The sequence below is a fragment of the Staphylococcus kloosii genome (assembly GCF_003019255.1).
Taxonomy (GTDB): Bacteria; Bacillota; Bacilli; order Staphylococcales; family Staphylococcaceae; genus Staphylococcus; species Staphylococcus kloosii.
Window position 1 is genome coordinate 1 of record NZ_CP027846.1, and the last position, 230,686, is coordinate 230,686.

Below are 230,686 nucleotides of genomic sequence, written 5' to 3' on the forward strand. Positions count from 1 at the left end.
TCAACCTTGCGGTCGTACTCCCCAGGCGGAGTGCTTAATGCGTTAGCTGCAGCACTAAGGGGCGGAAACCCCCTAACACTTAGCACTCATCGTTTACGGCGTGGACTACCAGGGTATCTAATCCTGTTTGATCCCCACGCTTTCGCACATCAGCGTCAGTTACAGACCAGAAAGTCGCCTTCGCCACTGGTGTTCCTCCATATCTCTGCGCATTTCACCGCTACACATGGAATTCCACTTTCCTCTTCTGCACTCAAGTCTCCCAGTTTCCAATGACCCTCCACGGTTGAGCCGTGGGCTTTCACATCAGACTTAAGAAACCGCCTACGCGCGCTTTACGCCCAATAATTCCGGATAACGCTTGCCACCTACGTATTACCGCGGCTGCTGGCACGTAGTTAGCCGTGGCTTTCTGATTAGGTACCGTCAAGGTGCGCACAGTTACTTACGCACTTGTTCTTCCCTAATAACAGAGCTTTACGATCCGAAGACCTTCATCACTCACGCGGCGTTGCTCCGTCAGGCTTTCGCCCATTGCGGAAGATTCCCTACTGCTGCCTCCCGTAGGAGTCTGGACCGTGTCTCAGTTCCAGTGTGGCCGATCACCCTCTCAGGTCGGCTACGTATCGTTGCCTTGGTAAGCCGTTACCTTACCAACTAGCTAATACGGCGCGGGTCCATCTATAAGTGATAGCAAAGCCATCTTTCACTGTAGAACCATGCGGTTCTACATGTTATCCGGCATTAGCTTCGGTTTCCCGAAGTTATTCCAGTCTTATAGGTAGGTTACCCACGTGTTACTCACCCGTCCGCCGCTAACGTCAAAGGAGCAAGCTCCTTATCTGTTCGCTCGACTTGCATGTATTAGGCACGCCGCCAGCGTTCATCCTGAGCCAGGATCAAACTCTCCATAAAAAATTATGATGTTTGATTAGCTCATAAATACTAATTGTGTGTTATCTCTAACACGTTTAAACCAACGATTATATCGTTGCGTTTGGAATTAACGTTGACATATTGCAATTCAGTTTTCAATGTTCATTTGTTTAATCAACAAGAATTAATTATACAGACAATAACTTTCAAAGTCAATAACTTTTTTTCTTTTTGATGAAACTTCCATAAAAAAATGACCTTACGGTCTTAAAAATGGAATTGCCTGGCAACGTCCTACTCTAGCGGGATGTAAGTCCGACTACCATCGGCGCTAAGGAGCTTAACTTCTGTGTTCGGCATGGGAACAGGTGTGACCTCCTTGCCATTGTCACCAGACAATGATGTATAAAGTTATACATTCAAAACTAGATAGTAAGTAAATATCATTTTACCAATCAAAACATTTAAATTGATTAAGTCTTCGATCGATTAGTATTCGTCAGCTCCACATGTCGCCATGCTTCCACCTCGAACCTATTAACCTCATCATCTTTGAGGGATCTTATAACCGAAGTTGGGAAATCTCATCTTGAGGGGGGCTTCATGCTTAGATGCTTTCAGCACTTATCCCGTCCATACATAGCTACCCAGCGATGCCGTTGGCACGACAACTGGTACACCAGAGGTATGTCCATCCCGGTCCTCTCGTACTAAGGACAGCTCCTCTCAAATTTCCTACGCCCACGACGGATAGGGACCGAACTGTCTCACGACGTTCTGAACCCAGCTCGCGTACCGCTTTAATGGGCGAACAGCCCAACCCTTGGGACCGACTACAGCCCCAGGATGCGATGAGCCGACATCGAGGTGCCAAACCTCCCCGTCGATGTGAACTCTTGGGGGAGATAAGCCTGTTATCCCCGGGGTAGCTTTTATCCGTTGAGCGATGGCCCTTCCATGCGGAACCACCGGATCACTAAGTCCGTCTTTCGACCCTGCTCGACTTGTAAGTCTCGCAGTCAAGCTCCCTTATGCCTTTACACTCTGTGAATGATTTCCAACCATTCTGAGGGAACCTTTGAGCGCCTCCGTTACTCTTTAGGAGGCGACCGCCCCAGTCAAACTGCCCATCTGACACTGTCTCCCACCATGATCAATGGTGCGGGTTAGAAATCCAACACAGCGAGGGTAGTATCCCACCAACGCCTCCACGTAAACTAGCGTTCACGCTTCTAAGGCTCCTACCTATCCTGTACAAACTGTGCCGAATTTCAATATCAGACTGCAGTAAAGCTCCACGGGGTCTTTCCGTCCTGTCGCGGGTAACCTGCATCTTCACAGGTACTATGATTTCACCGAGTCTCTCGTTGAGACAGTGCCCAAATCGTTACGCCTTTCGTGCGGGTCGGAACTTACCCGACAAGGAATTTCGCTACCTTAGGACCGTTATAGTTACGGCCGCCGTTTACTGGGGCTTCGATTCGTAGCTTCGCAGAAGCTAACCACTCCTCTTAACCTTCCAGCACCGGGCAGGCGTCAGCCCCTATACATCACCTTACGGTTTAGCAGAGACCTGTGTTTTTGATAAACAGTCGCTTGGGCCTATTCACTGCGGCTCTCCCGGGCGTTAACCCTAGAGAGCACCCCTTCTCCCGAAGTTACGGGGTCATTTTGCCGAGTTCCTTAACGAGAGTTCGCTCGCTCACCTTAGAATTCTCATCTTGACTACCTGTGTCGGTTTGCGGTACGGGCACCTAATATTCTAGCTAGAGGCTTTTCTTGGCAGTGTGAAATCAACGACTCGAGGAAACAATTTCCTCTCCCCATCACAGCTTGACCTTATGAGTGCCGGATTTGCCTAACACTCAGTCTTACTGCTTGGACGTGCACTCCAACAGCACGCTTCGCCTATCCTACTGCGTCCCCCCATCGCTTAAAACGAATTTAGGTGGTACAGGAATATCAACCTGTTATCCATCGCCTACGCCTATCGGCCTCAGCTTAGGTCCCGACTAACCCAGAGCGGACGAGCCTTCCTCTGGAAACCTTAGTCAATCGGTGGACGGGATTCTCACCCGTCTTTCGCTACTCACACCGGCATTCTCACTTCTAAGCGCTCCACATGTCCTTGCGATCATGCTTCAACGCCCTTAGAACGCTCTCCTACCATTGTCCTACGGACAATCCACAGCTTCGGTAATATGTTTAGCCCCGGTACATTTTCGGCGCAGTGTCACTCGACTAGTGAGCTATTACGCACTCTTTAAATGATGGCTGCTTCTAAGCCAACATCCTAGTTGTCTGGGCAACGCCACATCCTTTTCCACTTAACATATATTTTGGGACCTTAGCTGGTGGTCTGGGCTGTTTCCCTTTCGAACACGGACCTTATCACCCATGTTCTGACTCCCAAGTTAAATTGATTGGCATTCGGAGTTTGTCTGAATTCGGTAACCCGAGAAGGGCCCCTCGTCCAAACAGTGCTCTACCTCCAATAATCATCACTTGAGGCTAGCCCTAAAGCTATTTCGGAGAGAACCAGCTATCTCCAGGTTCGATTGGAATTTCTCCGCTACCCACAACTCATCCGCTCACTTTTCAACGTAAGTCGGTTCGGTCCTCCATTCAGTGTTACCTGAACTTCAACCTGGTCATGGGTAGATCACCTGGTTTCGGGTCTACGACCAAATACTCAACGCCCTATTCAGACTCGCTTTCGCTACGGCTCCACATTTCCTGCTTAACCTTGCATCAAATCGTAACTCGCCGGTTCATTCTACAAAAGGCACGCCATCACCCATTAACGGGCTCTGACTACTTGTAAGCACACGGTTTCAAGTTCTCTTTCACTCCCCTTCCGGGGTACTTTTCACCTTTCCCTCACGGTACTGGTTCACTATCGGTCACTAGAGAGTATTTAGCCTTGGGAGATGGTCCTCCCAGATTCCGACGGAATTTCACGTGCTCCGTCGTACTCAGGATCCACTCAAGAGGGTTATCGTTTTCGACTACAGGATTATTACCTTCTTTGATGTATCTTTCCAGATACTTCGTCTAACAATAACTTTTGTAACTCCGTATAGAGTGTCCTACAACCCCAACAAGCAAGCTTGTTGGTTTGGGCTGTTCCCGTTTCGCTCGCCGCTACTCAGGGAATCGATTTTTCTTTCTCTTCCTCCGGGTACTAAGATGTTTCAGTTCTCCGGGTATGCCTTCTAACATGCTATGTATTCACATGTTGATAACACGACATGACTCGTGTTGGGTTTCCCCATTCGGAAATCTCTGGATCAAAGCTTACTTACAGCTCCCCAAAGCATATCGTCGTTAGTAACGTCCTTCTTCGGCTTCTAGTGCCAAGGCATCCACCGTGCGCCCTTAATAACTTAATCTTTTTGTTTTCAAGTCAAACGCTCGCATTCTGCTTTGTTGCTTCGTCTGATTGTCAGTTGTTTACAGAAGTAAACGCCTTAAATCATCCTCGCAACGCATTGACTGACAAACGTTTTCTTTTGAAAACATCTATCGAAGTCAAACATAACGTCTAACTCAAAACCCAAAATGTTATTAATCTGTGAGTGTTCTTTCGAACACTAGCGATTATTTTAGTTTGAATTCAAGCTTTTAAAAACTCTAATTCACTCGGTTTTGCTTGGTAAAATCTATATTTTACTTACTTATCTAGTTTTCAATGTACAATCTTTGAATACTCTATGAGCATTCAAAACTGAATACAATATGTCTACGTTATTCCGTTTCATCTTCGTAGAAGATGTTCCGAATATATCCTTAGAAAGGAGGTGATCCAGCCGCACCTTCCGATACGGCTACCTTGTTACGACTTCACCCCAATCATTTGTCCCACCTTCGACGGCTAGCTCCATAATGGTTACTCCACCGGCTTCGGGTGTTACAAACTCTCGTGGTGTGACGGGCGGTGTGTACAAGACCCGGGAACGTATTCACCGTAGCATGCTGATCTACGATTACTAGCGATTCCAGCTTCATGTAGTCGAGTTGCAGACTACAATCCGAACTGAGAACAACTTTATGGGATTTGCATGACCTCGCGGTTTAGCTGCCCTTTGTATTGTCCATTGTAGCACGTGTGTAGCCCAAATCATAAGGGGCATGATGATTTGACGTCATCCCCACCTTCCTCCGGTTTGTCACCGGCAGTCAACTTAGAGTGCCCAACTTAATGATGGCAACTAAGCTTAAGGGTTGCGCTCGTTGCGGGACTTAACCCAACATCTCACGACACGAGCTGACGACAACCATGCACCACCTGTCACTTTGTCCCCCGAAGGGGAAAGCTCTGTCTCCAGAGTGGTCAAAGGATGTCAAGATTTGGTAAGGTTCTTCGCGTTGCTTCGAATTAAACCACATGCTCCACCGCTTGTGCGGGTCCCCGTCAATTCCTTTGAGTTTCAACCTTGCGGTCGTACTCCCCAGGCGGAGTGCTTAATGCGTTAGCTGCAGCACTAAGGGGCGGAAACCCCCTAACACTTAGCACTCATCGTTTACGGCGTGGACTACCAGGGTATCTAATCCTGTTTGATCCCCACGCTTTCGCACATCAGCGTCAGTTACAGACCAGAAAGTCGCCTTCGCCACTGGTGTTCCTCCATATCTCTGCGCATTTCACCGCTACACATGGAATTCCACTTTCCTCTTCTGCACTCAAGTCTCCCAGTTTCCAATGACCCTCCACGGTTGAGCCGTGGGCTTTCACATCAGACTTAAGAAACCGCCTACGCGCGCTTTACGCCCAATAATTCCGGATAACGCTTGCCACCTACGTATTACCGCGGCTGCTGGCACGTAGTTAGCCGTGGCTTTCTGATTAGGTACCGTCAAGGTGCGCACAGTTACTTACGCACTTGTTCTTCCCTAATAACAGAGCTTTACGATCCGAAGACCTTCATCACTCACGCGGCGTTGCTCCGTCAGGCTTTCGCCCATTGCGGAAGATTCCCTACTGCTGCCTCCCGTAGGAGTCTGGACCGTGTCTCAGTTCCAGTGTGGCCGATCACCCTCTCAGGTCGGCTACGTATCGTTGCCTTGGTAAGCCGTTACCTTACCAACTAGCTAATACGGCGCGGGTCCATCTATAAGTGATAGCAAAGCCATCTTTCACTGTAGAACCATGCGGTTCTACATGTTATCCGGCATTAGCTTCGGTTTCCCGAAGTTATTCCAGTCTTATAGGTAGGTTACCCACGTGTTACTCACCCGTCCGCCGCTAACGTCAAAGGAGCAAGCTCCTTATCTGTTCGCTCGACTTGCATGTATTAGGCACGCCGCCAGCGTTCATCCTGAGCCAGGATCAAACTCTCCATAAAAAATTATGATGTTTGATTAGCTCATAAATACTAATTGTGTGTTATCTCTAACACGTTTAAACCAACGATTATATCGTTGTGTTTGGAATTAACGTTGACATATTGCAATTCAGTTTTCAATGTTCATTTGTTTAATCATATCATGGTGGAGACTAGCGGGATCGAACCGCTGACCTCCTGCGTGCAAAGCAGGCGCTCTCCCATCTGAGCTAAGCCCCCATTAAGTAAACAAGAGTCGGGAAGACAGGATTCGAACCTGCGACCCCTTGGTCCCAAACCAAGTGCTCTACCAAGCTGAGCTACTTCCCGTATTTAATTGAAGTTCTTATAAAATGGCGCGCCCGATAGGAGTCGAACCCATAACCTCTTGATCCGTAGTCAAACGCTCTATCCAGTTGAGCTACGGGCGCATATTTAAAATAAGATGGTGCCGAGGACCGGAATCGAACCGGTACGGTAATTACTTACCGCAGGATTTTAAGTCCTGTGCGTCTGCCAGTTCCGCCACCCCGGCACAAAAAAATAATGGAGCAGAAGACGGGATTCGAACCCGCGACCCCAACCTTGGCAAGGTTGTATTCTACCGCTGAACTACTTCTGCATATCCAAAAACAAAAATAATAAATCTGGATGAGCCATAGAGGATTCGAACCTCTGACCCTCTGATTAAAAGTCAGATGCTCTACCAACTGAGCTAATGGCTCATGAGATGGTGCCGGCCAGAGGACTTGAACCCCCAACCTACTGATTACAAGTCAGTTGCTCTACCAGTTGAGCTAGGCCGGCACAATATCTAATTGAGAAATGGTGGAGAATGACGGGTTCGAACCGCCGACCCTCTGCTTGTAAGGCAGATGCTCTCCCAGCTGAGCTAATTCTCCGATTTGTTTATTGCCTGGCAACGTCCTACTCTAGCGGGATGTAAATCCGACTACCATCGGCGCTAAGGAGCTTAACTTCTGTGTTCGGCATGGGAACAGGTGTGACCTCCTTGCCATTGTCACCAGACAAATTAACTTACTTTATTAATGATACACGCTTTATTTATTGATTTCAATAGTCAATTTTACACTTTGAAATAACTTTTTAATATGTATGTAATGTAAGTTCAAACATTTAATCGTTTGTTTTTTGCGACTTTATTATGATACTTGATTTCGTAATCTTTGTCAACACTTTTATCAAAGTATTTTTTGTTACAAATCAATAACATCTATAACTTTTCTCGACTTGAATAAGTCTATCACATATTCGCATATATTTCTATTCCTTTTTGCCCTTAAATTTTATCTTTTATGTGTAATTATGCGAACAAAGTAACTTTAAAGGCTTATTTTTACATGTTTAATCATTCATATATATAATAAAAAGCAGTCCCTCCACTAAATTCAGGAAGAACTGCTATATTTAAATATTATTTTTGTCTCATATAAGGGAATAATAATACGTCTCTAATTGAAGCTGAGTTTGTTAATAGCATTACAAGTCGATCTATACCAATTCCTAGTCCACCTGTTGGAGGCATACCATATTCTAACGCTTCGATGAAATCTTCGTCCATTTCATGCGCTTCATCGTTACCTTCTGCTTTTTCTACTAATTGAGCTTCAAATCTTTCTCTTTGATCAATTGGATCATTAAGTTCAGTAAATGCATTACCATGTTCTCTACCTACTATAAATAATTCAAAACGATCCGTAAATCTTGGATCTTCTGGATTTTTCTTAGCTAATGGTGATATTTCAATTGGGTGTCCGTAAATAAATGTAGGTTGAATTAATGTTTCTTCTACTTTTTGTTCAAAGAATTCATTTAATATATGACCATATTTCATAGTACTAGTAATTTCAATACCGTGTTCTTTAGCTAAGTTTTTAGCTTCTTCTGTAGTTTCTACTTCAAAGAAGTTAACGCCAGTAACCTCTTTTACAGCATCAACCATGTGTACTCGTTTCCAATTTGACTCTAAATCTATAGTTTCTTCTCCGTATTGTACTTTCGCAGTACCTAATACATTTTGAGCAATCTCTCTAATCATAGACTCTGTTAAGTCCATAATATCTACATAGTCAGCATACGCTTCATATAGTTCAATCATAGTGAATTCAGGGTTGTGTCTAGTAGAAACACCTTCGTTTCTAAATACACGGCCAATTTCGTATACTTTTTCAAGTCCACCTACAATTAGACGTTTTAAGTGTAGTTCAATAGCAATACGCATATATAATGTAGCATCTAGGGCATTGTGATGTGTAACGAAAGGTCTAGCTGCCGCACCACCAGCAATTTGATGCATCATTGGTGTTTCTACTTCTAGGAATCCTTTTTTATTTAAATAGTTACGCATTTCTTGCAAGATTTTACTACGATTAATAAATGTTTGTGTACTATCTTGGTTTGTAATTAAATCTAAATAACGCTGGCGGTAACGTTGCTCAATATCTTGTAAACCATGGAATTTATCTGGTAACGGTCTTAACGCTTTTGTTAATAAAGTGAAAGATTTAGCTTTTACTGATAATTCACCAGTATTCGTTTTGAACATCACGCCTTCAACACCAACTATGTCGCCTAGGTCAGTGCCTTTCCATAAATCAAATTGCTCTTCTCCAATTTGATCTTTTCTCACATATATTTGAATTTGACCAGATAAGTCTTGTACATGGGCGAAACCAGCTTTACCTTTACCTCTTTTAGTCATAAGACGTCCAGCAATCACTACGCTACTTTCATCTTCTTTTTCATGTAATTCTTCTTTAGATAAGTGGTCCCACTCTTCATGTAGACCTTCAGCTGTAGCTGAGCGATCAAATCGTTTCCCAAAAGGATCGATACCCAAATCATATAGTTCTTGCATTTTTTGACGGCGGACCTGCATTTGGTCATTCATTTCTTCTGACATTAACTTTCTCTCCTTTTATGCTTGTTGTTCTGCTTTGTCATTAGACATTTTTAGCTTGGAATTCTTGTAATATAACTATCAGTTGTTTGTTCTGCTTCGGTTTAGCTTGGCTAATTTTTTACCGCACCGTTACTATGAACATCATTTAGATATCTTAAATCATGCTTACTTATTTCCATAGCGCCAACTTTTCACTATTTAATTCTACTAGACGATGTCAATGTAATAAAGTAATTTCTTTTTTATTTTGTATTGTTGTTTGAATAATGATATTTCTAATCTCTAAATAGTGAATTGTACTTCATATTATTAGATAGAATTGCTTTATTTAGTCTTCACATTATACTTACATCGAATTACTTTATGATATACCTGAACGAGAAAATCACTAACACCAGTTATCGAAGTAAGAACTAAGTTAATATTTATATTCATAACTCAGATTCCAAGCATTATATATTAGTTTCTTATTCCTTATACTTTTTCACTGTATCATCAGGTATAACTAGCTCACTAATACTTAATTGAGTGCGGGGTTCCACGACATCTGCTGCTATATCGTTTAACGGTGTTAAGACAAATGCTCTTTCCCTCATTCTTGGGTGAGGTACTATTAAATTCTCTTCTTCGATAATTTCATCCTCATACAACAAAATATCTACGTCTAACGTTCTTGGTCCCCAACGAATATCTCTAACACGATGTAATTGTTGTTCAGTATAAAAGCATCGTTGTAACAATTGTTGTGGTGTCAGTTCTGTCTTCACTTCAACACATAAATTTAAAAAGTTTGGCTGATCAACGTAACCTACTGGTTCAGTTTCATAAACTGATGAAATTTGTGAAACTTGCACACCTTCAACGTTATCCAAAATCTTTATAGCAGATTCTAATTGTTCTAGTCTTTCTCCTACATTGCTACCCAAACCTAAATATGCCGTTTTCATCAATGATTGCTCCTCACGATTTCTACACCTACACCGTCATAATGACCTTGTATTGGAGGATTTTTTTTAGTTATTCTCACTTTAGTTTCCATTACACGATTATAGTGTGAATTTATACGTTTTGCAATACGTTCAGCTAGATGCTCCACCAAGTTTACTGGTGAACCTTCCATAATAGCTTTAACATCTTCAAAGACTTCGCCATAATGTACAGTATCTAATACATCGTCAGATTTACCTGCCTCTGTTAAATCTACATTCAACGTAATATCTACAATAAAGATTTGACCTATTTTATTTTCTTCAGGTAATGCACCATGATATCCGTAAAACTGTAAACCATTAAGAAAAATTGTGTCGCTCATCTTCATTCTCCTTTAAAAAATCCATACTTTGACCAATACGTACATTTAGTCCTACATTGTGAACTCTCACGCCACTAACGCCTTTCATTATACCATATGCAGTTGTAGCTGCTGTTGCTTCGTCTCGCTCAGTTGGCGCAGTATCTTGCCCGATCATTTCTTTAACGAAACGCTTTCTACTTGTAGCCAATAACACTGGATATTCTGTCGCTACTAATTCGTCTAACCTAGCCATTACTTCTTGTTCTTCTTGGCGTGTTTTAGCAAATCCAATACCTGGATCTATCCATATTTTATGTTTTGGTATACCTGCCATTTCGGCTTTATTGGCTTGTTTTAATAAATATACCAACATCTCATCCATGACGGGTTCATCTCTTTTACCATCACCATTATGCATTAAAACAATTTCACATTCATATTTTGCTGCAATATCTATCATTTTACCATCGTATAAACCTGCCCATTGATCGTTAATCATTGTAGCGCCTGCTTGTATAGCTGCTTCGGCTACTTCACTTCTAAAAGTATCGACTGACAATTGAACATCGTAACGCATCAATGCTTTGATAACAGGAATAACCCTATTTATTTCTTCATCTATAGAAACTTCTTCGTGACCAGGTCTCGTCGAAACACCGCCAACGTCAACGATATCTACGCCTTCGTCAATCATTTCTTCAACACGTTGCATAGCTGCTTCTATTTGATTGAATTGCCCCCCGTCCGAAAAAGAATCTGGTGTTACATTTAAAATGCCCATGATTTTAGTATGACTCACAGTGCTCTTCCTTTCATTTACAGAAATTTACTAACTAAATGAAACATTATTATATTTATGATAACGCGATTTAGCATTTTTTTCAGTATGCAATACTTATAATGTCACAGCTACATACAGTATTTATAAAATTAAAAAACCGAACACTTTATCAGAAGTGTCCGGTTAAAATCTATATCAGTTATAAAATTACTCGAAAGAATATAATGGTGTTGATAAGTAACGTTCACCATTACTTGGTAATACTGTAACTACAGTTTTACCTTTACCTAATTCTTTAGCTTTTTGAATTGCAGCGTGAATCGCAGCACCTGAAGAAATTCCGCCTAAAATACCTTCTTCTTTAGCAACTTTACGAGACATATCCATTGCAGTTTCATTTCCAACTTTAATAATGTCGTCATAAACTTCTGTGTCTAATGTGTCAGGTACAAAGCCTGCGCCTAAACCTTGTAATTTGTGAGGGCCAGGTTCTCCACCACTTAATACAGGTGAATCTTCTGGTTCAATAGCTACTAATTGGACTTCAGGATATTTTTCTTTAAGCACTTTACCAACGCCAGTTAAAGTTCCGCCAGTACCTACACCAGCTAAGAATGCGTCGATTGTTTTACCTTCGAATTGTTTAACTAATTCTGGACCAGTAGTTAATTCGTGGATACGAGGGTTAGCTGGGTTTTCGAATTGTTGAGGTTCGAAGTAACCATGTTCTTCTTTTAATTCTTTAGCTTTTTTAATAGCGCCTTTCATTGCTTCTGATCCAGGCGTTAGTACAACTTCTGCACCATAAGCTTTTAATAAGTTACGACGCTCTTGACTCATTGTTTCTGGCATAGTGAATACAGCTTTATAACCTTTAGCTGCACATACGAATGCTAAACCAATTCCAGTGTTACCACTTGTTGGTTCTACAATAGTGTCACCTGGTTTAATTTTGCCGTCTTTTTCAGCTTGTTCAATCATACCTAATGCGATACGGTCTTTTACTGAGCCGCCTGGATTTTGGTATTCAAGTTTAACATAGACATCAGCTGCATCTTCATCTACTACTCGATTTAATTTAACTACAGGTGTATTGCCGATTACGTCTACAATGTTTTCAAAACGATTGTTTGTCATAAGAAACGCTCCTTTATTTATAAAAGTTAAAACTTACTTTTTCTCTCGGATATATTTCTATTTTATCAGATTTTTCAGCAAATACAACTTTAACTTACTATAGAGCTAAATTATTATTTAATTTTAATATTTTTTAATGAATTTTAGTTTTGAATAAGTGCTTGTAATTCTTCTTCACTGTATTCATATTTACTGCGACAGAAATGACATTCAGCTTCTGCGCCATGGTCTTCTTCAATCATACTGTTGATTTCAGCTTCACCTAATCCTTTAATTGCATTTAAGAATTTATCATGTCCACAATTACATTCGAATTGAGTCGGTAATTCTTCTAAAATTTGAACATTAGATTCACCTAAAACTTCATATAACAATTCTTCAGGTGATAAACCTTGGTCGATAAGTTTAGAAACAGGTGTCATATTATTTATAGCGTCTTCTAATTTTGTAATTGTTTCATCTTTTGCACCTGGCATTACTTGAATAATAAAACCACCAGACGCTTTGATAGAGTTGTCAGGGTTAACTAATACACCTAAACCAACTGAAGAAGGTACTTGTTCACTTTTTGCGAAGTAGTAAGTGAAATCGTCACCTACTTCACCAGACACAATCGGACTTGAACCTGAGAAGTAATCTTTCATGCCTACATCTTTTACAACTGTTAGCGAACCATTAGTACCGACCGCTCTGCTAACATCTAATTTACCAATATCATTTAATGGGAAATGTGTTTGTGGATTAGTAACGTATCCTCTAACGTTCCCTTTAGCATCTGCATCAGCGATTACTTTACCTACAGGGCCTTGGCCATCAAGTGTAACAGTTAATTTTTGGTCACCTTTTAACATTGCCCCCATCATAACTGTCGCTGTCATCGTACGACCTAATGCGGCAGACGCAGTTGGCCAAGTATAATGTCTAGTTTGTGCTTCTTGCACAGTTTCAGTTGTCAATGCACTATAAGCTCTAATTTGGCCATCAAAAGCTAGAGCTTTAACAATATAATCTTTTGTCATTCTTTATTTCTCCTTTTTTGTGAAAGTTTATTGTTCGTTTTAATGTTTCGTACAATCACTTTAATTTTACATTCAATATATTGTAATAGCTTATAAGTAAAATTGCCATCTATTTGTTTGCACCAAATTATTTCTTCGTATAACAATTAAAAAACTCCTTTTCTACTAATCATTGTTTAGCAGAAAAGGAGTAACTTTTAAATTAATTTCGATTGCTTGGATCGTTAGGATCACTTGGGTTGCTTGGTTTATCAATGTTCGGTGCTTGTTCATGACCAGTTTGTTCACTACTTGAGTCTTGATCTTCGCTACCGTTCTCTTCACTGTTGTTAGAATCATTATTATCTTGATTATCTTTGTTTGTTAATTCATGTTGTTCTTTACGAATGTCGTCATAAGATTTACCGTATTTTCCTTCTTGGAAATCAGAATCTTCTTCATTAGCAACTTTCGCATCATCGTAATTAACTTCTGGTAATACACCATCGTAGAATAATGATCTAATTTGTTCAGCAACCAATGTTTCTTCAGTAAGCAATGTTTTCGCAATTAATTCTAATTGAGATTTGTGTTCTAATAAGATTTCTTTCGCACGTGCGTATTGTTCTTTCACGATGCGTTGAACTTCTTTATCGATTTCATATGCAATTTGGCCAGAATATTCTGCTTCGCCTTGCATATCTTTACCTAAGAACACTTGACCACCGCTACCACTAGAGAATTGTAATGGTCCAAGTTTTTCACTCATACCGTATTCAGTAACCATCTTACGTGCAATTTGTGTAGCACGTTCAAAGTCATTTGATGCACCTGTTGATACTTCATTAAAGTTAATATCTTCAGAAACACGGCCACCAAGCAGACCACAAATTTTATCTAGTAACTCTGGTTCAGTCATTAAGAAGCGATCTTGTTTTGGTAACATCATCGCATAACCACCGGCTTGTCCACGTGGCACAATTGTAACCTTGTGAACGACTTCGGCTTCGTCTAACACCATACCAATAATTGTATGTCCTGCTTCATGGTGAGCAACGATATTTCTTTCTTTTTCGGAAATAACACGTGATTTTTTAGCTGGACCAGCGATTACGCGGTCTGTTGCTTCTTCAATATCACGCATGTCGATTTTTTTCTTACCTTCACGTACAGCAATTAATGAAGCTTCGTTTAATAAGTTTTCTAAATCTGCACCAGAGAAGCCAGGTGTTCTTTGAGAAATTGCTTTTAAATCTACTGTTTCATCAAGAGGTTTGTTTCTAGCGTGAACATGCAGAATTGCTTCACGGCCTTTAACATCTGGTCGACCAACTTGTATTTGTCTGTCGAAACGTCCAGGACGTAATAATGCTGGGTCAAGGATGTCTGGTCTGTTAGTTGCGGCAATCATAATGATACCTTCATTTTCACCAAAGCCATCCATTTCAACTAGTAATTGGTTAAGCGTTTGTTCACGTTCATCGTGTCCGCCACCAACACCTGCACCACGTTGACGTCCAACTGCATCAATTTCATCTATGAAAATGATACAAGGCGCATTTTTCTTAGCATTTTCAAATAAGTCACGTACACGGCTGGCACCAACACCAACAAACATCTCAACAAAGTCTGAACCACTGATTGAGAAGAAAGGCGTACCTGCTTCACCAGCTACGGCACGAGCTAATAAAGTTTTACCTGTACCTGGAGGTCCTACTAATAGCACCCCTTTAGGAATACGTGAACCCATTTGTTTAAATTGCTTGTTATCTTTTAAGAAGTCCACAATTTCGATAAGTTCTTGTTTCTCTTCATCTGCACCAGCTACATCAGAGAAGCGTACACGTTTTTTCTGACTGTCGTACATTTTAGCTTTGGATTTACCAAAGTTCATCATACGACCGCCACCGCCGCCACCTTGTGCTTGGCTTAAGAAGAATATAAACAACAACGCGATAATTAATACTGGAATTAATGTAGTTAATATACTTACGAATACGCTTTGTTTTTCTTCTTCTTTAACTGTAAATTTTAAATCATGTTGTTTTTGTGCTGTATCTGTAATTTTTTCTAATTCTTTATTGTTGTTATATAGAATAGTTGAAGAATAATCTTCACCTTTATCGGTTTTACCACTCACCATATAAACATTTTGCTCTGGTTGTATTTTTAGTGATTTTAACTCACCTTTATCAAGTTGTTTCACAAATTGATTATAAGTAAGCTTCTTCGGCATATTGCCATTTCCATTGAGCCATGAAAATAAACCAAAAATTATAACGCCAATGATTGCGATTACTAGCACATTGCGAAAGGCTTTCTGCATGCGTCATTTCCTCCTACTTCAATAATAAAACTAACAAAAATTGTAACACAATAGTACATTTAAAGGCTAGTATTTCAACTTTAGTGTTGCGCTTACAACCCTTGTTACTTTAGTTTTTTGAATTCTAATGTTTAAACAAATTATTCCCATAATCTATGTAATACTTTTATTATCTCATGCCCTTAAAGTTAATTTTACTAAGGGGTGAATATCTAGTATATAACATCATCATTAAAGGTTAAATTGACTTGCTTTAATTTGAATAAATTTCTGGTTTTAAAGTACCGATGTAAGGTAAGTTACGGTAAAGTTCTTTGTAATCTAAACCATATCCAACTACAAATTCATCAGGTATCTTCTTACCTACATATTTTGCCTCGATATCCGCTTTACGACGATTTGGTTTATCCAATAACGTCACAATTTCTAATGACTTAACACGACGAGATTCTAACAACTCGGTGATTGATTTTAATGTTGTTCCTGTTTCAAGGATATCTTCAATAATCAATACATCTTTACCTTCAATTGATGAACTCAAGTCTTTTAAAATTTGTACTTCACCAGTAGATTCTGTCCCACCATGATAGCTTGATACATCCATAAAATCGATTGATAAGTGAGTATCAATACGTTTAATTAAGTCAGTCATAAACATAATTGAACCTTTTAAGATACCAATACAAACAAGTGGTTTATCTTGATAATCTTTTGTAAGTTGCTTCCCTAAATCTTTACAAATTGATTGTATATCCTCTTCTGTAAGTAAAACTTCTTTCAAATCATCATGCATTTCCAAGTTCATCTCCCATATTTTTTATCTTCATTGCTTGTTTATAACTTTCCTTTATAAATAAAGTGCCAACTGCAATAATTTCGTTTTGATTATTGATAATGACAGGTAATTGATTGCGCTCATCAGCTCTAACTTTATGATCAATCAACAATCTACTTACCTTTTTATGACCTTCTACACCATTTAGCTTAAACTTATCGCCGTCTTTTCGCGTTCGTACAGTTAATGGGAATTGATGTTGTGGCATTGCTTTATTTATCTCGATGTTGTAATGCCCAAATTGGTACATGTCTGGTTGTGTTATCGTCACATTTCTTAATTGCTGGCTATAATTTGCCATTATAATAAATTTATCATATGCAATATGAATTATCCATTTTTCCGACGAATATAATATTGATTGGCTAACGTTTTCACGTAATTGACGGAACCAATCGTTATAAGTTTTTTCCGGAAATACTAATTCAGTGTGCAATTTCTGTAAAGCCACGTCGAGCACGGTTATTTGTAAAGCTTGATCCAATGCATTGAATTCAGACCTTGAAATAAACAACGGTGCCGTTAACTCATCGTTACTGCTAGTTTGTAAAAACGCTTGAGCCCTTGCTTGTAGATGTAGTAGTTGTTCATCATGCCATGCCTTTAATTTTAACAATTGTTGCGAGTTAAGTTGAGCATTTTGTTCAATTGCTGGTAGTATGCGATTACGAATATCATTACGGACGTAGTCATTTTGGTTATTTGTTTCGTCCTCATAAAATGGTATCTGATGTTGATTTTGATATTGTTGAATATGTTGTTTTGATACATTGAGTAATGGACGTACAATCTTGTAGCCTTCTCTCCAACTCACATCAGCTATGCCTAAACTACTACGTGTCGATTTACCAGTCATTATGCGATAGAAAATCGTTTCTATTTGGTCATCTTGATGATGCGCAGTTATCAATACATCGCCATTTAATATTTTCATTTGCTTATCAAACCACTCATAGCGTAGATGTCGCGCTTCATTTTCGATACTTTTACCTTTATCTACTATATGGTTTAGGTTCAACGTTTTAGTATGTAAGGGAATATCTAAATCTCTGCAATATTGTTGAATAAACTGTTCTTCTTCGTTTGATGCAAGTCGTAATCCGTGATTAACGTGTAAACAAGTAAGTTTTCTATAACTGGTTTTCAAAGTAGTATTTAATAAATGTAGTAATACCATGCTATCGACACCTGTTGATACCGCTAAAACGACATGACTATTGTCATCCCACTCAGTTGTATTAACTTCCAATATTAATCCCTCCTCACAACAACTTTCACGACAAATTCAATTACTTTTATTATGCTGAACTGAATTTCTCAATAAAAATAGACTGTTTCCTTCAATCAAGAAACAGTCTGTGATTGTTAACATTAAAGATACCTGTAAATGTTACAAATTAACTTTAACTTATAGTGTAAACTAAAAATTTATATTAACGTCTAGCTCCGCGTCCACCGCGTCTAGACTCAGTTTGACGTTTAATAGAAGTTAGTTTATCTTCGCTATCTTTTAAGAAGTTATTTAGTTTTTTCTCAAAATCTTCTGGTTTAGGTTGCGCTTGTTTATGACTCGGTTTATTTTGAGGTTTACGAGGTTGGTCTTTTGCTTTCTTAATAGAGAGGCTGATCTTACCATCATCAGCGATTGTAAGTACTTTAACTTCAACAACATCCCCTACAGATAAATGATCTTCTACGTTTTCAACATAGTTATCTGCCACTTCACTTATGTGAACTAAGCCACTTTTCCCCTCAGGTAGCTCAACGAATGCGCCGAACTTTTTAATACCAGTGACTTTACCTTTAAGCTTATTTCCTACTTCGATTGACATATTGTAAATAAATCCTCCCGATTTGATTCGATTTTACCCTTATTATATTCCTGTTCGCTCAATTTAACAATAGTATTTGAATTAAATAAAAAAAATCTTTATTTATCTTGTTTGGATCCTTTTTCTTGCTGTTTTGACTTGTCTCCCGGCAATTTAAATATTACTTCACCATCATTACTTAAGTAGTAATCATCTCGGGCAACTTTTTCTATATAATCTTTATTATTTAAGTTATTGAGTTCTTCTTTTAACGCTAATTCTTCATCTTGTTGCTTTTGATATCTTTGCTCTTTATGTTGTCTTTCTACAGTTGCTTCGTCATTGCTTTTCATTTGTGTGACAAGCATGATTGAAAGAATGATGATAATTGCTACTAAGATACCGCCAAACAAAGTAACTCTTCTGCGTACAACTTTACGTCTCATACGTTGTTGCTGCTTCTTCTTATTTTCGGCAGAAGTAAAAGTATTGCCTATATTTTCAACTTTTTTACTCATAGCTTGTCACCTCCTCTTTATGATTCACTTATCTTCTCTTCTTTTATTAGCTCATACATGCCCTTAGCATTTTCTTTAGTGGCATGTTCACTTAAACCAGTAACTTTTATTGTAATTACTTTTTGACCAAATTTAATAATCAGTTCGTCATCAACTTTAACATCTGTGCCTGCTTTTGCCGTAGTTCCATTAACTGAAATACGACCTTGATCACTAATTTCTTTTGCTAAAGTACGACGTTTTACTAATCTGGAAACTTTGAGATATTTATCGAGTCTCATCGTTTTCTCCTCCTTGTTCTAAATAGCGTCTTAACGCTTCTTCATCTAACGTCATATTTTTTGTTTTATCATACATTTTCAAGAAATATTGCGCAAATACTTTCTCGAATTTAACGCGTTCTTTTTTACCTTCTTGTGCCTTAGCATCTGCCCATATAGCATTTAAGTCTTCTATATTTTCCGCTTCTTGATCCCCAAAAATATGTGGGTGTCTGCGAATCATTTTATCTACCAAGCTATAAACGATTTCATTGATATCGAAATAGCCTTCTTTTTTACCAATACTTGCATGTAATAGTACTTGTAATAAAATGTCTCCTAGCTCTTCTATCATATGCCAGTCATCTTCATTATCAATTGCTTCGAATAACTCGAATGATTCTTCTAATAAATAACGTTTTAATGAATCGTGTGTTTGTTCTCTATCCCATGGACAGCCGTCATTATCATCTACAAGTCTATCTATGATATGAGTAGCATATTTAAAGTCGCTATAATAATGTTCACTTGCCGTATCTTTAGGTATAAGCACACTTGATAAATTAGTAAACGCATCTGTATGGTGATCTAATTCATAAAGTGGTGTTGCAATGACTTGAGCATTTCTTCCACGTGCGCCATTTACAATATAAACTTCATGATCATCTTGGTACGTTTCCATTAACGTTACCTTTAAATCACCGGCAACCATGGAACTATATACTTGTGTAATTAACACGTGATTACGTTTGTTTAATTGTTCAGCCACAAGTGATGTTGCATCTAGCAAAGTAAAACCATCATTAGGGTCTATAGCAACGGCTTCAAAAACATCATCAATAAAACTTTTTCCACCTAAAACTTCTACCTCTAACTCCTCGTGTTCTTGCGCGTAATCTAATAATAGCGCCGTTGTTGTTTCAGCTACACGTGGATGTCCCGGAACTGCGTATACGACCTCTTGTTCTTGAGCTAAAGAGACTAATTGTTGAACAATCTCTTCATATACCGCTTCAAAAGAATCATTTGCTTCATAGATGTCATCAAAGCTATAAAACGTTAACAAATCTGATAATTCATTAATCACAGGATGTTCTTTGGTACGTGTATAGACTATCGTCTGTTGTTGTAAAAACTTGTATATCCCCAACGGCAATTCATCTAAACCATAGTTACCAAGTCCAACAATTGTAATTTTATGCGTCATTCGTGTTTACCTCTCTTTAAATGATAAATCTTATCTCCTAGTGGTAGATGTTTTAGCTCTCTATATTTAAATAAATTCATCCATATTATAGCACTGACCATCACAATAATGCCTGCCAGAGCAGAAATTAATAATTCAAGCAAACCAGTTAGTCTTCCAGTAGTTGGAATAATCCACAACACGAATTGGACTGCAAGACTCATAAGTATCATAGCGCCAATTAATTTTAGTATAAACGTTTGTAGCCCTGATAACTGGTAAAACTTTTTGATATTTACGTGCAAAATTATAACTGTAACGACCAATGAACCTACCGTTGCTATACTAGCACCTAACATTTGTATATGCGGTATAAGTAAAATATTGAGGCAAGCCTTAATTATTATACCTACGATGCAACTAATAAAAATCATTTTTTCTTGGTTCATTACTTGTAAAAGTGACATCTCCATCATAATTAAAGAGACACAAATTACCGTTAACATATACACTGCAAGCGTGAATGTCTCGCTATTATTTTCAAAAAACACTCTGTTTAATACTGGCAATAAATTAATTAACCCAATACCTGCTGCAGTACTAATAAGCAACGTGATTTTTAATGACGCATTAGTATAACGATTCATTAGTACAATTTGTTTATTATTTTTGGCATCTGTCAGTAATGGAATTAATACAAAACAAAATGTAGTCGTAACGATTAAGCCCATTTGAATAAATGATGCGCCTCTATCATAGACACCTTTGCTAGAAATCGCATGTTGAAAGTCTAGCCCGTTCAATGTAAGTGCATGAATAACCGTAAAACTATCGACAACCTGCCATAAAATGACAATAAGCTGACTGACAGCAAAGACGATAATTGCCAAAGTTAGCTTCTTCCATTCTATCGCCTTATTTTTTTCTGCCATACTAAAAGGTTTATGCAGTGTTAAATAAAGACTAGAAGCTAAAAATCCGAAACCTGAACCTAGAATAGCTAACGTACCTGCCGCATAAATCGACCAATCTCTATAGGCAAACAAAGCAATTGCTATCATAATAATCACAACACGTAAAAACTGTTCTACAACTTGTGAAATGGCAGGAACATTCATTTCTTGCTTACTTTGATAATAGCCTCTTAATACACCTAACGTACTAAAAAATAGAAAGCTAACACTTGCAGCGCTTATCATCGGGGCTAAATTAGCATCACCCATAAATTGAGCAATCCATTTTGCACATATAAATAATATTAAGAAAAAGCCAATGCAGACATATTGTAATTTAACTAATACTGAAGCAAATTTGGCGTCGTTACGTCCTGTACCAAATGTTTGGGTTAATGCACTAGGTATAGCGTTCATCGATAAGATAACACCTAATGCTACTATTGGATATATTTGCTGATAAGCATATAAACCTGAATCACCCAGTACATTTTGATAAGGTACGCGATAAATAGCACTTAAAATCTTCACAACTATTAATGCTATTGTCAGTACAATGACACCATTAAATGCCGTAGTAGTCTTAGACTTCATCCTTAATTACCATACTTTCTTCCAAACATTTCGCTAAAAATTTAAGATTTTCAAACCATTGTTTTGCTTTGGTTAATGTTACTTTCATTTTACCATCTTGAACGCCAACTTTCATTGCACGCCCTAATGGCTGTGTTTGTTTAAACAATGCTTCCCCATCAATATCTTCAGTCCCTTTTTCAGATAGGAAAATTTCAATTGTCTTACCTTTATCTTTTATTAACGTCACGCCTGCATGTAAAGCATGTATTTTGATTTCCATCATATCTAATAAACGTGCTACTTCTGCTGGATATTCATTAAAACGATCGATAAGTTCATCTTTAATATCTATCAGTTGTGTTTTACTTTCGATTTTTCTAAGTTTTTTATAGATTTCTATTTTAGCCTGTTCATTTTGAATGTATTCTGCCGGTAAGTAAGCATCGATATTTAATTCTATTTCTACTTCCGGTGCATCATTTTGTTCCGGAGTAATGCCACGTTTTTCATTAACCGCTTCTTCTAACATTTGAGAATATAAATCGAATCCGACTGAGTCAATAAAGCCATGCTGTTGTTTACCAAGCAGGTTACCTGCGCCACGTATATTTAAGTCTCGCATCGCTATTTTGAAACCAGAACCTAATTCTGTAAATTCTTTTATAGCTTGTAATCTATCTTCTGCTGTTTCAGTAAGTACTTTATTAGCTGGGTGAAGGAAATAAGCATAACCTATGCGACTAGAACGCCCAACTCTACCCCTTAATTGATATAACTGACTCAGTCCAAAACGATCAGCCTCTTCAATTATAAGTGTGTTAGCATTTGGCACGTCGACACCTGTTTCGATAATTGTCGTCGTTACAAGAATGTCATATTCATGGTTAATAAAACCAATCATAGTTTCTTCTAAATCTCGTTCGGTCATTTGGCCATGAGCCACTCCTATAGAGGCATCTGGCATTAACATTTGTAGTTGTTCTCGCTTTTCATAAATAGACTGTACTTTATTATATAAGTAAAATACTTGTCCTTCTCTAGATAATTCACGTTCTAACGCTTCTTTTATGAAATTAGAATTTTGTTCTAAGACATAAGTTTGTACAGGGAATCTATTTTCTGGTGGTGTCTCGATAACCGATAAATCACGCACGCCAAGCATACTCATATGCAACGTTCTCGGAATTGGTGTCGCAGTAAGTGTTAGCACGTCGACATTCGTTTTTAACGTTTTGATACGTTCTTTATGTCTAACTCCGAAACGTTGTTCTTCGTCGACAATTAATAAACCTAAATCTTTATAAACTATATCTTTACCAAGTAATTTATGCGTACCTACAACGATATCAACTTTACCTGATTTTAAGCCTTCTTTTACTTCTTTAATTTCTTTAGTAGTTCTAAAGCGACTAATGAGTTCAACATCAATAGGGAAATCTTGCATACGTTCAATTAACGTTTCATAATGTTGTTGCGCCAAAATCGTCGTTGGTACTAGGAACGCCACTTGCTTACCTTCTAATACTGCCTTAAATGCTGCACGGACAGCGACCTCAGTCTTACCATAACCCACGTCACCACATAACAATCTATCCATAGGTTTTTGTTGTTCCATATCACCTTTAATTTCAGTAATAGATTTCGCTTGGTCAGGCGTTAACTCATATGGAAAATCCAATTCAAAGTCGTTTTGTTCTGCGCTATCAGGCCCATATTGATAACCTACAGACATTTCACGTTCTTTGTATAATTCAATTAATTCGTCGGCAATGTCTTCAACGCTTTGTTGTACTTTAGCCTTTGTTTTCTTCCATTCAGTGCCACCAAGTTTATTAAGTTTTGGCATTTTATCTTCGGAGGCAACATATTTTTGAACCTGATCCATTTGGTCTACAGGTACAAATAGCTGGTCTGTTCCTTTATATTGCAACTTAATATAATCTTTGTGAACGCCAGCAACTTCTAAAGTTTCAACGCCTAAATACCTACCGACACCGTGATGCACATGTACAACGTAATCTCCGACTTTTAAATCTTGATAAGATTTTATTTTTTCAGCATTCGTTAATGTTTTTTGCTGTTTACGTTTTTTCTTTTGTTGCGACTTGAATAATTCTCGTTCGGTCACAACCACAAGTTGCATATATGGCAGCTCGAAACCTTCAGACAGACTACCCTCTGTAATAATGGCACGTCCACCTTGGATTTCGTTTTCTGCAACATCCACAAATGTTGGAATATGCATTTCATTCAACATAGATTGGATACGTTCTTTTTTAGTTTCTGTTTCTGCTAAAACGACAATCGTGTAATCATTAGCAATATAACGTTGAAATTCTGAACGCATAATATCGTACTGGCCATAAAATTGTTGCACTGGTTTACAAGAAAATTTAATAATGTCTTGTAGTTTTACAGACATCGTTGCAGTAAATAATGTGAAATATGCGACTGGATGTTTTTTGAGCAATGTTTCAAAGTTTTGATAGTCTAAGAAACTTTGACCGATAAAACCTTTACCACTTTCGATTAAGTTTTGCATAAAGTCATCGACTTCAGTCGTTAACGTTTCTTCAGTTTCTTTAATTCTGTTATATTCATCTACTGCTACGATGGCATCGTCTTGGAAGTAATCTATTATTGTTGCAGGTTGTTCATACATAAACGCAACAAGTCTTCTCATTACTTGATGATCAAATAATGACGATTCAAATAATTTAAAGCTATCGTATGTTTCTTTAACATCATTACGTACGGATTTATCAATTTTGGGACGAGTTTCTTGGTACGCTTCAGTAAGTTTTTCTTTTGTATGTTTAATAACGTCATCTGTAATAATATAATCACTAGCTGTCGTAATATTAACCTCTTGCATATTATCGTTAGATCTTTGAGATTCCACATCAAAATTTCTAATTGAATCAATTTCAGTATCAAACAATTCAATTCTTACTGGTTCGCCAATTAATGGATATATATCAATAATGCCACCACGTAATGAAAATTCACCGATATGCGATACTACACTTTCGCGTCTATAACCCATATTTACTAATTTAGTCAGTAAGTCATCTACATTTATGTCTTCACCTACAGATAAAGTAATCTGATGCGATTTCCATAATTCGACAGGCGTTAACCATTTTTTTAAACCATTTAACGGCACGATAAATAAGCCTCTCTCATTTTGAGATAGTGCAGTTAATGTACGTACACGTTCACTCATAAATTGAGGGCTTTGCGTAGAAAATTCTTCTGTCATAATATCTTGCATCGGATATTTATAAACATCATTGGCATCTACAAATTGTAGTATATCCGCTTCTAGCTTATCTGCTTGATATAAATTATTAGTAACTACGAGTAATTGTTGTTCACTTTCTAAATATTTCTCTGCAATTATCGTAGCTTTTGCCGCAGCCGACAAACCTGTTACTAAAATATTATCTTTCCCAAATACTTCGTTTAATTCCTGATAACGTTTATCTTTATTTATATAATCTGTAATTATTGATTTCAATTGACATCACCATTGTATTCATTCATCACTTGGTCGAAACGTGAAGTTTCTATATAAGATTCCACTGCGCGCGCTGAATGTTCGATAACTTTTTCCATAGTAATCATTTCTTGTTTTGAAAATTTTTGTAATACGTAATCTGGAACTGACATGCCACCACTTGGTCTATCCACACCAATACGAATTCTTTTGAATTGATCAGTGCCTAACATTTTAATGATAGATTTCATGCCATTATGACCACCAGCACTACCTTTTTGTCTTAATCTTATCTCGCCTTGAGGCAAGTCTAAATCATCATATAGTACGATTAAATCATCTACATCTATATCATAATAATCCATCAAAGGTGCTACGGCTTCGCCAGATAAGTTCATCATTGTTAAGGGTTCTATAAACATAACTTTTTCTTGATTTAAGCGCTCAATCGTATATGCGCCTTTAAATTTCTGCTTATCTAAAGAAAAATTGTTTCGGTCTAAAATATAATCTATCACTTCAAATCCAATATTGTGTCGCGTAGATTCAAAACGTTTACCTATATTTCCAAGGCCAACAATACATTTCATTTTGTTTCCTCCATTAATTACCATTTATATGTTGTGCGATAATTGATAAAAACAACGAGTAGCAAATCAATTCGCATCTTGTATTTTTAATATCATTCATTATATTAACATAAAAAAGCACCTGCTTAAGCAAATAAGCATGGTGCTTTTAAATTTAAAATTTAGGAAACAATCGTCCGAACAAATATTATTCTTTGTCTTCTGATTCTTCTTCGTTGTCGCTGTCTTCTTTGTCTTCACCAACAACTTCTGGTTCTTCAGTAGCTGATTCGCCTTCCATTGCTTCGATTTCTTCTTCTGTAGGTTCTTCAGTTGGAGGAACTACAGTTACGACTGAATCATTTTCGTCGTTTTCGATTGTGAAGTTACCAGTAGTTTTAAGGTCACTTACTGAAATGCTGTCATTTACTTCTAATTCAGTAATGTCTACTTCGATTGATTCTGGGATGTTGTCTGGAGTTGCAGTTACTTCAAGGTCGAATAATGGTTGTTCAACAACGCCACCTTCTTTAGCTCCTGCAGCTTCACCAACTAATTGAACTGGTACTTCAACAGTACGTTCTTCACTCATGTTTATTGCTAAGAAGTCAATGTGAGTAATTTGATTTTTAAGTGGATCGAATTGGTAGTCTGAAACCATTACTTTAATAGTTTTAGAACCTACAGCTAATTCGATAACACCGTTACGTCCAACTTCACGGATAACTTTAATAAATTCTACTTCGTCAACTTTAACTGAAGTATTTTTAGTACCGTAACCGTATACGATTGCTGGTACTTTACCAGAATTTCTTAATGTTTTTAAATCTGAACGTGTTTGTTTCCCTTGACGAATGATTGACTTTAATGAAGCCATGCTCATTTCCACCTTTCATAATTGCTCTATGTTAGAGCCCCTCACTTACCCATCAACATTTTCGTTGCTTGTAAGTGTTTATTTATTCGTTTTTACACGAATAGACATATTATATCTTTTTGTAATTAATTAGTCAAATAGCACACTAACTGATTCACGTTCGTAAACACGGATAATTGCTTGAGCTAATAACCCTGCTACAGACAATTCTTTAGTGTTTTCAGGTTTGCGACTATCTTCTAGTTGAATAGAATTTGTTACGACTAATTCTTTAATAGCTGAATTTTCGATACGCTCTCTTGCTGGGCCCGATAATACTGGGTGCGTACAACAAGCGTAAACTTCTTTTGCACCTTTATCTTTTAATGCCTGTGCAGCTAATGTAATCGTTCCTGCAGTATCAATGATATCGTCTATAATGATTGCTGTGCGTCCATCAATTTCACCCACAATGTTCATTACTTCTGCAACATTTGGTTTCGGTCTACGCTTATCAATGATTGCAATTGGAGTTTTTAATATGTCCGCTAATTTACGTGCTCTAGTCACACCGCCATGGTCTGGTGAAACGACAACACATTCATCCGGATTAATGTCTGCTTCATTTTGGAAGTAATCAGCTAAGATTGGCACACCCATTAAATGATCGATAGGAATATCGAAAAAGCCTTGGATTTGTGGTGCATGCAAATCTAAAGCAATCATGCGATCAGCGCCAGCTGTTTCGATTAAGTTAGCAACTAATTTTGCAGTAATAGGTTCACGGCTACGTGCTTTTCTATCTTGTCTAGCATATCCATAATATGGAACTACAATATTTATTGTCGAAGCTGAAGCACGTTTACATGCATCAATCATAATTAATAATTCCATTAAGTGTAAGTTAACTGGATTAGAAGTTGGTTGGATAATAAAGACGTCACAACCACGTATACTTTCTTCAATATTGATTTGAATTTCTCCATCGCTAAAACGTTTAACAGAACATTTTCCTAGTTCAATACCCACGCTATCTGCTACTTGTTGTGCTAAAGGTTCGTTACCCTTTAAAGAAAATATTTTTAAAGCAGAATTTTTATATTCATTGTTTAACATTTATAGTCCTCCAATTAATTACTTCCATAAGTTTAAATAAATAGACAATACGAAACTTCTTTTTCTATGCTGATAAAAATTTTTGTATCTTGATTTTAACAGTAAAAGCATGTTTGTCTAAAAGTTAACTCTTTATTTATTATTAAAATAGCCTTCTTTAGTCGTTTGTCTTTCTCTCGCTAATGCCAAACTGTTGTCAGGTACGTTATCTGTTATTGTTGAACCTGCAGCAATAAATGCAAAATCGCCTACTGTAACAGGAGCAACAAGATTAGTATTACATCCTATAAATGCATCATTACCTATTGTTGTCTTAAATTTATTTTTACCGTCGTAATTAACTGTGATAGAACCACAACCAACGTTTGAACGTTCACCGATTTCAGCGTCACCAATATAACTTAAGTGTGGAAGTTTTGCACCATCTTTAACGACTGATTTTTTCACTTCTACAAAGTTACCTACTTTAACTTTATTACCAATATCTGAACCAGGTCTTAGTTGGGCAAATGGTCCAATATTAACTTCATCAGCAACTTTAGATTCATTAATTACTGATTGTTTGATATTTACGCCGTTACCAATGCTACTATCAGCTATTTCTGAGTGTTGGCCTACGAGAACATTTGAACCTATAACAGTTTTACCAGTTAATTTAACGCCAGGTTCTATCGTAGTATCTTGTCCTATTTTTACATCTTTACCAATGTATGTAGTTTGTGGATCAATAATTGTTACACCGTCACGCATATGTTGTTCGTTTATACGTGTTCTCATCGCTTGTTCAGCAGAACTTAACATAACACGATCATTAACACCCATGATTTCATCAAAATCATCTGTATGGTAAATTTCAACTTTACCATTTTCGTTAAGAATTAATGATAGTACTTCTGGTAAGTAATATTCGCCTTGTGCATTATCATTGTTCACATCTGCTAATTTAGAGAACAACGTTGCATTATCAAAAGCAAATATACCTGAACTGATTTCGTTAATTTGTTGTTCTTCGGTTGTTGCATCTTTTTGCTCTACTATTTTTGTTAATGATTCGTTGTCATTCCTTACAATACGTCCATATCCAAAAGGATTAGGGGCAGTTGCTGACAATACTGTAGCTTGAGCTTGATTTTGTTCATGATGTTCAATTAAAGATTTTAATGTTTCTGCAGTCACTAATGGTGTGTCGCCACAAACAACTAAAGTTGTACCTTCTTGAGTACCTATATGTTCTTCTGCCATTCTAACAGCATGAGCAGTACCTAATTGTTCTTCTTGAAAACTATATAGCGATTGCTCGCCTAATGCTTCTTTTACACTATCTGCGCCATGTCCTACAATCGTTACGATTGTTTCAACGCCCGAATGTTTTACATTATCAATAACATGTTCAATCATTGATTTGCCTGCAACTTCGTGTAACACTTTATATTTCTGTGATTTCATACGTGTACCCTTACCTGCTGCCAGTACTATTGCATGTCTTTGCATGAGTGCTAACCCTCCATTAAAATATACACTTCAATATTATTATAATTTAACGTAAGTATTAGTTTCAAGACTCAAACAACTAATGTCATATAATGGCAATAATTTATTTCTAATATGGTTGCGTTTTCATATTTCCCACCACTCCATAATCCCTTTTATATGAGTCGTTATATGATGTTATGTAAATATTATTGCGCTGTTTAAATTTAATATTATTATTACGAAAAGTTGGCATGTAATACTTTTTTGTCACTATTAAATCACTAAAGTTTAAAAATATAGTATATTTTATTGCTACTTTTTTATTTATAACTATCCACCTAATCATTTTTATACGTCTTCAACTATATAAAGTATAATTAAAAAAGCAGTTATACTGACTGTTTAATAATCAGTATAACTGCTCGATTAATTTATATTTTTATCTCATTTTAATCTTTTTAAATCTTTTATGCTTCGTCATTATTCTCTTCATCATTTGATGACTGTGCATTTCTGTCAGGAATAACTTCGTCTGTCTCTTCATAGACTTTCATCACTGCATCTTGGATTTCTTGTCTCATTTCTGAGTTAATAGGATGCGCGATGTCACGGAATTCACCATCTGGTGTACGTTTACTTGGCATTGCGACGAAAAGACCTGAGTTGCCTTCAATTACTCTTAAATCATGTACTACAAATGATTCGTCTAACGTAATTGATACGAGCGCTTTCATTCTTCCATCTGTGTCTATCTTTCTAAGTCTTACATCTGTCACTTTCATGTAGTGAGCCCCCCTAGTTTGTCTCTTTGTAAAGAAGCATAACAAAAATTTATGAGAATTATAAATCCTTACTTCACTTTAGCAATTAATTCAATTTCAACTTTCACATCTTTAGGTAAGCGTGCAACTTCAACACAACTTCTCGCTGGTTGATGTGCATCAAAATACTCACCATATATTTCATTTATTTTTTGAAATTCATTCATATCTTTAATAAAGATTGTGGCTTTAACGACCGATTCAATATCTGAACCAGCTGCGTCTAGCACAACTTTTAAATTTTCTAAAACTTGTCGTGTTTGTTCTTGCACATCATCACTAACGATTTGACCGTCAGTATTCAATGGGATTTGTCCCGATGTGAATAACAATCCATTAATTTCTGTTGCGTGTGAATATGGCCCTAAAGCTTCGGGCGCATTATTTGTATTAATTACTTTCATGCTGTCGTAATCGCTCCTTTAAGAAAATTTAGTTAAACTATTGCCTGTTTCTACGTTAAATTGCTGATTGTATTCATCTACATCAGATAATCTAACCAAGGAAGTATAATCTTCAATCAATCGTTGTTTAACTTCTTTTGATTCTACAAGTACTGATACCCCTTTAACGTGTGCTTTAAACTCATTCATCAAATTCATCACACCATTAATTGAACCACCAGCACGCATGAAATCATCAACAACGAGTACATTAGAATTTTCAGGCAATGTGCGTTTAGATAACACCATCGTTTCAATCTTACGAGAAGAACCAGAAACATAATTTATTGAAACAGTAGACCCTTCAGTAACCTTATTATCTTTTCTAATAACTACTACCGGTAAATTCAATACACTCGCTACGGCATTAGCTAAAGAAATACCTTTAGTAGCTATTGTTACCACTGCATCTAATTGTTCATCCATATAGAGCGTTGCAATTAACTTGCCAACTTTCTTTAATAAAATTGGATTACCCATCAAATCTGATAAGAACAAATAACCACCAGGTAATAATCGATCTTTTTCTTGTAGTAATTCGATTAACTCTTCTACAACTTCTGTAGCTTCTTTTTTGCCCATTTGTGGTTTATATGTAACTCCGCCACTTGCACCAGCAGTAGTCGTCACAGTACCTAATTTTTCTTTTTGGAATGTTGTTTTTATAATTTGAACATCCTCACTAATTGATGATTTAGCCTGTTTGAACTTTTGGACGAAAAACGTTAGTGGTATCAATTTATTGGGATGATTCATTAAATATTGTGTCATAAAAACAATACGTTCACTTCTCTTGTATCTCATATCGTGCTTCATCCTTTCTAACCTAGTAATCTTACTAATTGAACTGCGTTACAACAACCATTCACTGCATTATATATATGCTTTGCTTGTCGTTCATTTTTAGCTAACGCATATACCGTTGGACCACTACCACTCATTAAAGCACCATCGGCACCACTATTTAACATGTTTTCTTTTAATTTAGTAATCTCTGGATACATTTTATGTGATACCGTTTCTAATCTATTCGATAAACTTTGGCACAATGCCTCGTAGTCTCCAGATTTTAGCGCGCTCAGACACGCCGCTGTATGCACTCGATAATCACTTTCTAATGTAAGTGATTTAAACACATCAGGCGATGAAATACCTACATCTGGTTTTGCGATAATAACCCAGGCAGATGGTGGTTTATTTAATAGTTCAATAATTTCACCTTTTCCTTTACAAATAGCCGTTTTGCTATATATGCAGAAAGGAATGTCTGTTCCAATTTTTATACCAATTTGACATAACTCTTCTAATGATAGGTTTAAATTAAAGAGTCGATTCATGCCCCTTAAAGTAGCTGCTGCATCTGCAGATCCGCCCCCCAGCCCGGCTGAAACTGGAATGTCTTTCTCTAATCTTATTGTTACACCTTGCTTAATATTATAATGCTTTTTTAGCGCTTCGGCAGCTTTGAATGCTAAATTTTTATGATCAGAGGGTACATAATTTTGTTCTACTTCGACTACAATTTTATTATCTCGTCTGATTTCAAATGACAACCGATCATTTAAGTCAATCGTTGTCATTATCATTTCAACTTCATGATAACCATCATCTCGTTTAAAGAGTGTGTCTAATGTAAGATTTATCTTAGCATGCGCCGTTTCGTATATCATATCCCCACCCTCTTTCGATTCGATATGGTAATACATCGATTTTAACATAATGTACGGAAATACTAGCAAGATTATTTAAGTTTCTCGAGAAAATTTATGGTATAAATTTCAAAATAGAATATTTCCACTATTTTTAAATTAAATTCTAATGATTTTATAAACTAATCATAAAATTACACATAAAAAAAGAGATGCCTATGCACCTCTAAGTAAATATATGTAATTATTGAAATGCTTTTCTCTAGTGTGCAATTGCTTCTTGATGGCTATCTTCTTCGAAAGAAACTTGTACGTTATCAGTTAAAACATCAGTGTATGTATAAGACACACGCTCAAAGTTATGTTTGTCTTGATCAAGTTCGACAATAAATACAGACGGATATGTTTCTTTTAACACACCGCAACGTTCAATTGTTTTCTTGCGACCGCCATTTGCTTTGAGTACTATACGGTTTCCTAAATGACAATCAAGTGAATTTTTGATGTCTCCAATAGATTTTGGCATATTGCTCCACCTCGCTACAACTTGTATAATAACACATTTCGCGCGATTTTGTCAAATAAACGATTAATTTTAGCAAGGTAAAGCAAGAATGTCAATAGATTAAAATTGTAATTCGGGAAATTTTTCTAAATTGTTGTAAAGGGTCGCAAACTCCTCTATTGCAAGCGTTTCACCACGTCTAGTAGGATCTATATCCGAACTTTTTAGCCATTCACCAATTTTAGCCTTCAGCTTTTTACCATCAGTAAATAACGATTGATAATTATTATTTATTGTTTTTCTTCGTTGACCGAAAGCACCTTTCGTTAGACGGAAAAACTTCTCTTCATCGTCTACGTTGACGAGAGGTTCAGAACGTTGCATTAATTTAACAACAATTGAATCTACATTAGGTGGAGGTAAAAACACAGATTTAGGCACTGTAAGCACTGTACTCGTTTCTGTATAATATTGCGCTACTATAGATAAAGATCCATAAGCTTTTGTACCGACTTGTGCATTTAATCTCTCGCCAACTTCTTTTTGCATCATTACCACATAACCATCTATTGGTAGCGATTGTTGCATTAAGTTTAAAAGTATTGGTGTCGTTATATAATAAGGTAAATTTGCCACGACCATAATTCGTTTACAGTGTGATAAATGTTGGTCAACATAATGTGCCACGTCAGCTTTTAATATATCTTCGTTAATTACAGTTACGTTATCATATGGCGCTAGCGTGTCATTGAGCACCGGTATGAGTCGTTGGTCTATTTCAAAAGCAACTACTTTTTTGGCATTTTTAGCAAGTTGTTCAGTCAATGACCCCATACCAGGTCCGATTTCAATTATTCCCGTTTCATCATCAATCTGACTCGCATCGATAATATTATTAATGATATTCACATCAATTAGGAAATTTTGACCTAAACTCTTTTTAAAATCAAAACCATATTGCGCCAATAAAGCCTTTGCTCGAGATGGTGTAGCAATATCTTTAGTTTCCACTACTTTTCACTTCCATTCTTGTCTAATAGCGCTTCACGTACATCTTCTTCCGTATAGCCAAACGCATTTAATTTTTTTACTAATTGTTTCCCGTTAGAATGACCAATATTTAATTTTTGGCTTAGTATGGCACGCTTTCTACGTGCATCGTTACCGACGATCAACCCTAAATCTATTAATACATCCTTACTTATTGATTCATTTCCCTCTTCAAATGGCGTGCTAACATTAATCAATGCATCTTTGATATCTTCTACAGCTGCGTGTTCTACTCCAATTTTGCCACGTTTATTTCGTGCTTTAGCTCTATCTATATAAGCATGTTTAACACCCGGAATATAATCACGTATCGTATTTCGTATTTTATCACCCGGGAAATCAGGATCAGTTAAAACAATTACGCCTCTTGTTTCATAGGCTTGTTTTATCACTTCAAGCGTTGATTGATTAATTGCACTGCCATTAGTTTCAATCGTGTCGCATTCGACAGCAGATTTAACACGTTCTGTATCGTCACGACCTTCAACTACAATAAATTCATTTATTTTCATTTATTGTTTCACCTTCTCAATATATTCATTCCTATAAAAAACGAGAAAGATATCGGCTTAACATTTATGGATATTGTGATACTTTCAATTCCAAATATTAGACCAATATCTTTCTCTTTTAACTTTATAATTTAAATAAAGTTTCAGCATTCTTAGTAGTTTGTTCACACACTTCTTCATAGCTTACACCACGTAATTCTGCAATTTGTTCAGCAACAAGTGTGACACGTGCTGGTTCGTTACGTTTACCTCTATATGGGTGCGGTGATAAGAATGGTGCATCAGTTTCTACTAACAATCTATCGAATGGTACATGTTGTGCAACTTCTTTAGGTTGTTTAGCATTTTTAAATGTAACAGGTCCACCTAATGACACATAGAAATTTAATTTATTAATAATTTCATCTGCTATTTCTGGTGAAGCACTAAAACTATGCATAATACCACTAATTTCTTCAGCATGTTCTTCTTTTAAAATATCCACACAATCTTGAGTTGCCTCTCGATTATGAATAATTATTGGTAAATTAACGCGTTTAGCTAGCGCAATTTGTTTTCTAAACAATGCTTGTTGAACGTCTTTAGGCGACTTATCCCAATGATAGTCTAAACCTGTTTCACCAATACCAATAACTTTTGGATGTTTTGCTAGTTCTTCGATCCATTCTAATCGCTCTTCCGTGCAATCAATAGCATCGACTGGATGCCATCCAATAATGCCATAAATAAAGTCATATTGATCGATTAATTCCATTGTACGTTCAACTGTAGGCGTATCAAATCCTACAACAAACATACGATCGACACCATTTTCTCTAGCACGCTCGATGACCGCTTCTAAATCTTCGTCATACTGTTCTGCATTTAAATGTACATGCGTATCGATTAACATATTTAATCGCTCCCTTACTTTATTATTTAATTACTGCACCATTTGGAATAGCACTTGGCAAGCTTACTAATGTTAAGACGCCATCTTTTTCGGCTGATAAAATCATACCTTCAGATTTTTGACCCATTAATTTCGCTGGTTTCAAGTTAGTAACGACCGCTACTTTTTTACCAATTATATCTTCAGGATTGTAAAACTTGGCAATTCCTGAAACTATTTGGCGTTGCTCTGAATCTAGGTCGACTTGAATTTTTAATAATTTATCTGATTTAGGAACTTGCTCAGCATCAATTACTGTCGCTGCTTTAATCTCTACTTTATCGAAATCTTTAATATCGATTGTTTCTTTTGCAGGTACTTCTTCTTCAGCATTATCTTCTTTTGGTGGTTGCATAGATTCTTTGATGTATGCAATTTCAGCCTCACTATCAAGACGAGGGAAGATTGGCGTTGGTTTTTCAACTACTGTAATCGGTTCAGTTAATGCACCGTAAGACTCAACGCTAACAAGCTCATGTAATTCTGGATTATTAATATTTAGTTGTTCAAAGATTTGGTAAGGTGCATGTGTTAAGAATGGTCGTAAAATAACCGCTATGATACGGATATTTTCTACTAAGTGAGCCATTACATTACCTAACATATCTTTTTGACTCTCATCTTTAGCTAAAACCCATGGTGTTGTTTCGTCGATATATTTATTCGTACGACTAATAAATTTCCATACTGTAGATAAAGCAACAGAGAACTGTAGGTTTTCCATGTTTTCATGGTAAGTTTTAACAGTGTCCAATGCCATTTGTTCCATATCTTTGTCTAAATCGTTTTGAGCACCTTTATATGCTGGCAACTCACCATCAAAATATTTGTTAATCATCGATATAGTACGATTTACTAAGTTACCAAGGTCATTAGCTAAATCATAATTTGTACGTTCAACGAAGCCTTCAGGCGTAAATACACCATCAGCGCCAAAAGGTAACTCACGTAATAAATAATAACGTGTAGCATCTAAACCGTAACGGTCAATTAACACGTTAGGGTCGACTACGTTACCTTTTGATTTACTCATTTTACCGTCTTTCATTAAGATCCAACCATGCGCAAAGACTTTTTTAGGTAATGGAATATCAAGTGCCATTAATAAAATTGGCCAGATAATTGAGTGGAAACGGACAATTTCCTTGGCCATAATATGAATATCTGCCGGCCAATATTTTTGGAATAATGAATCATCATCCGACAAGTAACCTAATGAAGAAATATAGTTTACCAGTGCATCAATCCAAACGTATACAACGTGTTTAGGATTTGATTTAACACGAATACCCCAATCAAATGAAGTACGAGATACAGCTAAATCTTCTAAACCTGGTTTAATAAAGTTATTAATCATTTCATTTTTACGTGAAGGTGGTTGAATAAAATCAGGATTTTCATCGTAAAATTCTAATAGACGATCTGTGTATTTAGACAAGTTGAAGAAGTAACTTTCTTCTTTGACTAATTCTACATCATGACCTGAGTCTGGACTTTTACCGCCGACAATTTTGCCATTTTCATATACTGGATCTACTAGTTGTGTTTCAGTATAGTATGTTTCATCAGGTACTGAATACCAACCTTCATATTCACCTAGATAAATATCGCCTTGAGACAATAGACGTTCAAAGATTTGTTGTACGACTTCTTTGTGACGTTCTTCTGTAGTACGAATAAAGTCGTCATTAGAGATTTCTAGTTTTTTCCATAAAGCTTTGATACCAGAAATCATTTCATCTAAATAAGCTAACTCAGTTTTACCCGCTTTATGCGCTTTTTCTTGAATTTTTTGACCGTGTTCATCTGTCCCAGTTAAATATCTTACATCGTAACCTTGCATTCTTTTATAGCGTGCAATCACATCACCAGCAGTCGTTGTGTATGCGTGACCGATATGCAAGTTTCCACTCGGATAATATATTGGGGTAGTGATATAAAATGTATCTTTCACCATCATTGTTCCTCCTCGTTTCTTACACTATAAATATATCTAAATTAATATTTGTTTTCAATGAAGCCTTGATGTGCTGAACTATGCATAAGATTACTTATCATTCATATTTTGACGACACCATGTTACTTCTATGTACACTCAATAAACATCTGATTTTATTAAATATAATTATATGCTCTATCTTATCTACAATACCATAAATCGCCATATATTTGGTACCTTTTTATTTCTATTTGAATTAATAAAATACACGTTATTGTTATTAGAAAACTACATTATTTCTTATACAAATACGACATCCTTAATTCACATTATGATAAATATTATAAACCTCACTAGTTTTCATGTTTCTATCTTCAGCCACACTTTTTATAGCAGCTTTCGGCTTCATATCTTGTTCGATATAAGAAGTGACATGCTCTTCTATAGTCATATTTTCAAACCAGCTTGTGTCTTCTACCGCGGTTGCTCCTTCAATTAGAATGACGAATTCACCCTTCAGAGGAATCTGTGATTCATTGACGGCAGTTAATAACTGTAAGACAGATTGTGTTTCGATTTGTTCGAATTTTTTAGTAAGCTCGCGACCTAGCGTAACTTGTCGTTGTTCATCAATTTTAGCAATTGCTTTTAATGTATCTTTCACGCGATGTGGTGATTCATAAATGATTAGCGTACTATCTTGATACATACGCTTCTCTAAAACTTGTAGTTTCTCTTTTTCTTTTCTTGGTAAAAATCCTAAAAAAGTATAAGTAAATGAAGACAATCCACTCGCCATTAACGCTGTAAGACCAGCATTTGGACCTGGTATCGTTTCGACGCGAATTCCCGCTTCTCGCGCTGCCACTACAAGTTCATATCCAGGATCACTTATAAGTGGTAAGCCTGCATCCGAGACCAATGCAATATCTGAACCATTAGTTAATTGTTCTATAAGTACACTTGTTTGCTGTTCTTTATTATGATCATGATACGATTTCAATGGTGGTTGTATATCATAATGATGACATAATTTACTAGTAACTCTTGTGTCTTCGCACGCAATCATATCTACAGACTTAAGTGTCTCAACAGCTCTATACGTTATATCTGCTAAGTTACCTATTGGTGTACCGACTAGAAATAAAGTCCCCATTTATTGCGCCTCCTTAATTAATTGCAGTTTTTTATTTCTTGAATAAGTTTTTATTTCATATTCTCGTTTTAAAGCGCTCGACTTTGTATCATGGGTTTCGTGATATACGAGTGTCACGGGCCTTCTATTTTTAGTATATTTCGCACCCTGACCTAGATTATGTTTCTTCACACGTTGTTCGACGTCTTTAGCATAACCTGTATATAGCGATCCATCTTTACATCGCACAATATAGACATAATGACTATCCATAATATACCTCGCTCATTTCTGATGTATATGTACCATCTTCATTATAAATATAAAAAGGTGGTTGTATTGTCAAACCTTGATTACCACCCTTACGTCCTTCAACAATAATCGTTTGGGCATCCTTTGATTTTTTGCTATATACAAAACATAACTTTTTAGGTTCTATCCCACTTGCCCTCATATTGGACAATACGTCCATTAGACGCTCAGCACGATGAACCATCACCAACCTACCACCTTGTTTCAACAAATGTCTCGCAGCTATACAACAATCTTCTAATGAACACATAATTTCATGCCTAGCGATTTTATGGGCATCTTTTTGATGTTGATGTAATTGATTGCTTTTAAAATATGGTGGATTGCATGTCACTAAACTATACTGCGATGGTTTAAATTGTGTGCGTGCATCTTTCAAATCCATCTCATACATTTGAATCTGAGACGTTAACTGGTTGAAGGCGATGCTACGATTAGCCATATCTACGAGTTGATGCTGTATTTCGATACCATCTATTTGGCGTTTCGTTTTATATGATAATAATAACGGCACCACGCCATTCCCCGAACACAAATCCATGATTGAATCATTTTTTCTAACTTCGGTAAAATGACCTAATAAAAGCGCATCTGTAGAAAAAGAAAAGACATCGTCATTTTGAATGATACGCAAATGTTCTTTCATCAGATAATCTAACCGTTCATGTTCTAACAATTCCATATTAATCCTCCAAAAAAAGGATAAGATGGCGATGCTTGCTATTATTCAAGCCTATCACTAACATCTCATCCTTTAATAACTTATTAATTTACTGTTTAAAACTATTCGCTTAAAACTTCTAAACAAAATAAGCAATCGTCGCCTTTTCTATGCTTACCAAATAGTTCACCTTTACAAATATGAAAGCCTTCTTTATATAACATGGCAAGATTATCCTTACTACGCAATGGTTGTTTAGCGTTAGTAGATTTTGTAGTTTTCTGTTTAGTGGACTCCTCATCTTTATTAATTAAAGATTTTAGGTTGTCATTTTCAATATGTAAGGCTACATTTTCTTCAACTAACTCAACCATTAAATTTTTCATTTCAGTCATATTGTTGTTTACTTCATCAATTTGGCGTTCTAAGCGTGAAAGCTTTTCAAAAATTTCACTTCTATCCAATGTCGCTAAAGCCTCCTAATTAAATGCTTCTAATTCTTCTGCTTTATATTCAAGTGGTTGTTCGAAACCTTCGACTTTAACTTGCATTGAAACGTCTAAAATGTTCAAACCTATTACTTTACCATTACCATCAGGCGTTTCAATATTGTCACCTACGTCTGGTAATTGAGCACGCGCTTCTTCATAATAGTCATTTTCATATTTTAAGCAACACATTAGACGACCACATGCACCAGAAATTTTCGTTGGGTTTAACGATAAATTTTGATCTTTAGCCATCTTAATAGACACGGGTTCAAAGTCACCTAAAAACGTCGAGCAACATAATGAACGACCACATGGTCCAATACCACCTAGTAATTTAGCTTCATCTCTAACACCAATTTGTCTTAATTCAATACGTGTTTTTAATTTTTGAGCTAATATTTTCACCAATTTTCTAAAGTCCACACGGTCATCAGAAGTGAAATTAAAAATTACCTTTGATTTATCTAACGTAAACTCACAATTAACCAATCTCATTGATAAATCCAATTGCTGAATCGTTGATTTGCATAACTCCATCGCTTCACTAGCATCTTGTTCATTTTGGTCATATTTTTCTCTATCTTCGTTTGAAGCTACACGGACAATTTCTTTTAAAGGTAAAGTTACGTCTTCATCTGCAACATCTAAAGGCGCATATTTAACACGTCCCATTTCTATTCCTCTTTTAGATTCAACAACGACCCATTGTCCCGCTTCCAAGTCGTAATTCATCGGGGAATAATACTCTAATTTACCTGACTTTTGAAAGTCTATGCCTACAACATTTTGCATGTTTAACTCACCCCTTTTATAACTATCTGTTCGAACACTAACGTCGGGTTAACATTCTGATTTAATTTTTTATTCGCTTCAGTTATTCTATCATACATTAAAACGATTTGATTAAAATCAATTTTACTCGCATAGTTAGTTATATCTACTTTAATATCTCGATAAATCATTTTATCATCTATGCCAACTTTTGCGTGCATGATATCTTCAAAAAATGCGTTAACCGCTGCTAATGTTAACAATTGCAAACGTCTATTTTTAGCTTGTTTTAATAAATCAACGATACCAATTAAAGCCATATGTTTATTCGATAGCAATAAATTACACCAACGCAAAATACTTTTACGTAACGTTGCTAAATCAGCTTCCTCATTTATACTTAATGCCGTATCTAGTTGTGTCGTATATGTACATAATAACTCGGCAACAGGTCGAGAAATTTCATGTTCTTCCAGTCTTTGAATAAATCGCTCTTTATCTATTGGTTTAAAATAAATGTGCTGACACCTTGAATGGATTGTATTTAAAATTTGCTCTGGTTTAGTAGAAAGCAAAATCGCTACCGTGTTTTCTGGTGGCTCTTCCAAAAATTTTAAAATACTATTCTCGCCTTGAACTGTTAGTTTTTCAAAAGACTCAATAATATATACTTTATGGTCACTTTCTATTGGCAATTGATTCATATGTCTAACAAGTTGTTCTATTTGGTCCTTTTTTATTGTAGTTTCTTCAGAAGCGACATGCATAAAATCAGGATGGTTGAATGTATCTACTTTTAACTGACACTGTTCATTATCGTTACATAAAATTAGTTTCGCAAATTCTAAAGCTACTTGTTGCATTGTTTGTGCGTCATCACCTTCAAATAAATAAGCATGTGATAATTTATTTGAGTGATAAGCATTTGTCAGCATTTCTTGTTCATCCATCACAAAAATACTCCTTTATATAAAAAGGCTGCATATATAGCAAGTTAATTCATATGGTAATAAAATAATTACCTGTATGAATTACAAATGCATATATAGCAACCATAATTTAGAATTGATGGAAAGCTTCAACTGGCATTACGAATACCGTTGCTCCTCCAACTTCAACTTCAACTGGATATGGGATATAAGAATCAGCACTACCACCCATTGGTGTAATTGGCGATACAAGTTGCTCTCTATTACCACATGTATCATCGATAACTTTTAAAATTTCGTCTACACGTTCATCTTCAACACCTGAAAGGAATGTCGTGTTACCTGCTCTTAAAAATCCACCTGTTGTAGCAAGTTTTGTTGCTCTAAAATTATTTTTTACGAGTTGGTCTGAAAGTTCTTGGCTGTCTTGATCTTGGACAATCGCAATAATCATTTTCATATTCATACACCTCTTCACATTATTATATCATAATTTTTCTAAATATTTGAGAATAGATTTATACGTTGCATCCACAACGTCATCGATATTTTGATTGGCGTCAATCACAACAAATCGAGAAGCATCACTGTCAATTACTTTATGATAGCCCTCTACTACTTTTTCATGGAAGGCTACATCTTCCTGATCTAGACGATTTTGTTCACGTAAATTTGATACGATACGTTCTCTTCCTACTTCAACACTAACATCTAAATAAATTGTTAAATCAGGATATAGACCATTAATCGCAAACTCGTTTATTGCTTTAACTTCCTCTACTCCTATACCCCTTGCATAACCTTGATATGCTAAAGAACTATCAATATATCTATCACATAAAACTACTTTACCTTGGTCAAGCGCTGGAATAACTTTGCCTACAAGATGTTCGCGTCTTGATGCTGCAAACAATAAGGCTTCTGTACGTTCATCCATATCGCCACCTTCTAATAATATTTCGCGAATTTGTTCCCCAGTAGATACGCCACCTGGTTCTCTAGTAACAATCGTTTCAAATTTGTCTTGTAATTTTGCTGCTACTTGTTGTAGTACAGTCGTTTTCCCTGAGCCTTCCGGGCCTTCAAACGTAATAAATGCTGACATTTTATTCATCCTTAATTTCTATATAATTATTTTTAATTCCTTCTACTCTCAACTTTTGGTTAGACCAATATCGCAATAATTTTACCATATTTGCAGTTATTTTTTCGCCCTTCAACATAATTGGTATGCCTGGCGGATATGGCACGATATGCGTAGCCAAAATTTTACCCTCGGCCTCTTCAAGCTTAACTGTTCGTGTTTTGTTATTAGCACTGAACTTATAATGTCCTATGGCCGTAGTTTTTATTTGTTTCTCTATCGATATTGAGGATGTTTTAGTTAATTTTAGCCGTTTTATTTTATTTAATAAATCATTAAATGGATAAGTATCATGTTGATGCCATAACGGCAAAACAAACAAGACTTGATATTCATCCGCTAACTCTACAAAAATGCTGTGTGTCTCAAACATCGTCTGTAATTCATATCCATCATATGCGTGATGAGATAAACAAAGTTTTAATGGGTCGTCCATTTCTGTCACTGTTAGCCCTTGTTGCTCTAAATAATCAATTAGTTTTTGCCGTTTATCAAAAAACACGTCACTCTTATAAGTTTCATAAAAGTGATGAGCCAACTCTAGACTAGACATTAACAAATAAGAAGGGCTTGAAGATTGAAAATAACTTAAATAATTGATTACTTGTTGTCTTAGTGGTGCATCCTTATGTATAAACAATACCGAACTCATTGTTAGTGACGGTAAAGTTTTATGATAAGATTGAACGACAAAATCTGCCCCAAAGTTTAACGTTGACTGAGGAAAACCTTCCAAATCAAAATGTGCGCCATGCGCTTCGTCGACTAATACTGGTATGTTCAGTTTATGTAAATGTTCAAGCTGTGGCTTTATATCAAAGCACTCTCCATAATAGTTAGGATAAGTATACACTGCTAATTTATGGTCCTTTTCAAAATAATCTACATTGCTATATGTAGGGCCTAAATATTGGTAAGTATTTGGACTTATATCCATGCCTAATAATAAGGCATTGCCTCGTGCTATCTCAAGACCATGAAAAACTGATTTATGTGCATTTCTCGGGATAATGTAATCTCCTGATGTATGAGCAAATGCTTGAATAACTGATAAAATGCCGGACGTAGTCCCATTAACCAAATAAAAAGCGTCATAGTCTTTATGTTTAGTTATATTAGCCATACTTTCGTACAACACTTCCTCTGGATGATGCAAGTCGTCCAATCCAGTAATTTCAGTCATATCCATATTAATATTTAATTTATCCAAACTACCAATTGTATTATTTTTATGCCCAGGTACATGCATAGAAATTGGATTTTCTTTCATTAAAGATTTCAATTTATTAGTTAACGGTAATGCCATCTTCCATACACATCCACTCTATAGTATTACTAACCCATTATAAAGTATCGCTTTAGCTTCTTCAAAATTTTATTGATAGAGCATTTTATCTTTTAATTAATCTTACATTTTCAGGTATAAAAAAAGAGACTCGAAGGTCTCGTATGGGTTCCTCTATTAGCGGGATGTAAGGCTGCTACCATCGGCGCTAAGAAGCTTTTTTGGCTTGAGGCAAGCGCTCGCATCTTTCCTCACTTGCATGCCTCGCTTACTTGCTTACCTACTCGTAAGCGCGTGGCGCGATGCCTTGAGTTCGTCATCTTCAAACGCTTTCTCTACGCCAATGGGTTTAATGTTTTATTTTCAATTTATATAAACAGACCTACGGTCTTAATGTAATTTAATAATTACTTTAAGAAGTTAAGCTCCTTTAGACATAAAAAAAGAGACCTTTTGGTCTCTTGATCGCCTGGCAACGTCTAAAGTCCCACTCTTTAAGTTTTGTGGGACTTACACAGGTGCTATTCACCTGTGTTCCTCTATTAGCGGGACGTAAATCTGCTACCATCGGCGCTAAGGAGCTTTTTTGGCTTGAGGGGCAAGCGCTCGCATCTTTCCTCACTTGCATGCCTCGCTTACTTGCTTACCTTCTCGTAAGCGCGTGGCGCGATGCACTGAGTTCGTCACCTTCAAACGCTTTCTCTGCGTCAATGGGTTTAATGTTTTATTTTCTGTTTATAGAAAGACCTTCGGTCTTGAAGTGTTTTTAATATTATTCTAAGAAGTTAAGCTCCTTTTAAGCATAAAAAAAAGAGACCTTTTGGTCTCTTGATTGCCTGGCAACGTCCTACTCTAGCGGGACGTAAGTCCGACTACCATCGGCGCTAAGGAGCTTAACTTCTGTGTTCGGCATGGGAACAGGTGTGACCTCCTTGCCATTGTCACCAGACAATGATGTATAAAGTTATACATTCAAAACTAGATAGTAAGTAAATATCATTGTACCAATCAAAACATTTAAATTGATTAAGTCTTCGATCGATTAGTATTCGTCAGCTCCACATGTCGCCATGTTTCCACCTCGAACCTATTAACCTCATCATCTTTGAGGGATCTTATAACCGAAGTTGGGAAATCTCATCTTGAGGGGGGCTTCATGCTTAGATGCTTTCAGCACTTATCCCGTCCATACATAGCTACCCAGCGATGCCGTTGGCACGACAACTGGTACACCAGAGGTATGTCCATCCCGGTCCTCTCGTACTAAGGACAGCTCCTCTCAAATTTCCTACGCCCACGACGGATAGGGACCGAACTGTCTCACGACGTTCTGAACCCAGCTCGCGTACCGCTTTAATGGGCGAACAGCCCAACCCTTGGGACCGACTACAGCCCCAGGATGCGATGAGCCGACATCGAGGTGCCAAACCTCCCCGTCGATGTGAACTCTTGGGGGAGATAAGCCTGTTATCCCCGGGGTAGCTTTTATCCGTTGAGCGATGGCCCTTCCATGCGGAACCACCGGATCACTAAGTCCGTCTTTCGACCCTGCTCGACTTGTAAGTCTCGCAGTCAAGCTCCCTTATGCCTTTACACTCTGTGAATGATTTCCAACCATTCTGAGGGAACCTTTGAGCGCCTCCGTTACTCTTTAGGAGGCGACCGCCCCAGTCAAACTGCCCATCTGACACTGTCTCCCACCATGATCAATGGTGCGGGTTAGAAATCCAACACAGCGAGGGTAGTATCCCACCAACGCCTCCACGTAAACTAGCGTTCACGCTTCTAAGGCTCCTACCTATCCTGTACAAACTGTGCCGAATTTCAATATCAGACTGCAGTAAAGCTCCACGGGGTCTTTCCGTCCTGTCGCGGGTAACCTGCATCTTCACAGGTACTATGATTTCACCGAGTCTCTCGTTGAGACAGTGCCCAAATCGTTACGCCTTTCGTGCGGGTCGGAACTTACCCGACAAGGAATTTCGCTACCTTAGGACCGTTATAGTTACGGCCGCCGTTTACTGGGGCTTCGATTCGTAGCTTCGCAGAAGCTAACCACTCCTCTTAACCTTCCAGCACCGGGCAGGCGTCAGCCCCTATACATCACCTTACGGTTTAGCAGAGACCTGTGTTTTTGATAAACAGTCGCTTGGGCCTATTCACTGCGGCTCTCCCGGGCGTTAACCCTAGAGAGCACCCCTTCTCCCGAAGTTACGGGGTCATTTTGCCGAGTTCCTTAACGAGAGTTCGCTCGCTCACCTTAGAATTCTCATCTTGACTACCTGTGTCGGTTTGCGGTACGGGCACCTAATATTCTAGCTAGAGGCTTTTCTTGGCAGTGTGAAATCAACGACTCGAGGAAACAATTTCCTCTCCCCATCACAGCTTGACCTTATGAGTGCCGGATTTGCCTAACACTCAGTCTTACTGCTTGGACGTGCACTCCAACAGCACGCTTCGCCTATCCTACTGCGTCCCCCCATCGCTTAAAACGAATTTAGGTGGTACAGGAATATCAACCTGTTATCCATCGCCTACGCCTATCGGCCTCAGCTTAGGTCCCGACTAACCCAGAGCGGACGAGCCTTCCTCTGGAAACCTTAGTCAATCGGTGGACGGGATTCTCACCCGTCTTTCGCTACTCACACCGGCATTCTCACTTCTAAGCGCTCCACATGTCCTTGCGATCATGCTTCAACGCCCTTAGAACGCTCTCCTACCATTGTCCTACGGACAATCCACAGCTTCGGTAATATGTTTAGCCCCGGTACATTTTCGGCGCAGTGTCACTCGACTAGTGAGCTATTACGCACTCTTTAAATGATGGCTGCTTCTAAGCCAACATCCTAGTTGTCTGGGCAACGCCACATCCTTTTCCACTTAACATATATTTTGGGACCTTAGCTGGTGGTCTGGGCTGTTTCCCTTTCGAACACGGACCTTATCACCCATGTTCTGACTCCCAAGTTAAATTGATTGGCATTCGGAGTTTGTCTGAATTCGGTAACCCGAGAAGGGCCCCTCGTCCAAACAGTGCTCTACCTCCAATAATCATCACTTGAGGCTAGCCCTAAAGCTATTTCGGAGAGAACCAGCTATCTCCAGGTTCGATTGGAATTTCTCCGCTACCCACAACTCATCCGCTCACTTTTCAACGTAAGTCGGTTCGGTCCTCCATTCAGTGTTACCTGAACTTCAACCTGGTCATGGGTAGATCACCTGGTTTCGGGTCTACGACCAAATACTCAACGCCCTATTCAGACTCGCTTTCGCTACGGCTCCACATTTCCTGCTTAACCTTGCATCAAATCGTAACTCGCCGGTTCATTCTACAAAAGGCACGCCATCACCCATTAACGGGCTCTGACTACTTGTAAGCACACGGTTTCAAGTTCTCTTTCACTCCCCTTCCGGGGTACTTTTCACCTTTCCCTCACGGTACTGGTTCACTATCGGTCACTAGAGAGTATTTAGCCTTGGGAGATGGTCCTCCCAGATTCCGACGGAATTTCACGTGCTCCGTCGTACTCAGGATCCACTCAAGAGGGTTATCGTTTTCGACTACAGGATTATTACCTTCTTTGATGTATCTTTCCAGATACTTCGTCTAACAATAACTTTTGTAACTCCGTATAGAGTGTCCTACAACCCCAACAAGCAAGCTTGTTGGTTTGGGCTGTTCCCGTTTCGCTCGCCGCTACTCAGGGAATCGATTTTTCTTTCTCTTCCTCCGGGTACTAAGATGTTTCAGTTCTCCGGGTATGCCTTCTAACATGCTATGTATTCACATGTTGATAACACGACATGACTCGTGTTGGGTTTCCCCATTCGGAAATCTCTGGATCAAAGCTTACTTACAGCTCCCCAAAGCATATCGTCGTTAGTAACGTCCTTCTTCGGCTTCTAGTGCCAAGGCATCCACCGTGCGCCCTTAATAACTTAATCTTTTTGTTTTCAAGTCAAACGCTCGCATTCTGCTTTGTTGCTTCGTCTGATTGTCAGTTGTTTACAGAAGTAAACGCCTTAAATCATCCTCGCAACGCATTGACTGACAAACGTTTTCTTTTGAAAACATCTATCGAAGTCAAACGCAATGTTTAACTCAAAACCCAAAATGTTATTAATCTGTGAGTGTTCTTTCGAACACTAGCGATTATTTTAGTTTGAATTCAAGCTTTTTAAAACTCTAATTCACTCGGTTTTGCTTGGTAAAATCTATATTTTACTTACTTATCTAGTTTTCAATGTACAATCTTTGAATACTCTATGAGCATTCAAAACTGAATACAATATGTCTACGTTATTCCGTTTCATCTTCGTAGAAGATGTTCCGAATATATCCTTAGAAAGGAGGTGATCCAGCCGCACCTTCCGATACGGCTACCTTGTTACGACTTCACCCCAATCATTTGTCCCACCTTCGACGGCTAGCTCCATAATGGTTACTCCACCGGCTTCGGGTGTTACAAACTCTCGTGGTGTGACGGGCGGTGTGTACAAGACCCGGGAACGTATTCACCGTAGCATGCTGATCTACGATTACTAGCGATTCCAGCTTCATGTAGTCGAGTTGCAGACTACAATCCGAACTGAGAACAACTTTATGGGATTTGCATGACCTCGCGGTTTAGCTGCCCTTTGTATTGTCCATTGTAGCACGTGTGTAGCCCAAATCATAAGGGGCATGATGATTTGACGTCATCCCCACCTTCCTCCGGTTTGTCACCGGCAGTCAACTTAGAGTGCCCAACTTAATGATGGCAACTAAGCTTAAGGGTTGCGCTCGTTGCGGGACTTAACCCAACATCTCACGACACGAGCTGACGACAACCATGCACCACCTGTCACTTTGTCCCCCGAAGGGGAAAGCTCTGTCTCCAGAGTGGTCAAAGGATGTCAAGATTTGGTAAGGTTCTTCGCGTTGCTTCGAATTAAACCACATGCTCCACCGCTTGTGCGGGTCCCCGTCAATTCCTTTGAGTTTCAACCTTGCGGTCGTACTCCCCAGGCGGAGTGCTTAATGCGTTAGCTGCAGCACTAAGGGGCGGAAACCCCCTAACACTTAGCACTCATCGTTTACGGCGTGGACTACCAGGGTATCTAATCCTGTTTGATCCCCACGCTTTCGCACATCAGCGTCAGTTACAGACCAGAAAGTCGCCTTCGCCACTGGTGTTCCTCCATATCTCTGCGCATTTCACCGCTACACATGGAATTCCACTTTCCTCTTCTGCACTCAAGTCTCCCAGTTTCCAATGACCCTCCACGGTTGAGCCGTGGGCTTTCACATCAGACTTAAGAAACCGCCTACGCGCGCTTTACGCCCAATAATTCCGGATAACGCTTGCCACCTACGTATTACCGCGGCTGCTGGCACGTAGTTAGCCGTGGCTTTCTGATTAGGTACCGTCAAGGTGCGCACAGTTACTTACGCACTTGTTCTTCCCTAATAACAGAGCTTTACGATCCGAAGACCTTCATCACTCACGCGGCGTTGCTCCGTCAGGCTTTCGCCCATTGCGGAAGATTCCCTACTGCTGCCTCCCGTAGGAGTCTGGACCGTGTCTCAGTTCCAGTGTGGCCGATCACCCTCTCAGGTCGGCTACGTATCGTTGCCTTGGTAAGCCGTTACCTTACCAACTAGCTAATACGGCGCGGGTCCATCTATAAGTGATAGCAAAGCCATCTTTCACTGTAGAACCATGCGGTTCTATATGTTATCCGGCATTAGCTTCGGTTTCCCGAAGTTATTCCAGTCTTATAGGTAGGTTACCCACGTGTTACTCACCCGTCCGCCGCTAACGTCAAAGGAGCAAGCTCCTTATCTGTTCGCTCGACTTGCATGTATTAGGCACGCCGCCAGCGTTCATCCTGAGCCAGGATCAAACTCTCCATAAAAATTATGATGTTTGATTAGCTCATAAATACTAATTGTGTGTTATCTCTAACACGTTTAAACCAACGATTATATCGTTGCGTTTGGAATTAACGTTGACATATTGCAATTCAGTTTTCAATGTTCATTTATCAATCCGACAAGAAACAATTTTACAGAAGTTTTAACTAAATGTCAATAACTTTTTAAAAGTTTTTCAAATCGTTTTTTTAATGTTCGTCGTTTGTTTCGCTCGACAAGTAAATACTATACAGGCATTTTGAAGAATGCACAACGGTAAAATTTACACTAATTAGCCAAATCAAACCTCGTTTCGCTATAGTTTCCGAACGATAATGTATTATGATTGTATTTAGTTCGTTTAAATACATAAAACCTACTAATAAAGCCTCCGTCAAACCTTGTAACCCCTTTATTTACAAACTTTAACTTTTTTTAAAATATTTATAAAAAAAATAAAGCCACCGCTTCACAGCGATAGCTTTACATCTCAGTCCTACCCATAATAGCTTTTGATAGCGTTACTTCATCTGCGTATTCTAAGTCTCCGCCAACTGACAAGCCTTGCGCTAATCTAGTTACAGTTATTCCTATTGGCTTAACGAGACGCGAAATATACATTGCTGTAGATTCGCCTTCTAAGTTAGGGTTCATTGCTAATATTAATTCTTTTACGCCTTCATCTTTCAAACGATTGATAAGGGAAGGGATATTGATATCTTCAGGTCCAATTCCATCCATTGGAGATATTGAGCCATGAAGCACATGATACAATCCTTTGAACTCTCGCATTTTTTCCATAGCAATAACATCTTTATCGTCTTCAACTACACAGATAATAGAACGATCTCTTTGTTTATCCTGACATATATAGCATGGGTCTTGCTCTGTTATATGTCCGCATTCACTACAATAGGTTAATTCACGTTTAACATCTACTAGTGCTTTCGCAAATTGAACGACATCGTCTTCTTTCATATCTAATACGTGAAATGCCAGACGTTGTGCCGTTTTCGGTCCAATGCCTGGCAATTTCATGAAACTGTCAATCAGTTTAGAAATAGGTTCTGGATATTGCATGTTATCACATTCCAGGAATGTTTAAGCCTTTAGTGTGCTTACCTAAGCGTTCTTGTGATAATTCATCAGCTTTGTTCATCGCTTCATTAGTAGCAGCAATCACTAAATCTTGTAACATTTCAATGTCGTCAGGGTCTACCGCTTCTTCTTTAATAACAACGTCTACTACTTCTTTGTGACCAGTCACTGTTACAGTAACCATACCGCCACCTGCAGTTCCTTCAACGCGTTCTTCTTTTAATTTCTCTTGCTCTTCGCCCATTTTCTTTTGCATTTTTTGCATTTGTTTCATCATTTGTTGCATATTTCCGCCACCGCGCATAATGTAAATCCTCCTTAGATATTCTTTATATTATTAAAATTATGCTTTGCTAATATTATACATGCCTTTATATTTATTGTCATGTATCACTCTTCATCAATAACGTTAACTGTATTTTCACCAAATAAGTCTTTCGCTTTCTGAACTACATCTACTTCTTCTGGTTCATCAGCTTGCTGACTCTCACCACTATTATCATTAGAAGTAGCTCCGTCACTAGATTTTCTATTTTGTAAATATTCTGATCTTACTCTCATCCACTGATCGGATGGCACGCCAACAACTTTAACACTCTTATCTATGATATTACATACGACGTTTTCTATATTTTCGCGCTTTTCATCATTCTTATTAACGATTTCACAATGAATCTCTTCTTCAAATTTGATTAATACATGTGTTTCACTCGCTGCCACAGGTTCAGAGTTTTGTAATAAACTAACTAATGATTTCATATCATTATTTTTAGCATGATCTACTACTTCTCCCCAATGGTCTTTCAACAATTTAATATCTTCTTTATTCGCTTTATCTAACACTTTAGTAATTTGCTGCATTGAGAAAATATTCTTGGACTTACTACCACGATTGCTCGGTTGTGGTTTAGCTGGTTGCGCCGCTGGTGTAGCTGCACCTTGTGTTTTCAAAGTTTTTAATTCGTTTTCTAGTTGTTCCATACGTTGAAGCAAGACATCATTATTAGGTTCGGAAGCTACACTCGTAGTAGCAACATTTTGAATCGTTTGTGGTTGTTCCTTTACCATTTCAGATAATTTCACTAACAAGACTTCGAAATGTACGTTTTGATTTACGCTAAATCGAATCGACACTAATGTATCATTTATTATATCTATCATTTGATACAACGTTTCTAATTCAAAATGCATTAATGCATCATACTCAGTATTAGCATCAGCAGTTTTGTTCATAATAGTATCTCTAACAAAGTAAATCATATCATTAATGAGACGATTGACTTCTTTGCCGTCTGCTACAAATTGGTGATATGTGCTAAACGCTGACTTCACATCACCATCTATAATTTGTGCGAACAATTTATTGAGCGCTTCGTCATCAACACTACCCGTTACATTCAATGCGTCTTGTAATGTTAAATGATCGTCTCCAAATGCAATAGCCTGATCCATAATACTCAATGCATCACGCATACCACCTTCTGAAGCTTTAGCTACAAAATCAAGCGCTGCATCGTCATAATCTATTTGTTGCTCTTCCGCTACAAACTTCAATCTCTCAACAATTTGATCATGATTAATAGATTTAAAATCAAAGCGTTGCGCTCTCGAGATAATAGTTGGAGGTATTTTATGTGGTTCTGTAGTCGCTAAAATAAAAATAGCGTGTGCTGGTGGTTCTTCTAAAGTTTTTAATAAGGCGTTAAATGCCCCTGTAGTAAGCATATGAACCTCATCAATAATATAGACTTTATATTTTGATTCGCTCGGTGCATATTTTACTTTATCTCTTATATTTCTTATTTCATCGACACCATTGTTACTTGCGGCATCGATTTCTATAATGTCAGAATTAGTACCTTGTGTAATGCCTTTGCATATCACACACTCATTACATGGCTCCCCATTTTCACTATTCAAACAGTTAATTGCTTTCGCAAACACCTTAGCAATACTCGTTTTACCAGTTCCACGAGGTCCACTAAATATATATGCATGGGATTGCTTCCCTTTTGAAATTGCATTACGTAAAGTTTTAGTTACATGCTCTTGACCTACGACATCACTAAACGCTTGAGGTCTAAACATTCTATATAAAGCCTGGTAATTCACACTCGCACCTCCAATAACATTCACTACACATTATAGCATTGTCATTCAAATTATGACTATCAATTAAAAGCAGCAGGATAATTCACTTTACCTGAAGGTCTGTTAGCATCAGTCAAAAATTTAACCATAAAATAAGCTTTAGGAACATCAAAAGGCGCATAAATTTTATAATTATCAGCACACTCATAACCTAATTCTTGATAATATTCAGGATCACCCAACACAACAATCGTCTCATAGCCATGATTTTTAGCTCGCTCTTCTACTGCTTGTATGAGCGCTTTGCCTAACCCCTGATTACGATATTCTGATATCACAGACACTGGTGCTAATGCTAAAGCAACATGTTGCGCGTGTTCATCTTCTATTGTTACTTCAGATAATAACGCATGTCCTACAACTTCTCCTGCGTCATTTTTAGCCACTACTTCCAATTCATAATTATAAGTCTCAGACTTTCTAATCTTATTAACAAGTTGTTGCTCATCGTGATTTGACATCTCAACGTTTTTGAACGCTGCTTCAATAGCTTGTAAACTCGTTTCATAATCATTTTCGGTTAATGTACTTAGATATATTTGCATAGATGTCCCTCCATCGTCTTCGTTATGTAAATATTACACTATTCTCCACAAATATTCTCGTCATACTATTTTTTCATCATAATATAAAAAAGAACGACTTATAGCAACTATAAGTCGTTCTCAATTTATGTAATTTAATTATTTTAAAATTTAAAACCGTGCACCTTTGCATCGAGTGTAATTCACAAACGTTACCAAAGTCGACAGCTAAATCTCGGCTACCCTACGGCACATATGATAATCCACTTAATGCTGCTTCCGTCAGGACCTGACATGGTTCATGGGTTCACATTGCATAAGACCGAAATCTTCAAACACTACGTGCTTTGGGCAGACTTCACAAAAATACACCCTCAGCAAAGGAATTAAGTCTCGCATAAGCGGTTTTCGAGTACAGGGAACCGCTACCTCCCCACCTAGCACGGCAAAGTTTATAATACTATAATTTACAACTTCATTGCAAGACATATGACCGAACTTATTGATAATTGTTTTTTTAATAGCCTTTTAACGTACAAAACAACTATTTACAGTTTTCTTCTACGCGAAAAATCATTGAATCTAAATTCGGTAGCTAGATGTTTTGATATATTGTATTGAAAGCGTTCAGTATTTTTTAAATGAACAATGCCTCTGACCGTAGCAGTATAAGGCGGTTCTATATTTCCAAATTGTTCAAACTCTAAATCACCAAAAGGTTCAAAAGTAATGGCTTTATTAGAATAACTAATTTCAAGTCCTAATACATTCTCTATATAATGATAAATTGATGATTGCGCATCTTCTATAGTAATGTCCGGTACCATGTCAGCCACAAGATAATCTTCGTCAATAATCTTTACTTTATCATTTAACATTCTCAACCTAACTATATGCCATAATACAGCGCTGGCCGTTAGTCCTAGCTGTTCCTTAATATACGGCTCTTCACCTGCTTTAATCTGTTCAAATGTAATTACCCTCGTTTGATATTGTAGTTGTAAATCATTTTTCACTTCATTAAAGCTCATTAAGTCAGCAAACGGAAACTCTGTAATATTTTGGTAAATAACAACAGAACCCTTACCTCTAATCTTCTGTATCATACCGTCGCTAACTAATAAGTTAAGTGCTTTTCTAACAGTTTCTCGAGAAGCTTGATAATATTCAACTAAGTCATGTTCAGAAGGAATACGTTCACCGTACGTTAGCTCTTCTGATAAAATTGCTGATTTTAATGTTTCATATATTAAAACAAATTTTTTCTTTCCCATGTTTTCCACTCTTCTACCTATTATTGAGCAATTACTATCGCTCCAAATCCATCTATAGTGCCACTATTACATTTGCCATTTTGCAGTATAATATCGCCTTCGATATTCAAATCTTTCGGTAATGTTATAGCCGATTTTGAAAAGTTCGAAATGACAAGCCAAGTTTCGCCTTTATAATGACGTTTATAGATAAATAAATGTTCATCGTCCATATATAACGGCTCTATACTACCATACGTAATAATATCGTGTTTATGTCGTAATTCAATTAATTTTTTATATACATACAAAATCGAATTTTTATCAGCAATAGCTGCTTCGACATTTATTTTGTTGTAATTATTAGGTAATTCTATCCATGGTGTACCAGTAGTAAATCCTGCATTACGTTCGTTAGTCCATTGTACTGGCGTTCTAGAATTATCTCGTGATTTTTGTCCTAATATCTCTATTATTTCCGCTTCATCATAACCTTTATTTTGCATGGCTTTATATGCATTTAATGATTCTACATCTCTATATTGTTCTATTGAAGTAAAATGTGGATCGGTCATGCCTATTTCTTCGCCTTGATAAATATATGGTGTACCTTGTAGCATATGCAGCGCAATGGCTAACATTTTGCCACTTCGTACTCTTAAATCTTCTGTCGTATCATCACCAAATCTTGAAACGACACGTGGTTGGTCATGATTGCACCAAAATATAGCGTTCCATCCTCCACCTTCATAGATACCAAGTTGCCATTCCATTAATATTTCTTTTAGCTTCAAGAAGTCTAACTTTGCATTAGACCATTTTTCTCCATCGACGTAATCTACTTTTAAATGATGGAAATTGAAGACACTACTTAATTCTTGTCGTTCGGGGTTAGTATATTTAATACAGTGGTCAATTGTAGTAGATGACATTTCACCGACTGTCATCATGTCTTTATCACCAAAAGTATGACGATTCATTTCATGTAAATAGTCATGCACACGTGGGCCATCTGTATAAAATTCTTTCCCTATTTTTTCAGAGTCTTTAAACTCGCCTTTCGAAATAAGGTTAATCACATCAAAACGGAAACCATCGACACCAAAATCAATCCAATAATTGATAACATCGTAAAGTTCACTTCTTACTTGCGGATTATCCCAATTCAAATCCGCTTGCGTTACATCAAATAAATGTAAATAATATGTTTCAGTTTCAGGATCATATTTCCAAGCGTTACCACCAAATTTAGATTCCCAGTTTGTAGGTGGTACATCATTAGCGGAACGTCTAAAGAAATAATAATCTCTATAAGGGTTATCGACGCTTGAATAAGCTTTTTTAAACCATTCATGCTCTGTCGAAGTATGGTTAATTACTATATCTAACATAATTTTCAAGTCACGTTGATGGGCTTGTTCAATTAACGCTTTTAAATCATCAATATTCCCAAATTGGTCATTAATTTTATAATAATCACTAATATCATAACCGTTATCGTTCATCGGGGACTCATACACTGGCGTTAACCATAAGTAATCTACACCTAGAAATTGTAAGTAATCCAGTTTTTCAATTATGCCGTTAATATCGCCTTCTCCATTCCCAGTTGTATCATTAAATGACTTAGGATAAATTTGATAAACTACAGACTTTTTCCAATCATTTTGCGCCATGATTCATTCCACCTTTACTTTTTATGAAAAATAAACTCGCTAAATCAACATAGCGAGTTTATTTGTTGTTGTATAGCCTTTATTACTCTTCTACCAATTCTTTTGTTTCTTCTTTACTGAATCGAGATAAGATTATCGTTAAAACAAACGGTACGATGATGGCTAGTAACGTACAAACTAAATATACGCCCCAGAATTCTTTTTGAATCGAAATAAATGCAGGTACACCACCAACACCAACTTTACCAAGTACGCCACTTGCACCGATAATCGCTCCTAATACACAAGAAGTTATAATAGATGCTAAGAATGGATATTTCAGAGGTAAGTTGACCCCAAACATTGCCGGCTCTGTTACGCCTAAGAAACCAGAAATACCTGAAGTTACAGCTAAACCTTGCTCTTTAACCATTTTACGTTTTTTATAGACATACCAAGCACCAAATGCAGCAGAACCCTGACAAATATTAGAAATTGCAACGATTGGCCATAAGTAAGTGCCTTGTAAATGACTGCCCATTAATTGGAAGTCTACAGCTAAGAACATGTGATGTAGTCCTGTAATAACTAATGGTGCGTAGAATAATCCGTAAATCGCACCGCCTAACCAACCAGCATGTTCAAAAACAAAGGTAACGCCGTTTGTAATACCAGTACCAATCCATAAAGCTACCGGTCCGATAACGATAAACGCTAAAAATCCTGTGATTAATAAAGATACAGGTCCTACAACAAGCATTTTAATAGAATCTAACACACGTTTATTCAGGAATTTTTCAATTTGTGCTAATACGTATGTCGCAAGTAATATTGGTAATACTTGTCCTTGGTAGTTTAATTGTTTAATGTGCAAGCCGAAAATATTCCATGTAGGGATATGGCCTTTAGCAATATCAGATTGTGGTACTAATTGAGGATTCATTAGTATTAAACCTAATACCAAACCAAGAATTTGACTCCCACCGAACACACGCATACTACTCCAACCAACAAGTGCTGGTAAAAATGTAAAAGCAGTATTTGCAATTACATTAATAATATCCGAGAAATCTCCAAGTTGTGGGAATTGTTTCACTAATGGATCTGGTCCAAATAAATTTTCCATCGTTAATAAGTTATTAATCCCTAAAAGCAAACCAGCAGTCACGATTGCTGGTAAGATCGGAATAAATATATCCCCCAACAATTTGATTAATCTTTGTAGCGCATTTCCCTTTTGCGCCGCTACTGCTTTGGCATCATCTTTAGATGCTTCAGAAGAACCAGTTTCTTCGATAAATTGTTTATAAACTTCATCGACCGTACCGGGACCAATAACTATTTGATATTGGTTATCCGCTTTAAACTGGCCTTTCACTAAATCATTCTCACTTAATTTATCCTTATCTACCTTATCGTCATCTTTCAACACTATACGCAAACGAGTGACACAGTGCGTGGCTGTGTCGACATTCTCTTTTCCCCCAATTGCTGCAACGATATCTTGAACATCTTTTCTTTTTACAGCCAAGATAATTCACTCCCATCTTTATATCTTAATGAGATTATACATGTATAGACAAGTTATGTAAAGGCTTTCACTTTCACTTACAAAACATTCCATCATTGAATTAAACGTGCCAAAAGCATTAAAAAAGGCAAGTATTCAATAATTTGAATACTTGCCTTTTGTATCTATTAGTCTTGGATTATTTATTAATGGCGGAGGAAGAGGGATTCGAACCCCCGCGGGCCGTTAAGCCCCTGTCGGTTTTCAAGACCGATCCCTTCAGCCGGACTTGGGTATTCCTCCAAACGAACACAACAATAATATTATTATAGCTCGTTTTAAAAGTCAATAAAAAATCTTATTCTTAAACTGGCGCCTTAGCTTTCAAGAAGCTATCTACCGAATCGGCTACGGCTCTTCCTTCTTGAATTGCCCAAACGACTAAACTTTGACCTCTTCTTGCATCACCTGCTGCAAATATTTTAGACTGATTCGTTTTAAAGTCTTTATTATCTGCAACAATTTTATTACGTTCAGTTTGAATATCAAATGCATGAGGTACTGTAGTTTCTGTACCTACGAAACCAATTGATAGTAATACTAAATCAGCTGGCCAATGACGTTCAGTGCCGTCTACTACAACCATACCTTCTTCAGTTTCTTGTAAAATTTGAGTATAAACACCTTTAACGTTACCAATATGATCAACGTCATAACGCATTGTTTGTACACCGTAAGCTCTTGGCTCTATACCAAATTTCGCTTCATATTCTTTATGGGCATAGTCCATTTTGAATACCGGCATTGCTAATGGCCAATGTTCATTAGTCTCAAACTCAATTGCTTCAGGTTGTTTTGTATATTTGTTGAATTGCACGATTGATTTACAATTTTCTCTTAATGCAGTGGCAACGCAATCGGCACCTGTATCACCCGCACCGATAACGATGACATTTTTACCTTCTGCAGTAATTGTTGTTTCGTCAATTTCACCATTTAAATATTCCGCTTGCTCTGTTAAATAATCCATCGCAAAGTGAATACCTTGACCCATACGACCTTCTAAAGGTAAATCACGAGCGTTTTGAGAACCTGTGCATAAAATAATTGCATCATAAGATTCTTCTAATGCTTCTCTTGAAATATCAACACCAATTTCTATGCCCGTTTGAAATTCGATGCCTGATTCTTCCATAACTTTGATTCTTCTACGAACGACATCTTTATCTAATTTCATATTAGGAATACCGTACATTAGTAGTCCGCCCGCTTCTTGCGCACGTTCATAAACCGTCACGTTATAACCTAATTTATTTAATTCATCAGCAGCAGTTAGCCCAGCTGGACCACTACCAACTATTGCTACTTTTTCGTCCTTACGAACTTCAGGAATAGTTGGCTGAACCCAGCCATTTTCATAAGCTTCATCAATAATTGTTCGCTCTATACCTTTAATAGCTACTGATTCACGATTAATTTTCATTACACATGATTGTTCACATGGCGCTGGACAAACATATCCTGTGAATTCCGGGAAATTATTTGTTTCCATTAAACGTTCATATGCAGCTTTGAAATCTTTTCTATATACTAAATCATTCCATTCAGGAATATAGTTGCCAATAGGACAACCAATCGTTTCGCGGCCAAATGGTTCACCCGTTTGACAGAATGGTGTACCACAATCCATACAACGTGCACCTTGTATAGATGCTTCTTCACGTGTGAAGCGCTGCTGGAATGCAGAGTGATTTTTTAAACGATCAACTAATGATAATTCATCGAGTTGTTGTTTATCATAATTCATAAAACCTTTAAATTCACCCATGCAAATCCCCCCTTAATGATTAATATACAGCTGTTAATTGTTGATCTGGCTCTAAATGAGTGCGTTTATCGTTAAATGCATTAAGTAACGCTTCATCTAATTGAGGTGTTTCACGTTTTTGAATATCGATTTTCTGCATCATTAATTTGAAATCTTTCGGAATCACTTTGACCACTTTATCAGCTATATTATCAAAGTCATTAAGTACCTCAATTGCTTTTTTACTATTTGTATATTTAACGTGTTCTTCTAACATTTCTTTAATGACGTTACGTTCTTCTTCAACTGTTACACGATCAAAATCTAAAGTATCTAGTTTATTTACTTCTTTAAATTGTTCAACATCCGATGGGAAGATATAACTTACGCCACCACTCATACCTTGACCAAAGTTTTTACCAACATCGCCAAGTATGAGTACACGTCCACCAGTCATGTATTCTAGACCGTGGTCGCCAATACCCTCAACGACTACTTGGACACCACTGTTACGTATACAGAATCTTTCACCTGCACGACCGTTGATGAACGCTTTACCTTGAGAAGCACCGTAGAAACAAACGTTACCGACAATAATTTCATCTTCACGTGTTTCATTTGGAGCATTGATAATAATTTTACCTCCAGATAAACCTTTACCAACATAGTCATTTGCATCACCAGTATGGTGAATAGTCAATCCATTAGGTGTGTATGCAGCTATACTTTGACCTGCATGTCCTTGTGTATATGCGAAAATCGTATCTTCAGGTAATCCTTCTGGACCATGCGCACGTGTAATTGAGCTACCTGTAATAACACCAACGTCACGTTGTTCATTATTAATCGTATATTCACCTTTAAAGGAATTGCCTTGTTCAAGTGCTTCTTGAGCATCTGGATATAAATAATTTAAATCAAAACCTTCTTTAAGATGGTGGTTTTGTTCAATTTTGTTAAAACGATCACCGTCATGTTTGTATAGCAACGCTTCGACATCCATTGTATTTGCCTTTGGACGATCTTTCAGATGTGGCGCGCGTTGTAATAAGTCTGTTCTGCCAACTAATTCATCTACAGATTTTAATCCTAATTCTGCCAAGATTTCACGTAACTCCTCTGCTACAAAATGCATAAAGTTAACTACATGGTCGGCTCTACCATTAAATAAAGCACGTAAATCTTGGTTTTGTGTAGCAATACCTACCGGACAAGTATCTTTATGACACACACGCATCATGATACACCCTAATACTACGAGTGGCGCAGTAGCAAAGCCAAACTCTTCAGCACCTAGTGCACATGCATATGCGACATCTTTACCAGTTAGTAATTTACCATCTGTTTCAACTTTCACACGTGAACGTAAATCATTCATCATTAATGTTTGATGTGTTTCGGCTAAGCCTACTTCCCATGGCACACCGGCATGTTGAATACTCGTTTTTGGTGAAGCTCCTGTACCGCCGTCGTAGCCACTGATAACGATTTTGTCTGCAAATGCTTTAGCCACACCTGCTGCAATGGTACCGACACCTGTTTTTGATACAAGTTTCACTGTAATATTTGCTTCTTTGTTTGCATTTTTTAAATCATGGATCAATTGTGCTAAGTCTTCAATTGAATAAATATCATGATGTGGCGGTGGTGAAATTAAACCAATACCTGGTGTAGATCCTCTTACTTCAGCAATCCACGGATATACTTTACTACCTGGCAATTGTCCGCCTTCCCCTGGTTTAGCGCCTTGCGCAACTTTAATTTGAATTTCTTTAGCGTGTTGAAGGTAATCACTTGTTACCCCAAAACGTCCAGAAGCGACTTGCTTAATAGCACTCGAATGGTTGCGACCCTCTTCATCAATAATATAACGTTTAGGGTCTTCGCCACCTTCACCACTATTACTCTTACCGCCAATTTTGTTCATTGCTTCGGCTAGAGTAGAGTGTGCTTCTGCCGAGATAGAACCATAACTCATCGCTCCCGTATTAAAACGATGCACGATTTCACTTGCAGGTTCTACTTCATCTATACTAATTGGTGTTTGTTTTTTAAATTCCATCAAATGACGAATATGATCTGTACGTTTAGTATTTACTTCATTTGAAAATGCTTTAAATTGTTCGTAATCATTTAGACGACATGCATGTTGTAACAAATGAATAGAAGTCGGATTAAACGCATGATACTGACCTTGTTTACGCCATTGGAATGTACTACCTGGTTGAATATACTTACTTAACTTACTTTGTCGTGCTTTATTTTCTTTATCAATTAATTCTAATGTGATACCAGACAATTTAGACTTAGTGCCAGTAAAGTATTTATCAACGACTTCGTGAGCTAATCCTACCGCTTCAAAGATTTGTGCCCCTTGATAACTTTGAACAGTAGAAATACCCATTTTAGCCATGACCTTAATAACACCTTCGGATAAAGTATCCGTATACGTTTGAACTGTCTCTTCAATTTCACCTTCGATACGGCCATTGAGTGTCAGTTGTTCAATCGTACGTTGCGCTAAATATGGAATAACGGCATTTGCGCCATATCCTAATAGACACGCAACATGATGTACTTCTCGTGTTTCACCCGATAACGCAATTATACTTGTATCCATACGTAAGTTTTTGCGAATTAATAATTGATGAATATGACTTACCGCTAATAGCGTTGGAATTGCGTAACCATTTTGTGATACTAAAAAGCTATCATCTAATACGATAATTTCACTACCATTTTTAACAGCTGCTATCGCATCATCACCAAGTTCTTCGAGTGCTTCTTCTAGCCCCTTGTTATAAACGGTAGATAAGCGTTTCACATTAAAACGACTTGCTTCTATCGCTTCTAACTGTGCTTCAGTTAGTACTGGTTTCGATAATTGAATACGATTTAAGGCGTCTTCTGTAGGATTCAACAAATTACCTTCACTGCCTAGATAAGATAACTCACTCGTCACTATTTTTTCACGATACGCATCAATTGGCGGATTAGTAACCTGCGCAAAGAGTTGTTTGAAATAATTAAATAGTGATTCATCTTCTTCATTAAGAGCAGCAATCGGCACATCATAACCCATCGCACCTATCGGATCTTTTTTACTTTCGACAAGTTCAGTCATATACTTGTCCATTTCTTCTTTCGTATAAACAAATTGTTTTTGTAAGCGTGTTAATGTCTCTTCGTCCCAATTTGATGATTTATACGACACGTTACGTAGGTCTAAATCTACTTTAAACTGGTTCAACCAACTTTCATATGGTAATTCGTCTGCAATATGTGATTTTAACTCATTGTTCTCGACAACTTTATTTTTATTAAAATCTACTAATAACAATTTACCTGGGTTTAATTGGCCTTTATATGCGACATTTTCCTCAGGTACATCGACAACACCAACTTCTGAAGAGTAAACGATGTAATTATCTTTTGTAATTGTATAACGACCCGGTCTTAAACCATTACGGTCAGTAAGCGCACCGATTTTGTCTCCGTTACAGAACGAAATCATTGTAGGACCATCCCACGGTTCCATTAAATAACTATAGTATTCATAGAATGCACGTACGTTTGCATCATTGGATTTGTTGTATAACCAAGGCTCAGGTATTAACAACATCGCTGCTCTCTCTGGTTCCATTGAAAGAGATAAAAATTCTAATGCATTATCTACAATCGCAGAGTCACTACCGTCTTCGTCGACAATTTCATGTATTTTATGTTTGTCTTTTCCGAAAACAGTGTCGACTAAGCGCTCTTGACGTGCACGCATCCAGTTAACATTACCTTTAATAGTGTTAATCTCACCATTATGCATCAATAATCTATTAGGATGTGCACGTTTCCAACTAGGAAAAGTATTAGTACTAAAACGTGAATGTACTAGACCTAATTTAGAAACGTATGATTCATGTGATAAATCTTTATATAATGATTTGATTTGGTCAGATCTTAACCAACCTTTATAAACGATTGTTTTATGTGAAAGACTAGTAAAATATAATTCTAGTTCTTGATCATTACCATAATGTTCTAATTGTTTACGAGCTAAATAAAGTGCTTTTTCTTTGTGTGCAACATCATTTAAACTTACAAACACTTGTTGAATATGAGGCATCGTTTTAGCCACATGAGGTGCGATTGCATCAGTATCAACAGGCACATCTCTATAGCCTAATACTTCAAGCCCTTCGCCTTCAAAGAAAGCATTAAATGGACTTTCATGTTTAGACCCAGCAATTTTCTCATTAGCAAAAAATAACCCAACGGCATATTGCCCTTCGGTTGGTAGGTCGAAATCGACATGTTTAGCAAAGTATTCAAATGGTATTTCAGTCATAATACCTGCACCATCACCTGTTACACCGTCAGCTCCAATTCCCCCACGATGGTCTAATCTACGTAGCATTTCCAATGATTTCAACACAATATCATGCGTACGTTTATTATTCATATTGGCATAAAACCCGATACCACAAGCATCATGTTCTTCTCGACTATCATATAAGCCTAATCTTGTGCCATTTTTGAGCATGATGTTCACCCCTTTTACGAAAAATTCAGAATATTTTATGAATAGGTAATACTATATATCAGCTTATTATTCTGTTCAATATATAAAATAGATGATATTATTCTAATTATTAGAATGATTGCGTAAGAAAGGGTGAAAATCATTGGAAATTAAGCAATTACGCTATTTTATAGAAGTTGCTAAACGTGAGCATATTTCTGAAGCAGCATTAGAACTAGATATTGCTCAGTCAGCAATCAGCAGACAAATAACTCAACTAGAAGAAGAGTTACAAATCACATTATTTAAAAGACAGGGTAGAAATATTTATTTAACTGAAGCTGGACAAACACTTTTTATAGAAGCTAAAAAAATTATTGAACAAACCGAGTCAACGATACGTTTATTCCATAATCAATCGGAACTAGACAATTTTACAATTAGACTGGGTTATGTAAACAGTTATATTTCTCAAGTACTATCATTACTTATACAAACTTTCGAAAATGCTAGCGACACAAAAATTGAACCCATGTTAATGGAAGAAACTGAAATTGCCAACGCCTTATTCTCTAATCAAATCGATGTTGCACTTATGGATTTAACACCTGACATTAAGCACAATAACGACGTTGAAATTATTCCATTATTTGAAGAAACATATCATATCTATGTACCAAAAGATAATCCTATAGCTATGGCGACCAATCCACCATTGTCACAGTTTGCAAATACACAAATTTATCAACTGTACGGTATACCTTCAAATATCATACAAACCTTAGAACAACAAACTAAAAAACCAGTTCGTACAATTACGCATAAACAAATCGCCAAATATTTATTAACTAAAAATAGAGGTTATATTATCGCGCCTTCTTATCAAATGTTAGATAAAAACGATCAACAATGGATTGAAATCTCTCTCGAACACACTCAATTAAAACGTACGATTTGTTGTGCCCTTCGAAAAGATAATCATAAACACGACATCAAAGAACTAAAAACAACTATCGACAATTTACTAAGTCGCGCATCAACCTATCATTAAGGTGAAAATGAGTTATTTTCGATATAAATTTTTGAAATATTGTTTTTACGGGCGTATAATCACGTTGTCAAATTAAGTAGGTTTGGAGTAGTATTCATGAATTTAAAATCAAAGTTCAATCGTCCATTTAATTGGATTATTTTTATCTTTTGTATCTTTTTTATTGGCTTATTTTTATTTACTTTAGTCAATGATAAATTCTATCATATGCCTATCGGAAAAATTACTGACGTTCAAAATGTCAAAACATCTAATGTAACAGATGAACATCATAACTCAGATACAAAACATCAACAGGTACTAACTATACATATGTTGAACGGCAAGTTTGAAGGCCAAACAACAAAAATCAAAAATTCATATGTAGCTTCACAAGCCGACAGTGAGAAATTTACCAAAAGCAATAAAGTTCTTATGCACATAGATAAAAAACCAAGTGACGGTTATATTTTGGAGAAAAAACGAGATAGTTTAGTCGTCGTTGTAACCGGCATATTTTTACTAACAATACTTTTAGTAGGTAGAAAAGTCGGTTTACAGTCTATTTTATCGTTAGTCATAAATACAGTTGCGGTGCTATCGGCCATCGCTATCCATAACGTGGCACCAGATTTTAATTTATTTGGCTTAATGAGTATAGCAATCATTATTTCTACAACATGCACATTGCTATTAGTAACCGGATGGCACTGGCGAACGTTAGTAACCATCGTAAGTACATTATTAGGCACTTTTATTTGTATTGGCATCACGCAATTGGTCATCACATTTACCGGAGGAGAAGGCTTAAAATTTGAAACAATGAGCTTTTTAACACTCCCTCCTAAAGAAGTCTTTTTAACTTCAGTAATCGTCGGTTCTTTAGGTGCTGTTATGGACGTAGCAATAACTATAGCAAGTGGTATGTATGAAATATTACGTCGCAATCCTAATATAACAATGACACGTTGGGCATTAGCAGGACGGAATATTGGTCAAGACATCATGGGTACGATGACAAACATCTTATTATTCTCTTACTTGTCAGGTAGTTTACCAATGATATTAATCTACATTAAAAATGCCAACACCATTACTTATACATTATCGATGAATTGGTCATTAGAAGTAGCACGCGCCATTACTGGTGGTATAGGTATCGTCCTAACAATCCCTTTAACCATCGTATTAATGCAATTTATTCATAAATTGAGAGGGGCGAAACAATGAACGTAATACCTATTTTAGCCATTATTCTCTTTGCATTGATGATTATATTTGGTGGCAAAAAAGGATTAGTTTCCTTTTTAACATTATTTTTAAATTTCGTAATTCTTTTATTTGCTATCATTTTTATCGTATTAGGCGCACCAATCTATATCGTAACGGTAATTTTTTGTATTGCAGTTGCTGCCTGCAACTTATTCGTACTTAATAGTTACAACGTCAAAACAAAAGCAGCCTTTTACGCAACAATATTAACAACTATTATTTTAATCGCTGGTATCTACTTGTCTGTTTCTATAGGGCATTTACAAGGATTTACGACAGAACAACAAGACGAAACGTATGTATTTTCAATGAATATAGGTGTTGATATGGTTAAGTTTATGGTCTTCACTGTTTTATTAGCCGTAATAGCAGCTGTGATCGACTTAGCAATAACAATAAGTTCACCTATTTATGAATTGTATGAAACGAATAATAATTTATCGCAAGCTGATTTGTTCCACTCTGGCATGCGTGTCGGCAGAGAAATTTTGGCTACTTCTGCCAACACAATTTATCTCGCCTATTTTGGTGGTCAATTAACGCTATTCTTTTGGTTTTTCAAATTAAATTATTCATTCGGTCATATTATTAATTCTAAAATTTTCGTTCAAGAATTTATATCTATTATATTAGGCGGAATTGCAGTGGCGATTAGCATACCAATTACGGCTTGGCTAACTGCAAAAATGATTAAAACGAGCAAACACCCTATCCAAACTACAGAAGAATATAACGAATAAACAAAACCAAGATAATATTATCTTGGTTTTATTATGCTTAATAACGTCTATTTAATTTGTTTAACTCTCCATTAAAATAAGCATTTTCACCATGCACTATACTATCCAAACCTTTTTCTTCTTCTACTTCCGAAGTACCAAGTTCAGTTACAAAACTAATAACTTTAGCGATACAATACGTTACTACACCACTAAACACAATCGTCACAATGACAGCAACTATTTGTACGACTAATGCCATAAAGTTACCACCAAAGATCACGCCGTCACTAATAGAACTATTTACACTGTGGGATTGGAATACCGCTGTTAAAATCGCTCCTACGACACCACCAATACCATGAATTCCAAAGGCATCTAGTGCGTCATTATATTTCAATTTAACTTTGATATAATTGATTGCAAAATAACAACATATACCACCGATTATGGCGATAACAACTGCACTGCCATAATTAACGAATCCAGCTGCAGGCGTAATCGCTACTAGACCAGCTAACATCCCTGATAGCATACCTATAAGGCTTGTCGTTCTTTTCTGAACGTATTCTACGATGGACCAACCCAACGCACCTGCGCTTGCTGCTAGTACCGTGTTAACGAATGAAGTTAATGCTATTGAATCAAAAGTATAAGCACTTCCTACGTTAAAACCATACCAGCCTAACCAAACGAATATACCTCCAATTAACGTAATAACTAAGTTATGTGGTGGTCTTTTATCGAAATTTTTCCCGGCGCCTATCATGACTGCTAGGACTAATCCAGAGACCCCTGAAGATATATGTACGACTGTTCCTCCAGCGTAATCGATAGCACCAATATGATCAATCCAACCACCGCCCCAAACCCAGTGAGCCACTGGGCTATAAACGAGTAACACCCAACAAAAAACAAATATTAGATAAGGAATGAATTTCATTTTCTCAGCTATGGAACCAGACAAAATTGATACGGCTATGGTACAAAACATTAACTGGAACAACATAAATAAGGCTAAAGGTACATGCGGAGATAAATCTTTTTGAACATCGAACCCAACATGATTTAATCCTAAATATGTAATATCACCAAAGAGCATATTTCCTTGACCAAAGCTAAAAGAAAAACCGGCAATTACCCAAGCGAATGTAACAATAACAATTGCAGACATACTTTGCATCACAGTATTTAAAACGTTTTTCGATTGTACTAAACCACCATAAAACAGACTCAAACCTGGCGTCATTAACCAGACAAGTAACGTACATAAAAATAAGAATAATGTATCATAAACACTCATTGCATCCTCTCCTTTGTTTTGGATAATACAATGGTGTTTAGCTAATAGCAAAAATCAGTCATGAAATGTTACACCTTAAGTAACATTTCATGACATAACTATATAGAATATTTTAAAATATGAACTGGTTTGCCCTCTAAATCAGCGTCACCTATATAACAATAATTGCATTTCTTATAGAGTTGTAATGCGACTTCATTATCGGTATTTACCGTTAAATAAATTTCATCTATTGTAGGAAAAGTATCAGCAACATACGTCGGTAAATTTTCAATTACAGCTCGTCCTACACCCTCGCCTCTAAAATTATTATCTACACTAAATGATCTAAAGAACACAGCGTCTGGATTATCTGTATAAGGTTTTACCCCTTCTCCAATATGCAATGTAAAAAATGCAATACATTGTTGCGCATCGTTAAAGACCAATGTTGGAAATCTTTCCGCATTGTTTTGTGCTAACTTAATATTTTCTGCAGGCGTCTTGGTAAAACGTCTATCACTTTTTAAAATATTGAAGTCATTAATATAGTTCCATAATGATGCTGTATATTTTGCAAATATCATATTTTCCACCTATGCTTTCGCAACTTGCTCTATCCACGTTAACACAGCAGGCGCAATATATTTCGTTTCTGATTTTGCTATCCATTTGATATCCGTAATCTCACTACACGAATGGATGCTTTCCCAATGAATATCATCTGTAGTTTTATAACAAATAAGTTTGGTTAACGTATTTTTTTGCGGATAAGCTTCGCCGATTATTGTATTAATATAGCTTAATTTATCAGGATTGAGTGACACATTCAATTCTTCATCTATCTCACGTATAAGTGCTTGTTCAAAAGTTTCGCCTTCTTCAATTTTCCCTCCTGGAAAATAATACTTCGCCCTATCTCTTGCTTGAACGAGTAATAAGGCATTATCTTTTTCCACTACCAAACATACACAAGTTATCATTGTATCCCTCGCTTATATCTCAATTATTTTTACACTGTTATAAGTTATGTTATCATATTGTCTTGTAAAAACGAGATGTAGAGTTACTATTTAATTATCTACGATTAAACTAATATTAATTTACTTTTTAAATATTTAATCCATAGGATTTTCAGGAGGTTAGAACTCAATGGCTATAAAAAATAACATAAATCGCATATCAAACGCAGTAAATTTTGCTGGCATCGCGATTGATGGTTTTAACTGGTATGCTTATCATTCTAGAAATAAAAAGTTATTATACGCTAGCATGGCTATATCTACAATAGGTGCTACTTTAGACTTTTATACAGCTTTAAAGTCTCCTAAAAAGTTCGCTAAAGTATTTTCAACATTTACTTTTGCTAGCACATTATTAACGACGGCTAAACGTATTAAATCTTTACGTAATGATTAAAAAGAGCAGTTTACTTAGTATTAAGCTAAGTAAACTGCTCTTTAATAATATTAATGAATAAATTTGTAACTAGATACTTGTGTTGCAGGAATTGTTCTAAATGTTTTAATTCCTGGTGCAGCACCATAGTTCATTTCTGAAATATAAATACTTCCATTACTATTAACACGTTCAACGAATGCTACATGGCCATAGTAACCAGCATCTGATTGCAAAATTGAACCTACTGTAGCACGATGATCTACTGTATAACCATCTTGTGCGGCAGCTGTATCCCAATTATTTGCATTCCACCAATACGTACTAATGCCTTTACCAACTTCAGCACGTCTATTGAAAACATGCCAAGTACATTGTCCCCAATCATATAAATTAGCATGATTGAATATAGGTGTTTTATAACCTGATGAAGCAGTAGTCGCTCCAGTTTTGGTAGTTGTGCTCGTACCAGGAACTTTTAACTTTTGCCCTGGATAAATAATAAAATTAGATAAGCCATTTAGTGATTGGATTTTTTGGTATGTTGTACCATATTTAGACGCAATCACTGATAAAGTATCACCTGATTTAACTGTGTATGTAGAAGTACTAGCTGTACTTGTAGTCTTTGCAGGTGTATTCGTAGTTGTTTTTGTTGCAGTACCAGAAACTTTCAACTTTTGGCCCGGATAAATAATTGTATTCTTTAAACCATTAAGCGACATTAATTTTTGATAAGTCGTACCGTATTTTGACGCAACTGCAGATAACGAATCTCCTGATTTAACTGTGTATGTTTTAGCTGTCGCTGTGGTAGTTGTTTTTGTACTTTTTGTACTTGTAGCGCCCGAAACAGTAAGCACCTGATTAGGGAATATTACATTTGACGATAATTTGTTTAATGATTTTAATTTACTTACTGATATTTTAAATTTTTCTGCGATTGACCATAAAGAGTCACCACTTTTTACTTTATAAGTAGTAGCGGCATCCGCATTAGTTGCTGCTACAGTAGCTAGTGCACTAGTCCCCAAAATAGTTGCTATAATTTTTTTATGCAAAATTCAATCCTCCCAAACTCGTATATTTCACGATTCACTTTTTACTCACTCCTATATTATACAACTTTAATTTTGACATTAGTGTATTATTTATATGACATTATCATTACAATGGTTTGCAAAGTTAAAAAAATAATTTCTTTTTTTATTGTGTTAAACAATTTTATACTTATTCGCAATTAGTCCTATTGTATAACTATAATGCGTGTTTACATTAGGGACTTAATTAAATACATAAAAAGAGCGAAGGGTAACCCTCCACTCTTAATACATATTATTTTGCTAATCTCTGTTCAATTTCTTTGATTTCTTGTTGAGATAAGTCGACTGATTTTTCGCCATCTTTCGTATCTTCTTTAAGTGCTTTTTGTGCTTCTTTAGAATGATATAACTTAATTATTTCTTTATACGTTTTGTTATCTTTATCCTTATCATTTATGGCGATTACGTTTATATATGGTTCAACAGCTTTAGAAGTTGTTTTCTCTTGGAATAATGGGTCTTTTTTCGGATTCAATCCTGCTTTTGATGCCACACCATTATTAATTACTGATAAATCCACATCAGACAACGCACGCGCCGTTTGTTGCGCATCTACTGCTTTTATTTTCAAATTCTTTGGATTGTCTTTTATATCTTTAATTGAACCTGTTAAACCGAAATCTTTGTCTAATTTTATCAACCCAGCAGTTTCTAATAATTTCAATGATCGCGCTTGGTTAGATACATCATTAGGTACTATAACTTTAGCACCATTTTTCACTTTTTTAATATCTTTGATTTTATCAGAATAAATACCAAGTGGCGCTAGAACAGTTGTACTAGCAGCAGAAATCTTAGCATTTTTATGTGACTTTTTATATTCGTTTAAGAAAGCAAAATGTTGAAATGCATTCATATCAATATCCCCATCACTTAATGCTTTATTAGGCACATTATAGTCAGAGAATTGCTTAATTTCTAAATCAATATCTTTATCTTTTGCTAATTCTTTTACTTTTTCCCATGCTTTAGTATCATTTGAAGCAACCCCTACAGTTACTTTTTCTTTCCCACCTGAACAAGCAGCTAAAACGATCAAGGCCGCGACTACTAAAAATAATAATTTCTTCATTACACATGTCCCCTTTGTAATTAATTTCTTCTGATTTTTTTAGATAAATAATTTCCTAACGACTGGATGATTTGTACAATGATAACCAACACAACTACTGTAATAATGATGACTAGTGTATCAAAACGTTGGTAACCATAGACAAGCGCTAAATCACCAATACCACCGCCACCAACAGCGCCGGCCATGGCAGTACCGCCAATTAAACCAATGATTGCTGTAGTAATGGCTAATATTAATGAACCCAGCGCTTCTGGCAATAAAAAATGCCAAATAATTTGCATAGGAGAAGCACCCATAGCTTTAGCCGCTTCTACAATTCCGTCATCTACTTCTAATAGAGAGTTTTCTACTAAACGTGCTATATAAGGTGCAACATATACCGTAAGCGGTACGATTGCTGCGGTTGTACCTATAGAAGTTCCCACTAATAACTTCGTAAAAGGCACGATTGCTATTAATAAAATGATAAAAGGTATAGATCTCAGAATATTGATGATTGGGTTTAAAATTTGATGTAGTACAGCGTTTGGCCAAACGCCATTTTTACGTGTAATAACAAGCAGTATACCTAATGGAATACCTATAATAGCACCGATTATTAAGGATACAGTCACCATATATAACGTCTGATATAACGCTTCAAATAATTGACTGCTGTCGATACTTGATCCAAACATATTATTGCACCTCCTCGAATGATATTGCTTTAGTATCAAAGTATTGTTTAATACTTTGTTCATTAAAGTTATTATCTCGTTCTATTCTTAACCATAAATAGCACACTGTTTCATCTTGAATCGTAGACATTGATGAAAATAATATATTTACATTTAAATGATAATGTCGAGTAAGTTCATTAATAATAGGCTGATTAATTTGTGTAGCATCTAAAAACAACTTATAGTCTTGGTAATTATCGTCATCTCGGTTATCAAAGGTTTGTTGTAGTTCTTTTGAAGGTTCTGTAGTGATAACTGTCGACACAAAGTTTTTCGTCGTCTGCGTTTGAGGATGACTGAAAACTTGCTTAACGTCGCCTAGTTCAACCACACTACCATTTTCCATTACTGCTACCCTATTACATATTTTCTGTATTACGCCCATTTCATGTGTAATAATCAGTATTGTGACACCAAACGTCTTATTAACACGCTGTAATAAATCTAAAATTGAACTCGTTGTTGCTGGATCCAAAGCACTTGTAGCTTCGTCACATAGCAATATTTTAGGATTAGTGACCAATGCTCGAGCAATTGCTACACGTTGTTTTTGACCGCCTGATAATTCATCTGGGTACTGATCTTTTTTATCAGCTAAGCCAACAAATTCTAGCATTTCTTCAACTTTTTGTTGTATTTCGCCTTTACTTTTCTTGCTTAAAATTAGTGGCATTGCCACATTTTTATAAACCGTTTTGGCATTTAACAAATTAAAATGTTGGAAAATCATGCCTATTTGTTTTTTTACAGAACGTAACTCTTGTTCTTTATATGTATCCAGTTCATGTCCGTCGACAATGACCTGTCCTTTTGTGGCTCTCTCCAATTGATTAACCAATCGAACGAGCGTACTTTTACCAGCGCCACTATAACCAATCACTCCAAATATGTCATTCTGTTCTACAGTAAAAGACACATCTTTCAATGCATGTATGGTTTCTTTTTTCTTATGAAATGTCTTGTCAATATTGCGAAACTCAATCAACGCTAGCACCTCCATTATTTCTTATTATCCTGATAAGATTATTTGAATTATATGGCATTCATTATATAGCGTCAACATCATTTTCTGATTTTTTCGAATATTTATTTATTCTATTTAATCCTTTGCTACTTATTTCCTTAATAATGAAATTCTACATAAAAACGGTTGGGTACTTTACAGCACCCAACCGTTATAAAGTTAGTTCCATAATTATTAATGTCCCCTTTTTACCTGCCACTCGACGCCCACTATCTACAAATCCACCATTTTTATATAATTTTTGTGCGGCTTGATTTCTTTCATTTACTGCCAAAATAATCGTTTCTATATCAGGATAGTTATGATGCATAAAATCGGGCAGCAACGCTAAGGAAGCTTTACCATAGCCTTTTCGTAAATGACGTAAATCAGTTGAATATGAACGCATCAGACATGTTTGATGATTAGGAAAATATTCGCAATATTCATGGTCTTCTTGCAGACCAAAATAAGTAACGACTTCATTTTTATCATTCAATAAGAGTATTGGATGATTATGATTATCTTGTTGTTTATGTATATTTTCTAAAGGAAACCCGGTAAATTGAAGTTGTGCTTCAGACAACTGATAATCTTCAAGTTGTTTGTAGAAAGGTTCACTATATTCTATAAGCTCCATCGTATCCCTACTCTATCTTTAATATTTCATTCTGCCATTCTTCTTTTAAGATACCCATTTTTATCGCATCGTAATATTTACCATCTACTTGCCTTGCTTGCCTTATTCGACCTTCTTCAACCATACCAACTCGTTTAGCTAACTTAATCATACGAACATTCCCTGACCATGTTGATATTCCTAAGCGGTGCACAAAATTTTGACTAAATAAATAATCTATCCATTTCTGAAACACTTCCGTACCAATCCCACCTTGCCAATATTGTGAATCATAAATAACAATCCCTATTTCTAACCAACTTGTTTCTTTTGATACCCAATAAGCAGCAACTGAACCTATACATTTATCATTTATAACAATACCTAACATGCGTTCAACATTCTCATATATATAACGCTCTTTATAAATATTTTGTTTGAACTGATGCTTTGATAATGATTCTTCCTTAATATATGGTCCATTCCATTTTTTTGCTGCTTGAAATTCTTCTAAATACTTCCAATAATATAAATCATCTAAAATTCTATCATCAATAGCACTTAATTTACCTTTTGAAAAATTTAGCATTATTTTATTATCCTTTTCATTATGTAATTGTAATTAGTATAACTTAATAAATTAATAAGGAAAGTGATAAAAATCTTATTTATATACGGAGATTTTCATCCCCGAATCAACAATGCTAACTACAGTTAAAATAGCTTGATATAAGCGCATCTTTAATTCAAACACCTACTACCAATAAAAAAATAGAGTCTGGAGATAACATAATATCCCAGACTCAAATTATATTTACGAGAATAAAGTTGATAGCACTCTAAATAATGATCCTACTAATTCGATAAAATCTCCTGACATAAGCTATTCCTCCTCATAATTAAATTAATTGATTCTTTAATTAGTTACTTGTTCGTCACGAACTAAATCTGCTGCTAAATCTTCCCAAAAGTCATGTAACTCTGATTGGCTATGTGTAAAGTCAGCACTGTCTTGTCCTACGAAATCAACGTGGTCCCAACCATGTTTAACTGGTGTTACTTGCCATACGCCTTTTTGAACTTCATCAGTAGCGTCTGTGTAATCTTGATTAAATGGATGTTGTGAAGATATTACAGAGACTAAACCATCGTTGACACGCCAATCTTTATCTTTAGTTTTACCAATGACATTACCCGTAATAGAGAATGGTAAGAATAAGTTTAAATCTCCTCTTTGTCTATCAAATAATGATGTATGTGTAGCTTCTCCAGTATATGTTTTATATACAATATTAGGATTTAACGATGTATTACGGTTTAATTCTGTAGCACCTTCAGTAGTTAAATCATAGAAACCATTGTCTTTAGTAGTCCAAACTTTACTTGTTTCTTTAACTCTTTTTACGTAATCGTTAAATGATTCGTTTGGTCGTTGTTTTAGACCCCATTGATCCAAGCCAAAGTTAACGTTTGTAACTTTATTGCTTCTTAAATTAACAAAATCATACACGATTTGACGAACTAACGTTTCATTTCCTAATTCATCTGCTGCAGGAGTACCATTATGAGGTGTGCCCAATGTAGTGATTGAAGACACCATGTTATCCTGTCCACCTTGGAATAGAGGTGAAATAGTACCACCATGTTCTTTTTGATAATCAATTTCTTCTTGGTTACCATTGCGTAGTAATTCTTCCAATTGTCTTACAGTTTGACCACCCATACTGTGACCAACTAAATGAACTTTTTGACCTGGTTGCCAATCTTTATACACACCTTCATATGTCTTACCATAACGCTCGTGGCCATATTTGGCTGCATGTGCTGCACCATAGTCTACTTGTCCACCTTTAATATAATAATAAAGTTCTACTGCTCTATCATAATTACTACTTAAGGCACCAATACTTGCTTCGTATGCTTTATAGCCATTCTTTTCAAGATCTTGTGTGATATCTAATTTGTCGCCACCCCAATAATGAGATAGAACTACAGGACTTTTGTCATCTGTGAAACCATTAAAACCATGTACTAAAATGATTGGATCTTGGTTTTTGTATTGTCCTTGCTTAGCACTTTTACCAGGTTGATCAGATACGCTTTGAGACTCTTTTTGCGTTTCTTTATTATTAGTTGTAGCTACTGCATTATTTTTTAAGGATTTAATTCCTTCTGTAGGTGATTTGCCGTCCTTATCTTTTTCAATATCTTTATCACCTAATTTTGCAACGTCATTGTAAGAGGCACTATCCTCTTTCGTACTACTTTGTTCGCCATTTTGACTTTCTTCAGCGCTCGTAACTTTATTTTGGTCTGATTGCTCTTGTGGCTCTACTTGGCTGTTATCTGTAGTATTTTTATTAGCTTCAGTTTGTTCATTTGATTCATTTTTTGAGTCCTCTTTTAATTGAGAAGATTCTTTTTCTGAGTCATTTTTAGCGCTTTGATTATTTGCTTCAGATTTGTCCTCAGATGAAACATCAGCATTTTGTGCTTTAGAGCTATTTTCCGTAGCTGCTTGTTCTGTATCTTTATTAGCTTGATCATCTTGTTTATCTTCACTTTGTGTCTGTTCATCAGATTTTTGCTCACTCGCTTTTTGATCTGAATCGTCATCTTTATTTTGCGCTGTTGTATTTTGTTGTGATGCTTTTCCTTCATCATTATCTTTAGTTGCTTCAGATGCTTGTTGTTCAGTTACAGTAGTATCTTTTGTATTTGCTTGTTGTTCTTGAGTTTTATCTGTTTGAGATTGGCTTTGATCAGCTTTATTCTCTGTTTGGGCGTCTTTATCTTGTTCTTGTTGCTTTTGATTATCATTATTTTGTTCATTTTGTGTTTCTTTACTTTGTTGTTCAGATTGAGCTGCTTCATCATTTTTAGTATTTGTATCATCACTTGCTTTATCTTTATCAGCGTTAAGATTTTGATTATCATCTTTAGTTGCTGTAGTTTGAGTTTGATTTTGAGTTGAAGTTGCATTTGACTCATCTTTCGAACTATCACTTGCTTGTTCGTTCTGTTGATCTTCACTAGCCTTAGTTTCCTGTTGACCTTGGTCAACTTTCTCTTGCTCTTTTTGACCCTTATCAACTATTCCAGAGTTATTACTCTGTTGTGATTGATCATTTTCCTCTGCATGTGTAGTCCCTGCACCTATAAAAAATAATGATGCAATAACGATCGATGATACACCTACACTAAATTTTCTAATACTAAACTTTTGTCTATTTTCACGCATATTGGACACCTCTTCTAATATTTTTCGATACTATAAACAACCTAATTAACTTACCAGAATTTTCCAAAAACTTATCTCAATAGCTTATCTTTGATTTCTTTCACATTCCTCCTTAAGATTCTAGTATTACTCAAAAACTTAAAATCTTATCAAGTATGTAATTACAAAAGCTGTATAGATTAAAGCGCTTATTTGTTAACGCTTACAAGTGTGCGTAAAAAAAACTAAGTGTTAAATAAACTTTCTTGAGTAAAATATATTAAAACTTTACTATATGTTTTTGTTATGGTCAATGGTTAAGTACAATATAATTACACTAAATTTAATTAAAACAAAGAAAAAGCTTTGCAAATTACCTTTGCAAAGCTAAATAGATAGTTTATATTGTTAAAAAAATTGTGCAATAAAAATGATGATAATAATTATAGGTAATACAAATTTTATTAATAAATACCAAGGTAAAAAGAATTTAAATCTATCATTACCAAAGAATTGTTTTAAGACATCGACTTTTAATAAGTATCCAACTACTAAAGTCGTTCCTAATGCACCTAATGGCATTAAAATATTTGAAACAAGAAAATCCATATTATCAAATATTGTTCCTGCTCCAAAGTGTATAAAACTTAAGCTGCTAAATGACAACGTCGCTGGAATACTAAGCAAGAATACTAATATGCTTGCTACTATGGCTACTTTTTTACGCTTTGTATTATCATTTTTAGTGAAATTTGAAACATTAAGTTCAAGCAATGATATTGATGATGTCAATGCTGCAAATAAGAATAATATTAAAAATATAAAATAAATAAACGTACCAAAAGACATTTGTTCAAAAACACTTGGCAACACTTTGAATAACAAACCTGGCCCTTCAGTTGGCTTATATCCAAATGCAGAGATGGCAGGGAAAATAGCTAATCCCGCTAAAACTGATACAAAAATGTTCATTATAACGATTGATATAGCAGACGTTTTTATCGTCATTTCTTTCGAGGCGTAACTTGCGTAAGTAATCATTCCTGTTGTACCTAAAGATAACGTAAAGAATGATTGACCTAATGCAAACAATATACCTTTAATAGATATGTCTTCTAATCGAGGCTGTAATATATAGCGCACGCCCGACATTGCACCATGTAAAGAAAGTGATTTAATAACGATAACAATTAAACAAATAAACAATAAAGGCATCATAAATTTAGACGCTTTCTCAAGTCCCTGCTCAACACCTAACATTACAATAATCATCGTTAATAGAATAAATACACCTTGCCCAAGAATAGTGAGCCATGGATTAGCAATGATGTGATCAAAATTTATTTTATTCAAGCTAGCACTATTAAAACTAATTAATTGTATGAGCACTCTAAAAAGATAGATTATAATCCATCCACCAATGACACTATAAAAAGCAAATAAAATAAATACAGCTAAATTACCATTCCATCCAATAATATTTAGCCATTTACGTGCTGTTAACTTTTCATATATTTTAGTTGTATAAGTTCTCCCCATTTTACCAACTGTAAATTCCATAATTAATAGAGGTAACCCTACGAGTAGCGTAAATATTAAAAACATCAGTAAAAAGGCGCCGCCACCATATACGCCCGCCATGTATGGAAATTTCCACATTGCACCTAGTCCTATAGCAGAACCTGCACTGGCTAAAATAAACCCAGTCGATGTTTTCCATTGCGATTGATTTTTCATAATCGTCATCCTTCTAACTTTATTGCGTTAAAGCGTTCAATTAGCGCAGAAAATAATATACCATGTCTCGTAATGGAACTCAATAGAAACAAATTAATTCAAACAAAAAAACCTAGTTCTTAATTAAGAACTAGGTTTATTAAATTACGCACATCTTTTTATATTCTCAAGATAATTATTAATAGTCAAATTTTTATTTTTTCTTAATAGCATGCAATGAAAATTTGTGTAATTTTTGTTACAAATATTTAGTTTTATTACAAAATATATAATTATTCATTTATTACCTGATTAATTATTGAATATACTTCATCTTTAAATTTATTCTTACTTTCTTCTAAATCTCCAAAGCGTTCTATAAAAGTACATCTTAAATACCAACTTTCTAAAAACATCATAATCATATTATGAAATTCTTCAAAATCAATTGAATAATAGTTTTGCTGGTAAAACTTAATTATTTCTTCATCAATTATTTTGTGAATACTTTTAATTTTATTATAAATTTCATCACTAAATTGTTGCGGTATAAAAGCCAATTGAACATACATTCTTATATAACGATCATCGACATCGAATATAAATTTAAATAAAAATTGATATAACGCACTATTTGAATACGTGTTCTGACGCATATTATTAACGATAAAATCATGTAAATAATTTATACATTTATGTGCACTCTCGGTAAAGATTTGATCTTTACTTTTAAAATGATGATATAAACTTGCCTTTTTCAAGTTAACTTGATTTGCAATATCACCTAAAGTCGTACCATAGTAGCCTTTTTTAGCAAATAGAGTTATTGAATGATCTATAATTTTGTTTTTCAAAACAGTAGCACCTCTTTTATGTTTTGAACAATTTTTATTACAAGATATTAAATTTAAGTGACAATTGTTGCTGTTTAAGTATAGCAATTTTAAGTTGCAAAAATAAACAGTTTCAACTAATATTGATTTCCGGAACTACCGAACGGAAGGTTGGTTGTGTAAATGAAATATTTTAATTTTTTATTATTCTATCCAATTTTTATGTCGATTTATTGGATAGTCGGTTCCTTGATTTACTATTTGGGTAAAGAATTTGGCCACGCGAAAAAAATAACGCATTATGACGATGAATTAGGAATCTCGTTCTTAATTGCTTGTTATAACGAAGGTGAAACAATTAAAAACACACTTCATAATGTCTTGTCTTTAAAATATAAGAATAAAGAGATTATTGTAATTAATGACGGAAGTTCGGATAATACCGCAGACATTATACGTGAAATGTTAAAAGATCATGATTTTAAATTTGTAGACTTGTTAAATAACAGAGGTAAGGCAAATGCACTAAATGCTGGCGTTACACATGCCAAATATGATTATGTAATGTGTTTAGATGCTGATGCCATCGTAGATCAAGATGCACCCTATTGGATGATCCATAATTTTAAAAACAATCCAAATTTAGGTGCAGTAACTGGTAACCCAAGAATACGAAATAAGAGTTCAATTTTAGGTAAAATTCAAACAATCGAATACGCAAGCATTATTGGGTGTATCAAACGTAGCCAATCACTATGTGGAGCTATAAACACTGTTTCTGGTGTATTTACGCTTTTCAATAAACGCGCATTAGAAAAAGTCGGTTATTGGGATACTGATATGATCACTGAAGATATAGCTGTTTCATGGAAATTACATCTACACAATTTTCAAATTAAATATGAACCGAATGCATTTTGTTGGATGTTAGTGCCGGAAATGTTAGGCAGTCTGTGGAAACAGAGAGTGCGTTGGGCTCAAGGTGGACATGAAGTTATATTGAGAGACTTTCTAGCAACAATGAAATCAAAACGCTTCGCACTTATATTTTTAATGATTGAACAATTATGCTCAATCGTTTGGGTATATTTAGTCCTTATATACATTGCCTTTATCATACTGTCGGCTAATTTCTTAGATTACTATTTCTTTGAATACAGCTTTTCAATATTCTTATTGTCAGCTTTTACTATGACTTTTATAAACATTATTCAATTTACAGTTGCTTTAGCTATAGACAGTCGTTATGAAAAGAAAAACATCTTTGGGTTAATCTTCTTAAGTTGGTATCCAGTCATGTATTGGCTTATTAACGCCGCTGTAGTTATCTTTGCATTACCAAACGCAATTAAACGGAAAAAAGGAGGATACGCGACATGGTCAAGCCCAGACAGAGGCAATATCCAACAGTAAAATCTACGCTCAACCTATTTCGTGAAAGTGTCCTAGTATTGATTTCGTTAATTTTTTGGGTCTATTGTTTAACAGTCATCGTTGTATATTTGGGGACACTTTTCAAATTAAATATTGAGTCCGTAGAATTAGTTAGAGTTGTGCTAAATATTGAAGGTAGCGAAATCATTAATTTACTTATTGCTATGGGGTTTTTTACAATCTTTATTTTTCTATTATTTATCGTACGAATGATTATTAACAAAAAGGCAGAGAGCAATAAATGAAGACAATTAAACTAATTGTGTCTTTTTTACTCGTCGTTGTATTCACATTAGCTGCTTATTCCCATAGCAATGTAGCTCATGCAAAAAAGAAATTAGAATACAGTGACAATAGTCTGCTAGCTTTAAATTATCATAGAGTGAGAAATGAAAGTCTATATAATAACTTTCTATTAATGTTTTCAAACAGTAAAGAATTGAAAAATTACAGTGTTTCTTCAAAACAACTAGATTCACAAATAAAATGGTTGAAGCAACATCACGCTCGATTTTTAACACTAAATGAAGTTATGAAATATAAGAAAAAAGGTAAGTTTCCAAAGCGTAGTGTATGGATAAATTTCGATGATATGGATCAGAGTATATATGATAATGCTTATCCTATTTTAAAAAAACATAAAGTTCCGAGTACTGGTTTTGTTATCACACAACACGTTGGTTCAAAAGATTTTCATAATTTAAATTTAGTCGATATTAATGAACTTAAAGAGATGAAAAATTCAGGTTTATGGGATTTTGCTTCCCATTCAAATAATCTTCATGATTTACAAAAACATGATAATCCAAAATTTTTAACAGCATCTCATAAGCAACTTACAGCAGATATCAAAGACAGTAATCAATATCTTCATCAAACATTCAACATTAACAATAAAGCGATTGCTTACCCTTATGGTCAGATGGATCGTTCAAGTATACCAGCTGTTAAGCAAGCAGGCATAAAATACGGTTTCACCTTAGAAGAAGAACCTATTAGACCAGATACTAATAATTATTTATTACCAAGAATACTCGTCAATCAAGATTCATTTAATAAATTAATAAAACGTTGGGATGGTTTTCATGATAAAGAAAAATAAGATCGAACTTGTTTATCTCAGAACTTTTACATGTATGATTATAATTGTCACCCATCTTTTAACGCAGTTAACATTAGAACATGAACACCTCGATGAAAAATCATTACAATTTCTCTATTATTTACGTAATTTCATTATTTTTGGAACGCCCGGTTTTATAATGTTGTCTCAATTACTAACGACGCTCAATTATAAACAAGTAAACATTCAATACCTTATTAAGCGATTTAAATATATATTTATACCCTATTTAATTATGGGAACATTTTATAGTTACAGTGAAGCGTTATATACAGACTCTTCTTTTAAGCACCAATTTTTAGAAAATGTAGTATTAGGACAATGGTACGGGTATTTTATTTTAATAATAATGCAATTTTTCATCTTAAGTTATATCATTTATAAAATTAACCATAAGTTGTTTAATAGTAAGATTTTATTAATCGTATCATTTATAGTACAACAAACATTTTTATACTTTTTTAATTCACATGAACAATTTCATGACATATTTTTGCATTACTATCCATTAAGCGAAAACACATTTATTCTTGGCTGGATATTTTACTTTTTCGTAGGAGGATTTATAGGATATCATTACCAAACAGTATTATCCTTTTTACAAAATTATATTGTCATTGTAATAACACTAGCTGCTATAGCATATATAGTTTTTATAACTGCCTATCCACACGATTACTGGAACGTCACAAGCTTTACAGATACTTTAACTGTATTTAATGTACTTATGTTTTTATTATTATTAGGCGTGTGCATTCATTTCAATGAACTTATGTACAATAGCGTTGCCATAGTAAGTGCATTTTCATTCTTTATTTACTTGTTACATCCAATCATTTTGGATTCATTATTTAAATATACAAGTATTTTCGAGCGTCATACAGTAATCTTTTTAGCGATATCATTACTACTCGTATTAGGTATATGTATCGGCGTAGGCACACTTTTAAAAGAATTTAAGATTTTTAGATTTGTTATGGGTAAACAACCTTACAATTATTATATGAACGTAACAAGAACAAACAACGCTATTGATAAAAATGAACGCTCAGCTTAATATTATTAAGCTTATACAGCATTAAAGACATTACTTTTGAGTAATGTCTTTTTTATATGAGTTGAAATCATTGTTATCAGAAAATTCTTTGTACTCTGCACAATACTATGGTATGCTATATTCGTTTTTTGGAAATTTCTTTTTCTAAAACTTTAATTATAAAAATAGTTGGAGATATCACAATGAATAAAATAATTATCATCTCAGGTTTAATGCTTTTTTCATTCTTTTTTGGAGCGGGAAATTTAATATTTCCACCTATGCTAGGCTATACTGCGCAACACAACATGTGGTTAGCAATGGGTGGGTTTGCTATAACTGGTATTTTAATGCCTTATATAACAGTCATTGTAGTAGCTTACATGAATGGCGGCGTTGAATGTGTAGGTCGTAAAGTACACCCAATATTCGGCCTAATTTTTGCAATATGTATTTATTTATCGATTGGTGCTTTATATGGAATACCTAGGGCTGCAAACGTAGCTTATGAAATTGGCACACAAAATATTTTGCCTGTTCATAATCACTATACATTAATCATTTTTTCTTTATTATTTTTCTTAATAGTATATTTAGTAGCGTTATATCCTAATCGTATAGTTGATAATTTAGGAAAATACTTGACGCCTATCCTTATCATTATGATTTTAGTTTTATGCATACTCGTATTTATTCATCCAGAGGGTTCAATTGGAAGTCCTCGTGGAGAATATACAAACGCACCTGTCGTTAGTGGAATATTAAAAGGATACTTCACTATGGATTTAGTTGCAGCTTTAGCATTTTCAGTAGTCATTGTGCAAACTTTTAAGCTAAATGGCATAACAGATCGCAAAAAACTCATACCTGCAGTTGCAAAATCTGGATTTATTTCTGCAATTTTATTAGCCTTAATTTATTTTTCATTAGCATATTTAGGCGCAACGACTTCTCATAGTGGATTTAAAAATGGTACCGATATATTAACATATAATACACTGCGCGTTTTTGGGGCATATGGTAATTTGGTATTCGGCATAATTGTAATCCTTGCATGTCTAACTACATGTATTGGATTAGTAAATGCTTGCGCAGCTTTTGCTGTACAAAAACTCACAAAAATATCTTATAAAATTTTTGTTCTAGCCTTTACACTTTTAGGCTTTTTAGTCTCTACTTTAGGTTTGGACTTAATTTTAAAGATTGCAGTTCCATTGTTAACGTTTATATATCCCACTTCAATAGTGTTGGTTCTAATATCATTTATAAGTATATTTATAAGATATGATTTGAAATTCACCTTTGTTATTCCAACTATAGTAGCTTTAATTATTTCAATTTTACAAATTATGTCGGATTACAATTTTAGTAAATATGCTAAAGTTATATATAACGTTTTACCATTATCTAATTATCAATTGGCTTGGCTTATTCCGTGTATTATATTAACTTTATTAGGTATAATTATAGATTACTTTCTTAAGAATAAAGCTCAAGAAGCTTTGTCTGAAAATCATCTAAGCTAATTATTGCCATGTCATATAAAGCTATTCCCTAACTAAATAAATGAGGTGATTAAATATGAGTATATTTAATGATTATTTAAAAAGTATCGAAGATAATTCTCATAGAAATAAATTAGAATCACTATTTAATTGGATACATAAAAAATATCCAAACCTTGAAACAACAATAAAGTGGAATCAACCAATGTTCATTTATAACGGTACATTTATAATAGGTTTTAGTAGTGCGAAGCAACATTTTTCGATAACTCCAGAAGCGACAGCAATGGAAGAATTTAATGTTCAGATTAGAGATGCAGGTTATAGTCAAACTAAAAATTTATATCGCATACTTTGGTCACAAGCAATAGACTATGATCTACTAGAAAAAATCATAGATTTTAAAATTTCAGAAAAACAAAATTATAAGACTTTTTGGGTTAAATAATTAAAAATTTGCTGTTAATAATTTATTCTATTAGTTATCATAAACGCAAATAGAGTCTGGGACACAAAGTTCCCAGACTCTATTTTCAAATTGGCGGTAGTTGACTGAATTGAAAACGCGCTTGCATAAAGCTTTTACAACTATAGTCGTCCTTGCCAGAACGGGTTACAAAACCTTCTTATACAAATAAGATAGTTGTCCGTCCTCCTTTTAATTTTAATCTTGCTGTTTCTTACGTCTAGATACTAATGTAAGAGTATCTAATAAAGAAAGTGTTGCGCCTAATATTGGAGCATTAATCGAATCATTCGCTCCTGTGTTAGGTAATTTTTTGCTATTAGTAGATTTCTGTTTTATCATCTGTTTAGCACTTTTAACTTGTTTAGCTTTTGTAACAGCACTCGTTTGTTTGGAAGATTTAACTGCTTTACTATCTGAACTAGATACTTTAACATTACTTGATTGCATGTTGTTCTTTGCATTAGAATTATTCATTGCTTTTTGAACTGTTCCAGTACTAGATGAATTGTTCATACCATTTTTACTATTTGAGGAGTCACCATTCATTAATTGTTTTCCTGATAAATTATTAGCTTTTGATATTGATTTATCATTCATTTTAGGTGATTGATTGTCTCGCATTTCACCTGCTTTATTTTTAATATCTTTCGATGAATTATTATTTGATTTCATGTCCGTCATTTTAGATGAACCGTTATCTAATTTTTTGTCATCATGTTTTGGCTGCTGAGAACCCATATTATTACCATTTTGAGGAATATTTAAACCTGGTTTATTTATATTTCCATTATTTAAATTATCATCTTTCTTAGGACCCATTTGATCATTAGGTTTTGATTGTTGTGAATTATTACCTTTTGGTTTCTGATTTTGTCTGTCTAAGTCTGCAATTACTCCATCCCACTCTGGTCCTAGTTTCGTTAAGTCAATAGTTTCTTCCGTTCTTTCTGGAACTTTGTCTTCCTCAAGTTGACGCACTACGTCATCCCATTCTTCACCTAAATCTGTAAGATCGATTGTTTCTTCTGTTCTTTCTGGCACTTTGTCTTCCTCAAGTTGACGTACTACATCATCCCATTCTGGACCTAAGTCTGTTAAGTCTATTGTTTCTTCCGTTCTTTCTGGAACTTTATCTTCTTCGAGTTGACGCACTACGTCATCCCATTCTGCACCTAAATCTATAAGATCGATTGTTTCTTCTGTTCTTTCTGGTACCTTATCTTCCTCAAGTTGACGCACTACGTCATCCCATTCTGGGCCTAAGTCTGTTAAATCGATTGTTTCTTCATTAGTTTTTGGTGCTGCTTTTTGTGCTTCTAGATCTTTAACGACACCGTCCCACTCTTGACCTAGTTTCGTTAAGTCTATCGTTTCTTCCGTTCTTTCTGGAACTTTATCTTCTTCTAATTGGCGCACTACGTCATCCCATTCTGAGCCTAAATCTGTAAGATCGATTGTTTCTTCTGTTCTTTCAGGTATCTTATCTTCTTCGAGTTGTCGAACCACATCATCCCATTCTGGGCCTAAATTTGTTAAATCGATTGTCTCTTCTTGAGATTGTGGTGCTGCTTTTTGTGATTCTAGATCTTTAACGACACCGTCCCACTCAGAGCCTAACTTAGTTAAATCAATCGTTTCTTCCGTTCTTTCAGGTACCTTATCTTCCTCAAGTTGACGTACTACATCGTCCCATTCTGGGCCTAAATTTGTTAAATCGATTGTCTCTTCTTGAGATTGTGGTGCTGCTTTTTGTACTTCTAAATCTTTAACGACGCCATCCCATTCAGTTCCTAACTTAGTTAAGTCTATTGTTTCTTCTGTTCTTTCAGGTACTTTACCTTCTTCGAGTTGTCGGACTACATCATCCCATTCTGCACCTAAGTTTGTTAAATCAATCGTTTCTTCCGTTCTTTCAGGCACTTTGTTTTCCTCAAGTTGACGCACTACGTCATCCCACTCTGGGCCTAAGTTTGTTAAGTCAATTGTCTCTCCTTGAGATTGAGGCGCTGCTTTTTGTGCTTCTAAATCTTTAACAACACCGTCCCACTCTTGACCTAGCTTAGTTAAGTCTATTGTTTCTTCTGTTCTTTCTGGCACTTTACCTTCTTCGAGTTGTCGGACTACATCGTCCCATCTCGCTTCTAAATTTGTTAAATCAATTGTTTCTTCCGTTCTTTCTGGAACTTTGTCTTCCTCAAGTTGATGTACTACATCATCCCATTCTGGGCCTAAATCTGTAAGATCGATTGTTTCTTCATTAGTTTCTGTTGCTGCTTTTTGTGCTTCTAAATCTTTAACGATACCGTCCCACTCGGTTCCTAACTTAGTTAAATCAATCGTTTCTTCCGTTCTTTCAGGCACTTTGTCTTCTTCTAATTGACGAACCACGTCATCCCATTTTGCATCTAAATTTGTTAAGTCTACTGTCTCCTCAGTTCTCTCCGGTACCTTATCTTCTTCTAACTGTCGTGTGACGTCATCCCACTCTGGGCCTAAGTTTGTTAAGTCAATTGTCTCTCCTTGAGATTGAGGCGCTGCTTTTTGTGCTTCTAAATCTTTAACGACACCGTCCCATTCAGTTCCTAACTTAGTTAAATCAATCGTTTCTTCCGTTCTTTCAGGCACTTTACCTTCTTCGAGTTGTCGGACTACATCGTCCCATCTCGCTTCTAGATTTGTTAAATCAATTGTTTCTTCTGTTCTTTCAGGCACTTTATCTTCTTCGAGTTGACGCACTACATCATCCCATTCTGCACCTAAGTTTGTTAAATCGATTGTCTCTCCTTGAGATTGTGGTGCTGGTTTTTGTGCTTCTAAATCTTTAACGACGCCATCCCATTCAGTTCCTAACTTAGTTAAATCAATTGTTTCTTCCGTTCTTTCTGGCACTTTGTCTTCTTCTAATTGACGAACCACATCATCCCATTTTGCTTCTAGATTTGTTAGGTCCACCGTTTCTTCTGCTATTTCAGGTACTTTATCTTCTTCTAGCTGACGGACCACATCGTCCCATCTCGCCTCTAGATTTGTTAAATCTACTGTCTCCTCAATTCTTTCCGGTACCTTATCTTCTTCTAGTTGTCGAACTACGTCATCCCATTTTGCTTCTAGATTCGTTAAGTCCACTGTTTCTTCTGCTACTTCTGGCACCTTATCTTCTTCTAGTTGTCGAACTACATCATCCCACTCTGGTCCTAAGTTTGTTAAATTCACCGTCTCTTCTGCTACTTCTGGCACCTTATCTTCTTCTAGTTGTCGAACTACGTCATCCCATTTTGCTTCTAGATTCGTTAAGTCTACCGTCTCTTCTGTTACTTCTGGCACCTTATCTTCTTCAAATTGGCGAACTACGTCATCCCACTCTGGTCCTAGCTTTGTTAAATCTACTGTTTCTTCTTCAAATGCCACATTCTGATTTGAATTATTAGTTGCATCTGACACTGCTCCGTTTGATGCTTGTGCTCCCACAGCTCCTTGAACTGGCGCAGAGAATGCCGCTAAATTCCCATTACTACTTGAGGCATTATTATTAGCTGGTGAACCTGCTGCTGAAGGTGGCGTTTGGTTATTTGGTGACACACTATTATTTGATGCAACTGAGTTATTATTTTGTGGATTTGAATTTGCTACAGAATCGCTTTTTGGACGTGCTGGTAAAATCCAATTTGCTAAACTTGGGTCTAATGCTCCATTACTACTACCATAAGGAGAACCAAATGGTGAAGGTGGTTTAGGAGCTGATGGTGCTGATGGTGCTGATGGCACAGTTGGAGAATTATTATTCTGCTGTGTTGTTGCATTATTGTTGCTTTGCTGTGGTGGAGTGTTTTGGAATCCACTTAAAGATGGTACTTGTGTCCCGTCTGATAAAGTTACAGTTCCATATTGATCTACATTAGTTACATTTTTACCTAGTGCACCTGCAACTGCTGATCCCAATTGATTACCCTGGGTAGTTGAAGGATTATTTTGTGGTTGTATTGATGGTAATAACCAACTTGACAAGTCTAAATGTCTCCCAGCCAAATTACCTCCAAATGGTGAATTAAAACTAATAGGTGCACCAAATGGATTATTATTTCTAACTGGTTGAATAACTGGCTGGTTACCTTGTGAACCTGTAAAACCACCTAAAGATGGCACTTGTGTCCCATCTGATAAAGTCACTGTTCCATATTGATCTACACTTACTGCATCTTTGCCTAATACGTTCCCCACACTAGATTTCAATTGATCTTCAGGTGAAAGCGAACCGTTTTGATTACTTGATTGTCCCTGAACGTTAGCTGGAATGGATTGATTATTTGTCGAACTACTATTAGCAGATCGTGAAGGCAAACTGAGCGAGTTTGAACGTCCAGAATCCAGTGATGTCGTATTGATTGGGTTTAATGCACCAAAATAATTGGCTCCTGTGTTACGACCATAATAGTTATATTGTGGTCCATTAGCGCTACCAGCATTCAAAGAATTCGTGAGTACCGGATTTAAAGTCGAGTAATAATTGTGACCCGCTGCACCATTTGTTGAGTTGAATTGTCTATTTTCTACTTCAGCAGCTTTAGTCGTATCATTGTATAGTCCAAATATAAATATTGAAGAAACAAGTGCTGAAATAACGCCTACTTTATACTTTCTTAATGAATAATTTTTTTGATTTTTTTTACTTAGATCATTAAAATATCGCTTCATAGTGGCATCTAAATCTCCTCTCTATGCTAAAAAATTATTTTCTTAAGTTATTATATTCCTATGATTTTCATTTAGAAGGAGAATTCGGAAAGTAGTAAAATGTAGCACTAAAATAAGTAAAAAATAGCAGGAAATTTTGTTGGTACCATAAAAAAAGCATAGTGGATATTCACTATGCTTGTCATCATTTAATTCTCTTTAATTAAACTGTGTTAAAAAAGCTAATGTGTCTTCTTCAACCGCTTCTTTACCTTTCCCTTGCGTCATCAAATGATGACATAAATCATAACCTTTAATTGATTTTTTAGAATGCTCAATTTGATTATAAATATAATTGGCACTTTTCTCGTATGAAAGTTCATCTTCTTTACCATACTTAATCGCAATAGGAACGTCTATATGTTTAACATTAGACATAATATCGTCAACCATACGCTTAAACTCATATAACCCCGCTTCATATTGAGGAATCAATGCAATTTGTCGATTAATCTCATCTTCATCTAAACCAAGTAGTTGCCCCATTCGTGAACCATAGTTTTTAAGCCGCATTTCTAGACTTGCATCGCCCTTTTTATATGGTGTAGACATAACGACGACTGAATGCACTTCTTGTTCTTCAGCAAGTTTTAAAGATAATAATCCGCCAAGAGATACTCCTAGCACCGTGATTTTTTTATAACCTTCTTCTTTCAATTGCTGGTAACCAGCCAATGCATCTTGCCACCAATCTTGTATGGTATACTGCATTAACTCTGAAATCATTAGACCATGTCCTCGATATGCCGGCACTAAACACGTATATCCTGCCTTATTTAGCTTAGTAGCTAATAATTTAACGTCTCTAACCGTTCCAGTAAATGAATGTAATAATAATACTGCGTGTTGCGCATTTTCATTTTCTAAATAAATTGGATTAGGTTCTTTTACTTTAATCATTTCTATTTGTCACTCCAAGTTATTAATTATAAAACTTACTATTTATCTATATATGACAATTAATTATAAGTATATTATTGATCATCCTCAATAAATTTATTTTCAGCTGCTGGATAACCAAATATTAGTACTAGTACTGCCATTGTTATCAAGGCTATAATTGCTGAATTCCAATGGCCTGTTGTATCGTGCAACCAACCTACAAAAAATGGCCCAACTGCAGCAATTAAGTAACCAATAGATTGTCCAAACCCTGATAATGCAATGCTACCTTTACTTGAACGTGCTCGAATAGAGAAAAACGTCATACACAAACTGAAACATGCACCCATTGCTAATCCTATAATGAGAATACCTATTACTAAGAATATTAATGCACGTGTAAAGAATAGGCAGTAACCAATAATAAATAAAAGTGCAATTACAACTACTAACATTCTTTGGTCTTTTAATTTAGATGCTAGTATAGGAAAAACAAAGGTCATAGGTACTTGCGCAAATTGACTCAACATAAATAAGTAACCCGCAGTACTCGGGCTTAAACCGCGATCCATCAAAATAGTTGGAATCCAAGCCACATTTGTATAAAAAATCATGGATTGAAACGCCATTACCATAGCTATCATCCATGCTAATTTTGACTTAAGTACTTTAACTTTTTTATTACTGTCTGGGTGGTTTGATTGATTGATGTGATCTCGCCGCTCTTTTTTGACTCCTTTACTCACGTTAGGCAACCAGAGCACCAAAGCAATAACACCGAATACGATCCAAAATGCTAATGAAAGTCTAAAACCTAATGGAGATATTTGAGATAATGGTACACTTGCACCTCCTCCTATCCCAGCAGTGAAATTCATGGTTCCACTATACATTCCTGTCGCAATACCTATTTGAGCTGGAAATGACCATTTGACGTAACTTGGTAATACGACATTGCCAAAAGCAATCGCTACACCTAGCAATACCGTCCCAATAATAAATAAATTGAAATCTCCTAACACTCTTATGACAAGCGCTATTATTAACAATAGCGTACTGTATACAATCGTTCGCGACATCGTTAACTTATCAACCACTTTTGATACCAAAGGAGAAACTATGGCAAATACGAGTAATGGTATAGTTGTTAAAATACCTGCAACACTATTATTAATATGCATGGCATCTTTAATGTGATCAATGACTGGGCCGACAGCAGTCAAAGGCGCACGTAACGTCGATGCTACAAAAACAACCGCAAAGACGATGGCCCAATTTTTAGTTATTTTAGCTGACTCGTCCATATTACTTCCTCCTATTTATATGTAAATTACATTTTCATTTTAAATTTCTCTACAATTCCTTTTGTGTGATTCAACAGTATTTTTTCAAATTATATACACTCTATTTTAGACTTTTATTTCTCTTTTGCTAACCACCATTTTAAATGTTTTAAAATTTCTAATAATTTTTATATTATTTTTCAAAACCAACAGGTTTGCTTTGCTAACTAAAAAGCGTTAAAATTTGTAATTGTGAAGTTTTAGAAAAGAGGTAATGTATATGTCGTCTGAAATGATATCGACTAAAAAAAGAAATACGATTATTTTTGTAATGCTCAGCAGTGCTTTCGTTGCAATGCTTAACCAAACATTACTTAACACTGCTTTACCAGCCATTACAACCGGTTTAAAAATTGATGAAACAACGGCTCAGTGGCTTATCACAGGGTTCATGTTAGTTAACGGAATTATGATTCCTCTAACTGCATTCTTAATGGACCGGTTCCATACACGTCCATTATATATTTTCTCGATGAGCGCCTTTTTAGTGGGCTCTATCTTAGCAGCATTCTCTCCTACCTTTAGCTTACTGATGGTAGCCAGAGTTATTCAAGCTATTGGCGCAGGTTTATTACTGCCACTAATGCAATTCACAGTATTTACTTTATTCCCTTCCGAGAAACGTGGTTTCGCGATGGGACTTACAGGGATTGTTGCACAAACAGCGCCGGCAATTGGTCCAACACTAACTGGATTTCTTATTGATACATTCAGTTGGAGAGCACCATTTATCGTTGTAGCAACAATAGCTATCATCGCATTTATTATAGGTATTATCTTTGTAGAAAGTAACAACACGACTAAACATACAGAACTAGATAAAACATCTGTTATCTATTCAACACTAGGTTTCGGCCTTATGTTATATGCATTTAGTAGTGCGGGTAACTTAGGATTCAATTCACCTATCGTTATCATTTCACTAATTATCGGGTTAATCATTGTTGCGATCTTTGTTACAAGACAAATTAAAATCGATAACCCACTATTAAATTTGAAAGTATTCGCAAATAGAACTTTTGCATTATCTTCAGTAAGTTCAATGATTCTATTTATTGGTATCGTTGGACCAGCGTTATTAATTCCTATATACATTCAATCTAGTTTAGGACTATCTGCAATTCTTTCAGGTTTCGTTATCTTACCTGGTGCAGTTGTTAACGCATTTATGTCAGTTTATACGGGTAAAATTTATGATAAATATGGTTTGAAAGTATTAGCCATTCCCGGCTTTATAATATTAATAATTATGACTATATTGCATTGCTTCTTATCTTCAAATACGCCTTATTGGTATGTAGTTGTTATATATGCAATAAGAATGTTTTCAGTAGCTTTAATCATCATGCCATTAAATACTAAAGGCGTTAATGCACTAAATTCAGAAAACATTTCTCATGGTACGGCAATTATGAACTTTTTACGTATAATGGCAGGTGCGATAGGCACAGCTGTTATGATAACTATCTTAGCCATTGTAAGAAAAAGCTATGCCGCTCAACATGCTATGACTGAAGGCAAAACAGTTATGAATCAACATGCTACAGTACAAGGTATAGATGCAGCATTTATCTTTACGACTATCTTATTGATCATTGGCTTTATTTGTACGTTATTCATTAAAAATGATAAAAAACAAACAGTCCGTAAATAAATTAAATCCACACGCCTATATTGAGGTGTGTGGTTTTTTTAAATGTTTCATACGAAACATTGTTATAAACTATTAATAACTTTACTTATAATTTATAATGATTTGATATATTAGTGTAAATGTATTATTATTTAACACAATATAAAATATTTAAAAAATAAGGTGGATTTTATATGTTGCATTACTACAAATTGTATTGGCTTAACGCTTTTAAAATTCATGGCAGATCCCGACGTAAGGAATTTTGGTATCCTGTATTAGTCAATATAATTATTACGATTATTGCGGGTATACTTAATTCGTTTTTACCTATTCCAAAAGGCTTGTCATATACTATCGGAATTATTTTTTCAATTGCAAACTACATACCTAGTTTTACCGTTATGGTAAGAAGATTTCACGATACCGGTATGACAATGAAAATACCTATGATCTTATACATATTTATGATTTTAGATGATATTAGTGACGTAATTCCAAAATCAAACTTTAAATTTGATTTGAACTTTAACAATGCACTTAACATTACAATTTCTATTATTATCATTGTTATTGTAGCCGCATTTTTAATACTATGTATTTTCTCTCTTGCAGTATGTTGTACGAGAGGTAACGAATATTCAAACAAATACGGTGCGAATCCTAAATATGTAAATTAGTTAAAATTATTGTCTCTATTCATTTTTTATTGAAGCATCATATGTGTATAAAAAAGCGGGCCCGATGAAACGGGTCCGCTTTTCTAATTGTTTAATAAAATTAGTGCTTAATCACACTAATTAGTCATCTTTTTCGTTACTTAGGACTTTACCATTTTTGGCATTAATAGATATTTCGTGTGTAGTTTTACCTTTTTTCAAGTCCATGTCGTAAACTAATTTACCTTTATCTTTAGATAATGACCATTCACTTACATCGCCATTAAATTTGTTTTGTCCTTTTTTAAGTGCTTTTTTATAGCTTATTGCATCGCTATATTTAAAGTTTTCACTTTTATCGATGTGATCTTCTTTTTCAGTTTCTTTACTTAAAACTTTGTTAGACTTGTTGGCGACAATAACTTCTGATTCTTTACCTTTTTTCTGTTGTGCAATTTTATAAGCCCATTTGCCGTGACTCTTCTCGAAAGCTATTTCTTTAACTTTTTGGCCACCATATACACTTTTAGCTTTTTTAACAGCTTGTTTTGGTGACGTCTTAATTTGGCTCACCTTAATTGTATCTTTACTTTTAGCATTTGCAGTCTGTGCACCTGCGCCTCCACTAAAACCAGCAAGTAAAGCACCGGACAACGCTACTGCAGTTAGTCTTTTGAATTTCATAAACAATCAACCTCCTTACGTGTAATTTTCCCATTATACATTGTATAAAACACATTTTATTTAAAATTTTTAAGCACTGAATTTAGAAAACGCGTCACTCTAGTTTTCACTAAATTACAATATTACTTAGGAAAATATAATTTTATAAGGTCCATTTAATCAAAGTCGAAGCGTAAGCGAGTCCACCACCGAAACCGACAAGCAATAATTTATCACCTTTATTAATTTTATTTTCTTGAATAGCTAAATCAATAGCAAGTGGTATCGTAGCCGATGATGTATTGCCATAATATGCTAAACTCATGAGTGCCTTTTCTTTAGCGATATTAGACTTATCACAAATTGACTCGACCATTCGTGCATTTGCACTATGTGGCACAAACCAATCGATATCTTCCTTGTCATAATCACTCTTATCAATTGTTTCATTAATGATATGAGGGACATTTCCAACTGCCCATTTATATACCCCACGACCGTTTTGAACAATGTTGCCTTCGTTTTCCAATTGTTCGCCAAACATTTCTTGAGATAGTTCACTGCAATATAAATTATGGCCTTTGTCGCCATCAGATCCTGATGTACTTGCTATAAAGCTAGCATCAGTTTCACTATATTCCACTAAAAAGGCACCTGCACCATCACCAAACAATATACATGTACTCCTATCCTCATAATCTGTAATTTTTGATAATGTTTCTGCACCGATTACTAATATTTTTTTATTTTGACCTGAAGTAATTAAACCATTTGCTAAATTAAGACCATAAGCAAAACCGGCACATGCTGCATTAATATCTAATGCACCTGCATTTTTAATTCCTAATCTAGCCTGAACATATGACGCCACACTAGGTGTTTTGTAATCTGGCGTCAAAGTCGCATTAATAATCATATCAACGTCACTTAACTCAACATTATATTTTTGTTGTAAATCTAATACTGCTTGATAACTTATATCGCTCGTATACTCGTTTTGTGCAGTAATTCTGCGTTCAATTATTCCAGTTCGTTGCTGTATCCATTCATCTGAAGTCTCTACTAATTTTTCAAAATCTTGGTTCGTCATAATCTTTTCTGGCACATAAGCACCTTGCGCTGTAATTTTTGCGTATGATTTCATTGTCGTCACCTTCATTATTTTTTATAGGACTCTAATTCATTAATTTAATCATATGCGTACAATTAGTTCAATTTAAGTTGGAAAACCATCTATTGGTTATAGTTGTTTTGAGCCATGCTTAATAATGCTTTAGCCGCTTCAGACAATTGCGTTTTGTCGTCTTTTCCATAAGCAATAACTACTTGGTTATAGTATTTAAAAGAATCTAATGCTATAAATTTACAGTTATTGTGCTCATTTTTATTTTTTACACTTTCAGGCACAAACGTAATACCTAAACCTTCATTTGAAAGCTTCAAGGCATTTTCCACACTTAATGTTTCCATTGTGATATTAGGTTTAACATCATAGTCTTTTAGTATTTGATCTGTAACTTTACGCAATGCCATCTCTGGTTTTAGCAAAATAAATTTGGCATTGTTTAAATATTCAAATATAGTTATTGAATCAAGTAAGTCTGCGTCAGATTTATATGTTAATGAGTGGTTTGGCGGTAATGCCATATAAATCTTTTCAGTATATAAAACATCATATGCTATATTGTCTTGATATAGTGGCAAAATTGTCAATGCGATATCTACCTTGTTATCTATCAATAATTGTTCTATACGATGTGCAGATTCTTCTATTAATTTTATTTCTACTCCTGGATATCTTTTAGTAAATTCCGGCAAAATATTATATAACGTATGCGTTGCTAATATTGGATTTACACCGATATACAGTTGTCCCTTTTTCAAATTAGATAATGTTTGTATTTCATTCTCCATGTTTTTATAAATATCAGCTATTTGCTTCATATAATGTAAATATCTTTCACCAGCGTAAGTTAAAGTTAAGGGACTCGTATTTCTATTCACTAAAATTACACCTATATCTTGTTCAAGTTCTTTAATAAACTTACTCAAATAAGGTTGGGATATATATAATGCCTTTGCCGCATGAGAAATATTGCCATACTGTTTGATTGCTGCTAAATAGCTTGCCCCATTCATTTTAGTCATCGTTACACTCCTTCTACTCATTAACTATAACAATTAAGTTATAGTAATTATAGCGTAAAACGTCTTTTACACAACCGGTTTAAAGGTAGACAATAAGATTAGACATAACACAAAATATTAATATTTAAACGCTTTGTCTAACAATATTTTAATTGTAAGGAAGTGTAAAATGGATATTTTCTATTCAATCGGCATATTAATTGCCATCATATTTATTATTTACATGGCTATGAGAGGATTTTCCATATTAATAATAGGACCAATCGCCTCAATTATTGTCATTCTAACTAACCAATTACCATTTTTCGATTTACTAATTGGTGCAAAACATTCATATATGACAGGCTTAACAGATTTTATTATTAACTTTTTTGCAGTCTTTTTATTAGGTGCATTACTGGCAAAGTATATGGACGCGAGTGGTGCGGCACAGAGTATTGCCGAAAAAATAATTTCTAAAGTGGGTAGTAATAATCCATATTCAATACTTGTTGCATTATTTATTATTACTGCAATTTTAACTTACGGTGGCGTTAGTTTGTTTGTAGTAGTTTTCGTATTAGTTCCATTAGCCAAACCATTATTCGAAAAGTTAAATATAGCTTGGAATTTAATTGGCATACCCATTTTCTTAGGGTTAGGGACATTTACAATGACGATGTTACCTGCTACGCCTTCCGTGCAAAATGTTGTACCTACTAAATATTTAGGGACGACATTAACCGCTTCACCATGGTTAGGTATTATCGGCGCAATAGTAGCAACAATATTTGGCCTCTGGTATATGAAACATGCATTGAATAAAAGTATTGCCAATGGCGAAACTTTCAAAGACTATCATTTGGACATAACCGACGAACAAGCATCAAGACCCATTCCGTCATTTTTACAAAGTATACTACCTATCTTTTTTCTTATCGTTATTATTATTACCGGTAGTATTTTAAATATAGGAAACATTATTCTTATTGGTTTAGCTATTTCTATTATTTTATCAGCAATAATATTTAAAAATTATATTCCAAAACAACAAAAAGTTATTAACGAAGGAGCTACCAATGCGATTATACCAATATTTTTAACAGCTTCCACTGTAGCTTTTGGTACCGTAATAACAATTGCACCAGGCTTCAAATTAATTAAGCACTTTATTTTAAATATACCGGGTAGTCCTTTAATAAGTATCGCCGTTGCTTCTGCATTATTTGGTATTATCACAGGTTCCGCTTCTGGTTCTTTAGGAATTGTATTAGGTGCTTTCGGTAAACAGTATTTAGAAATGGGAGTCGACCCGGAACTTATTCATAGAATAGCGACGATGTCTTCATCAATATTCACTGTTATGCCACATACAGGCGTTGTATTAACTTTCTTTGCACTTACAGGTTTGAATCATAAAAATGGTTTTAAATATCTATTTATTACAAATACCGGCGCAAATTTACTAGCACTTATTGTAGTTATTTTAATCGCATTATTTATTTAATTTTAGGAGGAATTTATTATGAGAAACGTAATTATTACTGGAGCAGCTCAAGGTATAGGTTATGCAGCAGCACAAGCATTTGATATTGAAGGTGATCGCGTATTTATTTTTGATATGAATCTTGATAAAGCACAAGAAGCAGCAAATGCCTTAAATAATGGTGTTGCATATGAAGTTAACGTAACTAACGAAGATAATATTAAAGAAGCTATAGACGACATTATATCTCAATATGGCAGTATCGATGTATTAGTTAATAATGCGGGAATTCAATATATATCTAAAGTAGAAGACTTCCCTTTAGAAAAATGGAATCAAGTCATTAATGTTATCCAAACTGGAACATTTTTAATGACTAAACATGTCCTTCCAAGCATGAAACAACAGCATCAAGGACGTATTATAACTGTTTCCTCAGCACATGGCGAAATGGCAGACCCATTTAAATCTGCATATGTCGCTTCAAAATTTGCTCAAATTGGCTTTGCTAAAACAGTAGCATTAGAAACTGTAGATTATGGTATTACTTCAAATGCAGTACTCCCTGGACCTGTACGCACTAAACTAATCGAAAACCAATTAGCAAACTTAGCTGAACAAGACGGTATCACTGAACAAGAAGCAATGGAAAAAAATATTACAGGTAAAATGCCAATGAACCGTTTATTAGAACCTAGTGAAATCGCAGATACTATCGTCTTTTTAGCTTCTGATAAATCGTCAGCTATCACAGGTGAAACTATTAGTGTTTCAGGTGGATCAAACGCGTAAATATTAATTAAAAGGAGAGATTATAATGACTAATTTAAAAGACAAATTAATTGGTACTTGGAAACTTATTAAATATCAAGATGAAGATGAACAAGGTAATATTTTCTATCCATTAGGCGAAGATGCGACTGGATTTATAATGTATAACCCCGACGGCTATATGTCTGCACAGCTAATGCAACAAGGACGTCCAGCTTATGCTTCTGGAGACATCCACACAGGCACTACAGAAGAAATGGCAAAAGCAGCTCATGGTTATTTAGCTTATTCAGGAAGATTTGAATTAGATGAAGAAAATGCTACCGTATATCACACAATGGACGTAAGCATGAATCCAACATGGTTAGGTGATACACAACCTCGCTTATTCAAACTTGAAGGTGATACTTTAAGTATCGTTAATGGAAATGTTCCTAACCAAAAACTAGTTTGGCAACGAGTTAAATAAATACATTCACTAAGGAAATGATTAATTTCATTTCCTTTTTTATTGTCTTCATAAAGCAAATCAGCGTATATTAAATATATTAACTTTAATATAGTTCTTCTTTAAATATTGAAAGGAGTAATGACATGTTTGAATTCAGAAATGCTAAAATAGCTGACTTAAACCAAATATTAGCAATTGAAAACGCAGGTTTTACAACAGCTGAAGCAGCTACTAAAGATGCACTTATTGATAGAATACATAATATTAATGACACTTTTATCGTGGCATTAGATAAGGAAAAAGTTGCCGGTTATATTAACGGTCCAGTCGTTAGTAAAATGTATATTACGGATGACTTATTCGAAACTATACAACCTAATCCAACTGAAGGTGGTTTTTTATCTATATTAGGTATCGTTGTCGCAAAAGAATATAGAGGTCAAGGTTTAGCAGGTCAATTGTTACAACGCTTTGAAAACCTAGCAAAAAAGCACAATAGAAATGGTGTAACTTTAACATGTAGAGCTTCATTAATTTCATTTTATGAAGGGTATGGTTATACAAATTATGGCATCTCAGATTCAACCCATGGTGGTGTTGAATGGTACAACTTAATAAAAGCGCTATAAAAAGCATGGTACATAAGACTATTATTGTCGTTATGTATCATGCTTTTTTATAAGTCATAATTTTGAACTACTATTGTTGATATTTTAATTTACTTGCTAATTGCGCTATTTGTTCATTGTCAGTTGGCTTAATTTTAACAGTTTGAATATTTTTAGAAATCGCATCTTTAGTAGCTTGTTCTGTTTTACCACTATCACTTTGCGAAGTATCTACCCAATTGTACGGAACATTTTTATATACATTAATAGTGCCATCTCCATTACTACTATACGTAATAGAACCACCGGCTTTCATTGGTGCAGATAATTTCACAACATTTTCTGGGTACACCGCACTATTTTTTACTTGTGGATTCACTTTTGTCCCTTTAGATATCTTAGTTACATCAAGTTCGTCCATACCTTTCATATTATTTTTCAATGGACCTAGTTGATTCCAAACACGAGCATATTCAATTTGTTCTGAATTGTACTGAGATAGATGACTTTTATTCGTTTTAGCTGTTTTATTATTGTCTTGATCATCATGAGTTTTGTTACTTTCTTTATTTTCTTGATTAGCTGAATTGTGCTTATGTTTATTATCATGATGTTCACTTTTTGAGTTACTACTTTTTTCACCATGTTGGTTATTCTCGCTTTGAGAATGTCCACTGCCGCAACTCACCAACAGTGCAGATGATAGAAGTAGCGCTACTACTAAATTGAATTTTTTCATAACAATCTCTCCCCACGCAATAAATATCATTGTGTAAAATATATCATATTTTCAAATTAAATATAGTTCTCTCATAAAATTAACTCCGTTAAAAATCCATTCGAGTTGAAGCTTTTAATATAAAAACTGACTTAAATTTTGAAAAAATTAAAAAATAATTGCTATTTAGTAAATTTTAGAAAGTTTTTATTTTCTATTATGTAGTAAAATTAAACCAATAGAGAGAAAAGATACAATTTGCGTCACACTAGATAATTCGCAAATTGTTTGCATCATCAAAATATCATGAAATGAGGTGAAGCTTGAACACAACGTATTATATGAATTCTTCTAAGAGAATATCTGTAAACTTATAAGTAATATGCCCTTTTGATAATACTTAAATTGCTTCTATATCATTCCACGAAATGTAATATCTTCTATATTAATCCTCATTTTTCACCTTTTAGTCCAACAGTATTATCGCTTTAAAACTTATACAATTACTTTGTAGTTTAATAATGCGTAGTGTTACTACAATAAATTGCCCCTCAAGCTTTTGCTCGAGGGGTTTTATTATTCAAAATTATTTCGTTTCATCTGGAATAAAGACTGTGCTCTCGCTATCTTCAGGATAATAATAACCATTTGGTATCGCCTGTAGTTCAATCAAACTACACCACAGTGATTCCACATAAACGCTACTGCTACCCTTACTATCTTCATATCTAGAATTCCCATGTTTTTCTGATAACGGCTTTGCTCCAGCACTTTCGGCATCTTTAATTGCTTGATCCATATCATCTACAAATAGTGAAATATGGTTATATCCTAAATCTTCTAATTCCAATGGATCAGCTTGATTACTACTTTCTATTTCAAACATTTCTATATTGGGACCATTGCCAATCACAATCATGCGCTGTTTAACAATTTTAGCACCTTTCGAGAGGCCTAACTGTCTTTCAACTTCTGCCCCTTCTCTAGGTTCATCATCATAACTTAATCCATCATACGCAATTTTAGCACCAAATGCTTCTTTGAAAAATCGTGTCGCTTCATCAATATTTGGTACTGTTAAACCTACGTGATTAATACCTCTTACATTTCCCATAAGTATTACCCCTATCTTTGAGCTTTATATGATTTTTATACCCTGTAAGAAAATGTGCATGCACATAATTAAGGTAATACAAGTATGTTATTAGATATAAAATCTATAAATAAGTATTATAAACCGTCATTTATAGTTACTACATGTGGAATAACGTTAGGATCATGATTAGCTATTGCTTCTATACAATTTTTGTCTGAAGCCATTTTCTTTACCCATTCTAATGATTGTATAGCATCGGATTTATTGACCACTACACCTGGAATAACATTTTCTTTCCAAGACTTAGCTGCATATCCCACATCAGAAGCTAGTAATAAAAACTTATCACTATTAGTATTTTTTACTATTGTTGAAGCTAATCCCTTACTATGTCCGGGCACCCATATCATTTGTATCGTTCCATCTCCGAATAAATCAAAAGATTTCCCTTTTGGTCCAATGTTAGTATTGAGAAATTTAAATGTATTTAAATTTACCGTTTTCCATTCATGAGATAAATAATGCATTTTATCTTTTTTAATAGCTTTGTATTCTTCTTCGCTTAATAAAATATTTTTAGCCTCTTTAACTAATTTCAAACCATCAGCGTGATCACAGTGCATGTGACTCATTAATACATAATCAATGTCACTTGGTTGATATCCTAGAGATGCAAGTTGTTCATGGACCGCTTGCCCTTTAGGCAATTTTGCTTTATTAACCGGATATTGGAACAGTAAATTTCTGATTTGTTTTGTTCTATTGTCTATATGCCAACCTGTATCAATTAAAACTAGTCCTTTAGGGTGTTCAATTAAATATACCGATACTGGTAATTCTATTTGATGTTTTTTAGAACGGAACAAACCAGTCCAAGCTAATGGTCTATTCGTTGAATAACCAAATGGTAAAGCTTCATCTACAATAACTGAACCTGTGTGTAAAATGTGTACTTTTATTTCTCTATTCATTATATATCTATCCTATCAATTTAAAATTCCATTTATTTTTTGAATACTTTCTGTCAAAGTTACTAAATCGTCTTCACAAATATTTAATTTTTTTTCCATACCTTCATATAGTAATAGTTGCCTGTTTTCATAAAATTTCAGACCTTTACTTGTTAAAACTATCAGTTTTTCTCTTTTATCATTTGATGAAATTCTTTTAATATAACCGTGTTCTTCTAATTTTTTAACTCTTTTTGAAATAGCTGTCTTGAAAACACCTTGTTTTGCAGCAATTTCTTTTAATGTGAGTTGCTTATGTTGTATCAATAATTTAAATACACCAAGCTGTTCTCTAGAAATATTGATACCTTGTTCTTCTAACACTTCATTTATACTTTTACTTATTTCTATATAAGCTAAATGTAATTTATTAAATTGTTCATATTTATTTGAGTCCATTATTGACCTCCTCAAACAAAATAGTACACCTAGGTGTACTAAAATGCAAATTTTTATTTTAAGTCTAATTAGCTTATAGTTTGGATATTAAAATGATTTAACTACGTCAAAAATTTATTTATTAATAGCACGTACTTATATAAGTGTTTCTCAACAATTATATGTGGTATCTTCCGATTGTAAATATTCACTAACTCTAACCCTTAGAACTCCTAATATAATCGATACTCAAAAAACATTAAATTTATATAGTTTATTTTGTAAACCTTTGGTATCTTTTATCTTATAAACCAGTTACATCTTAAAAATGGATTGAGTATATGACTCGAAGGGGTGGTTCGATAAATGAACAGTATTAATATTTTATTAAAATTATTACCAAATGAACTTCAAAATATATTAAGAAACAATGCTATAGATGAAGCTTTAACATATTTTATGTCATATGATACCTCTGATAAAAATATAGCGTTTTACTTATCAAGTCTTGCTAATCAAGTTAACACTATTGAATATCATGAAATGATAGGTAAGGTGTTTCATTTTCATTTTAATTATATCGATAATGCATATAATTTAGCTTATTATCATTATTGGCAATCACTAGAACTTTCACATTTTGAAGATTACAATCTTCTAGTTGAGTTCTTAGAAATTATAGATGAACCAGGATTTGAGATAATCAATAAAGAAGATATCGAAATGATTTCAAAGAAGGTTAACGAAAATACACCGAAAATAAACTAGCTACTAAATTATTGAATGATTAACGATTATTTAGAGTATTAGTAACTACTAAACTTAAAATCCATTGGCCTATAGAATCTATATATTAATGGTCATTTCTTAAAAACTATTTCAACAATTAGTTCCGTATTTATATATTAAGTCTTTTACAACAGGGATAGAGTTTATTAAAAATTCAATTAACATCATAAAGAATTTGTATACTATGATATTATCAATACCATAAGAAGTTCGCTGTTAACTTATTTCAAAATAGCAGAACAGAAAGGACAGCATATGTTATACATTATAAATAATAATTATTTAAAAAGAGCACTTAAAATTTTTATAATAACAACTGCTTTATTACTGATAACAATTTTTCTTGCTTACATGTTTCATCCTACAGAAGAATCTATAAAAAGTTTGGGCAATAAAACATCTAAAATAGTGAGCGAAAAGCAAGGACTGGCAAAAATTTGGGGATTTATTCAAATAAATGGCTTTCATGTACCGTTACAAATGTTTTTATTAGCATTGATTCCTATACCCTTTTTATATACTTTAAATTTAATAGCAACAATAATAATACCTGGAATAATGTTTGGTTTTTTTATCAATTTTGATACTCACAAGGGGCTAACTAGTTTCATAGCTTATATCCCTCATTATACTTTGGAAGTTATGAGTTACTGTATCATCGTTAGTGGACTCTACATGCTAAACAAAGCTATTATAGAAAAATTAAGGAACCTATTCAAAAAAGAAAAAAAGAATAACTACTCTTTTAAAGACAGTATACTTAATTTATTAAAAATGTACTTATTTATATCTTTACCATTGGTCGTTCTAGCAGCATTTGCCGAAACATACATAGCAAATTTTCTTTTTGATTTAATGAATTAAACTTCACAATCAATAGTTCTTATTGAAGAACGTTAATAATTAACAAGCCAATCAAATAAATTTTTATAAAAGCAAAGATAAACATTTAAATTTAAAATTATCTTTGTAAACACCCACTATTTTAGTATTGCGTGCTATATAGTATACTTTTAATTAAGCAGCGTTCAAATTTTAATCTATGGTTATATGTAATCTAGCAATTGTTTAATAGTTAAATTTTAAATAATCATAATTAGAGCACTTATATTAACATCTATCTTTGTGGTATTTATGCTAATTTCAATAATATAATCACTAATTATAGGTAGAGGAAAAATTTATTTATAAAAAGAGAAATCACTAAAATTTTAAAAAGAAGTTAAACTATTATTATAAATATATTATATAAAGTATTTGATAGTAAGGTACCCTTATAATTTCACAATCATGTACTTGCGCAAATGGATAGAGACACACCAAATAAGCTAAAAAGCGAGGTGCTAATAAATGGGAATTAAGAAAAAGTTACAAAATAAGTATATTTTCATTGAAGATAAAGTACATCGAAAATTTACTAAAACTACTTTTCAAAACATTATAGCAACAGTATTTATCTTACCGTTAACTTTAACTTTCTATGCCGTTATCTTAGCTCTAAAATCAGAATTTGTGAACAATAAATTAAATGAACTATTAGAAACTATAGTGTACTTATTAATTATATTGTCATTTTTAGATATATATTTAATACTAATTTATATATCGGTATACACAAAAAACAGAAAACTATTCAAGATAGTAAAAGTGATTTCTTTAATATTTATCTTTTTATACAGTATATACATTTTAATATATAAAGATATTAAAAACCTTAATGAATTCGACAACTACTTCATTATTATAACTTCCTCAATCATTACATATGTGTTAGTTAAAATAATCAGAAATTTTACTATAAGTATTTATAATTGGATATTCAACAATGACTTGGGAATTAGGGAAAGAGATGAGCTTATAAAGTTCAAACTTTCATTTATTAATAGTATCATTATAGGATTTATTACCTTTATCGCTACACTTTTAGGTATGTCACTTACTATAAAGCAATTATTTTTCAATTGAACTTTTATACAATCTCACTTTTCTATTTTTTACTTTAATGGTAACAAAACCCCCTTAAGCCTATGCCTAAGGGGTTTCATCATTCTACACTATTATTCCCACTCAATTGTGCTTGGTGGCTTAGAAGTTATGTCATAGACTACGCGGTTGACGTGGTCTACTTCGTTAACGATACGGCTTGAGATTTTTTGTAAGACTTCCCAGTCAATACGAGCAAAGTCACTTGTCATACCATCGATAGATGTCACTGCACGGATACCTACTGTGTGGTCGTACGTACGGTAGTCTCCCATGACACCGACTGATTGAATGCCTGGTAATACAGTAAAGTATTGCCAAACTTCACGTTCAAGACCTTCCTCACGGATAACTTGACGTAAGATCGCATCAGATTCTCTAACGATTTCTAATTTATCTTCAGTGATTTCACCTAATACGCGAATACCAAGTCCTGGACCTGGGAATGGTTGTCTCCAAACTAAGTGTTCAGGTATACCTAACTCAATACCTAATGCACGTACTTCATCTTTAAATAACGTGTTGATTGGCTCGATAAGTTGGAATTCCATATCTTCTGGTAAGCCACCTACGTTATGGTGTGATTTAATCGTTTGGGCAGTTTTTGTACCTGATTCGATAACGTCAGTGTAAAGTGTTCCTTGTGCTAAGAAGTCTACACCTTTTAATTTAGACGCTTCGTCATCGAAAACATATACGAATTCGTTACCAATGATTTTACGCTTTTGTTCTGGGTCTGAAACGCCGGCTAATTTGCTCATGAAACGTTCTTGTGCATCAACACGAATAATATTCATATTAAAGCCTTCACCAAATTGTTCCATAACCATGTCGCCTTCACCTTTACGTAACAGGCCATGGTCAACAAAGATACATGTAAGTTGATCACCAATTGCTTTATGTAGCAACACTGCAACTACTGATGAATCAACACCACCGCTCATTGCACATAAGACACGACGGTCGCCAACTTGTTCGCGGATCTTTTCTATTTCAATATCGATAAAGTTCTCCATTGACCATTCGCCAGTACATTCACATACGCGACGAATAAAGTTACGTAATAAATCATTACCATATTCAGTATGACGTACTTCTGGGTGGAATTGTACGCCGTAGATACGACGTGATTTATCTTCAATTGCTGCATAATTTGTGCTTGGACTATCTGCAATTACCTCGAAACCGTCGGGAATTTCGATTACTTTATCAGAATGGCTCATCCAAACATTTTGTTCTTCAGGCAAACCAAAGAATAATTCGTCTGTTTTAGCATTTATAATTGCTTTACCATATTCACGTTCATTGGCACGTTCAACTTTGCCACCTAATAATTTCGTAGTCAGTTGCATACCGTAACAAATTCCTAAAATTGGAATACCTAAATTGTAAATTTCTGGATCAATTGTAAATGAATTTTCTTCATATACTGAATTTGGTCCTCCAGATAAGATAATACCTTTAGGGTTCATTAATTTAATTTCTTCAATAGAAATTTCGTGATCGTGTAATTCACTATATACGCCCATTTCACGTATACGGCGTGTAATTAATTGATTGTATTGACTGCCGAAGTCTAAAACAAGAATTAACTCTTGCTCTTTAGCCATTTCCATAAGTGTTTATCTCCTTTGACTTAGAATGAGTAATTTGGTGACTCTTTTGTAATTTGAACGTCATGTGGGTGACTTTCTGCTAGTCCTGCAGGGCCCATACGTGTAAATTGAGCTTCTTCTCTTAACGCTTCTAAGTTTTTAGAACCAGTGTAACCCATACCTGATCTTACACCGCCCATTAATTGATATACAGTGTCTTGTAAAGCACCTTTGAAAGCAATACGCCCTTCGATACCTTCAGGCACGAATTTTTTAGGTGTTTTGTCTTGTTGGAAATAACGGTCATTTGAACCACTTTCCATTGCGCCTAATGAGCCCATACCACGGTATACTTTATATTGTCTACCTTGGAATATTTCAGTTTCTCCTGGGCTTTCTTCAGTACCTGCAAGTAAACTACCTAACATAACTGCGTGACCACCAGCAGCTAGCGCTTTTATAATATCGCCTGAGAATTTAATACCGCCATCTGCGATAATTGTTTTACCATGTTTACGTGCTTCAGTTGCGCAATCATAAACAGCAGTGATTTGAGGCACACCTACGCCCGCTACAACACGTGTTGTACAAATTGAACCAGGACCAATACCAACTTTCACTACATCAGCACCCGCTTCATATAAAGCTTTAGTAGCTGTTGCAGTTGCAACATTACCAGCGATTAATGTAACTTGTGGGAATTTCTCTTTAATATGGCGTACTTGGTCGATAACACCTTTTGAATGTCCGTGTGCTGTATCAATAACTAATGCATCTACGCCTGCTTCTACTAATTTTTCTGCACGGATATCAGTGTCTTTGGCAATACCGATTGCTGCCCCAACTAATAATCTACCATGTTCATCTTTAGCTGAATGAGGGAATTCTGATACTTTTTCGATATCTTTAATAGTGATAAGGCCTTTTAATTTGCCATCTTCAACTAATGGTAATTTTTCGATTTTGTGTTGTTGTAATAATTCTTCTGCTTCCTCTAGTGTAGTACCTACAGGTGCTGTAACTAAATTTTCTTTAGTCATAACATCAGAAATTTTAATTGAAAAGTCTTCGATAAAACGTAAGTCACGGTTTGTAATGATTCCTACAAATTGCTTTTCTTCTTCATTATTTACAATTGGTACACCTGAAATTCGATATTTACCCATAAGCGCTTCAGCTTCGAACACACTTTCTGATGGAGTTAAGTAAAATGGATCAGTGATGACACCATTTTCAGAACGTTTAACTTTTTGCACTTCATCAGCTTGATCTTCGATATTCATATTTTTATGAATAACACCCAGACCACCCTGTCTTGCCATTGCAATTGCCATTTTTGATTCTGTTACAGTATCCATACCTGCAGAGATAACAGGAATATTTAATTTAATTTTATCTGACAGTTGAACACTTAAATCTACCTCTTTAGGTAAAATATCTGACTCCGCCGGTAATAGTAATACATCATCAAAAGTTAAAGATTCTTTTTCAAACTTATTTTCCCACATTATTAAACAGCCTCCATTTTGTTTATAGTTATTTTTATAACTTATGTTTTTTGTTGGTTCTTAATGCCATTAAAGAAGAAATTCAGAATAATCGCAGATAATGCGCCGAGTACGATACCATTTTGTACTAACCAAGCAAATTGGCTACCAAGCGCCTTAAAAGCTTGAGGAACAGCGCTAATGCCCGTACCTAGTCCAACTGAAACAGCTATTATCAACAAATTATTTTGATTTTTAAAATTGATATTACCTAATATACTAACACCATATGCCATAACCATGCCAAACATTGCTATCATCGCGCCACCTAAAACAGGTAACGGGATCATATTAGCCATTGCACCTAGTTTTGGAATACATCCACAAATTATTAATAAAATGACCATACCGTAAATAACTTTATTTTTCTTGGCACCTGATAAAGATACTAAACCTACATTTTGTGAATACGCTGTATATGGGAATGAATTGAAAATTGCTCCCAAAACAATTGCTATTCCTTCGGCTGTGTATCCTTTACGAAAATCTTTACGTGTTAAGTGTTTACCGGTAATCTCACTTAAAGCGTGATAAACGCCTGTAGACTCGATTAAACTAACTAGCGCGACAATGAAAAAGACAATTGTGGCACCGAAATCAAAACTGAGTCCAGAAAATCTAAACGGTTGTGGTAATGCAAACCAATGCGCTTCACCCACCTGTTTAACGTCAACTACACCAATAAACGAAGCTAGCACTGTACCAACAACTAAACCAATGAGAATAGCAATTGATTTTAAAAACCCTTCAGTAAATCGTTGCACAATCAAGATAACGACTAACGTAACTATTCCTAAAAGGATGTTTTTACCGTCACCATAATCTTTAGCTCCTTCCCCACCTGCTAAATAATTCATTGCAACAGGCATAAGATTAATACCTATAATCGTTACTACACTCCCAGTGACAACTGGAGGGAAGAATCTTACTAAATAGGAGAAAAACGGTGCAATTATGATTACTAAAACACCTGATAATAGTAACGAACCATATAGATCGCTAATACCTTTTGTTTGGCCAATTAATATCATTGGTGCTACCGCTGTAAAAGTACAACCTAATACGATAGGTAAACCTGTCCCTGTACCTTTCCATACTTGTAAAAATGTAGCGACACCACACATAAAAATATCAACAGTCACTAAAAATGCAATTTGCTCGGATGAAAAATGCAAACTTGTACCTACAATAATCGGAACAAGTATCGCACCTGCATACATAGCAAGTAAATGTTGAACACTTAAAATAAAGGTCTTCATACTTCCTCGCTTACTGTTTCATCGACGAATGTGACATTGTTTCCTTTTAAAGAGGCAACCTTACATAGAGAAGATACATTTAATCCTGAGTCCTCTAGTCGTTTCCTACCTTGTTGAAAACTCTTTTCGACTACGATGCCAATACCGACCGTCGTCGCCTGAGCTTGTTGAACAATTTCGTTAAGTCCTAATGAAGCATCACCGTTTGCTAAAAAGTCATCAATGATAAGCACACGATCATCTTCAGATAGAAATTCATCTGACACGATGACAGTACTCGTATTGTTTTTAGTAAATGAGTGTATATCTGCATGATAAACATCTTTTGTTAATGTACTTGGTTTTGCCTTTTTAGCAAACAAACAAGGTACATTAAAATGTAGTGCAGTCATAATCGCTGGAGCTATGCCCGATGCTTCAATAGTTAATACTTTCGTAACACCTTCATTTTTAAATTGTTCATGAAAAGTGTTACCAATTTCATGCATAAGTTGCGCATCAATTTGATGATTTAAAAAGCCATCTACTTTTAAAATCCTTTCATCAATGACCACGCCATCTTCTTTAACTCTTTGTTTCAACAAATCCACTCGAAAAAACCTCCTCGTAATGTGTACAAAAAAGACCCTAAACTAATGAAGTTTCAGGATCTATGAGTGAACATGCAATACAAAAACGTGACCAATGACCAAAATAATCAGCTGTATATTTCTAACTATTAATTACCTTTCCCGCTAGCAAACTAATAGTAGAATGGTACGAAACCAAATCACTTTCATTCGGTTATGCATGATTAAAATATAGTTATTGTATGTATTGTCTTGTTACTCATAGTCATGTCGTTTGCGGCAACACGGTAGAAACTTCTAAAGCCATATTCTTTAGATTATATGAGCTAGTTAAATTATTATACGATAATACCAAATTTTCATATTCCTTTCAATATACACTTTATACAAAATGTATGCTAATTGACTATTTAACCTGCACTTGTAAGCGGTTAATTATAGAGTATAATAACATTTGTAAGTTATAGATATTCGTTTTATAATTTAATTAAATCGTTTCACATCAAGAGTAACTGGGTAGAGAATGAGTAATCGAAAGAAGTTAATTGGAGGGTACAACCATGGCTGAATTTAAAGTTGTAAATGGTACAGATGAATTATATGAAGCAATTAAACAAAAAAGAGCTGAAGGGTATCATGATTACGAATTGTCTGTAATTAGTAAGAAAAAATTACATTTAGATGATTTACATGACTCTGAAATCAATTTAACAGCAACAACAGGTGGCATAAGTGATATGGCAGCTAAATTACTTACCGGTGAAGATACTGAAGCAGCTGTGCTTGCACATTACAGCATGCCTGAAGACCAAGAGGAACATTATAAAAATGAACTCCACGACGGCAAATATATTTTAGCTATATCTAAAGACGAATCGTCACATGATGAAGTACAAAACTATAACGCTGCTTATGCCACTGAAGGCGAAAATGATAACCAAAGTAACGTTGTTGGTAATCATTATTCTGAGCAATCAGAAGGGCCAAAATCTTAATGCTAAATAGTTTTTATAGAGTATTAGTTTAACGACTAATACTCTTTTTTTATTCATTTATATAACTTTCTACCACAGTTGATAATTACGCCAAATTCATCTGTATGCTACAATAAGCACAAATAATCTACAGTACGGAGGTTTGAAGATGGAATTTAAAATAGTTAAAACCGTGCAAGATCCTTTATTCGAAGAAGCTTTAAATTTATATGACGGTAAGCTAGACGTCTCTCTTAAAGAGGGAGAAAAGATTTTCCGTCAGTCATTAGAAAATAAATATACTAAACATGATTACATTTTCCTTGTGGGTATTGATAACGACTCAATCGTCAGTATTGCTACTGCACACTATGAAGCAACTACAAACTCAGCTTTTTTAATTTACTTGTTAGCCGAAAATAATGGCAATCGCGATATAACAATTAGACTGACACTCGAAGAGATGGAAAAGGAACTAAATAAATTATCTAACCAATTGCACGCTCATGATATTAATTTCATCATGCTCGAAGTAGATCAAGAAATAGACGAAGATGAGTTAGAAGACAATGAAAAAACAATAGTGCTAAATAAAAGACGTCGTTTATTAATGGAGTATGGATTTGAGCAACAAAACGATATTGACTATATAGCACCTAGACAACCTATTAAAAACAATTTTGAAGAGCAGCCGATGGACTTGTTTATTAAATCAAATATTGAGTTAACAAAAGACATCTATGGTACAAGTATCAAATCAAATTATATATTAAAGTATGTATTTGCTAACAAAATTTCACGTCATATCATTTATCCTATGTTAGAACAAATGGACCTACGTAAGCAGTCTTAAAGTATAGCAACACTTGAAATCATTATTAAAACGGGGTAAAATGGCATAGAAGTTAGACTGACGTTTCACTGACCGAAGACAAACGTCCCTATACATAAATTTATTTTTAGAAAGGATTTATTTCTATGTTAACGAAAGAATTCGCCCAACGTGTAGAACTTAGTGAAAAACAAGTGCGTAAAATAGTTCAGCATTTAGAAGAACGTGGATACCAACTCAGCAAGACAGAATATCGAGGTAGAGAAGCTACAGACTTTAAAGAAGAAGATATTGAGTTATTCCAAGACATCGCTGAGAAAGTTAGACAAACAAATAGTTATGATTTAGCTTTCGATGAACTAGAACAAGAAAAAGATTTCCTACAAGTACTAGTCAAAGATGACAGTAGTAACTTACCTACTAACCAAAATGTTAGCCAAGTTGTAGAAGAATTACGTAGTGAGATTCAACAAATTCGCGAAGAACGTCATATGTTAGGCCAAATGATTAGCCAAGTACATAATCAACAAAACGAATTACGCGAGCTACAAAATCAAATTACTGCTAAACTCGATACAAATACTGAAGCTTTAAAAACGATCCAATCTTCTACTGATGAAATAATAACGACACAAGCAGAAATTCACAAAACACAATCTGAACAAGCTGCCCTAATTCAATCAAGTGTCGCTAATGATACAGAAAGTTCTAAACCACAATCTAGTCAAAGTTCCGAACAAGCTCAAGCCACTGAAGACAGTACAACGGCAAGTAATGTTAAACAAAAAGAAGCTCAAGAAAGCAACGCTTCTGTTGAGACTAATAAACAGAGCGAAACAAAAGCTACTGAAGAAGAATTCACACAAGTTGATTCACAATCAACAGAAGCTAAGACTTCAACTGATGAAGACGCTACTAAGTCAGATGCACAAAAAGATGCAACTGACAGCAGTAAAACAAGCGAGCAAGAAATTACACAAACTGCTTCAACTGATGCTACTTCCCAAACAAATGAAAGTAACGAAAATGACCATTCAGAATCATCTTCTGATGCAACACATGACAACGAATATTCAACAGCAGCACAATCTTCACCACTAACTAAAGAAACACCTTCTTCAGAGAAAAAAGGTTTCTTCGCGCGTTTATTTAACTTATAAGTTTACACTTAACAGCTACAACATGATTAATTGTTGTGGCTGTTTTAATTTTGTTCTATAACAATTCCGACAGATTATTTACATATCCTCCCCACCCCATTTACGTACTCCAGCTTTTTAAATATCAAACAATTATAATTGTCAGAATATATAATCTTTTAATATTATATATATTTATTAAGCAACCCTCTTGAATATATTTATAAATGCTACTATCCTTATTAAGTAACTCGGCTTATTAAAAATTATTATAGGAAAGTGTAGGTCCTGACAATGTTACTTACTGTTTTAAACATTATTATTTTTGTGGCCTTCATCATCGGATTAAGTATTATGGCTAAAAAACACGTTTCATTTCCTAAACGTGTCTTCTCTGCGTTAGGCGTAGGTATCGTTTTCGGTATTGCGTTACACTTAATTTATGGTGTGGATAGCAAAATAACAAAACAAACTACGGATTGGCTAAGTATTGCTGGAGATGGATATATTTCCCTCTTACAAATGATTGTTATTCCGTTAATATTTATCTCTATCGTTTCCGCATTTACTAAAATTCAAATTGGTGAAAAATTCGCCAAGGTGGGTATGTGGATCTTTGTATTCTTAATAGGAACTGTCGGTATTGCTGCTATTGTTGGTATCTTAGCTGCTCTCGCGTTCCATTTAGATGCTTCATCAATTGATTTAGGCGGTGCAGTAGGTTCTAGAGGTAGTGAAATAGCTAGCCAAGCAAAAGATATGAGTGCTAAAACACTACCACAACAAATCATTGAATTGTTACCAAGTAACCCGTTCTTAGATTTCACTGGTCAACGTGCAACATCAACAATTGCCGTTGTGATTTTCGCAGCGTTTATCGGTTTTGCCTTTCTACGTGTATTACGTAAGCAACCAGAACAAGGCAACCTACTTAAACGTGGTATCGACGCAGTTTATGCGTTAGTAATGGCAATCGTTACTTTCGTGTTACGTTTAACACCTTATGGTATCTTAGCTATTATGACGAAAACAATTGCTACAAGTGACTTTGCAGCAATTTGGACGCTAGGTAAATTTGTTATCGCAACTTATGTAGCATTAATCGTAATGTATATCATTCACATGATTATTCTTATGATTTTAGGATTAAATCCTTTAACGTTCATTAAGAAAACGGGTGAAGTATTACTATTCGCATTCACTTCACGTTCAAGCGCAGGTTCATTACCCTTAAACGTGCAAACTCAAAAAAATCGTCTAGGCGTACCTGACGGCATCGCTAACTTCTCAGCTTCCTTTGGACTTTCAATAGGTCAAAATGGTTGTGCAGGTATTTATCCTGCAATGTTAGCTATTATGGTAGCACCTGTAGCTCACGTTGAAATAAATTTACAGTTTATCTTATCAGTGATTGGTATCGTTATTATTAGTTCATTTGGCGTTGCCGGCGTTGGTGGTGGTGCAACATTCGCATCTATTTTAGTACTATCAACATTAAACTTACCTGTCGCTCTAGCGGGTGTCTTAATTTCTGTAGAACCTCTTATTGATATGGGACGCACAGCATTAAACGTTAATGACTCTATGTTAGCAGGTGTAGGTACATCAAAATTAACTAACAACTTAGATAAAGACGTTTATCATGAACAATCTTACGGAGAATTAACTGCTAATAGTTAATTTAATATAGAAAGAGCCTGAGACATTATCGTGTCTTCAGGCTCATTTTTTATTGGCAGTAGATGCCTGAATTGAAAATGCGCTTATATCAAGCGTCTTTCAACTCTAGTCATCCTTGCCGGGGTGGGACTACAAAATCTTCTTATAAAAATAAGATTTCTGTCCCGCTCCCTTTTATTAATTACTAAGTGGTTTAAATGGCCCCCACGTTATTTTTTGTTCACTATCAACTGCTAGATTTTTAATTTCACGTGAGACATCATCAAACCATTTTAAGAAAGCTGCTTCTTTATCTAATTGAGCTTCCATTGATGCCTGTGAAATATCATGTAAGTACCAAGTCTTACTTTCAAATTCAAACTGAATTTGAGAATATGCGATACGTGTCACATCTGCACGATCATAAAGATTATGCACTTGTTTGACCACGTTAACAGCTTGTGGCAACAAACTTTGATAAATCACCTTTTTTTGTTGCGGATTGTCTAAATCATTCCACATTCTAATTTGACCATTCATTTGAAAAAATATATCCATGGTGGGCATTTTTTCATCAAATGATATAAGTATGAAAATACGTTCAGCCATATGGTCTACACAATTAGTTGCACTGACAATGACTTTACTAGCAATTTTTGCCCAATAATCTTGCGCTTGTGAAGGAGTAAGTACATCTTCATTGGCATGTACTTGTTGGTTATCATTACTTTCTTCAGGTGTACAATCACGATTGTCATCATTATTTTTAAATAATTTATCAAACATGCTCAATGTAACCAACTCCTTCCTAATAATTAACTTTTAATCGTAAACCACAGCAAAATATTTAATACGAAAAATTAACGCTTTAAGAAACCTGATCTATTCAATTCATCTAACATATCTAATCTTTGCTTACTTCCTAATGCACGAGCAATTTGATTAGACCACGTTTCATTACGTTCTCCATTCGTACGCTTATGATAATAATCACTTACAGTTTTATCGTAATCTTCTAATGCTTTACGTTGTTCTTGCTCATCACTATTATATTGATTTTCGTGGAAAATATGTTCAAACGGCAAGCGTGGTTTCGGCGCACCATTTTCATCATCAGCAGGTTCACCTACAGCCATACCAAATAGTGGGAAAGTATGTTCAGGTAAATTAAGTATTTCTTTCACGCGATGAACATCATTACGTAAGGAACCTAAATAAACTATGCCATAACCCCTATCCTCTGCTGCAACCGCTATATTTTGAGCCACTAATGCTGCATCAATAGTACCTACTAATAACCCTTCGGTAGAACCTATCGAAACATCCATGTCACTTTTTTTATCTTCTTCTATTAATGCATGTCTATAATAATCCATTACAAATACAAATAGGTAGCCATTGTCTACAACATATGGTTGTCCTGAAACTTCTTTTAAATCATTTTTAACTTGGGGATCATCGACACCTATAATGGAATAAGTTTGTAAATAACTAGATGACGAAGCACTTTGACCTGCTTCAACTAATTTTTTAATTTCGTCGTTAGAAAGCGGTTTGTCTTTAAATTTTCTAACTGAATGGTGTTTTTTCATTAAGTCATAAACATAATTCGTCACGCTAAAACCTCATTTCTATGTACTTATTTAATAAATAATAGCAAATATAAGCACAATATACTTATTTAATGCTTACCCTTTTTTCAATGATTTTAAAGCTATATAACTAAATTTCTTTATAATTTAAAGTGATAAAAAATTAATGATAGTAAATAGCGTATTATCCTTATAAACCCTCAATATTATGTAAGCGATACCATACAGTGTGCTATTGCTTTTGCTTAATATCTAAAATTAATATAATCCTATTAAAATTTAAAATAAATGTGTTAGTTGAGAATAAAAATATCTAATTGATATTAACAAAATGTAAAATTATCTTAATAATGAACTATAAAAATTAATAAATTATACTTTCTATTTGTTGTCACAAAACCTTTAAAAATCTACATTGCTTATCATTATAGGAACGAAACATCTATGTTGACGAAATAAAAATTAAATGTAATAATAGATTTCAAAGATTAGAATTATTATAAATAAACAATTAGAACAATCTATTGCGAAATTCTAATCTCAAGATAATCAACATACAATTTAGGAGGATGTTTTTTATGTCTTTAATCAATAAAGAAATTTTACCATTCACAGCAAATGCTTATGACCCAAAGAAAGATGAATTCTTTGAAATCTCTGACGAAAACTTAAAAGGTTCATGGAGTGTTGTTTGTTTCTACCCAGCAGACTTTTCATTCGTATGTCCTACTGAGTTAGAAGACTTACAAGGTCAATATGATAAATTACAAGAATTAGGAGTTAACGTATATTCAGTATCTACTGATACTCATTTCGTACACAAAGCTTGGCACGACCATTCAGAAGCTATTAACAAAATCCAATATCAAATGATTGGTGACCCTTCTCAAACTATCACTCGTAACTTCGATGTTTTAGATGAAGAATTAGGTCTTGCTCAACGCGGTACTTTCATCGTTGACCCTGATGGTGTTGTTCAAGCAGCAGAAATCAACGCTGACGGAATTGGCCGTGACGCAAGCACATTAGTACACAAAATCAAAGCAGCACAATATGTTCGTCAACATCCAGGCGAAGTTTGCCCAGCAAAATGGGAAGAAGGTTCAGAAACATTACAACCTGGACTTGACTTAGTAGGTAAAATCTAAGGAGGCATTGATGTCAAATGCTAAATGATGAGTTGAAATCACAACTTAAGCAATTACTTCAATTAATGGAAGGTGACGTAGAATTAAGAGCAAGTCTTGGTTCTGACGATAAATCTAAAGAGTTAAAAGAACTTTTAGATGAAGTTTCAAGCATGTCATCTAACATTAGTGTAGAAGAAGCTGATCTAAAACGTACGCCTAGCTTTACAGTAAATCGTCCAGGCGAAGATACTGGCATTACTTTCGCAGGTTTACCAATGGGTCACGAATTTAACTCACTTGTTCTAGCTTTATTACAAGTTAGTGGTCGCCCACCAAAAGAAGAACAAGCAGTTATAGATCAAATCAAAGCACTAGACCGTCCACTACATTTTGAAACTTATATCAGTTTAACTTGTCAAAAATGTCCTGACGTAGTCCAAGCTTTAAATTTAATGAGTTTATTAAACCCTAATATCACTCATACAATGATTGACGGAGCTATCTTTAAAGAAGAATCCGAAAATATCATGGCTGTCCCTGCTATTTTCCTAAATGGAGAAGAGTTTGGAAATGGCCGTATGTCAGTACAAGATATTCTAACTAGTTTAGGTAGCCAAGCTGACCCATCTGAATTTAACGACAAAGCACCTTACGATGTTTTAATCCTTGGCGGTGGCCCTGCAAGTGGTACTTCTGCCATTTATACAGCTCGTAAAGGATTACGCACAGGTATCGTTGCTGACCGCATTGGCGGACAAGTTAATGATACTGCTGCTATTGAAAACTTTGTAACAGTTAAAGAAACAGATGGACCAAAATTCTCATCTGCTTTAGAAGATCATATTAAACAATATGATGATATCGATGTTATGACTGGCGTTCGTGCTAGTGGTATCGAAAAAACAGATGATGACATCGTTATTACTTTAGATAACGATGCGCAATTACACAGTAAAACTGTAATTATTGCTACTGGTGCACGTTGGCGTAAACTACAAGTTCCTGGTGAAGATGAGCTTATCAATAAAGGTGTAGCATTCTGTCCTCACTGTGATGGCCCTTTATTCGAAGGTAAAGATGTTGCAGTTGTCGGCGGAGGTAACTCTGGCGTTGAAGCTGCCATTGATTTAGCAGGAATAGTTAAACATGTAACTTTATTAGAAAGAAATGCAGAGTTAAAAGCTGACGATGTATTACAACAACGATTAAACTCTCTATCAAACGTAACAGTTATTAAACAAGCTCAAACTACCGAAGTTATTGGTGAAGATTCAGTAACTGGTTTAAAATATAATGATATTAGTACAAATGAAGAGCATACCATTGAATTAGACGGTATTTTCGTTCAAATTGGCTTATTACCTAACACTGAATGGTTAGATGAATATGTAGAATTGAATGAAGCTAAAGAAATTACGATTGACCGTAAAAATGCGACAAGTGTTCCTGGCATATTTGCCGCTGGTGACGTAACAGATGACCGTAATAAACAAATCATTATTTCAATGGGTGCAGGCGCAAATGCTGCATTAAATGCTTTTGATTATATTATTCGTCACTAAACTTGAATCAAATATTATGTAGTTTTTAAGAGGAGTCTAAGTTGACTCCTCTTTTTTTATGCTATACCATATTATTTACTTTAACGGGATTGGACGACCTTATATGTTATTACTAATCGTAGCAATAATACATTTACATTTCTCCAAGAGAATTATTACATCACATACCAACACTACTCAAAAAAAACCCATGCTTTATCAAACTAAACGCGCTATGTTAAGTACTAAACATTGGGAAACAGCACAACTTACATATAAAAAATTTAACCAAACAATTTTCAAACTATATGCCACGATTGGCGTACCATTATCTATTATTGATTTGTGGCTGATTATATCCCATAGAAACGGTAGTTTATTAATTGCGGAAGCATTACTCTATATCATTACTTTATGTATTATTTATTTAGTTCTTGAACACAAGTTAAAAACTCTATCTTAATCATTACGCTAATTTCTTAAACAATATCTTATTATGAAAAATTGTGAGATTTTGTTCATTAGATTGTGCGTTTCTTCCAAAAAATGTCATTTGAATGCACTTTTAAAAATGGTACTCTATAGTATGTATATAAATAACATTTCAATTAATGATTAATTTTTTATAAAGGAGATTACTACACGAGATGAAAAAGCGTATTTTATTATCGCTCATTATGGTATTAGCCGTTGTACTAGCTGCTTGTTCAAACGATGAAGATCATGATGATAACCAACATAGCGAAAAACATGCACCTAAAAACGTAAAAGTACTTACCGAAAAAGATATTTTCCATTCTAATAAAAGCGGGGAAAATATTAGCGAAGAAGAAATGAATAATGCTATCAAAAAATATCTAGAGGTTAACTCAGTAATTCTTGATAACAAATATTTAATGCAGTACAAATTAGACAGACAATCAAATTCAGATAAAAAAATTACGGATAAACAGTCAAAACGCCTTTCAGACTTATCACGTAATGCAGTCAAAAATGATGTTAGATTTAAAAAATTCGTCGAAAACAATAATCTTCCTAAAGGTTACAAGACAAATGTAGATCGCATCATCAAATATTTCACTTCATTAAACAGTACGATTAAAAACGTCGATGATGATATCGAACAACTTGATTACCAACCACAAAATGAATTAAATGTAGTCGATGTCTCTACTAAATACGCTGGACAAGTAAACGGTAAACAACAAGCAAAAATTAAGAAATTCTTAAAATCAAAAGATATTAGTACTAAAGCTATAGATAAATAGTCTTCATACAATATCGTACACATTACAAAACTATGACATCATTAATAGTTAATTTATCAGTGTTTACAGGGTGAAGTTGTCATCTTTTCAAAACTTTATAACAGAATTTCGTAATAAACCTTACATAATTGTAAGGTTTTTTATTGTTATTTAACTTTAGAGCTACGTCACCATTTGTTAAACTTACTTTGTATTGGAAACAAAGTATTTAAACCTAGGGGGCTTAAATGGTTTTAACAATTTTAATTGGTGCAATTGCTGCTGTCTTTATTGCATATAATTTAGTAGACAAACAAGAAAAAAATGGTAGCATTTCTTCTAAACAAATCGTACTTAGTATCACTTGCGTTGTCATTGCAGTCATGGTCGGTAGCTTTTTAGACAATTTAGACGTTTTTTATCAAGAATTTCAACATAGCATTACAGCAGTAGATAGTTATTAGTCTAGACATTACAAAATTGATGTCTAGACTATTTTTTATTTGTAAAAAATGTATTTTGACACCCAAACCACTATATGTCACAATATATTTAATTTATTAAACATTGGGGTGTAAGATTTATGAAATACCGTTTGACCACATTATTATTAGCAGTCATTTTTATCACACTATCTATTATTACTATTGCTTATAATAATCCTACCGGTGGTAGTGCAATGAACTTTGAAAGACCTGTTGAAATATGGATAGCCTTGGGCTTTTCAGTTTGTATATTCTTACCCGCTTTAATACTTGGTATTTTCAAATATAGAGCAACACGTATCCTTTCAACGATATGGCAAATACTTTTTGCTGTACCTGCATTATTTCTAACACTTATCGTCATATTCACTACACCCGTGCCACTTCTTGTAGTCGTTTTAATTTTGACTACGATGGTTATTATTGCAAGTGCTATAACAACATTATGTGCAGAATAATCGTTCTAAAGACCTTATATGTAAGGTCTTTTTTTATGTCATACACTTGTCGATCAAACGCCTAACAATGTTGTCATATTAAGTACTTAACCTATATACTGCACCACTTATTTGTTACACTTTTTGTGAGGTGAAACAAATGGATAATAAAACTTCTCAAGCAAATGTTCAAAGCGGTAAAGTACTTGCAGCTTTATGTTACTTTAGTATATTTTTCGCACCACTCATCTTACCTATTATTGTATGGATATTGTCAGACAAACCTACGTCATCACATGCAGCAAAATCTTTGATATACCATATCATTACTTATCTATGCCCCTTTATTTTAGTTATTAGCGCAAGCCTGGGTACGGGTGCCTTATCAACTCAATCAACTTGGCAAGCAGTTGTACTAATTATTATAGCCATCGTACTTGTCGTGATTACAATTTGGTACACCATTAAAAATATTTATCGAGGCATTAAAGTATTACTATCAGACGAAAGTTATTTTAGACCATAGACTAATGCTCTAAAACGAATTAACTTTTTTACGTAAATTAATTAATGCCAATAAAAAGGTTGAGAAATAATTATTTCTCAACCTTTGTTTTATTTTTCTTGTTGCTTTAATGTAAATAATTTATACAATAGCTTATTTACTGGCAACACAAAATCTCCAATATATTCCTCTACTTGTGTATTAAAACCTTTTTTAAATTGTTGCACTCCATAATCTTCCGCTTCTGCACTGAAGTCACCAGTAATACCATAAAAATTATATCTAGGAATACGATGATTGATTGCAAAATTAATCATATCCCATTGCAAACTGTACGCGCCTTTAAAGAAATTATATTTTGGATTAGAACCGCTCGATAAATAATAAACTTCATCCTTGGTATAAATATAATAGGCAGCTGCTAAATGAAGTATATTGCCTTCTTGTTGTTGCAATTTCTCAAATTCTTTAATTTTTTTAAGCTGATTATTCCGTTGCTGCTGTAACTGTGTCAATTTAGTCTTTTTCTTTTTAGAGTTTGGTGTAATGGTCATGGCTTTTTCAAGTTCTAATATTTCTAATGTTAATTGCGCCTCGTTTTGCTTTAATTTTGTTATATATTTTTCTAAATCTATATATGCTAATTTAATCATTGAGTTTTGAGAATACATTTGCTGCATTTCTTCAAAATATCGTTGATCTCTGAATTTAAAACCATGCTTTTCTTCGGCCATTTGAAATAATTTAAAAAACTTATCAGTTTCACTAATATCTAACGTCCTCACTTGCACGCCCATTTCAATTGTCTTTTTTATATTCCTTCTAGTCTGGTACTGCATTTCTTGTAATAATGCTTCATCGTTCTTTTGTTGAATATTTAATACAGACAACCATCTGATTTGACTTAATTGCGAATAACCAATACTATAACCTTGATGTTTATAGCCTAGTCGATTAAGTTCCTTAAACAATTGTTTATTATCATATGATGTTATTATGTCCCCTTCCGGATTTCTAATATTTTCAATAACATATGGATCGACTAATATAAATAATCCTCTATGCTGTTTCACGTACTTTTTAAGACCTTCAAAAAAGCATGTCACTAACGCTTGATTATTAAAATCTAATACCGGTCCTCTATGCGTATAAAAGTATTTTAAAATTCTAAGCGCTCGAGCTTCAGTAATTAAACAAGCAGCTAACACTTCTTCACCATTTTTAACACCTACAAGATGTACACACCCTCCATTGTCTTGACGATAATTATAATGTGCAATTGACTGTGTATAGTGCACAAAATTGTTATTAACAAACTCACTATATTCTGCCGGTTTCAATGTTGTAAAATTCATTTTTTCACTCTCTTCAAGTTATTAATATGCCGATAAATGTGCAATAAGATGCTACCGAGCCCACTCAAATAGCACTACAAATTGCTTTATGATATTATATAACTCTCTTTAAAAGCATACAACTTATAATATAGTATTTTTATTTTATAAATAAATATAAGATGAATTCGTATCATACCAATATTTAATATCATTAACCTTCATCTATTAATCCCATGTATAAGGTATATATTCATTCATAAATCAACGCCCTCAAATATAAATAACTTGAGGACGTATGTTTGTGTAATATGACACTAAATTCATATATTCAAATTGCCAAGATGTAATTACTGGCCATAGTAGGCATTTTCCCCACGCTTCCTATAATAGTGTTTATCCAATAAAAATTGATCTATTGCAGAAATGTTCTGTTGTGCTAATAATTCTGTTTTTAATGCCATCTCTGCAACTTCTTCTAAAACAATTGTATGTTCTATCGCTTGCTTTACCGATGTTCCGAATATAAATGGTCCATGATTTTGTGTATTAATGGCTGGTATCGCGTCTGGAGTGATATTTAAAGACTGATAGGTTTCTACTATGACTTTGCCTGTATTGCACTCATAATTATGTTCAACTTCTTCTTTTGTTAACTTTCTAGCACAAGGTATCGGACCGTAAAAAGTGTCGGCATGTGTCGTTCCGAAAGGCCTGATTGCTTTACCTGCTTGTGCGAAAACTACTGCATGTAATGAGTGTGTATGCACTATACTGTTGACGTTTGGAAAATGCTTATATAAATAAACATGTGTAGGTAAATCTGATGATGGCTTAAGTTGATTTTCTTGTACTGTGCCTTCTAAATCGGTATTAACCATATCTACCGGAGATAGTTTACTATACGGTATACCACTAGGTTTAATACAAATAATGCCTTTGTCGCGATCAATCATACTCACGTTACCCCAAGTCAATTTCACCAACTGATTTTTAGGCAACTGCACGTTACCTTCATATACTAGCCTTTGTATTATTGCTTTATCCATGATGAACACCACTTTTCACGATTGCTTTTTCAATAAATGTTTTGGCATTTAATATTACTTCTTTAGGGTCTGTTAAATTTTCCGACCACATTTCTATTAAAAATGGCCCATTATATTTTAATCGTTGTAATGTTTGAAAAACCTCAACAAAATCCACTTCCCCCTCACCAAAAGGAACATCTTTAAATTTGCCTTTGAAATCAGCCGTTACTGGTAATGTGTCTTTTAAATGGATCGCGACCGTATCATTTATACCTTTCGCTAACTCATTTGGTACATTATTTTGTGGCCAAGCAGAAAGATTTCCTACATCTGGATATACTTTTAAGTATGGATGATTACTTACCGCTTCTTTTAACTCAATATATTTAGAAATACTATTTAAAAATGTATCGTCCATTATTTCAAGCGCTAAAATCACCTGTTTCTTAGCAGCATAATCTAGGGCAACGTTGAGACTCTCTTTAAAATTTTGAGCAGTTAATTGCGATTTTGTCTCATAATAAACGTCATATCCTGCCAATTGAATTACACGCACACCTATTTTTTGAGCTAAGTCGATCGCTTGAAACATTATTTCCAAAGCCTTATTTCTAATATTCTCGTCAGAAGAACCTAACGGATATCTTCTGTGTCCACTTAAACATATACTTTGTACATAAATATCTTCGTATAATTGCGTTTCATTGATTTTATGAATATTATCTTTAGACCACGTTAATCTAGCCAATCGTTGATCTGACTCATCAATCGACATTTCTATAAAGTTAAACCCTAATTGCTTAGCATATTTTAATTTCTCTGGTATTGATAAAGATACAGGCATGGCTTTTTCATAAATACCTAGATAATTCATGATTCAAATACCTTTGTAATTTCTTCTTTAAAAGCACGCGCAGCATAAGCAGGATCTTCAGCCTCTCTAAGATTACGTCCGGCAATAAATGCATATATATCTAAGCCTTGAAACAATTTCACTGTATCCAGTTCTAAGCCACCTGTAACTGAAACTTTAAATCCTAAATCAATTAGCCGTTGAATCTTATTTAAATCTTCTTCTGACCACTTTTTACCTGCTAAAAGTGCATCACGACTTTGATGATATACTACTTGTTTTATATCGTTATCAAACCATTGTTGCGCCTGTTCAAAGGTCCAATCCCCGTATAACTCTACTTGAATATCGTCCATCACATTTTTTGCAGCAATCATTGTTTCTATCGTGGCACAACAAATTACCGTCATCCAGTTGGCGCCCGCATCTTTACAATTTTGAGCGACTATTTTCCCCGCATCTGCACATTTAGTATCTGCTAATATTATTTTATCTTTATATAATGACCTAACTGTTTCGATCGCATGTCTACCTTCTTGTAAACATAATATTGTCCCTACTTCTAAAATGTCCACTTCGTTACCTAATGATTTTAAAGTGCTAGTCGCGCTATCAATAGTTTGATTGTCTAAAGCAATTTGTAATAATGGTTTAGTCATAGTTGTTCCTCCTTGATGTTACGAAATGTATTCACTCATATCTGCTTTATCAATATGCGCTATGATTTCTTCTACAGACGTCGCTGTTGTTAGCTTATCAATGATATTGTCAATTTCGAATACACTAACTATTTGTGGTATCGCAATACTCGTATGAATATCAGATGATGTCGCGGCTAAGACTACAAATACACTCGCACGTTTATGATCTCCGAAATCTATAGGTTTATTAAATATCACGAGACTAAAAGCGTCTCGGTTCACACCATCTTCTGGCCTTGCATGTGGCATTGCCATGCCATCCATCAATAAATAATAAGGCCCATATTTTTTAGTATTTTGAATAATAGCCTCTACATAATTTGTTGTTATAGCTCCACTTTGCAATAACGGTGCAGTAGCTATTGTCACAGCTTCTTCCCAATTTTCAGCATCTTGATTTAACCAAATAGATTGTTCATTAATAATACTTTCTTTAAATGACACCATAATGATCACCTTCAAATTACTTGTTGTAGATTTTCTTTTATCTCTGAATCATCCATTAAATTATCTAACCCTAATAATTTACTCGTCGTTCTACCTTCTAACTCTTGTATTAAATATTTACTAGCAAACACGATATCATATCCATTTGCCTGCGCCTTTGCTTCTCCAATGCTACAGTAATCAACAGTAAAATCACTAACATCGAGTTCACGTAAACACTTTTCAATTTTCATTTTTATGACCATTGATGATCCCATACCACTTCCACAAGCTGCTAAGATTTTTAACATAATTGAGTTCCTCCATTTCTACGTTGTATTACTCTAAGCCTTGATAATATAGTTCTTTGTCTTTTGCTCTTCTAAACTGTAATTGAGGTATTAAGAGCAATAAGATTATGATTACAAAGTATGCTACTAAGCCAAAATTGTGTAATAAAAGTCCAAATCCAGGCCAAATTAATTCAAAATCTATACTTCCGTGCCAACCACCAAATTTATATAATCCAAAGAACACTACTGCAAATGCACTTATCGACACTTGCAACACACCAGAAACAAATGCACAAATTAAAGCTGCTCTTGTACCACCAACTTTATTTGCATAAACGGCAATAGTAGCATTGTCAAAAAACACAGGCACAAACCCGGTTATAATAAGTACAGGTGAATGAAATAAAATCAAACCTAATATTGTGATAAACTGTCCGAGCGAACCACAAATAAAACCAAATAGCACTGCGTTTTGAGGTGCAAAATTAAATGTAGCTGCACAATCCACTGCCGGTAATGACCCGGGTAATAATTTATTTGAGATACCTTGGAAAGAGTTCGTTAATTCTGATACGAACATTCTTACACCCATCATTAAAATTGCTAAAAAGACTGAAAATGATAATGAACTAGAAATAATATAAGTAATAAAAGATAACTTTTCGGGGAAGTTTTGAGGGTCTAATTTTCTTAAAAAGTCTTCACCTAAAATCACCAAAATAGTACCAAAGAAGATAAGCATTAGCGTACCAGTGGCAACGATACTATCATTGAACATCGACAACCATTTGGGCAATTTCATATTTTCTAAATTTTTCTCTTTATTGCCTAATTTAGGGGCTACTTTATCAACTAACCAAATAGCAAACATTTCTTGATGGCCTACTGCAAAACCCGCATTCTTAGTTAATCGTTGTGTCGGGCCAACGGTTAAATTCGAACCAACTGCCCAATATAGACCTACTAAAATACCAATCATTATACTGCCTATAAAGTTTCTATATTCTGGGAACGCAAAAAATACAATCCACGTAATTGTTAATGATTGTTGAACCATAATGTGACCTGTAATAAACAATGTTCTAAGTTTCGTAATCTTGCTAAGTTTTACTAATAGAATATTTAATAGAAAACCAATAACAAGTGCGACCATCGTATAAGTTGTAGTTAAATTAATAGATTTTAATGCACTATCTACAGCATTCAACCCAAAATATGGATCAATAACTGCCGCCTTTAAATCAAATCTCTCACCCAAACCAGCTAATATCGGCCTAAATTTTTCAACCAAACCTTTAGCTCCAACGAGTAAGATCATAAAACCAACGACTGCTTTAATAAAACCTGCGAAACATTCATACCATTTTTTCTTAAGTAACACGTAACCTACAAAAACAATAATGCCAATGAAAAATTCTGGTTTAGTCAGTATATTATCTATAAACCAAATGAATATAATGATTAAGTTGTTCATAGCTGTTCATTCCTTTGATTTTATAAAAATGAAGGATACGGTAAATCATTTTCGATAGTAAAGACATCTTCAAAGCCTCTTGGATAGTGGTATTCCAATTTATGTCGGTCTTGAGGATAAGTATATTGTCCGCCAACTTGCCAAATAAAAGGCGTAAATTCATAATCTAAAAAGTCTTTTTTATTTTTCCAAAGATCTAGTATTTCTTGTGGGTTTGCTTGGAAATTAGACCATATATCATGATGCACGGGGATAACGACTTTAGTCTTTAAACATTCGGCCATTCTTAACAGATCAACTGACGTTAGTTTGTCAGTAATACCTCTTGGGTTCTCTCCAAAGGCACCTAAGGCAACATCAATTTCGTGGTTGTTGCCATGTTCAGCAAATTTCACCGAAAAATGAGAGTCTCCAGCATGATATAGATTACCTCCTGATGTTTTAAACAAATAATTTACCGCAATATCATCCATATCTTGAGGAAATTGGCCATTCAACTGTTGTTCTTGTGGTACAGTTATTAATGCAGTACGGTCAAAAGCCTCTAGTGCTACTATTTCGATACTGCCCACTTTCAAACTATCTCCGGGTTTAACCACTCTACATCTTTGTTCGGGCACACCCCAATCTCTCCAAACCTTTACTACAGCTTTAGGGCCAATAAATGGAACTGAATCATCTGTATTTTGCAATACTGCTGCTGCGGTATTAATATCTAAATGATCTGAATGTATATGCGTCACAACGAGCGCATGAATATTCTTCATCTCAAAAGGATCAATAACAAAGGGTTGCGTTCTTAAATTGGGTTGGAGTTGTTTGCATCCAGACATACGTTGCATTTGATGTCCCGACTTCATTAACTTATTCTTTTTAGTACGTTTACCACTACCACACCACAAGTCACATAAAATATTCGTGCCTTCATGTGACTTCAGCCAAATTCCTGTACAACCTAACCACCACAACGCAAAATTCTCTTTTGGTACTTGCGTTTCCTCAATTTCTTCATTTAACCATGTTCCCCACTCTGGAAACGTAGATAAAATCCATTGCTCTTTTGTAATACTTTGTACTTTAGACATCTTATCTCCTCCTATAATATGTGTAAGCGTTTACGAAATTATATAGTCATTATTTTCATTTTTCAATATATTTAATATTATTTATATTGTATTAATTACAATATAAAATCAAAAAGACCCCAATATAAAAATATTGAGGTCTAATTTTCAACGATTTGAACAATATTTACGTCCAAAAATTAACTAACTATATTGTTTGCCAACACCAACCATAGTAGTAAATAACACATTGTTTATATTTTAACTGCAAAATACATAAATACCGTTATCTTTTATTAAAAATATTTACAAGCAATGATTTATTCTTTTTTTCAGTCTTTACTAGGAACTTTCTAGTAAAAATGACAGTTAAGCAAATATTTAATTACAGCTTTTAAGTCGAGAAAATATGTAATACTCAATTATTTAAATAGTTAAAAATATTTAAAGTAAAATATTTGAATGTACAAATAATCATATGCTATATTAAGAATGTAGTTAATACTAACTACTAGTCTTTTATATTCATGAACATATTACTCTTTGAGAGCGACACATCAGTGTCGCTCTTTTTTTAGCTTAATAATTTCAAGCCAATCGTACTGCCTAGAATTATTACGATACATAATACACGTAAGAAATCTTTTGATTCTTTATAAAACAACATACCTATCACTGCACCACCAACAGCACCGATACCAGTCCACACTGCATATGCTGTACTCATTGGCAATGTCATCATCGCTATAGCTAAACAAATAAAGCTAAGCGCAAAACTAACCATCATATATATTAATGATCTTAATTTATTATTATGTGTATAAGCACTCAATGATGCCACTCCTAACATTTCAAATACACCTGCAATAATTAATATAATCCAATCCATAATTTATGCCCCTTTCTCGCTCGTTGTCGCAAGTTTTAATCCAACCACACCAGTCAGTAATATGAATATCAATATTATCTTTCCTATATTTAATGGTTGTTCAAAAACTAAGAAATCGCATAAAGTAACTCCTGTAGTACCAAGACCAACAAATATGGCATACGTCGTTCCTGCCGGTAATACTTTCGATGCTTGTATTAATAAATAGAAACTTAGAAAAATAGCTATTACCGTCACTAACCATTCAATAGTATTAGATGCATGTGTTAAACCAATAACCCATCCAACTTCAAACAATGCCGCTATCACAATTTTTAACCAATTCATTTCCATACCTCCTAATAAATAAAAAAAGCCCGGAAGATAGTATCTAAACTATCTCCCAGGCTTTTATCCTTCCGTGTAACATGCAATAACATGTCGCTTTCTCTCGGACCAGACTAACTATAAAGTTACGGAACCCTAGAAAGCTTTTATTAAATTAATTGAACTATATCAAATCTTTATATACCGGTCAACCATAGTATCTCAAAAAGATTCGATACGCTTGAGTCAAAATTTTTTCAATTATCAGGGCTAAAACACTCTACATTTTACTAATTTTAATGTATACTAGTATTTAATTAGAATAATTCTAATTTAGAGCTGAGAATTTTAAATACCAAACAATAATTTATATAAAGAAAGGTGAAGATGATTATGCAATTATTAGGCTATAAAATGGAAAATGAAGAATTAGTCGCTACTGTGTTATCAGACAAAGAACATTTATTTAAATATACGTTTGATGTATCAACACCTGAATATGAAATATTAAACGTCTTAGAAGAGATTAATGAACATGTAGATAATGGTTTCCACCCATTAGGTTGCACTATTATTAAAAACTATGACTTCAGGGACGTGAAAGACTATTCGTTGTAAATATCAAACATCAAACCTGAAATGAGTACTTCTGTTACGTTTAATCTACAGTGTACTCATTTTTTAATTGCTCTTTTTGATAAATAGCCATCCCTGTGGTTAATGTTCTAAAACCAACTCGCTTGTAAAAAGTCGTATATTTAGTCGTCGCAATCAAGTATACACATGATACATTGCCTATTTGTGCTACTAACTTTTCTACAATTTCCTTACCTATCCCATACTTATGATAATTTTTATCTACCACTACATCATAAATGGCCGCATTATAAACACCATCAGACAATGCCCTGCCAAAACCAATAACCTTCTTATCAACTTTTGCTATGATAACATGGGTGCTCGCTTTAAAAATGCAATTTATATTATCTTCATTATGACTTGTCCATCCATTAGAGTTATAAACTTCTTTCATATTTTGAATATAGCTTGTATCAAAAGTGTATGTATAATCTACTTTCACATAAATCGCCCCTTTTTCACTTTGCTCAACTACTACCCTTATATAATAGTTAAAAACAAAAAAAGGAATAATCCTAGTAACTTCAAACTGTTTAGTTACTATATTATTCCTCATTAATAATTATTGTGCATGCACTTCTAATGCTATATCAATATTACCTTTAGTTGCTTTTGAATAAGGGCAATAATTATGCGCTTTTTCTACATATGCTTCTGCATCTTCTTGTGACATATTTTCTAATGTGACTGTTAAAGTTCCACCTAATTTAACACCATTGTCAGCTTCATCTACTATTAATTCAATAGTTGCTTCAACTTCTGGATTAGCATCTGTCACACCACTTTTTTGTAATATTAAAGATAACGCACTATTAAAACAAGCGCTATAACCTGCTGCAAATAGTTGTTCTGGATTCGTTTCAGCTGTAGTAGCATTACCTCCCATTTCTTTTGGAGTAGCTAAGTTTTGCACAAACGTATTATCAGGGCTAAACACACGACCATCACGACCGCCATTACTAATCATATTTGTAGTATATAAAACTTTAGACATCTATATGCACCTCTATTTAGTTAAATACTTATCAGTATTTTTTGTTTATCTCAATTAAATTAAGTACAATTCAATTGAGATTAATTCGATTATATAACTGTATACTGTATTATTCAACTACCTTGCTTATAAAAAAGATGGTACCTTTCTTGGTACCATCTTTTGTTATTTATTATATTTTTCAATTTCTGCTGCACGTAATTCTACACGTCTGATTTTACCAGAATTTGTCTTAGGTAAATCGTCAACAAATTCTATTTGACGCGGATATTTGTATGGCGCAACGTCTTGTTTAACGTAGTTTTGTAACTCTTTTACTAACGCATCATTTCCTTCTACATCGTCTTGTAAAATAACGAAAGCTTTAACTACGTTACCACGAATATCATCAGGGCTAGCTACTACAGCACATTCTTTCACTGCAGGATGACCGATGAGTGAGTCTTCTACTTCGAATGGTCCAATTGTATATCCCGAACTAATAATAATGTCGTCACTTCTACCTTGGAACCAGAAATAGCCATCTTCATCAATACGTGCACGATCTCCTGTTACGTAAAATTCTCCACGTTTGGAGTCTGCAGTACGTTCTTCATCTTTATAATAACCTTTGAAAAGTGCTGGTGAGTCTAACCAGACAGCAATATCACCTGTTACACCCGGTTCAACTTCATTACCATCTTCATCGATGATCGCAACTTGATCGCCTAAAATAGCTTTCCCCATTGATCCTGGACGCGTTTCGGCATCTTTAAGCGAACCAATAAGTAGCGTATTTTCTGTTTGACCATAGCCATCTCTAACAGTTAAATCAAAGTTTTGTTGAAATTTTTCTATTACTTCTTGATTTAAAGGTTCTCCTGCAGAAACTGCACTATGAAGATGAGATAAATCATAATCTTTCAAATTAGGTAATTTAGCCATTAAGCGATATTCTGTCGGTGTACAACATAGCACGTTAACTTCATATCTTTGTAATAGTTCCAAATATTTTTTAGCATCAAATTTACCTTGGTAAACTAACGCTTTAGCACCTGAACCCATAATAGATAGGTATGGACTCCAAATCCATTTTTGCCATCCTGGTGCCGCTGTAGCCCATGCTGTGTCACCTTCATTAACGCTTAACCAATATTTAGGTGCGGTTTGCATATGTGCATAACCCCAACCATGCGTATGAACTACGGCTTTAGGTTTAGCAGTCGTACCTGAAGTATAAGATAATAAAGCAACATCGTCTCTATGCGTTGCGACGATATCTAATTCATCGCTTACTTGTTGTTGTTCATCTTCAATATTAATCCAATCGTCTTCATGTCCACCGACGATAAATTTCGTTAAGTTATCATATTCTGCTATACCTTTAAATTCATTAATGCCTTCATTAATTACTACTACAGCAGCTACATCGCCATGTGTAATTCTATGTTGTAAGTCTTTCGTTCTGAGCATTTCAGAACTAGGAATAATGACTAATCCTAATTTTAATGCAGCAGTATAAATTTCATACGTAATAATGCTACGAGGCATCATTATGAGTACTTTGTCCCCTTTTTGTAACCCATGATTAGAAAATACATGCCCAATTTTATTAGCATTTTTTATTAAATTGGCATATGTAATACTATCCGTATTACCCGCTTCATCTTCATAAGCTATCGCCTGTTTCGACGTATCAACGGCATATTTTTCAATTTCTTCAACAATATTATACCGTTCTGGTGCAACTAAATCTGATTTCTTCATAATTACTCTCCTTTTGAAATTAAAATATTCATAATATCTTATTTTAATATCATCTTAAACATGAACATACTACCTTAACTTTTAATCATACGTCTAAATTGTACGCCTATTTCAGTAATTTGATAAGTAAAAAGTCTGATAATTGCAAATTTATATAGATAAAGTGATAAAATAATTGTATATAGCAAAATATATAAGGCTAAAAATTTATATAGCGAGTTATTTATTAGTCTTATGCCAAGAAATAACAATTCATTTTTCGATAAGGACGTGTTTTCATGTATAATATTGCAATCGCTGGTGCCGGTGCTATGGGCGGTCGCATCGGAACACAAATTAAAGAGGCAGGATACAATGTAACGCTCATTGACTATTGGGACGAACATATTAACAAAATTAATGATGCAGGCCTAGAAATTAAAACTGAAACATCAACTTATAATGTCAATATCACTGCTAAAAAGCCATCTGAAGTAAATGAACAGTATGATTTAATTATTATTTTGACTAAAGCAATGGATTCTTCAGCAATGATTAATGCATTATATGACAGAAATGCAATCAAAGAATCAACAGCGATATTAACTATGATGAACGGTTTAGGACATGACGAGCGTTTTGCAGAAGTAGTACCAAAATCTCAAATATTTTTAGCTGTTACAATGTGGACTGCTGGATTAAGAGGTCCAGGACAACTTTTATTAGAAGGTTCAGGCACAATAGAATTACAACGCGCCGATGGAGAAGCCGATAATCGAACTGAAGAAATAAATAACATATTTAATGAGGCGGGGTTGAATTCAGTTATCAGTGATAATGTCTTTATTTCTATATGGTCAAAGGCGACTTTAAACAGTGTGCTTAATCCGTTATGTACTATCTTAGATAAGCGCATTGGCGAGTTAGGTGCATACGATCAAGCTAGAGCTATGATTCAACCATTAATAGAAGAAATAGTATCTGTAGCTAATGCGCGTAACGTTGCCATCAACACAGCAGACATGATTCACAAGATAGAAGCTGCCTATCCCGAATCTACACAAGGTTTACACTATCCTTCAATGCATCAAGATCTGCACAAAGGCCGTTTGACAGAAATTGATTTCCTTAACGGGCAAATTGCTAAATATGGTAAAGACCTGAATATCCCTACGCCACTAAACGAAATGTTAACTCATCAAGTTCACGAATTAGAACTTGATTATGTTAAAAATTAAGATTTTATATGTTATGTAACAATAAAGCTCACAGCTAATTATATGTATTAGCTGTGAGCTTTTTTAATCATTTTCTAGTTCATTTGTTGTTGTACAAAAGACGTGAAGGTTTCTACGTCGCCTTTTTCTATGTTTTTAATTGGAAAGTCCCCTATTTCAAAACTTAAATTGATAACTTGTTCATCATGAGAAATAGATTTAATTTCGTTATAGCCAATATTTCTATAATAAAATTGTCCATCCATATCAACATTTAATATTAATCTTTCATTAGTTGCTATGTAAGCTCCTTTATATAAACGTTGTTCACCTTTAACGTTATATTCTATATCTCCAAGTACAGATGGTCCTTTCTTCTCAGTTGGAAATAAATCGTTTGGATTTACATTATCTAAAATCATCTTATCCTCACCTTTGTTCTTTTTCTATTTACTATGTCGTCTTACTAAATTACCACTTTATTAATACTTAATAACATTGTGTATTATAGATATAAAATTGTCTATTAAGAACAACTATATTTAACTAATAAATTCAGTAAATAAAAAACGTACAAATCCCTATAATTTGTACGTTTTAAATATTATGATAAACTTTTCATTTCTTCAGGTTTAGCGCCAGTTCTTTCTCTTAAGTCATATTCAATTTCTTCTAAACTACGACCTCTAGTTTCTGGTAAGAATTTAATAACAAAGATCATAGCTAAAACGCCGATAACTGCGAATATTAAGAAAACCCATTCTGTACTTAATGCACTATTAAGCATTGGGAATAACTGCGCAACAATGATTGTACCAACATTTAGTACTAATGTTGCTACACCAGTAGCCGCACCACGTGCACGCATTGGGAACATTTCAGGTAACATAACCCATAAAATTGGACCCCAAGTTAAACCAAAGAATACGATAAATAGTGATAAACAAATGATAATAATCCATGAAGATGAAGTAATACCAATTGTCCAAATAAGGACTGCCATAATTACTAATGAAGCGACCATCCCGATGTTACCAGTCACAAGCATTTTCTTACGTCCTACTTTATCTACTACAAATACCGCTACTACTGTAACAAGCACGTTAATCAAGCCAATACCAACTGTACCTAAGATTGAAGTTGCTTCACCTAAACCAGCTTTGTTTAAAATTGTTGGTGCATAGAAAATAATCGCATTAATACCTACGATTTGTTGGAATAAAGCAAACACACAACCAATGATTAATGTTGGTCTAATCCATGGAGATTTTAAAATCGTCCATGTTGATTCAGAAATAGCTGAGATTTCTTTCATTTCTTTAATTTCTTTATCTATTTCTTTCTCATCAAATGTAATTTTCATTACTTTTCTTGCAGCATTTTCGCCTTTGTGCTCTAACAACCATCTTGGACTTTCAGGCATAAACGCAATACCTACTAATAAAATAACTGAAGGTACTACTGCTAAACCAACCATCCAACGCCAAGCTTCCATGTCAGCAAAAGCATAGTTAACTAAGTAAGCTGCTAAAATACCAATCGTAATCATCAATTGGTTAAGTGAGCCAAGAGAACCGCGGAATTCTGTAGGTGCCATTTCAGATAAGTATACCGGTACAGTAGCCATTGAACCACCTACTGCTAAACCAATAATGAAACGTCCTAATATTAACATTTCAATGTTTTGTGCAAATGATAATAACAGTGTACCAATGATAAATACAATCGCAATTATCAATACAAGACGTCTTCTCCCTATTTTATCGGATAATGGACCACTACCGCCAGCACCGATTATTGCGCCAAATAGCATCGATGATACGACTAAACCTTTCATAGATTCACTTAAAGGAATATCATGGTGGATAAATAATAGCGCACCAGAAATAACACCATTATCATAACCATATAATAATCCGCCTAAAGCTCCCAAAATAAAAATTAAATATTTGTTTGCATTCACTTAATATCATCCCTTTCATAATTAAGGTTATTATAATCTAAAAATGAAAGCGTTTCAATTTATATTTTAATAAAATTCACAAACAATTATAATAAAAAAGGAATTTGAAAAGCTTATAATTGAATGAGAGTCAATTTTTACAGTAGCAAAATTTTCACTTCTAGTATGAATTAATACAAAAAATTCTTATTCACATGTCGTTATGAATAAGAATTATTAATAAAATATAAAGTTATGTTATACAATTATTCTTCATCTCTATCAGCGAAATGGATGAAAAAACCACTTATGATTGCCACAGGTATTCCTATAAATGGGGTGAACATGACACTAAACACACATGCGAAAATAATGCTAAACAATAGAGCGATAAATCCTGATTGTCGTTCTTTTTCAATTCTGTCACGTGAAATTTTCACCACACCCTTATCATTGTTCAATTAATTGAATTAAATTGCCACAAGTATCATCAAATATAGCCAGTTTAATTTCTCCCATAGCCTGTGGTTCTTGTGTGAAACGGACACCTCGCGCTTTTAACGACTCATACTCTTCTTCTAGATTATCAGTGGCAAACATTGTAGCGGGTATACCTTCATCAAAAAGTCGAGTTTGGTAATCTTTAGCAATAGGATTATCATTTGGCTCTAATACAATTTCCACTGGATTGGCAGAGTTACTCTCTTTTACAGTTAGCCATTTAGGACCACCCATATCTATATTATGTTTAAGTTCGAAACCTAATATTTTAGTATAAAATTGTTGGGCTTGTTCTTGATCTTTAACAAATATACTCGTTGCTACTATTTTCATTGTTTAAACACCACCAAAAATTTATTGTAGTCCCGCTCTAATTTGCACACCATGTTCTATATAAGCTTTTAGACAACTTAACATATAAACCCAACCTTCTTTTTGACCGAGAATACGTTCAACTTCGGAAGGATCAAACGAACTTTCTTTTGTCGTTACTAAAGTTTTATCATCATACGATTCAAAGTTGATTGTCACCGTTTTATCCCCCCACTGAAATTCAATGTTTTCATTAGGCGTCACTTCTTTAACTTTAATTTCAACTTCTGCATCATATTCATCATAACGTAACACTATATTTTTACCTGTTTCCCAACGTTTTGAACTTGATGAAAACCAAAATCCCCCAATTTCTTTAGGATCTACAAATGCTTCAAATACCGTTGAAGCTGGTGCTGTAATTTCCATTTTAGTAATAATATCCATATGTAATTCCCCTTCTCTATCTAATCATATGTTTAATTATTGCCCTCAACAATATACTTTAAACTTAAAGTAGTTATAGTATGCTTTTTACTATTTCTCTATTATACTTTATAAAAATAGTCTTTTGAGGTGAAAATAATGTTAGATAGATTAGATGAAGTAATGATATATGTATATAATCATGATAAAGCGATTGATTTTTGGACAACACACCTTTCTTTCACTGTTGTAGAAGATACAACTGAAATGGAAATGCGCGCTGTTAAATTAGCACCATCAGAAGATGCACAAACTTTAATTGTGTTACAAGATAAAGCAAAAGTAGACGCCATGGATATGGGTGTCAGTACGGCTACACCATCTTTAATCTTTGCCACTACAAATTTCGATTCGTTACGTGAATCACTTCAACAAAGCGGAATTGAAACAGGTGAAGTCATGACATTACCTATGGGTAGAGTATTTAACTTTGCTGATCCAGAACAAAATCACTTTGCTGTAAAAGAAGTACAATAATAACAAGACCTCCCGTTTTAGACTACGGGAGGTCTTATGTTTATTCTAATTCACTATATTAATGCGTTTATAATTAATCCGACAATATCGACTACACCAAAAATTAAAAATACGGTACCTAAACTAAAAAAGCTTTGTCTTCTTCCTAAACGATGACGAGAGGTTCTTTTACCTAACACTAAGAACACAATACCTACGATAATTAATAATATTGCTACAATCCACATATCGATTCCTCTCCTTATTTTAATAATACCGGCTATAAAGTCTCATTATATAAATACCCTGTTCATACTATTCATAACTTATATAACTAAGCCTCATCTCTATTTATCGCGCTTTTTAAGTTTATGTTGTTCGTACAAAAAAGAACCATAATTGCCAAAAAATGCTATTAAAGCCATAATTGATGCCCCTAAAATGACTTTTGTACCACTAATAGCTATAAATATTATGAAAATGATTATTGCAATGAGTAAACTTTTCACAATAGATTTTATGTGTAATTTCATATTACAAAACTTCCCCTCAACGAAGATATCAATAATACCGCTTAATTCTCTTCTTAAATACGACGCATTTTTCTCTTATTTTTAAAATTCCCTTTGCACTAGAATTTATACATATTTTCACAAAGTATATTGATATAATAAGTCATCATTTAAATAAGTTATGCATAAAAAAAAGACCCCTAATTAAAGGGGCCTTCTGAGACTATAACGGGAGTTAACATTCTCAACATGCCCAAGGGCACGTTGAGAAACCCATCTCATATAATCTCACATGCCCTAAGGCATGCAAATAGATTATATCTTTCACAATTATTATTGTAAATATTCAATGACTATTTTTCATTAAATTGTAAACATTTTAAAATTTAATAAAGTGATATATAAGTAAAACATGCAGGCGCAACAGAACTACTTGCACTTGCATGCTTTCTACTTATTAAGTGAATTATTGATCAATATTAATAAATTGTAATTCATAAACAGCTTCATCATCATAAGTGTTAAAGACGTCAATTTTACCGTTTAAATAAAGTTCTTGTTGTTTTCTACTTACATTATGCTTATACGTTAATTTGAGTTTTAAATTAGATTCATAACCATTGTTTTTAATAGTTTTTTCAATTTCATCAAATACGTCTTTATTTATTGGTAACAAATATCCTTCTTTACTAGGAAGCATACTAACAAATTTTCTTTCTAATACCTCATTACCTTCAATATAAATTTCGATAGTGATTTGTTTAGCTGCGCCTCCACCTAAATTATAGAGTTGTAAAAAGTCTTCTTCATTTTCTCCATCTCTTTTAACTGCAGTATTGTGCAATGTAAGACCTTTAGCACTTCTTTTAATCAAAATTTGATTAAAACCCAATGCGGGTATAAACGCTATCTTCATTTGATATAGTTGTAAAGTAACAGAAATAAAATAGAACAATGCCATTATAAATGTACCAATTTGTCCTATTGCAGATATAACATTCAACATAAAATTCTCCTTCTCGTTTTATTCAGGAGACAGTAGTAGGATTGATAACTTTAACATATCACCTATAAATTTTAAATAACTGAACACAATTTATTTAAATTAGTGCATTAAAATTTCAATAAAGCATGGGTGCACTTGGTAATCAATATCTCGATATCGGATATCTACATAATCATAATCAAAAATATCGTGTGGTAATGCTTTATACCATTGATTAGCATCGGTATAAGTGTGTTCAATTAAAACATTGTCTGCCTTAGATATATCTACCCACTCATCGAAAAGGCATGCGTAAATATGCATATTCAAAACAATTCCTCCTAGAAATTTATTAATATTGCATATAGATACACAAAACCGTTAATAATCAACGGCCAAATTCCCTTAACCTACGTTTCAGACATTAACATTTATTAATATTTATGAAAAGCTTCTGAAAATTACAATCTTTATGAGTGAGATTCAACTTTACGTCACCTAATATTTTTCAGTCCCTTGATGAAACAACAATGCCCAATCGCCATCATAAAACTGCCATACAGAGCTTCTGTTGCTAATTACTCCACGCGTATTATTTACAAGTTCATACGTACATAATCTTGCATGCTCAGCGAGTTCATAAACTTCAAAATTATTAATAGTAAAGTCATCACAATTTAGGGCCATATTTTTGATGTCACTTTTATAAAACACTTTGCCCGACTTACCAAATTCCTTAAAGTTGGGATGCAAAATATCCAATACTTTATCTTTATTTTTTCTATTACTTGGTTTTAAATGCTGCCATTCATAGTCAATCAATGGTAATCACCTGCTCAGCTTTATATAGTTTGAACATTTTAGTCTATCTTCACATGACCTACATCAGTTCTGATTTTAATTATATTTTTCCCATTTCCTATTTTTTTATTTTTCAGTGAAGGAATATTTATATCAGGCTTTCCTTCTTGTTGATTTACATCAAACAAACTATTTTTAGGTGCTTGGTCAAATGATAGATGTACATATGCTGTATCCACATCTATATCAATAGGTTTGTCTGCCGGAACATTTTTCATACGTACCAATCCTGTATCTGCTTTTATTTTCGCATGTTGAAATTTAGAATGCTGTGTTACTAATTTTCCTGTATCAACATTGATATTAAGCGACCCTAATTTTGAATTTTTCAACTTAACTTGTCCACTATCAGCCTTGAATTTAGAACTTTGGGTATTTATACCATCTACATCTATATTTCCACTTTCTCCTGAAATTTTAATCGATTTTAAGCTTTTAGGGACTGTTACTTCTAATTGTGTGTAATTACGTTGAAATGGATTTAAATTAACGATAGCTTTAGGTTGATTCATATTGATATTTAGAGATTTATTATTTACTTTAGCATTTGATTTATACTTACTGTTAGGGCCAATTGATTTAACGTTAAACTTATCACCCTGTTTTATTTTCACATTCGCATTCGATCCATTAATGTTTAAATGATCTATATTTTCGTTAAAATCTTCATTGTTAGTTACCTTACTAGGATGAGTATGTGCTATTTCCTTTCCTTTAATTATTGTTAAAATACCAAAAACTACAAACATTAAAGTTCCTAAAGCAAAAAGTATCCATAGTAATTTTTTCATGACTGCACACTCCCTTTTACTATCGCTACATTCCATCTTAAATATTTCACGAAAATTTTATATGTCCATTTCGTGATTAAAAATGTAATAACAAAAAGTACTAATCCTAAGCCGAAACTAGCCAATACTGAGTAGATATCTACTGATAAAATAGTATTAAATCCATCAACTATTCCTTTTAATATCAGCATTATAGGTGACGCGATTAATATAATCGTTGTAACCATAAGACTAAACAAGATACTTATGATTAAAATGATAGGTATTAAAACTACAAAAAAGTTCAATACACCTAATCCCATTACAGCAATAACTGCCTTTGTTAAATCTCCCAATTTATTTGTTTTCTCAGCTTTATTCATAGCCATACTTGCATTTAATTCTTTAGCTATTTCTTTAGGGTTGCCTAATTCTTCTGATATTTCTGCTTCACTTTTGCCATCTTCTTTACCACTATAGAAATGTGTTTCATACTCATCTATTATTTCTGCTTTTTCAAATTCCGAAATACTTTTCAAATGCTTATTTAATACAGTTAAATATTCCTTTTTATTCATCGACGTCACTCTCCTCTAAAAACAAATCAATAGCATCTGTAAAACTTTTCCATTCATTCAATAAAATTTCTAGACGTTTTTCACCTAAATCTGTAATTTTGTAATATTTACGTGCTGGCCCTTCAGTAGATTCTTTAAAATATGTCGTTAAATATTCTTCTTTGACTAACCTACGTAATAAAGGATAAACAGTCCCTTCAGATATCGTTATCCTGGGTGTAATTTTTTGTACAAGAGAATATCCATACTGATCTTCCCCTTTTATTATGAGCAGTACAATAAATTCCAAAGCCCCTTTTTTGAATTGTATATTCATTTTTTATTCCTCCACATAATTCAGTACCTAACAATACATAGTAGTTGATGATAAAAATATATCACACACTATTATGCATTACAAGGTAGTGAACAAAAGATAGTAAAGCAAATGCTGTTTTCTTCCAAAATAACAACTAAACACCAAGCGTTTAGCATTTTTGGCCAAGCGCTTGGTGCTTTTATTTCATAAACTATACTGTATAATGGAGGTTAAAATAACAAGGGGCTGGTATTATGTCTATTATTATTGTCGGTGGATCTGGTATGTTAACAAACACTATTCGTTGGGTTGTCGATAATTTCAACGAAGATATTTATTTACTTTCTAGAAATAAAGACAGTTATGATTCATTTTTATTAGAACAAAGTAATGTGCATTTTCAACATTATGATTACCTTCATCCCGAAACTTTCGATTTTACAATTAACGACGTGACATTAGTGATTAGTTGGGTTCATAGTGAAGGCTATGCTAATCATTTACGTTTCTTAAAAGAGCATGTATCATGGTCTAAAAATAAGCATCGTTACATTCATATTGTAGCTACGCAAAAGTACAGTGACGCAGAATTACTTTCGTATCTATCCGCTTCAAATATCGCTATTTCTACCGTAAGTTTAGGTTATAAAGAAGATACTGGTGGCCAAAAACGATGGTTATATAATTCTGAAATAGCTCATGGCACAATACTAGCTATAAGCTCAGGCAATGATGTCCAAGTCGGAATAGTAGCAGGCAAGAATTAAGCAATATTTTATATTAGGAGTGAAATTCATGTTCAAAACACCAATTACTGAAAATCTAAGTTTAAAAATATTAGAAGAACGAGATGCGGAAGCACTCTTTGCTATAGTTTCAAATAACAGAGAACATTTAGGTGAATGGTTGCCATTTGTGAATTTCACACAATCTAGTACAGATAGTAAAAACTTTATTAAATCAGCGCTTCAACAATTTGCTCGTAACGATGGATTTCATTGTGGCATTTGGTACAATAACAAACTTGTCGGCGTAATTGGTCTTCACTATATAGATTCATTAAATGAAAAGACTTCTATCGGCTATTACTTAGCTGAAGATTATCAACAATATGGCATTATGACTAAATGCACACAGTATTTAATTAATTATTGTTTTGAAGAATTAAATTTAAATCGTGTAGAAATTCGAACTGCAGTAAATAACGTTAAAAGCCAAAATATTCCTAAAAAATTAGGTTTTCAACAAGAAGGTATGATTCGCCAAGCTGAAAAGCTTAATGGGCAATACTCAGATAGTTATGTCTTCAGCTTACTAAAATCAGAATTTGCTCATTATGAAATTTAATAACATCTTATTATCCTTTACCGTTTCAATAACCATAAGTTAAGCAAACATTAAAGCACCCTTCACAAAACTCACTTTATAGTGATTAATTGTAAAGGGTCTTTAATTATTATATAAATCTATTTTCGTTGATGGTAAGGTGAATCAACGATTACCAACATCTTGACCAATTTCAACTGATTTATCTTTTTGATTGTAAATTGCACCTTGTACACTGCCGAAGTTGGGATCATTTCGTTTTTCTTCTATGCCAAATCCTAAACTTTTGAAAATATTAATATCTTCTTTACTTGTTGCATTTTCATAGTAAATCGTACCCCCATCATTGTAAAAACGGGGTTTATCGATTGAATCTTGTAGTGTCCCATTACCTCTTAAGTAATCAATAAGTACTTCATTCAATGTCGTTGGTATTTTATTGCCACCCGGTGTTCCGATGCCCATGTAATAATCAGGCCCCACAACGATTGTAGGTGCCGTAAACGACCTTGGTTCTTTATGCTTACCTTTATAATTGGGACTTGCTGGATCATTTGAGAAATTAGATAATGAGTTATTCATATAAAACCCTTGCTTCATGTACTTTCCTGAACCGAAGAAACTAGACAACGTATTGGTCGTACTCGTCATTTTTCCATCTTTATCTATAACTACAAAATGCGTGGTACTTGTATTATCTACATTATTCGTATTGAAGTTACTATTCATATTTAATTCATTTAATTTGCCTAATAGATAATCTTGCGAGAGATATTCATCAAAATCTTGATCAGTTCCATTAACAACATCTCTATTTCGATACATCAAAGCTCTAGATTTTAGTACACCTGTAATGTAATCGAGTCTATTACTAGACGCATCGCCTTGCTCAGTTGCTTCATCTACCTTTAAACCTTGTAACATAAGTGTACCCCCAAGAGGATTAGATGCCGAATAAATTTTATTGCCCATATAATCTGTACTTACAGGTTCTTTGGCTTCGGTACGATAGCTTTTGAAGTCTTTTTCCGTGAGTTTATCATCCATTTGTTTAGATATTTTTTCACCTATATCATTATAAAAATAATCAGGTCCTTTATCGCGTATACCTTTAAGTGTCTCGGCAAGAGCTGGTTGTTTAATCACATCTCCCTCTCGTTTCGTTTTACTACCTTCAAAGAACGGTGAATTTCTATCAACGTCAGAACCATAGAGTTTTAAACTTCGCTCTAACTCAGAATCCACTTCAAATCCTTCTTCTGCTAATGGAATAACATCATTTAAAATATCCTTTTCTGCCATTTTGCCGCCAGCTTTATGTACATCATGCATACCTCTAACAAAACCAGGTGTGCCTGTTTGATCTTTATCTTTATAATCAAATGATGAGATATCTTTGTATTGCCACTGTTTTGGGGCGCTTCCAGTTTTACCATCATAATAAAGCATTGCACCACCGCCACCAAGACCAGAGGAATGTGGTTCCGTAATGGCCAATGCGTATGATACCCCGACAGACGCATCAATAGCATTGCCACCCTGCTTTAATATTTGATTACCAACTTTTGTCGCAATTGGATTATTAGATGCTACACCGTATTTCTTACTTGCATTGGATTGATCATGATCCACAATTTTATTTTCGTATAAATCATCTTTATTATAATTATCTTTTTTGGTAATAAAGAAAAAGATAATTGAAATAATAATTGTGAGGAGCAATATGACGATGAGCGTTTTTTTATTATAAATACTCATATTAACTTACTCCTTTAGATAAATAATGTTTGTTTTCTATTTTAAGTTCATAGTCTTCGTATTTATCAGTATCTTCATTCGACTTAACAAAAGTAATTAATAAGAAGATAATAAGGATAATTGATATAACTGTAATGGATAACCAGTGGTTTTTAAGATTCATAATGATAACCCCCTTTCACCTTTTTCAATTTCACTGAATCGCTATTAAGATTATTCAATAACTTAATTTCTTCAACTTTACTTGGTTGTGCCCTCGTAACCTTACCACCTTGTGATTTAATGGGTGTCACTAAGAAATTTGATTTTTTACCATCCCATTTTTGTTGTACTGTAATACCTTGTTGATTTTTAGAGAGGAAATTCTCAGATGTCACATTACCTAAACTATAAAATATATTTGTATGCTTATAGTTTTCCACTTTTTGAATAACAGTGTTGTGGCCAATGATTATGTCAGCTCCAGCATCTGATAGTGCATGAGCATATTTTTGCTGCCGGGCAGTTACATGTTTTTCGTCTGGGATACCCCAATCAACATTAACAACTACCATATCGTTATCTTCTTTTAATTTTTTTAATAGCGGCATAAAAATTTTCGGTTTCAAACTAATTGATGTAGTGTTTTTTAATGGATCTGAATAGTCGGAGTCGACATCTGTAAAATCCACACTAGCTATCTTTTGGCCTTTGACATTTTGTTGCACAGTTTTACTATTAATGGGATTAGAACCATTTCCAGTTAAAAAGTTATATCCCAGTTGTGCTTCAACATCCTTTTGTAAATCTCTTGCTTGTATATTATCTACTGAATTATTTATTAAATTTAAACTCTTAAGATTTAACTCTTTTAAATACAAAATATTATCAATATTTTCTTTCCTGTTCATCTTTGGATTATCGGCAAATTTAGATAAATGAAGGCTTGCTGTTGAATAATCACTTCCTTTCAAGATATCTTTAACTGCTCCAAATGTTTCATTGAGATCATTTTTTCTAATATTAGAATTCATGTTGATATTACCTAAGTAAGTTAAATTGATTTCATTATTTTGCTTAGGCATTGCCTCGACAGGAACACTTTTTTGTAACCTTAAAATTAATACTAAAAGTACAATTGCTGCTATTAAAACAAGCAATGTAAAAAGGAAATTATATCTTTTATGAAGTTTTGACCATTTCAGCACACGTTCATCAATTGTAAATCTTTTTGATTTCTTCATATTTACAAGCTCCTAACTAGTTAATAAAACTATAAAAGAATAAAATGACGTATGTAATACATGTCAATAACATACATGACGATAGTGTAATGATTACACCCTGCTTCTGAATCGTATTCGCAATGATACCTGGAATTACAATACCAATCCCTGACATTTCAACCATTTCAAATGGTGTTAATGGATAAATTAAATCGAAGAAAAATTTTAATATCATCCCGGTTAAAATCATTGCAGCAAACTTTCGACGGCCATACAAAATAACGTATTTACTGATACCATGGTTGACGATGAAATATGTAATACAGCTAATTATCAATACAGATAACAACATTACCGGTTGATCAAAAATTAAGGCTAAATAACCTGGCACAACCATACCTGCTGGTGTAATACCAAATTTTTCTGCAAATATGAGACTCAATACAATACCTACAAATAATGAGAAATATAATTCTGAACCTACCATATTAATTTATCCCTTCTATAAACTGCGCTAATTTTTTTCCTGGGCCATGAATATTACCTACACAGAACACCAAAGCATTTTCACACTCTGCATATAAACTTTTTTCAATTTCTCCAATATCACTATTTTCAAAGTTTAGATACTTTTTATCAGGATTGCGTTCCATGACCTCTGTAATCATTTGCGTACTTTTACCTGTACAAATTAAGGTGTCGAATTGTACGTCTTCGATAAAATCTTCAGCAAACATTTTTGTCCTATCCACCCTATCTGCACGACAATTTAATATGATAATTCTCTTTTTATATGGATAATTGTAAGATTCAACTTTTCTTAAAATGGCCTTAGAGGATTTCGTTTCATTTGCAGCGAAGGCATTTACATAAACATTCGTCGTATGATTTGCAGTGAAGTATTTAATTTCCACAGCTCCAGAATCAGGTGGCGCATTTAACATGCCTTGTAAAGCTATTTCTCTATCAATCCCTAAAGCCTCTGCCACACCTAAGGCAATTGCAACATTGTCAGGAAAGACTAAATAATCAAACTTCCTTAAATATGTTTCTGGTATTTCATCTTTATCAACAACGATAAGTTTCGATTTTCGCTTTTTTGCCACCTTGGCAAAATAGGAAGTATAGTCATCTTTCATGACGATAAGATGTCCTTTATAAGGTATCGTTGCTGTAAAAGATTGCGCCACATCTTTTAATGTTGGACCTAAAACATCCATATGATCTTCCATAACATTAACGATGACGCCGATATTGGCTTTTACTAAATCTTTCTGGAATGTAATTTGATAATCTGGATTTACTGCCATACATTCATTCACGAGTGCATTGGCTTTTTGCTTCACAACTTTTTGAACAATGTCCCTTTGTTCACCAATATTCGCACCTTGAGGCTTTCTATAAACTGGATATTCTCTTGAAGTAAACCAGTACAACATACGTGCATCTGTACCAGTAGTTTTGCCAACAACTTTGTATTGATCTTCACGTAAAATGCTATAAATAAGCCTCGTAATAGTTGATTTGCCTCTGATTCCATTAATATTTATTCGTAGTGGAATTTTTGCTAATCGTCGAGAGTGATTCTTTTTCTCTACTATGCCTAACCACATGATTAACACCACGCAAATTATGATAAGTAACAATTTGTGTCCCTCTCTTCATTAAGTTGTTTAGTGTTTAACGTTATAGAAACAAATAAATGATTTACGCTAATTTATGAATTTATAACCCCCTAATCAACGTATATTTTTATTATTTTATTCTATTAACGACATACTACCATTCAGTTATTTAGCTAGTTTTAAACATATAAATTTTTTGTAAATATAATCTAAAGTCATATTTACATTTGAATTAAATTCAATATTATCTATATTTATAATTATTTAACCTCTATTAAGGAATGATTTATTTAACTACTTATATCTAAAATAAAATATATTTTCACACTTGCTTTACATTGAATTAAAACAGCTATGTTACTTTTAATTTGAATCAAAATATTAAGCATTAAGTTAGGGAGGTAGTCATGAGTAAACCTGTTAAATTAGCAGTAGGGATATATCTTGGGACAATATTAATTTTGTGCATTGGCTATTTAATTTTAATACTAATAGGCAGTTTTCAAGGCAATGATATGCGTGGGGTCATTACAGACGCTAATCATACTAGAAATTTTGAAACTATTGGAGATATGGAGCAGGATTCGCAGTTCTTGGATGATAACTTAATCTTAAACATTCCTTAGTTTTTATATGTTAATGGCATAAAGAAAAGCCTGGAGACAATATTGTCCCAGGCTCAAATATATTATTTAACTCTCAATTTAAAGTTTAATTTGGCAATTAGTGATTAATTTTTAAATTAACCACCGCCAGCACCACCGTACATGATTACTACATCACTTACTTTATTATTATTAACATTAAAACTAACAAAAAGGCCAGGTGATTTAGGTTTGTATTGATATACTGTATTACTTTTATCTCCTAATTTACCTTGTTCTAGTTCAGAACCGTAGGCATCTTTTAATTGTTTTACAGTCAATTGATCTTTAACTTTAAACTTTACTAAATTTGCACTTTTATTATTTTCTCCATTAGTAAACGTTTGGTCATATTTAGTAAACGTTTGACTACCTGTGACATTAGTAATTTTCACACCATTAAATGTTACATTGTCATATTTAATCCCATTCATAAATTGTTTGTTTAATAAGAAGCTAGAATCATTGCCAGCGTATCCATGATAAGTATAGTATGGCGTCGTTGCTGCATGTGCTACGTTATTTTGTGCTGATACTCCAGAGGCAGTTCCTACTCCAAATAATGTGCCAAAAGCTACTGTAGTTGCTACAATTGTTTTTGTTGTCTTATTCATAATGAATCTCCCCTTTTGTTTATTACAAAATATTACTTTCTGATTACAATATTACACAATATTTACAAAATTTCAACTTAAAATTGAAAAAATATAATTTAATTTACGTTATTCACTAAAACAATAATATTTTATACAGCTATATATTGCACAATGACAGCATTTATTAAGTATCGCAAAGCAAATAAATTTTTAGGAGAAATTTTCAGAAAAATTTCAGAGTTTTACTCTTCCAAGTCAAAATTCATGAAATTTTCTTCTGAAATCAAAAAAGATTTCCACCCTTTTAAGTGAAAATCTATTATATATTTATATTTAAACTGAGTATATATCAAATATATTTTTATATGAATTTCAAAATTGCGATTAGAATATTTAGTAAAAGCATTACTACGAACGTAATTATTGCTTCTCTTTTTTCTATAATAGAAAACTTTCGTAGTAATATACTATATAGAGCAGAATTTAGTATTATAGATAAAATACTGAGCCATTCATTATCAATAACACTTATGCCATTATTAAAATAAGTTACTAAACTAATAGTAATAAAACTAGGTAAAATAGAACTTATATATATGTATAAATTCATTCCTATTGAAAAATTTTGTTTAGTTCCTATAAAACCTACAATAAATTTTAAAATTAAAGACAATATAATAACTGCTATAACGCTAAATATTACAAGAATTAAATTCATCCATAAAACTGCTAAATCAGTACTAATTGGTATGTCTGAAGATAAATTTTCTACCTCATTTAATAAAATAGATCTTGTTGATATTTGAATAGTGATTGTAAATATAATAAAAAACAAAAGCGAATATACTATTTGGTCATTTTTTAGTTTTAGTTTTTTCATGATGTCAGCTCCTTGCTTATGAACTTTAACTATTCATTAAAACAATTACCAAATTTATTTCCTACTTTTATAATAACGCCTTCTAAAAATTTAACAATTTGCTTATTCATATTTTTAATAATGCTAAAATTTAACTTACCAATTTGTTGCAAATTTTCTTATTAATTCCTTTTTAAAAAGCACTCACATTTTCAATAACATGTGAGTGCTTTTATAAATATTTTTCGAGCCTAACAAGACCTTCTGAATCAGGTTCATCAATACCATTTTTATACGTATAACCATGTTTAAGATAAAAATCTACTGCGGTTATCGATGCTGGAATTTCTACCCTCTCAGCACGTTTAAAATATTCATCATTTTCCAAAGTTTCGATTATAAAATTACCGAGACCTTTGCCCTGATATTGTGGATCTACAAAAATTGTAAATAGACTGCTTTCTGTCTTACTATCCCAATATGGTCCAATAGCACCCGTGCCAATAATTGTCGTATCATCGACAATCAAATAAAAATGGGTGAAACTTGCTCTTTCTATTATCTTTTCAGGCGTTATATCAGTAATTGCTTTTTCCATAACATCTTCAGGTTCGTATAATGCATTTGTAGTTTTTAAAGTTCTTATAATTAATTCAGATACTTCATGCGCATCTTCGTTTTTAAAATGTCTAATTTCCATAACTATCACCAAGTCCAACTAACTCAATTTTTGAAATACTGCCATCATTGTTAATTACTCTTAAATCAGGATTTTTTAACTCTTGCCAATCACTGAAGGAGAATTTATCAACATAATTTAATATCAAAGCAATTAAATTGCCATGACTAACAACTAACGTATTTTCAGTTAAATCTAATTCATTTAAAAAGCTAATCGCTCTTTGTTCAGCTTCACGACTACTTTCCCCACCGTGTAACTTCAATTCATAATCTTTAAAGGTTTTTTCTAATACAGGTAAAAATGACGTTAATGTATCAGAAGTTAGTACGCGTTCCGTCAATCTTTCGTCTATCGTTATCGTTTTATTCATAGAGACCGCAAAAGGTTCTATCGTCTTAGTCGCCCTTGTCATAGGACTTGAATAAATTTTGTTAATCTCAAGTTGTTTTAATATCGGTATTAGGGACTCCGCTTTTTGCTGTCCATCTTCAGTTAATGGCGCATCTTTATTTTGGCTTTCAGCCTGACAATGTCTTAATAAATACAACATACTACTTACCCTTAACAAATAAACATTTAAATGTTTCACATAACATAATTTCTTCTTCAGAAAATGTTAAATTATGTTCCTTAAATTCTTCATTAAAGAATTCTAAATGAGCTTTTCTCCAATATGCCAAGCTTCTGTCCCCTTCACCTTCATTATATGCATGTGTTTCAGTCACATTTTTAAATTTTGTAGCATATAGTTCAGTCGTTTGAATCACACATATTGGTTGCTCTTTACTATTTAACACAATACTTAGCTCCTCTGTTTGAGGTAGTGGTTCATTATCTAGTTCATAAAGACTATATGCACTCGTTGTCGATGTTTTAATCCCACGACATACTAAGTCAGCTAATAGATCTTGATCAACGCCAAATGCCCATGCAGTATAGTTAGCGTCTTTATATTCTGGATATTTAGTAATAAATTCATTCCAAAATGCTTCAATAGACACGTTAAACACCCCTTTTACGTAGTTATTAACATTGATAATTACTAGTATTATAACTATTCTTTACTCTGCTTACTACCTTATTTATAAAATCACCATTGTTAATAATAGTTCCATACTCATCGAAATATATCATTGTTATAATAAAATTATTAAAGAGAGGTGCTAACTAATGACAATTTATAAAAATATTTCTGATACTGGACAATTAATTAGCGAACCAACACGTATGACTATGTTAATGAATTTATCTGGCATGAACGCTTTAACTGCTGGCGAATTAGCTCGTGCTTCAAATATCTCACCACAAACAGCAAGCACACATTTACAAAAATTGTTAAACGGCAACCTAATAATTGAACGCCGCCAAGGTCGTCATAAATACTATGAACTTTATAATGAAGATGTCGCTAAAGCACTTGAAAGTATTGCAAATATCTCTGGTCCGCTTGTTTCAAAATCACTCAATCAATCGACTTATAAACAAAAATTAGAGTTTGCACGTACTTGTTATGGTCATATTGCCGGTAAATTAGGTGTTATGATTACCAATGCGTTAATCAATAAAGGTTACCTTGTAGAACAGCATAATGAATACTATCAATTAACCGACACCGGTAAACAATGGTGCAAAAGGTTAGATATAAATATTAATCAATTGAATATACGTCCCGAAGTGTTACCTATGCATATTGATTGGACCGTACGTCAAAATCATTTAGCTGGGCCATTGTCACTCGCAATCACACAACAATTTATCCAACGAGGATGGTTGAAATTGGGAGACTTAAAAAGAGAAATCCTTGTTACTCCTAAGGGAAAAGAAGCACTATGCAAGGAGTTAGACATTTGTGATTTGTAGTCAGCATTTTTCGCTAATAAAAGTAGGAAGGCAGTCTACTTTTTTATAAAAAGGTTATTAAGTTTAAAAAAGATAACTGATTTAAAATCACTTAAATTAACAACATTCAAATCGGTTATCTATTATAGTTTGTTTTTAATTATAGCTGCTTTACAAATCCTAGAGATTTCTTGTTAAAGCCATTAGCTTGGTAAAATGCATGTGCGTTTAGACGCTCTTCACGATTGCCACTATTTAGCGCTATTGCGTCACAATTCAACTTAATAGCCAGCTGTTCTGATTGTTTTAGCAATAACGTGCCATTACCTTTCCCACGATAAGTGTTATTTATCACAAAAGCTAAGATACGTAAATAATGACCAGGCTTTTCAAAGTTCATCATGTGTATCATTCCACTAAAACCAATAACTTCGCCTTGCTCATTGATTAACAATAACATGTAATAATCGTCGTGTTTATTTAATTTTTCTAAACGCCCAAGCAACTCTTCTTTAGTAGTTGGGTAGCCTAACTGTTCATATAAAACAAGAAAATTATCTATTTGTTGTAGGTCCTCATTTTTAAATAATCTAGTAACGACGCTCATCTAATCACCCTCATTATTTATAAAAAGTCATGTGTGTTTTAGCCTCTTTGTAATAGTTTATACGATCTTCTAAAGTTCCTGTGTGTAATTCTAATTTATGTCCATCAGGATCTAAAAAATAGATGGACCTCTTATCTCTTACATCTCTATCTCGTCCATTTAAAATAGTGACTTTATTCTTCTCTAACCAATTACACCATTCATCAAAATCCGCTTCGTCCACTGAGAAAGCAGTATGCGTATATGAATATTGAATATCCTTTCTCGGTATATCTGGTTCTTCATTTAAAGCAATCCATAGTCCACCTATGTTGAAATACGCTGTAGTTCTGCCACTTATAAGCAGTTCCCCTTTAAGGATATCTTGATAAAAATGTATCGATGTATGTAAATCACTTACTGAAAAACAAATATGGTTTAAACCTTGAATCAATGTTTTTTCCTCCATATGTTTATTACTTTTTATTTTCACTATTTTTCAAGAAATACCGTATACCTTTATAAGCAAACGACTCATCTTTATACCTAGGTAGAATATGAAAATGAGCATGAAATATATGCTGACCTCCCACTTCATTACAGTTCCACCCCAGATTATAACCATCTGGTTGATAATGTATATCTAAATAATTCTTCACTTCCTGAAGCAAATCATAAGTAGCAAGCCATTCTTCCTTTGTTAAGTCAAAAACTGTTGCTCGATGTGCTTTTGGTACAATAACACCTGCACCAAATAATTGCGATTCTTGATAGGAAGAATTCAATTGCAAGAACATACAATACTCGTTTTGTAATACAATTTTTTGTTGTGGTTCCAGTTCTAAGTGACAAAACATGCAATTATCCATATTTCCACCTATCTCTCTTATTAATATTAAAATTTATTTAGTTTCATATTCGATGTATTCTTTTACCTCTTTATATGGATTCTTTTGATATTTGTAATTTAACTTTTGGCAAAAATCTACATATATCTCATCAAAAAAGCGAATCATACTATACTGTTTTCGCTTAATATCATTAGCGTTTAAAACAGGATATGTGTTTGACAACATAGCATAGTCTCTATTAGATAAATAATCAGGTAAATATTTATAACTTTTACCTATATTAATTTTAAATTTATTATTATAACCTTCTCGCCATGATAATATTAATAGCAACATTTCTCGAGCATTATTTAAACTATCTATTGCATATAACAATTCTTCTCGCCAAACGCCTTTCATCACATATGTAGAAACCCAGTAAAACTCAGTTAAACACTCTTCAACCATTTTGCGAGTTGGCTCTTTTACCCAATGACTACTATCATTACTTTCCTCAATTTCTAATATTATATTATCTTTATTTAACAATATTTCTGTTAAACTATCTTCTTGCAAATAATCCTTTATATTATTTATATCTACTATAGTTAAATCAATGCGATTATAATCGTCAAACAACATTAGTATAGGGAATTTATAGTCAAATTGCGGTTTAAATAACTCTTCTGCTTCAGGCAACTGTGTAATAATTCTATTTCCAAATTGCTCTATCCAAGTCAAATCGTCAATAACTAAGCTATAATCATCAACAATAAATGCTATATCATAATCTTGATAACGGTCAGGTACTACTTTTTTGTTAACTCTAGAACCATTTTCACATACTACTTTCACATGATCATTATTTTGAGCAATATGCAAAATTAATTCATACATTTCAGTAGATGAACGCATTATCCCCCACCAACTCCTCGGTTATTTATATCTAAATTTTTGTTTAGAATTTAGATTTATTTTACAACCCTTTATAAAATTCTATAAGATTACCGTCTGGGTCACAGACATGGAAGCATTTGATGCCCCATGCTTGCTGTTCTGTCGGTTCATCAAGTACTTTAACTTTAGATTTCAATGCGTTATACAAATTTTCAAGATTGTCTGCTTCAATAATTATAATTTGTGTGTGATTATCGTCATTGCCAAAGAAATCCTTGAATTCTAGCGCTTCTGCCATCAATTGTTTGTCGAACAATGATAGGTATGTACCATCGAAATCGAAGTCAGCATAAACACCTTGGCGCTCTCCAAAAACACATGTCACCTTTAAAATATCGTGATAAAAATCAAACATCTTTTCAAAATTATCTGTTAACAACCTAATATTTGTTAATTTCATTTCATCATCTCATTTCTATATTATAAAACTCTTCTTAATTCTTTAACCTATTTTTCATATACTTTACAAAGTTGCTTACTAGATACGATTTTACCTTCATCATTGGATGAAAAATACTACAAAAACTTCACTGTTTCCTTTTTTCTTAATTATGACATCATACCTTAAAAATATAGTTCTCTTTTCTTCATCACTTAAAACATTTTGTATATTTACACTTTAACATTTAAAAAACTGTAGTAACACGGATAGACTTTTAACTATTTAGCACGATTTTAAAAAACAAAAAACCCTTCGTCATTACACAACGAAGGGTTAACAGGAGCTATTAACTATATATTCATATCTTTACTAGACTCAAACTTAAGAATCGTAACTTACGCCACGTTCTTTATAAACTTTTTTAACAATTTTCAACGCATTTAACACTTTTGGAAAACCTACGTATGGTAATAAATGAATAATTGTTTCGGAAATTTCTTGTGGCGTTAAACCTACAGTAAGTGCTACATTGATGTGTAATTCTAATTGAGGTTCAGTACCTAAAGTAAGTAATGCTGAAATTGTACTAATAGCACGTTGTCTGTAATCTAAACCTTCTCTAGAATAAATATCTCCAAAAGCAAATTCAGTTACATATTTTCCTAAACCAGGTGCTACATCACCTAATTCTTCCTCAATGTTAGCGTGTGTAGGAATATTTGTATTATCTGTTGCTGTTAAATCATCCATAATTTTTTTACCAATTTCATTACAATCTTGTTCCATAATAATTATGCCTCCTAATTAATCTCTATACCATTATTATAGTTGCAAAATCGCAATTCGTTAAATTCATGTTGAGAATAATCGTTATGACTTTTTTTCATATTACTCGATCGTATTTTTGGTGAAATCTATAAAAGTTGCTAAAGGGGTTGAGATAGGTTTTTGTTTTTTTACTAAAAAATTCACGTCCATCTCTAAAGCGTCATTATTAATAGGTATTGTTTTGATATTGTCAAAATTCAACAAATTATATAAGGAATACGGCATGACTGCCACACCTAATTGTTCATCTACCATCTTTAAAATAAAATCCCATTGCGCACTTTCAAATACAATATTGGGAATAAAGTCATGTTTATAACATTCGTAAGTGAATACTTTTCGCAATTCGAAATCTGAATTAAGAGTGATAAATGATTGTGCTTTTAAATCATCCATTTCAATACTTTCTTTCTCTGCAAGAGGATGATGCCTATTAACGTAAAGTACTAATGGGTCTTTAATTAAAGGTATAACTTCTAAATTTGCCTCTTTACTTAGCTCCATAGAAATTGCTACATCAATTTCTCCATCTAACAGCTTATCTTTAATTTTATGAGCCCCAGACTCAGTAACATTAATTTTTATATTTGGATATAAATAGGTAAAATCTTTTATTATTTTAGAAAAGTAAAGGGTCCCAGTTATTGGAGGAATACCAATATTTATATGCCCCTGCTTTAAATTTTCAATACCAAATAGTTGGTTAGAGATATTCTCCATAGAATGTATTATTTGTAATCCTTGTTGATAAACTACCTTACCTGATTCAGTTAATTCTATTTTATGATTTGAACGATCTATTAAAGTAGTATTTAACTCATCTTCTAAATTCTTCACAACTTTACTTAATGTAGACTGGGATAAGTATAAAGCTTCAGCTGCACGTGAATATCCTTGATTTTGTACTACTGCAATAAAGTATTTAAGTTGCCTAATATCCATACTATTACTCCTTTCAACAACATTATGATTTTTTTTCATAATTAACATTCCTTATATACATTTTACTCATAGATAGAGTTATATTACAATTAAAGTATCAAATAAATTAAACAACTTACTCGGAGGCGTTGTGTTCATGAAAAAAATAGGTTTTGTAGGCTTAGGCAATATGGGTACTGGTATGGCGATAAATTTACAAAAATCAGGTTTTCAAGTTTTAGCGTATGATTTAAATAAAGATAAAATCAAAGAGCTAGAAAAAGATGGCATCACAGGTTGTGACTCTATTAAAGAAGTAGTTGAACAAGTAGACGACGCTATTATTACAATGGTGCGTAACAGAGAACAAACTGAAAGTGTAATTTTTGGTGAAAATGGTATTAGTTCGGCTAATAGATCAGATGTGACAGTTGTAGTTATGAGTACTTTAAACCCAACAATTATGTCTGAATTAGAAGAAGATGTAACTAAAGCTAATTTCAGTATTATTGATGCGCCAGTAAGTGGTAGCTTATCAGGTGCGGACAATGGTAGCCTTGCTATATTTGCTTCAGGTAAAAGCGAATTGCGTAGTAAATTAAATCCTTATTTCGAAGCTATGGGTACACACGTATTTGACTTAGGCGAAGAAATAGGTGCAGGACAAGCAGCAAAATTAGCTAATAACTTGTTACTAGGTATTAACATGGTAGGTATTTCAGAAGCAGTTAAATTCGGCGACAGCTATGGTTTAGAAGAGTCTGATATATTGAAAATCGTTGAAGTAAGTACTGGTAACAGTTGGGCAGCAAACAACTGGGGCGAAATTAAAGAATATAAAAATAACGGCACTTTAGATGCTATATACAAAGACTTAACGTCAGTTATTTCAGAATCAACAAAACGTAAAACATTCGTACCTGTAAGTGGTTTAGTGCTTAACGTTCTCCATAACTCTATGGATGATGAAAAATAAACAAAACTTTAAAACTTATGTTCACTTATGAAATAAAGGCTATAGCGATAGTCTTTATTTTTTAATTAATCATGTGAAAAAATTAACAATCTCGCAATAAAAACATAGTAAAATCAAGGAGTTAAACAAAGAATGAACACGAAAGAACGTATTTGGACAAAAGATTACACATTAATGTTAACCATAAACTTTATATTAATGTCTATATTTTACTTATTAATCGTCACAATGGCATCATTTGCTACTGACAGCTTTAATGTTTCACCATCTATCGCCGGTTTAGTATCCGGAATTTATATCATAGGAACCGTTGGCGGTCGTTTACTAACAGGAAATATTATCAATAAAGTTGGATCTAAAAAAGTGCTAATTATTGGCTTAATCGCATTTGTATTAACGACACTACTTTACTTCGTTAGTCTTAATATAGGTATTTTATTATTAAGTAGATTTGTTAATGGTTTTGCGGTTGGTATTGCTGCTAACGCAGTTGGTACAATAGTTGCGCAGATTACGCCTAACTCACGTAAAAGTGAAGGCATTGGATATTTCAGTATGAGTTTGTCTGTAGCGACTGCAATCGGGCCATTCCTCGGATTAGTTTTAAATCAAAACTTCTCTTATCAGGTTATTTTTGCTTTATGCTTTATTTTAGCTTTAGTATCGCTGATCATTGCCTTTGTATCGTCAATCAAAAACAAAAAATTCGAAGAAACTTCATCTAACAGTAAAAGTAAATGGAGTATTTCAAATTTCATAGATATAAAAACCTTACCTATTGGAATTTTAATTTTACTATTTGCTTTAGGGTATAGTAGTTTAATTTCATTTTTAAGTTTCTTTGCGGAAGAACGTAACATTGTAAGTTATGCCAGTATGTTCTTTATTGTCTATTCTGTTGTAGTATTACTTACAAGACCAATTACTGGTAAATTAATGGATCAAAAAGGCGCAAATATAATCGTCTATCCATGTATTATTTTATACTTTATCGGTATGATATTACTTGGTTTTTCAACTTTAGGCTTCATGTTACTTATTGCTGCAATCATTATCGGTTTAGGGTATGGTAATTTATTCTCAGCTCATCAAACTATAGCAGTAAAAGTTGCAGAACCTCAAAATGTTGGTTTAGCAACATCTACTTTCTTTATTTTCTTTGATTTAGGGCTCGGATTCGGTCCTTACTTCTTAGGACTCATAGTGCCTCATCTAGGATATGCAGGATTATATATCACTTTAGGAATAATCATGCTATTATTAATAATCCCTTATTATTTCTTCTATGGACGCTATGACCGCCAATATAGATAAGTTTCGCGATATTTTTTAATAAAATTCAAACATTACTACTCACTCATTAACTATAAATTAATACAGGGAGCGGGACAAACACCTTCTTATAAACATAAGATTTTTGTCCCGCTCTTTTTATTTATGTTATAAATTCGTTTATATTATGAATACAACGATAGTATTTTTATCTTATTCCCAGAAAATGAGGTCATTACAATGACAACCCTAGCCTTATTAAAAGCTACAAGACTAGGCTGTTAATTAAAATTACTGCAGCAACACTACTTATCAATTAACATTAAAACACATAAAAAAACCAAATGCCTGTAACATTTGGTTTCTCTTATATTTCAAGTCAATTTATGCTTCGTCTTGAACTTCTTTTACAGATTGTTCAACCTCTTCACGTGATACTTTTTCGCGACCTGATTTCATAGCTTTTAATGTTTTATGCGCCAATACTAAAGGTAAACGACAAAACATTTTGATACTTCTTTTCTTAACTGCTTTAATGTACTCGTCAGCTTTGGCTAAATTAGCTTCTGCATATTCGAATAAGTCGTCTCGTGTCCAATCGTCAGGGACAAAGCTTACTTTTCGTTCATCTAAATCTTCTTGTTCATTACGTAATATATTTACAGCTTGTAAACCACGGCCATAACCAATTGCTAAGTCTCTGTCCGTTTGTTCATTACCATAAATACTCCATAAATCAGACAACATTACGCCTACTAAACCTGCAACATAGTATGTATATTCATCTAAATCTTCACGTGTATGAATTTCCCAATTTAATTTAGACCATTTAGACATACCATATGCAGTCTCACTAGAATGCTCCATTACAGCAGGTAATGCCGCTTCAGGACATACTTTAATCCAATCGCCTAAACGAATTGATACATCTGGTAAAATATCTTTTATTGGTGCAATGATAGACGCATATGCATTTTCATCAAATGGTTGTTTAAATAATTCACTTATTTGCAATAACACCGTATATTTCACGTCATTACTTATATCTGGATGATCTTCAATCTCATCAACTGCACGTAATATTAAATATGCTGAAGCGACTGCATCCTTTAAATCCTTCTCTAAAAAAGTAATAGGAATATAAAATGTACGACTTGTTGCTTTTAACATGTTCATTGCATCTTTATAATCTTTTTTATTTACCACTGCTATTACTCACTCCTTTTCTACATTGAAACTTTCAAACTGACTCTCAGTTTATTAAAAATAATTTACTTTATGACGTTCTTGCAATTAACTATGAACTCAAGCCATAGTGATACTTTATTTATATTTACAGTTATCTTAAAATTTAGAGAATTTAGTAGCTAATATTTTTATCAACTATGCTACATGCGTATTCATATAAGCATCAATATATCATAAGTACTTAAAAACGCATTATTTTTATTAGTTTTATAGGTTAATTATAACATAAGATATTGCGCTAAAATATCAATGTCATCTCTCTTACATTGGTAAATAGTGTTGCCCCACTAAGTTAATCATAAGAGCATTTAATTAACAAATAAAAAGTTAATAAATCGTTTTTTTGTAAAATCTTAGATCTATTTTAGTAGACTTAGTTAACATTCTATTATTAATTAAATTTAATCTACCTAACATGATATTATTAAACCTTTGAACATAGATTTCATCATGATTATAAAAAAGTAGCACCTCAGTTTTAATTAAATTAGCCGTTTTACTATATTTTAGTTATATTAATATTATTTAAATCATCAAAGAAGCTTGATATTGGGAGGGGTTAAACAATGGAGGGATTTTTTGCTCATAATGCCTATGGTTTTAGATTTACAGGGGAACATCAAAATAAAGTAGTCGGCTTAAATTCGATTGGGTATGAACTTCAACAAGAACATAGCTATCAATGGAATGGCCTCACTCGCAACGAAAATAATATCTTTATTTTCCAATACACCTTAAAAGGTCAAGGTGCTATTCGTATTAAAAATAAGACATATACTTTAAATGTGGGCGATGCTTTTTTCGTCCAAGTTCCAAGTGATCATAACTATTATTTACCTCAAGCGTCGGATGAATGGGAGTTTTTGTATTTTACAGTATTTGGAGAAGAAGCTAGCAGATTATTTAATCAAATCACTAAAAATCATGGTCATATTTTTACATTACCGCTTCATTCAGAACCAATTAAACACATCTTTAAAACTTTAGAAACCATTGAGACTACAGGCATAACTAATAGTTACATTGGTTCTATTGCAGCTTATTCGTTTATTATGAAATGTGTTGAGTATTTTGAATATGGCTTAAAGCGACCAAACGATTATCCAATTTCTATAGTTAAAGCTACTCAATTTATTGAAAAAAATTATAAGCAAGACATCACATTAGAAGATATCGTCGAGATTTCTAAGCTATCCAAATATCATTTCACTCGACAATTTAAAAAATATGTAAACGAAACGCCTATCAATTATTTAACCAATATACGTATCAATAACGCATTGCCTTACTTATCACAAAATAATGTCACTATCGATTGGATTGCGCAAGAAGTCGGTTTTCGTTCTACCAACTACTTTAGTAAAGTATTTAAAAAGAAAATCGGTATCTCCCCTAGTAAATATAGAAAAGATACGACAATGATGTCAGTAAATAAAATATTCACGGATTAAGAACAGCAATATTTTACTCTTTTCAGAAAAAATTACAGTTGAATAGTAATTAAATAATCTCTAATCTATAGATAAGCTATAGCGAATATTAAGTACTTAATTATTCAATACGACTAAGTTTAATATTTCTGAGGTTCGAACCCATCATTCATTACTAAAAGGGGTATATATTATGAAAAAAATTACTTTTCTAGGCGCAGGTAGCACTGTTTTTGCTAAAAATGTTTTAGGTGACTGTATGACAGTAGATGCTTTACAAGATTTTGAATTTGCATTATTTGATATCAATGAAGAGCGTTTAAATGATTCGGAAATGATGTTAAATAATCTTAAAAAAGGTATGAATTCAACTGTAACTGTACGTTCATATCAAGACCGCAAAGAAGCATTAAGAGGAGCAAAATATGTCATAAATGCCATTCAAGTTGGTGGGTATGATCCAGCGACGATTACTGATTTCGAAGTCCCTAAAAATTACAATCTTCGACAAACAATTGCTGACACATTAGGTATCGGCGGTATCTTTCGTAATTTAAGAACAATTCCTGTAATGCAAGCATTTGCACGAGATATTAAAGAGGTTTGTCCTGATGCATGGTTTTTAAATTATACAAACCCTATGGCTGTATTAACGAATATCATGTTACAAGAAGGCATAAAAACGGTTGGTTTATGTCACAGTGTACAAGTTTGTGCCAGTGATTTATTAGAATCGCTAGAACTCCCTACAGATCATATACAATCAAAAATAGCCGGGATTAATCACATGGCATGGTTACTTGAGATCACACGTGATGGCGAAGATTTATATCCTGAAATTAAAAAACGTGCGAAAGCAAAGCAACAATCCACACATAGTGACATGGTGCGTTTCGAATTAATGGATAAATTTGGATATTATGTCACAGAATCATCTGAACATAATGCTGAATATCATCCTTATTTCATCAAAAGTCAGTATCCTGAGTTAATTGAACAATATAATATTCCACTCGATGAATATCCGAGACGTTGTGTAAACCAAATAGAAGAATGGCAACATATGCGTGATGATATTGTTAATGACCAAAACCTCACTCATGAACGTACACATGAATATGGCTCATATATTATCGAAGCCATGGAAACAAATAAACCATATAAAATTGGCGGCAATGTGTTGAATACTGGTGGTTTAATCAGTAATCTACCTAAAAATGCAGTCGTTGAAGTACCTTGCTTGGTTGATGCAAGTGGCATTAATCCTACTTATATTGGAGACTTACCAGAGCAACTGGCTGCACTTAATCGCACCAATATTAATACGCAATTATTAACGATAGAGGCTGCGTTAACTCAAAAGAAAGAAAAAATTTATCAAGCCGCTATGTTAGATCCACATACTGCAGCTGAATTATCAATTTCTGATATTATTTCGCTGTGCGATGATTTAATTGAAGCACATGGTGATTGGTTACCTACTTACAGCTAAAAGTACGCAACATCATTCAAACAAAAAATTTCTCACACTATTTTGTAAGCGCTTTAAATAGCGTGAGTATTAAGGGGGATTTTATTTGAAAAGACAGGTAACCCGTAAAGCAAAATATTCATTTGGTACTGGCGCATTTGGTAAAGACTTAGTTGTAGGTCTGACTGGTACATTTTTAATGTTTTATTTCACAGATGTATTAGGCATTGCAGCTAGTTTTGTCGGAACTTTATTTTTTGCAGCACGTATATGGGATGCGATTAACGACCCTGTAATGGGTATGATCGTTGATAAAACAAAAACTAAATGGGGAAAATTTAGACCATGGTTAGTCATCGGAACATTAACCAACGCCGTTGTGACAGTCGTTCTTTTCACAAATTTCGGCTTAACTGGTACAGGTTTATATGTATTTGTTTCTATATTATATATTTTATGGGGAATGACATATACAATGATGGACGTCCCTTATTGGTCATGGCTACCAAACTTAACTAATAATCCAATAGAACGAGAAGAAGTTTCTATTATTCCACGTGTGTTTGCAAGTTTTGCCAATCTACTTGTTGGTACTGTAGGATTAAGTGTTGTTTTATTTTTTGCTGATACGTTTGGCAATGGTAGTCAGTCCACTGGATTCTTTATGTTAACGGTTATTATTGCAGTGATATTTATCGTTGCCATAACTATTACTGTAAGAAATGTATATGAAGCGCCGACTAATATCGATACAGGTATTACATTGCGTTTCAAAGATATATGGCGAATTTTATTTATGAATAAAGAGTTACTCGCATATATTGGTATACTCGTAACATTTTTCTTAAGCATCCAAATTTTAGGCAACGTAGCCATATATTATTTCAGTTATGTGGCTGAATCTAAGTTCTTATTCGCATTATATAACGGTATGGGCTTTATGGAAATTATAGCTTTACTTATGTTTCCTAAAGTTTCTAAATGGTTATCACGTGAACATGCTTTTCCTATTGCGGCTGTGTCATTATCTTTAGGATTAATTATATTATTTTTCGCCAGCTTCTTATTCCCTACCGCTGCGATACCAGTCATCATCGGAACAGCATTAATTAAAATAGGAACTGGGCTTATTATGGGAATAATAACTGTTTCTATTGCTGACGTTATTGATTATAGTGAAATGAAATTCGGTCAACGAAATGAAAGTGTTATAACTTCCACACAAACATTTTTAATGAAAGTAGCGATGGCAGTAGCAGCATTATTAACAGGATGGAGTTTAGAACTTTTTGGTTATCAACCTGGACATGTGCAGAGTGATTATACTAAAAACGGCTTACGCTTTGTGATGATTGCACTACCTATTATTAGCGTTATTATTAGCTATATTATTTATAGATTTAGCTATAATTTAAAAGGAGATTATTTAAAAGATATCGTTTCAGTATTAAATCTTAGAAATAAAAAGAAACACAATAATGAAAATTACTAATATTACTTTATAGTATAATTAAGCCCCTACAATACACTATTGCAGTGAATTGTAAGGGGTGTTTTAATATTTAGATTGATATACAGCTTTAAATAATCTTTTTAACAAAATTAATAATTTCTTGAGTAAATATATTAGGAACTTCGGATGCAGCAAAGTGGCCACCTTGTTTTACTTTATTGTAATATACTAAATTATAATTTTTTTCAACGTAAGCATAAGGTGGTAACATAATATCTTCACTAAATAGTGAAAGCCCGGTCGTTGCCTCTATGTGACCTAATTGAGGCAGTCTATTCGCATTTTCTAAATAAACATTTATTGATGTAGCAATAGTTTGCGTATGCCAATATACAAAAACATTATGAATAATATCTTCCATACTCACTAAGTTGTCGCCACTCCACGAAAAATATTTCTCACCAATCCATGCAATTAATCCAGCTGGAGAATCATTAAGTCCATATGCTAAAGTTTGAGGCTTAGTTGACTGTATGCTCATATATCCAGTTTCTTTGGAGAAAAAGTCACTTGCCCTTTGTTGATAATCAAGTTCCTCATTGGTTAAATTATCTTGTTTCTGTATTAACTCCTTGATGATACCGACATCAGTCAAGTGCAGACCTTTAATAGCTGAAGGGAACTTTTCGGCCATATACCTTGCTACACCTGAACCAACATCTCCACCGGAAACTATAAATTCGTCGTAATTTAATGTGTCACACATTAATGCATACATGACGTCAGCTATTTCATTATTATTTAACCCTTGTTCTAAACCAGAAAATCCGAATCCTGGTAAAGACGGTACAATAACATCAAATGATATTTTGTTGCCATGATATTCAAATCCTTCTTTTAATTTGTTTATAACTTTTGTATACCTCAATATACTATCTGGCCAACCATGTAATAATATCAACGGTAGTCTTATAGCCGTTTGGCCTTGTTCATAGATGAAATGTATTTTTTGATGATTTATATCTGTCACAAAATTATTAAATTGATTTAAGTGCTTTTCTAAACCATTCCAATCATAATCATTTAGCCAATAGTCAACTATACTTTTCACTTTTTCAATATCTATACCGACATCATTGTTATTACTTAATTTTTTAGGCCACCGTATATTGCTTAACTTAGCTGATAGATCCTTCTTTTCATTTTCACTAATTTTAATCGTAAATTTTTCCATGTCATCACCTACTTTTATAATCTCTTGCGCAAACAAATACTATTTCTATGTTATTCCCTTACTTACATGTTTAGAACATAAAAAAGCTTAAACGTCTGTACACTAACGTTTAAGCTTTTCTTATTACAGCATAAAATTTTCTATGTCCTACTGATTAAAAATCGTATTGGTCGTCTTCCTCTTGGAGTATTTGGTTATATACCCTTGCCATACGTAGCGTATCTTGAGCTAACGTCGTAATTCTAAAATGTACGTCGTCGTTAACGATTTGTTTATTTGAAAAATCACTTTCTTCGATAAAAACATACGTTTGCATCACGTGTGCCTTCATATAACCTAAAATTGGTTTTAATTGTAATTCAGGAATTAAATAATGCTTTGAAGAACCTGCAGTAACAATTAATCCAGCTATTTTGTTTCTGAATGCATTAACAGGTAACAAATCAAAAACATTTTTAAGCGCGCCTGGAATGGCAGCCTGAAAGACAGGGAATCCAATAAAAATAATATCCGCTTCCATTAATGTAGTTGTTAGATAAAGTGTATCTCCTTCAGTATCTAAATAATTGCGCCCATCAGGTTGTTGAATATCAAGATCTCTTAAATCTAATAACGTAATTTCATGATTTTCTTCTTGCTCTGTTAGTGCTTCTTGCAATCTATCTATTGCAACTCGCGTTTTCGTACCAATTGGCGAGCCAGATAATAATGCTATTTTCATTATATTACACCCCTATTTAGATAAATGTTTGTTAACCGCTGGTATAATTTCATTACCAATTAATTCGATATTTTTCATGATTTTGTCGAAAGGTACGCCCCCAAAATCTATTTGCGCCATAAATCTTTGGTGTCCGTATAATTCATGTTGATATAGTAATTTCTCAATAATTTGTTGAGGACTGCCAACCATGAGTGCTTCTTTTTCGTTAGTCGCTGCTGCAAATTGTTGCTTTGGATAACCAACACCACGAATAAATGACATCCCCGTATTAAGATGAGGATAATATTCTCTCATTGCTTGTTGTGATGTTTCAGCCGTATAAAACAAACTTGCCGTTGCTACTGGTAGGCACTCAGGAGATGTATCGAAACCAGCTTCCTCTGCAGTCATACGATATTGATCTACAGAATCTTTAAAATTCATCGCAGGACCGCCTAATGTGGTAATCATCATTGGTACGCCTTGACGACCTGCTTTAATTGCACTCGCAGGTGGGCCACCAACCGCTCTCCAAATTGGAAGATTATCATCAACAGGTCTTGGAAAAATCTTCATGTTTCTTAATTCCGGTCTATATTTACCAGACCAAGTAATGCGATCATTTTTATTTAATTCTAATAGTAAATTTAATTTTTCTTCGTATAATTCATCGTAATCTCTTAAATCAATGCCAAATAAATCAAAAATCCCAGTGCGTGATGCTCTACCTGCAACTATTTCCGCACGTCCATTTGAAATTAGATCAATCGTTGCAAAATCTTCAAACACTCTTACTGGGTCGGCAGCACTGATAATTGACGACGAACTTGAAACTTTAATTTTATTCGTAGCTTGTGCAATAGCACCTAAAACAACAGTATGAGCTTGCGTCGTAAAATGTTCTTGGTGACTTTCACCTACCGCAAAAACATCGATGCCAGCTTGTTCAGCAAGTTGACTTGCCTCTATAAGTTCATGGATACGCTGTTCATAACTTACCTTTTCACCATTATGTGGATTAAGTAAATGGTCGCCTAAAGAATATAATCCAAATTCAAGCTTGTTATTTTCATTCATTTTTAAATTGCCCATATTAAACACTCCTACAGTTCATTTATTTGTCTATTTCTTTATTTACGCTGTTAAATGCTTTTTACTAATGAAAGTTAAATTGGCAAAACTTTACTGCTAATTCTATGGTTGGTAGTAGCGTTTAATGATTAACATTAAACTCATTTACTTTTGATTATTTTATTTCTTTAATTTGCCTTAATCTTAACACATGAATTAATAAAACTGTCAGTAGTTGTAATTTCAAGTTATTGTATGGTCCATATCGCTAATTAAAAAATTTTGATAATTTTTCATAAACATTATTTAAAAAAAGCAAAACAATTAAATACCGCATAAATTAAAAGTATAAGTAACTTTATTTATGATACGCAAATTGAAAGCTGGGCAAAAACCTTATTTTTATAAAAATATTTTGTAGTCCCACACCGGCAAGGATGACTAGAGCCGAAAGAAACTTGAGGCGAACGCATTTTCAATTTAGTCATCTACTGCCAATAAAAATAGAGTCTGAAGACAATGTTATCTCCAGACTCTTCTTATTACCTTATAAGAATTTGTTTAAATTTATAATACTGCGAGATTATCACTCGCTAATACGTGGTTATACATGCTTTATTATGCAGTTACCCACTGTGAAGCGCCTTCTGTATCATATAATTTCTGAGCCGCTTGGTCTTGAACTGATTCAGGTGCTTCTGTAGGAGATTTACCTTTATATTCTGAAGGTGCTACAGAATCCCATGTAGTTTGTAAGAATTGATATTTCCCAGCTGCGCCAGTTGATGGGTTAACAGCTTTTGTATCTCCGCCTGATTCACGTTGCGCAATTTGTTTTAAATGACCATTTACATTGCTTGATGAACTACTTTCACTTGCGTTTGAGTTCGTTGACTCATCAGATGAAGTTGATTGCTTCGCTTGTTGTGGTTGCTCTTGTTGTGATTGAGATTGTTGTTGAGTTTGCGCTTGTTGTGATTGTTCTTTTTGCGGTTGTGCTTGTTGCTGTTGACCACTGTTTGAATTCTGTTGCGCTTGATTTGAGCTATCTTGTGAACCATTGTTATAGCCATTATAGCTCCAAGTAAAGTTTGTACCATCTGATTTAAAGTTATAGTTAGTACCATCTTGAGTAAAGTTATAGTTATATGAACCTTTTTGGATTGGAGATTCATTTAATTGATTTGAATTAGATTGTGCTTGTTGTGCTAATTTTGCTTGATCAACATTATTTTCTGCAGCGTTTGCTGAATGACCCGCTACTAATCCTGTAGCGCCAATACCTAAAGCTAATGTTGAAGTAATAATTGTTTTTTTCATTATTTAAATCCTCCTGTATAGGTGGTTATTACTCGTTATTTGCTATTAGTTACTTACTACATAACCCAATGTAACATGCAAAAAAGCTGTGTGAGTTACAGTGAAGTAAAAATGATATTTCATTCTTTTACAATTATCGTCCTTTTTTTATATCATGTAATATTTAAAATTTTGGCACAGAAGTTTTGATCGATGAATAACTAGCCACTGATTGTAATATTCTCGTAATCTGCACACATTCTAAAACAAAATTTATAATTTTAATGGCCACTATAAAATAAGGATAGAAATACATTTTCTGTTGTTATTATTACGCCTAAAAGCTATTCACTCACTATAAGGACTAGTTAACTAACTTATGATATAACATCATATAAGCCTAATATTTATAAAAAGTTTTAATTGTAGAACTATTTATAGAGCAACAGTCTTTTTTGACAAAATATAGATGGAGCTATATATTTTAGCTGTAACATTCAACTATTTTTAAGATAGGGGATTATAAAAATGAATATTTTATTAACTGGCGCCACAGGAAATCTAGGTAGCTTCATAACTAATCAATCACTTGATGAAAATATTGCGAACTTTAATATTGGTGTTCGTAATATAAACAAAGTACCAGAAAAATGGAGAGAATCGCTTAATATTAAACAATTGGATTATTTTGACAAAGAGAGTATGGTTCAAGCATTTACAGGTATAGATTTAGTTGTTTTTATTCCTAGTATTATTCACCCCTCGTTCAAACGTTTACCAGAAGTAGAAAATTTAGTATACGCTGCAGAAGTCGCCAATGTATCACATATAATGTTTATTGGATATTATGCAGATCAACACAACAATCCTTTCCACATGAGTCCTTACTTTGGTTATGCAGAGAGATTACTTGCATCTAGTAACATAAATTATACTTACGTTAGAATGGCAATGTACATGGACCCTCTTGTCCCTTACTTATCTGAACTTAAAAAAATGGGTAAATTAATTTATCCCGTTGGTGAAGGTAGCATTAATTACATTTCTAGAAATGACATAGCCAAAGGCGTCGTAGCACTTCTTAAGAATCCTCATCTTTTAGGAAAACGTTACTTATTATCTGGTTATTCATACACAATGACAGAATTAGCAAAAATTTTAACCGATGTTGCAGGTGAACAAATCGTGTATGATCCGGTTTCATTAGAAGAATTCGCGGAAATGTACGATGAGCCAAAAGGATTTGGTGCATTATTAGCATCTATGTATAAAGCTGGAGAAATGGGTCTACTAGATCAAAATTCAAATGATTTAGAAGAACTTACAGGCGAAAAACCGACAACATTTGAAAACTATCTAACAGCAAACTACTTACATTTTGAAGATAAGTAATAGCTTTTAGTGTTATTAAGATTGGCATTAAAATATTTTCAGTTGAAAGCTTGTTTGATTATAAGTTCTTCAAAACTTTTCTATTTTAATAACACATATTTATAAAAAACCTGCTAAATCCAATTAATTTTGGATTTAGCAGGTTTTAAATATTATTAATTTTTATTTTTCTTCTGATTAAAGTAATAACCGACTAATAATAAAATAATCCACAACGGTGAATAAAATAATGCGATACGCGTGTCATCGGCAAATAACAGCATGACCAAAACAAAAACGAAAAATGCTAATGCAGCATATGAGCCAATGATACCGAATGGGTTTTTGAATATTGATTTTTTGTGTAATTCGGCATTTTCTTTTCTATATTTAATATAACAAATTAAAATAATTGACCAGATAAAAATAAAGAAGATCGTTGCTAGTGTCGTTACTAAGGTAAATACTTCATCTGGAATAAAGTAATTTAGTATTGCTGAGAAAAAGAGCACGACGCCTGAAAAAATTAATGCTGGATATGGTACACCACGTTTATTGATTCTCCCAAGTATTTTAGGTGCATGGCCCGTACTACCTAACCCGTAAACCATTCTACTATTACTAAATAGTCCACTATTCGCAGCACTTGCAGCTGATGTTAACACTACAAAGTTTACAATGCCTGCCGCTGCAGGAATACCTGCTAAGACGAATAAATTAACGAATGGACTTTCTGTTGCAGAAACTTTGTTCCATGGTGTAATGCTCATAATAATTAATAAACTAAGGACGTAAAATATTAAAATACGATACCCTAATGAGTTTACCGCTTTAGGTAAGTTCTTTTCAGGATCTTTAGTCTCACGTGATGTCACACCAACGAGTTCAATACCGACAAAACTAAAGACGGCCATTTGAAATGCGAGTAAAAAGCCCATTGCCCCGTTCGGGAAAGGTCCACCGTGTGTATATAAGTTATGGAAACCTGATTGAATACCTGTGCTGGATTTAAAGCCAGTTAAGATTAACCATAAACCAATCACTATCAATAGAACAATCGCAATAATTTTAATTAGGGCAAACCAAAACTCAACTTCTCCAAAAAGTCGTACTGTCATTAAATTTAAGATTAATAAAATCAATACCGTCCCGACCGCTGAGATATAGAGCGGTATGTCTGGGAACCAATATTGAATATATTTAGCAGCCGCTGTTATATCTGCAATTCCCGTGGCTACCCAACAGAACCAATAGGTCCAGCCTGTCAAAAATCCAAATAAATGACCTAAATAATGTTCTGCAATATCAGTAAACGAATTATACTCACTATTCGATAATAGTAATTCTCCCAACGCTCTCATCATGATAAATAAGAAAAATCCAATAATGATATATACTAATAAAATGGATGGACCGGCTAAAGAAATACTTTTACCTGCACCCAAGAATAATCCTGTGCCAATCGCTCCCCCAATGGCAATCAACTGAATATGTCGATTGGTCATTTTACGTTGCAATTCATGATCTTTCATTTCTGTTCACTCTCTCCTAAATAATAAAACTGTAGTATTTATGTATTGTCTTTAGTTCATACGCTTATTCTCACTCTACAAAATGGCTTTAATTCCGTTATTTTAGTATTGTTTAGCAATAATTTTGGCAATAAAAAAACTTCATCCATATATTAGAGAAGTTAATGTTAAACACATTATCAAACTTTAAACAAAACTATTCGTATGGAAATAGTTGGAATTATAGATATATCAGTGTCATTGATATAAGCAATTGCTAACCTAATATTAAATTCAATACATTGTAGAGTAACTATTATGCTTAATAGTAATACTTATAAAACATCCTAAAAAAACAATATGTATATCATATTACTATTTCAAATTATTCTCAACAATAATATTCTGAATTTTCCTTAAATACTGTAGATAATAGTTATGGTTTTGGAATTATTATCTACAAAAATATATTGTTACACTCAAGCCACAATAGTTTCTTTAACTTAGCTCATGAAAAGGCGGTGACCTTAAACTATGCTTTAATGATAAATTGTTTTTAGGAGGTTGTTGAAATGCAAATAGATGAGGTTTCCAAAAGATTAAATATACCAAAATCACAAATTCGATATTATGAAAAATCAGGGTTACTATCCATAACTAGAGATCCCAATGGATATCGTTTCTTTGATGATGATACATTATTTGAATTGCAGATGATTCTAGATTTAAAAGAGTTGGATTTAGAATTAAGCGAAATAAAATATATAATATCGTTATTTCACAAGCCAGTTACAAAGCAATGTAATGAAAATTCTACTGAATTTATCGCTAAAATAATTCAAAGAACTGAACAAAGACTCAAAAAACAACAACTGATACTTTCAAAAATGAAAGAACTACATGAGCTTAGCAGAAATGAGCAATATGAAGTAAATAAAGCTGCAATATTTTCAAAATTAGATAGGAGACATGATAAACATGATTAGTATTATTTATGGGGGCAATCATGAAGGTATTTGCTTTGATATTTATCAATCAATTTTAAGTCAATTAGATAACAACAATATCCGCAATATTAATTTACAATATGAAAATATATCATTAACCTTACCTCATGGTTACCACTCTCAAATAACGGAACAGCAAATGGAACTTATCGAAAGTATTCATTCTTCTGACACACTAATATTTATATATCCATTATATTGGTTCAATATGACACCTATTATGAAAAGCTTTATAGACCAAGTATTTTGGCCAGAGTATGCTTTTAGTTTTAAAGAAAAACAATATTTTAAAAAAGGGTTATGGAAAAATAAAAAAGCAATTATTGTTTACACCCAGGGTGGACCCGAAATATTCCATAAATTAAATAAAAGACTAGGTTATCAAGTACTTAAATATCCGTTACATCTATCAGGTATTTATAATATCAAAACATATCATTTAGATAATTTAAATAGAAGTAAGCAACAAAGATACAAAATCACTAAACGCATTAATAGCATAGCACATCAAATAGCAAAACAAGTTTAAAAACCCCCTGCCACAAATGAATTGGAGGGGGCTTTATTGGTTATTTTGAGAATTTTGCTAGGCAGTCTAACCAGTCTTGATGACCATTAATCATTGGATGGCTTTCGTCTTGTGCCATTGCTTTCGCAGGTGCACCAATTTGAGATTCTTGTGTTAATATTCTTAATCTGTCTTGTGGTAGTTTTTCGATAAGCCAAGCGTGATAGACGTCTAAAAACTCATCTCCTGTCGCATTGTTCCAACCATGCCAAGCAATACGAGCTATATTTTCCTCGATCACAAGTTCTTCCATTTCCGCTTCTATATCAAATCCAAAAGTCTTAAATTTGAATCGTGTATCTTGTTGTAATTTAGTTGATGACTGATTATACATATTTATATCGCTACTGTTTGCATAATATTGTTCCCATTTTGAAGTATCAATCAGATTTTCTATAACATTTTCAAACGCTAAATCTTTTACTATTATTTCATTGGAAGCAAAATTATCAGTTATGCCTGGTAGCCATTTTTGTGGCCAGTTAATTTCATTTAACATTTTATCTCTCCTCTTATTAAAGTCGAAGTAAGCATACCACCGTCTTACTCGCTTGAGAAGATTGCACTTTTTTGTAAGTTACTATCAAAAAAGTAACTATACAGTATTATTGATTGCTATTTTTAACAATGTAATCGCCCATATATGTTTCGCCCCAATTACACATTTCATTTAAAATTGTTTCTAGCGTTTTGCCATAATCTGTAATGTAATATTCTGTTTTTGGAGGTACTTCTGGATAAATCACTTTTTCAATAAAGCCGTCTTGTTGTAGCTCTTTCAACTGTTGACTTAGCATTTTGGGTGTCGCTTGCGGTAATCGTTTTTGTAATTCATTGAATCTTAACGTATCGTCTAGTAAGTACCATAAAATAATAGGTTTATACTTACCTCCAATTAAACTAATAATTGCTTCGACCGGACAATTAAACAATCTATCTTTCATAATTAATCCTCCTATTATAGAGTTCGTGATTTTATAAAACGACAATGTCTTATATTTTATAATCTATTAACACTCTTATTATATTACAAAAACCCCTTAAATTAGATTAAGAGGTTTGTTTATTAAAATAAAATAATTTTATTTAATAATATCTATAAGCTCTTTGTTGGCTGCAGAGCGTGCCGGCACCCAGCCAAATATAATACCAATAAGTGTTGATACACCCACCGCAATGATTACAGAGGTTAGACTGACGACACTCTGAATATATTCTGGTGTGACTGCTGCTACAATTTCAGCAATGGCGATGCCTAAGCTCAAGCCAATTAAGCCTCCAATAACGCACAAAATAATACTTTCTATTAAGAATTGAAATTCTATATCTCGTCCCTTGGCTCCAAAAGCACGTCTTATGGCAATTTCTTCTGTACGTTCGCTAACTGAGATATACATTACGTTCATTACACCTATACCTGCGATGAATAATGAAATACCTGCTACGGCAGCAACAAAGTAAGTAATGCTATCAAAGATTTGCGTAATTTCTTTTAGAATCTTTTCGTTATCTTCATAGTTATATTTACCCGCCCCAATGCCTGTACCATTTTTATTTAATTCATCAACAACTTTCCTAGCGACATCTTTTTTCTGTACACCCTCTACTAATGATAATTGTAAAGCAGGATAATCTTGCGTTAAATTATTCATATATCGATCAAACGTTTTTGAAGGCATAAACACATTGGCAGGGTGTAAAGGGTCGTTAGCAATGCCTACAATTTTATATCCTTGCCCGTCTATATATAAAGTTTGGCCTATGGCATTCCCTTCAAAAGTTCCGTGAGCAATTTCATCATTCACAACGACAACTTTTTTCTTTAAGTTATTATCTATTGCTCCAAAACCTTTACCTTCAGTTGTCTTTTCTATTTTATTCTTTTTTGCAACACTCAAATCTATAGTAGGTTCATCACTATTATTAATATTTGTCGCCTTTACAGTAAAACTTTGTTTATCATCTATTTTAATCTTTGCCTCAGTGATACCGTCAACTTGTCGTGCTATATCAATATCTTGTTGGCTAAATGGGTTTTTCTTCACCGCTTCGCCACTTTCTGTAAAATACGTTATGAGCGCTGAATCTTTACTGATACCCGATTTTGAAAATTCATCAGTGGCTGTCTTTTTAAAACCATTACCTAAAGACATGATAGTAATTACTGCCGAAATACCGATAATAATACCTATCATCGTAAAAATATTACGTCGCTTATTTTTTAAAATTGCTTTAATTGAAGTGACAATAATATTAGCTAAATTTTTCATTCAACCGCCTCTTCTCTTTGGATGCGACCATCTAGAATGTGAATAATACGGTCTGCTTTATCCGCAACTTTGCGATCGTGAGTAACTAAAATCATCGTTGTCTTGTGGTCTCGATTTAACTTGATAAATAATTCAATTATATCTTTAGAGGTTTCGGAGTCTAAAGCTCCCGTTGGTTCATCGGCAATAATAAATTTCGGTTTATTAATGATTGCACGCGCTATTGCTACGCGTTGTTGTTGACCTCCAGATAATTTATTAGGCACTAGATTTTCCTTATCAACTAATCCAACATCATTAAGTGTACGTATTACTCTTTTTTTACGCTCTTGAGAATTTAAACCAGCATAAACTAAAGGAATACTGACATTTTCTAAAATAGTATTATTTTGGATCAATTTGAAATTTTGGAATACAAAGCCTACAGTTTTATTTCTTATTTTAGCCAAGTGATTATCCGAGCTTTTTTTAAAATTCTCTCCATTAAAAAGATATTCACCTTCGTAACCACGATCTACAAAGCCTAAAATATTAATCAGAGTACTCTTCCCTGAGCCTGATGGACCCATAATCGCGATAAATTCGCCTTCTTTAATATGAAAATTAATATTTTTTAAAATATGATTTTCTTCATTACCATTTTTAAAGTAACGATTAATATCTATAAGTTTTATCATGAAGCCACCTCAACTTTGTCTCCATCATTTAAAGACTTCTTAGGATCCACGATAAGCTTATCTCCCGGTTTTAATCCTTTTTTAACAAATATTTCTTTGTTCACTTTATCTATAGTAATCTCTCGTTTTTCTACTTTGTTATCCTTAGTTAGCACGAATACACGATTATCTTTCGTTAACACCGAACTCGGTAATTTAATTGCATCTAATGGCACTGTTATTTCAATTGAATATCCAGCACGTAATGGTATGTCAATATTATTAATAATAACTGTATATTTGGACACCTCTGCATCATTTCCACCGTTCGGGTCTGAATCTACTGGATTTTCATGTGGCGTTATAGCATCTTTATCTTCACTATCTGAACTTGCAGCGAGTGGTTCACTCACTTTATGTTCATAGCTCTTAGGCAATTCAGCTATCTTTTTAATTTCTCCTTTACCCTTTTTACCATTATTCGTGACTTTGATATCTACTTTGTCACCTTTTTTAATCGACTCTAAATCAAATTCGGAAACTTTGAACTTAATTTGTGCTTCGTCGGAAACAAGTTGAAGTATCGGCTGCCCATCAGTTAAATTCCCACTATTTTGAATATCTATTTTGCCATCGAAAGCCGCATAAATACTGTCGTTCACTTGTCTATCGTGTTGATTTAATTGTTGTTGTGCCTCACTTAACGCTACTTGGTCTTGCGTTAATTTCTTTTGTAGTTCATTGTTACGTGGTTCTTTATTAATATTTTTATAATCATCATTTACATTTTTCTGAGCTTCATCGACTTTTTGTACGAGCTGTTGGCGTTTATTTTGGTAAATATTATAGTTTATTAACGGTTCTCCTTGTTTAACCTTTTGCCCATCGGTAACTCGAGTACTAATAAACGTCCCAATCTGACTATTGTTGTTATATGTTTTTATTAACTTTGGCGTCGCTTTTCCTTGTAATTTAAGCGCACTTACCTTTTCAACTTGGTAGGTATCATAACCTTGTTCTTTATTACTACTATTAAATGAATTTACCTTTTTGACTGCAAAATAAATTAACAATACTGAAACGAGCGCGATGACTATTAACCATTTACCTTTTGTAGATTTAACAAACCTTTTAAATTTATTGATCATAGTAACACCTCTGGTAAACAAATGATTAGTTTAATAATGCACAAAATGATAGTTATCTTTTTCAATTTACTAAAGTAATAATATAGACCTGTAAAAATTATTACATCCATAAATGTCATAATCTTATCTGCAATATCAATCGGCACATTAAAGAAATCATTAATAATCAATGCACATAAATTTGTAACGGTATATCCAATAAGCAATGACAAAAATAAGTCTTTGTTTTTAGCAACTTTCGCTTTATCAAACAAGAAGATAAATAGTTTTAATATGTAAAACACGATGAAAAATATTACGATATTCGCAATCGTCATAAATAGTATTAAGATGATATTAAATTGGCTAGTATCCATTCCTAGCATCGTTTTAAGTGAGTCAATTTCATTACTAGTGTTAGATTCTTTGGACATAAAAGTGAAAAAATATAACAAACAAGATAATAAATAAGGAATCATTATAGCTGAATAGAAAGAAAGTGATTTTATTTTTTTCATGTTGTAACTCCTGATGTTTTATTTTCGGTAAGTTGTGATTGAGGGTAATATTCAATTTAAAGATTAATATTTGTAGCTTAGTATTACAAACTCCTCGTCTTATATATAATATAAATTATTTAATGAATTTTTACAACTCTATTTTCTGAAAATTATAATAATAAACTAATTTAAAATCTTTCTCCGTATAAATTTATTTGGGTTATATTGTCTTTGAGCTTAATTTTTAGTCTTAACTCGTACATAATTAACGCAAGAAAGAATTAGGAGGATTATATGATTAAAGCAATCCTATTCGATTTGGATCAAACATTATTAAATAGGCAAGCCTCTGTTGAACATTTTATTGAAGCACAATATGAACGATATATTGATTATTTAAGTCATATATCAAAAGCTAAGTTCAAAAGTAAATTTATGGATTTTGATAATAATGGCTACGTGTGGAAGGACAAAGTCTATGCCCAGCTAATCGATTATTTTAATATTCAAGGTCTAACGAAGGATGAATTATTAGAAGATTATATAACTACTTTTTGTGATTATTGTGTGCCTTTTCCGTATTTATTCAATATGTTACATGATTTAACAGCTAAAAATTATAAATTAGGAATTATCACAAATGGCAAGTATCCCTTTCAACTGCATAATATAAAAGCGTTAAAATTGGATACATATATAGATACTATTTTAATATCAGAACAAGAAAATATTAAAAAACCAAATCCCCAAATTTTTGAAAAAGCCGCTAAAAATCTCGGTTTATCAATGCATGAGTGTTTATTCGTCGGTGATAACTTCGAAAGTGATTACCAAGCTGCTAAAAATGCCGGCATGCATGCTATATTGAAAACAAATCATCAAGCTGTACCTAACTGTAACACGCCTTTTATCAATGATTTGGACGAACTAATACCGTTATTAAAAAACGTCTAGCATATCTGCTAGACGCTTTTTGTTATTTACCTTTATGTTTGGCTTTCGCTTTTTCACGTTTGATCTTACGCTTACGTGCCTTAAAGGCATCTTTTTTTGCCTTACTTAATTTTTTACGTTGTTTCTTGTGCAGTTGTTGTTCTTCCTTAATCGCCAACTGTGCTTTAGTTATATCTTTAGGTGCTCGTTGTGCTTTAACCACTTGTCTTTGTATACGTTTAGGATTAACTTTATTGCTTTTCACTTTGGTATCTACCGTCGTCTGCGTAGCATTTAACAGCGGTAACAACTTGTAATGAATAAAATTTAATATTTGTTCATCGTTTGGTTCTGTACCAAAAGTATATTTAACAAATTTAGACTTCCCTTCTGTCTTATATTCAACAAGTGCAACGAAAAATTGGCCATTATGAAATAATGATAAGTCCATGATGTCGCCTCCTCAAAAATTTTTCAGAAATGATGGACGACCTGAGGAGGAAGGTTACTGACAAAGTATACTTTGCATTGGGACTACCAACCCAATTGTGTTTCTACATTTCCACATTTATCTTAACGAATTATGCACCATAATTAAAGTTACTGGAGTATGAAGATTAATAATTATGGGATAAATCCACAAAATACTCGCTTTGCCATTGCTGTGTTTTTAATGCAGTTTTGTTTAATTGTTGTTCCCAATCTGGATAAACACGCAAAGCCATCTTACCGTTATATAATTCTGACTGCACTATTCCCTTTTTTAATAATATGTCCTTAGGGAAAATAAATTGACCTTTATGATTGTTATCAAGAACATTAATGACCAATGTATCGGGAAAATCTTCATATTTAAATGGCGTATTTTTGTTTTGTTGGTTTTTACGCCATATTGCTACAAAATAGCCTGCTTTTTTCGGTGTTTTCTTAGCCAATCTACTCTTATAACATTTACCGTCCACGTATAGATTCAAAGCTTCATATTCACTATTCCACGTTTCTATTTCAATGGCATTATTTGGTATATGAGAAAACATCTTTTTTAGTAATGCTAAAGAATTATAATGAGTTACATCGCCATTCGACATGCATTTTTCCCCTTTCACAATTATCGTTTAATTCACATGCTAATTATAAGTATTTCACTCTCGTTTATAGTCTATCATAGTCATTTTACAAACTTATAAACATTGACAGTTTTTACAGAAACGAAAACTTTGACCTTTCTTTACCATTTAATGTACCCTAATGCTGTATTAAATAATAAGGGGGTTATATATATGACTAAAGATACTCAAAATAATAACCAATCAGATGTGCTTACAGAAAAACTATTAGAAACTAGAACTGTAGTGATTTCCGGGGAAATAAACGATGAGGTTGCCAGAGACGTCTGCAACAAATTATTATTGTTAGAATCTATGAGTGACGACCCTATTAATTTATTTATTTCAACACAAGGCGGCCACGTAGATTCTGGTTTTTATATACGTGATATGATTAATTTTATTAAACCTAAAGTTAATATTATAGGTTCAGGTTGGGTAGTAAGTGCCGGTATTTTCATCTATTTATCAGGAGAAAAAGAAAGAAGATACAGCCTGCCTAATACAAGATTTATGATGCACCAACCAAGTGGCGGTGCCCAAGGACAATCAACTGAACTTGAAATTACTGCAAAAGAAATCGTTAGAACTAGACGTAAAATCAACGAAATCATTGCACAAGAAACAGGTCAATCTGTAGAAAAAGTAGAAGAAGATACAAATAGAGACTACTGGTTAACAGCCGAAGAAGCGCAACAATATGGTATCGTAAATAAAATTATTAATACGCGAGATGAAATTAAATAATAAAACAAAATTCCTATTTTAAAAAAAGATTTTGTAGTCTCGCCACGACAATGATAAGTGGAACTAAAAAAAGCTTAATAAAAGTGCATTTTTAATTCATTCATCTACTGCATATATAAAAGTAGCGTCTGAAGACAATATGATGTCCCAGACGCTTTTTTTATTGCTAAATTAATAAATTATTAATTATTTAACTTACAAATTTTTATAATCTTCAACACTTTGAATACGTTGCTTTAATTCTGTAATAGCATTATCAAGTTCATATGTTGCATAGCTACCAGCTAATAAGTTTTGTGCACGTGCTACAGAAGTTTTTAATTGAGCCTCGTCTTGGTTTACTGATAAATGACTCTCAGTTAAATAACTTTGAGCTTGTGTTATAAGGCCATTTAGTTGATGCTTTTTCTTACTTAACTCCGCTTGACCAGCTTCAGATTGTAAATGAACTTCAAATACTTCGTTATAGATTGATGATACTTTATTGATAGCTGTTAAAACGACTGCCTCATTTTTAGAATTTTTCTTTTTATCAGCATATCTTAATACGCTTTTTAATTTATTTTGATAATAACTAGATCCAGTTTCCTTTGCCCACTTAACATAGTAGTGACGTGAATCGAGCAAGCTTTGTAAATTTTCTTTTGGTGAAACTGAGTAATTATGGAATTGATATTTCTCTGCTGCACTTACTTTACTCTCTTGTACTGTTGAAACACTTGTCGTAAATAATAATGCACCTGCAATACCAATAATTAATTTATTCTTGATGTTCATTGGATGCCTCCTATTGTTAGTATTCCAAAATTAATCATATATTATTTTATAACTACGGAATACGTCCAACGTTACTTTAGTAAAAAGCGTACAAAAATAAGTAAAACCCTGAAATATAGTTCTTCCAGAGTTTTAAGATTAATAATGTTGTTATGAAAAAAATACTATTATAACTAAGTTATGAGCACTATGAACTTGTCTTTTTTATTCATCATACAATTAATATGAATAATACTATTGCCCAGTTATATCATTATATAAATCAATAAACTTTTGCCCTTCTTTTTTGGCTACTTGGTTAAATTCCCAATGTTCATTTTCTGAATCTTTAATACTGATTTTGTATAGTTGCATCGACAAACTCATTTTCATATTATTTATCTCACTAAAATAAAAGTCATTTCTTATCTCAGTTCCTTTAAGTGCACCGTTGGCTTCAAAATGTACTTTGTCCCCAAATAATGTTAAGACTCCCGGCACATTGTTTGCAGGATATATTTTCATTGCTGCATATATGGACAACACTTCTTGTGACATCATTCCCCCCCCATCTTTAATGACAACCGCATTGCCTTTAAAAATACTATTCATCAAATATTTAACCTATAACAACGATATTAATCATATTTCAACAAAATTAATAACGTTTTCAATTTTATTACTAAATATACTTCGAAATTACAATTTTAGCGTTATACTATTGATGGATAATTATTATTAAAGGACTTAACAAGGAGTTTAATTATGGAGAAAAAAAGTGAACATCTAGTTGATCCCGAACTTAAAGAACATCTGGATCAATTTCGTAAAACACCATTAAACGCTGAGACTTTGCATTATTTAAGGGATAATCAAACTAAAAACAAAAATTTTTATACGCCCGAGCATCTTCCTGTAAACATGACTGAACGTACGATACCTGGGCTAACAAATGCCCCAGATGTAAGAATTATCATTTTCACGCCTACCACTAGCTCTTCACCTAAACCTGTTTATTTGAGTATTCACGGGGGTGGAAACATAATGGGTGCAGCTGATTTAGATAACGAAGAGAATGCTAAATTGGCAGTTGATTTAGATTGTGTCGTAGTTGCCGTAGATTACAGATTAGCTCCAGAAACAAAGCACCCTGGTGCTTTAGAGGATACATATGCCACATTAAGCTGGATATTCAATAATCACGAAACATTAGACATTGATAAACATAAAATAGCTATAGGTGGATCAAGTGCCGGAGCGGGACATGCTACTAGACTTGGACTTTATGCAAGAGACAATAGCGACATTAACATTATGTTCCAATATTTAGAAATGCCAATGCTAGATGACCGTACTTGTATAAATGACGTAAGCCCATATGCAGGAGAATATATTTGGGATAATAACAACAACTATCTGGGATGGTCATCACTTCTCGGGCATGAACCCGGTATTAATGACGTTTCACCATATGCGGTACCTGCACGTGCAGAAGACCTATCGGCACTTCCTCCGACTTTAATTATTGTAGGGGCTTTGGACCTCTTCTTAGAAGAAAGTATGAATTTCTCTCAACGTTTAATTCACGCGGGAGTACCAACAGAATTACATGTTTATCCTGGCGCATATCACGATTTTAAAAGTATTAAAGAGGCACGTATTTCAAAATCGATGCAAGAAATAAAATTAGCAGCTATGCGTCGCGCATTTTATGGTTAAAAATTAATTTAAAACACATATAAAAACACTTTCGTCTTATGATAACGAAAGTGTTTCATTTATTATGCTTATCTATATACTAGACCACCATCAGTGATAATGGATTGTCCTGTAATATAATCTGAGTCCTCAGAAGCTAAAAACGATACAAGATTCGCAACATCTTCAGGTTTCTGATAACGACCTAGTTTAATGTTCGCAGAAAATTGTTCGAAAGCCTCTCCCGGTTGTAAATCATCATTATACTTAACCATTTCTGCATCGATGCGATCCCACATACTCGTTTTAGCTACGCCCGGACAATATGAATTTACAGTAATACCATATTTGGCAAACTCTTTAGCAGCTGATTGGGTTAAAGAACGCACAGCATGTTTCGTAGCTGAATATGCAGATAACATTTCATAAGATTCATGTCCTGCGATACTACAAGCATTTATAACTTTACCTTTGCCGTTATCTTGTTTAATAAATTGATTAACTGCGGCTTGCGTACCATATATTACGCCATTAACATTGATACTGAATAACTTGTCTAATTGGGCCTCATCGATAACTAAAAACGGAGATACACCATCTACGCCTGCATTATTTACAAATACATCGAGTTGTCCAAAAGTATCGACGGCGAATGCCACTAATGATTCTTGCTCTTGCTTTACTGCTACATTACTATTATATGATGCAATGTTGTATCCTTTGTCTTTAAATTCTTGCTCTGTTGTTTGTAGTAATTCCTTGTTAATGTCTTGAATAACAACGTTAAAACCATCGTTTGCTAAACGTTTGGCAATACCTTTACCTAAGCCCCCTGCTGAGCCAGTTACAATTGCTACTTTACTCATTTCATAACACTACCTTTTAATTACTATTTACACCGGTGTATTACTTTTATAATAGCATGAAGTAAGCAAAATAATGATAGATTATTTTTTCAGTAAAATTATTTCTAAGAGAACTAATAAAGTAGGTAAATACTAATCTATATAATTGTTAGATGTACATTAAGTTAGTTTCCTTGTTATTTTAATAACTGTTTTGACGGTATTACTATAATGTAATAACAACGACATTACTTTTAAAAAAGAACAATATGTTATGGTTATTATAATTATAAGTATTTGACCATCTAATTTTACTAAGGAGGCTAATATTTGAAAGAAAATAATTTCCGAGGAAATAATAATAAAAACAAAGCAATATTAGTGTCATCATTACCAATATTTATATATTTTATAGTACTGTCGATACATACGATTATGACTAAAGATAGTTTAATAGCTACCGGTTTATCAATATTTTCATTAATTATTTTTACTACGATGACCACTATATTGCTTTATAGTTATATAATAAATAAAAAACATGTACAAGATCATAAATAATTAAGGGGGTACGGTATGAAATTTATTTGTTTTAACACTATGACAGAAAAAGGTCTTAATAAAAAAGTGAATGAGTTTTTGGAAGAAAATCCTTATATAGAAATTATTAAATTTGATTATGAAGTTGGAACAAGTGGCTACGGCGTAGGCATATTATATGACGAGAAGAAACGCATGTAATCATGACCAATTTTATGTACATAAATTACTTAAGCTTGGCATTAATTTGCCAAGCTTTTTTCATGCTTATTATTTTATGAATTTTACTTTCTACAGTAATTCGTTTACTAAATTTCCTTAGTTATGATTCCTTGTTATAAAGCGTGATAGCATTTAGTTGAAAAGATTTAATTATAAACACCCACTTCATAAGGAGGCACAACTTTGAAATTTAAAGAACTATTTAGCAAAGACGACAACAATAAAGTGAAAGTTTTTATAAAGAATAAATATAATGAATTTTTAAATTTAGAAATGAACACTTATAACATTACAGTATTAGTGATTTCGATTATCCTTGTTAGCGCCATAATGACACCATTTTTAGGCATACCACTCGGTATCTTAGCTGGGATGTACATTATCGAAAGTAAAAAGAAGAAATAAGCAACTACAAATGCTATTAAAACCAAAAACTTCGGCAAAGTACTACTTCTATAGCAAATCTCGGAGCTAATAAAAGAAGACACATACTTTCCAGTAAGCATAATTGGAATAAAGTAACTACAAATAATTGGAATAGTGTTTCTAAAGTCATATCTCACGTTATGAGGCACGGAAAACAAAATAAAGACAATAAAAAAGCACTTAACATGAGTGGAAGAAGCGTAGTAGTAACTTATACACGAAAAAATGGTAATATATATGTATCTAATGGATGGGTTATATAAATGAAAAGCATTAATATTTTATTAAATTTATTACCTAAAGAACTTCAAAATATATTGGAGAATAACGATATTGATGAAGTTTTGACATATTTTATATCAAATGATATCTCTGATGAAAAATTAGTGTTTTATTTATCAATTATGGCTAATCAAGTTAATACTATTGAATATCATGAGATGATTGCTAGCGTTTATCATTTTCACTTTAACTATATTGATAATGCATATAACTTAGCCTATTATCATTATTGGCAATCTCTAAAGCTTTCACATTTTGAAGATTACAACCTTTTAAATGAATTTTTAGAAATTCTAGATGAACCAGAATTTGATATAATCAATAATGAGGATATCAAAACGATTGCAAATAAAATTATTGAAAAAGATCCAAAAAATAAACTAGCTATTAAATTCCTAGATAATTAACTAATATTTAAATTATAGGAGCAATGAAGTTTAAAGTTCATTGCTCCTTATATGCATGCTTGCCTAAATTTTGTAGAAAAAGATAGTATTACAAATCAAACTTTTAGAAATCGTTTTGGTTTAGATTCAAAGAAAAATTCTGTAGCATCACGTATAATTAAGCATTAGTATTCAAAAAGTTATCAAATCATCATTTTAAAGTGATTTTGAAAGGCTATGAATCCGCACATTATTTTTCAACTTGTCGAGCAATTATATCCTTGCACCTCTTATCAAAAGCACTTTTTTACCTTAAATTATTTTAAATCGTGTTCCTATTATTGCATATAATCATAAACGCAATATAAAACACTTACCTGTTGATGATTGTGAATCTAATTATGTTTAAATTTATCATCACAAGTACGTCTGCCATCAATATGTAAAGATAAGCTATCTCTAATATCAGAACCTAACGAATCTAGTACAAAGTCAATTCCTTCTGTTCTTGCTAATTTAGCAGCAGGCACAAAGTCACTATCACCAGCTATTAAAATGATTTTATCAACTTGTTTTTTAAATGCAAGTGATGCGATATCAAGGCCAATTTTCATATCTACACCTTTTTGTTTTAAAGAAAGTTCAAAATCCCTTTCCTCTAGATCACTAATTTTGGCACTACCGTTTAATAACTTTTTAGTTGTTGAATATTTTAAATTATATGCAACTGATGACTCACTTAATTCACCTAACCTAAGCGCTACTTTTCTTTTTTTACTTATTTCTTTAAAAAAGTCTTCAGTCCAAGATTTTGTTTCACTTTTAGCAAAATCAATATTCTTTTTGAGTAATGGATGATAAATCTGCTTATCAATTGGAGGACAATCATAATAGAATATTTTATATAATTTGTTATGTATCTCTTCTTTAAAATGTTTTTCTTTTAAGTGTCTATTACAATATCTATATAATTCATCAGCTCTTTCTTTAGCTGTTACTTTCCCGTATATCTTAGCACTTCTTTTGCGATAATATCCACCATCCACTAAAATTGCTAATCTTTCCACTATACCCTCCCACTATTAAATACAAAAAACCTATGATTTCGAAATCCCCGTATGGTGGGGTTCCTACTCTCATAGGTGGATTAACTAATTTTTCTATGAAAAAAATAATACCACCTATAAAACGGTATTTCAATATATTTCTTTAATATTTCGAAACTTTTGGCCTAATAGTGTAACTACCTACAACGTTCAACTGATAGGTGTATAAACTATTTTATCTCTTTAAAGCTTTTTTATTACTGATTCTGAAATAACAAAATCTAAACTAGTAGTTTCTAAATCTATTGAGCACACATTTTCATTATTTTCCGTGTCATCTTCGAAATTTACTACAAGTCCAATAAATTTTCTGTTATTGATATCTATCAATTCTACATTCTTACCTACATAGTCTCATAATTTATATTTCAACTAATCACTCTTTAATCCTCTATAAAAATCTCTAACACCACAAACACTTCCCATATGATTAGGTAGTTTTGAGTCTTAATTAAATGCCAGTTATTAACTTGTATATTTTTTACTTATTATAGCAACAAATAATGCTGTTGAAGCATTTATATTTTTACTTTTATCTGTGAATTATTTACTATATTTTTCTAATAAACCTTTTCTGTTAAACACTAATTACAAGTCTAATTTCCTATCTGAATGTATAAAGCTCTTATTTCCTGCCCCTCGACCGATAAATTTCCACACAAAAAATAACCCCGTAAGCCGAAGCCCACGGGGTATGTAAAGATACAATATCTATTATAAATTTATTAACTATTCAACATTTTCTAATGGTAAACTCATACCTTTCCAACCTTCTAAAGCACCAGCTAACTCATAAGCTTCAAAATCATTTTTGTACAATTCTAATAAAGCTTGTTTACCTAAAATCGTCCCACCTGTCCAATCATAAACAACATAAACACTATTTTTAGGCAATTCATTTAAATGCTTATGTAAATCTTTAGCTGGTATTTCAGTAGCCCCTTTAATTTTGTCCTTTTTAACTTCTTTAGGTGCATTTCTTACGTCTAAAACTGTATATTTATTTGTACCTTTTTCCATATCTTCAAGTACTACATGGTGATTTATATACAAACTTAAAAATGTTTCCAAAAATTCAATTTTATTCATAGTTTACCCTCTTTTCCATATTACTTCTTAATTTATTCATTAAACGATAAAATATCTCTTTTTCATGTTCATCAAAATCATTAAACATATTTGATACAAAATTGTAGTTATTGGGTAAAAACTGTTTCAATTTTGAATATCCTAGTTCAGTCATTTGAACATAGTTTGTACGTTTATCATTAGGTAAATTGATTCTTTCAATAAATCCCTGTCTTTCTAAACCTTTAACTATGCCTGTAATTGTAGATTTTTTATTTCCTATTTTCTTGGATAATTCTGATGGAGATAGAGTTAAATTTTTTTCATATGATAATAACATTAGTATAGAAAATTTAGCCTCTGTTAATTCATATTTTTCTATAAAACTATCATATTTATTTCTCATGATTTTGTATGATTTATTGATTTCAAGATATAACATGACAGAAAGAATATCTAAATTACCATATTCTTTTTTTAACCCTTCTAATTTTTTATAAGTTGGGCTATCTATTAAATAAAATTCGTCCACTTAACATCCCTCCATAAATAGTTAGGTACCTAACTATTTATAAATTAACATACATCTCTATATTTTAAAAGCATAAAATAAATGATATGAAAAAAACATTTCACTTTTCTTATAGATAAACTACCTAATAACACAAAATAATTTATAATTTGTTAATACTAATTATATAAATATAGCACTATTCTTCATTTTAATACTCTGCAAAATTTCCAAATAAATTGCCACACAAAAATAACCCCGTAAGCCTAAGCCTACGGGGTTTGTACAGATACAATATCTATTATTGTTCTTCTTTAACATATGGTAATAATGCCATATGACGAGAACGTTTGATAGCGATTGTCAACATACGTTGATATTTAGCTGAAGTACCTGTTACACGACGAGGTAAAATTTTACCACGTTCAGAAATAAAACGTTTTAATAATTCTGTGTCTTTATAGTCGATGTGTGTAATTCCGTTTGCTGTGAAGTAACAAACTTTTTTACGACGACGTCCGCCTCTTCTTGGTCCACCTGCCATGGTTAACTGCCTCCTTCAAATTAGATTTTTTTATAATACGTTCATTGATTGTCTTGTTTATCTTAACACTCTCAAAATAGTGTTTAACTATGCACTAATAATTAGAATGGTAAGTCATCATCACTAATATCAATAGGACCGTTCGCATTAGCGAATGGGTTGTCTGATTGATTATTGTTTGATGAATTGTTGTTATTACGTGACGTGTTTTGTCCAGATTGTTGACCACCAAAGCTTTGTCCGTAATCTTGGAAGTCATTGCCTCCAGATTGGTTTTGGCGTTGGTTGTTTTGGTTTTTAGGTTCAAGGAATTGAACGCTATCACAAACAACTTCTGTAACAAAGATACGACGTCCTTCTTGATTTTCATAGCTACGTGATTGTAAGCGACCGTCAACGCCAGCTAAACTACCTTTTGATAAGTAGTTATTAACATTTTCTGCTTGTTTTCTAAAAACGACGCAGTTAATGAAATCAGCTTCGCGTTCCCCTTGCGCATTGGTAAACGTACGATTCACTGCTAAGGTAAATGTCGCAACGCTCACGCCTGAGGGTGTTGTTCTGTATTCTGGATCCTTAGTTAAACGACCTACTAAAACAACTCTGTTTATCATTTAAGCGCCCCCAATTATTTTCTTGTCTTATCTTCGTCTTCACGGATAACGATGTAACGGATGATATCATCGTTAATTTTAGCTAAACGTTGGAATTCGTCAGTAGCTTCGTTATCTTCTGTTTGAATACGAACGATGTTGTAGTAACCTTCAGTGAAATCATTGATTTCATAAGCAAGGCGACGTTTACCCCAGTCTTTAGCTTCAAGTACTTCTGAACCTCTTGAAGCTAAAATGCCGTTGAAACGTTCAACAACTGCTTTTTTAGCATCTTCTTCGATATTCGGACGAACGATATACATAACTTCATATGTTCTCATTTATCTTTGCACCTCCTTGTGGACTATACGGCCTATTAAGAATCAATAGGCAAGGAATAATTTTCATTACTCACAATCAAGAATTATAGCATAAGCTTTTACATTTTACAATGCGTTTACCATCCTCGAATTATTAAAAATGGCTACGGTATGTAGTTTCATAATTAAATATATGGGTTAATTAAAAACATTTAAAATGTGATGTCGCGCCATTAAAATATTTTAAAAAGGAAGGTTGCTAAAACGCTTTAATTATTTTAGCATAGGTTCTAATTAAAATTAAAAATTTTAAAAAATATAATCTTAGTGTGTTAAAGGAGAAATATATGGTTTCGTTAATGAAAAAAGGAATTGTAACAACGTGTGCGTTAGCAAGCACTGCATTAATATCTTATTCGGCAAATGCTGCTGAACAACCAAATGCTCAAAAAGGGACAATGGGTTATGGTTATAAGCAATATTTAGAAAAACATCCAGAGAAAAACAATCAAAGTAAAGTACAAACTGAAGCAGGGACAACAGAACAAGGCAAACGTGTCTTAGATATTTCTGAGTGGCAAGGTGACTTAACTGCAGATCAAGTTAAAAAGTTAAAAGACAACTATGATTTTATTATTATTCGTGCACAATATGGCTCTGAAAATATTGATACTTCACTCGAACATAATTCTGCATTGTTAGATAAATATGATTTGCCATTTGGCGTTTATTCTTACAGCATGTATGAAAACCCTGATGATGCACGATATGAAGCACAAACTTTATACAATAGAGCGCCAAAAGCGAGCTTTTATATAAATGACTATGAACAAAACTCAATAACTTCTGGCAGCATCGACGATAGTACAAACGCTTGGTACGATGAAATGAAAGGTCTCGCAGGTAATAAAAAGGTCTTACTTTACTCTTACCAAAACTTTATGGAAGAGAACTTAACTAACACTGTTAGTACTTATGATGGTTTCTGGTTAGCTAACTATAGCGAAACTCAACCATCACGTGAATATGCATTATGGCAATATACTGACCAATATCATTCACCTGAACTTGATCAAGATGTTGATGCTAACTATACAAGTCCAGATAAAAATACAAACTGGTTTATTTCTTAATAACTAACAACGACCAAGTCATAATAGACTTGGTCGTTTTTTACATATAACGCTCTATAAATAGATTAATGTGTTTATCTTCAAGTTCCTCAACGCGTTTTTCTTCCGCTTCGACATCAATAAACCATGTGCTTTCTACCCATATTTGATAATGTATGACTTCATGTAACAATATACGACATATATTGAGCTCGGCATCATAGCGGCCCAATTCGGCTAATAAATATTGAAAATCTTTAGCAGTCACTTTTATTAATGCCTTATCAAAAGGTGAATGTGGCGCGCTAAATTGACCTGCAAAATCATATTCAGTTGTAGAAATTTTAATATCTACTGGCATGGGAAAATCAAATTGTTCTTTTATATATTGGAGACAAAGCTGTAACGTCTTTTTTAAATTTTTATCTACTTGACGTGTATAGCTTATCGTAGGAGTACTATCTATTGGTTTGTACTTTAAAAAATAATATTGATACATCATCATTTGTTGTAAAAATGCTATCTTTTGTTCATTACTAGTTGACTCGACGATTTCGCTATAGTGTTGTTGACGCTGATCTGCAATATAAAAAATAGCTAATTCTCGACAAATATCATACAACACGGTTAATAATACGTTGTCACCGCCAGTTATACATTTCGAGTAATAGCTTTCCGGTTGTCGGTAATCTTCAATGTCATTAAGTGAATATAATATTTTTTGACTGTCCTCGAAAACGATTGTATCTTCTACACAATCATTCACATAAAGTGTGTCATTTGTAAAGGTTATTAAAACTGGTTTAGTCGTTATGTAATAGTCTTTTAACCAACTATGATAAGAACGCAACATCATTTCTAACTGCTGCGTTATATTATCGTATTTAAAAATTACTGAATTCATATTAGTGCTTCCTTATCGTTTCTTTTTATTAGAGCCTTTTGTCTTTTTGCCACCTTTATGTTTTTTACTTGGTGTATGCTTTTTAACGTTATTACTTCTCGGGTTAGACTTCCCTTTCCATTTACTACTTTTTCGCGCCTTGTTTTTCATTTCACCACCTTGTTTACGTTTACCACGCGCATCGGCAACGTTAGATAATGGATTGTATTCATTTAGCTGTTGAACCTTTAAACTTTTTATATATTGTTGCCCTTCAGTTGCGAAATATTCAATAGCTGAAAACATTAAAACTAAAGTAAGTATACTCGCAATAATTTTAGTTTGTATTTTTCTATACATAAAAAGAACTCCCCTCGTGTTAGATAGGGATTATTATATATAGAAATAGGGTGGCTCAACGTATCGTTTTATAACTGTTAAAGCTAATCATATTACGAACTAAAACTGCGTTATACCAAATACCATTTCTTTTTTACTGCTCCCATTAATTTATTTACAACATAAAAAAACACTCCCTTATTATAAGGAAGTGTTTATCAATATTGTTATTATTAGACGTTAAATCTAAAGTGAACGACATCTCCGTCTTTCATAATATATTCTTTACCTTCTAGACGTTGTTTACCAGCTTCTTTAGCACCGTGCTCACCATTGTATTCTACGTAATCCTCATAAGATGTTACCTCAGCACGTATAAAACCACGTTCAAAGTCAGTGTGAATAATACCCGCACATTGTGGTGCAGTCATACCTTTTGTAAATGTCCAAGCACGTACTTCTTCGACACCAGCAGTAAAGTATGTTGCTAAGCCTAATAAATCGTATGTTGTACGGATTAAACGGTTTAGACCTGGTTCTTCAATACCTAAATCTTCTAAGAACATTGCCTTGTCGTCTTCGTCTAAGACAGCAATCTCTTCTTCGATTTTTGCACTGATTACGATAACTTCTGAATCTTCGTTTTCAGCATATTCACGAATAGCTTTCACTTTATCATTTTCGTCATCGTTGATTTCATCTTCACCAACGTTAGCAATGTATAACATATCTTTAGAAGTTAGTAGTTGCGCTTGGTTCACAAATTTTTGATCTTCATCATTAAAATCGATACTGCGCACTGGTTTACCTTCTTCTAACGCTTCTTTAATTGTTGTTAAGATACGTACTTCATTTACCGCATCTTTATCTTTTTGTCGCGCCATTTTTTCTACTTTAGGCAAACGTTTTTCTACAGATTCTAAGTCTGCTAATACAAGTTCCATATTGATAACTTCGATGTCTTCAATAGGGTTAACGCGACCAGATACGTGCGTTACATTGTCATCGTCGAAAGCACGAACTACTTGGCAAATTGCGTCTACTTCACGAATATGTGAAAGGAATTTATTACCTAAACCTTCCCCTTTAGAAGCACCTTTGACGATACCTGCTATATCTGTAAATTCGAATGTAGTTGGGATTGTTTTTTTCGGTTGAACCATATCTGTTAAAACATTTAATCTGCTATCTGGTACTTCAACGATACCTACGTTAGGATCGATAGTCGCGAATGGATAGTTTGCTGCTAGCGCACCTGCTTTTGTAATTGCATTAAAAAGTGTAGACTTCCCTACGTTAGGTAAACCTACGATACCTGCTGTTAAAGCCATTAGTTATTCTCCTTATCTTCCTCTACTTGATTAGATACAAGTACTTTTTTTAGTTTTTTATTGAATGTCTGTCTTGGAATCATAATACTGCGCTGACAATTTTCACATTTTATACGGATGTCTGCGCCCATACGAATAATTTTAAATCGATTTGTGCCACATGCATGTTGTTTTTTCATCTCTACAATATCATTAAGGTTGTACTGTGATGTCATTCTTTACACCTCCACCATGAGCTACAATTAATTACTGATTATTAGCATCGTTTTGTACCATAGTTGGTTGCGGTACCTCAATGCCTTTTACGTTAAAGAAATGTTGAATCTCTCTGCGTAATATACGTGCACCCGATGCACCTTCACCTGGAATTGTCTCGGCAGAAATACGTAATATAAGTTCATCTCTTGTGAATGAGTCAACACCTATAAATTCTGGCGTAGTAATAAATAAATAATATTTTGAACGCATAGAAGTGAATAATTCTTTTAACTGTTCTTCTACTTTATCAACATTTTCGGTAACTGCAATAGGTATTGCTACGATTGCTGCGCCATTTGTTACTGAGAAGTTAGTGATCTCACCCATGCTACCATTAGGTAAGACAGTCAATTCGCCACTTATAGTATTAACACGTGTTGATCTTAAGCCAATTGATTTCACGGTACCTTCTGCTACTGTAGTACCACCACTATTTATTTTAACATAGTCACCGACATCGAATTGATTTTCAAAGATAATAAAGAACCCTGTAATAATATCTTTCACGACAGTTTGAGCACCAAAACCAACTGCCAAACCGACTACCCCTGCACTGGCAATGATACCTTCAACTTTAATACCTAATCTGCTAAGAATAGTAGTTACGACGATGAACCATACTACATAAGTCACAATGTTTTGTACTAGTGATATCAAGGTTTTTGAACGTTTCTTGTTAGCTTTTCTACCTCTATTTTGCACTTTAAAAAATTGTTCAATAACTTTGTTAGTAATTCGGATTATGATTAATGCTAGGATTATGTAGACAATAATCATAATTAAATTCGAAATAAGCGCTTGATAAGTTTCGGGTTTCGTTAAAGGTTCAATAAGTGAACCTAGAATTGATTTAACTTGATTCAACAATATATCCTCCTCGTTGCTAATCTGAAAGTCCATTATACATTGTTATTTGTTTAAACAACTCCAACCTAAGCTTTAAATATAATATTTAACACTTCGAATTGTAGCTTACGCAATATCTATTTCTGAACATACTCGCCTATTATAGCAATAATTCACACCACGATAAAGCAAATTATTTTGTACTTCTTATCTAAATCAACACATTAAAACCTCCCTCAAATTTGATGCTATTTGAAGGAGGTTTAGCAAGATATAGTTATTAAATTATTGTAGTGGCTACTACGACCTTTACAGAAAGTGTTAAATAAGTGTGCGCGTATACTCCATAGTTTACTTTCACACTTCCTTCAGTCTAAACGCCATATCGCATCGACTGCTTGCGCTACTTGTTTTGGAGATTGTGGGTTTTGCCCCGTTACCAATCTCTCACTCACTTTGACGTAAGGTCTGAATGGCAATTTGGCTTTACTATACTTAGCACCACGCCTTTTTAATTTAGTCTCTAATTTATAAGGGACTAATTTATTACGGTTAGCTAATAGTTCTTCGACATTGGAAAAACCTGTTAGTTCTCTATTATCAATGAAAAATCTTCCATTATCATTCTTAACATTTACTAATGCAGCAATCCCATGACAAACTGCTGCAACAATACCACCATTATTGTAAATGCGTTTAACCGCTACTTGAATATACTGATTATCTGTAAAATCATACATTACCCCATGACCGCCAGTGAAATAGATACAATCATAATCATTTGGATTGGCTTCACTAATGGGTTGGGCATATTTCAATAACTTCATAAAGTTCGCATCTTTATAATACGATTTTGTAGTTTTATCTAACATTGCCGGGCTAAGACTAACGGGATCGATGGGCGTATTACCGCCACTAATATTATATAAATCAATTTCATAACTACTATCATTGAAATAATCATAAAAATGAACCAATTCGCCTAACCAAAGCCCCGTCTTTTTATAATGTTCACCAAAAAAATCTGAACTTGTATTAACAATCATAATTTTTTTCATTTTAATCACTAACCTTTAGTTATTATTTATCCATTGAAATAACAATCTTACCTTTAGCTTTACCACTACTTGAGTATGCTATCGCGTCTTGTGTTTGCTCAAACGGATACACTTTATCAATAATTGGCTTAATCTTGCCTTCATTTATTAAGTTACTAATAATATTTAACTGTTCGCCGCTCGGCTGCATAAATAAAAATTCGTAATTCACATTATACTTTTTAGCACGTCTTACTAATTTAGCGGAGGCGCCGCGTAATAATAATTGTTTAAATATATTAAGTTTTAAACGTTTCGCTAATTTAACCGTTGGAATACCTGAAACTGACGCAATCGTGCCATGTGGTTTCAATATTTCAAATGATTTATCTAAATTTTCACCGCCAAGCGTATCAAATACACCATCATAATTACTTAAACGTTGTGAAAAGTCTTCAGCTTTATAATTAATGATTTCATCAGCACCTAATGCTTTTACTAGCTCATAACCACGTTCACTTGCAGTTGTTGCAACATATAATCCCATTGCTCTGGCTAATTGTATTGCGAACGTGCCTACACCACCAGCGCCTGCTTGAATCAACACTTTATTTCCAGCTTTCAAATGCATAACGTCATTTAATGCTTGATAAGCAGTTAAACCTACTAGTGGAATACTCGCCGCTTCTTCAAAAGATAACTGTTCTGGTTTTAGTGCAATCTCACTAGCATCAATTGCGATAAATTCAGCAAATGTACCTATTTTTTCTTTTCTCGGTCTTCCATATACTGCATCTCCGACTTTGAAGTTTTCTACCTTACTGCCGACTTCAGTAATAACACCTGAAAAGTCATTACCTAAGATTAATGGAAATTCAAATTTTAGTAATAATTTTAAGCCGCCATCGCGAATTTTATAATCTATCGGATTAATACTGGCCGCTTTTATTTTCACTCTAACTTCATAAGGATTCATACTCGGTACCGGCATAGTTTCTTGTTGTACTGGGTGCTTACCGTATTTGTGAATAACCATCGCTTGCATATCAGTTTTCATTCTCTCACTCCTAGCATTGACTACGTTATGTCACTGTAAATTTTATATTCATAATTACACATTGTTCATATACTTAGCAATTCATAAAGTTTAACTATCTAACTATCTTTCTTTTATGCGCCATCACATTGCCACAAACAATTACAAAGAACAGAATAATAAAAATCACAAAACCATATATTTCTCCTGAATTTAAATGATGCTCTGCCAACATCTTATTCATCAATAAAAATATAATGTCTAAAGAATATATTAAGAATAAATGCAAATACATCGTCATAAATCCTGTCTTGGATCGAGTGTTTTTATCAGTGGATTTATAATGAAATGTATAAACTACAAACAAAATAACGATAAAGACAAAATATAGTGTGTCTGTAATATTTACATGGTTTAATTCAATATTTTGAATTAATAATACAAGCCCTTCGCCAAACAATAATATAATTAATAAGCTTAAACGTTCTGTTAGATGATTAAAGAAAATCTCATTCTCTTCCGAGACTTTATAGAATAAAAGTGGATAAACTGCCACGATAAATATACCTATAAAGTAGACCCAAAAGTTAATTTGTGACGGCAATAAAGTAGAAATCAATGCAATGATTACAGTCAATGATAGACCAGTCGTATATACTTTTACCAATCGAACATCTACTTTAGAGCCACTCAACTTATAATTTATAAAATATTGAATAATAATACTGAAATATATTAGTGCTGACGTTAATACAAATGGTTTAAATGTATGTTGAAAGTCTCCATTAATAGCTTTCGACAATATAATAATCAAGAACATGTCTACAAAAACAAACAAATATTGATACCATTTCTTATTAAATAGTCTATTTACGAGCAAGGTACGATAAATCCAAATCGAATAAAACACTAGGAATAGCATAAAACTTTTACCTAAACCTTCTGGCGACATTAAGTTATGTGATATGCCTTCGACCGTGTGATTAATCGTCGATAAAATATAGACGAAAATCAAATCGAAAAATAACTCTGTCATACTAACTTCTTTCTTATCCATATTTTCACCTCTTTTATGCTATTCATTCTCTAAAATTTCAAATTTATTGCTATTAAGTTATGCAAATTGGTATAAAAAAAGACTTTAGTAACATACTAAAGTCTTTAGTTGCGTTAAAATTGTTGTTTTAGTATCCAGTCATTTAAATGTAACCGTTCAGGGTTAAGTTGGTCCATTTGGTCGAAATCAACCTCATATCCTTTATCTTCTAACCATGATCTTTCTGCCGTACCACTTGTAAATGAACCTTGTATTATTGCTGGTTTAGAAGTTGCAGATGAGAATATTTCTATCACTTCATTTAGTGATAATTCGTCAGATGCTATCTCGATTGCTTGATGATTATATTGCGGTACTGCATTAAAAATATTCACGGCTATTTTAGCGATATCGTCAGTTGAAATCATCGCAAATTTAATATCGGGTGAGATAAATTCTGGTATATAAATACGACCTTCTTCAACAGTCGTAATTCTTAAGAAATTATCCATGAAAAATGACGGCTTAATAATTGTATAATTTAGTGATGAAGCTGCTAATGTATCTTCAATTTCAGCTAGTGCTTCAAAATGTGGTCCCTTACGATTTCGGTTTACACCGCCGGCCGTACTATATACAACATAGTCTATATTTTGCTGTTCTGCCGTTGCTATAATGCGTTTACCTTGGCGCAATTCTTCTTCAACATCATCTTTAATAATAGGTTGAACGCTATAAACGCCATATTGTCCTACCATCGCTTCTTCTAATGCTTCTTTATTACTTAAATCACCTTCAAAAATCTCTAAATTAGCATGGTTTAAAGCTGCTAATTTTTCATTATTTGCGTTACGCGTTAAAGCACGTACTTGCCAACCTTCATCTAGCAATTGTTGAACTACTGCATAACCTTGCTTTCCAGTCGCTCCAATAACAAGTATACTTTTTGTCATTTATCGTTTACCTCCATAGTTATAGCGGGAGAGCTACACTTCCATTGTGCAAAGTATTATAGACCTCTACTATATCTTTTCATAGTTCATTATAGCATGGTTATTGTTATAACCTTTAATAACTCCTCGTAATCATCACCATTGTAATTTTTATTATTTTACAACATTGCATACTTCTATATGTTTGAAATTAAATTGATTGTGTATAAAATAAGTTGCTTTTATAATAAACGGAGAAGTATCCATTTTTCTAATTAATAAAGTGAGGTTGATGCATTAATGAGGAAAGATGCCCTACACAATAAACAAAGTATCGAAAGAAAAGCACACGAATTATTCCAAACTTATGGAGTTGCCCAAGTAAGTATGAATCAAATCGCTAATGCTTTAGGAGTAGGAATTGGTACACTCTATCGCCATTTTGGTGACAAAGGTGCTTTATGTTATCAAATAATCCATACTGATTTCTACTTATTAATTGAAGACATGCAACGCATCGCGCAAGTCGAAGATTCTAATAGAGAAATATTTATTAAGTCAATTGATCTTTTTCTAAATTTCAAGTTGGTCAATCAAGCATTATTAAGTTGTGTTGAAAATACCACAAAAAAATGGAGTTTTAAAGAGTCTGATATTTATCAAACTCTATTTAATTATTATTTACCATTAGTAGGTAATGACTTAGATGAAATGTTAGCTAAATTCAAAGTAGACGCTTTGTTAAATACTTTGTCTACGCAAAATTATGAGTTCCAACTCGATAGTCGCGGTTTAACAAATAAACAAATACGTGATCAAATTGTCGCAACATTTTACGATCACAACTAGGAGGAATAAATATGAAAATTACATTAATAACAGGTGGTAACAAAGGGTTAGGTTTTGAAACAGCACGCGCCTTAAAGGAGCAAGGACATAAAGTATACATTGGTTCACGTAATGCGCAACGTGGTCAACAAGCTGCACAACAACTTGGCGTAAATTATGTTGTATTAGATGTTACAGATGATGATTCCGTGAATAACGCCGTTGCTACAATTGAACAACAAGAAGGACGTTTGGATGTATTAATTAATAATGCTGGTATTTCCGGTGGTTTTACAAAGCCTCGCGATATTACGGCTACCGATATGGAACAAGTTTATAACACCAATGTATTTGGCTTAGTCCGCGTGACAAATCATTTCATACCCTTACTCGAAAATTCTGAACAACCTATTATCGTCAATGTGAGTAGCGGTTTAGGTTCATTTGGCATGGTGAATGACAATAGTAAGGCAGAATCAAAAGTAAACTCACTTGCTTATTGCTCATCTAAATCTGCAGTGACAATGTTAACTGTTCAATATGCGAAAGATTTAACACATATGCAAGTTAACGCTGCAGACCCAGGATCAACAAATACTGATTTAGTCGGAGATGCAAGTAACAATGCTAAGCCAGCAACTGAGGGTATCAAGCCTATAGTCAAACTAGCTACCATCGATAAAGATGGTCCAACCGGTACATTTATTGATGGCGATGGCCCAATGCCTTGGTAATAATATTTTGTAGAGCTTAACGATATTTTTTTAAAACTAATGGAGGCATTAAATTATGAATAGTATTACTTTTGAAGAGCATTTTGTATTAAAAGAAGTTCAACAACAGATGGGTGATGCACTTAAACCATCACCAAATGGCGTACCATTAAATGCTATGTTGGAAGCTTTAGAAAAAGAGACTGGATTTTCAAATGAAGACGAAATAACTAACCATGACCAACGTATAAAATTTATGGATGAACAAGATGTACAAATGCAAGTTTTATCATATGGTAATGGCTCACCATCACTGCTAAAAGGAGAAAAAGCAATCGAGTTATGCCAATATACGAATGACCGTTTAAAACAATATATCGACGAGCATTCAGACCGCTTCCTCGGCTTTGCAACATTACCTATTAATGAGCCTGAAGCAGCAGCGACTGAATTAAAACGTTGTATTAACGAGCTTGGATTTAAAGGCGCACTTATTTTCGGTCGCCCAAATGGTAAATTTTTAGATAATCCAGAGTTCGATGTTATTTTTGAAACAGCAGAACAACTCGACGTACCTATTTATCTACACCCTGCTCCAATTAGTGATGAAGCTTATCAAGCTTATTATCAAAGTGATAATTATTCAGACGCCACTGCCGCAACTTTTGCTAGCTTTGGTTATGGTTGGCACATCGATGTTGGTATTCATGCAATGCGTTTAGTATTAAGTGGCCTCTTCGATCGACACCCTAATTTATCAATGATAATTGGGCATTGGGGTGAATTCACACCATTTTTCTATGAACGAATGGACGATATTATACATGCACCACACCTAGATCATGACCCAAGTTATTATTTTAAAACTAATTTTTATATCACTCCTAGTGGCATGTTGACGAAACCGCAATTCGATATGGTGAAAAACGCAGTTGGTATAGATCATATCTTATACTCTGCAGACTATCCTTATGTAAAACCAGAAAACTTGGGGACATTTTTAGCTGAATTAGGATTAACTTCTGAAGAACAGGATAAAGTTAATTATAAAAACGCACAAAAATTATTGAAGCTTAAGTAATATTAAAATGGAGGATTCAATATGAATACAATAGATTTACCAGGCGCTAAACTACGCTATTATCAAGTCGGTCAAGGTCCTATCCTTATTCTTATACCAGGTGCAAATGGTACGGGGGATATCTTTTTACCACTTGCTGAACGTTTAAAAGAGCACTTTACAGTCGTTGCGATTGATAGAAGAGATTATGGTAATAGCGAATTAACGCAATCTTTACCTGAAGAAGCAAGTAATCCTAATAGTGAATATCGTGTTAAAAGAGATGCGCATGATGTGGCAGCACTTGCACAACAATTAAGCGAAGAACCTGTTTATGTGTTGGGTTCAAGTTCAGGGGCAATCGTCGCTATGCATGTGTTAAAAGAACACCCAGAAGTCGTTAAGGAAATTGCTTTCCATGAGCCACCTATTAATACCTTTTTACCTGACAGCGACTATTGGAAAGAAAAAAATGATGAAATTGTTAAAATAGCTTTAAACGAAGGTTTGCAACAAGCGATGCAAGTGTTTGGCAAGACGCTCAACATTGCACCTTTAGATGCTAAGAGTATGTCACAACCTGTATCAGAAAACGACGAAGACCAAAAAGCTCAATATGAACGTATGATGTTTTGGGTCGAATACGAAATCAGACAATATACTCACTCAAATATTACAATAGCTGATTTAGCACACTATAAAGATAAGGTAGTGCTGTTCAATGGTACTGATTCAAAAGGCTCATTCCCTCAGGACGTAAACTTTTATATCAATGAACAAACAGATATTAAACTTTTAGACATCCCTGGAGGCCATCTTGGCTACGTACAAAAACCAGATGGTTTTGCAGAAGTACTATTAAATACATGGAAGTAGAGAGGTCGTATTATGCTTTTTGAACGGAATAACGCTTATACAACCGACAGTTTATTGGCTAAAGCAGATATTCAAGAATTAATAACTTTTGAGCGTTTTAGTCGAGATAATAGTTTATGGGATAGTATGCGAACGTGTTTTGCAGACGATGCTCATATTAATATTTCATGGTTTAGTGGCAGCGGAGAAGAATTTGTCGAGTCTTCTAAGGCTATGAATCGTTATGCCCCACATCAAATTTATAATTCACAGATTTGGATTAACAATGAGCGTGCAATTGCAATTATGCAAGTAACGATTCAAACGAGACTTTCGATAAATGATGTGCAAATGCAACTTAACTCAGATGCTAAAATCATTTATTGTTTAACCAAGATAGAAAATACATGGTATATACATCATATGGAATGTGTATATGAAAAAGACAGTCTTACACCTGTATTTCCATCAAGCATGACGCTTGAACAACAAGATTTTAAGTCATATCGTTCTAGCTATGCTTGTCTATCCTATTGTCTCAACTACTTAGGATATGAGGTTAATCATGATTTACAAGGTATTGATAGACCAGATGCACTGAACACATTTTACCAACATTTAGATCATTGGTTAACCTATCGTTCAGATTCACTTAAATAGAAAGAAGTTGGTTATTTTGAATAAAATAGATATGCACTCCCACTATATTTCACCAGGTTTCGCACAATTTTTAGATGATTACTTTGATGGTCAAGGTGATGGTGTCCCTACACCACATTTTTCAATAGATAATTATTTATCGTTAATGCAAGAAGCAGACATAGATTATGGGGTATTGTCGATTTCTAGCCCTCATTTAAGCGCGGCTCCAGACGAAGAAATGCTTAAATTAACTGAAGAAGTTAATGACTATGGTGCTAATCTAACAAAAAGTTACAAAGATAAAATAGGCTTTTTCGCTTCACTTCCTCTGCCTTTAGTGGAAGAAAGTGTTAGAGCTATTGATTATGCTCTAGATGTGCAAAATGCCCATGGTTTTACGTTACCAACTAACGCTCGAGGTATTTATTTAGGCGATCAACGCTTAGACGATATTTTAGCAAAATTAAATGAGCGTCATGCCTTAGTAGCTATTCATCCAAATGAACCTAAACCTATTAACGACGACATTAAAGCAGAAATTTTAACGCCTTTAATGGAATTCTTTTTTGACACTACACGTACGATTATCTTTATGAATCAAAATAATGTCTTCAGTCGTTATCCAAATATTAAGTGGATTGTTCCTCATAGTGGTGCATTATTGCCTATCATTGTTCAACGAGTTGATATGGGTAATAAAATGTTTGATGTTGAAAATCAACCGGATGATTTAGAGCAAACGATGCAATCACTATATTTCGATTTAGCTGGTAAAGTTCTACCACATCAACTACCTACACTGTTAACTATGGTAGACGAAAATAAAATTGTCTATGGTGCAGACGCACCTTATACAACAGATAACGTTGTTAAGTTACTAAACGATGAATTAGAAAGCTCATCACTATTAACAGACGAACAGCGACAAAAATTATTTTATGATAATGCACAAAATCTCATATCAAATTAAAATTAGAGCGGCACAGAAACCTTATCTTTATAAGAAAGTTTTGTAGTCCCACCCCGGCAAGGATGACTAGAGTTGAAAGCAACTTGATACAAGCGCATATTCAACTCAGTTATCTACTGTCATTAAAAACGAGAGTCTGAAGACATTGCTGTCCCAGACTCTCATTTTTCGTTAACAATAATTATTTTGACTTGTAGCTATTATTTCTAATATCTCCACTTGCAACAATTACATCTTTATCACCAAATGCTTCGTTATTTATAAAGTTATGCAATAATTTTTTGACGCCCTGTTCTATTCGAGCTTGTGACTCTAAAGTCATACCTGAGTAATGAATTGTCATTGCATTAAGTGGCATCGTTCTCCATGGATGATCATCGGGTGCAGGTTGTGGATACCAAACGTCGCCTCCATATCCTTGAATATGCCCATCTTCTAGTAACTTAACGATATCATCTTTATTAACGATTTTACCACGCGCAGTATTTACTACGTAACTTCCTTTTTTCATACGGCTTAATACATCATAATTAAATAAATCATCTGTTTCCGGCGTTAACGGTGATAATATAACTAAGACATCGCTAGTAGCTACTAAATCATCAAAATCGGTATAAATTGAGTATGGTGTATCTTCTTGACTAGAACGTCTGTAATGTTTAACTTCAACATTAAAAGGTTGCAATCTTTGTGCTACTAATTCACCTATTTGACCATAGCCAAAAATACCTACTTGCTTTCCTTGTAATTCGTATGCGTTATTACCTACCGCTGATAAATTCCATTCACCATCTCTAGATTGTCTATGACCCTCTTCATAATTACGTAATAAAATCAAAATATCCATTACTGTATGCTCAGCTACACTAATTGTGTTACATCCTGTCACTTCGACTACTGTAATGTCATTTGCACTTGCTGCTTCTAAATCTACATGGTCCGATCCAACACCAGCCGTTATAGCTAATTTTAATTTAGACGCTTTATTGATACGTTTAGCATCCATGTATGCTGGTAAGAATGGTGCACTAATAACAACGTCCATATCCTCTATGTGTTGATCTATATCTTGATCATTATTTACTACAATAAATTCGATATCTTCATCATATTTTTCCAAATAAGCTTTTAGATCTAGCGCATGACTGTCGTCTAATAATTGATTACTATTTGCTTCATTTGTAGCTTCTGGAAACAACGCTACAATTTTCATAATTTTCACGACCTTTTTAATTTTAATAATTAATTCAATCGATTAAGGTTTTAATACAACTTTAATATTATTATCTTTTTTCTGATCAAAAATATCATAAGCTTCTGAAGCTTTATCTAAAGGCATGTTATGGGTAATAATATCTGTTGGATTAAAGACATTATCACGTATCATGTCATATAACTTAGGCATTAAATGAATAACTGGTGCTTGACCTGTTTTCATTTCTACGTCACGGTTAAATATTAAATTCAACGGAAAATTATCTGCCGGAGAAGCGTATACTCCTGTTAATTGAATAGTGCCGAATTTTCTTACTGCTTCTGCCGCGGTATCGATAGGACTGATTGTCCCACGTTGCGCAGAGTCAGCACCCAATTGTTGTTCAGAAGCTTTGACTTGGCCATCCATGCCAACGCAATCAATGACTACATCCGCCCCTCCTTGTGTCTCTTCACGCAATAATTTTCCTATCTCCTGTTCTTTGCTAAAATTGTAAACTTCAACTTGATTGTATTGTTTTGCGTGTTCTAATCTATGGTCAACATTATCAACACCAATCACACGCTTAGCCCCTTTTAACTTGGCAAATTTTTGCGCCATTAATCCAATAGGGCCACATCCTAAAACAATAACAGTGTCTCCTTTTTTCACCCCAGAATGTTCTACACTCCAGTATGCAGTTGGAACTACATCAGATAAAAATAAAACTTGTTCGTCCTTCATGTCGCTATCCGGAACAACAAATGAAGAAAAATCTGCATAAGGGACTCTTAAATATTCTGCTTGGCCACCCCAATGATTCCCATGCATGTTACCAAAACCAAATAAGCCCCCATTATCCATTTTCCAATTAATTGGATCTTGATTTGAATTATCACATTGAGACTCCATCTCGTTCTGACAATAGTAACACTCGCCACAACCAATATTGAAAGGGATAACTACTCTATCACCTTTTTTTAATTTTTTAACATCTTTACCAACCTCTTCGACGATTCCCATTGGTTCGTGACCAATAACAAATCCTGGATCCATCATTAAGTCACCTTGATGATATAAATGTAAATCTGAGCCACAAATACCTGTTGCAGTTATTTTAATTATGGCATCTGTCGTTTCTTCTATTTTAGGATCCTCAACTTGTCTAACTTCCATTTGCTTTTGTCCTTGAAAAGTTACAGCTTTCATAAAAATTTCCCCCTCGAATGAATGATTTAACACGGTACACTTCTACCGACATGATAGATTTAATGTGAGCTATTAAAATTATTTAAAAAGTTATCAATATTATTCATTAGAACTTACATTAGGTTTTGATCCCTTGAGTGGCTTATTTGAAGTTGCTTTGAAATAAATACTAAATACAATAAAACCTATTATATTTACTATCATCAAATAAAAAGCAGGGTTTAACTGTCCACTTTTTAAGTTACTCAATAGTGATAAAATGAAAGGAGTTAAACCGCCAAAAATAGCCGTTCCAATATTATAAATAATCGATAAAAATTTCATACGCACATTTGTATGAGTAATTGCGGGTAACGTAGAAGGCATAACGCCGTTAAATACAGATAACATAATTGCAAAAATCATTATGCCAATGAAAACTATAAATATATGATTATTACCATTCATTAATAGAAATGCAGGAATTGAAAAACATACAAAGCTACCTAATCCAACTAGGATAACGCTCTTGTTGTTAAATTTATCGCTTAATAAACCGAAGCTAAAAATAAATGGCAACATGAGTATTAAGGCTATTGCGTTAAGTACTGTAGAAAATTGTGGTGCTAAACCTACATTTGTTTTTAAAAATGAGGGCAAGTAAGTCAAAAACATATAATTATTAACATTTAAAAATATTACCGCAACAGTCATAATGATTGCTTCTTTTTTATAATTTTTGAAAGCTGTTAATAAATGATTTTGTGCTTCTTCTGTTCTATTCTTAAATGAAGGTGTTTCATCTAATCTATAGCGTAAATAAACAACTATAATGCCAAAAGGTGCCGCCAATAAAAATGGCAACCGCCAACCCCAAGTATTAATTTGTTGCGCTGAAAGACTATACAATAACGTTGCAACAATAATTGCAGCTAGTGCATTACCTATCATCGTACCCATTTCTAAAACACTTGTTAAACGACCTCTTTTATTGTCTGGACTACTTTCAACAATGTATGTCATGGCACCACTATACTCACCGCCTGTTGAAAAAGATTGCAACATTCTAACGAGTAAGAGTAAGACAGGAGCGAGCACACCAATTTGTGACGAGGTTGGTAAAATACCTAACGCCAAGGTTGAAGAGGCCATTATAGTGATTGTAGTCGTTAGAACTACCTTTCTACCATACCGATCACCGATATAACCAAAAAAGATGGCGCCTATCGGTCGTACTAAAAACGCAATTGCAAATGTTCCAAAAGTAAATAGTAATTGGTTTTTATCCGCAACATTACCAAAGAAATTTTTGCTAATATATACTGCAAGTTGTGCGTATAATGCAAAATCAAACCACTCTATTGCATTTCCCATCGATGTAACGATAACTTTTTTTCTCACGTCAGAGCTCTTAATTAAATTATGAGCCTGAGCCATATCCACACTCCTTTCTCAATATTTTAATAACTATTACTTAAAAATTACCGTGTTTATCATAGGTGTTAATTTGTTATAGCCATTTAATGATTAACAAAACTATGTGTTGCAAGATATTTATTTTGTTAATTTATGTTCCTTCAAACTTTTTTAACATTTACATGTGTTTTTTGTTATGTTCCGACAATAGAATATATCTTTTTGCAGCTTATAAATGCTAAAATATAATTCAAGTTCACTTCAAAATTACTAATTATTATGTAATAAACATATATTAGTTAAAATAAATTTTGATCATTACAAGGGGGGTTCTCATGTTTCTAGCATGGAATGAAATAAAGCGAAATAAATTAAAGTTCAGCCTAATTATCGGCGTGCTAATCATGATTAGTTATTTGCTTTTTTTACTATCTGGATTAGCAAATGGGTTGATTAACATGAATAGAGAAGGTATAGATAAGTGGCATGCCGACGCTATTATACTTAAGAAAGACGCCAATCAAACCGTCGAACAGTCTAATTTTAAGTTAGATAAAGCACCAAAAGACTATAAACAACAAGCTTCACTGAAACAAAGTGGTGTAATTGTTTCCAATAGCAAGCACGAAGAAAATGCATTACTATTTGGTGTGACAAAGGATTCATTTTTAATGCCAAAATTGATAGCAGGACATAATTTCAAGAAAGATAATCAGGTTGTAGCAGATGAAACATTAAAAGAGAAAGGCTTCCATCTTGGAGACAAACTGTCATTGTCACAATCTGACGAAAAGTTAAAAATTGTAGGTTTTAGTAGCAGTGCAAAATACAATGCCTCTCCAGTACTTTTCACAAATAATGCAACGATTGCTAAAGTAAATCCCATGTTGTCTAAAGACAAAACAAATGCAGTAGTAGTAAAAGATAAGCATTGGAATCAGCATTCATTAGATAATAAGTTAGAAGCCGTTGATATTAACAAATTTGTAGAAAATTTACCCGGCTATAAAGCCCAAAATCTAACATTAAACTTTATGATTTCATTTTTATTTATTATTTCAGCAACAGTTATCGGTATCTTTTTATATGTTATGACCTTACAAAAAATTAATCTTTTCGGCGTCTTAAAGGCACAAGGTTTTACAAATGGTTATTTAGCCAAAGTCGTGTTATCACAAACCTTTATATTATCTCTAATCGGTACAGTTATCGGCTTAGCATTAACGTTATTAACGAGTCTATTTTTACCAAGTGCGGTGCCGGTAGTATTTAATTATGCAACGTTACTTATTTTTGGAGTAGTTTTAATCATAATTTCAATGTTGGGCAGTCTATTTTCCGTCTTAACCATTAGAAAGATCGACCCATTACAAGCAATCGGCTAGAGAGGTGAAGTAAATGTTAACTTTTAAAAATGTGACTAAAGATTTTAAAGATGGCAATCACATTATAGAAGCAGTGAAGCAAACAAATTTAACGTTTGATAAAGGACAATTGGTAGCAATTGTAGGCCCTTCAGGTTCGGGTAAAAGTACGTTTTTAACGATAGCAGGCGCACTACAAACACCGACATCAGGTGAAGTTTATATCAATGATACAGCCTTATCTACGATGAAACAAAAGCAACTCGCGCAGACACGTATGAGCGAAATTGGCTTTATATTACAAGCAACAAATTTAGTTCCATTCTTAACCGTGAAACAGCAATTTAAGTTATTAAAAAAACGTAAAAAAGATGTCATGTCCGACCAAGCATTGCAAGAATTATTAGCACAATTAGGCTTATCTGATATTCAAAACAAATTACCTAGCGCCATTTCAGGTGGCCAAAAACAACGTGTTGCGATTGCTAAAGCACTTTATACTAACCCATCAATCATCTTAGCAGATGAACCAACCGCTTCACTTGATACCGAAAACGCAATGGAAGTTATGAAAATCTTACAAGAACAAACAAAGAAACGCGATAAAACATGTATTATCGTTACACATGACGAACGCCTCACAACTTACTGCGATAAGGTATATCATATGAAAGATGGCAATTTAGCGTTAACATAATAAAAAATGCCCTACAAATCATTTATTTTGTAGGGCATTTTTTATTTTAAGCTTGGTTATTACTATTACATTTTTTTATTATTTCACTAACTTTATTTTTTATTGCTTGTGTACTCGGCTTTATAATTTCTTGAGGACTATATACAAGAGGATTATCTATCAAATAATCCCTTAAAGTTCGACTCCAAGCCATATTAATTTCTGTATTAAAATTAATTTTAGCGTGGCCATAACTAATAGCTTTAGTTACGTCTTCATCTGATAGTCCTGAAGCACCATGTAACACTAAAGGAATATTTAGCATCTTATTAATTTGCTTCATTCGATCAAAGTCCAAATCCGGTTCTCCTTTATATTCACCGTGTACAGAACCCAAGGCCGGAGCTAATGTATCAATACCGCTCTCATATACTAATTGTTTACAATCTTCTATGCTTGCGTATTTTAAATCATTAGTTAATCCATCTTCAGTGCCTCCAACGGCACCTACTTCTCCTTCAACATAAACTTTATTACGTTGCGCATAATTTACTACTTGTCTCGTTAATTCAACATTTTCATCAATTGGCAACTTTGACCCATCATACATTACTGAATCATAGCCAGCATCAATAGCTTTATGGCAGCCTTCCACACTCAAACCATGATCTAAATGTAATATCACTGGTACAGATATATTCATAGCTTTCACTTTTTTCTTGATTACGTATGCTATAAAATCATAACCACCTAAAAATGAAATGTTTTTATCTGTTGTACCTAATATTATTGGAGATTGTTGCTCTTCAGCCGCCGCTAAGACACCCTCAATCCAAACAAGCCCGTTAATATTTATTTGTGGAATTGCATAGCGTTTTTTAAATGCCTCTAAAATATATTTCTTCATATAACATTAACCTCCACTTAAAAATTAATAGCGTTTAGCATTTAAAAGATGTTGGTCAATGCTTTCACGAGCTTTATTTACGCTATTTTTATCAGAGTCTTGCGATACTCCTACATGCCAAAACGAAGAATAGTCACCAGTCATAGTTTTTGGTAAAACTTTTATATCAATTAATGTAGATTGTTTACTATTTTTGGCAGCTGATAAAGCATTTTTTAAATCCTCAGCTGATTTTACTTTGAATGTATTCGCACCATAGCCTTCTGCCACTTTAGCATAATCAATATTCATGACATTTCCTTCATTATCCAGTAACTCTGTGCAAAAACTGTCACTGCCATTGCCCATTTGTAAATTATTAATACATCCATAACCACTATTATCAAAAAGTAAGATATTGATTTTATAGTTGTACTGTAATGCTGTGAGCAATTCAGTATGTAACATTAGAAAACTACCATCACCAACTAATGCATATACCTCTTTATTTTGTTCTGCTATTTTTGCACCTAATGCCCCTGCAATTTCATAACCCATGGTTGAATAACCATATTCCATGTTATACGTATTAAAACCTGTTGATTGCCATAATCGCTCTAAATCACCAGGTAAAGAACCTGCAGCTGCTACAACAATTGCATCATCATCTATCAAGTTGTTAATTTCTATTAGTGCGTTAGTTTGAGGTAATGAAGTTGATAAGGATTGTCTATATTCATTAAGATGTTCAGCATCAAAATGTTCTGCTATTTCGGGTGTATAATTTTCAGACTCGCTATCAATTTTTTCTAATCTTAATCGTTCTGCATGCCATTCTTGTTGTAAGTTTTTTAATTTATCTGAAAACTCAAAACGAACTGAAGCTAATGCTTTATTTAAAATGCTTATACTTTCTCTAGCATCCCCTATAACTTGTAAGGCATCCATTTTATAAGCATCCACTCTGTTTACATTCAAGTTGATGAATTTTGTTGACTTAAACTCAAATGCTGTTTTAGAACTAGTAGTAAAATCAGAATAACGCGTACCAACACCGATAATTACATCAGCAATTTTGGCATATTCATTAGCAACACTATTTCCAGTTACACCTAGACCACCTAAATTGTAAGATTCTGTTGATAAAATAGTAGATTTTCCTGCCTGTGTTTCCACCATTGGTATTCCAGTATTCTTTAAAAATTCTTTTACTTCATTTTGTGCTTCAGAATATTTAGCTCCTCCACCAACAATAACTAACGGGTTTTTAGAATTTTTTATAATATCAATTGCCTCATCGATGGCTCTTGTTGGAGGCGTAACTCTATCTACATAGTGAAGTCTTTTTTCAAAGAATTCTTTTGGAAAATCATAACTTTCACCTTGTACATCTTGACTTAATGCAATCGTAGCAGGGCCAGCAGTCGCTGGATTAGTCATAACTTCAAATGCTCTTATTAGTGCAGACATAATTTGTTCGGGTCTAGTGATTCTATCAAAATACCTTGAAACTGGTTTCAAAGCATCATTAGTTGTAATGCCAATGCTTTGTTGTTGTTCAATTTGTTGCAACACTGGATCTGGTTGACGTGTGGCAAAAGTATCACCTGGTAGTAAAAGAACTGGTATATGATTTGCTAAAGCTGTTCCTGCTGCTGTAACTAAATTGGCAGAACCAGGGCCCACTGATGATGTAACTGCATATATTTTTTGTCTCAGATTTTGTTTGCTATATGAAATTGCGACATGCGTCATACCTTGTTCATTTTTACCCTGAAGTATTTTAAAGTCATCTTGATATTTAGACATTGCTTCACCAAGTCCTAACACATTACCATGACCAAATATATTCATAATGCCATCAACAAATCTTTGTTCTTTACCATCTATTACAATATACTGTTGTTTTAAAAATTTAATTATTGCTTCACCCGTAGTGATACGAATTGTATCAGTCATTACATCACCTCATTTGATTGAGAAGCTATCAATGCTTCTATATCATTTACTGTTGGCATAGCTTCAGATGAACTATGACTACTTACAACAATTGCGGCCGATGCTGCACCATATTGTAATGCAGTTGGGATATCACGGTTTTGTGATAACGCATAAAGGAAGGCTGCAGCATATGAGTCTCCAGCGCCAAATGTTTTAATTACTTTAGCCTTGAATGCTTGCCCCTCAAATACTTCGCCTGATTGCGTATATGCGTGTGAGCCTTGCACACCACGTTTAATAACAACTAGTTCAGCTGAATATTTAAGTAGCTCATTAGCTATATCGACATCTTCCAATGCTTGATAATGCATAATCATATCAAATTCGTCTCTAGTTCCGATGACAATATCTGCTTGTTCAGCCACTAATTGATAATAAATTGATGTTTCTTCTTCGTTTTTCCAAGAATATGGACGATAGTCTAACTCAAATACAACCTTAACTTGGTTGGCTTTAGCAATTTGTAATGCTTTTAATATCGCTTCTCTTGAGGGAGATTTAGCCAACGCTGTACCTGATATTAATAAATATTTACTGTCTTTTATATAGTCAGCAGAAACATTTTCAGGTTTTAAATTCAAGTCGGCTACACTGTCTCGATACATCAAAATATTTGATTCGCTTGGGCTCTTTATTTCTGTAAATGTAAGTCCAATTTTATGACCTTCTTGATCTATTGTTACTTGAGAAGTATCAACACCAGTTTGTTCTAAATAATTAGTAGCAAAGCGTCCATGTTGGTCATCAGAAACATTAGCAATTATACCTACATTCAAACCTAACTTTGCTGCACCTATACTTATATTTACTGGAGAGCCGCCCACATATTTTCTAAAAGTTGCTGTTTCTTCCATAGGTCTGTTAATTTCTACTGAATTTAAATCAATGGCTATTCTACCAATTGCCACAATATCTTTTTTCGTCATGTCCTGTCATCTCACTTTCTATTAAGTATCCACTCATGATCTTTATCGTTATTAAATTTCCATGTCTTTTTTGGACCAGCCATAATATTTAAATAATAAGCATCATATCCATCAGGTACACCTACTGGATGGTAACCTCTTGGTACAACGACGGCGTCTTGATTTTCAACAGCCATTGTTTCATCAAGAGAACGGTCATCAGTATAAACTCGTTGAAAAACAAATCCTTGTTTAGGATTAATTTCATGATAATAAGTTTCTTCAAGTAAAGATTCTTCAGGGAGGTTGTCTTGATCATGTTTATGTGGCGGATAACTAGACCAATTTGCCTGATTTGTATAAACCTCAACAACTAATAAATTTTCACTCGCTTTGTGTGTATCAGGTAAAATATTATGAACATGACGTTGATTATTATATTGACCTCTGTCCTCTACAGAGTTATCTTCAGATTTAATCAATTCAGAAGGTCTTTGTTCATTACAAGGTGCAAAGCAGCAAATTATTTTGATATCGCTTGTGGCTTCTATTTGAACGTGCTTATCTCTCGAAATATATACGCTATCAGTAGGTATACGATCAAAAACAGACTTACGTTGACCTATATTTGAAAATGTTTCTTCTCTATCAGATACATTTGCCGTTCCACTCAACATAACTACGCATAATTCGAGTTCTTTAGTTTCAATAGTGTAGGTATAACCTTTACTAATTTCTACTACGGAAAACCCTATATAATTCAAATCTAATTCAGCCGAACTATAATTATGAACAATAGACACACCTTCAGAAACTTTATTATTTTTAGCTTTTTTTAATAACGTTGACATAAATATCTCTCCTTAAAATTTAGACGTATCATGTCTTGCTGTTACAACTTTTCTATGAGTATAAAATTCGATACTATCTTTACCGTTACAATGTAATGATCCGTAGAATGAAGACTTCCATCCAGAGAATGGGAATATAGCCATTGGTGCTGGAACACCTAAATTAATACCTAACATACCTGCATCAATTGTTTCTCTAAAGTAACGAACAGCTGATGCACTATCAGTGAATAAGCATGCACCATTAGCAAATTCTGATTTATTAGCTAGTTGCACCCCTTCTTTTAAGCCACTAACTTTAACTAAAGATAATACCGGTGCAAATATTTCATCTTGCCAAAGTTTCATATCTGTTGTGACATTTTCAAAGATAGTTGGTTTAACGAAATAACCTTCCTCTAAGTTATCTTCACGCCCATCTAATACTAGGTCTGCACCTTCTTCGATACCTTTATTAACATAATCAATTGTACGTTCTTTATTTTCTTCACGAATTACAGGTCCTAAAAATACGTTATCTTCAAGGCCATTACCAATGACAATTTCTTTACTAGCCTGTACTAATTTTTCTTTAAAGGTATCGTAAACACCTTCTTCTACTGCTACAACGGCAGCTGCCATACATCTTTCACCTGCTGAACCAAATGCTGCTCCAATAATGTCTTTAACAGCTTGATCTAAGTTAGCGTCATTTAATACGATTGTATGGTTTTTAGCGCCTGTTAAACATTGGGCACGTTTTAAATTATCTGTAGCTTTTTTATATACGTATGCCCCCACTGGTTTAGAGCCAACAAAAGAAACACCCTTGATATGTTCATTTTCGCAAATTCCATTCACTACATCGTGTGCACCGTGAACGACATTAAATACACCTTTAGGTAAGCCAGCTTCTTCTAATAAATCAACTAATTTATTTACAAGTAATGGCGTTTTTTCTGAAGGTTTAATAATAAATGTATTACCCATTGCAATGGCCATTGGGAACATCCAACAAGGCACCATCATAGGGAAGTTAAATGGAGTAATACCACCTATTACACCAATTGGATATCTATAGTTTGTTCCTTCGATATTTGTTGCTATACTTGATAAAGAGTCACCCATCATTAGCGAAGGTGCTCCGCATGCAAATTCAACATTTTCGATACCTCTTTGAACTTCACCTAAAGCTTCAGTAAGGTTTTTACCATTCTCCTTAGTAATAATTTCAGCTAGAGTGTTTTTATTTTCGATGAGTAATTGTTGGAATTTAAATAAAATACGTGCTCTTTTAGGAACAGGCACTTCTTTCCATTGTTCAAAACTTTGTTGTGCCACTTCCGCAGCGTAATCCAACTCTTCTCTTGTAGATACTGGAACTTTTGCAATTAGTTCTTTTGTTGCGGGGTTGAAAACATCAATCTCTTCCTTAGCTTTTGATTCTATCCATGAACCATTGATATAATTTTTTAACGTATTTACCATAAAAAATGCCTCCTCCGATTTTTAAGTAATCGCTTACATAAGAAAATAAAAAATAAATTGATGAACTTTTGATTACTTGTTGGTATAATGTTAATTAAATACGGGAGATTTGTCAAATATCATATAGCAAATTTTATTAAAAAGGAGAATTTATTTGAAATCAAAAAGAATACTAGAAGTTGAAAAGTACGTACAGGACAACGAAACTGTTTCAATAGAAGAATTAACTGAAGAATTTAATGTTTCTATCAATACAATTAGAAGAGACATCAACGAATTAGTTAAAAGAAATAGCGTTAAAAAAGTATACGGGGGAGTAAAAAGTACCAATACACAAGAAACACAAGCAATTGATTATTCAGAAAGAAATATTGAAAATTATGAACATAAGAAAAGTATAGGTTACCTAGCTTCACAATATATAAAAGCAAATGATGTAATCTACATAGATACGGGCACTACAACTATTCATATATTAGATAACATCGATGAAAACTTACCATTTACAATTATTACTAATAGTCTAGATGTAATTAACAAAGCTACTAAATTTAATAATGCTTCTCTTTTTATCATCGGTGAAAAATACAAAGCTAGAACTCGTTCATTTACCGGAGTGAAAAGTCAAAGTATTGTAGATAAATTTAATATAAAAAAAGCATTTATGGCTGCAACAGGCGTAAATATTAATAATGGATTAACTAACGCTGAAATTGAAGAAAACTTTATCAAACAAGCAGTTATCAAACAATCCGAAGAAAAATACGTGCTTGTAGATCATTCAAAAATCAATAAATCAACACTGTTAACATACACTGAATTAGCAGATATAGATTATTTAATTACAGATAAGAAGCCGAACAAAGAATTTCTCGAATATTGCCAAAACCATGATGTCACAATAAAAACACCGTAATTTTTGATTAACTATTGGTTGTTTTTTGAATAAATTTTAGTTTTTTGATTGACCCTTTCTCAAAAATGTAATACATTTCTATGTAAGGGCTTACTTTTAAGCGCTTTCATAGAAGGAGGGTTATATATGACACAACTAAAAATTGGTCAAGTTGGGCTTGGAAGATTAGGACGTATACATGCCCAAAACTTATCCAAATATATAATGAATGCTGAATTATTTGCTGTAACTAGTATAGTTCCAGAAGAATTAGACTATGCTAAAAATGAATTAGGCGTTAAACATTGTTATACGTCATATACAGAAATGATTAATAATGATGAATTAGATGCTGTAATTATTGTTTCACCAAGCGGTTTCCATACTGTGCAAATCTCTCAAGCATTAAAGAAAGGGTTACATGTATTTTCCGAAAAGCCTATTGGCATTGATTTAACTACAATCAACGACTTACTTTCAGAATTAGATAATCATCCAAATACAGTATTTCAACTAGGTTTTATGCGTCGCTTTGATGATTCATATTTATATGCTAAAGAGGTTATTGAACGTGGTGACTTAGGAGAAATCACATCAATGCGTTGTTATGGCATTGATCCAAGTGAAGGATTACCAAGCTTTATAAACTTCGCTAAAAATAGTGCAAGTGGTGGCATATTCTTAGATATGTCAATTCACGATATTGATTTAGTAAGATGGTTTACTGAATCAGAATTTTCTACAGTTTATGCGCTTGGTAATAGTTTAGCTGCACCTCAATTAGCAGATTACAATGAGCTTGAAACTGGCGCTTGCTTAGCAACTCTTGAAAATGGCGTCATCGTTTACTTGTTAGCAGGTCGTAATGCTAATCATGGCTATCATGTTGAAACTGAAATAATAGGAACAAAAGGTATGATTCGTATAGGTAACGCACCCGAAAAGAATTTAGTCACAGTTTATGACGATAACGGTGTAATCAGACCCACTTCAACACACTTCCCTGAACGCTTTAAAATAGCCTTTATAAACGAACTTTCAACTTTTGTAAATTCTATTATTAACAACGAAAAACCTACTATTACAGGCAACGACGGGTTAAAAAGTACTGAAGCTGCCATTGCTATGCAAGAATCATTTGAAAAGAATGAAGTAGTAAAATTGGCAGGTGCTCGCATATGACAACAAACATAAAATATGGTTGTGCCCCAATTGCATGGACGAATGATGATTTACCTGAATTAGGCAGTAATAACTCTTTTGAACAATGTATTAGTGAAATTGCCTTATCTGGATATGTTGGTACTGAAATAGGAAACAAATATCCTAAAAATCCTAAAGAACTTAATTCTTATCTTGCTCCAAGAGGTTTATCTGTAGCTAGCGCTTGGTTAAGTTTGTATTTAACTACTAAAACTTTTGAAGAAAATAAAGATCAATTCATTAAGCATAGAGATTTTCTCTACGAATTAGGTGCAAAAGTAATTGTAGTAGCAGAACAAGGCCATAGTATTCAGTGCGATTTTGACAAATCTCTGTTTAAAGACAAACCTATTTTTAACGAAAATGAATGGTCGCTTTTAGCAGATGGATTAGAAGAATTAGGCAAATTAGCTCAAGAAAAAGATATGCACATTGTGTACCATCATCATATGGGCACGGGTGTTCAAACAACTGATGAGATAAATAAACTCATGCGTCTTACAAATCCAGATTATGTCTCGCTATTATTCGACACTGGCCACTTAGTCATGTCTGGTGAGGAACCTTTAGAAATATACAAGCAACATCACAATAGAATTAAACACATTCATTTTAAAGATATTAGATCGGATATTAAACAACATGTTATACAACAAAACCTCAGTTTTTTAGAAGGGGTTAAGAAAGGCATGTTTACAGTACCTGGTGATGGTGATATTGATTTTAATCCAATATTAGACTTGATAATTAACTCGAATTATTCAGGATGGATTATCGTTGAAGCCGAACAAGATCCGTCTGTAGCAAACCCGTTTATTTACGCCAAAAAAGCAAAAGAATACATTTCTCAATTATCAAATAAGTTAAATTACGCATAAATACGTTACTGTATTCATGTATTAAAGGGGTAGTTCATAATGAATATGTTCTCAGTAATATCTTTTATCATTGTTGTAGTTGTAATTGGAGGATATGCTTACTTTAGAAGCCGTAAAATCAACACTAAAAATGCGGATGGGTATTTCATGGGTGGACGAAGTCTAACAGGTTTCACGATTGCTTCTACCATTATCATGACAAATCTTTCGACAGAACAAATCGTGGGTCAAAATGGTCAAAGCTTCAAAGCAGGTATGGAAGTCATGGCATGGGAAGTAACTTCTTCTATTGCAATAGTGTTATTAGCTTTAGTATTTTTGCCTAAGTATTTTAGATATGGTGTAGATACCATATCAGACTTTATAGAAATGCGTTTTGATACTTTCACTAAAAGACTTGTATCACTACTCTTCATATTTACATATGTAGTGTCATTCTTGCCCGTTGTTTTATATTCCGGTGCATTAGTTTTTAATAAAATTTTCAACGTTAGTGAATTACTCAATGTAAGTGATTTGACTGCCGTAGTATTAATTTCTAGTGTTATTGGTCTCGTCGGTATCCTTTACCTATTTATAGGTGGTTTATCTTTAAGCGCACATAGTGATTCAATATATGGTATTGGCCTTTTAATTGGTGGTTTATCTATACCAATTTTAGGATTAATTTTATTAGGTAATGGTAACTTTTTACAAGGCTTTGATCACGTAGTACAAAAGACGCCAGAAAAACTTAACGCTTTCGGGGACATTGATTCTAAAATAGTTCCTTGGCCAACATTATTTTTCGGTATGTTTTTCAATAACTTATTTTTCTGGTGTACTAACCAAATGATTGTACAAAAATCATTAGCAGGAAAAAACTTGAAAGAAGCTCAAAAAGGAGCTTTATTTGTCGGAATATTCAAAATTTTAGGTGGCTTATTCTTAGTTTTTCCAGGCGTGCTAGCCTTTAACTTACTTGGTGGAGGTATTGATAATCCTGACAACGCTTATCCTTTATTAGTTAACGAAGTATTACCAAAATGGGCTTATGGCTTATTTGGCGCAGTTATTTTCGGTGCAATATTAAGTTCATTCGTAGGTTCGTTAAATAGTACTACTACATTATTCTCTTTAGACTTTTATAAATCAGTTATCAACAAAGATGCTACTAATAAACAAGTGTCTAGAGTTGGTAGACTTGTAACAGTAATTGTTGGTGTGGTTGTTGTAATTTTAGCTCCTATGATTTCTATTTTCCCACAAGGTTTATATGCTGTAGTACAAGAATTTAATGGGCTTTACAATATGCCGGTATTAATACTCGTACTAACTGGATTTTTTGTTAAACGAACATCACGCACAGGCGCTAAAGTAATGTTTATTTCGCATATCGTTATGTATGGACTTTCGAAAGTATTTTTAACTGACATACATTTCTTATATGTTTTAAGCGTATTATTCTTTATTGATTTAATTATTATAAGTTTATTTAATAAATATAATCCAACTAACACATTCGACTTTAAAGTAAATTATGCAAAAGTAGATTTAACACCTTGGAAACATAGATACATTTTAAGTGGGTTCATTGTATTAGCAGTAATTATTTTATATATATTCTTTTCACCAATTGGAATAGCTAGGGGGTAACTAATTATGTTAAATGTAGGAGTTATTGGGGCTGGCCGTATAGGTCGCCTTCACGTTAATTATTTAAAACAAAGAAAAGATATTAATATTAAATGGATTTCAGATTTATTTTGTGACAAGCTAGATGATTGGATTAAAGAATCAAATATCAGTAATAAAACTAAAAATTATCAAGATATAATGAACGATCCTGAAATCGACGCTATTATAATATGTTCTCCGACAAATACGCATGTTGATATTATTAAAGATGCTTGTAAAAAAGGAATACATGTTTTTTGTGAAAAACCTATCAGTTTATCACTCAGTGAAGCAGAAGAAGCTGTAGAAGCTGTTAAAGCATCAAATATCAAACTACAAATGGGTTTCAATAGACGTTTCGATAAAAACTTCAAGCTATTACAAGAACGTCTCTCAGATGGAGAACTGGGAAATATTCAAACATTACGAATTACCTCAAGAGACCCAGAACCACCACCATTAGAATACGTTAAAAATTCAGGTGGTTTATTCATGGACATGTCGATTCATGACTTTGATATGGCTCGTTATTTAATGAACTCAGAAGTTACTGAAGTTTACGCCAGTGGTGGCGCTATGATAAGTCCAGAAATTGAACAGTATGATGATATCGATACTGCTATCATCACTTTGAAATTTGAAAATGGTGCATTAGCGGTAATTGAAAATTGTCGCCGTAGTGTTTATGGTTATGATCAAAGAGTAGAAATACTCGGTGACAATGGATTAATTAGTGTTGATAACACACAATCTTCTACGCTAACTTTCCATAAAGCAGATAGTATTTCGACACAAAATCCGCCCTACTTCTTTTTAGAAAGATACTCAGAGGCATATGAAGTCGAAATGAATTATTTTATAGATGCTATTAAAAATGATGGTGATGTTTTATGTTCTATAGAAGATGGTTTAGCTGCCCAAAAAATTGCAGTTAAATGTAAAGAATCTCTAAATAAACAACCTGCTAAATTGCAATAAAACAACCCGGCAAAGCTTTAGCTTTGCCGGGCATTTCTTATTTCCTAAATTTTATTTAGTTTTATAACTTTTACTAGTGATTTGGCCACCGTCTACGATAATGTCTTTATCTTGGAATGGCTCATTATTGAAGAAACGATTTAAGATATTTTTAACGCCATCTTCAATACGTTCTTGTGCTTCTAGCGTCATGCCTGAATAGTGCACAGTCATAGCATTTCTTGGCATTGTTCTCCATGGATGATCAGCTTGTGCTGGTTGAGGGAACCATACATCGCCTGCATAACCTTGGATGTGTTTAGCTTCTAATAATTCTACTAAATCATCTGTATTAACAATTTTACCACGTGCTGTGTTTACTAAATAGCTACCGTCTTTCATTTTACTTAAAACGTTATAATTGAATAAATTATCTGTGTCTGGAGTCAATGGTGCATGAATTGTAATAGCGTCACTTGTAGCAACAAGTTGTTCAAACTCTACAAATTTAGAGTGTTCATTATCTTTTTGATTTATTGGATCGTAGTGTTGAATTGTAACGTTAAATGGTGCTAAACGCTCTGCCACAAGTTGTCCTATTCTACCGAATCCAAAGATACCAATTGTTTTATTTTGCAGTTCACGCGCGTCATTACCTACTTTAGAAAGGTTCCATTCACCTGCTTCAGACTGTCTATGTCCTTCTTCATAGTTACGTAGTAAAATAAGCAAGTCCATAACTGCATGTTCAGCAACACTTACTGTATTACTTCCAGTTACTTCAACAACACCAATATTGTGTTCACCTGCTGCTTGTAAATCTACATGGTCAGAACCTACACCGGCTGTGATTGCTAGTTTTAAGTTAGGTGCTTTTTCAATACGTTCTCTTGTCATATAAGCTGGATAAAATGGTGCACTGATAACTACATCCATATCTGCTAAATGTTTATCTAAATCCGCTTCATTATCTGTTAATATAACTAATTCATGTCCTTTTTCTTCTAAAAATGGTTTTAAACCAATCGCTTTTTTCGTGTTAAGTGTTTGGTTTTCTTCTCCTTCAACTGATTCTGGGAATAATGCTACTATTTTCATTATCTTCACTCCTATAAATTATTTTTTATTCTAGAGCACTTATAACGTTTACGTTTAATGCGTAAAAAATTGCGCATTAAAAAATACCTGACGCCGTTTGCACATACCACCTCCTTGAATAGTGTCTATTCAAAGCGTAGATAGCAAACAGCACCAGGTACCTTACACCAGCTAGCTTATTCTATTGATTTATCGAAAACAAATATTGATACAACTTCATCATCAGCCAAATCAACATCTGTAAATAATTTTATAAATTTTGCGTCGACAAGTTCTTCCATTTCATCTGGATTTATCTCGTCATATAATTGTTTGATTACTTCTGTACGTGCATAGCGTAACATCTCTTCATTACGTGCGTCTTTTAAGTAAAAGTTATCAACTTTACTTAAAGCACCAGTCATATAAGCAATTGCCCAACTCCCTTTAAAAGTGACTTCGACTTTTTCAGGATCTTTACCGATATGCTTTTTACGATATGAACGTACGAGATTCGCAAATGCTTGTTCATTCTTTTGCATTTCTATGTGGTTCACCTACTTCTTTTAAGAAGTTAAAAGCAATTTCATCACGTTACATTTTCATTATATTACTCATAATGAATAATTCAAGTGTCGCGTTTATATAATTTATAATTACACATTAAACAAACTTTATTTAACTTTAGACAATGCGTATAATAAACGCTACTAATAAACAAAGCTTTAATATTCACGAAGGGAGTTCAAACATATGAAATCTATTTTATTAATAGGACAATCAAATATGGCAGGCAGAGGATTTTTAGACGATGTGCCACCAATTATTAATGAAAATATTAAAGTACTTAAAAACGGGCGTTGGCAATTTATGGATGAGCCAATCCATAACGATCGTTCAGTTGCTGGCGTTGGACCTGCTGCATCTTTTGCAGCCGAATGGACTGCAGCACATCCTCACGAAACATTAGGCTTAATTCCTTGTGCAGATGGTGGAACTTCAATAGATGATTGGTCCGCAGACCAGCCGTTAACTAGACATGCTATTTCTGAAGCGCAATTTGCTATGGAAACGAGTGAATTAATAGGTATATTATGGCATCAAGGTGAATCTGATAGTAACAATGGTAATTTTAAACAATATAAAGATAAACTTGTTTCTTTAATACATCATTTTCGAAATGAACTCGGCAACGAAGCATTACCATTTATAATTGGTGGGCTTGGTGATTATTTAGGGACATCAGGTTTCGGGCAGTCTGCACCAGAGTATGCCAAACTAAATAAAATATTTGAAGAAGTTTGTACTAGTGAGTCTAATTGTTATTTTGCTACTGGCAAAGGTTTACAAGCTAACCCGGACGGTATTCATATTAATGCAAAATCACAACGTATTTTCGGCATCCGTTATTATGACGCATTTAAACATAGACATAACGTCTTAACGCCTTTAGACAATGAACAACAACGTGTTACACAAATATATGATCGAGAACTTACGAAAAACGAACAGTTATACGTTCAATTTGCTTTATTCTCCAAAAATAAAATTTCATTCGACACGCTTAATGAACGTATGGCGACAATTAACCAGTCATAAAAAAATCCTCATACTTGGCACTACCAAGTAATGAGGATTAAAGTATTACAATCAATAAATTACCTACAAGTATTACGAGCCCTATTAGTAAATAGAAAAGTCTAGTTTTAAATTTATAATAGTCATTTTCAAGACTACACAATTGTAACATCGCTATACCGAATAATAATAATGGTTGACCATTTTTTACCCATCCAAAAATATCAGCTATCGATATAACTGCAAATATTACTAACAATACACTGGTTACTGCAAGCATGTACGTCCAAACAGTTTCTCTTTTTTCTTCACTTAAACGTTTAGATGCATCACTTTTTAAATATAAAAAGCATGCACCAAAGAAAGCCCCATAAACGAGTGCGCTAATTGCGATAAAATTATCCACTTTAAATAATTCCTCCGTTAACTCTTATTATCATTACGTTAACATATATATACTTTAGGATTACAAATTGCTCAAAATATTCCCGTGGAAATAATTTGAGTCTTTAAAGTCGAAAAATTTTAAAATTTCTATTGCGTAAAGCCACTACTGCTCTTTAATCTTTGCTATCATTAAATAATAATTCAATTAAAATAGCGCACGTCTTGTAGGAGGACTGTTTATGAAATATATACAAAGAGCGCTGATCATCTTATTACAATTTATACTCATTATTGTTATTACATATATAGGTAATGTTATTCAAAAAGTATTACATATCCCTATAGCGAGCAGTATCGTTGGACTGATTTTATTTTTCTTATTATTACAATTTAAAATTATTCCACTTCGCATGGTTGAAGGCGCAGCGAGTTTCTTACTTTCTACTATGATATTTTACTTTGTACCTTCTGTCGTAGGTGCAATGAATATCGGTTCTGTCATAAGTATGAAATTCATAGCATTTATCATTGTAATTATTGTTGGAACTTGTTGTGTGGCCTTAATTTCTGGTTATATCGCAGAAAAAATGATTGCCAAAACTGATGATGGAGATGAATATACGAAATGATACTGTTGAAAACTATATTAATGATTGTTTTAACGATTGTAGTTTTCTTTTTATCAACAAAACTACAAGCTCGTTTTAGAAACCCATTACTCAACCCTGCTTTAATAACGGCGCTATTTATAATCATTGTGCTGCTATTATTCGGACAAGACTATGATGATTACATGCTTGGCGGTAAATGGATTAATTACCTACTTAGTTGTTCTGTTGTAAGTTTAGCTATGCCATTATATCAACATCGCCACAAGATTATGAAACATGCCCCAGTCATTTTCACTAGTGTACTTACGGCTGTTTTTATTAACTTTTTAATCGTTTATGGCGCATTAAAAATATTAGGCTTTTCAAAATTAACTATAATTACGATGTTACCAAGATCGATTACTGCTGCTGTGGGTATTCAAGTATCACAACAATTAGGTGGCAACGAAACGTTAACTGTATTATTTATTATGGCTACTGGGTTATTAGGCAGTATGGCCGGCGAATATTTAATAAGTATTGCGAAATTCAAATCATCTATTGCTAGAGGTTTATCCTATGGTAATGCTTCACATGGATTTGGAACAGCAAAAGCACTAGAATATGATTTCGAATCAGGTGCCTATAGCTCAATCGGTATGATTTTAACCGCAATTCTAAGTTCGATTCTTATACCTTTATTTATTCTAATATTTTATTAAGTTAACGTTATTAAGGTAATTTTCCTACAAATAAATTTGACTGCTTTCATCTTAATATATTAACTACTAGCCCGTTATCTTCTAATGATAATGGGCTTATTTAATGCTGTTCACCTTTATAGGTCAGACTTCCCTCTTAGTAACCTCAGTGACCCCGACGTCTTAAAAACGTTATATTACTAGTACATAAAATCATTTTCACCCTTTGTTTTTAATTAAGTTGAATTATAGAAATACCCCTTCAAAAAACATAAAAATTATTAAGTATTTCAAAATATTATTTGTTTAAATATTATTTTAACGGCAATAACACTATTATGGAACAACTTCCGATATTATCCATAACAAAGTCAGTTAGATGACTGACTCATATATAGATGAACCCAATAATACCTTTAAGGAGGAACATGTATGAATTTATTAGATTTTCATAAACAAATAAAAGGTTATACACAAGATAGACAACCTGGTATTGAAAAAGATATGAAGCCAAAACCTATTACAGAATTAGATGATTATGCTGCAGGTGGCAAATTAAAAGGCAAAGTGGCCCTAGTTACAGGTGGCGATTCAGGTATTGGACGTGCTGTAGCAATATTATTCGCTAAGGAAGGCGCTAATGTTGCGATCGGTTACTATGACGAACACGAAGACGCTAAAAACGTAGTAGAACGTGTTGAAGCATTAGGTGTAAAAGCAAAAGCGTATGCCCATGATTTAAAAAAAGTAGAAGACTCACAACAATTAATCAAAGATGTCGTAGCCGATTTCGGTCAATTAAACATTTTAGTTAATAATGGTGGCGTCCAATTCCCTCAAGATAGTTTTGCGGATATTTCGCCAGAACAAATTAAAGAGACTTTTGAAACTAATATTTTCGGTATGATGTTCCTTACTCAAGCCGCAGAACCACACCTTTCCAAAGGCGATGCAATTGTTAACACTACTAGCGTTACGGCTTATCGCGGATCAGGACATTTAATCGATTATTCTGCTACAAAGGGTGCAATCGTCTCTTTCACACGTTCAATAGCAACAGCTTTAAATGAAAAAGGCATTCGTGTGAACGCAGTAGCTCCAGGACCAATTTATACACCATTGATCCCTGCTACTTTCTCAGAAGATAAAGTAGAAAACCAAGGTGGCGAAACACCAATGGGTCGTCGTGGTCAACCAGCCGAATTAGCACCTGCCTATGTATTCCTAGCTAGTGACGCAGATAGTTCATATATTACTGGACAAGTGATACACATTAACGGAGGCGACTATATAACTAGTTAAATAATACTATTAGCTATTAGTCATAAAATCCAAGTGTTGGAAAAATTAATATAATCTTACTTTCTATTATGTTATTTACCGCCAATATAAAAACGAGTTTAGAAACAATATTATGTTCTAGACTCGTTTTTTATTTATATTTTAATGTTATTTTGTATGTACATTCAAACTTATCTTTTATACTTCTCGTTTAACTGCTGCACTAATCTTTTAAACTCTTCCTCAGAAGCAAATTCAAAAGTGATTTGACCTTTATTTTTCTTAGTCGTTATAGCTACATTTGTTCCATATTGTTCTTTTAATTGTCGTTCTTGTTGTTTTATAAATTTTGGTTTCGTTTTAGTATCTTGTTGTTTATGGTTTTCTCCCGGTGACTTATTGTCACTTATATATTGTTCTAAATATCTAACACTCCAGGCTTCACGCCGTGCACGCTTCGCTAATTTGGTAATTTCAGTAGTGTTTTTTAGTGCTAATAACGTACGACCATGCGCTCCTGATAATTCTCCTTGTTGAATCATACGCATAACTGTAGGTGGTAAATGTAGTAAACGTAACATATTAGCAATGTATGGGCGTGATTTACTCAAACGCTGCGCCACTTGTTGCTGTGTTAATTGCAAATCATTCATAAGTTTTCTATAACTTTCGGCTTCTTCTATTGCATTTAAATCCTCACGCTGTAAATTTTCAATGATGGCTAATTCCATCATATCTTCGTCAGATAATGATTTTACAATTGCAGGTACTTGTTTTAATTCCGCAAGTTTTGCTGCGCGAAAACGTCTTTCCCCTACTACAATATGATAGCCAGTTATTGTTGTACGTAAGACGATGGGCTGTAAGATGCCATGTTGTTGAATCGAACGAGATAAATCATCTAGTCTAGCATCATCAAACGTTTTTCGCGGTTGATATGGATTGGGTTTAATTTGATCAGTATCTATCTGTTGTATTGCAGAACCATCATCTAGCTGTAGTCTTTCATCTGCAGACTTTACGATGT

Annotated in this window: 229 protein-coding genes, 9 tRNA genes, 7 rRNA genes, 1 other RNA gene, 1 pseudogene, 2 riboswitches and 1 other annotated feature; of the genes and pseudogenes, 69 read left to right on the forward strand and 178 right to left on the reverse strand. The window is 33.8% G+C overall.

Annotation, left to right across the window (positions count from 1 at the left end):
* Nucleotides 1-915: a sequence feature (16S ribosomal RNA rRNA prediction is too short), on the reverse strand.
* Between the two features lie 242 nt (nt 916-1,157).
* The 63 genes from rrf (C7J89_RS00005) to gltB form a co-directional block, all read right to left on the reverse strand.
* Nucleotides 1,158-1,272: ribosomal RNA gene (gene rrf, locus C7J89_RS00005) — 5S ribosomal RNA — on the reverse strand.
* A 73-nt stretch (nt 1,273-1,345) separates the two neighbouring features.
* Nucleotides 1,346-4,268 (reverse strand): 23S ribosomal RNA (locus C7J89_RS00010).
* A gap of 401 nt (nt 4,269-4,669) precedes the next feature.
* Nucleotides 4,670-6,221 (reverse strand): 16S ribosomal RNA (locus C7J89_RS00015).
* 143 nt (nt 6,222-6,364) lie between these two features.
* Nucleotides 6,365-6,440, reverse strand: a tRNA-Ala gene (locus C7J89_RS00020).
* 16 nt (nt 6,441-6,456) lie between these two features.
* A tRNA-Pro gene (locus tag C7J89_RS00025) sits at nt 6,457-6,530 on the reverse strand.
* Between the two features lie 24 nt (nt 6,531-6,554).
* Nucleotides 6,555-6,631: transfer RNA gene (locus C7J89_RS00030), tRNA-Arg, on the reverse strand.
* Between the two features lie 15 nt (nt 6,632-6,646).
* A tRNA-Leu gene (locus tag C7J89_RS00035) sits at nt 6,647-6,735 on the reverse strand.
* A gap of 12 nt (nt 6,736-6,747) precedes the next feature.
* Nucleotides 6,748-6,822, reverse strand: a tRNA-Gly gene (locus C7J89_RS00040).
* Nucleotides 6,823-6,852: 30 nt separating this feature from the next.
* Nucleotides 6,853-6,925: transfer RNA gene (locus C7J89_RS00045), tRNA-Lys, on the reverse strand.
* Nucleotides 6,926-6,931: 6 nt separating this feature from the next.
* Nucleotides 6,932-7,007 (reverse strand) — tRNA-Thr (locus tag C7J89_RS00050).
* Between the two features lie 19 nt (nt 7,008-7,026).
* Nucleotides 7,027-7,102 (reverse strand) — tRNA-Val (locus C7J89_RS00055).
* A 12-nt stretch (nt 7,103-7,114) separates the two neighbouring features.
* A 5S ribosomal RNA gene (gene rrf, locus C7J89_RS00060) occupies nt 7,115-7,229 on the reverse strand.
* Together the 16S, 23S and 5S rRNA genes with 8 tRNA genes alongside form the textbook arrangement of a ribosomal RNA operon.
* Nucleotides 7,230-7,635: 406 nt before the next feature.
* A complete protein-coding gene (gene lysS, locus C7J89_RS00065) occupies nt 7,636-9,123 on the reverse strand; it encodes a lysine--tRNA ligase (protein ID WP_103294769.1) in 1,488 nt (495 codons plus the stop codon).
* A gap of 467 nt (nt 9,124-9,590) precedes the next feature.
* Entirely contained in the window at nt 9,591-10,070 is a 480-nt protein-coding gene (folK, locus tag C7J89_RS00070; protein ID WP_103294768.1) for a 2-amino-4-hydroxy-6-hydroxymethyldihydropteridine diphosphokinase, read from the reverse strand.
* On the reverse strand, nt 10,070-10,435 hold the full coding sequence (folB, locus tag C7J89_RS00075; protein ID WP_061855530.1) for a dihydroneopterin aldolase: 366 nt from the start codon (nt 10,433-10,435) through the stop codon (nt 10,070-10,072). The genes folK and folB overlap by 1 nt, the downstream gene beginning before the upstream one ends.
* Entirely contained in the window at nt 10,413-11,216 is an 804-nt protein-coding gene (gene folP, locus C7J89_RS00080; RefSeq protein ID WP_103294767.1) for a dihydropteroate synthase, read from the reverse strand. The genes folB and folP overlap by 23 nt, the downstream gene beginning before the upstream one ends.
* A 189-nt stretch (nt 11,217-11,405) precedes the next feature.
* Nucleotides 11,406-12,335, reverse strand: a complete 930-nt coding sequence (gene cysK, locus C7J89_RS00085; protein ID WP_061855532.1) for a cysteine synthase A — start codon at nt 12,333-12,335, stop codon at nt 11,406-11,408.
* A 143-nt stretch (nt 12,336-12,478) separates the two neighbouring features.
* A complete protein-coding gene (hslO, locus tag C7J89_RS00090) occupies nt 12,479-13,354 on the reverse strand; it encodes an Hsp33 family molecular chaperone HslO (protein ID WP_061855533.1) in 876 nt (291 codons plus the stop codon).
* Nucleotides 13,355-13,556: 202 nt separating this feature from the next.
* Complete coding sequence (gene ftsH / locus C7J89_RS00095; protein WP_103294766.1) at nt 13,557-15,659, reverse strand: ATP-dependent zinc metalloprotease FtsH; 2,103 nt, start codon at nt 15,657-15,659, stop codon at nt 13,557-13,559.
* Between the two features lie 253 nt (nt 15,660-15,912).
* The gene (gene hpt, locus C7J89_RS00100) at nt 15,913-16,452 is read right to left on the reverse strand and encodes a hypoxanthine phosphoribosyltransferase (RefSeq protein ID WP_061855535.1); all 540 of its coding nucleotides are present in this window, start codon (nt 16,450-16,452) and stop codon (nt 15,913-15,915) included.
* On the reverse strand, nt 16,445-17,743 hold the full coding sequence (gene tilS / locus C7J89_RS00105) for a tRNA lysidine(34) synthetase TilS (RefSeq protein ID WP_061855536.1): 1,299 nt from the start codon (nt 17,741-17,743) through the stop codon (nt 16,445-16,447). The genes hpt and tilS overlap by 8 nt, the downstream gene beginning before the upstream one ends.
* Nucleotides 17,744-17,927: 184 nt before the next feature.
* The gene (locus C7J89_RS00110; RefSeq protein ID WP_061855537.1) at nt 17,928-18,326 is read right to left on the reverse strand and encodes a S1 domain-containing RNA-binding protein; all 399 of its coding nucleotides are present in this window, start codon (nt 18,324-18,326) and stop codon (nt 17,928-17,930) included.
* 98 nt (nt 18,327-18,424) lie between these two features.
* On the reverse strand, nt 18,425-18,823 hold the full coding sequence (locus tag C7J89_RS00115; RefSeq protein ID WP_103294765.1) for an FtsB family cell division protein: 399 nt from the start codon (nt 18,821-18,823) through the stop codon (nt 18,425-18,427).
* Nucleotides 18,824-18,840: 17 nt separating this feature from the next.
* Entirely contained in the window at nt 18,841-19,104 is a 264-nt protein-coding gene (locus C7J89_RS00120) for an RNA-binding S4 domain-containing protein (protein WP_061855539.1), read from the reverse strand.
* Nucleotides 19,091-20,290 carry a MazG nucleotide pyrophosphohydrolase domain-containing protein gene (locus tag C7J89_RS00125; protein ID WP_061855540.1) on the reverse strand — a complete coding sequence of 400 codons (1,200 nt, stop codon included), beginning with the start codon at nt 20,288-20,290 and terminating at the stop codon, nt 19,091-19,093. The genes C7J89_RS00120 and C7J89_RS00125 overlap by 14 nt, the downstream gene beginning before the upstream one ends.
* A complete protein-coding gene (locus C7J89_RS00130; protein WP_103294764.1) occupies nt 20,287-21,816 on the reverse strand; it encodes a polysaccharide biosynthesis protein in 1,530 nt (509 codons plus the stop codon). The genes C7J89_RS00125 and C7J89_RS00130 overlap by 4 nt, the downstream gene beginning before the upstream one ends.
* Nucleotides 21,806-25,318 (reverse strand): transcription-repair coupling factor, encoded by a 3,513-nt coding sequence (gene mfd, locus C7J89_RS00135; protein ID WP_103294763.1) that lies wholly within the window; start codon nt 25,316-25,318, stop codon nt 21,806-21,808. The genes C7J89_RS00130 and mfd overlap by 11 nt, the downstream gene beginning before the upstream one ends.
* Nucleotides 25,315-25,887, reverse strand: coding sequence for an aminoacyl-tRNA hydrolase (pth, locus tag C7J89_RS00140; RefSeq protein WP_103294762.1), 573 nt, complete (start codon nt 25,885-25,887; stop codon nt 25,315-25,317). The genes mfd and pth overlap by 4 nt, the downstream gene beginning before the upstream one ends.
* A gap of 187 nt (nt 25,888-26,074) precedes the next feature.
* Nucleotides 26,075-26,743 (reverse strand): 50S ribosomal protein L25/general stress protein Ctc, encoded by a 669-nt coding sequence (locus C7J89_RS00145; RefSeq protein ID WP_061855544.1) that lies wholly within the window; start codon nt 26,741-26,743, stop codon nt 26,075-26,077.
* A gap of 129 nt (nt 26,744-26,872) precedes the next feature.
* Nucleotides 26,873-27,838, reverse strand: a complete 966-nt coding sequence (locus C7J89_RS00150) for a ribose-phosphate diphosphokinase (RefSeq protein ID WP_061855545.1) — start codon at nt 27,836-27,838, stop codon at nt 26,873-26,875.
* Between the two features lie 132 nt (nt 27,839-27,970).
* A complete protein-coding gene (gene glmU, locus C7J89_RS00155; RefSeq protein ID WP_103294761.1) occupies nt 27,971-29,329 on the reverse strand; it encodes a bifunctional UDP-N-acetylglucosamine diphosphorylase/glucosamine-1-phosphate N-acetyltransferase GlmU in 1,359 nt (452 codons plus the stop codon).
* A gap of 449 nt (nt 29,330-29,778) precedes the next feature.
* On the reverse strand, nt 29,779-30,093 hold the full coding sequence (gene spoVG, locus C7J89_RS00165) for a septation regulator SpoVG (protein WP_048793342.1): 315 nt from the start codon (nt 30,091-30,093) through the stop codon (nt 29,779-29,781).
* A 68-nt stretch (nt 30,094-30,161) separates the two neighbouring features.
* A complete protein-coding gene (locus C7J89_RS00170; RefSeq protein ID WP_103295320.1) occupies nt 30,162-30,536 on the reverse strand; it encodes a RidA family protein in 375 nt (124 codons plus the stop codon).
* Nucleotides 30,537-30,554: 18 nt separating this feature from the next.
* Nucleotides 30,555-31,379, reverse strand: a complete 825-nt coding sequence (purR, locus tag C7J89_RS00175) for a pur operon repressor (protein WP_061855548.1) — start codon at nt 31,377-31,379, stop codon at nt 30,555-30,557.
* A gap of 17 nt (nt 31,380-31,396) precedes the next feature.
* On the reverse strand, nt 31,397-32,245 hold the full coding sequence (gene ispE / locus C7J89_RS00180) for a 4-(cytidine 5'-diphospho)-2-C-methyl-D-erythritol kinase (RefSeq protein ID WP_061855549.1): 849 nt from the start codon (nt 32,243-32,245) through the stop codon (nt 31,397-31,399).
* Nucleotides 32,246-32,486: 241 nt separating this feature from the next.
* Nucleotides 32,487-32,750, reverse strand: a complete 264-nt coding sequence (gene veg / locus C7J89_RS00185; protein WP_048793346.1) for a biofilm formation stimulator Veg — start codon at nt 32,748-32,750, stop codon at nt 32,487-32,489.
* Between the two features lie 99 nt (nt 32,751-32,849).
* Nucleotides 32,850-33,740, reverse strand: coding sequence for a 16S rRNA (adenine(1518)-N(6)/adenine(1519)-N(6))-dimethyltransferase RsmA (rsmA, locus tag C7J89_RS00190; protein WP_103295321.1), 891 nt, complete (start codon nt 33,738-33,740; stop codon nt 32,850-32,852).
* Entirely contained in the window at nt 33,740-34,291 is a 552-nt protein-coding gene (rnmV, locus tag C7J89_RS00195; RefSeq protein ID WP_061855551.1) for a ribonuclease M5, read from the reverse strand. The genes rsmA and rnmV overlap by 1 nt, the downstream gene beginning before the upstream one ends.
* Before the next feature lie 124 nt (nt 34,292-34,415).
* On the reverse strand, nt 34,416-35,183 hold the full coding sequence (locus tag C7J89_RS00200; protein WP_048793349.1) for a TatD family hydrolase: 768 nt from the start codon (nt 35,181-35,183) through the stop codon (nt 34,416-34,418).
* Nucleotides 35,184-35,205: 22 nt separating this feature from the next.
* On the reverse strand, nt 35,206-37,179 hold the full coding sequence (metG, locus tag C7J89_RS00205; protein WP_103295322.1) for a methionine--tRNA ligase: 1,974 nt from the start codon (nt 37,177-37,179) through the stop codon (nt 35,206-35,208).
* A 301-nt stretch (nt 37,180-37,480) separates the two neighbouring features.
* The gene (rsmI, locus tag C7J89_RS00210) at nt 37,481-38,317 is read right to left on the reverse strand and encodes a 16S rRNA (cytidine(1402)-2'-O)-methyltransferase (protein ID WP_061855553.1); all 837 of its coding nucleotides are present in this window, start codon (nt 38,315-38,317) and stop codon (nt 37,481-37,483) included.
* A complete protein-coding gene (locus C7J89_RS00215) occupies nt 38,318-38,569 on the reverse strand; it encodes a GIY-YIG nuclease family protein (RefSeq protein WP_061855554.1) in 252 nt (83 codons plus the stop codon).
* Entirely contained in the window at nt 38,562-39,290 is a 729-nt protein-coding gene (locus C7J89_RS00220; RefSeq protein ID WP_103295323.1) for a tRNA1(Val) (adenine(37)-N6)-methyltransferase, read from the reverse strand. The genes C7J89_RS00215 and C7J89_RS00220 overlap by 8 nt, the downstream gene beginning before the upstream one ends.
* Before the next feature lie 101 nt (nt 39,291-39,391).
* Nucleotides 39,392-39,733: a DNA replication initiation control protein YabA gene (yabA, locus tag C7J89_RS00225; RefSeq protein WP_061855556.1), complete on the reverse strand. Its 342-nt coding sequence runs from the start codon at nt 39,731-39,733 to the stop codon at nt 39,392-39,394.
* A 15-nt stretch (nt 39,734-39,748) separates the two neighbouring features.
* Nucleotides 39,749-40,552, reverse strand: a complete 804-nt coding sequence (locus C7J89_RS00230; protein ID WP_103295324.1) for a PSP1 domain-containing protein — start codon at nt 40,550-40,552, stop codon at nt 39,749-39,751.
* 2 nt (nt 40,553-40,554) lie between these two features.
* Nucleotides 40,555-41,481: a DNA polymerase III subunit delta' C-terminal domain-containing protein gene (locus C7J89_RS00235; RefSeq protein WP_103295325.1), complete on the reverse strand. Its 927-nt coding sequence runs from the start codon at nt 41,479-41,481 to the stop codon at nt 40,555-40,557.
* Nucleotides 41,482-41,590: 109 nt separating this feature from the next.
* Entirely contained in the window at nt 41,591-41,920 is a 330-nt protein-coding gene (locus tag C7J89_RS00240; RefSeq protein ID WP_061855559.1) for a cyclic di-AMP receptor DarA, read from the reverse strand.
* Between the two features lie 27 nt (nt 41,921-41,947).
* Nucleotides 41,948-42,565: a dTMP kinase gene (gene tmk / locus C7J89_RS00245; protein WP_061855560.1), complete on the reverse strand. Its 618-nt coding sequence runs from the start codon at nt 42,563-42,565 to the stop codon at nt 41,948-41,950.
* A gap of 1 nt (nt 42,566) precedes the next feature.
* Complete coding sequence (locus tag C7J89_RS00250) at nt 42,567-43,910, reverse strand: aminotransferase class I/II-fold pyridoxal phosphate-dependent enzyme (protein WP_103295326.1); 1,344 nt, start codon at nt 43,908-43,910, stop codon at nt 42,567-42,569.
* A gap of 813 nt (nt 43,911-44,723) precedes the next feature.
* A 5S ribosomal RNA gene (gene rrf, locus C7J89_RS00255) occupies nt 44,724-44,838 on the reverse strand.
* A 73-nt stretch (nt 44,839-44,911) separates the two neighbouring features.
* Nucleotides 44,912-47,834 (reverse strand): 23S ribosomal RNA (locus C7J89_RS00260).
* A 401-nt stretch (nt 47,835-48,235) separates the two neighbouring features.
* Nucleotides 48,236-49,787, reverse strand: a 16S ribosomal RNA gene (locus C7J89_RS00265).
* 481 nt (nt 49,788-50,268) lie between these two features.
* Nucleotides 50,269-50,865 (reverse strand): recombination mediator RecR, encoded by a 597-nt coding sequence (recR, locus tag C7J89_RS00270; protein ID WP_048794399.1) that lies wholly within the window; start codon nt 50,863-50,865, stop codon nt 50,269-50,271.
* A 4-nt stretch (nt 50,866-50,869) separates the two neighbouring features.
* A complete protein-coding gene (locus tag C7J89_RS00275) occupies nt 50,870-51,187 on the reverse strand; it encodes a YbaB/EbfC family nucleoid-associated protein (protein ID WP_048794400.1) in 318 nt (105 codons plus the stop codon).
* Nucleotides 51,188-51,273: 86 nt separating this feature from the next.
* Nucleotides 51,274-52,995 (reverse strand): DNA polymerase III subunit gamma/tau, encoded by a 1,722-nt coding sequence (gene dnaX, locus C7J89_RS00280; protein ID WP_061853404.1) that lies wholly within the window; start codon nt 52,993-52,995, stop codon nt 51,274-51,276.
* 59 nt (nt 52,996-53,054) lie between these two features.
* Nucleotides 53,055-53,579, reverse strand: coding sequence for a GNAT family N-acetyltransferase (locus tag C7J89_RS00285; protein WP_103296023.1), 525 nt, complete (start codon nt 53,577-53,579; stop codon nt 53,055-53,057).
* Nucleotides 53,580-53,735: 156 nt separating this feature from the next.
* An RNA gene (gene ffs / locus C7J89_RS00290) (signal recognition particle sRNA large type) lies at nt 53,736-54,004 on the reverse strand.
* A gap of 102 nt (nt 54,005-54,106) precedes the next feature.
* Nucleotides 54,107-54,832, reverse strand: coding sequence for a trehalose operon repressor (treR, locus tag C7J89_RS00295; protein WP_103296024.1), 726 nt, complete (start codon nt 54,830-54,832; stop codon nt 54,107-54,109).
* Nucleotides 54,833-54,852: 20 nt separating this feature from the next.
* On the reverse strand, nt 54,853-56,490 hold the full coding sequence (treC, locus tag C7J89_RS00300) for an alpha,alpha-phosphotrehalase (protein ID WP_170066450.1): 1,638 nt from the start codon (nt 56,488-56,490) through the stop codon (nt 54,853-54,855).
* Nucleotides 56,491-56,569: 79 nt separating this feature from the next.
* Complete coding sequence (gene treP, locus C7J89_RS00305; protein ID WP_103296026.1) at nt 56,570-57,997, reverse strand: PTS system trehalose-specific EIIBC component; 1,428 nt, start codon at nt 57,995-57,997, stop codon at nt 56,570-56,572.
* A 189-nt stretch (nt 57,998-58,186) separates the two neighbouring features.
* Nucleotides 58,187-58,279 (reverse strand) — tRNA-Ser (locus tag C7J89_RS00310).
* 61 nt (nt 58,280-58,340) lie between these two features.
* Entirely contained in the window at nt 58,341-59,804 is a 1,464-nt protein-coding gene (locus C7J89_RS00315) for a glutamate synthase subunit beta (protein ID WP_061853409.1), read from the reverse strand.
* A gap of 19 nt (nt 59,805-59,823) precedes the next feature.
* Nucleotides 59,824-64,320 (reverse strand): glutamate synthase large subunit, encoded by a 4,497-nt coding sequence (gene gltB, locus C7J89_RS00320; protein WP_103295741.1) that lies wholly within the window; start codon nt 64,318-64,320, stop codon nt 59,824-59,826.
* A 142-nt stretch (nt 64,321-64,462) separates the two neighbouring features.
* On the opposite strand from gltB, the gene gltC reads away from it, so the two are divergent.
* The 3 genes from gltC (at nt 64,463) to C7J89_RS00335 (ending at nt 67,341) form a co-directional block, all read left to right on the forward strand.
* A complete protein-coding gene (gltC, locus tag C7J89_RS00325) occupies nt 64,463-65,350 on the forward strand; it encodes a glutamate biosynthesis transcriptional regulator GltC (RefSeq protein ID WP_061853411.1) in 888 nt (295 codons plus the stop codon).
* Between the two features lie 96 nt (nt 65,351-65,446).
* Nucleotides 65,447-66,559, forward strand: coding sequence for a YibE/F family protein (locus tag C7J89_RS00330; RefSeq protein WP_103295740.1), 1,113 nt, complete (start codon nt 65,447-65,449; stop codon nt 66,557-66,559).
* Nucleotides 66,556-67,341, forward strand: coding sequence for a YibE/F family protein (locus tag C7J89_RS00335; RefSeq protein ID WP_103295739.1), 786 nt, complete (start codon nt 66,556-66,558; stop codon nt 67,339-67,341). The genes C7J89_RS00330 and C7J89_RS00335 overlap by 4 nt, the downstream gene beginning before the upstream one ends.
* Nucleotides 67,342-67,378: 37 nt before the next feature.
* Here C7J89_RS00335 and C7J89_RS00340 read toward each other — a convergent pair whose 3' ends face one another.
* From C7J89_RS00340 to C7J89_RS13340, 3 genes are all read right to left on the reverse strand, one after another.
* Entirely contained in the window at nt 67,379-68,623 is a 1,245-nt protein-coding gene (locus C7J89_RS00340; RefSeq protein ID WP_103295738.1) for an ammonium transporter, read from the reverse strand.
* Nucleotides 68,624-68,721: 98 nt separating this feature from the next.
* A complete protein-coding gene (locus C7J89_RS13335) occupies nt 68,722-69,189 on the reverse strand; it encodes a GNAT family N-acetyltransferase (protein ID WP_103295737.1) in 468 nt (155 codons plus the stop codon).
* A gap of 9 nt (nt 69,190-69,198) precedes the next feature.
* Nucleotides 69,199-69,585: an NUDIX hydrolase gene (locus C7J89_RS13340; RefSeq protein WP_103295736.1), complete on the reverse strand. Its 387-nt coding sequence runs from the start codon at nt 69,583-69,585 to the stop codon at nt 69,199-69,201.
* A 169-nt stretch (nt 69,586-69,754) separates the two neighbouring features.
* Between C7J89_RS13340 and C7J89_RS00350 the strand changes: the two genes are divergently transcribed.
* On the forward strand, nt 69,755-70,021 hold the full coding sequence (locus tag C7J89_RS00350) for a hypothetical protein (protein ID WP_048792326.1): 267 nt from the start codon (nt 69,755-69,757) through the stop codon (nt 70,019-70,021).
* A gap of 50 nt (nt 70,022-70,071) precedes the next feature.
* Here C7J89_RS00350 and C7J89_RS00355 read toward each other — a convergent pair whose 3' ends face one another.
* From C7J89_RS00355 to C7J89_RS00395, 9 genes are all read right to left on the reverse strand, one after another.
* Nucleotides 70,072-71,061 (reverse strand): LysM peptidoglycan-binding domain-containing protein, encoded by a 990-nt coding sequence (locus C7J89_RS00355; protein ID WP_061853417.1) that lies wholly within the window; start codon nt 71,059-71,061, stop codon nt 70,072-70,074.
* A 274-nt stretch (nt 71,062-71,335) separates the two neighbouring features.
* The gene (gene gmpC, locus C7J89_RS00360) at nt 71,336-72,175 is read right to left on the reverse strand and encodes a dipeptide ABC transporter glycylmethionine-binding lipoprotein (protein WP_103295735.1); all 840 of its coding nucleotides are present in this window, start codon (nt 72,173-72,175) and stop codon (nt 71,336-71,338) included.
* A 20-nt stretch (nt 72,176-72,195) separates the two neighbouring features.
* Entirely contained in the window at nt 72,196-72,855 is a 660-nt protein-coding gene (locus tag C7J89_RS00365; protein ID WP_103295734.1) for a methionine ABC transporter permease, read from the reverse strand.
* A 1-nt stretch (nt 72,856) separates the two neighbouring features.
* The gene (locus tag C7J89_RS00370) at nt 72,857-73,882 is read right to left on the reverse strand and encodes a methionine ABC transporter ATP-binding protein (protein WP_103295733.1); all 1,026 of its coding nucleotides are present in this window, start codon (nt 73,880-73,882) and stop codon (nt 72,857-72,859) included.
* Between the two features lie 190 nt (nt 73,883-74,072).
* Entirely contained in the window at nt 74,073-74,540 is a 468-nt protein-coding gene (locus C7J89_RS00375; protein ID WP_103295732.1) for a GNAT family N-acetyltransferase, read from the reverse strand.
* A gap of 7 nt (nt 74,541-74,547) precedes the next feature.
* Nucleotides 74,548-75,108 carry a GNAT family N-acetyltransferase gene (locus C7J89_RS00380; protein ID WP_103295731.1) on the reverse strand — a complete coding sequence of 187 codons (561 nt, stop codon included), beginning with the start codon at nt 75,106-75,108 and terminating at the stop codon, nt 74,548-74,550.
* A gap of 327 nt (nt 75,109-75,435) precedes the next feature.
* Nucleotides 75,436-77,760: a YSIRK-targeted triacylglycerol lipase gene (lip, locus tag C7J89_RS00385; protein ID WP_103295730.1), complete on the reverse strand. Its 2,325-nt coding sequence runs from the start codon at nt 77,758-77,760 to the stop codon at nt 75,436-75,438.
* A gap of 387 nt (nt 77,761-78,147) precedes the next feature.
* Nucleotides 78,148-79,479 carry a sodium-dependent transporter gene (locus tag C7J89_RS00390; protein ID WP_172459024.1) on the reverse strand — a complete coding sequence of 444 codons (1,332 nt, stop codon included), beginning with the start codon at nt 79,477-79,479 and terminating at the stop codon, nt 78,148-78,150.
* A gap of 269 nt (nt 79,480-79,748) precedes the next feature.
* Nucleotides 79,749-80,309: a TetR family transcriptional regulator gene (locus C7J89_RS00395; protein WP_061853425.1), complete on the reverse strand. Its 561-nt coding sequence runs from the start codon at nt 80,307-80,309 to the stop codon at nt 79,749-79,751.
* Between the two features lie 162 nt (nt 80,310-80,471).
* Between C7J89_RS00395 and icaA the strand changes: the two genes are divergently transcribed.
* From icaA to C7J89_RS00425, 6 genes are all read left to right on the forward strand, one after another.
* Nucleotides 80,472-81,701 (forward strand): poly-beta-1,6 N-acetyl-D-glucosamine synthase IcaA, encoded by a 1,230-nt coding sequence (icaA, locus tag C7J89_RS00400; protein ID WP_103294817.1) that lies wholly within the window; start codon nt 80,472-80,474, stop codon nt 81,699-81,701.
* Complete coding sequence (gene icaD, locus C7J89_RS00405; RefSeq protein ID WP_061853426.1) at nt 81,665-81,967, forward strand: intracellular adhesion protein IcaD; 303 nt, start codon at nt 81,665-81,667, stop codon at nt 81,965-81,967. The genes icaA and icaD overlap by 37 nt, the downstream gene beginning before the upstream one ends.
* On the forward strand, nt 81,964-82,824 hold the full coding sequence (icaB, locus tag C7J89_RS00410; protein WP_103294818.1) for an intercellular adhesin biosynthesis polysaccharide N-deacetylase: 861 nt from the start codon (nt 81,964-81,966) through the stop codon (nt 82,822-82,824). Before icaD ends, icaB begins: the two co-directional genes overlap by 4 nt.
* Nucleotides 82,811-83,902, forward strand: coding sequence for a polysaccharide intercellular adhesin biosynthesis/export protein IcaC (gene icaC / locus C7J89_RS00415; RefSeq protein ID WP_103294877.1), 1,092 nt, complete (start codon nt 82,811-82,813; stop codon nt 83,900-83,902). The genes icaB and icaC overlap by 14 nt, the downstream gene beginning before the upstream one ends.
* Before the next feature lie 182 nt (nt 83,903-84,084).
* Nucleotides 84,085-85,407 (forward strand): branched-chain amino acid transport system II carrier protein, encoded by a 1,323-nt coding sequence (gene brnQ / locus C7J89_RS00420; RefSeq protein ID WP_103294819.1) that lies wholly within the window; start codon nt 84,085-84,087, stop codon nt 85,405-85,407.
* A gap of 55 nt (nt 85,408-85,462) precedes the next feature.
* Nucleotides 85,463-85,834 carry an iron chaperone gene (locus C7J89_RS00425; RefSeq protein ID WP_103294820.1) on the forward strand — a complete coding sequence of 124 codons (372 nt, stop codon included), beginning with the start codon at nt 85,463-85,465 and terminating at the stop codon, nt 85,832-85,834.
* A 216-nt stretch (nt 85,835-86,050) separates the two neighbouring features.
* On the opposite strand, the gene C7J89_RS00430 is transcribed toward C7J89_RS00425, so the two are convergent.
* The 3 genes from C7J89_RS00430 to C7J89_RS00440 all read right to left on the reverse strand — a co-directional run bounded on the left by C7J89_RS00430 (nt 86,051) and on the right by C7J89_RS00440 (nt 92,772).
* Entirely contained in the window at nt 86,051-90,547 is a 4,497-nt protein-coding gene (locus C7J89_RS00430) for a YSIRK-type signal peptide-containing protein (RefSeq protein WP_103294878.1), read from the reverse strand.
* A gap of 198 nt (nt 90,548-90,745) precedes the next feature.
* Entirely contained in the window at nt 90,746-91,486 is a 741-nt protein-coding gene (locus C7J89_RS00435) for an alpha/beta hydrolase (RefSeq protein WP_103294821.1), read from the reverse strand.
* A 74-nt stretch (nt 91,487-91,560) separates the two neighbouring features.
* Nucleotides 91,561-92,772 (reverse strand): CynX/NimT family MFS transporter, encoded by a 1,212-nt coding sequence (locus tag C7J89_RS00440; RefSeq protein WP_103294822.1) that lies wholly within the window; start codon nt 92,770-92,772, stop codon nt 91,561-91,563.
* Between the two features lie 259 nt (nt 92,773-93,031).
* On the opposite strand from C7J89_RS00440, the gene C7J89_RS00445 reads away from it, so the two are divergent.
* Both C7J89_RS00445 and C7J89_RS00450 read left to right on the forward strand, forming a co-directional pair.
* The gene (locus C7J89_RS00445) at nt 93,032-94,465 is read left to right on the forward strand and encodes an MDR family MFS transporter (protein WP_103294823.1); all 1,434 of its coding nucleotides are present in this window, start codon (nt 93,032-93,034) and stop codon (nt 94,463-94,465) included.
* Between the two features lie 173 nt (nt 94,466-94,638).
* Nucleotides 94,639-95,124 carry a DUF805 domain-containing protein gene (locus C7J89_RS00450; protein ID WP_061853434.1) on the forward strand — a complete coding sequence of 162 codons (486 nt, stop codon included), beginning with the start codon at nt 94,639-94,641 and terminating at the stop codon, nt 95,122-95,124.
* Nucleotides 95,125-95,244: 120 nt separating this feature from the next.
* Here C7J89_RS00450 and C7J89_RS00455 read toward each other — a convergent pair whose 3' ends face one another.
* The 3 genes from C7J89_RS00455 to C7J89_RS00465 form a co-directional block, all read right to left on the reverse strand.
* Nucleotides 95,245-95,787 (reverse strand): PepSY domain-containing protein, encoded by a 543-nt coding sequence (locus C7J89_RS00455; protein WP_103294824.1) that lies wholly within the window; start codon nt 95,785-95,787, stop codon nt 95,245-95,247.
* Between the two features lie 142 nt (nt 95,788-95,929).
* Nucleotides 95,930-96,910 (reverse strand): ketoacyl-ACP synthase III, encoded by a 981-nt coding sequence (locus tag C7J89_RS00460; protein WP_103294825.1) that lies wholly within the window; start codon nt 96,908-96,910, stop codon nt 95,930-95,932.
* Nucleotides 96,911-96,999: 89 nt separating this feature from the next.
* A complete protein-coding gene (locus C7J89_RS00465) occupies nt 97,000-97,914 on the reverse strand; it encodes a LysR family transcriptional regulator (protein WP_103294826.1) in 915 nt (304 codons plus the stop codon).
* 169 nt (nt 97,915-98,083) lie between these two features.
* Here C7J89_RS00465 and C7J89_RS00470 point away from each other — a divergent pair, with 169 nt between their 5' ends.
* From C7J89_RS00470 to C7J89_RS00485, 4 genes are all read left to right on the forward strand, one after another.
* Nucleotides 98,084-99,400, forward strand: coding sequence for a GntP family permease (locus C7J89_RS00470; RefSeq protein ID WP_103294827.1), 1,317 nt, complete (start codon nt 98,084-98,086; stop codon nt 99,398-99,400).
* A gap of 18 nt (nt 99,401-99,418) precedes the next feature.
* Nucleotides 99,419-100,171 (forward strand): 3-hydroxybutyrate dehydrogenase, encoded by a 753-nt coding sequence (locus C7J89_RS00475; RefSeq protein WP_229347783.1) that lies wholly within the window; start codon nt 99,419-99,421, stop codon nt 100,169-100,171.
* A 25-nt stretch (nt 100,172-100,196) separates the two neighbouring features.
* On the forward strand, nt 100,197-100,619 hold the full coding sequence (locus C7J89_RS00480) for a lipocalin-like domain-containing protein (protein WP_061853438.1): 423 nt from the start codon (nt 100,197-100,199) through the stop codon (nt 100,617-100,619).
* Between the two features lie 125 nt (nt 100,620-100,744).
* Nucleotides 100,745-101,230, forward strand: a complete 486-nt coding sequence (locus tag C7J89_RS00485; RefSeq protein ID WP_103294829.1) for a GNAT family N-acetyltransferase — start codon at nt 100,745-100,747, stop codon at nt 101,228-101,230.
* Nucleotides 101,231-101,300: 70 nt separating this feature from the next.
* Here the strand turns inward: C7J89_RS00485 and C7J89_RS00490 are convergent, their stop codons facing one another.
* The 4 genes from C7J89_RS00490 to C7J89_RS00505 form a co-directional block, all read right to left on the reverse strand.
* The gene (locus C7J89_RS00490; protein ID WP_103294830.1) at nt 101,301-101,948 is read right to left on the reverse strand and encodes a hypothetical protein; all 648 of its coding nucleotides are present in this window, start codon (nt 101,946-101,948) and stop codon (nt 101,301-101,303) included.
* Nucleotides 101,949-102,513: 565 nt separating this feature from the next.
* The gene (locus tag C7J89_RS00495; protein ID WP_103294831.1) at nt 102,514-103,041 is read right to left on the reverse strand and encodes a VOC family protein; all 528 of its coding nucleotides are present in this window, start codon (nt 103,039-103,041) and stop codon (nt 102,514-102,516) included.
* A 116-nt stretch (nt 103,042-103,157) separates the two neighbouring features.
* Nucleotides 103,158-103,994: an N-acyl homoserine lactonase family protein gene (locus C7J89_RS00500; protein WP_103294832.1), complete on the reverse strand. Its 837-nt coding sequence runs from the start codon at nt 103,992-103,994 to the stop codon at nt 103,158-103,160.
* A 15-nt stretch (nt 103,995-104,009) separates the two neighbouring features.
* The gene (locus C7J89_RS00505; RefSeq protein WP_103294833.1) at nt 104,010-104,432 is read right to left on the reverse strand and encodes a MarR family winged helix-turn-helix transcriptional regulator; all 423 of its coding nucleotides are present in this window, start codon (nt 104,430-104,432) and stop codon (nt 104,010-104,012) included.
* A 345-nt stretch (nt 104,433-104,777) separates the two neighbouring features.
* Here C7J89_RS00505 and C7J89_RS00510 point away from each other — a divergent pair, with 345 nt between their 5' ends.
* Complete coding sequence (locus C7J89_RS00510) at nt 104,778-105,179, forward strand: hypothetical protein (RefSeq protein ID WP_103294834.1); 402 nt, start codon at nt 104,778-104,780, stop codon at nt 105,177-105,179.
* A gap of 276 nt (nt 105,180-105,455) precedes the next feature.
* Nucleotides 105,456-106,064 carry a stage II sporulation protein M gene (locus C7J89_RS00515; protein WP_103294835.1) on the forward strand — a complete coding sequence of 203 codons (609 nt, stop codon included), beginning with the start codon at nt 105,456-105,458 and terminating at the stop codon, nt 106,062-106,064.
* Between the two features lie 1,193 nt (nt 106,065-107,257).
* On the opposite strand, the gene guaA is transcribed toward C7J89_RS00515, so the two are convergent.
* Genes guaA through xpt form a run of 4 tightly spaced genes read right to left on the reverse strand, consistent with a single transcriptional unit; the run spans nt 107,258 to nt 112,174 of the window.
* Nucleotides 107,258-108,799, reverse strand: a complete 1,542-nt coding sequence (gene guaA / locus C7J89_RS00525) for a glutamine-hydrolyzing GMP synthase (protein WP_061853443.1) — start codon at nt 108,797-108,799, stop codon at nt 107,258-107,260.
* Nucleotides 108,800-108,819: 20 nt separating this feature from the next.
* Nucleotides 108,820-110,286, reverse strand: coding sequence for an IMP dehydrogenase (gene guaB / locus C7J89_RS00530; RefSeq protein WP_103294837.1), 1,467 nt, complete (start codon nt 110,284-110,286; stop codon nt 108,820-108,822).
* 41 nt (nt 110,287-110,327) lie between these two features.
* On the reverse strand, nt 110,328-111,584 hold the full coding sequence (gene pbuX / locus C7J89_RS00535) for a xanthine permease PbuX (RefSeq protein WP_103294838.1): 1,257 nt from the start codon (nt 111,582-111,584) through the stop codon (nt 110,328-110,330).
* Nucleotides 111,581-112,174 (reverse strand): xanthine phosphoribosyltransferase, encoded by a 594-nt coding sequence (gene xpt, locus C7J89_RS00540; RefSeq protein ID WP_061854304.1) that lies wholly within the window; start codon nt 112,172-112,174, stop codon nt 111,581-111,583. Before xpt ends, pbuX begins: the two co-directional genes overlap by 4 nt.
* Nucleotides 112,175-112,395: 221 nt before the next feature.
* Nucleotides 112,396-112,498: riboswitch (purine riboswitch) on the reverse strand.
* 215 nt (nt 112,499-112,713) lie between these two features.
* Between xpt and C7J89_RS00545 the strand changes: the two genes are divergently transcribed.
* The 4 genes from C7J89_RS00545 (at nt 112,714) to C7J89_RS00560 (ending at nt 116,778) form a co-directional block, all read left to right on the forward strand.
* Nucleotides 112,714-113,148 carry a general stress protein gene (locus C7J89_RS00545; RefSeq protein WP_103294839.1) on the forward strand — a complete coding sequence of 145 codons (435 nt, stop codon included), beginning with the start codon at nt 112,714-112,716 and terminating at the stop codon, nt 113,146-113,148.
* Between the two features lie 148 nt (nt 113,149-113,296).
* Nucleotides 113,297-113,980: a hypothetical protein gene (locus C7J89_RS00550; RefSeq protein ID WP_061854302.1), complete on the forward strand. Its 684-nt coding sequence runs from the start codon at nt 113,297-113,299 to the stop codon at nt 113,978-113,980.
* Nucleotides 113,981-114,105: 125 nt separating this feature from the next.
* Nucleotides 114,106-115,119, forward strand: coding sequence for a hypothetical protein (locus tag C7J89_RS00555; RefSeq protein WP_103294840.1), 1,014 nt, complete (start codon nt 114,106-114,108; stop codon nt 115,117-115,119).
* Between the two features lie 273 nt (nt 115,120-115,392).
* Entirely contained in the window at nt 115,393-116,778 is a 1,386-nt protein-coding gene (locus C7J89_RS00560) for an L-cystine transporter (protein WP_061854300.1), read from the forward strand.
* 177 nt (nt 116,779-116,955) lie between these two features.
* Here the strand turns inward: C7J89_RS00560 and C7J89_RS00565 are convergent, their stop codons facing one another.
* Both C7J89_RS00565 and nfsA read right to left on the reverse strand, forming a co-directional pair.
* The gene (locus C7J89_RS00565) at nt 116,956-117,543 is read right to left on the reverse strand and encodes a hypothetical protein (protein ID WP_061855502.1); all 588 of its coding nucleotides are present in this window, start codon (nt 117,541-117,543) and stop codon (nt 116,956-116,958) included.
* 74 nt (nt 117,544-117,617) lie between these two features.
* The gene (gene nfsA, locus C7J89_RS00570; RefSeq protein ID WP_103294842.1) at nt 117,618-118,373 is read right to left on the reverse strand and encodes an oxygen-insensitive NADPH nitroreductase; all 756 of its coding nucleotides are present in this window, start codon (nt 118,371-118,373) and stop codon (nt 117,618-117,620) included.
* A gap of 554 nt (nt 118,374-118,927) precedes the next feature.
* On the opposite strand from nfsA, the gene ahpC reads away from it, so the two are divergent.
* The 7 genes from ahpC to C7J89_RS00605 all read left to right on the forward strand — a co-directional run bounded on the left by ahpC (nt 118,928) and on the right by C7J89_RS00605 (nt 123,715).
* Complete coding sequence (ahpC, locus tag C7J89_RS00575) at nt 118,928-119,497, forward strand: alkyl hydroperoxide reductase subunit C (protein ID WP_061854298.1); 570 nt, start codon at nt 118,928-118,930, stop codon at nt 119,495-119,497.
* Nucleotides 119,498-119,514: 17 nt separating this feature from the next.
* Nucleotides 119,515-121,041: an alkyl hydroperoxide reductase subunit F gene (gene ahpF, locus C7J89_RS00580; RefSeq protein ID WP_103294843.1), complete on the forward strand. Its 1,527-nt coding sequence runs from the start codon at nt 119,515-119,517 to the stop codon at nt 121,039-121,041.
* A 103-nt stretch (nt 121,042-121,144) separates the two neighbouring features.
* Complete coding sequence (locus tag C7J89_RS00585) at nt 121,145-121,483, forward strand: hypothetical protein (protein WP_103294844.1); 339 nt, start codon at nt 121,145-121,147, stop codon at nt 121,481-121,483.
* A gap of 184 nt (nt 121,484-121,667) precedes the next feature.
* A complete protein-coding gene (locus tag C7J89_RS00590; RefSeq protein ID WP_103294845.1) occupies nt 121,668-122,288 on the forward strand; it encodes an NDxxF motif lipoprotein in 621 nt (206 codons plus the stop codon).
* 227 nt (nt 122,289-122,515) lie between these two features.
* Nucleotides 122,516-122,731, forward strand: coding sequence for a hypothetical protein (locus tag C7J89_RS00595; protein WP_061854294.1), 216 nt, complete (start codon nt 122,516-122,518; stop codon nt 122,729-122,731).
* A gap of 119 nt (nt 122,732-122,850) precedes the next feature.
* Nucleotides 122,851-123,210 (forward strand): hypothetical protein, encoded by a 360-nt coding sequence (locus C7J89_RS00600; RefSeq protein ID WP_061854293.1) that lies wholly within the window; start codon nt 122,851-122,853, stop codon nt 123,208-123,210.
* A gap of 139 nt (nt 123,211-123,349) precedes the next feature.
* Complete coding sequence (locus tag C7J89_RS00605) at nt 123,350-123,715, forward strand: magnetosome magnetite crystal formation protein family (protein WP_103294846.1); 366 nt, start codon at nt 123,350-123,352, stop codon at nt 123,713-123,715.
* 89 nt (nt 123,716-123,804) lie between these two features.
* Here C7J89_RS00605 and C7J89_RS00610 read toward each other — a convergent pair whose 3' ends face one another.
* The 10 genes from C7J89_RS00610 to C7J89_RS00655 form a co-directional block, all read right to left on the reverse strand.
* The gene (locus tag C7J89_RS00610) at nt 123,805-125,049 is read right to left on the reverse strand and encodes an aminoacyltransferase (RefSeq protein ID WP_103294847.1); all 1,245 of its coding nucleotides are present in this window, start codon (nt 125,047-125,049) and stop codon (nt 123,805-123,807) included.
* A gap of 329 nt (nt 125,050-125,378) precedes the next feature.
* The gene (gene araD / locus C7J89_RS00615) at nt 125,379-126,077 is read right to left on the reverse strand and encodes an L-ribulose-5-phosphate 4-epimerase AraD (RefSeq protein WP_103294848.1); all 699 of its coding nucleotides are present in this window, start codon (nt 126,075-126,077) and stop codon (nt 125,379-125,381) included.
* Nucleotides 126,070-126,933 (reverse strand): L-ribulose-5-phosphate 3-epimerase, encoded by an 864-nt coding sequence (locus tag C7J89_RS00620; protein ID WP_103294849.1) that lies wholly within the window; start codon nt 126,931-126,933, stop codon nt 126,070-126,072. Before C7J89_RS00620 ends, araD begins: the two co-directional genes overlap by 8 nt.
* Complete coding sequence (locus tag C7J89_RS00625) at nt 126,930-127,571, reverse strand: 3-keto-L-gulonate-6-phosphate decarboxylase UlaD (RefSeq protein WP_103294850.1); 642 nt, start codon at nt 127,569-127,571, stop codon at nt 126,930-126,932. The genes C7J89_RS00620 and C7J89_RS00625 overlap by 4 nt, the downstream gene beginning before the upstream one ends.
* Nucleotides 127,572-127,589: 18 nt before the next feature.
* Nucleotides 127,590-128,060, reverse strand: coding sequence for a PTS sugar transporter subunit IIA (locus tag C7J89_RS00630; protein WP_103294851.1), 471 nt, complete (start codon nt 128,058-128,060; stop codon nt 127,590-127,592).
* An 11-nt stretch (nt 128,061-128,071) separates the two neighbouring features.
* Nucleotides 128,072-128,350, reverse strand: a complete 279-nt coding sequence (locus C7J89_RS00635; RefSeq protein ID WP_103294852.1) for a PTS sugar transporter subunit IIB — start codon at nt 128,348-128,350, stop codon at nt 128,072-128,074.
* A gap of 28 nt (nt 128,351-128,378) precedes the next feature.
* Nucleotides 128,379-129,806: a PTS ascorbate transporter subunit IIC gene (locus C7J89_RS00640; protein WP_103294853.1), complete on the reverse strand. Its 1,428-nt coding sequence runs from the start codon at nt 129,804-129,806 to the stop codon at nt 128,379-128,381.
* A gap of 20 nt (nt 129,807-129,826) precedes the next feature.
* Nucleotides 129,827-130,891 carry an L-ascorbate 6-phosphate lactonase gene (gene ulaG / locus C7J89_RS00645; RefSeq protein WP_103294854.1) on the reverse strand — a complete coding sequence of 355 codons (1,065 nt, stop codon included), beginning with the start codon at nt 130,889-130,891 and terminating at the stop codon, nt 129,827-129,829.
* Between the two features lie 553 nt (nt 130,892-131,444).
* Nucleotides 131,445-131,759 (reverse strand): DMT family transporter, encoded by a 315-nt coding sequence (locus C7J89_RS00650; RefSeq protein WP_103294855.1) that lies wholly within the window; start codon nt 131,757-131,759, stop codon nt 131,445-131,447.
* 3 nt (nt 131,760-131,762) lie between these two features.
* Nucleotides 131,763-132,086, reverse strand: a complete 324-nt coding sequence (locus C7J89_RS00655) for a DMT family transporter (protein ID WP_103294856.1) — start codon at nt 132,084-132,086, stop codon at nt 131,763-131,765.
* 50 nt (nt 132,087-132,136) lie between these two features.
* Nucleotides 132,137-132,236, reverse strand: a riboswitch (guanidine-I (ykkC/yxkD leader).
* Between the two features lie 222 nt (nt 132,237-132,458).
* Between C7J89_RS00655 and C7J89_RS00660 the strand changes: the two genes are divergently transcribed.
* Nucleotides 132,459-132,683: a hypothetical protein gene (locus C7J89_RS00660; RefSeq protein ID WP_103294857.1), complete on the forward strand. Its 225-nt coding sequence runs from the start codon at nt 132,459-132,461 to the stop codon at nt 132,681-132,683.
* Nucleotides 132,684-132,723: 40 nt separating this feature from the next.
* Here the strand turns inward: C7J89_RS00660 and C7J89_RS00665 are convergent, their stop codons facing one another.
* From C7J89_RS00665 to mbcS, 3 genes are all read right to left on the reverse strand, one after another.
* The gene (locus C7J89_RS00665) at nt 132,724-133,146 is read right to left on the reverse strand and encodes a GNAT family N-acetyltransferase (RefSeq protein WP_233432434.1); all 423 of its coding nucleotides are present in this window, start codon (nt 133,144-133,146) and stop codon (nt 132,724-132,726) included.
* 120 nt (nt 133,147-133,266) lie between these two features.
* A complete protein-coding gene (locus C7J89_RS00670) occupies nt 133,267-133,698 on the reverse strand; it encodes an organic hydroperoxide resistance protein (RefSeq protein WP_103294858.1) in 432 nt (143 codons plus the stop codon).
* A gap of 165 nt (nt 133,699-133,863) precedes the next feature.
* On the reverse strand, nt 133,864-135,444 hold the full coding sequence (gene mbcS / locus C7J89_RS00675; RefSeq protein WP_103294859.1) for an acyl-CoA synthetase MbcS: 1,581 nt from the start codon (nt 135,442-135,444) through the stop codon (nt 133,864-133,866).
* A 278-nt stretch (nt 135,445-135,722) separates the two neighbouring features.
* Between mbcS and C7J89_RS00680 the strand changes: the two genes are divergently transcribed.
* Entirely contained in the window at nt 135,723-136,661 is a 939-nt protein-coding gene (locus C7J89_RS00680; protein WP_103294860.1) for a ketopantoate reductase family protein, read from the forward strand.
* A gap of 74 nt (nt 136,662-136,735) precedes the next feature.
* Here the strand turns inward: C7J89_RS00680 and C7J89_RS00685 are convergent, their stop codons facing one another.
* From C7J89_RS00685 to C7J89_RS00705, 5 genes are all read right to left on the reverse strand, one after another.
* Nucleotides 136,736-137,062 carry a PH domain-containing protein gene (locus C7J89_RS00685; RefSeq protein ID WP_061854277.1) on the reverse strand — a complete coding sequence of 109 codons (327 nt, stop codon included), beginning with the start codon at nt 137,060-137,062 and terminating at the stop codon, nt 136,736-136,738.
* Between the two features lie 182 nt (nt 137,063-137,244).
* Entirely contained in the window at nt 137,245-138,603 is a 1,359-nt protein-coding gene (gene glcP, locus C7J89_RS00690; protein ID WP_103294861.1) for a glucose transporter GlcP, read from the reverse strand.
* Between the two features lie 245 nt (nt 138,604-138,848).
* Nucleotides 138,849-139,022 carry a VraH family protein gene (locus tag C7J89_RS00695; protein WP_233432435.1) on the reverse strand — a complete coding sequence of 58 codons (174 nt, stop codon included), beginning with the start codon at nt 139,020-139,022 and terminating at the stop codon, nt 138,849-138,851.
* A gap of 10 nt (nt 139,023-139,032) precedes the next feature.
* Nucleotides 139,033-139,416 (reverse strand): VOC family protein, encoded by a 384-nt coding sequence (locus C7J89_RS00700; RefSeq protein WP_103294862.1) that lies wholly within the window; start codon nt 139,414-139,416, stop codon nt 139,033-139,035.
* 21 nt (nt 139,417-139,437) lie between these two features.
* Nucleotides 139,438-139,842 carry an SRPBCC domain-containing protein gene (locus C7J89_RS00705; protein WP_061854275.1) on the reverse strand — a complete coding sequence of 135 codons (405 nt, stop codon included), beginning with the start codon at nt 139,840-139,842 and terminating at the stop codon, nt 139,438-139,440.
* A gap of 138 nt (nt 139,843-139,980) precedes the next feature.
* On the opposite strand from C7J89_RS00705, the gene C7J89_RS00710 reads away from it, so the two are divergent.
* Nucleotides 139,981-140,358, forward strand: coding sequence for a VOC family protein (locus C7J89_RS00710; RefSeq protein ID WP_103294863.1), 378 nt, complete (start codon nt 139,981-139,983; stop codon nt 140,356-140,358).
* Nucleotides 140,359-140,411: 53 nt separating this feature from the next.
* On the opposite strand, the gene C7J89_RS13270 is transcribed toward C7J89_RS00710, so the two are convergent.
* The 8 genes from C7J89_RS13270 to C7J89_RS00745 all read right to left on the reverse strand — a co-directional run bounded on the left by C7J89_RS13270 (nt 140,412) and on the right by C7J89_RS00745 (nt 144,359).
* Nucleotides 140,412-140,585 (reverse strand): hypothetical protein, encoded by a 174-nt coding sequence (locus C7J89_RS13270; protein ID WP_170066433.1) that lies wholly within the window; start codon nt 140,583-140,585, stop codon nt 140,412-140,414.
* A 99-nt stretch (nt 140,586-140,684) separates the two neighbouring features.
* Complete coding sequence (locus C7J89_RS00715; protein ID WP_103294864.1) at nt 140,685-140,870, reverse strand: hypothetical protein; 186 nt, start codon at nt 140,868-140,870, stop codon at nt 140,685-140,687.
* 445 nt (nt 140,871-141,315) lie between these two features.
* Nucleotides 141,316-141,855: a hypothetical protein gene (locus tag C7J89_RS00720; RefSeq protein WP_103294865.1), complete on the reverse strand. Its 540-nt coding sequence runs from the start codon at nt 141,853-141,855 to the stop codon at nt 141,316-141,318.
* A 99-nt stretch (nt 141,856-141,954) separates the two neighbouring features.
* On the reverse strand, nt 141,955-142,164 hold the full coding sequence (locus C7J89_RS00725; RefSeq protein WP_103294866.1) for a hypothetical protein: 210 nt from the start codon (nt 142,162-142,164) through the stop codon (nt 141,955-141,957).
* 168 nt (nt 142,165-142,332) lie between these two features.
* Nucleotides 142,333-142,656, reverse strand: a complete 324-nt coding sequence (locus C7J89_RS00730) for a nuclear transport factor 2 family protein (RefSeq protein ID WP_103294867.1) — start codon at nt 142,654-142,656, stop codon at nt 142,333-142,335.
* A gap of 38 nt (nt 142,657-142,694) precedes the next feature.
* The gene (locus C7J89_RS00735; protein ID WP_158260856.1) at nt 142,695-143,486 is read right to left on the reverse strand and encodes a DUF4097 family beta strand repeat-containing protein; all 792 of its coding nucleotides are present in this window, start codon (nt 143,484-143,486) and stop codon (nt 142,695-142,697) included.
* Nucleotides 143,483-144,043: an HAAS signaling domain-containing protein gene (locus tag C7J89_RS00740; RefSeq protein ID WP_103294869.1), complete on the reverse strand. Its 561-nt coding sequence runs from the start codon at nt 144,041-144,043 to the stop codon at nt 143,483-143,485. The genes C7J89_RS00735 and C7J89_RS00740 overlap by 4 nt, the downstream gene beginning before the upstream one ends.
* The gene (locus C7J89_RS00745; RefSeq protein WP_103294870.1) at nt 144,036-144,359 is read right to left on the reverse strand and encodes a PadR family transcriptional regulator; all 324 of its coding nucleotides are present in this window, start codon (nt 144,357-144,359) and stop codon (nt 144,036-144,038) included. The genes C7J89_RS00740 and C7J89_RS00745 overlap by 8 nt, the downstream gene beginning before the upstream one ends.
* Before the next feature lie 236 nt (nt 144,360-144,595).
* Here C7J89_RS00745 and C7J89_RS00750 point away from each other — a divergent pair, with 236 nt between their 5' ends.
* Nucleotides 144,596-145,108, forward strand: coding sequence for a Rossmann-fold NAD(P)-binding domain-containing protein (locus C7J89_RS00750; protein WP_103294871.1), 513 nt, complete (start codon nt 144,596-144,598; stop codon nt 145,106-145,108).
* A 28-nt stretch (nt 145,109-145,136) separates the two neighbouring features.
* Complete coding sequence (locus C7J89_RS00755) at nt 145,137-145,688, forward strand: GNAT family N-acetyltransferase (RefSeq protein ID WP_103294872.1); 552 nt, start codon at nt 145,137-145,139, stop codon at nt 145,686-145,688.
* Between the two features lie 144 nt (nt 145,689-145,832).
* Here the strand turns inward: C7J89_RS00755 and C7J89_RS00760 are convergent, their stop codons facing one another.
* The 5 genes from C7J89_RS00760 to pgsB are packed head-to-tail and all read right to left on the reverse strand — an operon-like array spanning nt 145,833 to nt 150,276.
* Nucleotides 145,833-147,425: a gamma-glutamyltransferase gene (locus C7J89_RS00760; protein WP_103294873.1), complete on the reverse strand. Its 1,593-nt coding sequence runs from the start codon at nt 147,423-147,425 to the stop codon at nt 145,833-145,835.
* Nucleotide 147,426: 1 nt separating this feature from the next.
* Complete coding sequence (locus C7J89_RS13275) at nt 147,427-147,588, reverse strand: hypothetical protein (protein WP_170066434.1); 162 nt, start codon at nt 147,586-147,588, stop codon at nt 147,427-147,429.
* On the reverse strand, nt 147,578-148,648 hold the full coding sequence (locus tag C7J89_RS00765) for a CapA family protein (RefSeq protein ID WP_103294874.1): 1,071 nt from the start codon (nt 148,646-148,648) through the stop codon (nt 147,578-147,580). Before C7J89_RS00765 ends, C7J89_RS13275 begins: the two co-directional genes overlap by 11 nt.
* A gap of 16 nt (nt 148,649-148,664) precedes the next feature.
* Complete coding sequence (gene pgsC / locus C7J89_RS00770; RefSeq protein WP_103294875.1) at nt 148,665-149,117, reverse strand: poly-gamma-glutamate biosynthesis protein PgsC; 453 nt, start codon at nt 149,115-149,117, stop codon at nt 148,665-148,667.
* Between the two features lies 1 nt (nt 149,118).
* Nucleotides 149,119-150,276, reverse strand: a complete 1,158-nt coding sequence (pgsB, locus tag C7J89_RS00775; protein ID WP_103294876.1) for a poly-gamma-glutamate synthase PgsB — start codon at nt 150,274-150,276, stop codon at nt 149,119-149,121.
* Nucleotides 150,277-150,662: 386 nt separating this feature from the next.
* Between pgsB and C7J89_RS00780 the strand changes: the two genes are divergently transcribed.
* On the forward strand, nt 150,663-150,881 hold the full coding sequence (locus tag C7J89_RS00780) for a hypothetical protein (RefSeq protein WP_061854262.1): 219 nt from the start codon (nt 150,663-150,665) through the stop codon (nt 150,879-150,881).
* A gap of 116 nt (nt 150,882-150,997) precedes the next feature.
* Here the strand turns inward: C7J89_RS00780 and isaB are convergent, their stop codons facing one another.
* The 5 genes from isaB to C7J89_RS00805 all read right to left on the reverse strand — a co-directional run bounded on the left by isaB (nt 150,998) and on the right by C7J89_RS00805 (nt 154,037).
* On the reverse strand, nt 150,998-151,513 hold the full coding sequence (gene isaB, locus C7J89_RS00785) for an immunodominant staphylococcal antigen IsaB family protein (RefSeq protein WP_103296169.1): 516 nt from the start codon (nt 151,511-151,513) through the stop codon (nt 150,998-151,000).
* A 343-nt stretch (nt 151,514-151,856) separates the two neighbouring features.
* Nucleotides 151,857-152,375 (reverse strand): hypothetical protein, encoded by a 519-nt coding sequence (locus C7J89_RS00790; RefSeq protein WP_106884368.1) that lies wholly within the window; start codon nt 152,373-152,375, stop codon nt 151,857-151,859.
* A 211-nt stretch (nt 152,376-152,586) separates the two neighbouring features.
* Nucleotides 152,587-153,054 carry a GNAT family N-acetyltransferase gene (locus C7J89_RS00795; protein ID WP_103295228.1) on the reverse strand — a complete coding sequence of 156 codons (468 nt, stop codon included), beginning with the start codon at nt 153,052-153,054 and terminating at the stop codon, nt 152,587-152,589.
* Nucleotides 153,044-153,586 (reverse strand): histidine phosphatase family protein, encoded by a 543-nt coding sequence (locus C7J89_RS00800; RefSeq protein WP_103295227.1) that lies wholly within the window; start codon nt 153,584-153,586, stop codon nt 153,044-153,046. The genes C7J89_RS00795 and C7J89_RS00800 overlap by 11 nt, the downstream gene beginning before the upstream one ends.
* 1 nt (nt 153,587) lies before the next feature.
* Nucleotides 153,588-154,037, reverse strand: coding sequence for an ASCH domain-containing protein (locus tag C7J89_RS00805; protein WP_061854253.1), 450 nt, complete (start codon nt 154,035-154,037; stop codon nt 153,588-153,590).
* 169 nt (nt 154,038-154,206) lie between these two features.
* On the opposite strand from C7J89_RS00805, the gene C7J89_RS00810 reads away from it, so the two are divergent.
* Nucleotides 154,207-154,896 carry an ArsR/SmtB family transcription factor gene (locus tag C7J89_RS00810; RefSeq protein ID WP_103295226.1) on the forward strand — a complete coding sequence of 230 codons (690 nt, stop codon included), beginning with the start codon at nt 154,207-154,209 and terminating at the stop codon, nt 154,894-154,896.
* A gap of 139 nt (nt 154,897-155,035) precedes the next feature.
* Here C7J89_RS00810 and C7J89_RS00815 read toward each other — a convergent pair whose 3' ends face one another.
* The 7 genes from C7J89_RS00815 to C7J89_RS00845 form a co-directional block, all read right to left on the reverse strand.
* A complete protein-coding gene (locus tag C7J89_RS00815) occupies nt 155,036-155,482 on the reverse strand; it encodes a GNAT family N-acetyltransferase (RefSeq protein WP_103295225.1) in 447 nt (148 codons plus the stop codon).
* A gap of 13 nt (nt 155,483-155,495) precedes the next feature.
* Nucleotides 155,496-155,915: a FosB/FosD family fosfomycin resistance bacillithiol transferase gene (fosB, locus tag C7J89_RS00820; protein ID WP_061854250.1), complete on the reverse strand. Its 420-nt coding sequence runs from the start codon at nt 155,913-155,915 to the stop codon at nt 155,496-155,498.
* Between the two features lie 22 nt (nt 155,916-155,937).
* The gene (locus tag C7J89_RS00825; protein WP_061854249.1) at nt 155,938-156,330 is read right to left on the reverse strand and encodes an HIT family protein; all 393 of its coding nucleotides are present in this window, start codon (nt 156,328-156,330) and stop codon (nt 155,938-155,940) included.
* A 33-nt stretch (nt 156,331-156,363) separates the two neighbouring features.
* Nucleotides 156,364-157,206, reverse strand: a complete 843-nt coding sequence (locus C7J89_RS00830; protein WP_103295224.1) for an aminoglycoside 6-adenylyltransferase — start codon at nt 157,204-157,206, stop codon at nt 156,364-156,366.
* A gap of 61 nt (nt 157,207-157,267) precedes the next feature.
* Nucleotides 157,268-157,648, reverse strand: coding sequence for a VOC family protein (locus tag C7J89_RS00835; protein ID WP_103295223.1), 381 nt, complete (start codon nt 157,646-157,648; stop codon nt 157,268-157,270).
* 363 nt (nt 157,649-158,011) lie between these two features.
* Nucleotides 158,012-158,416 carry a carboxymuconolactone decarboxylase family protein gene (locus C7J89_RS00840; protein ID WP_103295222.1) on the reverse strand — a complete coding sequence of 135 codons (405 nt, stop codon included), beginning with the start codon at nt 158,414-158,416 and terminating at the stop codon, nt 158,012-158,014.
* Nucleotides 158,417-158,518: 102 nt separating this feature from the next.
* Nucleotides 158,519-159,400 (reverse strand): LysR family transcriptional regulator, encoded by an 882-nt coding sequence (locus tag C7J89_RS00845; protein WP_159031760.1) that lies wholly within the window; start codon nt 159,398-159,400, stop codon nt 158,519-158,521.
* A 130-nt stretch (nt 159,401-159,530) separates the two neighbouring features.
* Between C7J89_RS00845 and C7J89_RS00850 the strand changes: the two genes are divergently transcribed.
* A complete protein-coding gene (locus C7J89_RS00850) occupies nt 159,531-160,355 on the forward strand; it encodes an NAD(P)-dependent oxidoreductase (protein ID WP_324254342.1) in 825 nt (274 codons plus the stop codon).
* A 132-nt stretch (nt 160,356-160,487) separates the two neighbouring features.
* On the forward strand, nt 160,488-161,669 hold the full coding sequence (locus tag C7J89_RS00855; protein ID WP_103295220.1) for an MFS transporter: 1,182 nt from the start codon (nt 160,488-160,490) through the stop codon (nt 161,667-161,669).
* Between the two features lie 342 nt (nt 161,670-162,011).
* Here C7J89_RS00855 and C7J89_RS00860 read toward each other — a convergent pair whose 3' ends face one another.
* Nucleotides 162,012-162,833 carry a squalene/phytoene synthase family protein gene (locus C7J89_RS00860; protein ID WP_048794537.1) on the reverse strand — a complete coding sequence of 274 codons (822 nt, stop codon included), beginning with the start codon at nt 162,831-162,833 and terminating at the stop codon, nt 162,012-162,014.
* 608 nt (nt 162,834-163,441) lie between these two features.
* On the opposite strand from C7J89_RS00860, the gene C7J89_RS00865 reads away from it, so the two are divergent.
* The 3 genes from C7J89_RS00865 to melB all read left to right on the forward strand — a co-directional run bounded on the left by C7J89_RS00865 (nt 163,442) and on the right by melB (nt 167,268).
* Nucleotides 163,442-164,326, forward strand: coding sequence for an AraC family transcriptional regulator (locus C7J89_RS00865; protein WP_103295219.1), 885 nt, complete (start codon nt 163,442-163,444; stop codon nt 164,324-164,326).
* 172 nt (nt 164,327-164,498) lie between these two features.
* Nucleotides 164,499-165,797, forward strand: a complete 1,299-nt coding sequence (gene melA / locus C7J89_RS00870) for an alpha-glucosidase/alpha-galactosidase (RefSeq protein WP_103295218.1) — start codon at nt 164,499-164,501, stop codon at nt 165,795-165,797.
* Nucleotides 165,798-165,882: 85 nt separating this feature from the next.
* Complete coding sequence (gene melB / locus C7J89_RS00875; RefSeq protein WP_103295217.1) at nt 165,883-167,268, forward strand: melibiose:sodium transporter MelB; 1,386 nt, start codon at nt 165,883-165,885, stop codon at nt 167,266-167,268.
* Nucleotides 167,269-167,356: 88 nt separating this feature from the next.
* Here melB and C7J89_RS00880 read toward each other — a convergent pair whose 3' ends face one another.
* The 4 genes from C7J89_RS00880 to C7J89_RS00895 all read right to left on the reverse strand — a co-directional run bounded on the left by C7J89_RS00880 (nt 167,357) and on the right by C7J89_RS00895 (nt 171,557).
* The gene (locus C7J89_RS00880; RefSeq protein WP_103295216.1) at nt 167,357-168,463 is read right to left on the reverse strand and encodes an epoxide hydrolase family protein; all 1,107 of its coding nucleotides are present in this window, start codon (nt 168,461-168,463) and stop codon (nt 167,357-167,359) included.
* Nucleotides 168,464-168,617: 154 nt separating this feature from the next.
* Nucleotides 168,618-169,184 carry an NADPH-dependent FMN reductase gene (locus tag C7J89_RS00885; RefSeq protein ID WP_103295215.1) on the reverse strand — a complete coding sequence of 189 codons (567 nt, stop codon included), beginning with the start codon at nt 169,182-169,184 and terminating at the stop codon, nt 168,618-168,620.
* A gap of 12 nt (nt 169,185-169,196) precedes the next feature.
* A complete protein-coding gene (locus tag C7J89_RS00890; RefSeq protein ID WP_103295214.1) occupies nt 169,197-170,258 on the reverse strand; it encodes an LLM class flavin-dependent oxidoreductase in 1,062 nt (353 codons plus the stop codon).
* A 597-nt stretch (nt 170,259-170,855) separates the two neighbouring features.
* Nucleotides 170,856-171,557, reverse strand: a complete 702-nt coding sequence (locus C7J89_RS00895) for a transglycosylase family protein (RefSeq protein ID WP_103295213.1) — start codon at nt 171,555-171,557, stop codon at nt 170,856-170,858.
* A gap of 507 nt (nt 171,558-172,064) precedes the next feature.
* Here C7J89_RS00895 and C7J89_RS00900 point away from each other — a divergent pair.
* Nucleotides 172,065-172,928 carry an SDR family oxidoreductase gene (locus tag C7J89_RS00900; protein ID WP_103295212.1) on the forward strand — a complete coding sequence of 288 codons (864 nt, stop codon included), beginning with the start codon at nt 172,065-172,067 and terminating at the stop codon, nt 172,926-172,928.
* Between the two features lie 155 nt (nt 172,929-173,083).
* Here C7J89_RS00900 and C7J89_RS00905 read toward each other — a convergent pair whose 3' ends face one another.
* The gene (locus C7J89_RS00905; protein ID WP_061854236.1) at nt 173,084-174,439 is read right to left on the reverse strand and encodes an amino acid permease; all 1,356 of its coding nucleotides are present in this window, start codon (nt 174,437-174,439) and stop codon (nt 173,084-173,086) included.
* A gap of 551 nt (nt 174,440-174,990) precedes the next feature.
* Between C7J89_RS00905 and C7J89_RS00910 the strand changes: the two genes are divergently transcribed.
* Together C7J89_RS00910 and C7J89_RS00915 are read left to right on the forward strand one after the other, a co-directional pair.
* A complete protein-coding gene (locus tag C7J89_RS00910; RefSeq protein ID WP_061854235.1) occupies nt 174,991-175,404 on the forward strand; it encodes a MerR family transcriptional regulator in 414 nt (137 codons plus the stop codon).
* The gene (locus C7J89_RS00915; RefSeq protein WP_103295211.1) at nt 175,397-175,954 is read left to right on the forward strand and encodes an NAD(P)H-dependent oxidoreductase; all 558 of its coding nucleotides are present in this window, start codon (nt 175,397-175,399) and stop codon (nt 175,952-175,954) included. The genes C7J89_RS00910 and C7J89_RS00915 overlap by 8 nt, the downstream gene beginning before the upstream one ends.
* 40 nt (nt 175,955-175,994) lie before the next feature.
* Here the strand turns inward: C7J89_RS00915 and C7J89_RS00920 are convergent, their stop codons facing one another.
* The 6 genes from C7J89_RS00920 to C7J89_RS00945 form a co-directional block, all read right to left on the reverse strand.
* Complete coding sequence (locus C7J89_RS00920) at nt 175,995-176,492, reverse strand: SRPBCC family protein (RefSeq protein ID WP_103295210.1); 498 nt, start codon at nt 176,490-176,492, stop codon at nt 175,995-175,997.
* Nucleotides 176,493-176,598: 106 nt separating this feature from the next.
* The gene (locus C7J89_RS00925; protein ID WP_061854232.1) at nt 176,599-176,937 is read right to left on the reverse strand and encodes a winged helix-turn-helix transcriptional regulator; all 339 of its coding nucleotides are present in this window, start codon (nt 176,935-176,937) and stop codon (nt 176,599-176,601) included.
* Nucleotides 176,938-177,075: 138 nt separating this feature from the next.
* Nucleotides 177,076-178,263 carry an ABC transporter permease gene (locus C7J89_RS00930; RefSeq protein ID WP_103295209.1) on the reverse strand — a complete coding sequence of 396 codons (1,188 nt, stop codon included), beginning with the start codon at nt 178,261-178,263 and terminating at the stop codon, nt 177,076-177,078.
* Nucleotides 178,260-178,940, reverse strand: a complete 681-nt coding sequence (locus C7J89_RS00935; RefSeq protein ID WP_103295208.1) for an ABC transporter ATP-binding protein — start codon at nt 178,938-178,940, stop codon at nt 178,260-178,262. Before C7J89_RS00935 ends, C7J89_RS00930 begins: the two co-directional genes overlap by 4 nt.
* Nucleotides 178,937-180,067, reverse strand: coding sequence for an efflux RND transporter periplasmic adaptor subunit (locus C7J89_RS00940; protein WP_103295207.1), 1,131 nt, complete (start codon nt 180,065-180,067; stop codon nt 178,937-178,939). The genes C7J89_RS00935 and C7J89_RS00940 overlap by 4 nt, the downstream gene beginning before the upstream one ends.
* On the reverse strand, nt 180,064-180,564 hold the full coding sequence (locus C7J89_RS00945; protein WP_103295206.1) for a hypothetical protein: 501 nt from the start codon (nt 180,562-180,564) through the stop codon (nt 180,064-180,066). The genes C7J89_RS00940 and C7J89_RS00945 overlap by 4 nt, the downstream gene beginning before the upstream one ends.
* Nucleotides 180,565-180,840: 276 nt before the next feature.
* Between C7J89_RS00945 and C7J89_RS00950 the strand changes: the two genes are divergently transcribed.
* Nucleotides 180,841-181,500, forward strand: a complete 660-nt coding sequence (locus C7J89_RS00950) for an HAD family hydrolase (protein WP_103295205.1) — start codon at nt 180,841-180,843, stop codon at nt 181,498-181,500.
* A gap of 22 nt (nt 181,501-181,522) precedes the next feature.
* Here C7J89_RS00950 and C7J89_RS00955 read toward each other — a convergent pair whose 3' ends face one another.
* Together C7J89_RS00955 and C7J89_RS00960 are read right to left on the reverse strand one after the other, a co-directional pair.
* Nucleotides 181,523-181,930 (reverse strand): YjdF family protein, encoded by a 408-nt coding sequence (locus C7J89_RS00955; protein ID WP_103295204.1) that lies wholly within the window; start codon nt 181,928-181,930, stop codon nt 181,523-181,525.
* A gap of 166 nt (nt 181,931-182,096) precedes the next feature.
* Nucleotides 182,097-182,567 carry a MepB family protein gene (locus C7J89_RS00960; protein ID WP_103295203.1) on the reverse strand — a complete coding sequence of 157 codons (471 nt, stop codon included), beginning with the start codon at nt 182,565-182,567 and terminating at the stop codon, nt 182,097-182,099.
* 192 nt (nt 182,568-182,759) lie between these two features.
* Between C7J89_RS00960 and C7J89_RS00965 the strand changes: the two genes are divergently transcribed.
* Nucleotides 182,760-183,332: an ATP-dependent Clp protease proteolytic subunit gene (locus tag C7J89_RS00965; protein WP_103295202.1), complete on the forward strand. Its 573-nt coding sequence runs from the start codon at nt 182,760-182,762 to the stop codon at nt 183,330-183,332.
* Nucleotides 183,333-183,527: 195 nt separating this feature from the next.
* Here the strand turns inward: C7J89_RS00965 and C7J89_RS00970 are convergent, their stop codons facing one another.
* Nucleotides 183,528-184,109, reverse strand: coding sequence for a complement inhibitor SCIN family protein (locus C7J89_RS00970; RefSeq protein WP_103295201.1), 582 nt, complete (start codon nt 184,107-184,109; stop codon nt 183,528-183,530).
* Between the two features lie 234 nt (nt 184,110-184,343).
* Nucleotides 184,344-184,646: a hypothetical protein gene (locus tag C7J89_RS00975; RefSeq protein ID WP_142381011.1), complete on the reverse strand. Its 303-nt coding sequence runs from the start codon at nt 184,644-184,646 to the stop codon at nt 184,344-184,346.
* A 207-nt stretch (nt 184,647-184,853) separates the two neighbouring features.
* Here C7J89_RS00975 and C7J89_RS00980 point away from each other — a divergent pair, with 207 nt between their 5' ends.
* Nucleotides 184,854-185,807, forward strand: coding sequence for an alpha/beta hydrolase (locus C7J89_RS00980; RefSeq protein WP_103295199.1), 954 nt, complete (start codon nt 184,854-184,856; stop codon nt 185,805-185,807).
* A 68-nt stretch (nt 185,808-185,875) separates the two neighbouring features.
* Here C7J89_RS00980 and C7J89_RS00985 read toward each other — a convergent pair whose 3' ends face one another.
* Nucleotides 185,876-186,652 (reverse strand): acetoin reductase, encoded by a 777-nt coding sequence (locus C7J89_RS00985; protein ID WP_103295198.1) that lies wholly within the window; start codon nt 186,650-186,652, stop codon nt 185,876-185,878.
* A 309-nt stretch (nt 186,653-186,961) separates the two neighbouring features.
* Between C7J89_RS00985 and C7J89_RS00990 the strand changes: the two genes are divergently transcribed.
* The 4 genes and pseudogenes from C7J89_RS00990 to C7J89_RS01000 all read left to right on the forward strand — a co-directional run bounded on the left by C7J89_RS00990 (nt 186,962) and on the right by C7J89_RS01000 (nt 188,508).
* Entirely contained in the window at nt 186,962-187,192 is a 231-nt protein-coding gene (locus C7J89_RS00990; protein ID WP_103295197.1) for a hypothetical protein, read from the forward strand.
* A gap of 15 nt (nt 187,193-187,207) precedes the next feature.
* A complete protein-coding gene (locus C7J89_RS13280; RefSeq protein ID WP_170066435.1) occupies nt 187,208-187,372 on the forward strand; it encodes a hypothetical protein in 165 nt (54 codons plus the stop codon).
* 237 nt (nt 187,373-187,609) lie between these two features.
* A pseudogene (locus tag C7J89_RS13540) lies at nt 187,610-188,082 on the forward strand (VraH family peptide resistance protein); the annotation flags it as partial.
* Complete coding sequence (locus C7J89_RS01000) at nt 188,083-188,508, forward strand: hypothetical protein (protein ID WP_103295196.1); 426 nt, start codon at nt 188,083-188,085, stop codon at nt 188,506-188,508.
* A 374-nt stretch (nt 188,509-188,882) separates the two neighbouring features.
* On the opposite strand, the gene C7J89_RS01005 is transcribed toward C7J89_RS01000, so the two are convergent.
* The 6 genes from C7J89_RS01005 to rpsF all read right to left on the reverse strand — a co-directional run bounded on the left by C7J89_RS01005 (nt 188,883) and on the right by rpsF (nt 192,650).
* Entirely contained in the window at nt 188,883-189,554 is a 672-nt protein-coding gene (locus tag C7J89_RS01005) for an NYN domain-containing protein (protein WP_103295195.1), read from the reverse strand.
* A gap of 768 nt (nt 189,555-190,322) precedes the next feature.
* Nucleotides 190,323-190,682, reverse strand: a complete 360-nt coding sequence (locus C7J89_RS01010; protein ID WP_103295194.1) for a rhodanese-like domain-containing protein — start codon at nt 190,680-190,682, stop codon at nt 190,323-190,325.
* Nucleotides 190,675-191,193, reverse strand: a complete 519-nt coding sequence (locus tag C7J89_RS01015; protein ID WP_103295193.1) for a MarR family winged helix-turn-helix transcriptional regulator — start codon at nt 191,191-191,193, stop codon at nt 190,675-190,677. Before C7J89_RS01015 ends, C7J89_RS01010 begins: the two co-directional genes overlap by 8 nt.
* 280 nt (nt 191,194-191,473) lie before the next feature.
* Nucleotides 191,474-191,716, reverse strand: a complete 243-nt coding sequence (rpsR, locus tag C7J89_RS01020; protein ID WP_048793676.1) for a 30S ribosomal protein S18 — start codon at nt 191,714-191,716, stop codon at nt 191,474-191,476.
* A gap of 101 nt (nt 191,717-191,817) precedes the next feature.
* A complete protein-coding gene (gene ssb, locus C7J89_RS01025; RefSeq protein ID WP_048793677.1) occupies nt 191,818-192,330 on the reverse strand; it encodes a single-stranded DNA-binding protein in 513 nt (170 codons plus the stop codon).
* A 14-nt stretch (nt 192,331-192,344) separates the two neighbouring features.
* Complete coding sequence (gene rpsF / locus C7J89_RS01030; protein WP_048793678.1) at nt 192,345-192,650, reverse strand: 30S ribosomal protein S6; 306 nt, start codon at nt 192,648-192,650, stop codon at nt 192,345-192,347.
* A 326-nt stretch (nt 192,651-192,976) separates the two neighbouring features.
* On the opposite strand from rpsF, the gene C7J89_RS01035 reads away from it, so the two are divergent.
* The gene (locus tag C7J89_RS01035; RefSeq protein WP_103295192.1) at nt 192,977-193,762 is read left to right on the forward strand and encodes a GH25 family lysozyme; all 786 of its coding nucleotides are present in this window, start codon (nt 192,977-192,979) and stop codon (nt 193,760-193,762) included.
* A gap of 40 nt (nt 193,763-193,802) precedes the next feature.
* On the opposite strand, the gene C7J89_RS01040 is transcribed toward C7J89_RS01035, so the two are convergent.
* The 9 genes from C7J89_RS01040 to C7J89_RS01080 form a co-directional block, all read right to left on the reverse strand.
* Complete coding sequence (locus tag C7J89_RS01040) at nt 193,803-194,645, reverse strand: hypothetical protein (RefSeq protein WP_103295191.1); 843 nt, start codon at nt 194,643-194,645, stop codon at nt 193,803-193,805.
* Between the two features lie 12 nt (nt 194,646-194,657).
* Entirely contained in the window at nt 194,658-194,984 is a 327-nt protein-coding gene (locus C7J89_RS01045; RefSeq protein WP_061854215.1) for a hypothetical protein, read from the reverse strand.
* A gap of 212 nt (nt 194,985-195,196) precedes the next feature.
* Nucleotides 195,197-196,294 (reverse strand): redox-regulated ATPase YchF, encoded by a 1,098-nt coding sequence (gene ychF, locus C7J89_RS01050; protein ID WP_061854214.1) that lies wholly within the window; start codon nt 196,292-196,294, stop codon nt 195,197-195,199.
* Nucleotides 196,294-196,509, reverse strand: coding sequence for a DUF951 domain-containing protein (locus C7J89_RS01055; protein WP_061854213.1), 216 nt, complete (start codon nt 196,507-196,509; stop codon nt 196,294-196,296). The genes ychF and C7J89_RS01055 overlap by 1 nt, the downstream gene beginning before the upstream one ends.
* A 31-nt stretch (nt 196,510-196,540) precedes the next feature.
* The gene (locus C7J89_RS01060) at nt 196,541-197,416 is read right to left on the reverse strand and encodes a mechanosensitive ion channel family protein (protein ID WP_061854212.1); all 876 of its coding nucleotides are present in this window, start codon (nt 197,414-197,416) and stop codon (nt 196,541-196,543) included.
* A 350-nt stretch (nt 197,417-197,766) separates the two neighbouring features.
* Nucleotides 197,767-198,456, reverse strand: coding sequence for a type 1 glutamine amidotransferase domain-containing protein (locus tag C7J89_RS01065; RefSeq protein WP_103295190.1), 690 nt, complete (start codon nt 198,454-198,456; stop codon nt 197,767-197,769).
* Nucleotides 198,457-198,478: 22 nt separating this feature from the next.
* Nucleotides 198,479-199,480, reverse strand: coding sequence for an NADP-dependent oxidoreductase (locus C7J89_RS01070; RefSeq protein WP_115206189.1), 1,002 nt, complete (start codon nt 199,478-199,480; stop codon nt 198,479-198,481).
* 106 nt (nt 199,481-199,586) lie between these two features.
* Nucleotides 199,587-200,528: a low temperature requirement protein A gene (locus tag C7J89_RS01075; protein ID WP_103295188.1), complete on the reverse strand. Its 942-nt coding sequence runs from the start codon at nt 200,526-200,528 to the stop codon at nt 199,587-199,589.
* A gap of 113 nt (nt 200,529-200,641) precedes the next feature.
* Entirely contained in the window at nt 200,642-201,460 is an 819-nt protein-coding gene (locus tag C7J89_RS01080; protein ID WP_103295187.1) for an NmrA/HSCARG family protein, read from the reverse strand.
* Between the two features lie 279 nt (nt 201,461-201,739).
* Between C7J89_RS01080 and C7J89_RS01085 the strand changes: the two genes are divergently transcribed.
* The 6 genes from C7J89_RS01085 to C7J89_RS01110 are packed head-to-tail and all read left to right on the forward strand — an operon-like array spanning nt 201,740 to nt 206,507.
* Entirely contained in the window at nt 201,740-202,288 is a 549-nt protein-coding gene (locus C7J89_RS01085; RefSeq protein WP_103295186.1) for a TetR/AcrR family transcriptional regulator, read from the forward strand.
* 11 nt (nt 202,289-202,299) lie between these two features.
* The gene (locus C7J89_RS01090; RefSeq protein WP_103295185.1) at nt 202,300-203,001 is read left to right on the forward strand and encodes an SDR family NAD(P)-dependent oxidoreductase; all 702 of its coding nucleotides are present in this window, start codon (nt 202,300-202,302) and stop codon (nt 202,999-203,001) included.
* Nucleotides 203,002-203,056: 55 nt separating this feature from the next.
* On the forward strand, nt 203,057-204,061 hold the full coding sequence (locus tag C7J89_RS01095; RefSeq protein ID WP_103295184.1) for an amidohydrolase family protein: 1,005 nt from the start codon (nt 203,057-203,059) through the stop codon (nt 204,059-204,061).
* 21 nt (nt 204,062-204,082) lie between these two features.
* On the forward strand, nt 204,083-204,916 hold the full coding sequence (locus C7J89_RS01100; protein WP_103295183.1) for an alpha/beta hydrolase: 834 nt from the start codon (nt 204,083-204,085) through the stop codon (nt 204,914-204,916).
* A gap of 12 nt (nt 204,917-204,928) precedes the next feature.
* On the forward strand, nt 204,929-205,555 hold the full coding sequence (locus C7J89_RS01105; RefSeq protein WP_103295182.1) for a nuclear transport factor 2 family protein: 627 nt from the start codon (nt 204,929-204,931) through the stop codon (nt 205,553-205,555).
* Between the two features lie 16 nt (nt 205,556-205,571).
* Nucleotides 205,572-206,507 (forward strand): amidohydrolase family protein, encoded by a 936-nt coding sequence (locus C7J89_RS01110; protein WP_103295181.1) that lies wholly within the window; start codon nt 205,572-205,574, stop codon nt 206,505-206,507.
* A gap of 181 nt (nt 206,508-206,688) precedes the next feature.
* Here the strand turns inward: C7J89_RS01110 and C7J89_RS01115 are convergent, their stop codons facing one another.
* From C7J89_RS01115 to C7J89_RS01125, 3 genes are all read right to left on the reverse strand, one after another.
* Nucleotides 206,689-207,720, reverse strand: coding sequence for an NAD-dependent formate dehydrogenase (locus C7J89_RS01115; RefSeq protein ID WP_103295180.1), 1,032 nt, complete (start codon nt 207,718-207,720; stop codon nt 206,689-206,691).
* Nucleotides 207,721-207,762: 42 nt separating this feature from the next.
* On the reverse strand, nt 207,763-208,911 hold the full coding sequence (locus C7J89_RS01120) for an alcohol dehydrogenase catalytic domain-containing protein (protein WP_103295179.1): 1,149 nt from the start codon (nt 208,909-208,911) through the stop codon (nt 207,763-207,765).
* 99 nt (nt 208,912-209,010) lie between these two features.
* Nucleotides 209,011-210,291: an MFS transporter gene (locus tag C7J89_RS01125; RefSeq protein ID WP_233432436.1), complete on the reverse strand. Its 1,281-nt coding sequence runs from the start codon at nt 210,289-210,291 to the stop codon at nt 209,011-209,013.
* A gap of 350 nt (nt 210,292-210,641) precedes the next feature.
* On the opposite strand from C7J89_RS01125, the gene C7J89_RS01130 reads away from it, so the two are divergent.
* Together C7J89_RS01130 and C7J89_RS01135 are read left to right on the forward strand one after the other, a co-directional pair.
* Nucleotides 210,642-211,691 carry an ABC transporter permease gene (locus C7J89_RS01130; RefSeq protein WP_103295177.1) on the forward strand — a complete coding sequence of 350 codons (1,050 nt, stop codon included), beginning with the start codon at nt 210,642-210,644 and terminating at the stop codon, nt 211,689-211,691.
* 13 nt (nt 211,692-211,704) lie between these two features.
* Nucleotides 211,705-212,367, forward strand: a complete 663-nt coding sequence (locus C7J89_RS01135; protein WP_103295176.1) for an ABC transporter ATP-binding protein — start codon at nt 211,705-211,707, stop codon at nt 212,365-212,367.
* A gap of 46 nt (nt 212,368-212,413) precedes the next feature.
* Here C7J89_RS01135 and C7J89_RS01140 read toward each other — a convergent pair whose 3' ends face one another.
* Genes C7J89_RS01140 through C7J89_RS01160 form a run of 5 tightly spaced genes read right to left on the reverse strand, consistent with a single transcriptional unit; the run spans nt 212,414 to nt 218,456 of the window.
* Complete coding sequence (locus C7J89_RS01140) at nt 212,414-213,253, reverse strand: class II fructose-bisphosphate aldolase (protein ID WP_103295175.1); 840 nt, start codon at nt 213,251-213,253, stop codon at nt 212,414-212,416.
* Nucleotides 213,254-213,277: 24 nt separating this feature from the next.
* Nucleotides 213,278-215,191: a 3D-(3,5/4)-trihydroxycyclohexane-1,2-dione acylhydrolase (decyclizing) gene (iolD, locus tag C7J89_RS01145; RefSeq protein WP_103295174.1), complete on the reverse strand. Its 1,914-nt coding sequence runs from the start codon at nt 215,189-215,191 to the stop codon at nt 213,278-213,280.
* Nucleotides 215,191-216,159 carry a 5-dehydro-2-deoxygluconokinase gene (iolC, locus tag C7J89_RS01150; protein ID WP_103295173.1) on the reverse strand — a complete coding sequence of 323 codons (969 nt, stop codon included), beginning with the start codon at nt 216,157-216,159 and terminating at the stop codon, nt 215,191-215,193. The genes iolD and iolC overlap by 1 nt, the downstream gene beginning before the upstream one ends.
* Before the next feature lie 11 nt (nt 216,160-216,170).
* A complete protein-coding gene (gene iolB, locus C7J89_RS01155; RefSeq protein ID WP_103295172.1) occupies nt 216,171-216,989 on the reverse strand; it encodes a 5-deoxy-glucuronate isomerase in 819 nt (272 codons plus the stop codon).
* A gap of 12 nt (nt 216,990-217,001) precedes the next feature.
* On the reverse strand, nt 217,002-218,456 hold the full coding sequence (locus tag C7J89_RS01160) for a CoA-acylating methylmalonate-semialdehyde dehydrogenase (protein ID WP_103295171.1): 1,455 nt from the start codon (nt 218,454-218,456) through the stop codon (nt 217,002-217,004).
* Between the two features lie 154 nt (nt 218,457-218,610).
* On the opposite strand from C7J89_RS01160, the gene C7J89_RS01165 reads away from it, so the two are divergent.
* The 5 genes from C7J89_RS01165 to iolG all read left to right on the forward strand — a co-directional run bounded on the left by C7J89_RS01165 (nt 218,611) and on the right by iolG (nt 224,066).
* Nucleotides 218,611-219,372, forward strand: a complete 762-nt coding sequence (locus tag C7J89_RS01165; RefSeq protein WP_103295170.1) for a DeoR/GlpR family DNA-binding transcription regulator — start codon at nt 218,611-218,613, stop codon at nt 219,370-219,372.
* A gap of 126 nt (nt 219,373-219,498) precedes the next feature.
* A complete protein-coding gene (locus C7J89_RS01170; protein ID WP_103295169.1) occupies nt 219,499-220,533 on the forward strand; it encodes a Gfo/Idh/MocA family protein in 1,035 nt (344 codons plus the stop codon).
* A complete protein-coding gene (gene iolE / locus C7J89_RS01175; RefSeq protein ID WP_103295168.1) occupies nt 220,530-221,432 on the forward strand; it encodes a myo-inosose-2 dehydratase in 903 nt (300 codons plus the stop codon). Before C7J89_RS01170 ends, iolE begins: the two co-directional genes overlap by 4 nt.
* Before the next feature lie 39 nt (nt 221,433-221,471).
* On the forward strand, nt 221,472-223,067 hold the full coding sequence (locus C7J89_RS01180; RefSeq protein WP_103295167.1) for a solute:sodium symporter family transporter: 1,596 nt from the start codon (nt 221,472-221,474) through the stop codon (nt 223,065-223,067).
* 6 nt (nt 223,068-223,073) lie between these two features.
* Nucleotides 223,074-224,066, forward strand: coding sequence for an inositol 2-dehydrogenase (gene iolG / locus C7J89_RS01185; RefSeq protein ID WP_115206188.1), 993 nt, complete (start codon nt 223,074-223,076; stop codon nt 224,064-224,066).
* A gap of 51 nt (nt 224,067-224,117) precedes the next feature.
* On the opposite strand, the gene C7J89_RS01190 is transcribed toward iolG, so the two are convergent.
* Nucleotides 224,118-225,143, reverse strand: a complete 1,026-nt coding sequence (locus tag C7J89_RS01190) for an NAD-dependent formate dehydrogenase (RefSeq protein ID WP_103295165.1) — start codon at nt 225,141-225,143, stop codon at nt 224,118-224,120.
* Nucleotides 225,144-225,319: 176 nt separating this feature from the next.
* Nucleotides 225,320-225,679 (reverse strand): Na-translocating system protein MpsC family protein, encoded by a 360-nt coding sequence (locus C7J89_RS01195; protein ID WP_371860681.1) that lies wholly within the window; start codon nt 225,677-225,679, stop codon nt 225,320-225,322.
* 196 nt (nt 225,680-225,875) lie between these two features.
* Between C7J89_RS01195 and C7J89_RS01200 the strand changes: the two genes are divergently transcribed.
* Entirely contained in the window at nt 225,876-226,721 is an 846-nt protein-coding gene (locus C7J89_RS01200) for a sialate O-acetylesterase (protein WP_103295163.1), read from the forward strand.
* A 37-nt stretch (nt 226,722-226,758) separates the two neighbouring features.
* On the opposite strand, the gene C7J89_RS01205 is transcribed toward C7J89_RS01200, so the two are convergent.
* Nucleotides 226,759-227,106, reverse strand: a complete 348-nt coding sequence (locus C7J89_RS01205; protein WP_103295162.1) for a hypothetical protein — start codon at nt 227,104-227,106, stop codon at nt 226,759-226,761.
* Between the two features lie 220 nt (nt 227,107-227,326).
* On the opposite strand from C7J89_RS01205, the gene C7J89_RS01210 reads away from it, so the two are divergent.
* The 3 genes from C7J89_RS01210 (at nt 227,327) to C7J89_RS01220 (ending at nt 229,680) form a co-directional block, all read left to right on the forward strand.
* Entirely contained in the window at nt 227,327-227,716 is a 390-nt protein-coding gene (locus C7J89_RS01210; RefSeq protein WP_103295161.1) for a CidA/LrgA family protein, read from the forward strand.
* A complete protein-coding gene (locus C7J89_RS01215) occupies nt 227,713-228,399 on the forward strand; it encodes an LrgB family protein (RefSeq protein WP_103295160.1) in 687 nt (228 codons plus the stop codon). The genes C7J89_RS01210 and C7J89_RS01215 overlap by 4 nt, the downstream gene beginning before the upstream one ends.
* Nucleotides 228,400-228,810: 411 nt before the next feature.
* Nucleotides 228,811-229,680 carry an SDR family oxidoreductase gene (locus C7J89_RS01220; protein ID WP_103295159.1) on the forward strand — a complete coding sequence of 290 codons (870 nt, stop codon included), beginning with the start codon at nt 228,811-228,813 and terminating at the stop codon, nt 229,678-229,680.
* A gap of 170 nt (nt 229,681-229,850) precedes the next feature.
* On the opposite strand, the gene C7J89_RS01225 is transcribed toward C7J89_RS01220, so the two are convergent.
* Nucleotides 229,851-230,684 carry a ParB/RepB/Spo0J family partition protein gene (locus tag C7J89_RS01225; RefSeq protein ID WP_172459027.1) on the reverse strand — a complete coding sequence of 278 codons (834 nt, stop codon included), beginning with the start codon at nt 230,682-230,684 and terminating at the stop codon, nt 229,851-229,853.
* Nucleotides 230,685-230,686: the final 2 nt, after the last annotated feature.

Coding starts and splice junctions, on each gene's coding strand:
- lysS (WP_103294769.1), bottom strand. CDS start 9,123: ATGTCAGAAGAAATGAATGACCAAATGCAGGTCCGCCGTCAAAAAATG.
- folK (WP_103294768.1), bottom strand. CDS start 10,070: ATGAAAACGGCATATTTAGGTTTGGGTAGCAATGTAGGAGAAAGACTA.
- folB (WP_061855530.1), bottom strand. CDS start 10,435: ATGAGCGACACAATTTTTCTTAATGGTTTACAGTTTTACGGATATCAT.
- cysK (WP_061855532.1), bottom strand. CDS start 12,335: ATGACAAACAATCGTTTTGAAAACATTGTAGACGTAATCGGCAATACA.
- hslO (WP_061855533.1), bottom strand. CDS start 13,354: ATGACAAAAGATTATATTGTTAAAGCTCTAGCTTTTGATGGCCAAATT.
- ftsH (WP_103294766.1), bottom strand. CDS start 15,659: ATGCAGAAAGCCTTTCGCAATGTGCTAGTAATCGCAATCATTGGCGTT.
- hpt (WP_061855535.1), bottom strand. CDS start 16,452: ATGCATGATGATTTGAAAGAAGTTTTACTTACAGAAGAGGATATACAA.
- C7J89_RS00110 (WP_061855537.1), bottom strand. CDS start 18,326: ATGTCAATCGAAGTAGGAAATAAGCTTAAAGGTAAAGTCACTGGTATT.
- C7J89_RS00115 (WP_103294765.1), bottom strand. CDS start 18,823: ATGAGTAAAAAAGTTGAAAATATAGGCAATACTTTTACTTCTGCCGAA.
- C7J89_RS00120 (WP_061855539.1), bottom strand. CDS start 19,104: ATGAGACTCGATAAATATCTCAAAGTTTCCAGATTAGTAAAACGTCGT.
- C7J89_RS00125 (WP_061855540.1), bottom strand. CDS start 20,290: ATGACGCATAAAATTACAATTGTTGGACTTGGTAACTATGGTTTAGAT.
- C7J89_RS00130 (WP_103294764.1), bottom strand. CDS start 21,816: ATGAAGTCTAAGACTACTACGGCATTTAATGGTGTCATTGTACTGACA.
- pth (WP_103294762.1), bottom strand. CDS start 25,887: ATGAAATGTATTGTTGGCCTTGGAAATATAGGTAAACGTTTTGAATCT.
- C7J89_RS00145 (WP_061855544.1), bottom strand. CDS start 26,743: ATGGCTTCATTAAAGTCAATCATTCGTCAAGGGAAACAAACACGTTCA.
- C7J89_RS00150 (WP_061855545.1), bottom strand. CDS start 27,838: ATGTTAAACAATGAATATAAAAATTCTGCTTTAAAAATATTTTCTTTA.
- glmU (WP_103294761.1), bottom strand. CDS start 29,329: ATGCAAAGACATGCAATAGTACTGGCAGCAGGTAAGGGTACACGTATG.
- spoVG (WP_048793342.1), bottom strand. CDS start 30,093: ATGAAAGTGACAGATGTAAGACTTAGAAAGATAGACACAGATGGAAGA.
- C7J89_RS00170 (WP_103295320.1), bottom strand. CDS start 30,536: ATGAAAGTAATTAATACAAATAATGCGCCCGAAGCTTTAGGGCCATAT.
- purR (WP_061855548.1), bottom strand. CDS start 31,379: ATGAGATACAAGAGAAGTGAACGTATTGTTTTTATGACACAATATTTA.
- ispE (WP_061855549.1), bottom strand. CDS start 32,245: ATGATATACGAAACGGCGCATGCTAAGATAAATCTTACATTAGACACA.
- veg (WP_048793346.1), bottom strand. CDS start 32,750: ATGCCAAAATCTATTGGAGACATCAAAAATTCACTTGATTGTCATTTA.
- rnmV (WP_061855551.1), bottom strand. CDS start 34,291: ATGAAAATAAATGAATTTATTGTAGTTGAAGGTCGTGACGATACAGAA.
- C7J89_RS00200 (WP_048793349.1), bottom strand. CDS start 35,183: ATGTTAATCGATACGCATGTACATTTAAATGCAGAACAGTATGACGAA.
- metG (WP_103295322.1), bottom strand. CDS start 37,179: ATGGTGAAAGATACATTTTATATCACTACCCCAATATATTATCCGAGT.
- rsmI (WP_061855553.1), bottom strand. CDS start 38,317: ATGGGGACTTTATTTCTAGTCGGTACACCAATAGGTAACTTAGCAGAT.
- C7J89_RS00215 (WP_061855554.1), bottom strand. CDS start 38,569: ATGGATAGTCATTATGTCTATATTGTGCGATGTAAAGATGGATCGCTA.
- C7J89_RS00220 (WP_103295323.1), bottom strand. CDS start 39,290: ATGGAATTGTTAGAACATGAACGGTTAGATTATCTGATGAAAGAACAT.
- C7J89_RS00230 (WP_103295324.1), bottom strand. CDS start 40,552: ATGCAAAATGTTGTAGGCATAGACTTTCAAAAGTCAGGTAAATTAGAG.
- C7J89_RS00235 (WP_103295325.1), bottom strand. CDS start 41,481: ATGGATGAACAAGAAATGCTGACAAATGCTTATCACTCAAATAAATTA.
- C7J89_RS00240 (WP_061855559.1), bottom strand. CDS start 41,920: ATGAAAATGATTATTGCGATTGTCCAAGATCAAGACAGCCAAGAACTT.
- tmk (WP_061855560.1), bottom strand. CDS start 42,565: ATGTCAGCATTTATTACGTTTGAAGGCCCGGAAGGCTCAGGGAAAACG.
- C7J89_RS00250 (WP_103295326.1), bottom strand. CDS start 43,910: ATGGCATTACCGTTAACTAATAAATTGAAATCTTTAATGAAAGAAAAT.
- recR (WP_048794399.1), bottom strand. CDS start 50,865: ATGCAATATCCAGAACCTATTTCTAAACTGATTGACAGTTTCATGAAA.
- C7J89_RS00275 (WP_048794400.1), bottom strand. CDS start 51,187: ATGCGCGGTGGCGGAAATATGCAACAAATGATGAAACAAATGCAAAAA.
- C7J89_RS00285 (WP_103296023.1), bottom strand. CDS start 53,579: ATGCAAATATATCTAAGTACATTAACCGAAAATGATTATGAAACGAGT.
- treR (WP_103296024.1), bottom strand. CDS start 54,832: ATGGGAAAGAAAAAATTTGTTTTAATATATGAAACATTAAAATCAGCA.
- C7J89_RS00315 (WP_061853409.1), bottom strand. CDS start 59,804: ATGGGTGAATTTAAAGGTTTTATGAATTATGATAAACAACAACTCGAT.
- gltB (WP_103295741.1), bottom strand. CDS start 64,320: ATGCTCAAAAATGGCACAAGATTAGGCTTATATGATAGTCGAGAAGAA.
- C7J89_RS00330 (WP_103295740.1), top strand. CDS start 65,447: ATGAATTTAAAATCAAAGTTCAATCGTCCATTTAATTGGATTATTTTT.
- C7J89_RS00335 (WP_103295739.1), top strand. CDS start 66,556: ATGAACGTAATACCTATTTTAGCCATTATTCTCTTTGCATTGATGATT.
- C7J89_RS00340 (WP_103295738.1), bottom strand. CDS start 68,623: ATGAGTGTTTATGATACATTATTCTTATTTTTATGTACGTTACTTGTC.
- C7J89_RS13335 (WP_103295737.1), bottom strand. CDS start 69,189: ATGATATTTGCAAAATATACAGCATCATTATGGAACTATATTAATGAC.
- C7J89_RS13340 (WP_103295736.1), bottom strand. CDS start 69,585: ATGATAACTTGTGTATGTTTGGTAGTGGAAAAAGATAATGCCTTATTA.
- C7J89_RS00350 (WP_048792326.1), top strand. CDS start 69,755: ATGGCTATAAAAAATAACATAAATCGCATATCAAACGCAGTAAATTTT.
- gmpC (WP_103295735.1), bottom strand. CDS start 72,175: ATGAAGAAATTATTATTTTTAGTAGTCGCGGCCTTGATCGTTTTAGCT.
- C7J89_RS00365 (WP_103295734.1), bottom strand. CDS start 72,855: ATGTTTGGATCAAGTATCGACAGCAGTCAATTATTTGAAGCGTTATAT.
- C7J89_RS00375 (WP_103295732.1), bottom strand. CDS start 74,540: ATGGAGCTTATAGAATATAGTGAACCTTTCTACAAACAACTTGAAGAT.
- C7J89_RS00380 (WP_103295731.1), bottom strand. CDS start 75,108: ATGCTAAATTTTTCAAAAGGTAAATTAAGTGCTATTGATGATAGAATT.
- lip (WP_103295730.1), bottom strand. CDS start 77,760: ATGCGTGAAAATAGACAAAAGTTTAGTATTAGAAAATTTAGTGTAGGT.
- icaA (WP_103294817.1), top strand. CDS start 80,472: ATGAAATATTTTAATTTTTTATTATTCTATCCAATTTTTATGTCGATT.
- icaD (WP_061853426.1), top strand. CDS start 81,665: ATGGTCAAGCCCAGACAGAGGCAATATCCAACAGTAAAATCTACGCTC.
- icaB (WP_103294818.1), top strand. CDS start 81,964: ATGAAGACAATTAAACTAATTGTGTCTTTTTTACTCGTCGTTGTATTC.
- brnQ (WP_103294819.1), top strand. CDS start 84,085: ATGAATAAAATAATTATCATCTCAGGTTTAATGCTTTTTTCATTCTTT.
- C7J89_RS00425 (WP_103294820.1), top strand. CDS start 85,463: ATGAGTATATTTAATGATTATTTAAAAAGTATCGAAGATAATTCTCAT.
- C7J89_RS00430 (WP_103294878.1), bottom strand. CDS start 90,547: ATGAAGCGATATTTTAATGATCTAAGTAAAAAAAATCAAAAAAATTAT.
- C7J89_RS00435 (WP_103294821.1), bottom strand. CDS start 91,486: ATGATTAAAGTAAAAGAACCTAATCCAATTTATTTAGAAAATGAAAAT.
- C7J89_RS00440 (WP_103294822.1), bottom strand. CDS start 92,772: ATGGACGAGTCAGCTAAAATAACTAAAAATTGGGCCATCGTCTTTGCG.
- C7J89_RS00445 (WP_103294823.1), top strand. CDS start 93,032: ATGTCGTCTGAAATGATATCGACTAAAAAAAGAAATACGATTATTTTT.
- C7J89_RS00450 (WP_061853434.1), top strand. CDS start 94,639: ATGTTGCATTACTACAAATTGTATTGGCTTAACGCTTTTAAAATTCAT.
- C7J89_RS00455 (WP_103294824.1), bottom strand. CDS start 95,787: ATGAAATTCAAAAGACTAACTGCAGTAGCGTTGTCCGGTGCTTTACTT.
- C7J89_RS00460 (WP_103294825.1), bottom strand. CDS start 96,910: ATGAAATCATACGCAAAAATTACAGCGCAAGGTGCTTATGTGCCAGAA.
- C7J89_RS00465 (WP_103294826.1), bottom strand. CDS start 97,914: ATGACTAAAATGAATGGGGCAAGCTATTTAGCAGCAATCAAACAGTAT.
- C7J89_RS00470 (WP_103294827.1), top strand. CDS start 98,084: ATGGATATTTTCTATTCAATCGGCATATTAATTGCCATCATATTTATT.
- C7J89_RS00475 (WP_229347783.1), top strand. CDS start 99,419: ATGAGAAACGTAATTATTACTGGAGCAGCTCAAGGTATAGGTTATGCA.
- C7J89_RS00480 (WP_061853438.1), top strand. CDS start 100,197: ATGACTAATTTAAAAGACAAATTAATTGGTACTTGGAAACTTATTAAA.
- C7J89_RS00485 (WP_103294829.1), top strand. CDS start 100,745: ATGTTTGAATTCAGAAATGCTAAAATAGCTGACTTAAACCAAATATTA.
- C7J89_RS00490 (WP_103294830.1), bottom strand. CDS start 101,948: ATGAAAAAATTCAATTTAGTAGTAGCGCTACTTCTATCATCTGCACTG.
- C7J89_RS00495 (WP_103294831.1), bottom strand. CDS start 103,041: ATGGGAAATGTAAGAGGTATTAATCACGTAGGTTTAACAGTACCAAAT.
- C7J89_RS00500 (WP_103294832.1), bottom strand. CDS start 103,994: ATGAATAGAGAAATAAAAGTACACATTTTACACACAGGTTCAGTTATT.
- C7J89_RS00505 (WP_103294833.1), bottom strand. CDS start 104,432: ATGGACTCAAATAAATATGAACAATTTAATAAATTACATTTAGCTTAT.
- C7J89_RS00510 (WP_103294834.1), top strand. CDS start 104,778: ATGAACAGTATTAATATTTTATTAAAATTATTACCAAATGAACTTCAA.
- C7J89_RS00515 (WP_103294835.1), top strand. CDS start 105,456: ATGTTATACATTATAAATAATAATTATTTAAAAAGAGCACTTAAAATT.
- guaA (WP_061853443.1), bottom strand. CDS start 108,799: ATGGAAATGGCTAAAGAGCAAGAGTTAATTCTTGTTTTAGACTTCGGC.
- guaB (WP_103294837.1), bottom strand. CDS start 110,286: ATGTGGGAAAATAAGTTTGAAAAAGAATCTTTAACTTTTGATGATGTA.
- pbuX (WP_103294838.1), bottom strand. CDS start 111,584: ATGAAGACCTTTATTTTAAGTGTTCAACATTTACTTGCTATGTATGCA.
- C7J89_RS00545 (WP_103294839.1), top strand. CDS start 112,714: ATGGCTGAATTTAAAGTTGTAAATGGTACAGATGAATTATATGAAGCA.
- C7J89_RS00550 (WP_061854302.1), top strand. CDS start 113,297: ATGGAATTTAAAATAGTTAAAACCGTGCAAGATCCTTTATTCGAAGAA.
- C7J89_RS00555 (WP_103294840.1), top strand. CDS start 114,106: ATGTTAACGAAAGAATTCGCCCAACGTGTAGAACTTAGTGAAAAACAA.
- C7J89_RS00560 (WP_061854300.1), top strand. CDS start 115,393: ATGTTACTTACTGTTTTAAACATTATTATTTTTGTGGCCTTCATCATC.
- C7J89_RS00565 (WP_061855502.1), bottom strand. CDS start 117,543: ATGTTTGATAAATTATTTAAAAATAATGATGACAATCGTGATTGTACA.
- ahpC (WP_061854298.1), top strand. CDS start 118,928: ATGTCTTTAATCAATAAAGAAATTTTACCATTCACAGCAAATGCTTAT.
- ahpF (WP_103294843.1), top strand. CDS start 119,515: ATGCTAAATGATGAGTTGAAATCACAACTTAAGCAATTACTTCAATTA.
- C7J89_RS00585 (WP_103294844.1), top strand. CDS start 121,145: ATGTTATTACTAATCGTAGCAATAATACATTTACATTTCTCCAAGAGA.
- C7J89_RS00590 (WP_103294845.1), top strand. CDS start 121,668: ATGAAAAAGCGTATTTTATTATCGCTCATTATGGTATTAGCCGTTGTA.
- C7J89_RS00595 (WP_061854294.1), top strand. CDS start 122,516: ATGGTTTTAACAATTTTAATTGGTGCAATTGCTGCTGTCTTTATTGCA.
- C7J89_RS00600 (WP_061854293.1), top strand. CDS start 122,851: ATGAAATACCGTTTGACCACATTATTATTAGCAGTCATTTTTATCACA.
- C7J89_RS00605 (WP_103294846.1), top strand. CDS start 123,350: ATGGATAATAAAACTTCTCAAGCAAATGTTCAAAGCGGTAAAGTACTT.
- C7J89_RS00610 (WP_103294847.1), bottom strand. CDS start 125,049: ATGAATTTTACAACATTGAAACCGGCAGAATATAGTGAGTTTGTTAAT.
- araD (WP_103294848.1), bottom strand. CDS start 126,077: ATGGATAAAGCAATAATACAAAGGCTAGTATATGAAGGTAACGTGCAG.
- C7J89_RS00620 (WP_103294849.1), bottom strand. CDS start 126,933: ATGAATTATCTAGGTATTTATGAAAAAGCCATGCCTGTATCTTTATCA.
- C7J89_RS00625 (WP_103294850.1), bottom strand. CDS start 127,571: ATGACTAAACCATTATTACAAATTGCTTTAGACAATCAAACTATTGAT.
- C7J89_RS00630 (WP_103294851.1), bottom strand. CDS start 128,060: ATGGTGTCATTTAAAGAAAGTATTATTAATGAACAATCTATTTGGTTA.
- C7J89_RS00635 (WP_103294852.1), bottom strand. CDS start 128,350: ATGTTAAAAATCTTAGCAGCTTGTGGAAGTGGTATGGGATCATCAATG.
- C7J89_RS00640 (WP_103294853.1), bottom strand. CDS start 129,806: ATGAACAACTTAATCATTATATTCATTTGGTTTATAGATAATATACTG.
- ulaG (WP_103294854.1), bottom strand. CDS start 130,891: ATGTCTAAAGTACAAAGTATTACAAAAGAGCAATGGATTTTATCTACG.
- C7J89_RS00650 (WP_103294855.1), bottom strand. CDS start 131,759: ATGGATTGGATTATATTAATTATTGCAGGTGTATTTGAAATGTTAGGA.
- C7J89_RS00655 (WP_103294856.1), bottom strand. CDS start 132,086: ATGAATTGGTTAAAAATTGTGATAGCGGCATTGTTTGAAGTTGGATGG.
- C7J89_RS00660 (WP_103294857.1), top strand. CDS start 132,459: ATGCAATTATTAGGCTATAAAATGGAAAATGAAGAATTAGTCGCTACT.
- C7J89_RS00670 (WP_103294858.1), bottom strand. CDS start 133,698: ATGTCTAAAGTTTTATATACTACAAATATGATTAGTAATGGCGGTCGT.
- mbcS (WP_103294859.1), bottom strand. CDS start 135,444: ATGAAGAAATCAGATTTAGTTGCACCAGAACGGTATAATATTGTTGAA.
- C7J89_RS00680 (WP_103294860.1), top strand. CDS start 135,723: ATGTATAATATTGCAATCGCTGGTGCCGGTGCTATGGGCGGTCGCATC.
- C7J89_RS00685 (WP_061854277.1), bottom strand. CDS start 137,062: ATGATTTTAGATAATGTAAATCCAAACGATTTATTTCCAACTGAGAAG.
- C7J89_RS00700 (WP_103294862.1), bottom strand. CDS start 139,416: ATGAAAATAGTAGCAACGAGTATATTTGTTAAAGATCAAGAACAAGCC.
- C7J89_RS00705 (WP_061854275.1), bottom strand. CDS start 139,842: ATGGATATTATTACTAAAATGGAAATTACAGCACCAGCTTCAACGGTA.
- C7J89_RS00710 (WP_103294863.1), top strand. CDS start 139,981: ATGTTAGATAGATTAGATGAAGTAATGATATATGTATATAATCATGAT.
- C7J89_RS13270 (WP_170066433.1), bottom strand. CDS start 140,585: ATGTGGATTGTAGCAATATTATTAATTATCGTAGGTATTGTGTTCTTA.
- C7J89_RS00715 (WP_103294864.1), bottom strand. CDS start 140,870: ATGAAATTACACATAAAATCTATTGTGAAAAGTTTACTCATTGCAATA.
- C7J89_RS00720 (WP_103294865.1), bottom strand. CDS start 141,855: ATGTTGAATGTTATATCTGCAATAGGACAAATTGGTACATTTATAATG.
- C7J89_RS00735 (WP_158260856.1), bottom strand. CDS start 143,486: ATGAAAAAATTACTATGGATACTTTTTGCTTTAGGAACTTTAATGTTT.
- C7J89_RS00740 (WP_103294869.1), bottom strand. CDS start 144,043: ATGAATAAAAAGGAATATTTAACTGTATTAAATAAGCATTTGAAAAGT.
- C7J89_RS00745 (WP_103294870.1), bottom strand. CDS start 144,359: ATGAATATACAATTCAAAAAAGGGGCTTTGGAATTTATTGTACTGCTC.
- C7J89_RS00750 (WP_103294871.1), top strand. CDS start 144,596: ATGTCTATTATTATTGTCGGTGGATCTGGTATGTTAACAAACACTATT.
- C7J89_RS00755 (WP_103294872.1), top strand. CDS start 145,137: ATGTTCAAAACACCAATTACTGAAAATCTAAGTTTAAAAATATTAGAA.
- C7J89_RS00760 (WP_103294873.1), bottom strand. CDS start 147,425: ATGAGTATTTATAATAAAAAAACGCTCATCGTCATATTGCTCCTCACA.
- C7J89_RS13275 (WP_170066434.1), bottom strand. CDS start 147,588: ATGAATCTTAAAAACCACTGGTTATCCATTACAGTTATATCAATTATC.
- C7J89_RS00765 (WP_103294874.1), bottom strand. CDS start 148,648: ATGAAGAAATCAAAAAGATTTACAATTGATGAACGTGTGCTGAAATGG.
- pgsC (WP_103294875.1), bottom strand. CDS start 149,117: ATGGTAGGTTCAGAATTATATTTCTCATTATTTGTAGGTATTGTATTG.
- C7J89_RS00780 (WP_061854262.1), top strand. CDS start 150,663: ATGAGTAAACCTGTTAAATTAGCAGTAGGGATATATCTTGGGACAATA.
- isaB (WP_103296169.1), bottom strand. CDS start 151,513: ATGAATAAGACAACAAAAACAATTGTAGCAACTACAGTAGCTTTTGGC.
- C7J89_RS00790 (WP_106884368.1), bottom strand. CDS start 152,375: ATGAAAAAACTAAAACTAAAAAATGACCAAATAGTATATTCGCTTTTG.
- C7J89_RS00795 (WP_103295228.1), bottom strand. CDS start 153,054: ATGGAAATTAGACATTTTAAAAACGAAGATGCGCATGAAGTATCTGAA.
- C7J89_RS00800 (WP_103295227.1), bottom strand. CDS start 153,586: ATGTTGTATTTATTAAGACATTGTCAGGCTGAAAGCCAAAATAAAGAT.
- C7J89_RS00810 (WP_103295226.1), top strand. CDS start 154,207: ATGACAATTTATAAAAATATTTCTGATACTGGACAATTAATTAGCGAA.
- C7J89_RS00815 (WP_103295225.1), bottom strand. CDS start 155,482: ATGAGCGTCGTTACTAGATTATTTAAAAATGAGGACCTACAACAAATA.
- C7J89_RS00825 (WP_061854249.1), bottom strand. CDS start 156,330: ATGGATAATTGCATGTTTTGTCACTTAGAACTGGAACCACAACAAAAA.
- C7J89_RS00830 (WP_103295224.1), bottom strand. CDS start 157,206: ATGCGTTCATCTACTGAAATGTATGAATTAATTTTGCATATTGCTCAA.
- C7J89_RS00835 (WP_103295223.1), bottom strand. CDS start 157,648: ATGAAATTAACAAATATTAGGTTGTTAACAGATAATTTTGAAAAGATG.
- C7J89_RS00840 (WP_103295222.1), bottom strand. CDS start 158,416: ATGGAACAAGATTGTAATGAAATTGGTAAAAAAATTATGGATGATTTA.
- C7J89_RS00845 (WP_159031760.1), bottom strand. CDS start 159,400: ATGGATATTAGGCAACTTAAATACTTTATTGCAGTAGTACAAAATCAA.
- C7J89_RS00855 (WP_103295220.1), top strand. CDS start 160,488: ATGAACACGAAAGAACGTATTTGGACAAAAGATTACACATTAATGTTA.
- C7J89_RS00865 (WP_103295219.1), top strand. CDS start 163,442: ATGGAGGGATTTTTTGCTCATAATGCCTATGGTTTTAGATTTACAGGG.
- melA (WP_103295218.1), top strand. CDS start 164,499: ATGAAAAAAATTACTTTTCTAGGCGCAGGTAGCACTGTTTTTGCTAAA.
- C7J89_RS00880 (WP_103295216.1), bottom strand. CDS start 168,463: ATGGAAAAATTTACGATTAAAATTAGTGAAAATGAAAAGAAGGATCTA.
- C7J89_RS00885 (WP_103295215.1), bottom strand. CDS start 169,184: ATGAAAATAGCATTATTATCTGGCTCGCCAATTGGTACGAAAACGCGA.
- C7J89_RS00890 (WP_103295214.1), bottom strand. CDS start 170,258: ATGGGCAATTTAAAAATGAATGAAAATAACAAGCTTGAATTTGGATTA.
- C7J89_RS00895 (WP_103295213.1), bottom strand. CDS start 171,557: ATGAAAAAAACAATTATTACTTCAACATTAGCTTTAGGTATTGGCGCT.
- C7J89_RS00900 (WP_103295212.1), top strand. CDS start 172,065: ATGAATATTTTATTAACTGGCGCCACAGGAAATCTAGGTAGCTTCATA.
- C7J89_RS00905 (WP_061854236.1), bottom strand. CDS start 174,439: ATGAAAGATCATGAATTGCAACGTAAAATGACCAATCGACATATTCAG.
- C7J89_RS00910 (WP_061854235.1), top strand. CDS start 174,991: ATGCAAATAGATGAGGTTTCCAAAAGATTAAATATACCAAAATCACAA.
- C7J89_RS00915 (WP_103295211.1), top strand. CDS start 175,397: ATGATTAGTATTATTTATGGGGGCAATCATGAAGGTATTTGCTTTGAT.
- C7J89_RS00920 (WP_103295210.1), bottom strand. CDS start 176,492: ATGTTAAATGAAATTAACTGGCCACAAAAATGGCTACCAGGCATAACT.
- C7J89_RS00925 (WP_061854232.1), bottom strand. CDS start 176,937: ATGAAAGATAGATTGTTTAATTGTCCGGTCGAAGCAATTATTAGTTTA.
- C7J89_RS00930 (WP_103295209.1), bottom strand. CDS start 178,263: ATGAAAAATTTAGCTAATATTATTGTCACTTCAATTAAAGCAATTTTA.
- C7J89_RS00935 (WP_103295208.1), bottom strand. CDS start 178,940: ATGATAAAACTTATAGATATTAATCGTTACTTTAAAAATGGTAATGAA.
- C7J89_RS00940 (WP_103295207.1), bottom strand. CDS start 180,067: ATGATCAATAAATTTAAAAGGTTTGTTAAATCTACAAAAGGTAAATGG.
- C7J89_RS00945 (WP_103295206.1), bottom strand. CDS start 180,564: ATGAAAAAAATAAAATCACTTTCTTTCTATTCAGCTATAATGATTCCT.
- C7J89_RS00950 (WP_103295205.1), top strand. CDS start 180,841: ATGATTAAAGCAATCCTATTCGATTTGGATCAAACATTATTAAATAGG.
- C7J89_RS00955 (WP_103295204.1), bottom strand. CDS start 181,930: ATGGACTTATCATTATTTCATAATGGCCAATTTTTCGTTGCACTTGTT.
- C7J89_RS00960 (WP_103295203.1), bottom strand. CDS start 182,567: ATGTCGAATGGCGATGTAACTCATTATAATTCTTTAGCATTACTAAAA.
- C7J89_RS00965 (WP_103295202.1), top strand. CDS start 182,760: ATGACTAAAGATACTCAAAATAATAACCAATCAGATGTGCTTACAGAA.
- C7J89_RS00970 (WP_103295201.1), bottom strand. CDS start 184,109: ATGAACATCAAGAATAAATTAATTATTGGTATTGCAGGTGCATTATTA.
- C7J89_RS00975 (WP_142381011.1), bottom strand. CDS start 184,646: ATGTCACAAGAAGTGTTGTCCATATATGCAGCAATGAAAATATATCCT.
- C7J89_RS00980 (WP_103295199.1), top strand. CDS start 184,854: ATGGAGAAAAAAAGTGAACATCTAGTTGATCCCGAACTTAAAGAACAT.
- C7J89_RS00985 (WP_103295198.1), bottom strand. CDS start 186,652: ATGAGTAAAGTAGCAATTGTAACTGGCTCAGCAGGGGGCTTAGGTAAA.
- C7J89_RS13280 (WP_170066435.1), top strand. CDS start 187,208: ATGAAATTTATTTGTTTTAACACTATGACAGAAAAAGGTCTTAATAAA.
- C7J89_RS01000 (WP_103295196.1), top strand. CDS start 188,083: ATGAAAAGCATTAATATTTTATTAAATTTATTACCTAAAGAACTTCAA.
- C7J89_RS01010 (WP_103295194.1), bottom strand. CDS start 190,682: ATGAATAAAATTGAATTTTTGGAAACATTTTTAAGTTTGTATATAAAT.
- rpsR (WP_048793676.1), bottom strand. CDS start 191,716: ATGGCAGGTGGACCAAGAAGAGGCGGACGTCGTCGTAAAAAAGTTTGT.
- ssb (WP_048793677.1), bottom strand. CDS start 192,330: ATGATAAACAGAGTTGTTTTAGTAGGTCGTTTAACTAAGGATCCAGAA.
- rpsF (WP_048793678.1), bottom strand. CDS start 192,650: ATGAGAACATATGAAGTTATGTATATCGTTCGTCCGAATATCGAAGAA.
- C7J89_RS01035 (WP_103295192.1), top strand. CDS start 192,977: ATGGTTTCGTTAATGAAAAAAGGAATTGTAACAACGTGTGCGTTAGCA.
- C7J89_RS01040 (WP_103295191.1), bottom strand. CDS start 194,645: ATGAATTCAGTAATTTTTAAATACGATAATATAACGCAGCAGTTAGAA.
- C7J89_RS01045 (WP_061854215.1), bottom strand. CDS start 194,984: ATGTATAGAAAAATACAAACTAAAATTATTGCGAGTATACTTACTTTA.
- ychF (WP_061854214.1), bottom strand. CDS start 196,294: ATGGCTTTAACAGCAGGTATCGTAGGTTTACCTAACGTAGGGAAGTCT.
- C7J89_RS01055 (WP_061854213.1), bottom strand. CDS start 196,509: ATGACATCACAGTACAACCTTAATGATATTGTAGAGATGAAAAAACAA.
- C7J89_RS01065 (WP_103295190.1), bottom strand. CDS start 198,456: ATGAAAAAAATTATGATTGTTAATACAAGTTCAGATTTTTTTGGTGAA.
- C7J89_RS01070 (WP_115206189.1), bottom strand. CDS start 199,480: ATGCAAGCGATGGTTATTCACAAATACGGTAAGCACCCAGTACAACAA.
- C7J89_RS01075 (WP_103295188.1), bottom strand. CDS start 200,528: ATGGATAAGAAAGAAGTTAGTATGACAGAGTTATTTTTCGATTTGATT.
- C7J89_RS01080 (WP_103295187.1), bottom strand. CDS start 201,460: ATGACAAAAAGTATACTTGTTATTGGAGCGACTGGAAAGCAAGGTTAT.
- C7J89_RS01085 (WP_103295186.1), top strand. CDS start 201,740: ATGAGGAAAGATGCCCTACACAATAAACAAAGTATCGAAAGAAAAGCA.
- C7J89_RS01090 (WP_103295185.1), top strand. CDS start 202,300: ATGAAAATTACATTAATAACAGGTGGTAACAAAGGGTTAGGTTTTGAA.
- C7J89_RS01095 (WP_103295184.1), top strand. CDS start 203,057: ATGAATAGTATTACTTTTGAAGAGCATTTTGTATTAAAAGAAGTTCAA.
- C7J89_RS01100 (WP_103295183.1), top strand. CDS start 204,083: ATGAATACAATAGATTTACCAGGCGCTAAACTACGCTATTATCAAGTC.
- C7J89_RS01105 (WP_103295182.1), top strand. CDS start 204,929: ATGCTTTTTGAACGGAATAACGCTTATACAACCGACAGTTTATTGGCT.
- C7J89_RS01115 (WP_103295180.1), bottom strand. CDS start 207,720: ATGAAAATTGTAGCGTTGTTTCCAGAAGCTACAAATGAAGCAAATAGT.
- C7J89_RS01120 (WP_103295179.1), bottom strand. CDS start 208,911: ATGAAAGCTGTAACTTTTCAAGGACAAAAGCAAATGGAAGTTAGACAA.
- C7J89_RS01130 (WP_103295177.1), top strand. CDS start 210,642: ATGTTTCTAGCATGGAATGAAATAAAGCGAAATAAATTAAAGTTCAGC.
- C7J89_RS01135 (WP_103295176.1), top strand. CDS start 211,705: ATGTTAACTTTTAAAAATGTGACTAAAGATTTTAAAGATGGCAATCAC.
- C7J89_RS01140 (WP_103295175.1), bottom strand. CDS start 213,253: ATGAAGAAATATATTTTAGAGGCATTTAAAAAACGCTATGCAATTCCA.
- iolD (WP_103295174.1), bottom strand. CDS start 215,191: ATGACTGATACAATTCGTATCACTACGGGTGAAGCAATAATTAAATTT.
- iolC (WP_103295173.1), bottom strand. CDS start 216,159: ATGACGAAAAAAGATATTGTGGCAATTGGTAGAATAGCCATTGATTTA.
- iolB (WP_103295172.1), bottom strand. CDS start 216,989: ATGTCAACGTTATTAAAAAAAGCTAAAAATAATAAAGTTTCTGAAGGT.
- C7J89_RS01160 (WP_103295171.1), bottom strand. CDS start 218,456: ATGGTAAATACGTTAAAAAATTATATCAATGGTTCATGGATAGAATCA.
- C7J89_RS01170 (WP_103295169.1), top strand. CDS start 219,499: ATGACACAACTAAAAATTGGTCAAGTTGGGCTTGGAAGATTAGGACGT.
- iolE (WP_103295168.1), top strand. CDS start 220,530: ATGACAACAAACATAAAATATGGTTGTGCCCCAATTGCATGGACGAAT.
- C7J89_RS01180 (WP_103295167.1), top strand. CDS start 221,472: ATGAATATGTTCTCAGTAATATCTTTTATCATTGTTGTAGTTGTAATT.
- iolG (WP_115206188.1), top strand. CDS start 223,074: ATGTTAAATGTAGGAGTTATTGGGGCTGGCCGTATAGGTCGCCTTCAC.
- C7J89_RS01190 (WP_103295165.1), bottom strand. CDS start 225,143: ATGAAAATAGTAGCATTATTCCCAGAATCAGTTGAAGGAGAAGAAAAC.
- C7J89_RS01200 (WP_103295163.1), top strand. CDS start 225,876: ATGAAATCTATTTTATTAATAGGACAATCAAATATGGCAGGCAGAGGA.
- C7J89_RS01210 (WP_103295161.1), top strand. CDS start 227,327: ATGAAATATATACAAAGAGCGCTGATCATCTTATTACAATTTATACTC.
- C7J89_RS01215 (WP_103295160.1), top strand. CDS start 227,713: ATGATACTGTTGAAAACTATATTAATGATTGTTTTAACGATTGTAGTT.
- C7J89_RS01220 (WP_103295159.1), top strand. CDS start 228,811: ATGAATTTATTAGATTTTCATAAACAAATAAAAGGTTATACACAAGAT.